This window comes from Agromyces sp. NPDC052230 (assembly GCF_040679595.1).
In the GTDB taxonomy this organism is placed as follows: domain Bacteria; phylum Actinomycetota; class Actinomycetes; order Actinomycetales; family Microbacteriaceae; genus Agromyces.
Genome location: NZ_JBFAVC010000006.1, coordinates 57,672 through 282,259 on the forward strand (window position 1 = coordinate 57,672; position 224,588 = coordinate 282,259).

The 224,588-nt window shown below is 69.3% G+C and carries 225 protein-coding genes and 2 tRNA genes (2 of these 227 cut by a window edge); 85 read left to right on the plus strand and 142 right to left on the minus strand.

The annotated features are described in order from the left end of the window. The 11 genes from AB0K73_RS13855 to AB0K73_RS13905 form a co-directional block, all read left to right on the plus strand. A protein-coding gene (locus AB0K73_RS13855) for an ArdC-like ssDNA-binding domain-containing protein (RefSeq protein WP_360513857.1) crosses the window boundary here: on the plus strand, positions 1–783 show its 3' portion. 279 nt of this gene lie to the left of the window's left edge; 783 of the gene's 1,062 nt are visible here — the last part of the coding sequence; its start codon lies off the left edge, out of view; its stop codon occupies positions 781–783. Further along, entirely contained in the window at positions 780–1,679 is a 900-nt protein-coding gene (locus AB0K73_RS13860; protein WP_360513861.1) for a bifunctional DNA primase/polymerase, read from the plus strand. Before AB0K73_RS13855 ends, AB0K73_RS13860 begins: the two co-directional genes overlap by 4 nt. After that, a complete protein-coding gene (locus tag AB0K73_RS13865; RefSeq protein ID WP_360513864.1) occupies positions 1,676–2,338 on the plus strand; it encodes a DUF2637 domain-containing protein in 663 nt (220 codons plus the stop codon). The genes AB0K73_RS13860 and AB0K73_RS13865 overlap by 4 nt, the downstream gene beginning before the upstream one ends. Continuing rightward, positions 2,331–2,711 carry a hypothetical protein gene (locus tag AB0K73_RS13870; protein ID WP_360513867.1) on the plus strand — a complete coding sequence of 127 codons (381 nt, stop codon included), beginning with the start codon at positions 2,331–2,333 and terminating at the stop codon, positions 2,709–2,711. The genes AB0K73_RS13865 and AB0K73_RS13870 overlap by 8 nt, the downstream gene beginning before the upstream one ends. 56 nt (positions 2,712–2,767) lie before the next feature. Further along, entirely contained in the window at positions 2,768–3,595 is an 828-nt protein-coding gene (locus AB0K73_RS13875; RefSeq protein WP_360513870.1) for a hypothetical protein, read from the plus strand. Next, positions 3,592–4,680, plus strand: a complete 1,089-nt coding sequence (locus AB0K73_RS13880; protein ID WP_360513873.1) for a ParB N-terminal domain-containing protein — start codon at positions 3,592–3,594, stop codon at positions 4,678–4,680. Before AB0K73_RS13875 ends, AB0K73_RS13880 begins: the two co-directional genes overlap by 4 nt. Next, on the plus strand, positions 4,680–5,336 hold the full coding sequence (locus AB0K73_RS13885; RefSeq protein WP_360513876.1) for a hypothetical protein: 657 nt from the start codon (positions 4,680–4,682) through the stop codon (positions 5,334–5,336). The genes AB0K73_RS13880 and AB0K73_RS13885 overlap by 1 nt, the downstream gene beginning before the upstream one ends. Positions 5,337–5,344: 8 nt before the next feature. Then, complete coding sequence (locus AB0K73_RS13890) at positions 5,345–6,511, plus strand: M23 family metallopeptidase (RefSeq protein WP_360513879.1); 1,167 nt, start codon at positions 5,345–5,347, stop codon at positions 6,509–6,511. 1 nt (position 6,512) lies between these two features. Continuing rightward, positions 6,513–6,779 (plus strand): DUF6112 family protein, encoded by a 267-nt coding sequence (locus tag AB0K73_RS13895; RefSeq protein ID WP_360513882.1) that lies wholly within the window; start codon positions 6,513–6,515, stop codon positions 6,777–6,779. 265 nt (positions 6,780–7,044) lie between these two features. Continuing rightward, on the plus strand, positions 7,045–8,145 hold the full coding sequence (locus tag AB0K73_RS13900) for a DUF3644 domain-containing protein (RefSeq protein ID WP_360513885.1): 1,101 nt from the start codon (positions 7,045–7,047) through the stop codon (positions 8,143–8,145). 184 nt (positions 8,146–8,329) lie between these two features. Beyond that, positions 8,330–8,818 (plus strand): adenosine-specific kinase, encoded by a 489-nt coding sequence (locus tag AB0K73_RS13905; RefSeq protein WP_360513888.1) that lies wholly within the window; start codon positions 8,330–8,332, stop codon positions 8,816–8,818. A gap of 88 nt (positions 8,819–8,906) precedes the next feature. Here AB0K73_RS13905 and AB0K73_RS13910 read toward each other — a convergent pair whose 3' ends face one another. The 3 genes from AB0K73_RS13910 to AB0K73_RS13920 all read right to left on the minus strand — a co-directional run bounded on the left by AB0K73_RS13910 (position 8,907) and on the right by AB0K73_RS13920 (position 11,390). Next, positions 8,907–9,305 (minus strand): GntR family transcriptional regulator, encoded by a 399-nt coding sequence (locus AB0K73_RS13910; protein WP_360513891.1) that lies wholly within the window; start codon positions 9,303–9,305, stop codon positions 8,907–8,909. Between the two features lie 3 nt (positions 9,306–9,308). Then, positions 9,309–10,241 carry a hypothetical protein gene (locus AB0K73_RS13915; RefSeq protein ID WP_360513894.1) on the minus strand — a complete coding sequence of 311 codons (933 nt, stop codon included), beginning with the start codon at positions 10,239–10,241 and terminating at the stop codon, positions 9,309–9,311. A 186-nt stretch (positions 10,242–10,427) separates the two neighbouring features. Next, a complete protein-coding gene (locus AB0K73_RS13920; RefSeq protein WP_360513897.1) occupies positions 10,428–11,390 on the minus strand; it encodes a hypothetical protein in 963 nt (320 codons plus the stop codon). Between the two features lie 112 nt (positions 11,391–11,502). On the opposite strand from AB0K73_RS13920, the gene AB0K73_RS13925 reads away from it, so the two are divergent. Beyond that, on the plus strand, positions 11,503–11,727 hold the full coding sequence (locus AB0K73_RS13925; protein ID WP_360513900.1) for a hypothetical protein: 225 nt from the start codon (positions 11,503–11,505) through the stop codon (positions 11,725–11,727). 100 nt (positions 11,728–11,827) lie between these two features. Next, positions 11,828–12,058, plus strand: a complete 231-nt coding sequence (locus AB0K73_RS13930; RefSeq protein WP_360513903.1) for a hypothetical protein — start codon at positions 11,828–11,830, stop codon at positions 12,056–12,058. Positions 12,059–12,145: 87 nt separating this feature from the next. On the opposite strand, the gene AB0K73_RS13935 is transcribed toward AB0K73_RS13930, so the two are convergent. Then, on the minus strand, positions 12,146–12,373 hold the full coding sequence (locus tag AB0K73_RS13935; protein WP_360513906.1) for an RNA-binding S4 domain-containing protein: 228 nt from the start codon (positions 12,371–12,373) through the stop codon (positions 12,146–12,148). Between the two features lie 130 nt (positions 12,374–12,503). Between AB0K73_RS13935 and AB0K73_RS13940 the strand changes: the two genes are divergently transcribed. The 12 genes from AB0K73_RS13940 (at position 12,504) to AB0K73_RS13995 (ending at position 23,408) form a co-directional block, all read left to right on the plus strand. Continuing rightward, the gene (locus AB0K73_RS13940; RefSeq protein ID WP_360513909.1) at positions 12,504–12,719 is read left to right on the plus strand and encodes a hypothetical protein; all 216 of its coding nucleotides are present in this window, start codon (positions 12,504–12,506) and stop codon (positions 12,717–12,719) included. A gap of 121 nt (positions 12,720–12,840) precedes the next feature. After that, positions 12,841–13,575, plus strand: a complete 735-nt coding sequence (locus AB0K73_RS13945) for an NYN domain-containing protein (protein ID WP_360513912.1) — start codon at positions 12,841–12,843, stop codon at positions 13,573–13,575. 89 nt (positions 13,576–13,664) lie between these two features. After that, entirely contained in the window at positions 13,665–13,991 is a 327-nt protein-coding gene (locus tag AB0K73_RS13950; RefSeq protein ID WP_360513915.1) for a DUF6112 family protein, read from the plus strand. A gap of 33 nt (positions 13,992–14,024) precedes the next feature. Next, on the plus strand, positions 14,025–15,440 hold the full coding sequence (locus AB0K73_RS13955; protein WP_360513918.1) for a conjugal transfer protein TrbL: 1,416 nt from the start codon (positions 14,025–14,027) through the stop codon (positions 15,438–15,440). Between the two features lie 2 nt (positions 15,441–15,442). Next, positions 15,443–16,903 (plus strand): SCO6880 family protein, encoded by a 1,461-nt coding sequence (locus AB0K73_RS13960; RefSeq protein WP_360513921.1) that lies wholly within the window; start codon positions 15,443–15,445, stop codon positions 16,901–16,903. A gap of 59 nt (positions 16,904–16,962) precedes the next feature. Next, positions 16,963–17,400, plus strand: a complete 438-nt coding sequence (locus AB0K73_RS13965; protein WP_360513924.1) for a hypothetical protein — start codon at positions 16,963–16,965, stop codon at positions 17,398–17,400. Then, positions 17,397–18,884, plus strand: a complete 1,488-nt coding sequence (locus tag AB0K73_RS13970) for an ATP-binding protein (protein ID WP_360513927.1) — start codon at positions 17,397–17,399, stop codon at positions 18,882–18,884. Before AB0K73_RS13965 ends, AB0K73_RS13970 begins: the two co-directional genes overlap by 4 nt. Positions 18,885–18,946: 62 nt before the next feature. Continuing rightward, complete coding sequence (gene dprA / locus AB0K73_RS13975) at positions 18,947–19,906, plus strand: DNA-processing protein DprA (protein WP_360513930.1); 960 nt, start codon at positions 18,947–18,949, stop codon at positions 19,904–19,906. 24 nt (positions 19,907–19,930) lie between these two features. Next, positions 19,931–21,739: a TraM recognition domain-containing protein gene (locus tag AB0K73_RS13980; protein WP_360513933.1), complete on the plus strand. Its 1,809-nt coding sequence runs from the start codon at positions 19,931–19,933 to the stop codon at positions 21,737–21,739. A 35-nt stretch (positions 21,740–21,774) separates the two neighbouring features. Then, positions 21,775–22,317, plus strand: coding sequence for a hypothetical protein (locus AB0K73_RS13985; protein WP_360513936.1), 543 nt, complete (start codon positions 21,775–21,777; stop codon positions 22,315–22,317). A gap of 67 nt (positions 22,318–22,384) precedes the next feature. Then, positions 22,385–22,837 carry a single-stranded DNA-binding protein gene (locus AB0K73_RS13990; RefSeq protein ID WP_360513939.1) on the plus strand — a complete coding sequence of 151 codons (453 nt, stop codon included), beginning with the start codon at positions 22,385–22,387 and terminating at the stop codon, positions 22,835–22,837. A gap of 7 nt (positions 22,838–22,844) precedes the next feature. Beyond that, complete coding sequence (locus tag AB0K73_RS13995; RefSeq protein ID WP_360513942.1) at positions 22,845–23,408, plus strand: hypothetical protein; 564 nt, start codon at positions 22,845–22,847, stop codon at positions 23,406–23,408. Positions 23,409–23,500: 92 nt separating this feature from the next. Here AB0K73_RS13995 and AB0K73_RS14000 read toward each other — a convergent pair whose 3' ends face one another. The 13 genes from AB0K73_RS14000 to AB0K73_RS14060 all read right to left on the minus strand — a co-directional run bounded on the left by AB0K73_RS14000 (position 23,501) and on the right by AB0K73_RS14060 (position 43,840). Beyond that, complete coding sequence (locus AB0K73_RS14000) at positions 23,501–25,477, minus strand: ATP-binding protein (RefSeq protein WP_360513945.1); 1,977 nt, start codon at positions 25,475–25,477, stop codon at positions 23,501–23,503. Next, the gene (locus AB0K73_RS14005; protein WP_360513948.1) at positions 25,470–26,768 is read right to left on the minus strand and encodes a hypothetical protein; all 1,299 of its coding nucleotides are present in this window, start codon (positions 26,766–26,768) and stop codon (positions 25,470–25,472) included. The genes AB0K73_RS14000 and AB0K73_RS14005 overlap by 8 nt, the downstream gene beginning before the upstream one ends. Beyond that, entirely contained in the window at positions 26,765–28,891 is a 2,127-nt protein-coding gene (gene brxL / locus AB0K73_RS14010; RefSeq protein WP_360513951.1) for a BREX system Lon protease-like protein BrxL, read from the minus strand. The genes AB0K73_RS14005 and brxL overlap by 4 nt, the downstream gene beginning before the upstream one ends. Positions 28,892–28,903: 12 nt before the next feature. Continuing rightward, on the minus strand, positions 28,904–31,402 hold the full coding sequence (gene pglZ, locus AB0K73_RS14015) for a BREX-1 system phosphatase PglZ type A (RefSeq protein ID WP_360513954.1): 2,499 nt from the start codon (positions 31,400–31,402) through the stop codon (positions 28,904–28,906). Then, positions 31,395–34,886 (minus strand): BREX-1 system adenine-specific DNA-methyltransferase PglX, encoded by a 3,492-nt coding sequence (pglX, locus tag AB0K73_RS14020; protein ID WP_360513957.1) that lies wholly within the window; start codon positions 34,884–34,886, stop codon positions 31,395–31,397. Before pglX ends, pglZ begins: the two co-directional genes overlap by 8 nt. After that, positions 34,886–38,365, minus strand: coding sequence for a BREX system P-loop protein BrxC (gene brxC, locus AB0K73_RS14025; protein ID WP_360513960.1), 3,480 nt, complete (start codon positions 38,363–38,365; stop codon positions 34,886–34,888). Before brxC ends, pglX begins: the two co-directional genes overlap by 1 nt. A 5-nt stretch (positions 38,366–38,370) precedes the next feature. Further along, on the minus strand, positions 38,371–38,898 hold the full coding sequence (locus AB0K73_RS14030) for a DUF1788 domain-containing protein (RefSeq protein WP_360514675.1): 528 nt from the start codon (positions 38,896–38,898) through the stop codon (positions 38,371–38,373). 68 nt (positions 38,899–38,966) lie between these two features. Beyond that, positions 38,967–39,596: a DUF1819 family protein gene (locus tag AB0K73_RS14035; RefSeq protein WP_360513963.1), complete on the minus strand. Its 630-nt coding sequence runs from the start codon at positions 39,594–39,596 to the stop codon at positions 38,967–38,969. Between the two features lie 242 nt (positions 39,597–39,838). Next, a complete protein-coding gene (locus AB0K73_RS14040; RefSeq protein WP_360513966.1) occupies positions 39,839–40,963 on the minus strand; it encodes a tyrosine-type recombinase/integrase in 1,125 nt (374 codons plus the stop codon). A 62-nt stretch (positions 40,964–41,025) separates the two neighbouring features. Beyond that, on the minus strand, positions 41,026–41,262 hold the full coding sequence (locus AB0K73_RS14045; RefSeq protein WP_360513969.1) for a helix-turn-helix domain-containing protein: 237 nt from the start codon (positions 41,260–41,262) through the stop codon (positions 41,026–41,028). Between the two features lie 172 nt (positions 41,263–41,434). Beyond that, positions 41,435–41,508: transfer RNA gene (locus AB0K73_RS14050), tRNA-Ile, on the minus strand. A 10-nt stretch (positions 41,509–41,518) separates the two neighbouring features. Next, entirely contained in the window at positions 41,519–42,775 is a 1,257-nt protein-coding gene (locus AB0K73_RS14055; protein ID WP_360513972.1) for a glycosyltransferase, read from the minus strand. A 147-nt stretch (positions 42,776–42,922) separates the two neighbouring features. Next, entirely contained in the window at positions 42,923–43,840 is a 918-nt protein-coding gene (locus AB0K73_RS14060; protein ID WP_360513975.1) for a DMT family transporter, read from the minus strand. 40 nt (positions 43,841–43,880) lie between these two features. On the opposite strand from AB0K73_RS14060, the gene def (AB0K73_RS14065) reads away from it, so the two are divergent. Then, positions 43,881–44,447 carry a peptide deformylase gene (gene def, locus AB0K73_RS14065; protein ID WP_360513978.1) on the plus strand — a complete coding sequence of 189 codons (567 nt, stop codon included), beginning with the start codon at positions 43,881–43,883 and terminating at the stop codon, positions 44,445–44,447. A gap of 22 nt (positions 44,448–44,469) precedes the next feature. On the opposite strand, the gene AB0K73_RS14070 is transcribed toward def (AB0K73_RS14065), so the two are convergent. From AB0K73_RS14070 to dusB, 12 genes are all read right to left on the minus strand, one after another. Then, on the minus strand, positions 44,470–44,775 hold the full coding sequence (locus AB0K73_RS14070) for an AzlD domain-containing protein (protein WP_360513981.1): 306 nt from the start codon (positions 44,773–44,775) through the stop codon (positions 44,470–44,472). Then, positions 44,772–45,503, minus strand: coding sequence for an AzlC family ABC transporter permease (locus AB0K73_RS14075; protein WP_360513984.1), 732 nt, complete (start codon positions 45,501–45,503; stop codon positions 44,772–44,774). Before AB0K73_RS14075 ends, AB0K73_RS14070 begins: the two co-directional genes overlap by 4 nt. A gap of 134 nt (positions 45,504–45,637) precedes the next feature. Beyond that, positions 45,638–45,713 (minus strand) — tRNA-Asn (locus tag AB0K73_RS14080). Positions 45,714–45,792: 79 nt separating this feature from the next. Then, a complete protein-coding gene (locus tag AB0K73_RS14085; protein WP_360513987.1) occupies positions 45,793–46,803 on the minus strand; it encodes an NAD(P)-dependent oxidoreductase in 1,011 nt (336 codons plus the stop codon). Next, a complete protein-coding gene (locus tag AB0K73_RS14090; RefSeq protein ID WP_360513990.1) occupies positions 46,800–47,657 on the minus strand; it encodes a dipeptide/oligopeptide/nickel ABC transporter ATP-binding protein in 858 nt (285 codons plus the stop codon). The genes AB0K73_RS14085 and AB0K73_RS14090 overlap by 4 nt, the downstream gene beginning before the upstream one ends. Continuing rightward, a complete protein-coding gene (locus AB0K73_RS14095) occupies positions 47,657–49,345 on the minus strand; it encodes an ABC transporter ATP-binding protein (protein ID WP_360513993.1) in 1,689 nt (562 codons plus the stop codon). Before AB0K73_RS14095 ends, AB0K73_RS14090 begins: the two co-directional genes overlap by 1 nt. Beyond that, positions 49,342–50,415 (minus strand): ABC transporter permease, encoded by a 1,074-nt coding sequence (locus AB0K73_RS14100; protein ID WP_360513996.1) that lies wholly within the window; start codon positions 50,413–50,415, stop codon positions 49,342–49,344. Before AB0K73_RS14100 ends, AB0K73_RS14095 begins: the two co-directional genes overlap by 4 nt. Position 50,416: 1 nt before the next feature. Beyond that, positions 50,417–51,505, minus strand: coding sequence for an ABC transporter permease (locus AB0K73_RS14105; RefSeq protein WP_360513999.1), 1,089 nt, complete (start codon positions 51,503–51,505; stop codon positions 50,417–50,419). Between the two features lie 95 nt (positions 51,506–51,600). After that, entirely contained in the window at positions 51,601–53,235 is a 1,635-nt protein-coding gene (locus AB0K73_RS14110) for an ABC transporter substrate-binding protein (RefSeq protein ID WP_360514002.1), read from the minus strand. 192 nt (positions 53,236–53,427) lie between these two features. Continuing rightward, positions 53,428–55,320, minus strand: a complete 1,893-nt coding sequence (dnaG, locus tag AB0K73_RS14115; protein WP_360514005.1) for a DNA primase — start codon at positions 55,318–55,320, stop codon at positions 53,428–53,430. A gap of 42 nt (positions 55,321–55,362) precedes the next feature. Beyond that, entirely contained in the window at positions 55,363–56,619 is a 1,257-nt protein-coding gene (locus AB0K73_RS14120; RefSeq protein WP_360514008.1) for a deoxyguanosinetriphosphate triphosphohydrolase, read from the minus strand. A gap of 1 nt (position 56,620) precedes the next feature. Next, complete coding sequence (gene dusB / locus AB0K73_RS14125) at positions 56,621–57,778, minus strand: tRNA dihydrouridine synthase DusB (RefSeq protein ID WP_360514011.1); 1,158 nt, start codon at positions 57,776–57,778, stop codon at positions 56,621–56,623. A 92-nt stretch (positions 57,779–57,870) separates the two neighbouring features. Between dusB and AB0K73_RS14130 the strand changes: the two genes are divergently transcribed. Next, a complete protein-coding gene (locus tag AB0K73_RS14130) occupies positions 57,871–58,353 on the plus strand; it encodes a YbaK/EbsC family protein (RefSeq protein WP_360514014.1) in 483 nt (160 codons plus the stop codon). Positions 58,354–58,397: 44 nt separating this feature from the next. Here the strand turns inward: AB0K73_RS14130 and AB0K73_RS14135 are convergent, their stop codons facing one another. From AB0K73_RS14135 to recO, 4 genes are all read right to left on the minus strand, one after another. Further along, a complete protein-coding gene (locus AB0K73_RS14135) occupies positions 58,398–58,541 on the minus strand; it encodes a hypothetical protein (protein ID WP_360514017.1) in 144 nt (47 codons plus the stop codon). Next, a complete protein-coding gene (locus AB0K73_RS14140) occupies positions 58,538–59,203 on the minus strand; it encodes a DsbA family oxidoreductase (protein WP_360514677.1) in 666 nt (221 codons plus the stop codon). The genes AB0K73_RS14135 and AB0K73_RS14140 overlap by 4 nt, the downstream gene beginning before the upstream one ends. Before the next feature lie 161 nt (positions 59,204–59,364). Continuing rightward, positions 59,365–60,171, minus strand: coding sequence for an isoprenyl transferase (locus tag AB0K73_RS14145; protein ID WP_360514020.1), 807 nt, complete (start codon positions 60,169–60,171; stop codon positions 59,365–59,367). After that, a complete protein-coding gene (recO, locus tag AB0K73_RS14150) occupies positions 60,168–60,902 on the minus strand; it encodes a DNA repair protein RecO (RefSeq protein WP_360514023.1) in 735 nt (244 codons plus the stop codon). Before recO ends, AB0K73_RS14145 begins: the two co-directional genes overlap by 4 nt. 124 nt (positions 60,903–61,026) lie before the next feature. Here recO and AB0K73_RS14155 point away from each other — a divergent pair, with 124 nt between their 5' ends. Further along, positions 61,027–61,815, plus strand: coding sequence for an NAD(P)H-binding protein (locus AB0K73_RS14155; protein WP_360514026.1), 789 nt, complete (start codon positions 61,027–61,029; stop codon positions 61,813–61,815). After that, complete coding sequence (locus AB0K73_RS14160) at positions 61,812–62,471, plus strand: TRIC cation channel family protein (RefSeq protein WP_360514029.1); 660 nt, start codon at positions 61,812–61,814, stop codon at positions 62,469–62,471. Before AB0K73_RS14155 ends, AB0K73_RS14160 begins: the two co-directional genes overlap by 4 nt. Positions 62,472–62,548: 77 nt before the next feature. On the opposite strand, the gene leuA is transcribed toward AB0K73_RS14160, so the two are convergent. The 5 genes from leuA to AB0K73_RS14185 form a co-directional block, all read right to left on the minus strand. Further along, entirely contained in the window at positions 62,549–64,324 is a 1,776-nt protein-coding gene (leuA, locus tag AB0K73_RS14165) for a 2-isopropylmalate synthase (RefSeq protein WP_360514032.1), read from the minus strand. Between the two features lie 243 nt (positions 64,325–64,567). Then, positions 64,568–65,965, minus strand: coding sequence for an FtsX-like permease family protein (locus AB0K73_RS14170; protein ID WP_360514679.1), 1,398 nt, complete (start codon positions 65,963–65,965; stop codon positions 64,568–64,570). Continuing rightward, a complete protein-coding gene (locus tag AB0K73_RS14175; RefSeq protein ID WP_360514035.1) occupies positions 65,965–66,726 on the minus strand; it encodes an ABC transporter ATP-binding protein in 762 nt (253 codons plus the stop codon). Before AB0K73_RS14175 ends, AB0K73_RS14170 begins: the two co-directional genes overlap by 1 nt. Before the next feature lie 83 nt (positions 66,727–66,809). Further along, complete coding sequence (locus AB0K73_RS14180) at positions 66,810–67,475, minus strand: response regulator transcription factor (protein ID WP_360514038.1); 666 nt, start codon at positions 67,473–67,475, stop codon at positions 66,810–66,812. Then, positions 67,472–68,671: a histidine kinase gene (locus tag AB0K73_RS14185; protein ID WP_360514041.1), complete on the minus strand. Its 1,200-nt coding sequence runs from the start codon at positions 68,669–68,671 to the stop codon at positions 67,472–67,474. Before AB0K73_RS14185 ends, AB0K73_RS14180 begins: the two co-directional genes overlap by 4 nt. 186 nt (positions 68,672–68,857) lie before the next feature. On the opposite strand from AB0K73_RS14185, the gene AB0K73_RS14190 reads away from it, so the two are divergent. After that, entirely contained in the window at positions 68,858–69,478 is a 621-nt protein-coding gene (locus AB0K73_RS14190; protein WP_360514044.1) for a hypothetical protein, read from the plus strand. A gap of 101 nt (positions 69,479–69,579) precedes the next feature. Here the strand turns inward: AB0K73_RS14190 and era are convergent, their stop codons facing one another. The 8 genes from era to hrcA form a co-directional block, all read right to left on the minus strand. Then, entirely contained in the window at positions 69,580–70,473 is an 894-nt protein-coding gene (era, locus tag AB0K73_RS14195) for a GTPase Era (protein WP_360514047.1), read from the minus strand. Further along, a complete protein-coding gene (locus AB0K73_RS14200; protein ID WP_360514050.1) occupies positions 70,466–71,785 on the minus strand; it encodes a hemolysin family protein in 1,320 nt (439 codons plus the stop codon). The genes era and AB0K73_RS14200 overlap by 8 nt, the downstream gene beginning before the upstream one ends. 2 nt (positions 71,786–71,787) lie before the next feature. After that, complete coding sequence (ybeY, locus tag AB0K73_RS14205; protein ID WP_360514053.1) at positions 71,788–72,249, minus strand: rRNA maturation RNase YbeY; 462 nt, start codon at positions 72,247–72,249, stop codon at positions 71,788–71,790. After that, positions 72,246–73,265: a PhoH family protein gene (locus AB0K73_RS14210; protein ID WP_360514682.1), complete on the minus strand. Its 1,020-nt coding sequence runs from the start codon at positions 73,263–73,265 to the stop codon at positions 72,246–72,248. The genes ybeY and AB0K73_RS14210 overlap by 4 nt, the downstream gene beginning before the upstream one ends. An 88-nt stretch (positions 73,266–73,353) precedes the next feature. After that, positions 73,354–73,713, minus strand: a complete 360-nt coding sequence (locus AB0K73_RS14215) for an HIT domain-containing protein (RefSeq protein WP_360514056.1) — start codon at positions 73,711–73,713, stop codon at positions 73,354–73,356. Between the two features lie 24 nt (positions 73,714–73,737). After that, positions 73,738–74,472: a 16S rRNA (uracil(1498)-N(3))-methyltransferase gene (locus tag AB0K73_RS14220; protein WP_360514059.1), complete on the minus strand. Its 735-nt coding sequence runs from the start codon at positions 74,470–74,472 to the stop codon at positions 73,738–73,740. Between the two features lie 12 nt (positions 74,473–74,484). Continuing rightward, complete coding sequence (gene dnaJ, locus AB0K73_RS14225) at positions 74,485–75,582, minus strand: molecular chaperone DnaJ (RefSeq protein ID WP_360514062.1); 1,098 nt, start codon at positions 75,580–75,582, stop codon at positions 74,485–74,487. 53 nt (positions 75,583–75,635) lie between these two features. Further along, a complete protein-coding gene (gene hrcA / locus AB0K73_RS14230; protein WP_360514065.1) occupies positions 75,636–76,658 on the minus strand; it encodes a heat-inducible transcriptional repressor HrcA in 1,023 nt (340 codons plus the stop codon). 190 nt (positions 76,659–76,848) lie between these two features. Between hrcA and AB0K73_RS14235 the strand changes: the two genes are divergently transcribed. Both AB0K73_RS14235 and AB0K73_RS14240 read left to right on the plus strand, forming a co-directional pair. Continuing rightward, entirely contained in the window at positions 76,849–77,241 is a 393-nt protein-coding gene (locus AB0K73_RS14235; RefSeq protein WP_360514068.1) for a DUF4870 domain-containing protein, read from the plus strand. 116 nt (positions 77,242–77,357) lie between these two features. After that, complete coding sequence (locus tag AB0K73_RS14240) at positions 77,358–77,741, plus strand: DUF4870 domain-containing protein (protein ID WP_360514071.1); 384 nt, start codon at positions 77,358–77,360, stop codon at positions 77,739–77,741. A 6-nt stretch (positions 77,742–77,747) separates the two neighbouring features. Here the strand turns inward: AB0K73_RS14240 and hemW are convergent, their stop codons facing one another. The 4 genes from hemW to AB0K73_RS14260 all read right to left on the minus strand — a co-directional run bounded on the left by hemW (position 77,748) and on the right by AB0K73_RS14260 (position 82,466). Then, positions 77,748–78,974 carry a radical SAM family heme chaperone HemW gene (hemW, locus tag AB0K73_RS14245; protein WP_360514074.1) on the minus strand — a complete coding sequence of 409 codons (1,227 nt, stop codon included), beginning with the start codon at positions 78,972–78,974 and terminating at the stop codon, positions 77,748–77,750. Further along, positions 78,974–79,606 carry a DUF1990 family protein gene (locus AB0K73_RS14250; RefSeq protein ID WP_360514077.1) on the minus strand — a complete coding sequence of 211 codons (633 nt, stop codon included), beginning with the start codon at positions 79,604–79,606 and terminating at the stop codon, positions 78,974–78,976. Before AB0K73_RS14250 ends, hemW begins: the two co-directional genes overlap by 1 nt. An 89-nt stretch (positions 79,607–79,695) precedes the next feature. Continuing rightward, a complete protein-coding gene (gene lepA / locus AB0K73_RS14255) occupies positions 79,696–81,552 on the minus strand; it encodes a translation elongation factor 4 (RefSeq protein WP_360514080.1) in 1,857 nt (618 codons plus the stop codon). 83 nt (positions 81,553–81,635) lie between these two features. Next, positions 81,636–82,466 (minus strand): CPBP family intramembrane glutamic endopeptidase, encoded by an 831-nt coding sequence (locus AB0K73_RS14260; protein WP_360514083.1) that lies wholly within the window; start codon positions 82,464–82,466, stop codon positions 81,636–81,638. A 58-nt stretch (positions 82,467–82,524) separates the two neighbouring features. On the opposite strand from AB0K73_RS14260, the gene AB0K73_RS14265 reads away from it, so the two are divergent. The 5 genes from AB0K73_RS14265 to rpsT all read left to right on the plus strand — a co-directional run bounded on the left by AB0K73_RS14265 (position 82,525) and on the right by rpsT (position 86,510). Continuing rightward, on the plus strand, positions 82,525–83,748 hold the full coding sequence (locus AB0K73_RS14265) for a sensor histidine kinase (RefSeq protein ID WP_360514086.1): 1,224 nt from the start codon (positions 82,525–82,527) through the stop codon (positions 83,746–83,748). Continuing rightward, positions 83,745–84,368, plus strand: coding sequence for a response regulator transcription factor (locus AB0K73_RS14270; RefSeq protein ID WP_360514093.1), 624 nt, complete (start codon positions 83,745–83,747; stop codon positions 84,366–84,368). The genes AB0K73_RS14265 and AB0K73_RS14270 overlap by 4 nt, the downstream gene beginning before the upstream one ends. Positions 84,369–84,371: 3 nt before the next feature. Further along, a complete protein-coding gene (locus AB0K73_RS14275; protein WP_360514096.1) occupies positions 84,372–85,142 on the plus strand; it encodes an alpha/beta hydrolase in 771 nt (256 codons plus the stop codon). A gap of 90 nt (positions 85,143–85,232) precedes the next feature. Beyond that, positions 85,233–86,078: a VOC family protein gene (locus AB0K73_RS14280; protein WP_360514098.1), complete on the plus strand. Its 846-nt coding sequence runs from the start codon at positions 85,233–85,235 to the stop codon at positions 86,076–86,078. A 171-nt stretch (positions 86,079–86,249) separates the two neighbouring features. Continuing rightward, positions 86,250–86,510, plus strand: coding sequence for a 30S ribosomal protein S20 (gene rpsT / locus AB0K73_RS14285; RefSeq protein ID WP_360514101.1), 261 nt, complete (start codon positions 86,250–86,252; stop codon positions 86,508–86,510). Between the two features lie 268 nt (positions 86,511–86,778). Here the strand turns inward: rpsT and holA are convergent, their stop codons facing one another. From holA to AB0K73_RS14330, 9 genes are all read right to left on the minus strand, one after another. Continuing rightward, a complete protein-coding gene (gene holA / locus AB0K73_RS14290) occupies positions 86,779–87,822 on the minus strand; it encodes a DNA polymerase III subunit delta (protein WP_360514104.1) in 1,044 nt (347 codons plus the stop codon). Positions 87,823–87,846: 24 nt separating this feature from the next. Continuing rightward, positions 87,847–90,201: a ComEC/Rec2 family competence protein gene (locus AB0K73_RS14295; RefSeq protein WP_360514107.1), complete on the minus strand. Its 2,355-nt coding sequence runs from the start codon at positions 90,199–90,201 to the stop codon at positions 87,847–87,849. Beyond that, positions 90,202–90,885 (minus strand): ComEA family DNA-binding protein, encoded by a 684-nt coding sequence (locus AB0K73_RS14300; RefSeq protein ID WP_360514110.1) that lies wholly within the window; start codon positions 90,883–90,885, stop codon positions 90,202–90,204. Positions 90,886–90,981: 96 nt separating this feature from the next. After that, complete coding sequence (leuS, locus tag AB0K73_RS14305; protein WP_360514113.1) at positions 90,982–93,555, minus strand: leucine--tRNA ligase; 2,574 nt, start codon at positions 93,553–93,555, stop codon at positions 90,982–90,984. A gap of 87 nt (positions 93,556–93,642) precedes the next feature. Further along, complete coding sequence (gene pabB / locus AB0K73_RS14310; protein WP_360514115.1) at positions 93,643–95,079, minus strand: aminodeoxychorismate synthase component I; 1,437 nt, start codon at positions 95,077–95,079, stop codon at positions 93,643–93,645. 134 nt (positions 95,080–95,213) lie between these two features. Next, entirely contained in the window at positions 95,214–96,938 is a 1,725-nt protein-coding gene (gene cydC, locus AB0K73_RS14315; RefSeq protein ID WP_360514118.1) for a thiol reductant ABC exporter subunit CydC, read from the minus strand. After that, positions 96,931–98,592 (minus strand): thiol reductant ABC exporter subunit CydD, encoded by a 1,662-nt coding sequence (gene cydD / locus AB0K73_RS14320; protein ID WP_360514121.1) that lies wholly within the window; start codon positions 98,590–98,592, stop codon positions 96,931–96,933. Before cydD ends, cydC begins: the two co-directional genes overlap by 8 nt. Before the next feature lie 2 nt (positions 98,593–98,594). Continuing rightward, the gene (gene cydB, locus AB0K73_RS14325) at positions 98,595–99,605 is read right to left on the minus strand and encodes a cytochrome d ubiquinol oxidase subunit II (RefSeq protein ID WP_360514124.1); all 1,011 of its coding nucleotides are present in this window, start codon (positions 99,603–99,605) and stop codon (positions 98,595–98,597) included. Positions 99,606–99,616: 11 nt separating this feature from the next. Beyond that, positions 99,617–101,029, minus strand: a complete 1,413-nt coding sequence (locus AB0K73_RS14330; RefSeq protein WP_360514127.1) for a cytochrome ubiquinol oxidase subunit I — start codon at positions 101,027–101,029, stop codon at positions 99,617–99,619. Between the two features lie 111 nt (positions 101,030–101,140). Here AB0K73_RS14330 and AB0K73_RS14335 point away from each other — a divergent pair, with 111 nt between their 5' ends. From AB0K73_RS14335 to AB0K73_RS14345, 3 genes are read left to right on the plus strand one after another with little or no spacing between them, the layout of a single operon-like run. Then, on the plus strand, positions 101,141–101,512 hold the full coding sequence (locus AB0K73_RS14335; protein WP_360514130.1) for a BlaI/MecI/CopY family transcriptional regulator: 372 nt from the start codon (positions 101,141–101,143) through the stop codon (positions 101,510–101,512). A 1-nt stretch (position 101,513) separates the two neighbouring features. Continuing rightward, entirely contained in the window at positions 101,514–102,479 is a 966-nt protein-coding gene (locus AB0K73_RS14340) for a M56 family metallopeptidase (protein ID WP_360514133.1), read from the plus strand. Positions 102,480–102,518: 39 nt separating this feature from the next. Continuing rightward, positions 102,519–103,283 carry a DedA family protein gene (locus AB0K73_RS14345; RefSeq protein ID WP_360514136.1) on the plus strand — a complete coding sequence of 255 codons (765 nt, stop codon included), beginning with the start codon at positions 102,519–102,521 and terminating at the stop codon, positions 103,281–103,283. Here AB0K73_RS14345 and AB0K73_RS14350 read toward each other — a convergent pair. From AB0K73_RS14350 to AB0K73_RS14370, 5 genes are all read right to left on the minus strand, one after another. Further along, positions 103,280–104,206, minus strand: coding sequence for an ABC transporter substrate-binding protein (locus AB0K73_RS14350; protein WP_360514139.1), 927 nt, complete (start codon positions 104,204–104,206; stop codon positions 103,280–103,282). The two genes, AB0K73_RS14345 and AB0K73_RS14350, sit on opposite strands and share 4 nt — an antisense overlap. Positions 104,207–104,230: 24 nt before the next feature. Then, a complete protein-coding gene (locus tag AB0K73_RS14355) occupies positions 104,231–104,947 on the minus strand; it encodes an ABC transporter permease (RefSeq protein ID WP_360514142.1) in 717 nt (238 codons plus the stop codon). Further along, positions 104,944–105,630, minus strand: a complete 687-nt coding sequence (locus AB0K73_RS14360) for an ABC transporter permease (RefSeq protein WP_360514144.1) — start codon at positions 105,628–105,630, stop codon at positions 104,944–104,946. The genes AB0K73_RS14355 and AB0K73_RS14360 overlap by 4 nt, the downstream gene beginning before the upstream one ends. Next, positions 105,627–106,439 carry an ATP-binding cassette domain-containing protein gene (locus tag AB0K73_RS14365; protein WP_360514147.1) on the minus strand — a complete coding sequence of 271 codons (813 nt, stop codon included), beginning with the start codon at positions 106,437–106,439 and terminating at the stop codon, positions 105,627–105,629. The genes AB0K73_RS14360 and AB0K73_RS14365 overlap by 4 nt, the downstream gene beginning before the upstream one ends. Before the next feature lie 98 nt (positions 106,440–106,537). Continuing rightward, the gene (locus tag AB0K73_RS14370) at positions 106,538–107,200 is read right to left on the minus strand and encodes a TetR/AcrR family transcriptional regulator (RefSeq protein WP_360514149.1); all 663 of its coding nucleotides are present in this window, start codon (positions 107,198–107,200) and stop codon (positions 106,538–106,540) included. 117 nt (positions 107,201–107,317) lie between these two features. Between AB0K73_RS14370 and AB0K73_RS14375 the strand changes: the two genes are divergently transcribed. After that, the gene (locus AB0K73_RS14375; protein WP_360514152.1) at positions 107,318–108,367 is read left to right on the plus strand and encodes a phosphatase domain-containing protein; all 1,050 of its coding nucleotides are present in this window, start codon (positions 107,318–107,320) and stop codon (positions 108,365–108,367) included. Here the strand turns inward: AB0K73_RS14375 and AB0K73_RS14380 are convergent. The 24 genes from AB0K73_RS14380 to AB0K73_RS14495 all read right to left on the minus strand — a co-directional run bounded on the left by AB0K73_RS14380 (position 108,340) and on the right by AB0K73_RS14495 (position 135,290). Then, positions 108,340–109,404 (minus strand): quinone-dependent dihydroorotate dehydrogenase, encoded by a 1,065-nt coding sequence (locus tag AB0K73_RS14380; protein ID WP_360514155.1) that lies wholly within the window; start codon positions 109,402–109,404, stop codon positions 108,340–108,342. The genes AB0K73_RS14375 and AB0K73_RS14380 overlap by 28 nt on opposite strands. Before the next feature lie 44 nt (positions 109,405–109,448). Then, positions 109,449–109,922: a transcriptional regulator NrdR gene (nrdR, locus tag AB0K73_RS14385; RefSeq protein ID WP_360514158.1), complete on the minus strand. Its 474-nt coding sequence runs from the start codon at positions 109,920–109,922 to the stop codon at positions 109,449–109,451. A gap of 19 nt (positions 109,923–109,941) precedes the next feature. Then, complete coding sequence (hisD, locus tag AB0K73_RS14390; RefSeq protein ID WP_360514161.1) at positions 109,942–111,249, minus strand: histidinol dehydrogenase; 1,308 nt, start codon at positions 111,247–111,249, stop codon at positions 109,942–109,944. 47 nt (positions 111,250–111,296) lie between these two features. Continuing rightward, complete coding sequence (gene dnaE, locus AB0K73_RS14395) at positions 111,297–114,815, minus strand: DNA polymerase III subunit alpha (RefSeq protein WP_360514164.1); 3,519 nt, start codon at positions 114,813–114,815, stop codon at positions 111,297–111,299. 66 nt (positions 114,816–114,881) lie between these two features. Then, complete coding sequence (locus AB0K73_RS14400; RefSeq protein WP_360514167.1) at positions 114,882–115,802, minus strand: RluA family pseudouridine synthase; 921 nt, start codon at positions 115,800–115,802, stop codon at positions 114,882–114,884. A 2-nt stretch (positions 115,803–115,804) separates the two neighbouring features. Then, positions 115,805–116,470: a signal peptidase II gene (lspA, locus tag AB0K73_RS14405; protein ID WP_360514170.1), complete on the minus strand. Its 666-nt coding sequence runs from the start codon at positions 116,468–116,470 to the stop codon at positions 115,805–115,807. Continuing rightward, entirely contained in the window at positions 116,460–117,134 is a 675-nt protein-coding gene (locus AB0K73_RS14410) for a DivIVA domain-containing protein (protein WP_360514173.1), read from the minus strand. Before AB0K73_RS14410 ends, lspA begins: the two co-directional genes overlap by 11 nt. Before the next feature lie 113 nt (positions 117,135–117,247). After that, on the minus strand, positions 117,248–117,565 hold the full coding sequence (locus tag AB0K73_RS14415) for a YggT family protein (protein ID WP_360514176.1): 318 nt from the start codon (positions 117,563–117,565) through the stop codon (positions 117,248–117,250). Positions 117,566–117,570: 5 nt separating this feature from the next. After that, on the minus strand, positions 117,571–118,044 hold the full coding sequence (sepF, locus tag AB0K73_RS14420) for a cell division protein SepF (protein ID WP_360514179.1): 474 nt from the start codon (positions 118,042–118,044) through the stop codon (positions 117,571–117,573). A gap of 33 nt (positions 118,045–118,077) precedes the next feature. Then, positions 118,078–118,776 carry a YggS family pyridoxal phosphate-dependent enzyme gene (locus tag AB0K73_RS14425; protein ID WP_360514182.1) on the minus strand — a complete coding sequence of 233 codons (699 nt, stop codon included), beginning with the start codon at positions 118,774–118,776 and terminating at the stop codon, positions 118,078–118,080. Positions 118,777–118,780: 4 nt separating this feature from the next. Continuing rightward, positions 118,781–119,998, minus strand: a complete 1,218-nt coding sequence (gene ftsZ, locus AB0K73_RS14430) for a cell division protein FtsZ (protein ID WP_360514185.1) — start codon at positions 119,996–119,998, stop codon at positions 118,781–118,783. Between the two features lie 159 nt (positions 119,999–120,157). Next, the gene (locus AB0K73_RS14435) at positions 120,158–121,009 is read right to left on the minus strand and encodes a cell division protein FtsQ/DivIB (RefSeq protein ID WP_360514188.1); all 852 of its coding nucleotides are present in this window, start codon (positions 121,007–121,009) and stop codon (positions 120,158–120,160) included. Positions 121,010–121,178: 169 nt separating this feature from the next. After that, on the minus strand, positions 121,179–122,582 hold the full coding sequence (murC, locus tag AB0K73_RS14440) for a UDP-N-acetylmuramate--L-alanine ligase (protein ID WP_360514191.1): 1,404 nt from the start codon (positions 122,580–122,582) through the stop codon (positions 121,179–121,181). 116 nt (positions 122,583–122,698) lie between these two features. Beyond that, a complete protein-coding gene (gene murG / locus AB0K73_RS14445; protein ID WP_360514194.1) occupies positions 122,699–123,799 on the minus strand; it encodes an undecaprenyldiphospho-muramoylpentapeptide beta-N-acetylglucosaminyltransferase in 1,101 nt (366 codons plus the stop codon). Then, on the minus strand, positions 123,796–125,061 hold the full coding sequence (ftsW, locus tag AB0K73_RS14450) for a putative lipid II flippase FtsW (RefSeq protein ID WP_360514197.1): 1,266 nt from the start codon (positions 125,059–125,061) through the stop codon (positions 123,796–123,798). The genes murG and ftsW overlap by 4 nt, the downstream gene beginning before the upstream one ends. Beyond that, a complete protein-coding gene (gene murD / locus AB0K73_RS14455) occupies positions 125,021–126,577 on the minus strand; it encodes a UDP-N-acetylmuramoyl-L-alanine--D-glutamate ligase (RefSeq protein ID WP_360514200.1) in 1,557 nt (518 codons plus the stop codon). Before murD ends, ftsW begins: the two co-directional genes overlap by 41 nt. Next, a complete protein-coding gene (mraY, locus tag AB0K73_RS14460) occupies positions 126,562–127,659 on the minus strand; it encodes a phospho-N-acetylmuramoyl-pentapeptide-transferase (RefSeq protein ID WP_360514203.1) in 1,098 nt (365 codons plus the stop codon). Before mraY ends, murD begins: the two co-directional genes overlap by 16 nt. Before the next feature lie 58 nt (positions 127,660–127,717). Continuing rightward, the gene (gene murF, locus AB0K73_RS14465; protein WP_360514206.1) at positions 127,718–129,130 is read right to left on the minus strand and encodes a UDP-N-acetylmuramoyl-tripeptide--D-alanyl-D-alanine ligase; all 1,413 of its coding nucleotides are present in this window, start codon (positions 129,128–129,130) and stop codon (positions 127,718–127,720) included. Further along, complete coding sequence (locus AB0K73_RS14470; RefSeq protein ID WP_360514210.1) at positions 129,127–130,674, minus strand: UDP-N-acetylmuramoyl-L-alanyl-D-glutamate--2,6-diaminopimelate ligase; 1,548 nt, start codon at positions 130,672–130,674, stop codon at positions 129,127–129,129. The genes murF and AB0K73_RS14470 overlap by 4 nt, the downstream gene beginning before the upstream one ends. Before the next feature lie 13 nt (positions 130,675–130,687). Next, a complete protein-coding gene (locus AB0K73_RS14475) occupies positions 130,688–132,490 on the minus strand; it encodes a penicillin-binding protein 2 (protein ID WP_360514213.1) in 1,803 nt (600 codons plus the stop codon). Positions 132,491–132,508: 18 nt separating this feature from the next. After that, a complete protein-coding gene (locus AB0K73_RS14480) occupies positions 132,509–133,105 on the minus strand; it encodes a hypothetical protein (RefSeq protein WP_360514216.1) in 597 nt (198 codons plus the stop codon). Then, on the minus strand, positions 133,102–134,055 hold the full coding sequence (gene rsmH, locus AB0K73_RS14485; RefSeq protein WP_360514219.1) for a 16S rRNA (cytosine(1402)-N(4))-methyltransferase RsmH: 954 nt from the start codon (positions 134,053–134,055) through the stop codon (positions 133,102–133,104). Before rsmH ends, AB0K73_RS14480 begins: the two co-directional genes overlap by 4 nt. 99 nt (positions 134,056–134,154) lie before the next feature. Continuing rightward, positions 134,155–134,586 carry a division/cell wall cluster transcriptional repressor MraZ gene (gene mraZ, locus AB0K73_RS14490; RefSeq protein WP_360514222.1) on the minus strand — a complete coding sequence of 144 codons (432 nt, stop codon included), beginning with the start codon at positions 134,584–134,586 and terminating at the stop codon, positions 134,155–134,157. 320 nt (positions 134,587–134,906) lie between these two features. Continuing rightward, on the minus strand, positions 134,907–135,290 hold the full coding sequence (locus tag AB0K73_RS14495; protein ID WP_360514225.1) for a DUF3040 domain-containing protein: 384 nt from the start codon (positions 135,288–135,290) through the stop codon (positions 134,907–134,909). 74 nt (positions 135,291–135,364) lie between these two features. On the opposite strand from AB0K73_RS14495, the gene AB0K73_RS14500 reads away from it, so the two are divergent. Beyond that, positions 135,365–136,474 (plus strand): polyprenyl synthetase family protein, encoded by a 1,110-nt coding sequence (locus AB0K73_RS14500; protein ID WP_360514228.1) that lies wholly within the window; start codon positions 135,365–135,367, stop codon positions 136,472–136,474. Positions 136,475–136,484: 10 nt separating this feature from the next. Here the strand turns inward: AB0K73_RS14500 and AB0K73_RS14505 are convergent, their stop codons facing one another. After that, a complete protein-coding gene (locus tag AB0K73_RS14505) occupies positions 136,485–136,823 on the minus strand; it encodes an Rv2175c family DNA-binding protein (protein WP_360514231.1) in 339 nt (112 codons plus the stop codon). A 167-nt stretch (positions 136,824–136,990) separates the two neighbouring features. Here AB0K73_RS14505 and AB0K73_RS14510 point away from each other — a divergent pair, with 167 nt between their 5' ends. Together AB0K73_RS14510 and pknB are read left to right on the plus strand one after the other, a co-directional pair. Beyond that, complete coding sequence (locus AB0K73_RS14510) at positions 136,991–138,241, plus strand: LysM peptidoglycan-binding domain-containing protein (RefSeq protein WP_360514234.1); 1,251 nt, start codon at positions 136,991–136,993, stop codon at positions 138,239–138,241. A gap of 133 nt (positions 138,242–138,374) precedes the next feature. Further along, positions 138,375–140,264 carry a Stk1 family PASTA domain-containing Ser/Thr kinase gene (gene pknB, locus AB0K73_RS14515; protein WP_360514685.1) on the plus strand — a complete coding sequence of 630 codons (1,890 nt, stop codon included), beginning with the start codon at positions 138,375–138,377 and terminating at the stop codon, positions 140,262–140,264. A 51-nt stretch (positions 140,265–140,315) separates the two neighbouring features. On the opposite strand, the gene AB0K73_RS14520 is transcribed toward pknB, so the two are convergent. The 3 genes from AB0K73_RS14520 to AB0K73_RS14530 form a co-directional block, all read right to left on the minus strand. Beyond that, complete coding sequence (locus AB0K73_RS14520; protein ID WP_360514688.1) at positions 140,316–141,647, minus strand: class II 3-deoxy-7-phosphoheptulonate synthase; 1,332 nt, start codon at positions 141,645–141,647, stop codon at positions 140,316–140,318. Between the two features lie 121 nt (positions 141,648–141,768). Continuing rightward, positions 141,769–142,458 (minus strand): lysophospholipid acyltransferase family protein, encoded by a 690-nt coding sequence (locus AB0K73_RS14525; RefSeq protein WP_360514237.1) that lies wholly within the window; start codon positions 142,456–142,458, stop codon positions 141,769–141,771. Between the two features lie 51 nt (positions 142,459–142,509). Continuing rightward, the gene (locus tag AB0K73_RS14530) at positions 142,510–143,460 is read right to left on the minus strand and encodes an ROK family glucokinase (protein WP_360514240.1); all 951 of its coding nucleotides are present in this window, start codon (positions 143,458–143,460) and stop codon (positions 142,510–142,512) included. Positions 143,461–143,610: 150 nt separating this feature from the next. Here AB0K73_RS14530 and AB0K73_RS14535 point away from each other — a divergent pair, with 150 nt between their 5' ends. After that, the gene (locus AB0K73_RS14535) at positions 143,611–145,446 is read left to right on the plus strand and encodes a long-chain fatty acid--CoA ligase (protein ID WP_360514243.1); all 1,836 of its coding nucleotides are present in this window, start codon (positions 143,611–143,613) and stop codon (positions 145,444–145,446) included. Positions 145,447–145,508: 62 nt separating this feature from the next. Here the strand turns inward: AB0K73_RS14535 and def (AB0K73_RS14540) are convergent, their stop codons facing one another. The 3 genes from def (AB0K73_RS14540) to AB0K73_RS14550 all read right to left on the minus strand — a co-directional run bounded on the left by def (AB0K73_RS14540) (position 145,509) and on the right by AB0K73_RS14550 (position 150,851). After that, positions 145,509–146,000, minus strand: coding sequence for a peptide deformylase (gene def, locus AB0K73_RS14540; protein WP_360514246.1), 492 nt, complete (start codon positions 145,998–146,000; stop codon positions 145,509–145,511). A 12-nt stretch (positions 146,001–146,012) separates the two neighbouring features. Beyond that, a complete protein-coding gene (locus AB0K73_RS14545) occupies positions 146,013–147,239 on the minus strand; it encodes a MinD/ParA family protein (RefSeq protein WP_360514249.1) in 1,227 nt (408 codons plus the stop codon). 207 nt (positions 147,240–147,446) lie between these two features. Beyond that, positions 147,447–150,851: a pyruvate carboxylase gene (locus AB0K73_RS14550; RefSeq protein WP_360514252.1), complete on the minus strand. Its 3,405-nt coding sequence runs from the start codon at positions 150,849–150,851 to the stop codon at positions 147,447–147,449. Between the two features lie 75 nt (positions 150,852–150,926). Here AB0K73_RS14550 and AB0K73_RS14555 point away from each other — a divergent pair, with 75 nt between their 5' ends. Next, positions 150,927–151,760: a ParA family protein gene (locus AB0K73_RS14555; protein WP_360514255.1), complete on the plus strand. Its 834-nt coding sequence runs from the start codon at positions 150,927–150,929 to the stop codon at positions 151,758–151,760. Between the two features lie 74 nt (positions 151,761–151,834). Here the strand turns inward: AB0K73_RS14555 and AB0K73_RS14560 are convergent, their stop codons facing one another. From AB0K73_RS14560 to AB0K73_RS14575, 4 genes are all read right to left on the minus strand, one after another. Continuing rightward, positions 151,835–152,389: a MerR family transcriptional regulator gene (locus AB0K73_RS14560; RefSeq protein ID WP_360514258.1), complete on the minus strand. Its 555-nt coding sequence runs from the start codon at positions 152,387–152,389 to the stop codon at positions 151,835–151,837. A 110-nt stretch (positions 152,390–152,499) separates the two neighbouring features. Then, positions 152,500–153,192, minus strand: a complete 693-nt coding sequence (locus tag AB0K73_RS14565; RefSeq protein ID WP_360514261.1) for a MerR family transcriptional regulator — start codon at positions 153,190–153,192, stop codon at positions 152,500–152,502. Then, entirely contained in the window at positions 153,192–153,695 is a 504-nt protein-coding gene (locus AB0K73_RS14570) for an FHA domain-containing protein (protein ID WP_360514691.1), read from the minus strand. Before AB0K73_RS14570 ends, AB0K73_RS14565 begins: the two co-directional genes overlap by 1 nt. 11 nt (positions 153,696–153,706) lie before the next feature. Then, positions 153,707–154,330: a CDP-alcohol phosphatidyltransferase family protein gene (locus tag AB0K73_RS14575; protein WP_360514264.1), complete on the minus strand. Its 624-nt coding sequence runs from the start codon at positions 154,328–154,330 to the stop codon at positions 153,707–153,709. Between the two features lie 32 nt (positions 154,331–154,362). Here AB0K73_RS14575 and AB0K73_RS14580 point away from each other — a divergent pair, with 32 nt between their 5' ends. Further along, on the plus strand, positions 154,363–155,184 hold the full coding sequence (locus tag AB0K73_RS14580; protein ID WP_360514266.1) for a DUF1295 domain-containing protein: 822 nt from the start codon (positions 154,363–154,365) through the stop codon (positions 155,182–155,184). Here AB0K73_RS14580 and AB0K73_RS14585 read toward each other — a convergent pair. Further along, the gene (locus AB0K73_RS14585; protein ID WP_360514269.1) at positions 155,168–155,617 is read right to left on the minus strand and encodes an NUDIX domain-containing protein; all 450 of its coding nucleotides are present in this window, start codon (positions 155,615–155,617) and stop codon (positions 155,168–155,170) included. The two genes, AB0K73_RS14580 and AB0K73_RS14585, sit on opposite strands and share 17 nt — an antisense overlap. A gap of 25 nt (positions 155,618–155,642) precedes the next feature. Beyond that, a complete protein-coding gene (locus AB0K73_RS14590) occupies positions 155,643–156,164 on the minus strand; it encodes a MarR family transcriptional regulator (protein ID WP_360514272.1) in 522 nt (173 codons plus the stop codon). Positions 156,165–156,236: 72 nt separating this feature from the next. Between AB0K73_RS14590 and idi the strand changes: the two genes are divergently transcribed. From idi to AB0K73_RS14640, 10 genes are all read left to right on the plus strand, one after another. After that, entirely contained in the window at positions 156,237–156,767 is a 531-nt protein-coding gene (idi, locus tag AB0K73_RS14595) for an isopentenyl-diphosphate Delta-isomerase (RefSeq protein ID WP_360514694.1), read from the plus strand. After that, positions 156,760–157,806: a polyprenyl synthetase family protein gene (locus AB0K73_RS14600; RefSeq protein WP_360514275.1), complete on the plus strand. Its 1,047-nt coding sequence runs from the start codon at positions 156,760–156,762 to the stop codon at positions 157,804–157,806. Before idi ends, AB0K73_RS14600 begins: the two co-directional genes overlap by 8 nt. Next, positions 157,803–158,708: a squalene/phytoene synthase family protein gene (locus tag AB0K73_RS14605; protein WP_360514278.1), complete on the plus strand. Its 906-nt coding sequence runs from the start codon at positions 157,803–157,805 to the stop codon at positions 158,706–158,708. The genes AB0K73_RS14600 and AB0K73_RS14605 overlap by 4 nt, the downstream gene beginning before the upstream one ends. Positions 158,709–158,713: 5 nt before the next feature. Beyond that, on the plus strand, positions 158,714–160,315 hold the full coding sequence (crtI, locus tag AB0K73_RS14610; protein WP_360514697.1) for a phytoene desaturase family protein: 1,602 nt from the start codon (positions 158,714–158,716) through the stop codon (positions 160,313–160,315). Next, positions 160,312–160,638, plus strand: a complete 327-nt coding sequence (locus tag AB0K73_RS14615) for a lycopene cyclase domain-containing protein (RefSeq protein ID WP_360514281.1) — start codon at positions 160,312–160,314, stop codon at positions 160,636–160,638. The genes crtI and AB0K73_RS14615 overlap by 4 nt, the downstream gene beginning before the upstream one ends. Beyond that, a complete protein-coding gene (locus AB0K73_RS14620) occupies positions 160,635–160,967 on the plus strand; it encodes a lycopene cyclase domain-containing protein (protein WP_360514284.1) in 333 nt (110 codons plus the stop codon). The genes AB0K73_RS14615 and AB0K73_RS14620 overlap by 4 nt, the downstream gene beginning before the upstream one ends. A 4-nt stretch (positions 160,968–160,971) precedes the next feature. Further along, positions 160,972–161,862, plus strand: a complete 891-nt coding sequence (locus AB0K73_RS14625; protein ID WP_360514286.1) for a prenyltransferase — start codon at positions 160,972–160,974, stop codon at positions 161,860–161,862. A 9-nt stretch (positions 161,863–161,871) separates the two neighbouring features. Further along, positions 161,872–162,243 (plus strand): S4 domain-containing protein, encoded by a 372-nt coding sequence (locus AB0K73_RS14630; RefSeq protein WP_360514289.1) that lies wholly within the window; start codon positions 161,872–161,874, stop codon positions 162,241–162,243. Positions 162,244–162,305: 62 nt separating this feature from the next. Then, on the plus strand, positions 162,306–162,599 hold the full coding sequence (locus AB0K73_RS14635; protein WP_360514292.1) for a GNAT family N-acetyltransferase: 294 nt from the start codon (positions 162,306–162,308) through the stop codon (positions 162,597–162,599). After that, positions 162,596–163,288, plus strand: a complete 693-nt coding sequence (locus AB0K73_RS14640) for an NAD(P)H-hydrate epimerase (RefSeq protein WP_360514295.1) — start codon at positions 162,596–162,598, stop codon at positions 163,286–163,288. The genes AB0K73_RS14635 and AB0K73_RS14640 overlap by 4 nt, the downstream gene beginning before the upstream one ends. A gap of 75 nt (positions 163,289–163,363) precedes the next feature. Here AB0K73_RS14640 and AB0K73_RS14645 read toward each other — a convergent pair whose 3' ends face one another. Beyond that, complete coding sequence (locus AB0K73_RS14645) at positions 163,364–164,242, minus strand: hypothetical protein (protein WP_360514298.1); 879 nt, start codon at positions 164,240–164,242, stop codon at positions 163,364–163,366. Positions 164,243–164,394: 152 nt separating this feature from the next. On the opposite strand from AB0K73_RS14645, the gene AB0K73_RS14650 reads away from it, so the two are divergent. Further along, positions 164,395–164,805: a YchJ family metal-binding protein gene (locus AB0K73_RS14650; protein ID WP_360514301.1), complete on the plus strand. Its 411-nt coding sequence runs from the start codon at positions 164,395–164,397 to the stop codon at positions 164,803–164,805. A gap of 24 nt (positions 164,806–164,829) precedes the next feature. Here AB0K73_RS14650 and AB0K73_RS14655 read toward each other — a convergent pair whose 3' ends face one another. The 3 genes from AB0K73_RS14655 to AB0K73_RS14665 all read right to left on the minus strand — a co-directional run bounded on the left by AB0K73_RS14655 (position 164,830) and on the right by AB0K73_RS14665 (position 166,564). Next, the gene (locus tag AB0K73_RS14655) at positions 164,830–165,312 is read right to left on the minus strand and encodes a VOC family protein (protein ID WP_360514304.1); all 483 of its coding nucleotides are present in this window, start codon (positions 165,310–165,312) and stop codon (positions 164,830–164,832) included. A gap of 46 nt (positions 165,313–165,358) precedes the next feature. Beyond that, on the minus strand, positions 165,359–165,994 hold the full coding sequence (locus AB0K73_RS14660; protein WP_360514307.1) for an NAD(P)H-dependent oxidoreductase: 636 nt from the start codon (positions 165,992–165,994) through the stop codon (positions 165,359–165,361). Between the two features lie 78 nt (positions 165,995–166,072). Further along, the gene (locus AB0K73_RS14665) at positions 166,073–166,564 is read right to left on the minus strand and encodes a carboxymuconolactone decarboxylase family protein (protein WP_360514310.1); all 492 of its coding nucleotides are present in this window, start codon (positions 166,562–166,564) and stop codon (positions 166,073–166,075) included. 46 nt (positions 166,565–166,610) lie between these two features. On the opposite strand from AB0K73_RS14665, the gene AB0K73_RS14670 reads away from it, so the two are divergent. Continuing rightward, positions 166,611–168,026: a PLP-dependent aminotransferase family protein gene (locus AB0K73_RS14670; protein WP_360514313.1), complete on the plus strand. Its 1,416-nt coding sequence runs from the start codon at positions 166,611–166,613 to the stop codon at positions 168,024–168,026. 4 nt (positions 168,027–168,030) lie between these two features. Here the strand turns inward: AB0K73_RS14670 and AB0K73_RS14675 are convergent, their stop codons facing one another. Next, positions 168,031–169,182, minus strand: a complete 1,152-nt coding sequence (locus AB0K73_RS14675) for an epoxide hydrolase family protein (RefSeq protein ID WP_360514316.1) — start codon at positions 169,180–169,182, stop codon at positions 168,031–168,033. Further along, positions 169,172–170,041, minus strand: a complete 870-nt coding sequence (locus AB0K73_RS14680; RefSeq protein WP_360514319.1) for an MBL fold metallo-hydrolase — start codon at positions 170,039–170,041, stop codon at positions 169,172–169,174. The genes AB0K73_RS14675 and AB0K73_RS14680 overlap by 11 nt, the downstream gene beginning before the upstream one ends. 136 nt (positions 170,042–170,177) lie before the next feature. Between AB0K73_RS14680 and AB0K73_RS14685 the strand changes: the two genes are divergently transcribed. Then, complete coding sequence (locus AB0K73_RS14685) at positions 170,178–170,876, plus strand: GTP pyrophosphokinase family protein (RefSeq protein ID WP_360514700.1); 699 nt, start codon at positions 170,178–170,180, stop codon at positions 170,874–170,876. Between the two features lie 31 nt (positions 170,877–170,907). On the opposite strand, the gene AB0K73_RS14690 is transcribed toward AB0K73_RS14685, so the two are convergent. Further along, positions 170,908–171,588, minus strand: a complete 681-nt coding sequence (locus AB0K73_RS14690) for a helix-turn-helix domain-containing protein (RefSeq protein ID WP_360514322.1) — start codon at positions 171,586–171,588, stop codon at positions 170,908–170,910. A gap of 65 nt (positions 171,589–171,653) precedes the next feature. On the opposite strand from AB0K73_RS14690, the gene AB0K73_RS14695 reads away from it, so the two are divergent. Together AB0K73_RS14695 and AB0K73_RS14700 are read left to right on the plus strand one after the other, a co-directional pair. Next, positions 171,654–172,433: a hypothetical protein gene (locus AB0K73_RS14695; protein ID WP_360514325.1), complete on the plus strand. Its 780-nt coding sequence runs from the start codon at positions 171,654–171,656 to the stop codon at positions 172,431–172,433. Further along, positions 172,427–173,215 carry an isocitrate lyase/phosphoenolpyruvate mutase family protein gene (locus tag AB0K73_RS14700; protein WP_360514328.1) on the plus strand — a complete coding sequence of 263 codons (789 nt, stop codon included), beginning with the start codon at positions 172,427–172,429 and terminating at the stop codon, positions 173,213–173,215. The genes AB0K73_RS14695 and AB0K73_RS14700 overlap by 7 nt, the downstream gene beginning before the upstream one ends. A gap of 38 nt (positions 173,216–173,253) precedes the next feature. Here the strand turns inward: AB0K73_RS14700 and ligD are convergent, their stop codons facing one another. From ligD to AB0K73_RS14720, 4 genes are all read right to left on the minus strand, one after another. Continuing rightward, positions 173,254–174,276 (minus strand): non-homologous end-joining DNA ligase, encoded by a 1,023-nt coding sequence (gene ligD / locus AB0K73_RS14705; RefSeq protein WP_360514331.1) that lies wholly within the window; start codon positions 174,274–174,276, stop codon positions 173,254–173,256. Between the two features lie 83 nt (positions 174,277–174,359). Then, positions 174,360–174,632 (minus strand): DUF2277 domain-containing protein, encoded by a 273-nt coding sequence (locus AB0K73_RS14710; protein WP_360514334.1) that lies wholly within the window; start codon positions 174,630–174,632, stop codon positions 174,360–174,362. A gap of 9 nt (positions 174,633–174,641) precedes the next feature. Then, on the minus strand, positions 174,642–175,484 hold the full coding sequence (locus tag AB0K73_RS14715; protein WP_360514337.1) for a lysophospholipid acyltransferase family protein: 843 nt from the start codon (positions 175,482–175,484) through the stop codon (positions 174,642–174,644). Further along, positions 175,481–176,416, minus strand: a complete 936-nt coding sequence (locus tag AB0K73_RS14720) for an EamA family transporter (RefSeq protein ID WP_360514340.1) — start codon at positions 176,414–176,416, stop codon at positions 175,481–175,483. The genes AB0K73_RS14715 and AB0K73_RS14720 overlap by 4 nt, the downstream gene beginning before the upstream one ends. A gap of 73 nt (positions 176,417–176,489) precedes the next feature. Here AB0K73_RS14720 and AB0K73_RS14725 point away from each other — a divergent pair, with 73 nt between their 5' ends. Continuing rightward, positions 176,490–177,404 (plus strand): LysR family transcriptional regulator, encoded by a 915-nt coding sequence (locus AB0K73_RS14725; RefSeq protein WP_360514343.1) that lies wholly within the window; start codon positions 176,490–176,492, stop codon positions 177,402–177,404. Positions 177,405–177,434: 30 nt separating this feature from the next. On the opposite strand, the gene AB0K73_RS14730 is transcribed toward AB0K73_RS14725, so the two are convergent. Further along, positions 177,435–177,941, minus strand: coding sequence for a nitroreductase family deazaflavin-dependent oxidoreductase (locus AB0K73_RS14730; protein ID WP_360514346.1), 507 nt, complete (start codon positions 177,939–177,941; stop codon positions 177,435–177,437). Between the two features lie 363 nt (positions 177,942–178,304). Between AB0K73_RS14730 and erm the strand changes: the two genes are divergently transcribed. Together erm and AB0K73_RS14740 are read left to right on the plus strand one after the other, a co-directional pair. Continuing rightward, complete coding sequence (erm, locus tag AB0K73_RS14735) at positions 178,305–179,102, plus strand: 23S ribosomal RNA methyltransferase Erm (RefSeq protein ID WP_360514349.1); 798 nt, start codon at positions 178,305–178,307, stop codon at positions 179,100–179,102. 114 nt (positions 179,103–179,216) lie between these two features. Then, a complete protein-coding gene (locus AB0K73_RS14740) occupies positions 179,217–179,414 on the plus strand; it encodes a hypothetical protein (protein WP_360514352.1) in 198 nt (65 codons plus the stop codon). A gap of 45 nt (positions 179,415–179,459) precedes the next feature. Here AB0K73_RS14740 and AB0K73_RS14745 read toward each other — a convergent pair whose 3' ends face one another. The 3 genes from AB0K73_RS14745 to AB0K73_RS14755 all read right to left on the minus strand — a co-directional run bounded on the left by AB0K73_RS14745 (position 179,460) and on the right by AB0K73_RS14755 (position 182,066). Continuing rightward, complete coding sequence (locus AB0K73_RS14745) at positions 179,460–180,542, minus strand: YihY/virulence factor BrkB family protein (protein ID WP_360514355.1); 1,083 nt, start codon at positions 180,540–180,542, stop codon at positions 179,460–179,462. A gap of 115 nt (positions 180,543–180,657) precedes the next feature. Then, positions 180,658–181,542 carry a lytic transglycosylase domain-containing protein gene (locus AB0K73_RS14750; protein WP_360514358.1) on the minus strand — a complete coding sequence of 295 codons (885 nt, stop codon included), beginning with the start codon at positions 181,540–181,542 and terminating at the stop codon, positions 180,658–180,660. 206 nt (positions 181,543–181,748) lie between these two features. Further along, positions 181,749–182,066 carry a hypothetical protein gene (locus AB0K73_RS14755; protein WP_360514361.1) on the minus strand — a complete coding sequence of 106 codons (318 nt, stop codon included), beginning with the start codon at positions 182,064–182,066 and terminating at the stop codon, positions 181,749–181,751. Between the two features lie 172 nt (positions 182,067–182,238). On the opposite strand from AB0K73_RS14755, the gene msrB reads away from it, so the two are divergent. Continuing rightward, entirely contained in the window at positions 182,239–182,721 is a 483-nt protein-coding gene (gene msrB / locus AB0K73_RS14760; RefSeq protein ID WP_360514364.1) for a peptide-methionine (R)-S-oxide reductase MsrB, read from the plus strand. After that, a complete protein-coding gene (gene msrA, locus AB0K73_RS14765; RefSeq protein WP_360514367.1) occupies positions 182,718–183,263 on the plus strand; it encodes a peptide-methionine (S)-S-oxide reductase MsrA in 546 nt (181 codons plus the stop codon). The genes msrB and msrA overlap by 4 nt, the downstream gene beginning before the upstream one ends. Before the next feature lie 150 nt (positions 183,264–183,413). Here the strand turns inward: msrA and AB0K73_RS14770 are convergent, their stop codons facing one another. Next, on the minus strand, positions 183,414–184,217 hold the full coding sequence (locus tag AB0K73_RS14770; protein ID WP_360514370.1) for a class I SAM-dependent methyltransferase: 804 nt from the start codon (positions 184,215–184,217) through the stop codon (positions 183,414–183,416). Positions 184,218–184,293: 76 nt separating this feature from the next. On the opposite strand from AB0K73_RS14770, the gene AB0K73_RS14775 reads away from it, so the two are divergent. From AB0K73_RS14775 to AB0K73_RS14785, 3 genes are all read left to right on the plus strand, one after another. Beyond that, positions 184,294–184,662, plus strand: coding sequence for a cupin domain-containing protein (locus tag AB0K73_RS14775; protein ID WP_360514373.1), 369 nt, complete (start codon positions 184,294–184,296; stop codon positions 184,660–184,662). A gap of 92 nt (positions 184,663–184,754) precedes the next feature. Beyond that, entirely contained in the window at positions 184,755–185,063 is a 309-nt protein-coding gene (locus tag AB0K73_RS14780) for a hypothetical protein (protein WP_360514376.1), read from the plus strand. 28 nt (positions 185,064–185,091) lie between these two features. Beyond that, a complete protein-coding gene (locus AB0K73_RS14785) occupies positions 185,092–185,739 on the plus strand; it encodes a hypothetical protein (RefSeq protein ID WP_360514379.1) in 648 nt (215 codons plus the stop codon). A gap of 18 nt (positions 185,740–185,757) precedes the next feature. Here the strand turns inward: AB0K73_RS14785 and AB0K73_RS14790 are convergent, their stop codons facing one another. Together AB0K73_RS14790 and AB0K73_RS14795 are read right to left on the minus strand one after the other, a co-directional pair. Beyond that, positions 185,758–187,179, minus strand: a complete 1,422-nt coding sequence (locus tag AB0K73_RS14790) for a dihydrolipoamide acetyltransferase family protein (RefSeq protein WP_360514382.1) — start codon at positions 187,177–187,179, stop codon at positions 185,758–185,760. Continuing rightward, positions 187,179–189,365 carry a thiamine pyrophosphate-dependent enzyme gene (locus AB0K73_RS14795; RefSeq protein WP_360514385.1) on the minus strand — a complete coding sequence of 729 codons (2,187 nt, stop codon included), beginning with the start codon at positions 189,363–189,365 and terminating at the stop codon, positions 187,179–187,181. The genes AB0K73_RS14790 and AB0K73_RS14795 overlap by 1 nt, the downstream gene beginning before the upstream one ends. A gap of 171 nt (positions 189,366–189,536) precedes the next feature. Here AB0K73_RS14795 and AB0K73_RS14800 point away from each other — a divergent pair, with 171 nt between their 5' ends. The 3 genes from AB0K73_RS14800 to AB0K73_RS14810 all read left to right on the plus strand — a co-directional run bounded on the left by AB0K73_RS14800 (position 189,537) and on the right by AB0K73_RS14810 (position 191,695). Further along, positions 189,537–190,061: a VOC family protein gene (locus AB0K73_RS14800; RefSeq protein ID WP_360514388.1), complete on the plus strand. Its 525-nt coding sequence runs from the start codon at positions 189,537–189,539 to the stop codon at positions 190,059–190,061. After that, entirely contained in the window at positions 190,058–190,741 is a 684-nt protein-coding gene (locus AB0K73_RS14805) for a GntR family transcriptional regulator (RefSeq protein ID WP_360514391.1), read from the plus strand. Before AB0K73_RS14800 ends, AB0K73_RS14805 begins: the two co-directional genes overlap by 4 nt. Before the next feature lie 90 nt (positions 190,742–190,831). Continuing rightward, complete coding sequence (locus tag AB0K73_RS14810; protein ID WP_360514394.1) at positions 190,832–191,695, plus strand: NAD(P)-dependent oxidoreductase; 864 nt, start codon at positions 190,832–190,834, stop codon at positions 191,693–191,695. A gap of 64 nt (positions 191,696–191,759) precedes the next feature. Here the strand turns inward: AB0K73_RS14810 and AB0K73_RS14815 are convergent, their stop codons facing one another. Further along, positions 191,760–192,446, minus strand: a complete 687-nt coding sequence (locus AB0K73_RS14815) for an enoyl-CoA hydratase/isomerase family protein (RefSeq protein WP_360514397.1) — start codon at positions 192,444–192,446, stop codon at positions 191,760–191,762. 32 nt (positions 192,447–192,478) lie between these two features. Next, positions 192,479–193,861 carry a Xaa-Pro peptidase family protein gene (locus tag AB0K73_RS14820; protein WP_360514400.1) on the minus strand — a complete coding sequence of 461 codons (1,383 nt, stop codon included), beginning with the start codon at positions 193,859–193,861 and terminating at the stop codon, positions 192,479–192,481. 252 nt (positions 193,862–194,113) lie between these two features. On the opposite strand from AB0K73_RS14820, the gene AB0K73_RS14825 reads away from it, so the two are divergent. Continuing rightward, on the plus strand, positions 194,114–194,809 hold the full coding sequence (locus AB0K73_RS14825) for a helix-turn-helix domain-containing protein (protein ID WP_360514403.1): 696 nt from the start codon (positions 194,114–194,116) through the stop codon (positions 194,807–194,809). 5 nt (positions 194,810–194,814) lie between these two features. Here the strand turns inward: AB0K73_RS14825 and AB0K73_RS14830 are convergent, their stop codons facing one another. The 11 genes from AB0K73_RS14830 to AB0K73_RS14880 form a co-directional block, all read right to left on the minus strand. After that, positions 194,815–195,747 (minus strand): NAD(P)-dependent oxidoreductase, encoded by a 933-nt coding sequence (locus AB0K73_RS14830; protein WP_360514406.1) that lies wholly within the window; start codon positions 195,745–195,747, stop codon positions 194,815–194,817. A 104-nt stretch (positions 195,748–195,851) separates the two neighbouring features. Beyond that, positions 195,852–196,316: a RidA family protein gene (locus tag AB0K73_RS14835; protein ID WP_360514409.1), complete on the minus strand. Its 465-nt coding sequence runs from the start codon at positions 196,314–196,316 to the stop codon at positions 195,852–195,854. Positions 196,317–196,346: 30 nt separating this feature from the next. Next, entirely contained in the window at positions 196,347–197,996 is a 1,650-nt protein-coding gene (locus AB0K73_RS14840; protein WP_360514412.1) for an amidohydrolase, read from the minus strand. Between the two features lie 19 nt (positions 197,997–198,015). Beyond that, positions 198,016–198,732, minus strand: coding sequence for an ABC transporter ATP-binding protein (locus AB0K73_RS14845; protein ID WP_360514415.1), 717 nt, complete (start codon positions 198,730–198,732; stop codon positions 198,016–198,018). After that, positions 198,729–199,532, minus strand: coding sequence for an ABC transporter ATP-binding protein (locus AB0K73_RS14850; protein WP_360514418.1), 804 nt, complete (start codon positions 199,530–199,532; stop codon positions 198,729–198,731). The genes AB0K73_RS14845 and AB0K73_RS14850 overlap by 4 nt, the downstream gene beginning before the upstream one ends. Before the next feature lie 3 nt (positions 199,533–199,535). After that, positions 199,536–200,834, minus strand: a complete 1,299-nt coding sequence (locus AB0K73_RS14855) for an ABC transporter substrate-binding protein (protein WP_360514421.1) — start codon at positions 200,832–200,834, stop codon at positions 199,536–199,538. After that, positions 200,831–201,871: a branched-chain amino acid ABC transporter permease gene (locus AB0K73_RS14860; protein ID WP_360514424.1), complete on the minus strand. Its 1,041-nt coding sequence runs from the start codon at positions 201,869–201,871 to the stop codon at positions 200,831–200,833. The genes AB0K73_RS14855 and AB0K73_RS14860 overlap by 4 nt, the downstream gene beginning before the upstream one ends. Further along, positions 201,868–202,734: a branched-chain amino acid ABC transporter permease gene (locus AB0K73_RS14865; RefSeq protein ID WP_360514427.1), complete on the minus strand. Its 867-nt coding sequence runs from the start codon at positions 202,732–202,734 to the stop codon at positions 201,868–201,870. Before AB0K73_RS14865 ends, AB0K73_RS14860 begins: the two co-directional genes overlap by 4 nt. Before the next feature lie 119 nt (positions 202,735–202,853). Continuing rightward, positions 202,854–203,750, minus strand: a complete 897-nt coding sequence (locus tag AB0K73_RS14870; protein ID WP_360514430.1) for a cupin domain-containing protein — start codon at positions 203,748–203,750, stop codon at positions 202,854–202,856. A 107-nt stretch (positions 203,751–203,857) separates the two neighbouring features. Continuing rightward, on the minus strand, positions 203,858–205,171 hold the full coding sequence (locus AB0K73_RS14875; protein ID WP_360514433.1) for a Xaa-Pro peptidase family protein: 1,314 nt from the start codon (positions 205,169–205,171) through the stop codon (positions 203,858–203,860). A 119-nt stretch (positions 205,172–205,290) separates the two neighbouring features. Beyond that, entirely contained in the window at positions 205,291–206,313 is a 1,023-nt protein-coding gene (locus tag AB0K73_RS14880) for a LacI family DNA-binding transcriptional regulator (protein WP_360514436.1), read from the minus strand. A 160-nt stretch (positions 206,314–206,473) separates the two neighbouring features. Here AB0K73_RS14880 and AB0K73_RS14885 point away from each other — a divergent pair, with 160 nt between their 5' ends. Then, positions 206,474–207,850 carry an NADP-dependent succinic semialdehyde dehydrogenase gene (locus tag AB0K73_RS14885; RefSeq protein WP_360514439.1) on the plus strand — a complete coding sequence of 459 codons (1,377 nt, stop codon included), beginning with the start codon at positions 206,474–206,476 and terminating at the stop codon, positions 207,848–207,850. 2 nt (positions 207,851–207,852) lie between these two features. On the opposite strand, the gene AB0K73_RS14890 is transcribed toward AB0K73_RS14885, so the two are convergent. Then, entirely contained in the window at positions 207,853–208,464 is a 612-nt protein-coding gene (locus AB0K73_RS14890; protein ID WP_360514442.1) for a TetR/AcrR family transcriptional regulator, read from the minus strand. A gap of 154 nt (positions 208,465–208,618) precedes the next feature. Here AB0K73_RS14890 and AB0K73_RS14895 point away from each other — a divergent pair, with 154 nt between their 5' ends. Further along, complete coding sequence (locus tag AB0K73_RS14895) at positions 208,619–210,334, plus strand: MFS transporter (protein ID WP_360514445.1); 1,716 nt, start codon at positions 208,619–208,621, stop codon at positions 210,332–210,334. Positions 210,335–210,386: 52 nt separating this feature from the next. Here AB0K73_RS14895 and AB0K73_RS14900 read toward each other — a convergent pair whose 3' ends face one another. The 3 genes from AB0K73_RS14900 to AB0K73_RS14910 are packed head-to-tail and all read right to left on the minus strand — an operon-like array spanning position 210,387 to position 212,941. Beyond that, positions 210,387–211,538 carry an NAD(P)/FAD-dependent oxidoreductase gene (locus AB0K73_RS14900; RefSeq protein WP_360514448.1) on the minus strand — a complete coding sequence of 384 codons (1,152 nt, stop codon included), beginning with the start codon at positions 211,536–211,538 and terminating at the stop codon, positions 210,387–210,389. Positions 211,539–211,547: 9 nt separating this feature from the next. Next, entirely contained in the window at positions 211,548–211,736 is a 189-nt protein-coding gene (locus AB0K73_RS14905) for a ferredoxin (RefSeq protein ID WP_360514451.1), read from the minus strand. Between the two features lie 26 nt (positions 211,737–211,762). Further along, positions 211,763–212,941, minus strand: coding sequence for a cytochrome P450 (locus tag AB0K73_RS14910; protein ID WP_360514454.1), 1,179 nt, complete (start codon positions 212,939–212,941; stop codon positions 211,763–211,765). Positions 212,942–213,118: 177 nt separating this feature from the next. Between AB0K73_RS14910 and AB0K73_RS14915 the strand changes: the two genes are divergently transcribed. Genes AB0K73_RS14915 through AB0K73_RS14940 form a run of 6 tightly spaced genes read left to right on the plus strand, consistent with a single transcriptional unit; the run spans position 213,119 to position 219,770 of the window. Continuing rightward, positions 213,119–214,084, plus strand: a complete 966-nt coding sequence (locus AB0K73_RS14915; protein ID WP_360514457.1) for a phosphotriesterase — start codon at positions 213,119–213,121, stop codon at positions 214,082–214,084. Between the two features lie 7 nt (positions 214,085–214,091). After that, on the plus strand, positions 214,092–215,045 hold the full coding sequence (locus tag AB0K73_RS14920) for a phosphotriesterase (RefSeq protein ID WP_360514460.1): 954 nt from the start codon (positions 214,092–214,094) through the stop codon (positions 215,043–215,045). 12 nt (positions 215,046–215,057) lie between these two features. Then, complete coding sequence (locus AB0K73_RS14925) at positions 215,058–216,170, plus strand: FAD-dependent monooxygenase (RefSeq protein WP_360514463.1); 1,113 nt, start codon at positions 215,058–215,060, stop codon at positions 216,168–216,170. 6 nt (positions 216,171–216,176) lie between these two features. Beyond that, a complete protein-coding gene (locus AB0K73_RS14930) occupies positions 216,177–217,103 on the plus strand; it encodes an alpha/beta hydrolase (RefSeq protein ID WP_360514466.1) in 927 nt (308 codons plus the stop codon). Continuing rightward, positions 217,100–218,056: an MBL fold metallo-hydrolase gene (locus tag AB0K73_RS14935; RefSeq protein ID WP_360514470.1), complete on the plus strand. Its 957-nt coding sequence runs from the start codon at positions 217,100–217,102 to the stop codon at positions 218,054–218,056. Before AB0K73_RS14930 ends, AB0K73_RS14935 begins: the two co-directional genes overlap by 4 nt. Then, a complete protein-coding gene (locus AB0K73_RS14940) occupies positions 218,049–219,770 on the plus strand; it encodes a CocE/NonD family hydrolase (protein WP_360514473.1) in 1,722 nt (573 codons plus the stop codon). The genes AB0K73_RS14935 and AB0K73_RS14940 overlap by 8 nt, the downstream gene beginning before the upstream one ends. Here the strand turns inward: AB0K73_RS14940 and AB0K73_RS14945 are convergent. Genes AB0K73_RS14945 through AB0K73_RS14970 form a run of 6 tightly spaced genes read right to left on the minus strand, consistent with a single transcriptional unit; the run spans position 219,763 to position 223,070 of the window. Further along, positions 219,763–220,392, minus strand: a complete 630-nt coding sequence (locus AB0K73_RS14945; RefSeq protein ID WP_360514476.1) for a flavin reductase family protein — start codon at positions 220,390–220,392, stop codon at positions 219,763–219,765. The two genes, AB0K73_RS14940 and AB0K73_RS14945, sit on opposite strands and share 8 nt — an antisense overlap. A 9-nt stretch (positions 220,393–220,401) precedes the next feature. After that, positions 220,402–221,445, minus strand: coding sequence for a DUF561 domain-containing protein (locus AB0K73_RS14950; protein WP_360514479.1), 1,044 nt, complete (start codon positions 221,443–221,445; stop codon positions 220,402–220,404). Then, on the minus strand, positions 221,438–221,587 hold the full coding sequence (locus AB0K73_RS14955; RefSeq protein ID WP_360514482.1) for a hypothetical protein: 150 nt from the start codon (positions 221,585–221,587) through the stop codon (positions 221,438–221,440). The genes AB0K73_RS14950 and AB0K73_RS14955 overlap by 8 nt, the downstream gene beginning before the upstream one ends. Then, positions 221,577–222,233 carry a flavin reductase family protein gene (locus tag AB0K73_RS14960; protein WP_360514485.1) on the minus strand — a complete coding sequence of 219 codons (657 nt, stop codon included), beginning with the start codon at positions 222,231–222,233 and terminating at the stop codon, positions 221,577–221,579. The genes AB0K73_RS14955 and AB0K73_RS14960 overlap by 11 nt, the downstream gene beginning before the upstream one ends. 5 nt (positions 222,234–222,238) lie before the next feature. Then, the gene (locus tag AB0K73_RS14965) at positions 222,239–222,619 is read right to left on the minus strand and encodes a DUF952 domain-containing protein (RefSeq protein ID WP_360514488.1); all 381 of its coding nucleotides are present in this window, start codon (positions 222,617–222,619) and stop codon (positions 222,239–222,241) included. A 1-nt stretch (position 222,620) separates the two neighbouring features. Then, complete coding sequence (locus tag AB0K73_RS14970; protein ID WP_360514491.1) at positions 222,621–223,070, minus strand: hypothetical protein; 450 nt, start codon at positions 223,068–223,070, stop codon at positions 222,621–222,623. A 139-nt stretch (positions 223,071–223,209) separates the two neighbouring features. Between AB0K73_RS14970 and AB0K73_RS14975 the strand changes: the two genes are divergently transcribed. The 3 genes in view from AB0K73_RS14975 to AB0K73_RS14985 are tightly spaced (each overlapping or abutting the next) and all read left to right on the plus strand, a layout consistent with a single transcriptional unit that may run on beyond the window. Continuing rightward, positions 223,210–223,638 carry a group III truncated hemoglobin gene (locus AB0K73_RS14975; RefSeq protein WP_360514494.1) on the plus strand — a complete coding sequence of 143 codons (429 nt, stop codon included), beginning with the start codon at positions 223,210–223,212 and terminating at the stop codon, positions 223,636–223,638. Further along, entirely contained in the window at positions 223,628–224,296 is a 669-nt protein-coding gene (locus tag AB0K73_RS14980; RefSeq protein WP_360514497.1) for a helix-turn-helix domain-containing protein, read from the plus strand. Before AB0K73_RS14975 ends, AB0K73_RS14980 begins: the two co-directional genes overlap by 11 nt. After that, positions 224,293–224,588: the beginning of an endonuclease/exonuclease/phosphatase family protein gene (locus tag AB0K73_RS14985; protein WP_360514500.1), read on the plus strand. 568 nt of this gene lie beyond the right edge of the window; the window shows 296 of its 864 coding nt (coding positions 1–296); it begins with the start codon at positions 224,293–224,295; its stop codon lies off the right edge, out of view. The genes AB0K73_RS14980 and AB0K73_RS14985 overlap by 4 nt, the downstream gene beginning before the upstream one ends.

Here is a 224,588-nt window from a genome sequence, read left to right on the forward strand (position 1 = left end):
CAGTCCGGGTACATGATCCTGGCTCCTCGGACGGCGCGGTTCGCAACGTCCTCGCCGGCCGATCCGAGCTCGTGGCGACGACTCGAGCGCAATGAGCGTCCGCGCCCCGGTGAAGTCGTCCGCCCACGCATGATCGGCGTACGGCCCGCATATGTGTGGGATGTCTCGCAGACCGACGGCGTCCCGCTCCCTGCGCTCCCCGTGCCGCGCCTACTCAGTGGTGAAGCGCCCGTCGGCCTTTGGGACGGGCTCGCCGACATCGTGCAAGATGAGGAGTTCCGGCTCTCGACGGTTGACGCCCCCGCACTCGGCGGCGCGAACGGTGTGACCGACTTCGCCGCGCGCACGGTCGCGATTCGAGGCGACATGGATGCCGCTGCGCGAGTGAAGACGCTGGCACACGAGCTCGCCCACATACGGATGCACGATCCGGCGACCGAAGCGGTGACGCATCGCGGAATTGGAGAGGTGGAGGCCGAGTCCGTTGCGTTGATGATCGCTGCGGCGCACGGGATGGATACGAGCAGCTACACGATCCCGTACGTCTCGACGTGGGCGACGTCGGTGAAGGAGAAGAGCGCAGTCGAAGTCGTCCAGGACACCGGCGAACGCGTACGGCGAGTCGCCGTCGCGATCCTCGACCAGCTGCCAACCGTGCAGAGCGTCGCTGACGCATCTCCGGGGCTCGAACCGCGTGGCCCACTCCAGAACGTTGGACCGGCCGCCTCGCGACCGACACCGTTCAATCGCGAACTCCGAGTCGGAACGCGGAGCCTGTCATGAGCGTCGCCGAAGTGCTTCTGGCCACCGGACGGATGTCGCCGCGCGACGCCGCGCTCACCTTCGCCCGCGCCGGCACCCCGATCTTCCCGTGCGCCGTGGAAGGGAAGCGTCCGTTGACGCGCTCAGGCTTCCACGATGCGAGTTCCGACCTCGACCTCGTCCGCGCGTGGTGGTCGCGGTGGCCGAACGCGAACATCGGCATGCCGACGGGAAGCACCTCGGGCATCGATGTCGTGGATATCGATGTCGCCGGCGAGGAATCCGGGTTCAGCGCATTCGAGCGCGCTGCCACTGCCGGCCACCTCGAACGCGAGCTCGCCAGGGTCCGCACGCCGTCCGGAGGGCTCCATGTCTACTTCCCGGCGGTGCCGTCTCGTCCGCAGCGCTGCTGGCAGGCTGCAGCGGCGCATATCGATTTCCGCGGCGCCGGAGGCTACGTCCTCATTCCGCCGTCGATGCTGGCCACCGACCGCGGTCGGGTCGCCTATCGACTCTTCTCCCTGTCCGCCGCGAACGCCCGACCCGTCGATGCTGAGTCCCTTCGGAAGTTCATCGATCCGCGACCCGTGGCAACAGCGGCCGGCATCGCGGCGAGCGCCTCGCCGGATTCAGAACGCCTCGCCAAGTGGGTCAGTCGACTTCAGGAAGGCGAACGGAACCACGGCCTCTTTTGGGCTGCCTGCAGACTCGCGGAGGCCGGCTTCTCACCATCGGATGTCGAAGCTGCGCTCGGCGCAGCAGCAAGCAGCGTCGGGCTGCCCCAGTGGGAGATCGCGACGACGATCCGTTCCGCCTTCCGACAACCGACGATTGCGACACCAACGACGGCCGATGCAACCTGGCGTGAGTGCCGGGCTCCGCGCACGCAGAGAGGTGAGGCGCCGTGTCTTCCATGACCCGCCCGAGCGTCGACGGCGTCCGGCTGGCGATGGTCACCGCGATCATCGGCACCGTATTCATCGCGGCGGGGGCCTTCTGGCTCTCGTTCACGTCGCTCAGCGATCTGGCGCGCCGCTCCGGGCTCGACCCGGCTCAGGCCTGGGTATGGCCGCTCATCGTCGACGGCATCATCGTGGTCGCAACCGTGGCCGCCGTCGCGCTCGCACGCTCGCGCGTCGCCTGGTACCCGTGGGCGCTGCTCGTCGCCGGGGCGGCAATCTCGGTCACCGCCAATGCGACACACGCAATTGTCGCGGAGGCCACCGAGGTGCCGCTCGTGCTCGCGGCATCCGTCTCTGCCGTACCCCCTCTGGTGCTGCTCTCGATCACCCACCTGACCTCGGTGCTCATGCGTCACGATGTCGGCCGCACGTCGGCGCAGGCAACCGAGCCGGACACCGCGCCTTCGATCGTCGCGACGGCGACGACGGACTTCCCGGCGACCGCTTCGGGTCGCCCGGATGCCTCGTCACTCCGTGCTCTCGGATGGTCGAACGCCGCCATCGCGAAGCATCTGGGCGTGCATCCGTCCACGGTCGGGCGCTGGTTCCGGGAACGCGTCGTCACACCTGCTCTGCAGAACAACACCGTGAGGGAGGGCACGAGCGATGGATGAGGACGACTTCGAGGAGACACGCGCCGCGACCATCGAGCACGTGGATCACGGCGAACATCCACCCGATGGGCTGCAGGCGGCCCCAACGAGTGCGGCGCCGCGCAAACGCGTTCGGCGAGACCTCCTTGGCGGCGCCCCAGAGCAGCCCGGGATCATCTGGGTTCGCGCGTCAGACCTGCTCAACAGCGGCTCTGGCCGGGTCGCCGGGCGCGGCCTCGACTTCGAGGCAGAACTGGCACGGCGGATGCGGCGATCCGCCGCGACCACTCGGCGAGCGATCCGCGATCGGGCGGATCGACTTCCTCCCCTCTCCGCCTTCGGGCGGTCGCAGGCGCATCCCACGTTCATCCGGCGCGACCTGGGGCGACGTTGATCATGCGCATCGTGGTGTCGGCGGAGACGCACATCACCGTGTCGGGAGGTGCCACGATGGACCGGCAAGTTGACAACGATCCTCACTCGGAGTCCTTTCGCGATTCCGAGCGCCTTCGCATCGTGCTCGAACGGTTGCAGTCCGACGGCGGATCCTGCTGGCGTACCGATCTCGAGGCCGCAGAACTCATGCGCTATGCGGCCGACCGCTATGCCGCTCTCGCCCGCAAGCACGGGCTTGATCCATGGGAGGCTGCGGCCGCCGCATTCGACGCGATGCGGGCACCTTCCACTTTGCGAGCGGATGACCCGTGGGCAGTCGTCACTCGAGCCGTGCAGGTGACGTGTATCGCGGAGGAACGCGCGCAGGGGCTCCTCTGCTCGGTACACCAGGCCCGTCGACCTCGGTTCTCGGGCTACCACGATGCCGAACGCTTCAGTGACCGCGAGCACGCCCTGCCCGACTACCACCCCGCATTCCGGACGGAACCGGTCGACGTCGGCATGGATGCTGCTCCCCCGGGCGTCGAGTCGGCTGTCGAGGACGCGATCTCACTGTTCACCTTGCTCGGCTGGCCACCAGACCGTGCACGCGGTGGCGTCGAGTACATCTGCGGGCGATTGGCGGATGCGCCGTCGCGCGCGTCCGCCTACGAGTCGCTGCGTCGCGATTACACCGCGCGGGCGCTGCTCGACCTTCCGAAGGGCGCGTGGCTCTCGATGCTGCGGGCGGTATTGGGTTGCGCGGATCCAACGCAATCGCACACTGCAGCCGGCCGAGGCATCCTGCTTCGACTCCTGGTGGGCGAGCCGCTGCGTTCGTTGTTCGGAGACGACGACCTGATCTCGGAGATCGTGGTCAATCTCCCCGAGGCGCGAGTATGACCAGTTCCGCCGGGCACATCGAACTGGAGCGCTCGATCGACTCCATCCGAATCGGCACGCGGCATCGGGTTGACCTCGGCGACATCGACGCGCTCGCTACCTCGATTGAACGTCAAGGTCTGCTACAACCGATCACGGTCACTCCCGAAGGCGTCCTCGTCTGCGGGGCGCGTCGACTGGCGGCGCTTCGGCAGTTGGGCGTTCGGAAGCTCAACGTCTGGGTTCGGTCGGGTATCTCGGATCGCCTCATGGAGCTTCTCGCGGAGCAGGACGACAACCTCCTCCACAAACCGCTCAGTGCGACGGAAGCGGCAACCCTGTACCGCGAGTTGAAGGTTGTACTCGCCGAGGAGGCGGCACGCCGTCAGGCTGCGTCGAGGTTCCACGCGAACGACGAGAACACGAGACCGGACGGTGCCGCCGAATCGGCGGAACCGTCCCTCAGCGGCGTCGGGGACAGCCGATCACAGGCGGCCCGAATCGTGACCGGTCGGCGCGCGTACTCCCGACTCGAGGAGATCAACGACCTGCAGCGGATCGCCGGGGATGGCGACGTGGATGCCACGATTCGCGCTCAGGCGCTCGCAGAGCTCGATGGCATCGACAACGGCGCAGCGGTTCACCCCGCACATCAGCGCATCGGTGCGCGGATGTCACTCGCTGAACTCGAGGCGATCGCCTCTGACGTCTCGCAGCCGACGGGCGTTCGGCGGGCCTCGTTGCACGGCGCCGCGCGTCTGCACGCGGTCGAGTCGACGGCGAGCGCCGTCGAGCTCGAGCAACTTGCACGTGAGGCGCTCGCCCGCGTGAAGGGCGGTGCGCCCACGAGTGGCGCTGCGCGCATCAAGCGGATAACGCCTGCGGATGTCTCCGACGCGCTGCTGCCGGTTCGCGCATTCGTGTTCCAGTGGACCGACCTTCGCGACTGGTGGAAGCGATACGACGTCGACGAGCTCGCATCCACGCTTACGGACGAGCAGTGGGAGCAGTTCGAAGCTACGCTCGCCGGCACGATCGAGTTCGCCGAGACCCTCCGGTCGCTACGAAGCCGATTGCGTCACGCGGCGACCTCGAGGAGCCGGTGATGTTCGCCCTGCATCGACGTCGCCGGATCATCATCGCGGTCTCTGTTGTCGCGGGTGTGTTCCTCCTGCTCGTGACAATGGGAATCTTCGGGCTACTTCGCGGCCCAGGCGCCGCCGGCGGAACCGGGCACGCCGGCCACGAGGCATCCGCAACTCCCAGCAGCGCAGCACCAGTCGTTCAACCACGACCGATCGTGGCGACATCGGATCCGGAGCGGTTCGTCCGGGCTCTGGCGCGCGCGCTATTCACGTGGGACACCAGACATCCGGGCGGCGTCTCGGAGTGGGCGCAGACTCTGGTCGATGCAGCGGATGCCGACGAGGCATCCGCGGTCGCATCCGATGTTCGCAACTACCTGCCGGGACCGGAGTACTGGGGTCGGCTGGGCGACTACGGGACCCGGCAGTGGATCGAGATGGAGTCGGTCGTAGTGCCCAGCACGTGGTGGACCGCGATCGCGCAGGCGGCCCCGGGCCAGGCTCCCGCGGATGCCGCGGCCTTCACCATCGTGGGCGTGCGCCAGCGGGCCGGAACTTGGGGCGAGCAGGAGATGCGCACGAGTCGACGGATTTCATTCACGGTCTTCATCGCGTGCCCCGCAGACGATCCATGCGTGCTGCTGCGGCTCTCTCGACCGGATTCCCCGTTGGAGTGAGGCGAGGAATGAAGAAGCTCATCGGCCTGCTCCTGCTTGTCCTGATCGCCGCACCGCCGGCGGCGCTCGTGAGCGTGGCTGCGCTCATGAACCCCGCTGCGATCTCGTGCGGCTCTGGATCTCTTCTCCTTGGTGCGATCCCGGACTCGCTGACCGCGCAGACTCGCGACGGCCGATCGATCACGCTGAACAGGCAACAGCTCATGCACGCTGCGACCATCATCTCGATCGGCGGCCGGATCGCGGGCGTCGGCCGCAACGGCGTCATCATCGCGCTGATGGCGGCACTCACCGAATCATCCCTGCGCATGCTCGCCAACCCGAGCGCGTATCCCGAATCCATCAATTACCCCAACGACGGTGTCGGTGCCGATCACGATTCGCTCGGGCTGTTCCAGATGCGCCCCGCGTCGGGCTGGGGAACCGTCGCCGAACTGATGGATCCCGAGTATCAGGCGCGGGCGTTCTTCGGCGGCCCTTCAGGGCCGAACGGCGGATCCCCGCGCGGCTTGCTGGAAATCTCGGGCTGGCACTTGCTCGACTCGGGCGAGGCTGCTCAGGCTGTCGAGGTCAGCGCCTTCCCGGATCGATACCAGAACTACGAGCCGGTCGCCGAGGCCATCCTCACCGCGCTCACGCGACCGCAGCCGAATGGGTCGAGCGAGGCGAGCCCGGCGGTACCGGAGACCGCGCGCGTCGTCTTCCCGCTCCCCGCCGGCACCTACACGACGTCGGACAGCTTCGGCCCCAGAATCGACCCGTACACCGGCGTGGAGCGGTTCCATGCGGGCAGCGATCTGCCAGCACCGGCGGGCACGCCGATACTCGCGGTCGCCGACGGCGTCGTCACCTTCGCCGGAGAGCGCGGCACATACGGGGGGCTCATCATCCTCGAGCACACCGTCGGAGGCAAGCGCGTCGCGTCGTACTACGCCCACATGTACGACCACGGCATCCACGTCGCCGCAGGCGACAGCGTGGCCGCGGGGCAACACATCGGCGACGTTGGATCCGCAGGCAAGTCGACCGGGCCACACCTTCACCTCGAGATCCATCCCGGTGGGGCGAGCGAGCCGGCGGTCGACGCACTGGTGTGGCTCGCGGAACACGGTGCGGCCGGCCTTGACGGTGGCGAAGTTGCCACGGCCGGATGTCGGCCAGGAAGGGCGGCATGAGATGGACATCTTTCCCGACTTCGGAGCCGTCGGCGGCGCAGCCGAACTCGAGAGCATCGCAGGTGCCCTGCTGACCTTCGTGCTCATCGTCGCCGTGCTGATGATGATCATCAGCGGAGTGACGTGGGCGCTCGCGTCCGCGAACGGACATTTCCAGACTGCTACGCGTGCACGGATCGGGCTCTGGGTGGCGTGTGGGGCCGCGGCGCTCGCGGGCTCGGGCGTCGCTTGGGTCAACTTCCTGCTCGGCGTCGGGTCCCAGCTATAAGCGCGCGATCGCTCGGCATCCGTTCGGAGTGTGCTGAGCAGAGCGCTAAGCCCCCCTTCACCGGGCCATTTTGCGGGACAGGCCTACGGGAATCCGCACCCCAAACGGCTGCGGTGCTGAACCCACCAGCCTTGCGGCGATTGGCTGAATCTCTGGCCGACCGGCTTCCAGACGTCGATGCTGGACCGGCTCCCGGGAAAGCAAGACGCCGAACGGGCCGGAGCGTCCTTGGTAAGGGTGGGACGGTCCGCCATAGAGTCTGCTCATGGCGCGCCCTCCGAGATGGCAAGCGACGCTCGACGCGAGCGTTGAGGAAGCATGCCTCGCGGTCAGGCTCTATAACGATCCAGCGGAGAGTCGGTCTTTCGAAGGCTTCGTTGTGCACATGCACCTTGCCTGGCTATATCTCTTGCATGCCGAATTCATCCGCGACGGTATCGACTACAGGTATTGGGACACCCGCTTCAAGAAGCGACTGCTGAAAATCGATGGCGAGGCAAAGAGATGGGAGCTCGAACGCTCCGTTCGGGAGCGCTGGAACGACGAGGCAGCCGTTGTTCGTACAAATATCAACCTCTTCATTCGGCTTCGCAATCGCTTGGAGCACCGTCACGCTCACGCCGACGCGGCACTCATGATTACTCTCGCCGGCCACGCTCATGCGCTGCTACTCAACTACGAACAGGAATTGACGGGCCAGTTCGGTGATGACCAGTCGCTCGCGCTGCGGCTTCGCATTCCACTTTTCGTGGGCACGTTCAGCGAACAGGGGGAGCAGGCCCTCAGGAGGTTGCGTAAGACGCTTCCTTCCGACCTGCGCGGGTTCCTCACTGACTACGAGTCCGGGCTTGACGAAGACGTCACGAGAGACCCCCGCTACGAGTTCAGGCTCCGAGCTGCTGTAGAGCTTGCCCCGAAGGATCCTGACGCGGTGGCCGTTCAGTTCACGCACTATGCCGACATGACGGACGCCGAGAAACGGGCCGTCGAGGAAATGGGGCGCAAGGGCCAAGTTATTGTTCGGGACCGCAATCAACCCGTATCGGGGCTCGGCAGGCTGATGCCCAAACCAGCTTCCGCCGAAATCGAAGCCGGCATCCCATTCGTATTCAACCTCAACCACTTCGCGGCTGCGTGGAGAAACCTGAAAGTGCGACCGCCGGCGGGCGATCCAAACCCGCACCGCACGAATCCGGACTTCTGTGAGTATGACGAGCCAACGAAGTCTTACCGCTACACACGGGCCTATGTGAAGCATGTCATCAAGAAATGCTCGACAGCAGAGGGATTCGAGGCGCTGACGGGGATGGTTCCGCGACCCAAGCCAGCATCGGACGTCGACGCAGATTCCACCCTCACCGACTAACAGCGGAGCTTCCCTGTGCGTCCATGCATGAACATTGCCGCATGCGCACCCGCCTGCGGGTGCGTGGGCGATCGCTCGGCGCTGAGCTGTTGGGCGAGGGAGGCGCAGGGGTCTGATCGAAGCAGGACGTCGGCGCGGCGGCACTGTTGCGGGTCTATGCTGACGGCGTCGAAGGAGGATCACCGTGACTGTCGACATCGAGGTCGTCTCGCTCGAGAAGCCGGACGACGTGAACGTCATCGTCGGTCAATCTCATTTCATTAAGACGGTCGAAGACCTGCACGAGGCGCTCGCCGGGGTCGGCGGCACCCTGAAGTTCGGAGTCGCGTTCTGTGAAGCTTCCGGCGCGCGGCTGGTCAGACGCACCGGAAACGACGGCTCACTCGTGGACCTCGCGGTCGCGGCAGCGCTGGCCGTCGCCGCCGGGCACTCGTTCGTGATCATGTTGCGTGACGGGTTCCCGGTGAACGTGCTCAACCAGGTCAAAGCGGTGCCAGAGGTGTGCTCGATCTTCTGCGCCACGGCGAATCCGGTGCAGATCCTTGTCGCCGTCACCGACGCCGGCCGCGGCGTGGCAGGAGTGATCGATGGCGAACCCCCGGTCGGTGTCGAGACCGAGCGGGATGTCGCGGACCGCAAGCAGCTGCTGCGCGCGATCGGCTACAAGGTCTGACGCGGGTCGGACCGACGGGCGCAGAAGGACCCGGTTCGGGCGGCACTTTTCTCGTGCGAAGCGCTTCACGACCGGCTGGCCGTTTCACTCACGAGCCTTCTGGAGAGGCTTCGGTGGATGGCGTCTCGATTTCACCGGCGTGCCAAATCCCATTGAGTGCTGCGACGACGACGTCGAGGCTTTGGCCGCTCCGGGTGGCGGCTTCGCGGAGTTGTCGGGCGGCTTTCAATATTTCTGGCGGAAGGCTGCGCGGCGACGCGTTGACGGTCGTCCCGCCGCGGGAACGTGTACGGACGAATGACTCGGCTTCGAGTTGTTTGTATGCCCGGGCTACGGTTCCCGGTGCGACACCGATGTCGCGAGCTAATTGGCGCACAGTGGGGAGACGTTCGCCAGGAGCGAGGCGACCTGCCAGGATGAGCCCGCGAAGTTGCTGGTAGATCTGCTCTGACGGCGGTGCCGCACCGCGGACGTCGATCGCGACCATAAGTCAGCGGCCCGCTCTGGCCTCGGCGGACTCGTGGGCTGGCTGTTTGGTGGACAGTCGGCCGGCTCGTTGGCAGAGCGGGAACAGCACCAAGGCGACTCCGGCGCCTTCGAGCAGCAGCCCGAGGGCTGTCAGTGGCATTGCCAATGCCGCGAACGACGTTCCAAGCTCGATTCGGATGCCGTCGGGTCCGGGAAGGCTCGCGGCCAGTTGGGCTGAGCGGCCGATGAACAGCCACGACGCTCCGAGAGTGAAGGCCATTGCGCCAGACGTGATCGAGAGTACTGTTCGTGATTGGTTGCGCCGAGCCGCACGGTCGTTGTCCCGCAGCACCGGATCAGCCGGCACGGCAGGACGTGCGATGCGCCACAGAGCGATCATGACTACTCCATTCAGCGCGACCAGGGTCACAAGAACCGGCAGCCCGAAGGACCAGCCGAAAAAGATCGTGCCCGCTTGAGAACCACCGATCTGGATGAGGATCATGATGTGACGACCGGAGTCGTCCGTGCTCGAGGCGAGTCCGGCAAGCACCACGGTCATCGCGAGGAGGCCAGTCAGCACCGCCCAGAGGGTGAACCACGACGAAGAGCCGAACGACCATAGCGATCTGGGCGTGAGGTCGACCTCACGCAATTGCCGACCCGCCGGCCGACGGGCGCTGAACGCGATGTAGGCGACAACGGCGACGATGGCGGCGGCCATCGGGATTGCAAAGCGCTCAACGCGGGGGTCCGCGTAGTCGGACCACCAACGCGAGAGCCAGTACAGCACCACCCCCGCTGAGGCGATTGCCGCAGCCAAACGACCAGCCCACGACTGGCTCGGTGCGGTTGTCACCGACTTCCGCGCGGAGTGAAGAAGCAGGCCGACCGTCACGAGAGCTATTGCGGTGACGCCGATCTCTTCCATCCATACGAACAGTACGAACGCCACCTTGCCTCCAACGGTTCGAGTTATGTATCGACATGATGATACATAACTTCGATCTCCCCCGATGCTGTGGTCTGAAACGTTCCCACTGAGGGATCCACTTGCGGCGATGTCCGATCGCGGTGCCCGCATCTGGCAATCCGCGCGATTGCGATGCAAGAGGCGCTCCCCAAATCGGCGTGCCTGCCACTATCGCTCACGCGAGATCTTGACTTGAAAGTTCCTATTCATTGCCATCGAAAGCAGGCCCGTGTAATTGCTCCCGAAGGGTACGGCTCGAAGATGCTCAAGCAGAGCTCGCCGATGAATTGGAATCGATCCTTCCTCGGCAAGCAGGCGGCCCTTCGCAACGGTGTGGATCGCATCGATCTCGTCTGCGAAGGCGGAGGCGACTGCGAGGTTGATCGACGGGAAAGCAAATTGAATGGTCTCCCGCCATTGCTGGACGCCGTGGTCAGAGCCGGGCTGCTTGCTGAGAAACCTGATCGAGGATCCGTGGTGGTCGATGATCACGCCGCCGGAAGCTTCCTCGCTGCCTAGCCGCATGGCGGACTTTCGAGGCTGAACGGCAAGGCCGTGCTTTGTCGCGTTGTAGACGTTTGACTCGCGTGCCATCAGCTCCGCCGCGCGGTGGACAAGAAATTGGAGAACCTCTGCATCCTCGGCCCACGTCTCTTCAGGCACGTCGGGCGGAGCGTCAAGCATGCCTCGGAAGACGGGGCGCAGAGATTCGATGCTGGGAGGCTCGTTGAGCAACGCCTCCGCCTGCTGTTTGAACTTCGCATAGCTCGTCAACGACGACAACTGCAATGGGGGACATGAACCCCCGTCCGCGTGCGCGAAGTACAGGCGTAGGAGCGCTTCGGCCGCCAAGTACATGATCGATAGGGACTCGACGACGGCGAACCCGTCCGTTTCATCGTCGTCTGGCATGGCATCAGAGTGGGCGCTCATCTCCCAGGCACGGACGCCTTCCGACACCGCTTGGTGTATCGGCGTGCGCGCATCTCCGAACGCGATCAGCAAAGTGATGCGAGTGCGCAAGTACTGGGAGGGAGAATGTGCGTAGAAGTCGCGATTGAGCTCATCTCCCAGCCCTATCCCACTTGTCTCACGATCACTCGGCACTGCCGTCGATTCCTGATCACTCATCGACGGAGCGTATCGGAAGCTCCCGTCGCTGATCGGGCCACTAGCGCCAAACTGCGCCGACCCGGATACCGATCGGGTGCGCGTCGCCCGTGGCCTTGGCTATCTTCGGTTCATGGACCTGCGAGCGGAGCTGCACCGATTGTCCGTGCCAGACTCCGCGTACAGCATCGGCTACGACTCGAACGAGGCATACTGCCTGATCGAGGAAACCGATGGTTGGCATGTCTACTACAGCGAGCGGGGTCGCCGTAACGGCGAACACGTCTTCTCATCCGAGGCCCATGCCGGCGGGGAGTTGCTGCGACGGATACTCGCGGACGGCGCGATGTCGCGCTGAACGATCCCGTTCCGGGGTACCGGTGCGAGATCCGGGTACGGGCGTTGGCGACGGACCGACCACAAGACGCTCGAAGCGACCGTCCCCGTATGCTTTGGACGTGATCAAGCGAGGCGGGGAACGCATCGAGGTCGAGGGCGTCGAGACAAGCGCCGAAAGCGGCCTCGTCTATAAGGGCAAGAACGTCGTCCCGACGGTCAAGCTAACCTTCAGGACGCCCGACAGAGACGTCATTGCAGTTGAGATCTCAGCCTATGAGGCGAGCAAACTCGTCGACGCGATGATCATCAGCCTCAAGGCCGGGTTGCCCAAGATCCCACGTCGACGCTAACCCGTCACGGGGTCGCGCTTACGGATCCTCCACCGCGAATCACCGGTCTGCGCTTGGTGGTCCCTGTCTCCGTCCGCATCGGTACCCTCACGGGCAGACGCGGACCCTGCGTCCATCGAAGCTGACGATGTCGCCAAGCTGCAGCTGCCGTCCGCGTCGGCGATCAACATCGCCGTTCACCGCCACATGGCCGCCCATGATGGCCTCTTTCACGTTTCCACCGGAGTCGAGGAGCCCAGCGAACTTCAGGAACTGCCCGAGGCGGATGACCTCACGGCCGATCGGGACATCGTCGATCGGAGCCGGGTTCGTCATCCCCGAATGTTAGTCGACCAGGTGCGGCCCCCAGCCGGTCCGTTGGCGGACGTCCGAAGCGGACCCGCATCGAATCGCCTCGATCTAGGATCGCCTGCGACTCCGGTCCTTCCTGGATAGGCTCTGCGTCATGCGCGCGACCGAGCCTATTTATTCGGGGATGACCGTCAACGAGCGGCTAGTCGCGTCCGGATTGCTCAGTGCGTGGGATTCGGCGATCAGGAACGGCGAACGGCAGGTTGCGATCGATCTGCTGAGCCAAGTGGACCTAATTGGCCAAGCTGCAGAAATTGTCGACACGGTCATCGGCAACCCCGCAACGTATGGGTTCCCACCCTCCCATTGACCCGTTGGCCCAACGGACCCAGGACGCGGATAAGGTGCCCGATGCGGATCCGCTTGCGGCTTCCGATGCCTGATCCCTAGGTGGGCAGGATCGCTGGGCGCTGACTGCCATGCTTGTCGGTATGTCGCAGCCGAACGACCTCCTCGCCGTCCTTGTCGACGCTGACAACGTGCCGCCATCGAAGATCGGTGCGGTCCTCACCGAGGTCGCCCGGTTCGGCACCGCCTCGGTGAAGCGGGTCTATGGCGACTGGACGAAGCCGAACTTGAGCAGCTGGAAACCGGTAGCCAACGAGCACGTGATTCAGCCGATGCAGCAGTTCGCCAACACGGTCGGAAAGAACGCGACCGACAGCGCCCTGATCATCGACGCCATGGACCTGCTCTACACGCGCCGATTCCACGGGTTCTGCATCGTGTCATCCGACAGCGACTTCACCCGTCTCGCATCACGTATTCGGGAAGAAGGCGTCACGGTCTATGGGTTCGGAGAGAGGAAGACGCCCGAAGCTTTCCGTAATGCGTGCGATCGATTCACCTATCTCGACGTGCTCGACGAGCCGGCAGCGGAGACCAGCACTACGGCGCCGAAGCGCGTTCCGCCCCCGAAGCTGCGCAGCGACACCAAGCTCGTCTCAGGGTTGCGGACGAGTGTCACCACCGCCTCGGGCGAGGACGGATGGGCCAATCTCTCGGTGGTGGGCGTGCTGATGCGGAAGCAACATCCCGATTTCGACTCACGAAACTGGGGGTACGCGAAACTCTCCGACCTGGTTCGAGCGACAGAACTCTTCCTCATCGAGCCCCGCCCCACTGGCGGATTGCAGGTGCAACACCGAAAGATGAACGGCGACTGAGAAGTCGACAGCGGATGGGCATCTGAACCCACCTCATCGAGGCACGCGGTGCCGATCACCCACATCTCCACCCCGGGGTGAGCGTCGACATGGTGTGTCAGGCACACCTCCCTCTCGAACCCATCCGAGCGACGAGGGAGCTCCCAGTGATCGACATCGATCCGAACGGCACCGGCCTTCCCGGCATCGACCAGTTGCGCATCATCGTCGGCGCCGTGATGACAGTCGGGCTGATCCTGAGTGTCCTCGCGCTGCTCGTCTCGGCGATCGTCTGGGGGTTCGGCGCGAACTCGTCGAACCCGCACCTCGCATCGCGCGGCAAGCTCGGCGTGCTCGTGGCATGCGGCGCTGCAATCATCTGCGGCGGGGCCGTCACGCTCATCAACTTCTTCTGGAACGTCGGCCAAGCCGTCTGATCCGAGGCGCGCACAATCCGGATGGGAGCGCCGATGAGTGTCTGCGACATCCCGGTCATCGCCGAGGTCTGTGGAGCGGTCGGCGAGGGCACGGCGTCGCTGGTCGCGGCACCATTCGACTGGCTCGCGCACGCAATGGGTTCAGCGGCCGCGTGGCTATTCGAAGCGGTCTGGGACGCCTTCGACACGACCACCATGGTCGACCTCACCGACCCCGGATACATCGCTGTCTTCAACGTACTGTTCGGTGTCGCTGTGCTGCTCGCCCTGATCTTCTTCTGCCTGCAGCTGATCACGGGCCTCGTTCGCCGCGACCCCGGCGCTCTCTCTCGTGCAGCGCTTGGCCTGGCTAAGGCGGTGCTCGGTTCATTCGTCATCGTGACGATCACTGGTCTCCTGCTCGAGATCACGGATCAGTTGGCCATCGGTGTCGTGCAGGCCAGTGGGAACACGATGGAGGGGATGGGCGATCGCATCGCCCTGCTCGCATCTGGTCTTGCGGCGGTCAACATCGGTGCCCCAGGAGTCGGTGCGATCGTGACGATCTTTCTGTCCGCGCTCGCGATCAGCGGAGCCGCGATCGTCTGGTTCTCACTTCTGATCCGCAAGGCGCTGCTGCTCGTCGCGGTCGTCTTCGGTCCAGTTGCGCTTGCAGGGGCGACCTGGGATGCCGCGAAGGGGTGGTTCTCGAAGTGGGTGGCCTTCGTGATCGCGCTGATCCTGTCGAAGCTCGTGCTGGTCGTGATCTTCCTGGTCGCGGTCGCACAGGTATCGGCGCCGATCGATGCGGATCTGGCATCTATCAGCGATCCGATCGCCGGGATCGTACTCATGTTCATCGCCGCGTTCGCGCCCTACATCACGTACAAGTTCCTCAACTTCGTCGGCCTCGATGTGTATCACGCGATGTCGAGTGAGCAGGAGGCGAAGTCCGCGATGAACCGCCCGGTGCCTGTGCCGAACGGGCCTATGTCCGATAGTGCGAAGAAGATCCTCGGTCCCAGCGAGGGCGGCGGTGCCGCGCGGTCGGGCCGCGGCGGCCCCACGTCGACCGGTGCAAGCACCGCCGGAGCATCCGGGCCCGCGAGTGGCGGCGTGGGACCAGCCGGCGCCGCCGCTCCGGGTGGCGCCGCTGGCGGGCCGGCTTCCCAAGGTGGGGCCGCGGGCGCAGGGGCCGGCACTGCCGGGGCGGGAGCAGTCGCCGGTGGAGTCGGTGCGGGTGTCGCCGTCGGCGCAGCCGTCGCATTGTCGGCGGCAAAAGCTGGGCCGGCAGCCGGGCGCGCAGTCGGCGGCGTCGCGGATGCGCATCTGGCATCGGCCGGCGATTCGGCGGCTTCGGCCGCGCCGAGCGCGCCGCCCCCTGTGTTGGGTCCCACCAAGGCGAAGGCCCCGGAACCGTGGCCGGATGCTGCTTCCCCGGCGGCCGGCCGCGCACGAAAGGACGTGTAGCCGTGGACTCCGATACGAACGCCAGCTTCCAACTCGCGTCGGTCCAGTTCTCGCGGCTCACGCGACGAGGCATCCTGCTCGGACTGTCGCTCCCCCAGCTGGTCGCGCTCTCGATCGCGGTCCTCACTATCGTCGTCTCGCTGTACACCGCCGGCGCATCGAGTATCGCCTGGACGAGCCCGATCTGGGCAACGGCAGCCGCACTCGCGGCGATCCCGATCGGTGGGCGGAAGCTTGTCGAGTGGGTGCCGATCGTTAGTCGATGGTTCTGGCGAGCGGCGCATGGGCAGCTCACCTATCGGCGCCGCATCGTGAAGCCGCGGCCGGCCGGCACGCTCGCACTGCCGGGCGACGCGGCGCCGCTTCGGGAATGGCGCGACCCTGAGTCGGGTGCGGTCATGGTCCACGACCCGCACGCGCAGACCCTCACAGCGATCGTCACGGTGTCGCATCCGGCGTTCGCGCTCCTCGATCCCGGCGAGCAGCATCGTCGCGTCGCCGGCTGGGGCCGGGTGCTCGCCGGCGCCTGCCGATCCGGGCGCATCGCGCGACTCCAAGTCACCGAGCGCACCCTCCCGGACTCAGGCACCGGTCTCGCCGAGTGGTGGGAGCGGCATGGGATCGAAGACGATAGCTGGGCGTCATCCACCTATCGTGACCTCATCGAGCGGGCCGGGCCGGCCGGCGAACGGCACGCGACCACGATCAGCCTCGCCCTCGATCTGAAGGCCGCCTCGCGGCAGGTCCGCACGTCGGGCGGCGGTATGCGCGGTGCAGCGACCGTGCTTCGACAGGAGATGGCGGCGCTGACGGGCGCGCTCCGCGCAGCCGACCTGATTGTTGGCGGATGGCTCACCGCGGACGAACTCGCAAGCATTCTGCGCACCGCCTACGACCCGGCGGTCGGCGTCGAACTCGACCGGCATCCAGACGTGGGGCGCTCGTTGGACGCGGCGGGCCCGGTTGCTGTGGCCGAAAGCTGGGATCGGCTCCGATCTGACAGCGCATTCCATGCCGTGCTCTGGATCAGTGAGTGGCCGCGATCGCAGGTCTACCCCGGGTTCCTTTCGCCGCTCGTGTTCACGAACGGGGTGCTCCGAACGGTGTCGCTGCACTACCTGCCCGTCCGAGCGGATCAGGCAGCGAGGGACCTCCGCAAGAAGAAGACCGAACTCATCAGCGACGCCCACCAGCGCCGACGGATCGGCCAGATCGAGGACGCCGGCTCGAGCGCCGAGTACGAGGACGTGCTACAGCAGGAGGCCGATCTCACCGCCGGTCACGGTGTGCTGCGCACGACCGGCCTTGTCTGCGTCACAGCACCGACCGTCGACGACCTTGACGCCGCGGTATCGACGATCGAGCAGGCCGCGATCCAGGCCTCGTGCGAGATTCGCCGCCTCGTCGGCCAGCAGGCGCAGGCGTTCACCGCCGCGGCCCTGCCGCTCTGCCGCAGCGTGTGAGGCCGGGCACACCTTGTCTCCGTAGCACCCGTCATGCGAAGCATCCGATTGGAGCCATCATGATCGACGAACGAATGGACGCATCCACCTCCCGATGGATCAGCGTCGTCTTCCTCCAGGATGAGGATGCCAGCGAGCTGATGGCCATGATCGACCGCGACGGCGAAGATGCCGCGATCGAGTACCTGGAGCAGTGGGACTTCGGCGACGAGACGACGGATGCCGCGCTCGTGAACGGCTACGTCTACGACCGGATTCCCGTCGGATCGGCCGATCGCACGATCGAGGATCCCGATTCGCTCTACGCGCTCACCTACAGCGAGCAATACGGCTATGTCTCGCTCCTGCGCCGCTACGAGGCTTCGCTCGATGCGGAACCGGTGGTGCTTGAGGCATCCGTCGAGACATCCGCGCCCTTCCGGGAAACGATTCCACAGCACTGGGACATCGACCCCGCACTGTCGGCACACCGGACACGACACGCGAGAGCGCTGTGAACACGGCCGACGAACGGCTGCACACCGCGGCGCTCGCGGTCCCCCACGACGAGCACCGCCGCGACCGGCGTGCGCGGAAACGCTCGGCGTCGCAGATCGAAGCGGATGCTCGACGAGCGAAGACCCTCGAGGCGCGGGCCCGCTGGCAAGCCGAGCGGGCAGAAGCTCGATCGGCCGCCTATCTTCCGGCGGCCGGCGACACGGGTCCGGCGCAGCTCAGGATGCCCGCCCGTCTGAAGCTCCCCAAGCACCAAGACACGTCGGCGACGCTGGCCGGGCATTACCCGTTCCTCGCCGAAGCCGGGCTCGGTTCGGCCGGCGTCTTCGTCGGCCAGGACCTCTACTCGGGCGGATCGTTCGTCTACGACCCGTGGGTCCTGTACCAGCGCGGCATGATCACCGCGCCGAACATCGTGCTGGCCGGCATCGTCGGCTCGGGGAAGTCGTCGCTCGCGAAATCGCTCTACACCCGGTCGCTGCCATTCGGGCGGCGGGTCTACGTTCCCGGCGACCCCAAAGGCGAGCATACGGCCGTCGCCGAGGCCGTCGGCGGCAAGGCGATCATCCTCGGCTACGGCCTCCGCAACCGGCTCAACCCCCTCGACGAAGGACACCGGGCGGCGTCGGCGTCGGACGCCGAGTGGGCCGCCCAGCTCGCATCACGTCGTCGTGAGCTCATCGGCGCGCTCGCCGAGACCGTTCTCGATCGCGCGCTAAGTCCGCTCGAGCACACCGCCATCGACCTCGCTCTCGCGGACACGGTCCGATGCGCGGAGGTGCCGATCCTGCCGATGGTCGTGGACCGCATCCTCGAGCCCAGCGGCGACGACAACCACGACGGTCGGCTCGCGGAAGACGGACGCCTCGTCGGCCACGCACTGCGACGCCTCGTCGCCGGCGACCTCGCGGGACTGTTCGACGGGCCATCCACCGTCCGATTCGACCCGTCGCTGCCGATGGTCTCGCTCGACCTCTCCCGCGTCGCCGAGAACTCGACCCTCATCTCCGTGCTGATGACCTGCTCGTCGGCGTGGATGGAGTCCGCTCTCGCCGACCCGGCAGGCGGCCAACGTTGGGTCATCTACGACGAGGCCTGGCGATTGATGGCATACCCCGCACTACTGCGCCGCATGGACGCGCAATGGCGGCTCGCGCGGCACTTCGGTATCGCGAACATGCTCGTCTTCCACAAGCTCAGCGACCTCGACAACGTCGGCGACTTCGGATCCGCGATGCGCGCCCTTGCGTCATCGCTGCTCGCGAACGCGGAGACCAGGATCGTCTACCGCCAGGAGCCCGACCAACTCGGCTCCACCGCGATCGCCCTTGGACTCAGCGGCACCGAGCAGAAGCTCCTCCCGGCTCTGGGCGTGGGGCAAGGCCTCTGGCGGGTCAAGCACCGCAGCTTCGTCGTTCAGCACCAACTCCATCCCGACGAGCTCGCGGCATTCGACACAACCGCCCGCATGACCGCAGGTCAGTAGTCGATCTGAACGAGGAGGCACTCCACATGACAGAGACCCTGGACCTTGAACGAGAAGCGAGGATGACACTCGCGGCCCTGTCCGAGCCGAACGACATCATCACCGGGACCCTCGTCGGCCGGCTCGGCGCAGCCGCAACCGTCGACCTCGTCACGACCGGGGAACGGCTGCCGAACGGCGTCGACCCGGCCGAAGGCGAACTGTGGCGGCGTCGCCTTGCCCCGCGCATGAACCCGGACCAGGTCGAACGAATCCACGCCGACATGGAACGCCACGACCTGCACGTGCTGACCCCCGACGACCTGGACTGGCCCGGCGAGTTCCAGCAGCTCGGCGCGAGCGCACCTCTCGCGCTCTGGCTCAAGGGCGACCCGAGCTTGCTCGCAACGCCACTCCCGAGCAGGGTCACCGTCGTCGGCGCGCGCGCCTCGACCAGCTACGGCGAGCACGTCGCCACCGAACTCGTCTCGGGGCTCGCTGCACAGGGCCGGGTGGTGATCTCGGGCGGGACGTATGGGATCGACGGAGCAGCGCACCGTGCCGCAACCGCCACATCGCCCGGGTCGACGATCGCAGTGATCGCCAGCGGGCTCGACCGCGCTTACCCCGCCGGCCACGAGCAGCTCTTCGAACGCATCGCCGACGCGGGCGGCCTCATCGTGAGCGAACTTCCACCCGGCGCTGCGCCCACTCGGTGGCGCTTCCAGCAGCGCAACCGGCTCCTCGCCATCCTGTCAGGTGCAACCGTCGTGGTCGAAGCCGGGCACCGGTCGTCTTCACTGAACATCGCGGGCCAAGCGCACTCGCTCGGCCGACCGGTTGGCGCCGTGCCCGGTCCGGTGACGAGCGCCGCGAGCGCCGGATGCCACCGGCTGATCCAGGAAGGCGTCGCGAGTCTCGTTACCGATGCTCAGGATGTCACCGACCTGCTCGACTCCACGAGTGGGTTCTCGGGTGACCGGACCTTCGCCTACTCCCCCGCCCGACGCTTCGACCGTGCCGGACCAGGGCTCGTGCTGTAGGTGCCCCGCGCGAAGGGTGCATCGATGAACACGACGCGAACAGGCACGCTCGGCGACGAATTCGCCAACCTCGGAATCGCTCTCCTGATCGGCGCGGCTGGCTTCGCTCTGCTCCTCCGGTTGGCCGGCACGATGGCAGCGTGGGCGACGGGACTCCCGCAACCGGCTGGTGGGCCTGAGGCCGGGCTTGCCGTACTCCTGAACCCAGGCGACCCATCCGCCGCGCTCAGCGCACCCGGGCTGCACCCTGTCGCGTTCTGGCTCAGTGCCGCCGTGCTGATCGCGATCGCCCTTGCCGCAGCGATCTGGTTGTGGCGGATGCTGCGCGGTCCAGCTCGCTCGCGAAAGCTCGATCCTCACCGCATCGCCGGCATCGCAACGCGAGCCGAGGTGGCGCGCGCCGCATCCCGCGCCGCGCTCATGAAGCGGGCCATCCACTTGCGTCCCTCGCTCACGAACGCCGGCCCCGCTGACGTCGGCTACGTCATTGGTCGCGCTCGCGGCACTACGGTCTGGGCAAGCGTAGAGGACTCGATGCTCGTCATCGGCCCACCCCGCTCCGGCAAGGGCGCACACATCGTGATCAACGCGATTCTCGACGCGCCCGGCCCCGTCGTGACCACGTCCACCCGGCCGGACAACGTCACCGTCACACTTCGAGCCCGGCAACGGACGGGACCGGTCGCGGTGTTCGACCCACAGCACCTCGCCGCCGGCGTCCCTGCCGGCCTGCGCTGGTCGCCCATCCGCGGCTGCGAAGACCCACTCACCGCGATGATCCGTGCCACCGGCCTTGCCGCCGGAACCGGGCTGTCCGCCGGCGGCGTCGACGGCGGCGGGTTCTGGGAGGCGAAGACCCGCACCGCGCTCCAATCACTCCTTCACGCCGCCGCCCTCGACCGTCGCCCACCCGCCGAGCTCTTCCGCTGGACCCTCGACCCGTCCGCTTCCCACGACGCCGTCTCCATCCTGCTCAGCAACCCGAACGCCGCGACCGGATGGGGCGACTCACTCCAGGCCATGCTCGAGGCCGACCCCCGCACGCGCGACTCGATCTGGCAGGGCGTCTCCCTCTCCCTCGGCGCCCTCGCCGACCCGCGAGTGCTCGACGCCGTCTCACCGACCGACGGCGAGGCGTTCGACCCCGAGCGGTTCCTGCAAAGCAATGGCACCCTGTACCTCCTCGCCACCGGCGCCGGCGCGAACAACTCCGCAGCCCTCGTCTCGGCGTTCGTCGAAGACCTCGTCGAGACCGCTCGACGCATGGCCGCCCGCAACGCCGGCGCCCGCCTCGACCCGCCCCTTCTGCTCGCCCTCGACGAGATCGGCAACCTCGCACCCCTGCCATCGCTGCCCAGCCTGATGGCTGAGGGCGGCGGCACGGGGATCACGACGATGCCGGTCCTGCAGTCCCTCGCGCAGGCTCGCACGAAGTGGAGCGACAACGCGGCCAATGCGATCTGGGACTCCTCCATCATCAAGATCGTCCTCGGCGGAGCATCCAATTCTCGCGACCTCCAGGACCTGTCGACGCTCATCGGCGAGCGCGACGAAGCCACGGACGCGACCACCGTCGGCGATCGCGGGTCCCGCTCGTCCCAACGTTCCATCCGCCGGGTCCCGACAATGCCACCCGACACTATCCGAACCCTGCCGTTCGGCACGGGACTCATCCTCCTGCGCGCCGCTCCCCCTGTTATCGCCCAGCTGCGAATGTGGACGAGCCGGGCGGATGCCTCGAAGCTGCGCGCGCACCGCATGCAGATCGAGCGGTTGCTGCGGGAGCCGCCGCGCATAGATGCAATGAAGCCGCAGCGTCCCCCGGAAGAGTGATCGCACCCGGCAATATTCGAATGTATGTTCGAAGAGTGCGATATTGGCAGCCGAAGCTTCGGGCCACCGGCCCGGGCACCTGGCTGCTATTCGACGGAAGCCGGCGCATTGCCGTCATCCGCACAATCAACGCCGGCTATCCACCGCGACCGCTGCTACGCGCCGATTCCTGGGCGACAGACGAAGCTGCGCGCGACTTCATCGGCTACTTCCCAGTGGACGAGCTACGCCTCTGCGCCGAGATGGTGTGGAGCCTCTATCAGGAAGCGACATCCCCCAGTAAGGACACCACGATGAACGCCAAACCGCCCGGATCCCCCCAGTGGCACCCGCTCCTCAACGCCGACGAGAACCGCCCAGGTACCTGGACCCTGCGCGATTCGGATGGCCACGCCTACGGCGGCATCCGCATCACACGGCAAGGCGCCGACGTCTACTACATCGCGCAATACCGCGGCAACCCGATCGGACGCTTCGACCGACTCCGCGCCGCCGCGGAGAACGTGCACCTCGCCCACGTGCGCGCCACCCAGCATCCCCGCTCACCGTATGACCCCTACTCGACCCCGCGGCCGTGAATCGGTCTGCACACCTGTTCATCGAGCGGACAATCGGTTCCTCAGAACGCACAGGAGGTCTAGTCCCATGGCTCTTCACACACAGCAGTCGCTCTCCGGCTTCATCGCCTCGGAGCCGCAGCAGTCGGTCACCGAGAACGGCGACACCCGCTTTTACGTCCGCGTCGGCCAGCCGCACTTCCGTCGCGAAGACGACGGAAGCTTCAGCGAACTCGAGCCGAGCTTCCACGACCTCGTGACGTACCGCGCCACCGCCGATCGGGCGTTAGCCCGCTTCGCGAAGGGCGACAGTTTCGTCGCCGAGGGCTACGTCCGTACCTTCCAGGTTGAGCGCGACGGCGCAATCATCGAGCGCGAGGAGTTCGTCGCGAAGAAGATCGGCCACGACCTCGCCCGCACCAACTACGACGTCGACCGCTCACGGCGACCCGCACCGACTGTCGAGCAGGCGGTGCCCGACGCGCTGGCATCACGAAGGCCGGCGCTGGTCCGCGGCGAGCCTTCCGCCCTCGGGTTGTGAGACGACAATGACGGATGCCTCGAGCCGCTGGCAGACGGACAACGACGCGCTCGGGGCCGACGCGTTCGACGACCTCGACCGGCCTCTGACCCCGGAGCCCCCGCACCCGATTAACTGGAACCTGCTCACCGCCGAGGAAGCAGAGATCGAGTGGATGGAACTCAACCGTTGGGTCAACTGGCTTCGCCGCACGTACGGCCTGCCGGCGTCCGTCGTTCCCCCGTTCTGGCACCGCCACCCCGAACTCGTCTGGGAACTCTCCGCCCTCCACCTGCACTGGCTAAGCGCCTACGACCCCGACCAGCACGGCTCGGCACCCTTCGGCTGGCACCGCGACTTCGCCGACGCCCGCCAGCGCCTCCACGACTGGGTCGCAGTATCTGGCACTCGACTGGACCGAGATCGCCCGACTCGCCAGACGGTTTGGCCTGGTGAGCCGTCGGCGGATGCGGTCGAGGACGTCTCGATCGCTGATCGTGAGGAGGACTTTGTGCGGTTCGTCAGCGAGGATGTCGGTCTTCGTCGCGACGCGGAAGCCGCCTTCGGCTGCAACGTCGCGCGACGGGCATAGCTCAGGCGGAGTGGTCGCTCCAACCTCACGAGAGATAGCAGACATCGGAAATATATCCCCGGCGCACGGTGCCGAGCGGCCTCTGACCGCGGTCAGAACGGCGGGGACGCCGGCCAGTCTGCATCGCTTAAGTCGGCTTGGTCCGGTGGTGATTCTTCATCGACTTCCTGTGAAAGAGGCATTAGCCATTCGGTCGTCACCGACATCGTCCGGCTATTCGGCGCCGACTGGGGAGGAAGCTCGTCAATCCTGACTACCACTGGAATCTGGGCAGAGACGCCCGACAAGACGCAGGTGCCGGTTGGGAGAATCGGCAGCGACTCGAACGAGACACGGTCGAGGTATGCCACGGCCTTCTCGATCGCGTGAACGTCGAGGTTGTTGACGAGCCGGTGCAGGAAGTAGTTGTGCAGCTGCGAGATGATCGTCTCAGAGATGTCGTGTGGGCGCTGGCTAGCGATCGTCAGGAAGACTCCGAACTTGCGACCCTCCTTGATGATCTCCTCGAAGGTCTCCAGCCGGTAGTCGCGCCAAGCTTCACTCTCGCGCGCGGACTCGGTCGAGAGGATGTTGTGCGCCTCGTCGATTATAAGGTTCAGGTAGCGCTGACCACTGGGATCGATCCTCTTCTTCGAGTCGTAGAGATGCTTGCAGACGATCATCGGGATCACCTTGCGCATCGCAAGATTGACGTTGCGAAGCGAAACCACGGTTAGCGGACGCTCGGTGAATGCTTCATCCGAGACACGCACCAGGCGCTTGATGCTCGGGACACGTTCATCGAGTCGCTTCATCAGCGGTCCGAGGTGCTCCCGGTTTGCGTAGCCCCGGATCACCTCACGGTAATACTGCAGCACGAGCTTGAATCGGACGAGGTCAACATCGCCAATTCCTTCGAAGCTCTGCGCGATTTCGGTCACCTTCCTGCTGATGAAATCGCCCCAGTCGTCTGCGCTGGACCACCGCTGAACTCTGGAGTATGGACCCCAGTAGAAACTGTGGTTACCCGTGTGGAGGCCCAAGGTGTCGCGGAACTCCTCGACAAGGTCCGCAAACTCGCTGGATGCACTCGTGCCGAGGCAGAGTTGAATCTCCTCGAGAAAGCGCGTGGGCAGCAGGCGGTCGAGAGAAGGGTCCGTGCTCTTGGTGTAGTCAGCAATCAGGCCGCCAACGATCGCAAGTAGGGTAGGCCCGTCAGTGACCTTCGTATCCCAGTAGCCTCCCAAAGCCCTTGCAATGAATGGCGCCTGTGTCTTCTCGGTAGCGTCGAGGAGCACTGACCATAGCGTTTGGTCGTGTATTGCACTCGTCGGCAGGGGCAGCCGGTCACCTGCGTCATCGTGAGTCGAGAGGTCGTACACCTGCTTCACGTCGTCGCCTGCGATGACCGCCGTGGCGTAGTCGCTTTCCGCGCCGGAGCGGTTGACGTACTCGCCGTTGAAGTCGATCAACACGAACTGCGATCGCTGACGAAAGCTCTCGATCGATCCGTATCGCTTGAACAGCTCATGGTAGAGCTTCGCGAGCGTGTAGGACTTACCACTGCCTGTGTTGCCGAAGATTCCAATGTGACTTGCGAAGATCGCGTTGACGCCGACGGCCACAGGCTGCGTCGGTTCCATCGCGAGGCTCCCGATCGGCAGCGGCTCGTCATCGGTGGCGACGAATGTGTGGATGAGACCGAACTCCTCCTCGGTGAGGATGAAGCACTCGTTGTCGAGGAGCGGCATTTCGCGAACGCCACGCTCGAAACGGCCGCTCTCGATGTATCCGACGAGGCTGACGTCGAGCTGCCGTGACATGGGATCGACCCCGCGCCGGTAGGTTGCCGATGCGGCACGATCCTCATTGACGACCTCGCCATCAACCTTGGCGATGAGTTCGACAAAGCCCTTAGCGATCTTCAAGTAGCTCGCTACCGCGACGTTGCGAACGAGTCCGCCGCGGTACAGAAGGTGCGAGTTGTTCTTCAGCTTGTCGACGGCGATGCGTACTCGCCGGCCGTCGACCGAGACGACGCGTCCGACGCGAAACACCGCGTCCTGGTCGAGGAGAGCGTCCTCAAGCATCGGGTTCAGCCGCTTGCGTGCGGATGTCGAGTTCGATCCTCTGGTCGGGCTCCGGGATCTTGTCGCGGACGATCGGCGCGAAGTAGTGAGAGTCAAGCACGTCCAGCGTGGCGCGCCGTTCTTCGGTGCCGTCACGCGGTTCGTCCGGGGTCACCAGTTGGATGTTGCCGTTCTTCACGTCCGAATCGGGGATGAGTTCTTCGTAGGCGGAACGGTCGCTACGCGAGTAGCAGAACACAATGATCTGGAGTGTCGGGTTGGTCCGCGCCGCACGAAGCACTAAGTCACGTAGGTGCTCGTCTCGGAAGGAGAAACCGTGGACAAAGAGAACGCTATTCTCCTTCTCCAACTCGTTGGCGAACCGGCGGATCAGCTCGTAATACGTCTCGTTGAGGACAGTCGACGCGAACTTGCGCTTGTCTGGATTAACGATCCCGAGCTGGTCATAAGCATCTGCAAATGCGCCCACCGCGGCTGCTGAATCGGGCCCCAACGGAGCCTCCTGCGCTTCGCTCAGAAGCTCCGAGACCGAACGAATGGTCGGCCCTTCATCCTCTGGCTGCGGCGTCACGAGCACGCTGAGCAGATGCTGGCGCGCTTCCCCGAGCAGCCCCTCGACTTCTTCCACGAGAGTCAGCCCGTGGTCAAAGTAGATATCAGTACTCCCGTTCGGCTTTGTCTCCTGCTTCCATGCGGCGGACCCGTGAAGCTTGACGAGGTTGAAGACGGGCACCTCAGACCGATGCTCGTAGCGACTGCCTATCCGATACCGAAGCGTGTTGAAGTCGCCGAGGTCGAAGCGCGGCCTAATCTTGCCGCTGAAGCCGTCGCTGAAGTCGATTCCCAACCCCTCGAGGGCGACCTCGAACACCATGTCGACGTTCGTCGTGAAGATGTTCGCCTGTTTCGCGAGCAACGAACTGTGTCGCTTGAGAAGGATACGGTTCAGAGTACGCAAGAAGGTCGCATACGACCTCAGGACCGGCTCCGCCGTCGCGTCACGCTCGATGATCTGCCGATTGGGGACGAGCACGTTCTCGAAGAAGTAAGCCTGTATCGACGCGCGGACGAGATGCTTCGCAGCGTCTGTTGCATCAGCGTCAGAAAGGTCCGTGAGCGCCAACTCGATGTTCCCGAGCCGTGCGAAGAACGCACTCGACGTGCCTGCGCCGATTAGGAAGTTCAGGTGTGCGGCCTCGACGATCGTGCGTAGGCGTTCAGGTGTCATACGCTGCCCGTGTATGCCCACAACGGGCTGGTGGTCGACGCCATCGATTCGCACCTGAGTCACTGCTGCTCGTCTCCTTCGCGGATGTAGGTCACACCGAAAGCGACGACCTGTCGGAACTCTTGGCGCCGTGCAGCGAGGTCGAACTGGCTGCCAGAGCCCTTCTGAAAGATATCCAGCCCACGGCCGAGCAGAATCTTCCAGCCGTTGTTGGCCCGGATGGAGCGATCATGGATCGACTCGTCCCAGACGACGCTGAAGTTGATGCCGGCAGCCGCTGCAGCGTCCTTGATCTCCGTGAGCATGAGCAGGTGCTGCCGCTGGAACTCACCGGTATCGGCCTTGGTGACAAGCGTCACGCCAATCTCGTCTGCTGGGTCCTTCACCGAGGCGAGAAGGGCGAGCAGGTCGACTAGGTTGCGTCCCTGGTGTGGCAGTCGAATGTACGGGTCGACGATTGTCATCTCGGTCGCCTCGCTCAGATAGGGAAGAAGCAGCCTCTCATACGAGATACCGCGCTGATTCTCCTGGAACTCGCGATGCCCCTCGAACAATGCCGGCTGAGTCAGCTCGGCGTGTTTAGGTGCCACCAATACCGGATCCTCCGCCAAGACTGCATCCAGGAGAGTATCGCGGCCGTGCGCTGCGCGCTGGTGGTAGTAGGTCGGGTACTCCTCCTCCTCGAGCGTCGCCACCTGAAACCAAGTGCCGGTCCTGTCTGAGTATCCGAACTTGACGTCCGCCATCGTCGCGTCAATGCGCAGGATCTGGTCCTTCACGCGCTTCCGCCCCTCGATCGCAAACCGCAGGACCTCCTCGATCTCCTCCGACGTCACCTCCCCATGCGGGTAGAGGATCTTCATCAGCCCCGAGAACGTCTTGTGAATGCCGTCGCGGTCGCGGGTCGAGATGTCCGACCCAAGCGTGAAATGCTTCTGGTAGCGGTCGGAATAGTCCGCGTTCCGCATCGACTTGAGCACTTCGGCAATGTAGTCGACGACGAAGCCGTACCCGTCGGAGAACATCTCACCGCGGATCGTGTCGACCTCCCACCCCGGGATGTAGTGGTGCAGCCGGTCGAGGTAGGCGGAGTCGTGGTAGCTCTCGGGCAGCTCGTCGAAAAGGTCCGAGTGTTTGAGCATGTACGGCACGGTGTGCGAGGTGTTGCCGACGAATACCATCGACGCCTCCGCGCCGAGCGTCTCGACTCCACGGGAGAACGATTTGTTCGCCATGTAGTTCTTCATTATGTCGACGAGCGCCTTGTCCGCTCGCTTCTTCTTACCCGCAAACTCGTCGAAGGCTACGACATCCCAGTAGCCGACAAGGCCCAGGCGACCGTTGGCGTTGTTTACGAACAGCTTCGGCACCGTGACCTCGCCGCCGGATATGAGCATTCCGTGGGGCGAGAACTCCGAGAAAATGTGCGACTTGCCAGTGCCCTTCGGCCCAAGCTCGACCAGGTTGTAGTTGCGCTCGACGAACGGGATGAGGCGCACGAGCTGGATGAGCTTCGCGCGTCGGCCGAACAGATCCGGGTTGAACCCGATCGATTGGACGAGCAGGTCGATCCACTGGTCGGTCGTGAATTCGCGCCGCGCGGCGAGGTAGCCATCGAAGTCGAAGTTGGAGAGCTGGATCGGCTTGATCGACCCGAGAATCCAAGGCACGACACGGGCGTCATCGCTGTGGAAGTACTCGATGTCGCAGATGCACCACACGCCACCGACGAGCAGTTTGGGATGGGCCTTGATCGTCGCGGGCTCGACGAGCACGCCCTTGATTCCGAGGTTGGCGAATTCGGCCTGGTAGACGTCATCCTTCTCGTTGAGCGTCGCGGTCACCTTGTCGATGATGCGGTGCCGACCGCGCTCGCGAATCGTGGACTTCACAAGCTCCGACTGGTTCCGGTGCACGTAGTGTTCGGCGAGGATCTTCCGCACTGTGTCGATGCCCGCCTGAATGGTGGCCTCATCATCGGATGCCGCGTATTGGCCGAGCAGGTACTCGAGCACGTATGACGGCACGATCGCGTTGCCTCTGACCGCCTTCACAAGGTCCTTGCGCACGACGACCCCAGGAAAGAATCGGTTGATCTTCCGGTCGAGCTCGGACTGGGTCGAAGGCGCGTCCACAGCTGTGTCCACAAGTCCCTCGCGGGGCTCAACGGCGCTATCGAATTTCATGGCTGACCCTTCCTAGAATTCAAAGTCCGACGCGAACGAGCGCTTCAACGTGTAGGCCGCCTTAGCGAAGACTCTCCACTGATTGGTGTTGGGGATGCGCTCCTCCAGACGGAACTCGACGGCTCGGTTGTTGTAGTCGCTCGACTCCTGGCTGAGCAGCATCCGAGCGCTCTGGTAGCGGTCGCGCTGGTCGGCCGAGGTCTGGTCAAAGGCCAAGTCGACGTGGTTGGAGATCAGGGTCTCGCCGACGTACAACCCAGCCCTCAGGATGCGGGGCTGAACCTTGTCGCTAACGGGCTCGGTCTGGAACAACCGGACAACGACCTGGCCGGTTGTGATCTTGTCGGACTCCGGCCAGACCTCGACGTTGACCAAGCGGGTATCGCTCTTGCGCTTCTTGTTGACCGCCAGCACCGGCACGACGACCTCTTGCAGCGTCGCCCCGCCATGGACGAAGCGTGAACCGCCGCCGGCCAGCCGCAGGCGGTGGATTGACTTGGGGATCTGGACTTCGAGGTAGCTCTGCAGACCAAGCTGCGAAGCCTCGAAAGTGGTGAAGGCATTGTCGACCTTGAGTCCCATGCCCAGCACGAAGCGCCGGTTGACCACCTTGATGTCGTCGCCCTGCGGCTGGGTCGACAAGAAGAAGGTGTCGCCGAGCGCTTCATCCTGGAACAGGAAGCCGTGGTCAGCGGTGATGAAGATGTTGGTGGCGTTGGCACTGGCCAGCTTTTTCACCAGGTCGACGATGTCGCGCAGCGTGTCTTCGACAGCTTCGAAGACCTGACGCTCAGTCCCGGGCTTGTCCCCCGTGGCGTCGATCCGGTTGTGGTATACGTACAGGACCCGATTGACCTTGTAGAGCTCCCGTCGTTCCTCGGCGTTCAGGGCTTTGAAGTCCTCGGCCTGGATAGCCGAGCCACCGACAGCCTCCAGGATCTTGCCCCGATACGCCGTGTTGTTGGTCGGCTGGTCGTCAGCCAGCACAGTCTTGGCATCCGCTGAGTGCTTGAGAGTCGAGTGTGGCAGCAGCGCCGCCATGCCGAGCTGGGTGTAGCTCGGCAACACCCCGAGGACGGCATCCAGGTTTGCGTCGAAGCGGTCCTCCTGCCTGATGCGGGAGCCGAGTTCGTCGGCCACCTCGTAGCGCAGAGCGTCCGAGATGATGACGACCGCCTTCTTCTCGCCGTCACGCACCAGCGGCTCGATGTAGTGGGAGTAGAAGGCGGTCTGCGACCGCAGAATGGTTGAGTGCCACTTCTCGGTTTGGTCGACCTGCTGCTGCCAGGCGTTGCCCACTTCGTAAACGAACTTATTGGTGTAGCGCTTCTCCACCTGTTCGCGCAGAGCCTCTAGCGGTTTGGGGTACTCCGCTGTGCGGGCAGCGAAGATGAACTGGCGGTAGTGCTGGTCAATTCGGAACCACTCGCGGCGGTAGCGCTCCAACCCGTCGTCAAACGACTGCACCCCGACATCGAGTGAGGCGATCTCGCCGAGCAGCTCAGAGGCGTTGGCGATAGCCGTGTAGAGCTGCTTGTAGTTGTCGATCCAGACGCTGCTCTGGCGCGCCCGGACAACTTCTGCGACCTCACGCGGGGTGACGGCCTGATCGACAACAGCCCTTGCCAAGTCGCTGATGATCTTCTGGTCGGTCTCCTCGAAGAGGTCGATCACTACCAGGTCACGGAAGCTCGCATCTTCGATCTGCGACTTGTAGTCGAGGTCACGGGCCGCCCGCTTTGCCAGAGTGGCGAGGGCATCCTGGCTCCGGCGGTCGTTGCGCAGGCTGGCGAAATCGAGTTGGATGTTCTGCAGTCCGCCAGGGCGGTCGGACTTGAAGCCCTCGATCGCCCGCTGAAAGATCCACAGCACTAGGTCATCGATGGTCGGCGACGGCACCTCGTAGCCGTAGATTCGGGCAACTCCGAGCCAGTAGAAGCCGTCCAGACGGTAGTCGACGAGCGAGTCGTGCTTGGCGTGCTGTTCCTTGGCATTCTCCACCAGGAGAGCACGAGTGATCTCGAGCAGGCTGTGCGAGTCCTTGATACCTAGCAGTACTGCGGTCATCTTGGCGCGCAGGTCCGTGGCGTCGTCCTCAGGGTTCAAGAGGGCTTTGAGACTCTGGACACGCTTGGTCGCATTGAAGAACTTCTCGTGCGCCTGAACGACTTCCTCGACGCCCGCGGCGGTCAGGCCAAGATCCTGCGCGACGAGAGCGGTACGGTCGGCCGTGAAGACCCCGTAGGCCAGTTCCAGGTCAAACAGCCAGTTGCCGATGCCCGTTGGTGCTGGGGCGGACCGGTAGACGAGAAACTTGCCTTTCGGCTCGTCGTGTAGCAGCCGGTTCTTGATAGCGAACTCATCATTAGCGACCCGGATAGTCTCGACACCCGGCAGGTCGAGGCGATCCAGGTCAGCGGCATAATGGCCATCCGGGTCGTGCCAGAAGACAACCCGGCGACTGTCGAACCACCGCAGCAGGTGCGGGAGCACGGTAGTGGAGTCACTCATCACTGGCCTCAAGCCCCGGAATCCTCTTCAGGGCGGCGCCGAGCTTCGGGTAGTTCGCCTTCACGCCGTCGTCTAGGTCGATGGCGAGCTGACGAGAAGCCAGCGGGTAAAGCACGTCGTGCTCATACTCCTCAAGCTCCACCAGCACCTTGCGCAGACGATCTGTTGCCTTCTGGGCAACCGCCTGCTGACGTGGGGTGCCGCCACCGGTGGCCAGACGCTCCTGTTGCTGGAGACTCGACGAGAGTTTGGCTCGGAACTCACGCAGGTACTCGTTGAGCACCGTCGACACCGTGGACGGCGTGTAGCGGTGCATGTAGATCAGGGCATTGAACGACCCGTGGGGGCTGGAGAACAGCCAGTAGATCGGGCGCTTCCTGTACCGCTGCACGTGCTCTTTGTAGAACGACCTGACAAAGTAATCGCGGATGTCGCTGACACCGAGCGACTCGGTGACGAAGCGCAGGTTCTCCTCGAAGTGCTGCTCACCGAAAGCGGCGCGAAGGAACTGACGGAAGCGCGCGACAATGTCGTCCTCGAACCAATCGCCATTCACGATTGGGATGACGTTGTCCTTGTCCGGCGCGAACGTCGGACTTGGAATCTTGGCGAGGTATCCCTGCAGCGTGGCGCCCTGATCGGCGAGGATCAGCCCTGGCTCGTCCAGGCTGTAGCGGCCGAATATGCAGCCAACAGCGTAGGAAATGAAGTCTTCGACCAGGAGTCGAGCAGCGGCCGGCCGATCGCGGAGACGATCGTCAAGGAGACCAGTCGGACGCTGAACCTCCAGTTCGAACGCGTCCTCGCCAATTGCGCCAGAGGCTCGGAAGTGTTCCTCGATCTCTCGCTCGATCCCCAAGATGGTGTCCTCCAGCGCGAGCCGCTCTGCACAGTCGGCCACAAGAGCGTCCTGAGTCTTGAGCAAGGCTCTGCTCGACCCAAAGTGGGACCCGCTGAAGGATGGAGAAATCTCCAGCCGACTCCAGATTGCCGTTGCGTGGGCAAGAGCTTGCTCGACGAGTGCGGTCACGAAGGTCGGATCGTTCGGGGGGATAACAGGGATACGCCCGACGGGACCCTCGTGATAGTCCAAGGTCGGAGATAGGGAGTCGATCAGCTCCCGAGCGATCGGCGTGTTCAGATAGCCAAGCAACCAGCGGAGGTCGCTCTCCCGCGAGGGGAACAGCATTGAGCCCTTCGTCTCGAAGATGTATCCGCCGGGAGAGAGCCGCATTGCGAACTCGCCCGACAGGCTCGACCAGGTGGCTCCCTCCCGGAAGTAGTACGCGGTGTTCTGAGCCCGCGACTTGGGCCGACCGCCTGACTCCGTTCCAAAGACCCTGATCTCCTTGCCGTCGTCATACCAGTCGACGAGGTACTCATCATTGCCAGCCCATCGGCGTGGAGTTCCTCCCTTCTGCAGAGGAAACCACTTGGCCTTCGACATTGCAGCATCAGCGCTGTCGATTGCGTGTCGATTAGTCCGCGAAGCCGACACCTCCCACCAATAGCGAAGGAAGCGGTTGTTGTCGCCCGTCGCAAGTCCCTGACGTGTCACTCCAAGCGTCGATAGTGGGAGGTAGTCGCGGTAAATCGCAAGCTCGTCCGGTCGCAACCAATAGGCGAACGGACTCCCGTCAATGTCTAGAAACGAATGCTGTTTAGCGACAAAACTCTGATATCTGGGATCGAGAAAGAACTGCTCCAGTGCGTCCCGCTGTCTCACTTCGAGCGCGCGCTCATAGAGCTTGCGATAAGTGGCGGCACAGTTCAGGTCAGGCTTGGATCGCAGGACAACGAATGCTGCAGACGCCCAGTCAGATCCGAAGACGCCGCGACCAAAGTGCACAAGGCTTGTGAGGGTGTTCTCTGTAAGGAACACGCGTCGCCAGTCCGAGAATGACGACTGAAACATCCAGCCATGCGGAGAGATAACGCCCCAAGCCGCGCCACCGACACACAAGGAAGCCGCCCGCTCCATGAACATGGTGTAGAGGTCAGATCTCGTCATCGGGAAGTTGTTCTTGGCAAACTGCACTAATACGTCGCCCATGGTGTTGCTACCCATGTATGGCGGGTTCGCGACCACAGCGGAGTAGCGAGGCGAGAGGTACTCGGCCTGGACAATCATCCTCTCCGCCCGGCCGAGCACGTCAGCCAAGAGAATGTCCCCGCTGTCGTCGAGCTGGGCGATGTGCAGCTTCAGTCGAGCGGTCAGCTCGGGGTCGGGCCCGATTAGCGACCCCAATATGCCGGCGTGCTCGAACTGGTTCCAGAACGCCGACTCGGCATCCCGGTCACCGTCAGGTGTCAGCAGGAAGTCGATCTCGTCGGGCGTGAAGCTGATCGGGTCGAGTACGCAGACGCTCGGATCCACCTGCTTGTTGAAGAACGTGCGCTGCTTTGCTCGCGCCTTCATGGTTAGGGCAAAGGCTCCCAGTGCGCCAGCTCGGGGATCGATCTCGATGCCGTAGAGGTTGTTGGTCAGGATCAGGCTCGGGATCTCTGCCGGGGCGTACCCTTCCTCCTCGTAGATGGCGTACAGCAAGTCAAAGGCGTAGGTCAGCATGTGCCCCGACCCGCAGGCCGGGTCGATCACCTTGAGGTCTTCCGGGCGATCGATCTTGAGGAAGTCGGTCTCCTCGTCGACCGGAGCGATGTAGTACTCCATCTGGTTGACGAGGTGTGATGATGGGCGGTTCAGTATCCACAGCCGGCCAAGGGAATTCTCGACCAGGTAGCGCACGATCCAGTGGGGCGTGAACAGCTGCGTTGCTGCGGGGATCTCGTCAGCGCCAGCCTTCTGGTTCTTCTTGAAGCCTGCAAAGACCTCGTCTTTGCGCTCCGAGATATAGAACTGGTACAGCCAGCCGATGACCTCGACGTCCTCGCAGACGTCCTTGGTGAGCACTTTGACCGCACGGCTTGGCACCGAGTCGTCGGCCAGCAGGTTGGCCGGGATAAGCAACTCGGTGAAGTCGCCTTCCCGCTCGAACATGAACGGCATGGTGCGGTTCCAGTGGCGGCAGTAGTCCGCGAGCAGAAGCGCGTAGGCCTCGCTCTGTGCGTCGTCGCTGCGTCGGGTGCCGTTGAGGAGAGCCGTCACGGTCTCGCGGGTGTTGGTTCCGACCACCGCGGTGTCGACATTGCCGCGCTTGGCTCCGGCCAGGATCTCGGGCTGACCGGCCTCGACGCCAACCTGCGGGGAGACGACGCCGACGCCGGTGTAGCCGTTGGCGTCCATGAATCGCAGCGCGATGATCCGGTTGAACCAGGTATAGGCAACCTTGTCGGCGACGACAGTCTTGCCCTTGTCGCCCCCGCCGGCTGCGCTGACGGCCTTCTCCAGGGCCTCGACGGCCGTGGGCTGCTCCACCCGCTCGGCCGAGGCAGGAGCCAGTACAACAGCTATCCGGGCGGTCACCTCGCGGATGAGTGCCATGCGTGCCCAGGTGGCGAACGACTTCAGCGGCGCGGTTTCCATCAGAGTGAGATTCGCTTTCCGTCGTGCAGTGTCAGGACGAGCGCGCTGCGCAGCACGGCGAGGTAGCGGTCGACGTCCTCCTCCGTCTCTAGCACCCCGGAGACGCCGGTAGCCGAGATGGTCCTCACGGACACGGTCTGCTTCGGCGGCGGTGGCGTGCCGCCCGTGCCGTCGTCCCCGCCCTGCTGGGAGGGGACCAGTTGGTCGAGCAGGCCGGGGTAGACAGTCTCCTCGAAGCTCGAGCCGGCCTCACGGATGAGAGCGACCTGGTTTTGGGCCCGGAGGCGGGAGATCGTCTGGTTGACCTGGCGCAGAACGCTCTCCTGGGCGTCCGGGGTCGCCTTGGCGTAGAAGGCGCTCTGCTCGATCTCGGCCTTGCGTCCCTCGATGGCCTCGACGACCTCGGTGCGGTAGGTAGCGACGACTACGTCGATCTGGGCGCGCAGCTGGTCGGCGGCCTGCTTGAGCTGGGCCATCCGGTTGCCGCGGAACGCGTTCAAGTCATCCAGCGCCGTGCGCACCGCGGCGTCGCTGCCCGAGGGTAGGTAGCCGAGGTTGCTGCCGTGGGTGCTCAGCAGGTCTGCTGCTTGGTCGTAGATGGCCTTCTGGCCACCGCTGAGGAAGGCCTGGATTGGGTCGATCGTGCTCTCCTTAGCGTCTAGCAGGTCGTCGCCAAGGTTGAAGTCGGCCAGGTACCAGTCGTCGGGCTTACCGACCACCCGGTCGAGCAGGTCGATCGCGGCCGAGAGCTGGCTCACGAACGGGTACTTTGAGCCCGTTACGGTGGCCTTGAGCTCGTCGCGCTTGGCTTTCAGCTTGTCGGCGCCGTGTCGGGCCAGCTCTAGCGGATCTTTGGGGGTGTTGCCCTCGTCGAAGAAGTCGGTGCAGAACTTGCGGAAGGCGGCGACCTTGCGCTCGTCGAAGGTTTTCTGCGGAGACACCACCGCGTGGGCATGCTTCTGGGTGTTGCGCAGCGCCGTGGCGACCTCGGAACGCTTGAGGACGTTGCCGTCGACGGTGAGCGTGACCTTGGAGGTGCCGATCAGGTAGCCGATCAGGACTTCGATCGAGGCCAAGTCCCAGCCGTAGGGCTTGGCCGTGAAGGTGTCGACGATGGTCTTGACCGTGACTTGCTCGCCGAGGACTTCCTTGCGCAGGACGAACGACAGCACCTCCTCCGCCGGCGCGAAGAGCTTGCTTGCGTCTGCGGCGTTGAACAACCCGGTGTCGGGGTTCACGGCACCGGCGACCTGTTGCTCGCTGTAGGTCCTGCCGTCGAGCAGTTTGAGCTGTGTGTAGGTGCGGCTTACCAGATCCTGGAAGCCGTCGGTTACCCGCACCAGCGCGTCCTGCGAGTTGGAGGTGATGTCGGCGGCGTTAATGACCATGGAGGACTTGCTCACCGAGACTTTGACCCGCTCGATCAACTCCTTCTCGCGGTCGATGTTCTGTGCGCCCTTGGTCTGCAGGATCTGGCCCTCGATGGCCGAGATCGAGGTGCCCTGCTTACGCTTGATGTACTTCTCGGTCTTGATTAGAAGACGCAGGTCCGCGAGCACCCGGGCGTCCGGCTCGAGGATGACTCGCAGTTCGTCCTTGCCCGCGCTGTGCATGCGGATCTCTTCGGGCGAGTACGGGTATTCCGGCGAGATGAAGTGGATCGCCAGCTCGCGCTGCGGACCGTGGGCCTGATCGTCGAGCTTTATGCCGAACGGGAAGTCCTGGCTGTTCTTGGCGTAGCGGATCTTGCTGGTCTTGATGACATCGCCTGACAGGATCCTGAACAGTCGACTGCTGACCTCGGAGGCGTCGATGTCGACGTTCTTGATCTCCTCCTCGATGACCTGCTCTTCGTTGGTCAGGTACTCGTAGGTGCTGCCGCTTCGCTGGATGTAGGTCTGGGTCTCCAGCAGCGTGAGCGCTTCCTTGACCTGCTCCGATAGTGCCGGAAGGTCGAGGCCGAATCGGTCGTAAACCAGCACGGTCAGGTTGCGCGGGGTGGCTTGGAAGCTCTCGACGTACTTGACCAGGAACAGCGCCTTGAGCAATCGGACGGCCAGATCGTTGTCGAGGTTGCGCTCGGCGACGTCGATCGAGCGCTGGGCAGCGGACTTCAGCGAGGCGCGGATGCCGGCAAACATGCGGTCGAACGTGGCGAGCTGGCCGACCGCGACGTTACCGATGTCCTTGGCGACCTGTTGGACGACGCCAAGCATCGAGCGCTCACCGACCGAACTGTTGCGGCCCTCGAAGACGTTGTGATCGGAGATTCCCTCGATTGCGGCTTGGAAGAGCGGGAATTGGTAACTGACGAACGGGTAGGTGCCGACGAAGTGGGCCTCGTCGGTGTAGTTGCGGTAGGTCTTGGCCCCGTCGACAAAGTCGAACAGCGTCTTGAAGTTGGCGTGCTGCTCAGCGTAGATCACGCTCAGCGCACCGCCACCGGCATCGTTCTTGTCCAGCAGACGCTTGCGGATGACCTCCTCGACGTCGGCGCTGGTCAGCTTGAGGCGGGTCTTGAACCGGGCCTGGATCTTGGAGAAGTCGTTACCCTGCTGGCGGGTGCGGTCGCCGATGACCTTATCCATGTCCTCCTGCGAGGTCACGAACACCCACGCCCGGCCACCGCACTTCGTGTTGAGCGACTCGGCGATGGTCTGCAGATTCAGCATCAGCTTGGTGTCGCTGCCGATGAACTGGCCGACCTCGTCGACGAAAAAGTTCAGGCGGAAGGTCGGGTCGTCCTGCTTGTCGAGCCAGGCCTTGACCTCGTCGGCGAAGTCCTCGATCGAGACCGAGTACGAGCGACTGTACTGCCGGACGATGCCATCAGCGGTCCCGCCGTTGACCTCGGCGAAAGCCCGGTCGATGCTCGGCCCCTCCAGTGCGCTCTGCTCGCGTCCCAGCGTCCACGAGATGCCGGCAATGCGCTCGAAAGCCTGCTGGAAGGCCTGGTACTGACCACGGCTGTCGAGGTCGCGCTCGAAGCGGGCAACGTGGCCCTGGTTTCCGTAGTATCCCCGGGACTCGTCGAAGACCTTGACGAACACCTTGAGCAGGGCGTCGGTCTGATCTTTGGAGATCAGTGTGGCCTTCTGGTCGATGTTGAACAGCAAGCTCTTGGCCGGGATGCGGTCTGCCCTGTTCAGCAGGCCGGGCAGAAAGGCGTCCGGGGTCTTGTCCCGGAAGCTGTCGGAGACCTTTCGGCGCGGGTAGTCCTGGCCCTCGACGTCGCCCAGCAGGTGGGCGAGCATCTTGAGCATGTGCGACTTACCGGAGCCGAAGAAGCCGGATATCCACACGCCGTTGGCGTTCGTGTAGGAGGTGTACTCCTCCAGGAGGATCTCCAGACCCTTGGCGGCTTCGTTGGTGAGGACGTACTCTTCGACCTCGGTGCCCAGGTGAGCGGCGTCATCGGCCTTGATGACACCCTCGATCGGACGCTGGATGTCCTTGGCGAAAATCTGGTTGAGCAGCATCGAGCTCACGCCTCCTGTTCCAGAATGTTCTTGGCTCGGTAGTACTGGTCGTCCTTGAGCCGACCGAACAACACGAGCGATGAGCCCAATGTGTCGGACTGCTCATAGCGACCCGGGAAGAACATGAGCATCGGCTTGCCCTTGACCACCGACTGCAAGTTGTTCAGCACGTTGTGCGAGCGTATGTACGGGAAGACCTCACCGATGCCGGTGAGGAACAATATGTCGAACTGTTCCTGAGCGAGCCGGTCGCGGATCGCCGGGGCGATGTGCAACTGCGGGTCGAGCATCCCCTGGAGCATCTCGCGGAAGTCGTCCTTGTCCAGGTCCGGCTCAGCTGCCAAGACCCGATCCCACACGTTCCGCTCCTTGAGCAGCGCGACCGACAGGTCGTAGAGGTTGATCTCGACGACCGTAACCCCGGCTCCGGCCAGCCGGTTCTTGACCCGCTTCTTGGCCGCGGCGACGGCGAGCGAGTCCTCCGGCGGGTAAGGGTAGATGAAGAACGGGACCTCGTTGCTCAGGCCCTCCATTTGCAGGAAGCGTCGGCCGCTGAGCACAGCGAACAGATGCTGCTCTTGCCCGGACTGTGTCTTCGGAATCACTGGACAGCTCCCCGCCCTGCAGCCTGCTGGGTCGGGAAGAACCGCAGATCACTCGGCGTGCGGGCATTCAGTCTCGTCGCCACTCGCTCGGACACCACGGCGGACACGATGTAGCCCATCTCTGACAGGAGTTCAGCCTCCTGCAGCATCTTGAACACGTTTGACCTCAGCTTCTGCAGCGTCGACTCCTTGATGGTCGACAGCTCCTCGTGCCACAACGCCTTGGTCCGGACGAAGCTGTCGAAGTCCACGTAACCCAGCGTCAATGCGAGAGTGAGGTACCGCTCACGCAGTACCTCTTCGGCGAACTCCCCAATCAGGTCGTAACGGCGGCAGGCGGCCGCCCACATCAGTTGCGCACGTTCCGATGCGGTCGCATCAACAAGGAGTTCGACTTCGTCGTCGGTCAGCGCCGACAGACGCTTCACCGTCTCGCGCACCAGCCGGACACCCGTCCGGTAGGTCCGTGCCTGCAGGAGGTTGCTCTCCACTGCTCGGTCGCGCACCAGCTCCCAGTCTCGCAGCTCGACATAGACAGGTCCGAGCAGCGCGCCCTCACGAGCAAGGAGGGCTCCCGTCGTGAACGAGAGCGCATAGCGCTCGACTGCTGCGGTTTCGCTCGTCACGTGACACTCCTCCCTGGAAAATGGCAAGTCGATCAGGATACGACGAACCAGCGACATTCATGGCGATTTCGCTCGCCGGCGAGCCTTCCACGCAACTCGCAGCAGCACCTTCACCCTATCGGCGGCGCCGCACAGCACGGACTCCTGACAGACCCACCCCCCGGCCATCCCACCGAATGCAGAGCACGCAGCCAATGAGAGGTTCCGTCGGAGGCATCGCGCAATTCCCGCAGCTTGCGGGCTCAGCCTTCGGGCGCCAGCCGCTGCAACACCTCCGCGGCGACCGGATTGACTGACCGGTCAGGCTCCGCGTAGTGCTCCTTCGTGGTCGATGTCGATGTATGCCCGAGCACGTCGGCGGCGGCCTGGATGCTGATCTCGTTCGCGAGAAGCGTCGCACCAGTCCGGCGGAAGGCGTGCGGGGTAATCTCCATGTCCCCCAGGCCGGCGCTAGCGAGGATCGCGCGGAACGTCCGTCTGGCGTTGTTCGGGGTGAGCGGCGTCCCCCTCCGCGAGTGGAAGAGCAGCGACTCCTCGTCCTCCCCCGCGATTAGCGCGAGCCTCCGCCGGATCACCTCCGCGGCGAACGCCGGCACCGCGATCGCGCGATTCGACTCGTGCGTTTTCGGGTGCTCCTGCCGGAAGACACCCTTGCCTCTGCTCACAATGACTGTGCCCGTGACGTACACCCGGGGCGGGTCGGCGGTCATGTCCACGTCGCACTTGCGCAGAGCTAAGGCCTCACCAATCCGCGTGGCGGTGCCGAGCATGACCTCGATGAGGTCGCGAATCTGCCCGTCGGGTCGTGGGCCAAGTCGTCCCTCCTCCGTGCGCCAATCTCGCGCAGCCCTCCGGATCTGCGAGATCTGTTCGGCAGTGAGGGCCTTCGGCACGTGCTTCGGCTTCTTCAGCCTCGATGTCTCCTTCACCGGGTTGCGCGGGACGATCTCGCGCCGCACCGCGAACGACATGATCATCCCGAGGATCGTCCGCGAGTGCTTCGCCCGTGGGTAAGACTTCGCCCGCTGTGTCTTCAGGAAACTCTCGACGCGTCCGACGGTCACCTCGCGAACGGTGAAGTTCCCGAACGTCGGCATCACGAGCGTTCGGAGTTCGCGTTCGTAGGTTTCCTTCGTGTTGTCCGCCAGATCGTGATCCCGACGCATGTCCTCCAGCCAGGCGGCGGCGAGGTCGCTGAAGGGCGAGTCCGCAGAGAGCCCGTCGGCGCCGTCGCCGAGCCGCATCCGACCCGTGAGCTCCTTCTTCAGCGCCCATCCCGCCGCCGCTCGGCTCTCGGCGGTCCACGAGACCTGACGAGTCACGCCGTCCCAGTCGCGGTACCGCGTCGAGGCGCGGTACTTGCGCACTCCGACCTTCTGTACGGTGATCTCCCCGAACGTGCCGATCGGCAGCCGCTTTCGACCTGACATCAGCGTCCGCCCCCGCTGCGCGTCATCCCTGGTTCGGTCTCATGCAGGCGGTCGAGCCAGCGCCGGACGTCGGAGATGCGGTACCGGAGCTCCCGCCCCACTCGGATGCCGGAAGGGCCCCTCCCGTCGGCGCGCAGATCGTAGATCGCCTGCGCCTGCACGCCGAGGTACTCGGCGAGCTCGCTGGTCGTCAACATCGGCTCGAGGCCGAGTCCGGAGATGCGTTCGCTGTCCATGACACTTAGGTGTCCGAGGACATCCCAGACGAGCCGAACCCACCCGAGCACCTTCCGTTCAGGAAGGCCCGCGAGACCGGTTCTGGACCAAAAGTGTTGGATAAACGTGTTGCGCATCAAATCTCGTCCCTTCGCGTGGGACAAGAAACCCTGATGAGACGAGATTTCGAGGTAGGGCGGACGGGACTTGAACCCGTGACCGATGGATTATGAGTCCACTGCTCTGACCGGCTGAGCTACCGCCCCGCGCGGCGCATCACTCGGGGAGTGCCGCCGGCGCGATCTCGGTGACCGGGTCGGTCACCGGCTTTCCACGATACAGGCTCTCGAACGTCGAGATCGTGCGCTGGATGTCGTGCGCCGCGATGAGACGGAGCGACTCCTCTTTGAGAGCTCGGTACTCGTCGGGCGATGCCTCGAGTACCGTGCGCAGCTTCGCGGCGAGATCTTCAGGGCTGCCCGGTTCGAAGAGGTAGCCGTTCTCGCCGTCGTGCACGAGATGCGGCAGGGCCATGGCGTTCGCCGCGACCACGGGGAGCGCCGAGGCCATGGCCTCCATGGTCACGATGCTCTGCAGCTCGGCGATGGATGGCATCGCGAGCACCGACGCGCGGTGGTAGGCATCGCGCAGCTCGTCGTCGCTGACGTACCCGGTGAACGTGACCCGGTCGGCGATGCCGAGGTCGACGGCGAGGTGCTCGAGGTTGCGCTTCTGGTCGCCGCCGCCGACGATCTCGACCTTCACGTCGAGCTCGTCGGGCAGCCGGGTCACCGCGTGCAGGAGTACGTCGATGTGCTTCTCCCCCGTGACACGACCGACGAACAGGATGCGGTTCTCGGTGCGAGGCTCCCACGACGGCGAGTACTTGTGGGCGTCGATGCCGCACGAGATGGAGTGCACGCCCGAGAGTCCGGTGTGCCGCTCGAGGAACTGGGCGGCCTTGCGGGTCGGCGTGGTGACGGCCTCGGCGCGACCGAATGTGCGCCGTGCGGCCTTCCACGCCAGCCCGACCGCCCATTCCTGCCACGCCTTCGGCAGCAGGGTGAACTCGAGCATGTTCTCGGGCATGAAGTGATTGGTGCCGATGATCCGGATGCCGCGACGCTGCGCCTCGATCGAAAGCCCTCGGCCCACGTTGATGTGCGACTGGAAGTGCACGACGTCTGGCTTGACCTCGTCGATGACGCGCGCGCTGTTCTGCTTGATGCGCCACGGGAGGGCGAATCTCAGCCAGTCGTGCGGGTACCAGCGCCAGGAGTAGAGGCGGTGCGCGGTGAGCTCCTGGCCCTCGTGCACCTCCTTCCACGTGCCGTGACTGCGGCCCGCGGCGGGTGCCATGACGTGCACCTCGTGGCCGCGCTCGACCATTCCGGCCGCGAGACGCTCGGCGAAGCGGGCGGCGCCGTTCACGTCGGGGGCGAACGTGTCGGCTCCGATCAGGATCCTGAGCGGACGTTCCGTCTCTGCGCCGTCGGTGCCGGCTGGGGGTGTCGCACCAGGTGTGTCAGACACAGTGGTCGTGTTCCTCACATTCGTCGGAACGAGGCGATCGGCCTCGTGGGATGCACGGCCCGGGGTTCGGCGCGCGCAGGCTGCATCCGACCCTAGTGTACGCGGGCTTGCTGCCGCGCCCCTGTGTACGCATGTCGTCGAACGCGGTCAGAGCCGGGTCTGCGGGTGATTGCGTGCGAGCATGAACACGCCCCACACGGCGATCACGCCTGCGATGACGAAGACGAAGTTGGCCCACAGCGGCGCCTGCGAGGCCTCGCCGAGCACCAGGATGCCGATCGCCACGGCGACCATCGGGTCGACCACCGTGAGGCCCGCGATCACGAGGTCGGGCGGGCCGGTGGCATAGGCGTTCTGCACGAAGTAGGCGCCGAGCGCCGTCGCGAGGATCAGTCCGATGAGACAGAGCAGCGTGAGCCATTCGAACTCGCCCTGATCCAGTCGACCGAGCACGACCTTGGCGAGCGTCGCGACGAAGCCGTAGAGCACTCCGGCCATGATCACGTAGAAGATGGCCCGGATGCGGTGACGCAGCATCCCGAACGTGATCGCGGCGAGCGTGAGGACGACGGCCAAGACGATCAGGATCGTGACGAGGTGCGTGTCGGTGACCGGCCGGTCGACGGCCGTGAAGGCGGCGACGCCGACGAAGAGGAACACGCCGCCGACGCACATGAAGATCGAGGTGATCGACTTGCGATTCAGCTCCACGCGGCTGACCCGCGAGTTCAGGATCGACGTGATCACGAGGGCGATGGCACCGAGCGGCTGCACCACGATGATGGGCGCGAAGTACAGGGAGCCCAGCTGGAAGACGATCGCGAGGGCGAGCATGAGCGTGCCGAGCACCCACGACGGTCGCGCCAGCAGGAGCGAGAGCTGCTTGACGTTCAGTCCCTTGCCGAGCGTGTCGACCGTGCTGGACTCGACCTTCACGACGCCCCGGTGCTGGAACTGTGCCCCCAGCGAGAGGAAGACCGCGCCGATGAGCGCGAGCGGGATCCCGATGAACTGCGTGGGGTCGAGCGCGATCTGCTCGGTGAAGTCGGTCAGGTCGGGATCCACGCAACGACACTACCCGTTCGCCCGTCGATATCCTTGGCGAATGGCCGTGCTCCCCATCCGCATCTCCGGCGACCCCGTTCTCCACTCCCCCGCACTGCCGGTCGGCACCATCGACGACGACGTCCGCACCCTGATTCGCGACCTGTTCGAGACGATGGATGCCGCTCCGGGCGTAGGCCTCGCCGCACCGCAGGTGGGAGTGCCGCTGCGGGTGTTCACCTACGGCTGGGTCGACGAGGCTGGTACCCGCTGGCGGGGTGCGGCGATCAACCCCGAGCTGTGGATCTCACCGCCGCCGGCCGGCGAGCCCGACCTCGACGAGGAGTCCGAGGGCTGCCTGAGCTTCCCGGGCGAGCGCTTCGGTCTGCGCCGGGCCGAGCGTGCGATCCTGCGGGCCACCGACCTCGAAGGACAGACGTTCGAGATCACGGCCGAGGGCTGGCTGGCGCGCATCTTCCAACACGAATACGACCACCTCGACGGCACGCTCTACACCGACCGGTTGGGCGAACGCGACCAGCGCATCGTGGCGAAGATCTCGAAGAAGCTCGGCTGGGGCAAGCCGGGGGTCTCCTGGATGCCCGGCGTCGACCACCTCGAGGACTGAACGGCCGCGACATCCGGATGCCTCAGACGAACGCCCGGATCGCCGCCGCAACCAGTGCCGCCGCGACGACGACCACGATGAACGGCACCCGCAACGCGAAGAGCGCGGCGGCCACCACGACCGCGGGCACCCGAGCATCGAGCACGATGGCCTGCCCGGCGCCGAGCGTCTGAACGGCGATGAGTGCCGCGAGGAGCGACACCGTGAGCAGGTCGGCGATCCGAGCGGGCCGCTCGCGCTCGAGGAGTCCGGCAGGCACGAGGTAGCCGCCGAGCTTCAGCGCGAGGGTCGCCGCGGACGCGATGAGGATGATGTGCCACGTGGTCATGCGTCCCCCCTCCTGGAGAAGAGGTCGAACCAGCCGACGAGCACGGCCACGCCCGCAGCCACGAGCACCGGCAGGCCCGGCATGAGCACGGGTGTGGCGATCGTCGCGACGAGTGCCGCGCCCACGGCGACTGCCCCGGCCTGGACGCGCTTGAGCCTCGGCCAGAGCAGCCCGAGGAACGCGGCGGCCGCCGCCGCATCCAGTCCCCACGCGCGGGTGTCGCCGAGCGCGTCGCCGATGAGCGCCCCCGCGAGCGTGGTGAGGTTCCAGCCGACGAAGATCACGATCCCGGTCATCCAGAACCCGACGCGGGCGGCGCGATCCTCGCTCTGCGCGAGCGCCACCGCGGTGGACTCGTCGATGGTGATCCAGGCGGCTGCGACGCGCTGCAGCGGTCCGCCGTGGTCGACCACGGGCTTCATGCGCATGCCGTAGATCACGTTCCGGATGCCGAGCAGCGCCGCCGTGGCGATGGCCGAGCCGCCCGCCGCCACGCCGCCACCGGCCAGCACGCCGGCCAGCGCGAACTGGGATCCGCCGGTGAACATCACCAGGCTGAGGAAGCAGGTCTGCCACACGTCGAGGCCGGCCGCCACCGAGAGGGCTCCGAACGAGATGCCGTAGGCGGCCGTCGCGACGCCGACCGCGAGGCTGTCGCGGAGCGCTTCGCCGCTCGCGGTGCGAGGTGCGCGCGCCCGCCGCACACGCCCGGGCGGCTGTTGCTGCATGCGTCCTCCGGATCGGCGAGTGGATTCGCGACGCAGGAGGCCCGGGGCCCTGCGAACGGCCAACTCCACGATAACCCCGGGCGGGAGGTGGTTTCCCACGGCGAAACCCCCGGTCGAAATGGACCGGGGGCTCATGGCTCCCCCACTTGGACTCGAACCAAGAACCTATCGGTTAACAGCCGATTGCTCTGCCAATTGAGCTATGGAGGATCGCGTGTTTCAGCAGAGCCACTCTAGCAAAGGGTGGCGCGGTTCCCAATTCGAGGCGACCTCGGGAGCGGCGCCCCAGTCAGTAGCCCGCCGCGAGGTCGATGCGCCCCTCGAAGCCGCCGTCGCCGAGGAATGCGGCGACGTTCCGTCGCACGCGTTCGGCGAAGAGCGGCACGGTCATGGCGTCGGTGTCGGCAACGTGCGGCGTGATGATGCACTCGGGAATCGACCAGAGCGGATGCCCCTCGGGCAGCGGTTCGGGGTCGGTCACGTCCAACCCGGCTCCTCCGAGCCGACTCGACCGCAGGGCGTCGACGAGCGCATCGGTGTCGACGAGGCCACCGCGTGCCACGTTCACGAGCACGGCGCCCTGGAGCATCCGAGCGAACTCAGCGGCGCCCATCAGGCGACGTGAGGCGCCGGTCAGCGCGGCCGCGATGAACACCACCTCGGCTCGCTCGAGGGCCTCGCCGAGCTCCGACGTGGTCACCGTGCGGAACGCACCCGCGACCGGCTCGGCGCGCCGCCGCACGACCGTGACGCGCACGCCGAACGGTGCGAGCAGGCGCAGCAGCTCCACGGCGATGCCGCCCGCACCGACGATCACCACCTCCGCGCCGTACAGGCTGCGCCCGCGCTCGTCGGTCTGCCACGACGTTGCTCCCACCCGTCGGGGCAGTTCGCGCAGCAGTGCCAGGGCGAGCATGAGCGCGTGCTCGGCGACCGGCTGCGCATACGCGCCCTTCGCGCTCGTCCACACCCGCCCGTCGCCGCGGTGACGTTCGAGGAGCGGCGCGAATGCGTCGACACCGGCCCAGGGCAACTGCACCCAGGTGACCTCGGGGTGTGCGTCCAGGGCTGCGCCGAGCCGCTCGGCACCGGATACCGCCGTCCACACGATCCCCCGAGTCGACGCGTCGAGCGGCCCGACGACCCCTCCCGCATCATGCACCGCCGCCACGACGGCGCGGTCGCCGTCGGGAAGCACCGCGATCGGGCCCGACGAAACGGGCGTCGGGGCGCCGGCCGACGCGGCGATGGCGCCCGGCACGGCTCGATGCCGAACAGCCGCCGCCGAGGCATCCGTCACCGCTGTGGACCCTCGCCGAGCTCATCGATGATGGCGTGCCCGTCATCGAGCGCGCCCGCGAGCGCCATCACGTACGGGTGCTCGGGGTCTGCGAAGACGTCCTCGATCGTGCCGAGGGCGGCGAGCTCTCCGCGGTCGAGCACCGCGATGCGGTCGGCCGTGCGCCGCAGCACCGGGAGGTCGTGGGTGATGATGAGCGCCGTGAACGTGTGCTGCTCGCGAAGCTCGACGATCAACTGCGCCACGACGTCGCGCACGGTGAGGTCGATGCCCGCGGTCGGCTCATCGGCGATGAGCACCGACGGCCCGAGCACGAGCGACCGCGCGAGCGCGACACGCTGACGCTGACCGCCGCTCAGCTCGTACGGGAACTTGTCGAGGTAGCCCAGCGGCAACCGCACGGCATCGACCATCGTGGCCACGCGCGTCTGGAGGGCACGTCGGTTGTAGCGGCGATCGCGCTCGAGGATGGGCTCACCCACGATCTCGGCGACGGTCAGGTCGGGTGGCAGTGTGGCCGCCGCGTCCTGCGCGAGATAGCCGACGTGGAACCGGTACTCGGGCAGCTTCCGCCGCGGAAGGCTGCGGAGCCGATGGCCCAGCACCGTCGCTTCTCCCCCCGTGATCACCGGGTTGACCTCGGCCTCGCGCGGGTCGAACGCGACACCCGCGAGCACCTTCGCGAGCGTGCTCTTGCCGCTGCCGGCACTCCCCAGCAACCCGAGCACCTCACCCGGCGCGATCGTCAGGGTCACGCCGCGCAGGGCCACGTGTGCGGGACTCGCACCGTGCGGCGGGTACTCGAGCGACAGGTCGCTGAGCATGATCGGATAGCCGTGTGCGGCGCTCCGCATCAGCTCGCCTCCCGGAGCCGGCGCAGTTCCTCTCGGCGCTCGGCCTGGGCGACCGGGTCGGGCACCGGGAGCGAGGCGAGCAACCGCTGCGTGTACGGGTCCTTCGGTGCGCCGAGCACCTCGGCGCCGGTGCCCTCCTCGACGAGCTCGCCGCGATACAGCACCGCGATGCGATCGGCGAGGAGATCGACGACGGCGAGGTCGTGGCTGATGAACAGCGACGCGAATCCGAACTCACGCTGGATCTCGGCGAACAGCTCCAGCACTCGCGCCTGCACCGACACGTCGAGGGCCGAGGTCGGCTCATCGGCGATGAGCAGCTCGGGCTCGAGCGCTAGCGCGCGGGCGAGGCTCGCGCGCTGACGCTGGCCGCCGCTCAGCTCGTGCGGGAAGCGGTCGCCGTACGCGCGCGGCAGCTGCACGGCCTCGAGGAGCTCATCGACGCGGCTCCTCGCGTCGGCCGGATTGGCGGCACGACCGTGGATGACGAGCGGCTCGGCGACCGCGTCGGCGATCGTGAGCAGCGGATTGAAGCTCGAGGCGGGATCCTGGAAGACGAACCCGATGCGGCTCCGCGACGGACGGAACTCGCGCTCGCGAATCCCGTTCATCTCGTGGCCGAGCACCTTCAGCGATCCGCCGGTGACCTTGGTGAGGCCCGCGATGGCCCGACCGATGGTCGTCTTGCCCGAACCCGACTCGCCCACGAGCCCGAGCACCTCGCCGGGGCGGATCACGAGGTCGACGCCGTCGACGGCCCGGAAGCCCGGGCGCCCGAACCGGCCCGGATAGACGATCTCGAGACCGGACGCCTCGACCACGGGGACCTGGGTCTTCCAGTCCGCGGCACGCGCTTCAGCGCGCTCCACGGCGCTCGCCCGGCCGGTGCCGACGTAGGGCACCGCCGCGAGGAGCGCCTTCGTGTACTCGTGCTGCGGGGCGGCGAAGAGGGTCGTGGCATCCGCCTCCTCGACGACCTTGCCCTGGTACATCACCGCGACGCGGTCGGCGAGGTCGGCGACGACGCCCATGTTGTGGGTGATGAGCACGATGCCCATGCCGAACTCGTCGCGGCAGCGCCGGAGGAGGTCGAGGATCTCGGCCTGCACCGTGACATCGAGCGCGGTGGTCGGCTCGTCGGCGACGATGAGTCCGGGGTCGAGCACGAGCGCCATCGCGATCACGATGCGCTGCTTCTGCCCGCCCGAGAACTGGTGCGGGTAGTGGTCGACGCGATGCTCGGGGTCGGGGATGCCGACGCGGCCGAGGATCTCGATCGCCTTCGCACGCGCGTCTTTCGCCGAGAGGTCGGAATGCGCACGCAGGCCCTCGGCGATCTGCCAGCCCACCGTGTAAACGGGATTCAGGGCGGTCGACGGCTCCTGGAAGACCATCGCGACATCCTTGCCCCGGATGCTGCGAAGCTCACGCTTCGGAATGGAGATCACGTCGTGGGTCGCGGTCCCGGCCTTGTTCGAGAGCAGCACCGCACCGCTCGCGGTCGCCGTCTCGGGCAGGAGGCCGAGGATCGTCTTCGCGGTGACGGTCTTGCCGCTGCCCGACTCACCCACGATGGCGAGGACCTCGCCGCGCTCGACCGAGATCGAGACGCCGTCGACGGCCTTGACCGCACCGGCATCCGTCGAGAAGGAGACGCCGAGCCCTTCGATGCTGACCACCGTGCTCATCGCTTGACCTCGATCCCGTGCTCGTCGAATGTCTCGCCGTCTTCGAGGCCCGCGAGGCCGCCCGGACCGGCCGTGAGCGCGCCGCCCGGTACGACGGACGTCTCGGCGACGACGCCGGCCGATTGTGCCACGCGGCGTCGCCCGCGCAGACGCGGGTCGGCGAGGTCGTTGAGGCTCTCGCCGACGAGCGTGATGCCGAGCACCACCAGCACGATCGCGAGACCCGGGTAGAGCGCCGTCCACCAGATGCCGCTCGAGACATCCGACAGCGCCTTGTTGAGGTCGTAGCCCCACTCGGACGCGGCCGTCGGCTCGATGCCGAAGCCGAGGAAGCCGAGGCCAGCCAACGTGAGGATCGCCTCCGAGGAGTTCAGTGTGAAGATGAGCGGCAGGGTGCGCGTCGCGTTGCGGAGGACGTGGCGGAACATGATGCGGCCGTTCGATGCACCCAGCACCTTCGCGGATTCGACGAACGCCTCCGCCTTGATGCGCACCGTCTCGGCGCGGATGACCCGGAAGTACTGCGGGATGAACACCACGGTGATCGAGATGGCGGCCGCGAACACGCCGCCCCAGAGGTTGGACTGGCCGCCCGAGATGACGATCGACATGACGATGGCGAGCAGCAGCGAGGGGAAGGCGTAGATCGCATCGGCGATGACGACGATGATGCGGTCGAGCCATCCGCCGAAGTAACCCGAGACGAGGCCGAGGAACACGCCCGCGAAGATCGAGAGGAGCACCGCGATGATGATCACGAGGAGCGCGGTCTGGGCGCCCCAGATGACCCGCGAGAGCACGTCGTAGCCGCCGACCGTCGTGCCGAACGGATGCTCGGCAGACGGCGCCTGCTGGCTGCCGAACGCCACGCCGTCGGCGCGGAGTTGGCCGAACTCGTACGGAGCGATGAGCGGCGCGAAGATGGCGATGACGACGAAGAACCCCGTGAGCACCAGGCCGGCCACGAGCATGCCGCGCTGCAGGCCGACGCTCTGGCGGAGCTGGTGCACGACGGGGATTCGGTCGCGCAGGAGCCGCTTCGGTGGGCGGATGGCGGAGTCGGTCGTCATGTCAGTACCTCACCCTCGGATCGATGAGCGCCGCGATGATGTCGACGATGAAGTTGGTGAGCGCGACGATGACGGCGAGCAGGGCGACGATGCCCTGTACGGCGACGAAGTCGCGGGCCTGGAGGTACTCCGCGAGCTGGAAACCGAGTCCCTTCCATTCGAATGTCGTCTCGGTGAGCACTGCGCCGCCGAGGAGCAGGGCGATCTGCAGGCCGATGACGGTGATGATCGGAATGAGCGCCGGGCGGTAGGCGTGCTTGCGCACGAGACGGTACTCGCTCACGCCACGCGAGCGGGCCGCGTCGACGTAATCGGTCGAGAGCGTGCCGATGACATTGGTACGCACGAGACGCAGGAAGACCCCGGCCGTGAGGAGGCCGAGTGCGATGGCGGGGAGCACGGCATGCGAGAGCACGTCGCCGAGCACGGCGGGGTCGCCCGTCAAGATCGCATCGATCGTGTAGATGCCGGTGTTGTTCGGAAGCACCTCCATCTGGATCTCCGAACCCGTCGACGCGCGCCCCGCGACGGGCAGCACCTTCAGCCACACCGAGAAGACGAGCTTCAGGAGCAGGCCGGCGAAGAACACCGGGGTGGCGTAGCTGAGGATCGCGAAGACGCGAAGCGCTGCGTCCTGGCCCTTGTCGCGGTGGTACGCGGCGATCATGCCGAGTGGGATGCCGACGACGAACGCGACGATGAGCGAGTAGAACACGAGCTCGAGCGTCGCCAACCCGTAGGTCAGGAGGATCTCGGTGACCGGCCGGTTGTCGGTGATCGTCGTGCCGAAGTTGCCGGTGAAGATCTGTCCGAGGTATTCGAGGTACTGCACGATGATGGGCCGGTCGAAGCCGGCCGCACGAATGCGCTCGGCGAGCTGATCCGCGGGCACCTGGCCGCCGAGCGCCGCGGTGATCGGGTCGCCCGTCGTGCGCATGAGCACGAACACGAGGGTGACGAGGATGAACACCGTCGGGATGATGAGCAGTGCCCGCACCAGGATGTAACGCCCGAGACCGCCCCCCTGCGACTTCGTGGGTCTGCTGGAGGCGGGTGGCGCGCCGGTGGCGGGCGTCGTCGTTGAGGTCAATGTTCGCCAATCGGGTGGGCTCGAATGCGGGTGGCCCGCTCCGGAGAGCGGGCCACCCGTTCCTTGCGTAGAAGAACTCTAGCCGTTCTGTCGGCTCAGCCCTTCGAGAGCGCCGCGAAGCGGAACTTGAAGGATGCGTCGAGCGTGTCGTCGGCGCCTTCCACGTCGGAGCCGACCACGACGACCTGTGCACCCTGGAGGTACGGCAGGGTCGACAAGTCGGCGGCCACCTTCTCCTGGATGTCCTCGATCAGCCCGGTGCGGGCGTCGACATCGGCCTCCGACGCCTGCTGGATGATGAGGTCGTTGACTTCCTGGTTCTCGTAGTGGTTGCCGAGGAAGTTCTCGACCAGGAAGAACGGCGTCAGGTAGTTGTCGGCGTCCGAGTAGTCGGGGAACCAGCCGAGCTGGTACGCCGGGTACACGTCGGACGTGCGGTCCTCGGAGTACTGTACCCACTCGGTCGTCTGCAGGTTCACCGTGAACAGGCCGGATGCCTCGAGCTGGTCCTTGATGAGCGCGTACTCGTCGGCCGACGAAGGGCCGTAGTGGTCGTTCGAGTACTGCAGGTTCAGCTCGACCGGTGTGGTGACGCCCGCGGCGGTGAGGCGCTCCTCGGCCTTCGCGGGGTCGGGTGCGCCCGCGCCGTCGCCGTAGAGCTCCTTGAGCGGCTCGATCGCACCGGCGAGGCCCGCGGGGATGTAGGAGTACAGGGGCGTGTAGGTGCCCTTGTAGACCTGCTCCGAGAGCTCGTCACGGTCGAGGAGGTCGGCCATCGCCTGGCGCACGGCGAGGGACTTCGCCGGGTCGGCCTCGGCGGTCTTCGCGCCGAACGGCATGGTGTCGAAGTTGAACACGATGTAGCGGATCTCGCCACCCGGGCCCTCGACGACCTTCACGCTGTCGTTGCCCTTGAGGTCCTCGATGTCGGTCGAGGAGAGGCTCCGGTACGCGACGTCGATGTTGCCCTCCTGCACGTCGAGCTTCATGTTCGAGGACTCGGCGTAGTACTTGAGGTTGACCGTCTCGGTCTTCGGCTCCGCGAGGAGGCCCTGGTAATCGGGGTTCGCCTTGAACGACACGAGGTTGTTGAAGTCGTAGCTCGTGATGACGTAGGGCCCGGCGAAGGCGTTGGCCTCGACGATCTCCTCGTCGGGGGTCAGCTCGTCGGCGGCGAAGACCTCGTCGTCGACGATGGCACCCGGGAAGCTCGTCAGGATGAGCGGGAAGACCTGGTCGTTCTCGGCCTTCAGGTTGAACACGACCGTGGTGTCGTCGGGCGCGTCGACGCTGTCGAGGTTGTAGAGCAGGCTCGAGGCGCCGTTCGGGTCGGCGATCGCCAGGTTGCGGTCGAACGAGAACTTCACGTCGGCGGAGGTGAGGTCGTTGCCGTTGGCCCACTTGAGGCCCTCGGGAAGCGTCACCGTGAACTCGGTCGGCGAGGTGAACTCCGCCGACTCGGCGAGATCGGGAACCACGTCGGTGCTCTGGTAGTCGGTGTTGAGCAGGTAGGGGAAGACCTGCGTCTGCACGGCGAGCGAACCGTTGTCGTACGAACCGGCCGGGTCGAGCGTCGTCACCTTGTCGGTGGTGCCGACCGTCAGCGAGCCGCCGGCCGCCTCGGTGTCGCCGCCGCCGCCCGCCGAGCAACCGGCGAGTGCGAGGGCTGCCACCGAGACACCGGCTACCGCGATGAGCGCGCGACGCCGGTTCGTGGATGCGGATGTCATATCCGTCTACCTCTTCCTGTCAGGACTGAATCGCGCGCGGGATTGCCGCGGCGCGCTGTCGTATCTCTCAGGACTAGCACACGCGCCCGCGAATCTTGCAGGACCGCCCAACTCGTCGGAGGAATATTTACCGATCTGCAACCTTCGCCGCAGGACCTGTGCGCAGATGCGCACCGACGCGACGGATGCCGCTCAGTCGCCGCGGAGGCCCCGACGCTCGGTCTCGAGCTCCACGAGTGCTCGCTGCAGCGCGGTGAACGTCGCCGTGTCGGCACGGTCGGTGCGCTGGAGGCGCCCGAGGAGTTCGGACTTCTGGCGCAGGAGCTCCCGATCGATGAGCGAGGAGACGATGCCCCTGACATACGCGGCCACCTCGTCGTCGGTACGCTGCGGCACAGGCGCCACGGCGAGTTGCCGCACGATGCCCGCGAACGGCGCGGGCACCTCGTCGACGACCCGGTCGACGCGGAACGACCGATCGCCGGCGGCGAGCACCGAGGCGATGCCGTCGCGGATGACCGCGAGCGACGCGTTGCCGAACCGGCAGTCGACCGCTCGTCGCATGAGGTCGGTGCCGACCGCGTCGGGGGCTTGGATCATCACCTGCAGTGCGTCGCGCTCGAGCCGGGTCGACGGATCGTTCGGCAGCTCGGTGATCGAGAACGGCCGCTGGGGGGCATCCGTCGTCTGGGTCTCGTTCGCGGGCTGACTGCTGCCGGGGTCGCGCCCCGGGGTGCGACGCTCCCCCGGACCGCCCTGGGCGGTGCGTCCGTCGCTCGCCGAGCGCACGGCACGCGTCACCTCGCCGAGCTCCAGCCCGAGCATGCGGGCGAGCTCCCGGGTGTAGCCGGGCCGCAACGCGGGGTCCCGGATGTCGGCGACGATCGGCGCACCGGCGCGCAGCGCGGCGACCCGGCCCTCCACCGTCTCGAGGTCGTAGCGCGACAGGGTGTGCCTGAGGACGAACTCGAACATCGGCGTGCGCGTGTCGATGAGCGAACGCACGGCCGCGTCGCCCCTGGCGAGCCGCAGGTCGCACGGGTCGAGACCGTCGGGGGCGACCGCGACGAAGGTCTGCGCCGCGAAGCGCTGCTCCTCGGCGAACGCGCGCATGGCCGCCTGCTGTCCGGCGGCATCGCCGTCGAAGGTGAACACCACCTCACCGAGGCTGGAGTCGTCGCCGAGCACGCGACGGAGCACCTTGATGTGCTCCACGCCGAACGACGTGCCCGACGTCGCGATCGCCGTGGTCACGCCGGCGAGGTGGCAGGCCATCACATCGGTGTACCCCTCGACCAGCACGACCCGGTGGGTCTTCGCGATGTCGCGCTTGGCGAGGTCGAGCCCGTACAGCACCTGTGCCTTGTGATAGATCGCGGTCTCGGGGGTGTTCAGGTACTTCGGCCCCTGATCGTCGTCGAGGAGCCTGCGGGCGCCGAAGCCCACCGTCTGGCCGGTGACGTCGCGGATCGGCCAGATCAGGCGCCCGCGGAACCGGTCGTACACGCCCCGGTCGCCCTGCGAGACGAGACCGGCTGCGGCAAGCTCCTCCGTCGAGAAGCCCCGGGCCTTGAGGTGATTCGTCAGCGCATCCCAGCTCTTGGGGGCGAACCCGACGCCGAAGTGACGCGCGGCCTCGGCGTCGAATCCGCGCTCGCCGAGGAACCGGCGGCCGACCTCGGCCTCGGGCGAGCCGAGGCGCTCGACGAAGAACACCGCCGCCGCCTGGTTCGCGGCGAGGAGCCGCGCGCGGTTGCCGTGGTCGGACGCCTGCCCACCGTCTTCGTAGTGCAACTCGAAGCCGATGCGGCCGGCAAGGCGCTCGACCGCCTCCGCGAACGAGACGTGGTCCATGCGCTGCAGGAACGAATAGACGTCGCCCGACTCGCCGCATCCGAAGCAGTGGTAGTACCCGAGACCCGGGCGCACGTGGAAGCTCGGGCTCCGCTCGTCGTGGAAGGGGCAGAGACCCTTCAGCGAGCCCACGCCGGCCGACTTGAGGCTGACGTGTTCGCCGACGATGTCGGCGATGTTGGTGCGGGCCTTGACCTCGTCGACATCGCTCTGTCGAATCCGGCCCGCCATGGCTCTCATCCTAGTTCGCCGACACGCGGCGGCAGCCGGGCGTCACCGCTGCACCAGGCGCTCATACCAGGCGAGGGCGGATTGGTCGGTGAGGCTCGCGACCTGGTCGACGATCACGCGCTTGCGGGCGACGTCGTCAGCGGCCGCCCGCCAGTCCTCGGCGAAACCCGGGTCGAGGTGCCGGTCGCCGGCCTCGTGCAGCACGTCGGCGAGGGACGTCAGCACCTGCCGCTGCTGCGCGTAGATGGGCTGACGCGTGTTCCTCGACATCACGAACGCCGCCACGATGCCCTTCAGCACGGCGATCTCGGCCTGGATCTCGCGCGGCACCACGACGTCGGCACCGAACCGGATGAGGCTGGCGAGCGGGAACGCCGCGCGAGTGGCATCCGTCGCCGCGTGCGCGAACCGCCCGATGAGCTGGCTCGTGAGGTTCTTCAACTGCGCCTGTTCGCGCCGACTGCCGCTCCAGGAGTCCATCCACCCGTCGAGCGAGTCGAGCCGGTCGAACGCGGCGATGAGCTCGTCGTGCGTGATGGCGCCGCCGATCCACTCGTACATCGACGTGACCAGCGCATCGTGGTCGACCCGTGCACCGAGGGCGGCCACGTCGACGTAGCCGTTGACGATGGCGTCCTCGAAGTCGTGGACCGAGTAGGCGATATCGTCGGAGAGGTCCATGACCTGCGCCTCGATGCAGAGCCGGCGGTCGGGGGCACCACGGCGCATCCACTCGAACACCTCGACGTCGTCGCGGTAGAAGCCGAACTTCGCGCGCCCGCTCGGGTCGGGAACCGACGTCGCCTCGGGCCACGGGTACTTGCAGCTCGCGTCGAGGCTTGCACGCGTGAGGTTGAGGCCGTGGCTGCGCCCGTCGTCGCCGAACACCTTGGGCTCGAGGCGGGTGAGGAGTCGGAGCGTCTGCGCGTTGCCCTCGAAGCCGCCGATGTCGGTGGCCCACACGTTGAGGGCCTTCTCGCCGTTGTGCCCGAACGGCGGGTGGCCGAGGTCGTGCGCGAGGCAGGCCGTGTCGACGACGTCGGGGTCGAGCCCGAGGCTCGCGGCGAGCTCGCGCCCGACCTGGGCCACCTCGAGCGAGTGCGTGAGCCGGTTGCGGGCGAAATCGAGCCCGGCCGTGGGGCTCAGCACCTGCGTCTTCGCCGCGAGTCGGCGGAGGGCGCTCGAATGCACGAGCCTCGCCCGGTCGCGTGCGAAGTCGCTGCGACCCGACGTGTGCTTCTCGGGGTGCCGTCGCTCGGTGTCGGCGTCGCCGTAGCCGCCGAACAGTCGTTCGCGCACGTCAGCCGCCGCTCGTGTCGAGCTCGGCGTCGACGAGGGTGGTGCGGTCGTCGCCGGCGAGCTCCTGCGAATCGAGCCATCCCGCGGGAAGCGCGGGGCTCTTCGGCGTGCCCGCACGGCCGCGCGGCCCCTCGGCGCCCTCGCCCGGGTACGGCATCGACCAGTCGAGTGTGCCGAGCAGCTCGTCGAGCTGCGCGAGCGACTCGACGGTCGCGAGCTTCGCCCGAAGCTCCCCACCGACCGGGTACCCCTTGAAGTACCAGGCGACGTGCTTGCGGATGTCGCGGCAACCGCGTTCCTCGCTGTCGAAGAACTCCTTCAGCAGTTCCGCGTGGCGGCGGAACGTCTGCGCGACCTCGCCCAGCGTCGGCTCGGCCTTGCGCGCCTCGCCGCGGAACCCGGCCGCGAGGTCGCCGAAGAGCCACGGACGGCCGAGGCATCCACGGCCCACGACCACGCCGTCGCAGCCGGTCTCGGCGACCATGCGCAGCGCGTCGTCGGCCGACCAGATGTCGCCGTTGCCGAGCACCGGCACGCTCGTGACGGCCTGCTTCAGCTTGGCGATGGCCGACCAGTCGGCCTCGCCCGAGTAGAACTCGGCGGCCGTGCGCGCGTGCAGGGCGACCGCCGCGACGCCGGCCCCCTCGGCGATGCGTCCCGCCTCGAGGTAGGTGAGGTGGTCGGCATCGATGCCCTTGCGCATCTTCACCGTGAGCGGGATGTCGCCGGCCGCCTTCACCGCACCCTCGACGATGGCGCGGAACAGGCCGCTCTTCCACGGCAGCGCCGCCCCGCCGCCCTTGCGGGTGACCTTGGGCACGGGGCATCCGAAGTTCAGGTCGATGTGGTCGGCGCGATCTTCGGCGACGAGCATCGTGACCGCCTCGGCAACGGTCTTCGGGTCGACGCCGTAGAGCTGGATGGACCGTGGCGTCTCGGACTCGTGGTGCGTGATGAGCCGCATGGACTCGGGCGTGCGCTCGACGAGCGCGCGCGACGTGATCATCTCGGAGACGTAGAGGCCCGCGCCGAACTCGCGGCACAGCCGCCGGAATGCCGTGTTCGTGATGCCGGCCATCGGGGCCAGCACCACGGGGACGTCGAGGTCGAGCCCGCCGATGGACAGCGGGCCCGCGGGAAGCGTGGTGGTGGAGGGCATCGTCTTCGATTCTCCCAGAGAACCGGGGCACCCCGCCCTTCGGACCTCGCGCGCGCCTAGGATTCCGAGGAGGACGAGGTGTGGAGGACGAGATGACCGACGGCACGCTGACCGGTGCGGAGCGGGTGCGGGCGGATGCCGCGGCACGCGGGCTCGAGGTCGAGATCATCGAACGACCGGCCGCACGCAGCCTCGAGGAGGCCGCCGAGATCATGGGAATCACGCCCGTCGACATCGTGAAATCGCTCGTCGTGAAGAAGAGCGACGACACGTACGCGTTCGCGCTCGTGCCGGGCGGGCGCAAGATCTCGTGGCCGAAGCTCCGGGCGCTCCTCGGCGTGAACAAGCTGCAACTGCCGGATGCCTCGCTCGCCCTCGCCGCGACCGGCTACGAGCGCGGGACCATCACGCCGCTCGGCTCGACCACGGCGTGGCCGGTCGTCGTCGACGTCACGATCGCCGGGCGCCGCGTCTCGATGGGCGCGGGCGAGCACGGCCGGAGCCTCTTCGTCGACGCCGACGCGCTGATCCGCGCGTTCGACGCGACGGTCGCCGACATCACCGAGCCGGAGTAGTCAGGCCTCGGCGGTCGAGTCGGCGCGCAGCGCCGTACCGAGACCTACTCCCCTACGCCCGGGATATAGCAGACGTCGCCCTCGCACACCATCGCGGCGGGGTCGCCGGCCACCATGGTGAACGGCGACGGCACCGCGGCATCCGTCGACGGGGCATCCGTCACCTGAGGCGTCGTCGCGTCGCTCACGCCGCAGCCCCGTCACGCTCGCCGGCCACCTGGGTGAGCACCTGCGAGAACACCTCGGCGGGCTGCGCGCCCGAGACGCCGTACTTGCCCTCGAAGACGAAGAACGGCACGCCCTGGATGCCGTACGCGCCGGCCTGGGCGATGTCGGCCTGCACGGCGGAACCGTAGCTTCCCGACTCGAGGGCCTCGCGCGCGGCATCCGCGTCGAGGCCGACCTCGGCGGCGATCGCGACGAGCTCGTCGATGCGGCCGACGTGGCGGCCCTCGGAGAAGTACGCGCGGAACAGCCGCTCCGACAGTTCGAGCTGCAGGCCGTGCGCCTTCGCGAAGTGCAGCAGCTCGTGGGCCTTCAGCGTCTTGGTGTGCTGCAACGCGTCGTAGTCGTACTCGAGCCCGGCCTGGGCGGCGATGCCGGTGACCCGGTCGATCATCATCTGCGCCTGCTCGACGGGGATGCGCTTGTGCCCGGCGAGGAAGTCGATCTCCGAGCCCTCGAAGTCGACGGGCGTGTCGGGCGCGAGCTCGAACGAGTGGTACTCGATCTCCACCTCCGGCGCGTCGTCGCCGAGAGCGGCGATACCGCCCTCGAGGTGGCGCTTGCCGATGTAGCACCACGGGCAGGCGATGTCGGACCAGATGTCGATCTTGATGGGGGACGTCACACTCAGGTCGAACGGATGCCGCGACATCCGTATTCCGTCCGAAATGGCGGATATACGATCGGGCGCGCCGGATCTTCTCCCGTTGAAGCGGCGCGCCCGATCGTATATCCGCCAGTTCGTGCACCGGCTCCCGGATGGCGACGCCGCGCGAATCCGCCGGCTCAGGACGCGGTCGGCGCGTCGACCGCGCCGCCGAACCGGCGGTTGCGCCCCGCGTACAGCTCGATGGCCTGCCACAGGTCGGTACGCGAGAAGTCGGGCCACAGCGTGTCGAGGAACACCATCTCGGCATACGCCGATTGCCAGAGCAGGAAGTTCGAGGTGCGCTGCTCCCCCGAGCTGCGCACGAACAGGTCGACGTCGGGCAGCTCGGGCACGTAGAGCCGCCTCGCGATGAGCTTCTCGGTCACGGCCGACGGGCGGAGCCGACCGGATGCCACGTCGTCGGCGATGGAGCGCACGGCATCCGTGATCTCGTTGCGGCCGCCGTAGTTGACGCACATCGTGAGGGTCAGGGTGTCGTTGCCCGCGGTGAGCCGCTCGGCGTACTGCAGCTCGTTGATGACGGACGCCCACAGCCGGGGTCGCCGCCCCGCCCAGCGGATGCGCACTCCCCACTCGTTGAGCTGGTCGCGGCGCCGGTGCAGCACGTCGCGGTTGTAGCCCATGAGGAAGCGCACCTCGTCGGGCGAGCGCTTCCAGTTCTCGGTCGAGAACGCGTACACCGACAGGTGCTTGACGCCGATCTGCACGGCGCCGGCGACCACGTCGAGCAGGGCCGCCTCGCCGGCCTTGTGGCCCTCGATGCGGGTGAGGCCGCGGCGATTCGCCCACCGACCGTTGCCGTCCATGACGATCGCGACATGCTCGGGCACGGCGCCCTTGGGAAGTTCGGGCGGGTACACGCCCGTCCAGTCGAGCGGCTTGTAGGGTACAGCGTCGCGATGCGTGTAGGGCTTGGGGGTCACGTGGTCGTTTCTCTGGAGACGTGCGGCAGCGAGCGGAGTCCGCGCTCGAGGTGCCACTGGGTGTATGCGGCGACGATACCGCTCGCCTGGTTCCGGTCGACGGATGCCGCGGCCTCTGCCTGCGCCCAGTCGCCGGCGAGCAGCGAGCCGAGCAGCGCCACGGTGGAGCCGGCGATGCGTGGCGTGCCGGGGGGCGCGTCATCGTCGCAGACCACGCCGCCGAGTTGCACGACGACCGCGGTGTGCTCGCCGATCTTGCCGCACCGCGCACAGTCCTGGAAGCTCGGCGCCCAGCCCGCGAGGGCGAGCGCGCGCAGCAGGTACGAGTCGAGCGTGAGGCTCGCGCCGTGCTCCGCTCGTGCGAGCGAGCGCAGGGCGCCGACGAGCAGCAGGTACTGCTGCAGCGATCCCTCGGATTCGGTGAGCTTGTCGGCGGCCTCGACCATGGCGTTCGCGGCCGTGTACGCCGCGTAGTCCTGCGTGATCTCGGCGCCGTACGAGCCGAGCGACTCGGCCTGCGTGATCACGTCGAGCGTGCGGCCCTCGTAGAGCTGCAGGTCGGCGACCATGAACGGCTCGAGCCGCGCCCCGAACTTCGAGCCCGTGCGCCGCACGCCCTTGGCGACGGCCCGCACCTTGCCGTGACGACGGGTGAGCAGCGTGACGATGCGGTCGGCCTCACCCAGCTTGTGGGTGCGCAGCACGACGGCTTCATCTCGGTACACGGGCACCTCTCGATTCTCCCACCGTCCACCGGCACCCCGGGTGACGGCCACGGGGTGCACGCGCAGGCGTCAGCGGGGTGCACGCGTAACGGATGCGCGCGCATGGATGCACCCACGGCAGAATGGTCGAATGACCTCGACTGCGCCGATCCTCGTGACCGGCGGCACCGGCACGTTGGGCCGTGCCGTCGTGCGCGCCCTCACGAGTCGCGGCAGCGACACCCGTGTGCTGAGTCGCAGCGGCGCCGCCGGAACCGTGCACGGCGACCTCGCGACGGGCGACGGACTCGATGCGGCGCTCGACGGCGTCGGCGCCGTGCTCCATCTCGCGACCACCCTGCACGATGACACCGAGATCACCCGCACGCTCGTCGAGGCCGCCGAACGCTCGGGCAGCCCGCGCCTCCTGTTCCAGTCGATCGTGGGCATCGACCGCATCCCGCTCGGCTACTACCACGGCAAGCTCGCGTGCGAGCGCATCGTCGAGGAGTCGAGCCTGCCGTGGACGATCCTGCGTGCCACGCAGTTCCACGACCTCATCGCGACGTTCTTCCGCATGCAGCGCTTCTCCCCCGCCGTCTTCGCGCCCGCGTTCTCGTTCCAGCCGATCCACGTCGAGGACGTCGCTCGTCGCTGGGTCGAACTGCTCGACGCGGATGCCGCGGGCATGGCGCCCGACATCGGCGGCCCCGAGACCCGCACCGGGCGCGACCTCGCCCGTGCGTTCCTTGCGGCGCGCGGCTCCCGCCGCCCGGCGCTGCCGTTCCGGCTGCCCGGACGAACGTTCGCCGCGTTCTCCTCGGGCGGAAACCTCGTGCCCGGCGAACCGTTCGGGCGCGTCACCTTCGAGGAGTTCCTCGCGTCGCCCGGGCACGACGACCCGGCCGCAGCCGACACTCCCGGGCGCACCGACGCATGACGCTGGCGCCGTTCGAGATCCCGCTCTGGACCGACCTCGCGGCGGTGGCCGTCGGCGCCCTGCAGGGCGCGATGTTCGCCGGGCGGCTGAAGGAACGCCGGCTCGACCTCCTGGGCGTGGCCCTCATCGGCATCCTGGTCGGCTTGGGCGGAGGCCTCCTCCGCGACATCCTGCTGAACCAGTTGCCCGCCGCCATGAAGACCAACTGGTATCTCCTCGTCGCCACGCTCGCGGCGCTCGTCGGAATGGCGCTGCTGCGTCTCTTCGCCCGCCTGAACGCGCTCATCATCGCGCTCGACGCGGTGACGATCGGGCTCTTCGCCGCGATCGGCACCACGAAGGCCCTCGCATACGGCGTGCCCGAGGTACCGGCGATCTTCGTCGGGGTCGTGTCGGCCGTGGGCGGCTCGATCCTGCGTGACGTGTCGCTCAACCTGCCGATCGCGCTCATGCACGTCGGCTCGCTCTATGCCGTCGCAGCGGCGGCGGGCACGGTGCTCATCGTGGTGCTCGTCGCGCTCGGCGCGAACATCACCATCGCGGCGACGGCATGCGTCATCGTGACCACCGTGATCCGCCTCGGGTCGGTACGTTTCGGCTGGAGCCTGCCGGAGCAGCGTGCGATCGCGAGCTGGCGCGTCTGGCGTCGCCCCTGACGGTGCGCGACGGGCTCAGACCAGGAACGGCGGATGCCGCGTCCGTGAGTGCGTGGCGCGGCATCCGTTGGTCGAACCTAGACGCTGACCGCCTCGCGAACCTTCTCGGCGACGCGCGACCCGCGCAGCGCCCGGTTCACCGCGGAGACGACGGCCTTGAGCGACGCCGTGGAGATGTCGGCGTCCACGCCGACGCCCCAGAGGGTGCTCCCCTCGACCTGGCATTCGACGTAGGCGGCGGCGAGGGCGTCGCCCCCGGCCGACAGGGCGTGCTCGCTGTAGTCGAGCACGCGCACGTCGACGCCCTCGGCGGCGAGCACCGAGAGGAACGCTGCGACCGGTCCATTGCCCGAGCCGTCGGCCTCGACGCGCTCGTCGCCGTCGCGGAGTCCGACGCGCACGCGCACGTCGCCCGTGAGGTCGCTCTCGGTGCGCAGGGACAGCAGCTCGAACCTGCCCCACTTCTCATCGGGGCGGTCCTGGGGTGCTGGCAGGTACTCGTCGTTGAAGATGCGCCAGATCTCGTCGCTCGAGACCTCGCCGCCCTCGGCGTCGGTCTTGGCCTGCACGACACCCGAGAACTCGATCTGCAGGCGCCGCGGCAGGTCGAGCGCGTGGTCGGTCTTCAGCAGGTAGGCGACGCCGCCCTTGCCCGACTGGGAGTTCACGCGGATGACCGCCTCGTAGCTGCGGCCGAGGTCCTTCGGGTCGACCGGCAGGTAGGGCACGGCCCACTCGAGGTCGTCGACGTCGGCGCCGCGGCGTGCGGCCTCGGCCTCCATGGCCTCGAAGCCCTTCTTGATCGCGTCCTGGTGCGAGCCCGAGAACGCGGTGTACACGAGGTCGCCGGCCCAGGGGCTGCGCTCGGGCACGGGCAGCTGGTTGCAATACTCGGCCGTGCGCTTGACCTCGTCGATGTCGGAGAAGTCGATCTGCGGGTCGATGCCCTGCGTGAACAGGTTGATGCCGAGCGCGACGAGGTCGACGTTGCCGGTGCGCTCGCCGTTGCCGAACAGGCATCCCTCGATGCGGTCGGCCCCGGCCATGTAGCCGAGCTCGGCGGCGGCCACGGCCGTGCCCCGGTCGTTGTGGGGATGCAGCGAGAGGATCACGTTCTCGCGGCGGTTCAGGTGCCGGCTCATCCACTCGATCGAGTCGGCGTAGACGTTGGGCGTGGCCATCTCGACGGTCGCGGGCAGGTTGATGATGACCTTGCGCTCGGGAGTCGGCTCGAACACCTCCAGGACCTGGTTGCAGACGTCGACGGCGAACTCCAGCTCGGTGCCGGTGTAGCTCTCGGGCGAGTATTCGTAGTACACGGTCGTGCCCGGGACGCTCGCCTCCATCTCGCGACACTTGCGCGCGCCGTGCAGCGCGATGTCGATGACGCCCTGCCGGTCGGTGCGGAAGACGACCTCGCGCTGCAGGATGCTCGTCGAGTTGTAGAGGTGCACGATCGCCTGCTTGGCACCGCGGATGGACTCGTAGGTGCGCTCGATGAGGTGGTCGCGCGACTGCGTCAGCACCTGGATGGTGACGTCGTCGGGAATGGCGCCTTCCTCGATGAGGCTGCGCACGAAGTCGAAGTCGGTCTGGCTCGCGCTCGGGAACCCGACCTCGATCTCCTTGTAGCCCATGCGCACGAGCATGTCGAACATGATGCGCTTGCGCTCGGGGCTCATCGGGTCGATGAGGGCCTGGTTGCCGTCACGCAGGTCGACGGCGCACCAACGGGGCGCCTTCTCAATGCGTGCGGACGGCCACGTGCGGTCGGGCAGGTCGACGCGGAACTGCTCGTGATACGGACGGTAACGATGCACGGGCATCGGCGACGGCTGCTGGGTGTTCTTCATGGGGGTGCTCTTCTCGCTCTACGGATGGGTTGTCAGCCGACGACGAACTCCGCAGCGAGGGAGGCCTTGAACTAGGACTCGCTGCGGCAGCTAAGGAGAAGCAGGCCGTGAAGCACGGAACTAGGGTAACACCGCCCTTGCGCACGCACGCAATCGTGACGATGAGCGGATGCCGCAGCCACGCGGCATCCGCTCATCCGCCCATCGGCCGGCGACTCCTCGACCGCGACCCCTCGACCGCGGCTACTCCACCGCGAGCGCGACGACGGGGGCGACCCGCATGGCGCGACGCGCGGGCGCGATGGACGCCACGAGCGTGAGCACGCCGGCCGCGAGGAGCAGACCGCCGAACATCGCCCACGGGATGCCGGGCAGCACGAACGCCGGCTCGCCCTGCGCCCCGCCGAGCAGGGCCTGGGCGCCCGCCCAGCCGTACCCGAAGCCGAGCACGATGCCCGTGACCGTCGCCGCGAGCGTCAGTGCGGCGCTCTCGGCGACGATCATGCGGCGGAGCTGTCCGCGATCGAACCCGAGCGCTCGGAGGAGCCCGAGCTCACGGGTGCGCTGCATGACGCTCAGCGACAGGGTGTTCACCATGCCGATCGCGGCGATGACGGCGCTGAACCCGATGAGCACGGTGAAGACCGCGATCGTCACATTGAGCATCTCCTCGATGCCGGCGTACACCTCGGGCTGCACGCGTTGCGCCTCGAGCAGCATCGCGCGATACGACTCCATGGTCACGGCGAACGTGGTGACGAGCGTCACCCCGATGACGAGCCCGATCGTCATGCGCGAGCTCCGCTCGGGGTGGCGCACGGCGTTCTCGGCCGCGAGCCGGGCGGCCGGTGTGCTGCCCAGTGCGCGGCCGACGAGGCGGAGCACCGGCGGCATCACGACGTGCGCGCCGAGCACGATGCCGGTGAACGAGACGATGCCGCCCGCCATGCCGACGAGCACGCCGTACGGCTCGGTGAGTCCCCAGACGACACCCGCGACGAGCAGGCCGACGCCGACCACGAAGAGCACGAGCGCGCTCACGTTGCGGACCCGACGGCGTCCGAGCTCTTCGCGATCGGACTCGTTCGAGTTGCCGATCGCCTCGATCGGCCGTACCCGGAGTACCCGTCGCGAGCCGACCCACGACGCCAGCCACGTCGTGACGACCACGGCGACGGCCGGGAGGATGACCGCGGGGTTCAGATAGGCGTACTCGGTCGCGGGCATGACATCGGTCGCCACGGCGACCTCCTCGAGCAGGAACGCGAGCCCGGTGCCGGCGACGACGCCGATCACCGCGCCCGCGAGCCCGATGCCGAGCCCCTCCTTCGCGATGTGCGCCCGCTGCGCGCGGGCGGTCGAGCCGATGAGACGCAGCAGCGCGATGAGGCGCGTGCGACCGGCCACGACCGTGGCGACGGTGTTGGCGGTGACGATCGCACTCACGTAGACCGCGATCACGATGAACACGGCCGCGACGATCCCGAGCATGAGGGCGACGGTGTCGCTCTGCCCGGTCACCTCGTCGGCGGCGATCGCGGCGGCGAGGAGTCCGGTGACGTGCAGCAGTGCCACCCCGAAGGTGCCCGCCAGTGCGGCGACGAGCATGGTGGGCCACTGGTCGGCGAATCGCGATCGCATCACGCTGCGACCTCCATCGAGAGCATGAACGACGAGATCTCCTCGGGCGTCGATCGGGGCGCGTCACGCACGATGCGCCCGTCGGCGAGGAAGAGGATGCGATCGGCGTGGCTCGCCGCCACCGGGTCGTGCGTCACCATCGCGATCGACTGGCCGAAGCCGGCGCTCGCCCCTGCGAGGAGCCCGAGCACCTCGCGTCCCGTGCGCGAGTCGAGGTTTCCCGTCGGCTCGTCGGCGAACAGCAGGTCGGGCCGGGTCGCGAGCGCCCGCGTGATCGCCACGCGCTGCTGCTGACCGCCCGAGAGTTCATGCGGCCGGTGCCGCAGCCGCGCGGTGAGTCCGAGGGTCTCGATGAGCTCGTCGATCCACGCGCGCTCGTCGCGGCTCGGCCGGCGACCGTCGAGCTCGAACGGGAGCAGCACGTTGCCGGCGACGTCGAGCGTCGGCACGAGGTTGAATGCCTGGAACACGAAGCCGACGCGTCGACGGCGGAGCACGGTGAGCGCGGCATCCGAGAGTTCGGTGATGTCGGTGTCGCCGAGCCACACGCGACCGGTGGTCGGCGAGTCGAGGCCGGCCATGATGTGCATGAGCGTCGACTTGCCCGAGCCCGACGGGCCCATGATGGCGGTGAACTCGCCGCGGCGGAGGCCGAGGGAGACGCCGTCGAGGGCGGTGACGGCGCCGGGGCCCTGTCCGTAGCGCTTGCCGAGGTCGATGACGCGTGCGATGAGGCCGAGGTCGGAGGGTTGGATCTGCATGGTCTCGACGCTACGGACGGCGCCGGCTCGGGGCATCCGGCCACGGAGTGGTCTCATGTCATCCTCGGGGATGACCCCCGGGGTCAGGTGCCGAGGTCGTGCTCGTAGGCGAACACGACGAGCTGCACGCGGTCGCGCAGGGAGAGCTTCGCGAGGATGCGGCTCACGTGCGTCTTGACCGTCGCCTCCGACAGGTACTCGGATGCCGCGATCTCCGAGTTCGAGAGGCCGCGCGCCGCCAGCCCGAAGATCTCGCGTTCGCGCGGCGTGAGCTCCGACCAGGCGGCCGGGGCCGGACGGCGCCCGCTCCCACGCCCGACGTGCGCGAACAGCTCGCGGGTCGCCGAAGCGGCGATGACCTGGTTGCCCTGGTGCACCGTGCGGATGGCGGCGAGCAGGAACTCGGGGTCGGCGTCCTTCAGCACGAAGCCGCTCGCGCCGGCCCGGATCGCACGCGCCGCGTTCTCGTCGAGGTCGAATGTCGTGAGCACGAGGATGCGCGGCGGGGTGCGACCGTCGGCGTCGGCCTCGGCGAGGATGCGCTCGGTCGCCGCGATGCCGTCCTGCAGCGGCATCCGCACGTCCATCAGCATGACGTCGGGGCGGGAGCGAGCGGCGAGGGCGACGGCCGCGACCCCGTCGCCCGCCTCGCCGACCACCTCGAGGTCGGCCTGCGACTCGACCAGCATGCGGATGCCGGCACGGAACAGGGCCTGATCGTCGACGAGGGCGACGCGGATGCCGCTCATGCCGGCCGCTTCGCCTGCGCCGGGATCCGGGCCGAGAGCCGGAACCTGCCGTCGTCGCCCGCCTCGGCATGCAGCGTGCCGCCGGCGAGTTGCGCGCGCTCGTGCATGCCCGGGATGCCATGGCGGAAGGCCGGCGAGGAATCGCCGGCTGCGGCATCCGCTCGCATCGCGTTCACGATCTCGAGCTCGACGCCGGCCTCGTCCCATGCGAGACGCAGGTCGACCGGCGCCGCGACGTCGCCGTGGCGCAGGGCGTTCGTGAGGCCCTCCTGCACGATGCGGTACACGGCGATCTGGTGCCCGGTGCCGAGTTCGATCCGCTCGCCGGTCTCGGCGAATCGCACGTCGAGGCCGGTCGTTCGCACCTGGTCGATGAGCCGGCCGAGGTCGTCGAGCACGGGCTGGGGTGCGTCGCCCTCGTGGTGGCGGAGCTCCGCGAGCAGGAGACGGACGTCGCCCAGTGCTCCGCGGGCGACGCCCGCGATCGTGTCGAGTGCCTCCACGGCCGCCTCGGGTCTCGTGCGCGCGGCGAAGCGAGAGCCATCGGCCTGGGCGATCACGACCGCGAGCGAGTGGGCGACCACGTCGTGCATGTCGCGGGCGATGCGATTGCGCTCCTGCTCGACCACGAAACGGTACTGGGCCAGTTCGCGCTGGCGGTTCGCGAGCTCCTCGCGGCGCCGGATGTCCCGGGTGTCGCGCACCGACCTGACGAGCAGCCCGGCGGTCCAGGCGAGCACCAGCACGGCGATCGAGGCGACGAAGAGGAGCCCGACCGCGAGTGACGTGCCGATCGCGTTGCTCGGGCTCCCGACGAGCGACGCGCCGTCGAGCAGCGGCTTCACGACCCCCAGGTACACGGTGGCGACCACCGCGCCGAAGCCGGCCGACGCGAGGCCGAGCCATTTCACGACCTGCTCGCCACGAGCCGCCGTGGTGTAGAGCACCCCGAGCACGGCGAGGTCGTAGAGCTGCAGATCACTCAGGGCGGCCATCTGCACCACGGCGGCGGCCCATGCCACCCCGAGCGAGACGGCCGGCGAGCGACGACGCACCGCGAGCGCGCCCGTGAACCCCGCCAACGCCAGGAGATCGGCCAGGTTGCCGAGCAGCGCGAACGGCAGGCAGACGAGCCCGAAGAGCCCGGCGAGCACGACGTCCGTCGTGATCATGCCGCGGGTCGGGGTTGTCTGCACCGATCCACCGTATTCCGTGCGGCGCGGCCGGCCTGCCCCGAACCGGCGGAATCATCCTCGAGTCGTACGCGGCGCGGCACGACGAGACGACGCCGGCGACGCAGACGAACGATGCGGCCCAAACGTTGGGTCGCGCTCGCGGCGTACGCGCCGCAGAATGGTCGGCGGGAGGCACAGGTGCGAGGCATGAGGACCACGAGCGCGCTGCTCGCGACATCCGCTCTCCTGATGCTCGCCGGCTGCGCCGGTCAGGGCGGCGGTGCGGCGACGGATGACGCGTGGGCGCCCACGCCACCACCGCTTCCCGCCGAGGCCACGGCGGTCGGAACGGTGCTCGAGAAGGACGGCACCCCCGAGCTCTGCCTCGGCGCGATCGCCGAGTCGTATCCGCCCCAGTGCGGCGGGCCCGAGGTGATCGGCTGGGACTGGGACGCCGTCGAGGGCGAGGAGACCGCGGCGGGCGTCACGTGGGGCGCGTACGCCGTCTGGGGCGACTGGGACGGCGAGACGTTCACCATCACGCGGGAGCCCGTGCTCGCCGCGCTCTACGACCCGATGGTCGACCCCGACGCGCCGAATCCGTGGGACGACTCCCTACCGCCGGGCGCGCTCCCAGAGGCGGAGGCGACGGTCGTGCAGACCCAGCTCGAGGACGTGATGCCCGACGTGCTCGCCACGGCGTTCGTCAACGGTCGCGTCGTCGTCGAGGTCATGTACGACGACGGCAGCCTGCAGTCGCAGGTCGACGAGCGGTTCGGCGAGGATGCCGTGGTCGTGATCCCGAGCCTGAGGCCGGCCGACGCCTGACGCCCCGCGCGCGGCACGCGACGTGGTCACCGGGTGACGACCGTTTGCCGGGTGGAGGACGCCCGCGAACGGTCGTGTGCCGCCGAAAGGTCGTCGCGCCCTCAGAACCCGAGCCGTCCGAGCTGCTTCGGGTCGCGCTGCCAGTCCTTGGCCACCTTCACGTGCAGCGCGAGATACACCTTGCGCCCGAGAAGCCCCTCGATCTGCGCGCGCGCCGTGGCGCCCACCTCGCGCAGCCGCTGGCCGCCCTTGCCGATGATGATGCCCTTCTGGCTGTCGCGCTCGACGTAGAGGTTCGCGTAGATCTCGAGCAGGTCCTTGTCCTCCCGCTCGACCATGTCGTCGACGGTCACGGCGATCGAGTGCGGCAACTCGTCGGAGACGCCCTCGAGCGCCGCCTCGCGCACGAACTCGGCGATGCGCTCGGCGGTCGCCTCGTCGGTACGGGCCTCGGCCGGGTAGAGCGGATGCTCCGCGGTGGGCGTCAGCTTCAGCAGCTCGTCGACGAGCACGTCGAGCTGCTCGCCCCGCGGCGCCGACACGGGGATGACGGCATCCCACTCCCGAAGCTCCGACACCGCCAGCAGCTGCTCCGCCACCTTCGCCTTCGACGTGGCATCCGTCTTCGTGACGATGGCCACCTTCCTGGCGCGCGGATACTGGTCGAGCTGTTCGTTGATGAACCGGTCACCCGGGCCGATGGCCTCGTTCGCGGGCACGCAGAACGCAATCACGTCGACGTCGCCGAGGGTCGACTGCACCAGCGTGTTGAGGCGCTCGCCGAGGAGCGTTCGCGGGCGGTGCAGCCCTGGCGTGTCGACGAGGATGAGCTGCCCGTGGTCGCGATGCACGATGCCGCGGATGGCGCGACGCGTCGTCTGCGGCTTCGAGCTCGTGATCGCCACCTTCTCGCCCACGAGCGCGTTGGTGAGCGTCGACTTGCCGACGTTCGGGCGTCCGACGATCGAGACGAACCCTGCCCGGTACTCAGCCACGGTGGTTGTTCCTTCCTTCGAGCTCGCCCGTGTCGAACGCCGACTGCGCGTCGATGAGCGCCTGGTCGCGTTCGACGATGATCGTCGAGATGCGCTTGCGGCGCCCCTCGGTGCGCTCGGCCTCGAGGATCAGCCCCGACACCGTCACGCGTTCGCCGAGGAGCGGCAGGTGACCGAGCTCCTTGGCGAGCAGGCCGCCGGCGGAATCGACGTCCTCGTCCTCGAGGTCGAGGCCGAACAACTCGCCGAGCTCGTCGATGGGGAGGCGGGCGTTCACGCGGAAGCGGCCGTCGGCGAGCTCCTCGACCTGCGCCGCCTCGCGATCGTACTCGTCGGAGATGTCGCCCACGAGTTCCTCGATGAGGTCCTCGAGCGTGACGAGGCCCGCGATGCCGCCGTACTCGTCGACGACCATCGCGAGGTGGTTCGACTCGAGCTGCATCTGGCGAAGCAGTGCGTCGGCCTTCATGGAGTCGGGCACGAACAGGGCGGGGCGCGCGAGCTCTCCGACGGTGAGTCCCTCGGCGTCGAGCGGGCGCTCGAAGCTCAACCGGGCGAGATCACGGAGGTACAGGATGCCGATCACGTCGTCGGCGTCCTTCGAGATCACCGGGATGCGCGAGAACCCTGCTTTCAGGAAGAGCCCCATGGCCTGGGCGAGGTGCGCCGTGGCGTCGATCGTGATCATGTCGGTACGGGGCACCATCACCTCCCGCGCCACCGTGTCGTTGAACTCGAAGATCGAATGGATGAGCTCGCGGTCGCCCTCCTCCAGCACTTCGAGCTCGGTCGCCTCATCGACCATGCTGAGCAGTTGCTCCTCGCTCGAGACGCCCGCGAACCGGATCCGGCCGGGCGTCACGCGGTTGCCGAGCGACACCAGCGCGTTCGCGAGCGGACCGAGCAGCACGCGAACGAAGTGCACGAGCGAGGCCGTGAGTCGCAGCACGCCGGCCGCGTGCGCCCGGCCGACGCTGCGCGGGCTCGCGCCCACGAGCACGAACGAGACCGCCGTCATGATGAGCGCCGAGTAGAGCAGCACGAGCCACACGTTGTCGAGGAACGTCGCGAACGCGAGCGTCACGAGCACCGCCGCCGTGGTCTCGGCGAGGATGCGCATGAAGTTCACGGCGTTCACGTGCGCGCCCGTGTCCTCCGCGATGGCGAGGAGCGAACGACGCGCGCGGGCTTGGAGGGCGATGTCGGTGACGTCGGCACGCGACGTCGCGCCGATGGCCGAATCGACCGCCGCCATCAGGCCGCCGAATGCCACGAGCACGAATGCCGCTCCGATGAAGAGCCAGGGCTGCATGGTCAGCGGCGCCGCTCCTGCATCGTGAAGCCCACGAGAACGTCGCGCTGGATGCCGAACATCTCCTTCTCCTCCGCCGGCTCGGCGTGGTCGAACCCGAGGAGGTGCAGGATGCCGTGCGTCGTGAGCAGGAGCAGTTCGTCGGAGAGCGGATGCCCCGCCGACTTCGCCTGCGCCTCCGCCACCTGCGGGCACAGCACCACGTCGCCGAGCAGGCCGGGCGGGGTGGGCTGGTCCTCGGTGCCCGGACGGAGCTCGTCCATGGGGAAGCTCAGCACATCGGTGGGGCCTGGCTCGTCCATCCACTGCACGTGCAGCTGCTCCATGGCGCCCTCGTCGACGAGCACGATCGCGAGCTCGGCGTCGGGATGCACGTGCATGGCGTCGAGCGCGTAGACGGCGAGCCGCTGCAGTGCGCCCTCGTCGACCTGGACGCCTGACTCGTTGTTGATCTCGATGCTCACGCCTTGCCGCCCTTTCGCGGCAGGTGGTCGCGCGGTGCATTGCCGCGGCGCTCGGCGCGGTTCGCGAACTCGCGCGCCTGCTCCCGCTCGAAGCGCTGCGCCTGCGAGCGCTGGTCGAACTCGGTGTAGGCATCGACGATGCGGCCCACCAGGGTGTGCCGCACCACGTCGTCGCTCGTGAGCCGTGCGAAGTGGATGTCGTCGATGTTCTCGAGGATGCGCGTGACGATGCGGAGGCCGCTCGAGCCGCCGGGCAGGTCGACCTGCGTGATGTCGCCGGTCACGACCATCTTCGAGCCGAACCCGAGTCGGGTGAGGAACATCTTCATCTGCTCGGGCGTCGTGTTCTGGGCCTCGTCGAGCACGACGAAGGAGTCGTTCAGGGTGCGGCCGCGCATGTAGGCGAGCGGTGCGACCTCCACGGTGCCCGATGCGAGGAGCTTCGGCACGAGCTCGGGGTCCATCATCTCGTTGAGCGCGTCGTAGAGCGGCCGGAGGTACGGGTCGATCTTCTCGGTGAGGGTGCCGGGCAGGAAGCCCAGCCGCTCCCCCGCCTCGACGGCCGGCCGGGTGAGGATGATGCGGTTCACCTCCTTGCGCTGCAGCGCCTGCACGGCCTTCGCCATGGCGAGGTAGGTCTTGCCGGTGCCGGCTGGGCCGATGCCGAACACGATGGTGTTCTCGTCGATCGCGTCGACGTACTGCCGCTGGCCCTCGGTCTTCGGCCGGATCGTCTTGCCGCGGGCCGAGACGATGACCTGCCCGAGCATCTCGCTGGGCTTGGAGTTGGGGTCGGCATCGAGCATCCGGGCGGAGCTCCTCACTTCGGTCGGGGTCGGGTCCTGGCCACTGCGAACGAGCTCCAGGAGTTCTTCGATGAGGCGGCGCACACGCAGTCGCTCCTCGGTCTCGCCGCGGATGGCGATCTCATTGCCGCGCACGTGCACCTCGACGCCGGGATACTCGCGCTCGATGGACGAGAGCAGGCGGTCCTGCGGGCCGAGGAGCCGAACCATGGCGATGCCGTCGATGTGGAGCCGCTCCTCGTCGTCGCGAACGTGCCGCGCCCCTGCGGCCTCGGCCTCGATCTCGGAATCGTGCGGATCAGCCGGCAAGCGATGCCTCCTCGAGCCCGCCCGCGAGCAGGTGGGCGTGCACATGGAAGATGGTCTGGCCGCCGCCCGGGCCCGTGTTGAAGACGAGCCGGAAGTCCCCGTCGACCAGGTCGTCGGCGATCCGGTGCGCGACGTCGACGAGCTCGGCGAGGAGCCCGGGGTCGCCGGCCGCAAGCTCGACCACGTCGCGGTAGTCACCGCGCTTGGGCGTGACGACGACGTGCACGGGCGCCTTGGGCGCGATGTCGTGGAACGCGATCACCCGGTCGGTCTCGGCGACGACCCGCGCGGGGATCTCGCGCGCGGCGATGCGTTCGAAGAGGGTCGGCTCGGCACCGGAGGCGGTCATCCTCCCATCGTAGCGACGGATGCCTCACCACCGCCCGAGCGCGACGTTGAGCACGGTGATCGCGGCGGGTCCCGCCGTGGAGGTGCGCAGCACGGATGCTCCGAGCCGCACGGGTTCGGCGCCGGCCGCCACGAGGCGTTCGAGCTCGGCGGGCGCGATCCCGCCCTCGGGGCCGACGACGAGCGCCAGGTCGCGGCCGTCGAGTCGGAGGTCGGTGAGCGCGCTGCTCGCCGTGGGTTCGAGGAGGAGCATCCGGGTATCCCCGAGCAGGCCGGCCAGCTGGGCGGTCGTCGCGACCGGCCGCACGTCGGGCACGCGAGAGCGGATCGACTGCTTCGCGGCCTCGCGCACGATCGCCGCCCAGCGTTGCCGCCCCTTCTCGGCCTTCGGACCCTCCCACCGCGACACCGACCGCGACGCCGCCCACGGGACGACCGCGTCCACGCCGAGCTCGGTGGCGGCCTGCACCGCGAGCTCGTCACGATCGCCCTTCGCGAGGGCCTGCACGAGCGTGATGCGAGTCGCCGGCGCCTCCTCCACGAGGATCTCGTCGGCCTCGAGCACGAGCTCGCGCGAACCCGTCGACGTCACGACGCCGTGCACCACCGTGCCCCGGCCGTCGCCGATGGCGATGCGCTCCCCGGCCCGCACGCGCGACACGGTCACCGCGTGCCGAGCCTCGTCCCCCCGCAGCTTCACCGTGTCACCGGGAACGAGGCCCGCGAGCTCGAGCGACTCGTCGACGTAGAGGTGGCTCACCGCGACATCCGCTCAGCCGAGGAACCGGTCGCGCAGTCTCGCGAAGAGCCCCTGCTGGAAGTGACTGAGCTCCGGCGCCGCCGGCTTCTTCGATGAGGCGAACTGCTGGATGAGGTCGCGCTCCTTCGACGAGAGCTTGGTGGGGGTCACCACCTGCACGCCGATCTTCAGGTCGCCGCGCCCGGCACCGCGGAGCCTCGTGACCCCGCGGTCCTTGACGGTGAGGATCTCGCCGCTCTGCAGACCGGCCCGCAGCTCCACGTCGACGTCGCCGTCGAGCGCGTGCACGGTCGTGTTCGTGCCGAGGATCGCGTCGGTCATGGCGACCTCGAGGGTGCAGAGCAGGTCGTCGCCGTTGCGGCTGAACACCTCGTGGTTCCGCACCTTGATCTCGAGGTAGAGGTCGCCGTTCGGGCCGCCGGCGGGGCCCGCCTCACCCGAGCCGGGCATCTGCAGCCGGACTCCCGTGTCGACGCCCGCGGGGATGTCGACGGGCACGGTGCGGCGCGCGCGCACGCGGCCCTGGCCCTGACAGGTGACGCACGGCGTCGCGATGACCGTGCCGTAGCCGCGGCACGTGCCGCAGGGGCTCGATGTCATGACGTTGCCGAGGAGCGAACGCACCGAGCGCTGGATCGATCCGGTGCCGCCGCAGATGTCGCACGTCACGGGCGACGTGCCCGGTTGACAGCACGAACCATGACACGTCTCGCACGTGACGGCGGTGTCGACGTCGATGTCGCGATGCGTGCCGAAGATGACCTCGTCGAGGCCCACCTCGACGCGGATGAGCGCGTCCTGCCCGCGCTCTCGACGCGATCTCGGGCCTCGACTGGTCTGCCCGGCGCCGAAGAACGTCTCGAAGATGTCGCCGAAGCCGCCGAAGCCCTGTGCACCGAATCCGCCCTGGCCGCCGAGGTCGTACTGCTCGCGCTGCCTCGGGTCGCTCAGCACGTCGTACGCGTGCGTGACCTGCTTGAAGCGTTCGGATGCCTCGGCACCCGGGTTCACGTCGGGGTGCAGCTCGCGGGCGAGGCGTCGGTAGGCCTTCTTGATCTCGTCGGGGGTTGCGTCGCGCGCGACGCCGAGGACCTCGTAATGGTCGGCCACGGAGGGGCTTGTCCTTTCGATTGCCGGATGCCGGTCGGAGCGACGGCGGCGGATCAGCTCTCGCCGAGCGTGCGGGAGAGATAGCGGGCGACGGCGCGGACGGCCGCCATGCTGTTGGAGTAGTCCATGCGGGTGGGGCCCACGATGCCGAGACGGGAGATGTCACGCCCCGGGATCTCGAAGGCGCTCGACACGACCGAGGTCTCGCCGAGGCCGAACGAGGCGTTCTCGCGCCCGATGCGAACGACCACGGAGTGCTCGTCGGACGCCATCTCGCCGAAAAGGCGCAGCAGCACGACCTGCTCCTCGATCGCCTCGATGACGCCGAGGATGGAGCCGGGGAAGTCCTGTTCGGTGGCTACGAGGTTCGCCGCGCCCGCCACCATGAGACGGTCGGGCCGTTGCATCCGAGCCTGGTCGGCCAATGTCGCGGCGAGCGTGTGCAGCACCTCGGCGTGCCGGCGGTCGACGCTGTCGATCTCGCCCGACAGTGCTGTCGCGGCATCCGCCATCGTGCGACCGCCCGCCACCTCGTTGAGCCGTGCGCGCAATGCGGCGAGGGCCTCGTCGTCGACGGGGTGCTCGACCTCGGCGATGCGCTGCTCGACCTGCCCCGAGTCGGCGATGAGGATGCACAGCAACCGCGTCGGCGCGACCGAGACGAGCTCGACGTGACGCACCCGGGCGCTCGCGAAGCTCGGGTATTGCACGACGGCGAGCTGCTTGGTGAGCTGCGACACGAGTCGCACGGTGCGCGCGAGCAGTTCGTCGAGATCACTCGACTCGCCGAGGAAGGTCTCGATGGCCTGACGTTGCGCCGCGGTCAGCGGCCGGATCTCGGTGAGCTGGTCGACGAAGACCCGGTAGCCCTTGTCGGTTGGGATGCGACCGGAGGAGGTGTGCGGTGCCGCGATGAGCTCCTCCTCCTCGAGGAGGGCCATGTCGTTGCGGATGGTGGCGGCGGACACGCCGAAGGAGTGCCGCTCGACGATCGTCTTGGAGCCAACCGGCTCCCGCGACGCGACGTAGTCCTGCACGATCGCCCGGAGGACGGCGAGGCTGCGTTCGGAGACCATGGCCCTCGCTTCCACTCGCTTTAGCACTCCCTGTATCCGACTGCCAATACTACCGCGACATCCCGGGAAAGAGCCCGTTGCCACCGCTCGCCACGCGGCGATACCGTATGGGTACTCCGCGGGTCCCGGCAGCGATCATCCCCCGTCGCGCCCACGCGGCTCAACCGTGAACCCCCCTGAAAGGCATGGCATGACCGACCCCAACTACCCGGCCTCCGATCCGAACGCCGCGACCCCGCCGCCGCCCGCCGCCGCCGCGCCGCTGTCGCCCGAGCAGGACATCCAGTGGGGCTCGTTCGCCCACCTCGGCGGCATCCTCGGATTCATCCCGGCGCTGATCATCTGGCTCGTCTTCAAGGACCGCGGCACGTTCACGAACACCGAGGCGAAGGAAGCCCTGAACTTCCAGATCACGCTGCTCTTCGGTTACGTGATCTCGGCGATCCTCATCGTCGTCGTCATCGGCGCATTCCTCTCGTGGGTCGTCTGGATCCTCGGCGTGGTCTTCTCGATCATCGCCTTCCTCCAGGCGAAGGACGGGCGGCACTACCGCTACCCGTTCGCCATCCGCCTCATCAAGTGATCCGTACGTGAGTTTCGCCCGCCGCGGGGGCGTCCTACTCCCGCGGCGGGCGTTGCTGTGCCAGCATGAAACCGAATGAGTCTCGCCACGAGGACGAGCCCGAACGAGGAGATCTGATGTCCGACACCCCCACGCCTCCCCCGCCGCCCCAGAACCCGTACGATCAGGGCCCGGGGCTCAGCCCGAACGACGAGAAGCTGTGGTCGACGCTGATCCACATCGGTGGCATCTTCTTCGGCTTCATTCCGGCGCTGATCGGCTACCTCGTCCTGAAGGACAAGGGCCCGTTCGTACGGGCGCACACCGCCACCGCGCTGAACTTCCAGATCACGATGACGATCGCCTACGTGATCGGGTCGATCCTGACCTTCGTCATCATCGGCATCTTCATCCTCATCGCGGTGTGGGTGGTCGTGATCATCTTCAGCATCATCGCCGCGATGAAGGCCAACCAGGGACAGCCCTACACCTACCCGCTCTCGATCAAGTTCGTGAGCTGAGAGCGTTCAGTCCTCGAGCAGGCGCCTGACCACGGCGTCCGCGAGCAGCCGCCCTCGCCTGGTGAGCGTCAGCCCACCGGCGAGGGCGGTTTTCGCGTCCACGAGTTCGTCGGCGATGAGGCCGGCCACGGCGCGCCGGCTGCCGGCGGCGAGTGAGGCGATGTCGAGGCCGTCGCGGATGCGCGTGGCGAGCAGCACCCGCTCGGTCTCACGGGCAGGCGGGTCGAGCACCTCGCGCCCGACGGCCGGCGAGTGTCCGGCGGTCACCCGCTCGGCGTAGGCCGACGGATGCTTCGCGTTCCACCAGCGCACCCCGCCGACGTGGCTGTGGGCGCCCGGGCCGACGCCCCACCAGTCATCACCGCGCCAGTAGCCGAGATTGTGACGCGAACGGTGCTCGGACGCGGTGGCCCAGTTGCTCACCTCGTACCACTCGTACCCCGCTACGCCGAGCAGTTCGTCGGCCAACTCGTACATGTCGGCCTCGAGGTCGTCGCTCGGCTGCGCGAGCTCACCCCGACGGATCTGGCGCGCGAGCTTCGTGCCGTCCTCGACGATGAGCGCGTATGCGCTGAGGTGATCGGGCCGCTCGGCGATCGCCGCCTCGAGGCTCCGGCGCCAGTCGTCGAGCGACTCCCCCGGCGTGCCGTAGATGAGGTCGAGGCTCACGTCGAGGCCGGCATCTTTCGCCCACCCGACGACGAGCGGAACCCGCGCGGGGTCGTGCGTGCGGTCGAGCGCGGCCAGCACGTGCGGTACGGCCGACTGCATGCCGAACGACACGCGCGTGAACCCGCCCTCGGCGAGCCGCTCGAGGTACACGGGGTCGACCGAGTCGGGATTCGCCTCGGTCGTCACCTCGGCGCCGCCCGCGAGGCCGAACTCGGCACGCACGGCGGCGAGCATGCGGACGAGGTCGTCGGCGGGCAGCAGGGTCGGCGTCCCGCCACCGAAGAAGACCGTCTCAGCGGGGCGTTCGGCGATGCCGGATGCCGCGAGCACGCGCCGCGACATCCGGAGCTCCCCGATCGCATGGTCGGCGTAGTCGACCTGCCGTGCGCCGCGCAGTTCGCTCGCCGTGTAGGTGTTGAAGTCGCAGTACCCGCAGCGCACCCGGCAGAACGGGACGTGCACGTACACGCCGAACGCCCGTTCGCGCGAGCCGAGCGCGGCCGAGTGCGGCAGAAGCCCGTCGAGCGGCGCGGGTTCGCCGAGCGGAAGGGCCGATGCCATCAGGTGTAGGCGGGATGCAGCGCGCGGAGCTCGGTGCGGGTGAGCTCGCGGCGCTTGCGGCGCTGCGCCGGCGCGAGGGCGCGCGTGTCGAACATCGACCGGATGGTGAGCCACACCCCGTCGTCGTCGCGGTGCTCGAGGATGAAGGCCTCCTCGCCGCTCTCGGGGCCCTCGGCGGTCGTGCCGTACGCGAACCCGACGCGCTTCGGCTCGTCGATCACGTAGACGACGAGCACCGGCGTGCGATGCGTGAGGATCCGGCCCTTGCGCACGAGCGTCGCCGTCATACCCGCCGCGATGTAGGGCGTGCCGTCGGGCCCGAACCGGTCCTCGCGGCGGAGGCCGGGCTGCTCGGCGAGCGGGGTGCCGTCGACGTCGTAGACGATGCCCGGATACTGTGCGCCCGTGCCGGGCGAGATCTCCGTCACCTCGAAGCCGGAGCCCTTCTGGATGCCCCAGGTCATGAGCGCTTCGACGGAACGCGCGAAGCGCTCCTCACCCGAGCCGAGGCGAACGGAGTCCTCCGCGGGCCGGAATCCGGCGGGCGGGTACCGCAGCAGGTCGGGATCGAGGGTCGCGCCGATGGCGCCGTACGTGACCGACTGGTCGGTGAACGTGCTGCGTCGGGTCATCCGTTCATTCTACGGATGTCGCCTGACCGGTTCCTCGGGGTAGCGGGGAGGTCGTCGAGTAGAGTACGCAGCTCACGTGGACGACCGCGCTACTTCTTGGCATCCTTCTTCTCGGTGTCGCCCGACAGCGCCGCGATGAACGCCTCTTGCGGAACCTCGACGCGGCCCACCATCTTCATGCGCTTCTTGCCCTCCTTCTGCTTCTCGAGGAGCTTGCGCTTGCGGGTGATGTCACCGCCGTAGCACTTGGCGAGCACGTCCTTGCGCATGGCCCGGATCGACTCGCGCGCGATGATGCGGGCGCCGATCGCGGCCTGGATGGGCACCTCGAACTGCTGGCGCGGGATGAGTTCGCGCAGGCGCCCCGTCATCAGCACGCCGTACGCGTACGCCTTGTCGCGGTGCACGATGGCACTGAACGCGTCGACCTGCTCGCCCTGCAGCAGGATGTCGACCTTCACGAGGTCGGCGGCCTGGTCGCCCGCGGGCTCGTAGTCGAGCGACGCGTAGCCGGCGGTCTTCGACTTCAGCTGGTCGAAGAAGTCGAAGACGATCTCGCCGAGCGGCATGGCATAGCGGATCTCGACCCGGTCCTCGCCGAGGTACTCCATGCCGAGCAGCGTGCCACGACGCGACTGGCAGAGCTCCATGATGGTGCCGACGTAGTCCTTCGGCGCGAGAATCGCGGCTCGGACGGTGGGCTCGCGCACCTCGACGATCTTGGCTCCCGTCGGGAACTCGCTCGGGTTCGTGACCGTGACGGTCTTCTTGTCCTCGGTGGTGACCTCGTAGATCACCGAGGGCGCCGTCGCGATGATGTCGAGGTCGAACTCGCGGCGCAGCCGCTCGGTGACGATCTCGAGGTGGAGGAGGCCGAGGAAGCCGCAGCGGAACCCGAAGCCGAGGGCGACCGAGGTCTCGGGCTCGTAGACGAGGGCGGCATCCGACAGCTTGAGCTTGTCGAGCGCTTCGCGCAGCTCGGGGTAATCGCTCCCGTCGATCGGGTACAGGCCCGAGAACACCATCGGCAGTGGTTCGGTGTAGCCCGCGAGTGCCTCGGCGGCGGGCTTCGAGGCAGTGGTGACGGTGTCGCCGACCTTCGACTGGCGCACGTCCTTCACGCCGGTGATGAGGTAGCCCACCTCGCCGATGCCGAGGCCCTTGGAGGGCGTGGGCTCGGGGGCGCTCACGCCGATCTCGAGGATCTCGTGAGTGGCCCGGGTCGACATCATCTGGATGCGCTCGCGGGGACTCAGGTGCCCGTCGATCATGCGCACGTAGGTGACGACGCCCCGGTAGCTGTCGTACACGGAGTCGAAGATCATGGCCCGCGCCGGGGCATCCGCGTCACCCACCGGGGCGGGGATGCGCTCGACGACGCGGTTGAGCAGCTCCTCGACGCCCACGCCCGTCTTGCCCGAGACGCGCATGACGTCGTCGGGCGACCCGCCGATGAGGTCGGCGAGTTCCTTGGCGTACTTCTCGGGTTCGGCGGCGGGCAGGTCGATCTTGTTCAGCACCGGGATGATCTCGAGGTCGTTCTCGAGCGCGAGGTAGAGGTTCGCGAGGGTCTGCGCTTCGATGCCCTGCGCGGCATCGACCAGCAGGATCGCGCCCTCGCAGGCCGCGAGCGAGCGCGAGACCTCGTAGCTGAAGTCGACGTGGCCGGGCGTGTCGATCATGTTGAGCGCGTACGACGTGTCGCCGAGCTGCCAGGGCATGCGCACGGCCTGGCTCTTGATGGTGATGCCGCGCTCGCGCTCGATGTCCATGCGGTCGAGGTACTGCGCGCGCATGTCGCGGTCGCTCACGATGCCCGTGATGCCGAGCATGCGGTCGGCGAGGGTCGACTTGCCGTGGTCGATGTGGGCGATGATGCAGAAGTTGCGGATCAACGCGGGGTCGGTGGCAGCGGGCACCGGAGGGTCAGCAGCTCGAGGGGACATCCTGACGATTCTCCCACGAGTTCCGTTCGACGTTCGCGGCCGTGGCTCGACGGATGCCGCGACGGGATGCTTGTGGGAGCGGCTCAGTTCTGGGCCTGTGCCACGCGGCCGCGTCGCACGTCGACGAGACGCACGACTCCGAAGAAGGCCGCGGCGGCGATGACGAGGGCGAGCAGTTGCGTCCACGGATGGGATTCGGCGAAGCCCGACGGATACAGCGACAGGACGTTGGTGAGCGCATGGATGACGCAGGCGAGCAGCGTCGTCCCGCCTCCCCTGACGAAGACCCAGACCATGAGGATCCGGAATCCGATGGTGAGCAGCGTCTGCCCGACGATCCACTCGAGGCCACGGCCCTCGACGACGTACGGAATCCAGTGCCATGCCGACCAGACCAGCCCGATGATCGCACCGGCGGCGAGGATCCCCCGACGTCGGGCCAGCGGGCCGCTCGCGTAGCCCGACCATCCGATCTCCTCCGGGATGGCGCCGACCACGAAGGCGAGGAGGTAGACCGGCGCCATCGCCCACGGCGTGAGCGGTCCTTCCGGAGCACCGCCGACGCCCCACCACGTGCGCAGCAGCCAGTCGAGCACGCCGGCGATCGGGACGAGGAGGAACGCCGCCAGCCACGCACGCGGCTTGCGGGCGAGCCGCGGGTTCAGCGACGCCCATAACCGCTTGATGCCGGAGCTTCCCGCCTCGACCGCGACCATCATGGTGGCGACGATGGCCGGCAACACGATCGTGACCAGGGTCGGCGGCAGGTCGAACGGCATCGGGATGTCGAAGGCCAGCAACCCGTAGAAGGGCAGCGTCACGACCATGAGCAGGCCGAGGAAGAGCAGGGGCCGCCTGGGGCGAGCGCCGGTCGCGGCGGCGACCTCGCCACGCGGAGCATCGTGATGCGTCACGTTGGTCCCACTTTCGACGGATGTTTCGCCGCGACGCTGAGGCTACGCTGAAAATACCATGACCGTGATCGAGGCCACCGACGCACGCGTGGCGCCCTCGGCCCTGCGCCCCGTCTTCCTCACGCTCCGGTTCGGGCTGCACCTGCTCGTCGTCGGGCTCACGCTGTTCGTCGTCGTGCGCGCCCTGCTCGAAGACGCGCCCACCGAGGTGCCGGTCACGATCCTCGCGGTCGCGTTCCTCGCGTGGTACGGCGCGGGGGTCGCCGCCGCGCACCGGCACCTGCCGACGTGGGCGCGGGTGGCCTGGCTCGTCGCGTTGCTCGGGCTCTGGGTGGGAATGGCAACGCTGACCCCCGATGCCGCGTTCCTCGCGTTCCCCCTGTTCTTCCTCGAGCTGCATGTGCTGCCGGCTCCCGTCGCGGTGCCGCTCGTGGTCATCACGTTCGGGCTCTCGGTGTGGGGCACGGCCTCGCATCTGGGCTTCGAGGTCGGCTCCATCCTCGGACCGCTCATCAGCTCGGGCGTCGCCATCGTCATCGGGCTCGGCTACCGGGCCATGTCGCAGGAGACCCGCGACCGGCAGGCCCTCATCCTCGACCTGCTCGCCACCCGCGAGGAGCTCGCGGCGGCCAGCCGCGAGGCCGGCACCCTCGCCGAGCGTGAGCGCCTCGCCCGCGAGATCCACGACACCGTCGCCCAGGGTCTCTCGAGCATCCAGATGCTGCTGCACGCCGCCGAGCGCGACATCGACGACGAGCGCACCCGCGACAAGCTGCGCCTCGCCCGGGAGACGGCGGCCGACAACCTCGGCGAGACGCGCCGCTTCATCCGGGAACTCACCCCCCCGTCGCTCGACGAGCAGACGCTGCCCGCGGCGCTGCGTCGCCTCGTCGACGCAGTGAACGACCAGGCCGAGCAGTCGGGTGCGCGCACCCGTGTGACATTCCGCACGAGCGGCACGCCCGTGGTGCTGCCGATGGCAGCCGACGCGTCGCTCCTGCGCATCGCGCAGGGTGGATTGGCGAACGTGCTGCGGCACTCGGATGCCTCTCGCGCCGAGTTGACACTCAGCTACCTCGGTGACGAGGTCGCCCTCGACATCGTCGACGACGGCGTGGGATTCGACGCGGCCGCCGCCCTGCGCGCCGAGGCCGACGGCGTGAAGTTCGGCCTCAGGGCGATGCGCCAGCGCGCCGAACGCGAGGGGGGCACCATCGTCATCGAGTCCACCCCCGGCGAGGGCACCGCGATCTCGGTGCGGATCCCGGTGGTGACGGCATGATCCGGCTGTTGCTCAGCGACGACCATCCGGTGGTGCGGGCCGGCATCCGTGCCCTGCTCGAGTCGGAGACCGACCTCGAGGTGGTCGCCGAGGCCGCGACGGCCGAGGACGCGGTGCGACTGGCCGAGACATCCGGCGTCGACCTCGTGCTCATGGACCTGCAGTTCCCCGGCGCGCTGCAGGGTGCCGAGGCGACGCGTCGCATCCGCTCGCACGATGGTGCGCCTCGCGTGCTCGTGCTCACCAACTACGACACCGACGCCGACATCCTCGGCGCCATCGAGGCGGGTGCGAGCGGCTACCTCCTGAAGGACGCGCCGCCCGCCGAGCTCGTCGCCGCCGTGCGCGCCGCCGCCGTCGGCGAGTCGGCGCTCGCACCCGCGGTCTCCTCGCGCCTCGACGGCTCGCGCACGAGCGGGGAGCGACTCACCGCACGCGAGGGCGAAGTGCTCTCGCTCGTCGCCGAGGGCCGCTCGAACCGCGACATCGGGCGAGCGCTGTTCCTCAGCGAGGCGACGGTGAAGTCGCATCTCGTGCACATCTTCGCGAAGCTCGGGGTCGGATCACGTACCGCTGCGGTGGCCCGCGCACGCGAACTCGGTGCGATCAGGGCGGGCTGACGGATGCCTCGCGCCCGCGTCGTGCTCGTGCACGGCATCCGCACCTCCGCCTCGATGTGGCGGCGGCAGCTCAACGCGTTCGCCCGACACGACATCGAGACGGTCGCGGTCGACCTGCCCGGACACGGCGCGCTGCTGGGTCATCCGTTCTCGCTCGACGACGCGATGCGCGTCATCGACGAGGCGGTGGGCACGCGCAAGGAGGATGACCTCACCCCGGTGCTTCTCGTGGGCCTGAGTCTCGGCGGCTACCTCGCCATCGAATACGCGGCGACGCATCCCGGCCGCATCGACGGACTGGTCGCCGCCTCGTGCGGCACGCGGCCCCGGGGCCCGGGACTGGCGGGCTATCGCCGGATCGCCGAAGCCATCGGTCGCCTCCCCGACCGAGGCCGTGCCATGAACGACCTCATGGCGCACGTCTTCCTCTCCCCCGAGGCCGTGGCCGACGTGCTCGGCGGCGGCGTCGCGCTCGAGGTCATGTCACCCGCGCTCGGCGTGGTCGGCGAGCTCGACCCCGAGGCGGCTCTGCGGCGCATCGAGGTGCCGGTGTGGTTCGTCAACGGACAGTTCGACCACTTCCGCATCGAGGAGCGGCGGATGCTCCGTGCTGCACGCGATGCCCGTCTCGTCGTGGTGCCCGGGGCGACCCATCTCGTGAGCCTCGTTCGACCCGAGGAGTTCACCGCCGCGGTCCTCGGCGCCGTGGCCGAGCTCGAGGTCCGTGCCGCGCGGGAGCGGCGTCGACGCCGCGTTGGTGCCGCTCCGTCCTGACTGCTTCGAACGGCCGCACCGTGCCCTCGGTCTCGGCCCCCTTGCGGCGTCCGCGAATTCGGACGATCCTCGCCCTCGAAGGGAAGGACGATGAGCGTGAAGCGGACGTACCCAGAGGGCGTGCCCTCATGGATCGACATCGAGCAGCGCGACCTCCCCGCGACGCAGGCGTTCTACGGCGAGCTGTTCGGCTGGAGCTTCGAATCCGCGCCGAGCCTCCGCGCCGGTGCGCCGTACGTGGTGGCACGACTGGAGGGGCGGGAGACCGCAGGTCTCGGAGGCGTGGCGGGCGGCGGTGAGGCACGACCTCCCCGTTCGTCCTGGAACACCTACGTGGCGGTGACCGACGCCGACGCCGTCGTTCGACGCATCGTGGAGGCCGGTGGTCGCATCATCTCGGGGCCGCGTGAGGTCGGCGACGCCGGTCGTGCCGTCGAGGCCGCCGACCCGGCCGGCACGAGGTTCCGGCTCTGGCAGGCCGGCGGCCGGCCCGGGGTGCAGGCGGTGAACGAGCCGGGCGCCTGGAACTTCGCGGATCTGCATACCTCCGATCCGGCAGAGCCCGGCTTCTACGTGCAGGTGTTCGGTTGGGAGTTCGCGGACCTCGGCTTCGGGACGCTCATCCGCTGCCCCGGATACGGCGACCATCTGGCCGCGACGGTCGATCCCGACATCCGCGAACGGCAGGCGAGCGACTTCACACCGCCTCGCTTCGAGGACGCCATCGGTTGGCTGGCCCCCGCCCACGACGACGAGCCGCCGCATTGGCACGTGACCTTCACGGTCGCCGACCGCGACGAGAGCGCCTCGAACGCGGAGCGGCTCGGCGGCACCGTCGTCGCCTCCACCGATTCGGACTGGACACGCGATGCCCTCATCCGCGACCCGCAGGGCGGCATGTTCACCGCGAGCCAATTCGTTCCACCCGCGCGCTGACGTTCGGAGTCCCCGCTGTGCCTGGCTTGACGCGCTTTGGAGAGGTGGGCGACGTACTGGTATCGTTGTCTGTTGGCTTACGTGTGGGTCCCACCCCGCACGAGACGCCGCGTCGGCCCCTCTACCGCGCGCGGCATATCCGGTACCCACACACGAACGAAAGAACCCCACGTGGCAAACATCAAGTCGCAGATCAAGCGCATCCGCACCAACCTGAAGGCACAGGAGCGCAACAAGGCCGTCAAGAGCGAGGTCAAGAGCGCGGTCCGCGCCACGCGCGAGGCCATCGCCTCGGGCGACAAGGAGAAGGCGACGACCGCCCTCCGCGTCGCGACGCGCAAGCTCGACAAGGCCGCCTCGAAGGGCGTGATCCACAAGAACCAGGCCGCGAACAAGAAGTCGGCCATCGCGAAGCAGGTCGCCGCGCTCTGACGCGTACCTGTTCTGCCCGAAGGTCCCGCACGATCGTGCGGGACCTTCGTCGTTCCCGGCGTCGATGACGCGAGCTGCCCGACGCCTCGGCGCGTGCCCCGGCCCCGGCCCCGGCCGCCCCGTAATGCTCGTTCCTGCGGATATACGATCGGGCGCGCCGGTCGCCTCCGGCCATCCGCCGGGGTGGCGGATCGTATATCCGCAGGTTTGGACACGAAGGTGCGCCAGAGCACCCGTGACCCGGCGAGCGGATGCCGCGTGGCGTGCGTCAGGCGAGGTCGCGGCCGCGGGCCGCAATGATGCCGACGAGTCGTTCGAGTGCGAACACCGGGTCGCGCTCGGCGCCCTTGACCGCGGCGTCGGCGGCGGCGAGCGACTCGATGACCCGCCGGAGGCCCTCGTCACTCCAGCCGGCGAGGTCGCGTCGCGCCCGGTCGACCTGCCAGGGCGCGAGTCCGAGCGAGGCCGCCACCTGCGGGCCACCGCCTCGGACGCCCGAGACCTTCGCCATGGTGCGGATCTTCATGGCGAACGCGGCGACGATGGGCACCGGGTCGGCGCCGCTGTCGAGTGCGTGCCGCAGCGCGATGAGCGCCTCGCCGTGGCGCCCGGCGATCGCGGCGTCGGCGACGGTGAACGCGTTCGTCTCGACGCGACCGCCGTAGTACTGCGCGACCACCGCTTCGGTGATCTCGTCGGGCGCGTCCGCGAGGAGCTGGCGGCACGCCGCCGAGAGCTCGGCGAGGTCGTCGGCGAACGCGGCGACGAGCGACCGGAGGGCGCGCGGGTTGATCTTGCGCCCGGCCGCCCGGAACTCGGCCGCCGCGAAGTCCTGCTTCTCGACGTCCTTCTTGAGTTCGGCGCACACGATCTCGATGCCGCCTCCGGTGCCGGCTCGGATGGTGTCGAGGAGCTTCTTGCCTCGCTGGCCACCCGCGTGCCGAAGCACGAGGGTCGTCGACTCGGCGGTCTGCTCGAGGTAGTCGAGCGCGTCGGTGAGGAAGTCGTCGCTCGCTCGCTCGACCCCGTTGACCCGGATGAGTCGGGGCTCACCGAACAACGAGGGGCTGGCGAGGGTCAGCAGCTCGCCCCGGCGGTAGCCGTCGGCGTCGAGGTCGCTGACCTCGAGCGCAGGGTCCTCGGAGCGGAGGAAGTCGCGCAACAGGCCGCTCGCGCGCTCGGCCAGCACCGTCTCGGCGCCCGAGATGAGCACGACCGGGGCTGGGCGGATCTCATTCCATGCGAGCTGCGGGATGGCGACCTTCGCACGCGGCGCCGCCCCCGCCCGTGCCGTGCCTGATCGTGCCGCCACCGCACCTCCCGTTCCCGCTCAAGTCTAGGGGCCGCCTCCGACGGCGGTTCCGGATCGCTCGGTCCAGAGCTCGAAGCCTCCGGCGCCGTCGGCGGTGAGCACGACGGTGCCCGAGCGGTCGGTGCGCACGGCCGTCGTGCCGGTCGCGGTGAGGAGGTCGAGCAGTCGATCCGTGGGATGTCCGTAGCCGTTCTCGGCGCCGACGCCGATGACTCCGACGGTCGCACGAAGCTCGCGGTACAGCGCCTCACTCTGGTCGGCCGAGCCATGATGCGCGACCTTGACGAGGTCGACCCTCCCGAGATCGACCGACCGCTGCATCCGAAGCTGTGCCTCCTCGCCGAGGTCGCCGAGGAACACCCCGCGGAATCCCGGAGCATCGAGGTCGATGACCACGCTGGCGTCGTTCCCCGGAACCGCCCTCGGCTTGGGCCACACGACGCGCCAGCGTGCATCGCCGAGCTCGCCGCGATGACCCGCCACGACCTCCTCGACCGCTGCGCCGCCCCGCGCGAGAGGACCGAGCACCCGGTCGGAACGCTCCCCGTCGAGCGGTCCGTGGATCACGGTTCCGACCCGGCCCGCCACCGCGCCCGCTCCTCCAGCATGATCCGCGTCCCAGTGCGTGAGCACGAGGAGATCGACGCGTTCGATGCGAAGCAGCGCCAGGCACCGCTCGAGCGCCGCAGGATCGGGGCCCGTGTCGATCATCGCCGTGGCGCCCGCCGAGCGGATGAGCACGGCGTCGCCCTGCCCGATGTCGCACGCCGCGACATCCCAGTCGCCCGGCCGCGTCGCCGCACCGACCAACGGGCCGCCCACCGATGCCCCCAGCGGAATCGCCACGGCCACCACGAGCAGCGCGGCCGCCGGCGCGTGAAGCCACCCCGCTCGCGGCGGTGACAGGGCCAGCCAGAGCGCCAACGTCGTGCACGCGACGAGCAGCAGCGCGCCCGGGGCATCCGGGATCCACGGCAGCCGTCCTCCGGGGAGGCCGGCCGCGCCGTGCGCGACGAGGGCGATCCACGACGCGGGCAGCCACGCGACCTGGAGGAACGCCATACCCACCGACGGAAGCACCGGGAGCACGAGGCATCCGACGAGGCCCACGACCGTACCGACGGGAGCGGCCGGTGCGGCCAGAAGGTTCGCCGGAACGCCGTACAGCGCGATCGCAGGGTCGAGGAGCACGAGGATGGGCTGGCAGGCGAGCTGCGCGGCCAGCGGCACGCCGAGCACGACGGCGATCGGGGTCGGCATGAACCGCGACAAGAGCGCGGTGAGGGGTGCCGTGAGCAGCAGCAGACCGGCCGTCGCTGCGGCCGAGAGCGCGAACCCGTAATCCCGCGCGAGCCACGGGTCGAACGCGAGCAGGGCGACCACGGCGATCCCAAGGGCGGTGACTCCGCCGCCCGGCCGACCGGCGGCCAGCGCGACGAGCACGACCACCGCCATCGCGCCCGCGCGGATGACGCTCGGCTGGGGGGTGACGAGCACGACGAAGCCCACGAGGGCGAGGACCGCCGCGACGATCCGCCCGGTCCTGCCCACCCGGCAGAGGGCCGCGAGCAGGAACGCGGCGGCCGTGACGATGGCGCAGTTGGCGCCCGAGACCGCCGTGAGATGGCTCAGCGAGCTCACCTTCATGGCGGCGTCGAGCGACTCGCTGACGGCGCTCGTGTCGCCGATCGCGAGCCCGGGGACGAGGGCGGCCCCGTCGCCGCCGAGCCCGCGGGCCGCGTCCGCGAAGCCGAGCCGCAGCCCGGCGGCCCACGACAGCCACGGCGGTGGTTCGTCGGCCGCTCGGACGTCGCCTGCCGCCCGCAGGCGGAATCCGTGCTCGTCGGCGGCGGGCAACCTGCTCACGCGTGCCTCGAAGGTGAGCCGGGTGCCGAGCTGCACGCGCGCGGCGGGCACCTGCAGGTTCGCCGTCACCGCCACGGGAGCGGCCGGTCGGCCGTCGACGGCGACGAGCCGTGCGTCCACGCGGAGGGTCGGCTGATCGGATGCCTCGAGCCACGCGGGACCCCTCATGGCCTGCGGTGCGGCCACGACCTCGACGACCACCTCGACCGTGCGATACTGCCCGGCCGCCTCCACGAGCGTCGAGGCGTCGCGCTGGCCGTGCCCGGCCGCTGCCGAACCGGCCACGAGACCCGACACCGCGAGGGCCACGAGTGCCGGAGGCCCGATGCGCAGCAGCACGCCGTCGGACGCCCATCGTCGGGCGACGAGGAGCACGACGAGCATCGACCCGCCCGCTGCCCAGATGCCCCCGGCGATGGCCCCGGAGTCGAGGCCTGCGTCGGGCGCCCCGATCACGAGCCACCCTGTCACCCACGCCGCGAGGGCGGGTGCGAGGAGTCGCAGGTCGCCCACTCAGGGCGCCACGAGTTCGGCGAGCCCCGAGAAGACGGCGTCGCCGATGCCCGCCACCTCGAGCAGCTGGTCGACGCTCGCGAACGGGCCGTTCGCCTCGCGCCAGTCGATGATGCGTTGGGCCAGCGCCGGACCGATGCGGGGCAGGGTGTCGAGCTCTGCGACGTCAGCGGTGTTCAGGTGCACGAGCCCGTCGCCGGCCGGAGCGCCACCGCCAACCGCGCCCGCCGGTGCCGGCACCTCTCCGATCGCGAGCACGACCAGCTGCTCGCCGTCGACGACGGGTCGCGCGAGATTCACGCCCGCCGGATCGGCCTGAGCAGTGAACCCGCCGGCCGCCGCGACGGCGTCGACCACGCGCGCACCTGCGCGCAGCTCGACGAGCCCTGGCTTGGCCACGGCGCCCAGCACATGCACGAGGAGCGGTGCCGTGCCCACCTCGACCTCGCCTGCCTCGCCGTCGGTGGCGGATGCCCCGTCGGAGTCCGACGCCTCCCAAGCGGACGCCGAGATCACCCCCTGCTCGCCTCCCCCGGTCGACGCGAACGAGAGCATCGCGGCGATGGCGACCGCGGCGATGAACAGCACGACGGCCGCGCCCACCGCGATCCGCACCCGTGGAGCGGCACGGCGTGCCGACGCGTCGAGCGCGGCGAGCGGGTCGGGTTCGGGGCGCGCGGGCATGACCGGCACGCTACGGCCGGCGGTCGACCCCTCAGCCGCCCGCGCCCACCCGCAGTGCCCGGCGGCCCAATCCGCAGCGCTGTCGAGGACGAGTGATCAGCGGCGCGTGGCGATGTTCACGAGCCGCGGCGCGCGTACGATCACGTTGGCGATCTCACGATCCGCGAGGGAACGCGCCACCGCAGCCGAACCGCGAGCGAGCGACTCGAGATCGTCGGGCGAGATCTTCGGCGACACCTCGAGCCGGTCGCGCACCTTGCCGTCGACCTGCACGATGGCCGTCACCGACTCCTCGACGAGAAGGGCGGGGTCGGCCTTGCGCCACGGCACGAGCGCGACGCTCGGCTCGTAACCGAGGCGCTCCCACATGTCCTCGGCGGTGTACGGCGCGAACAGGTCGAGGATCATCGCGGTGACCTCGACCGCCTCGCGCACCGCGGCATCGGCCGGGCCGGCGCCCGTGTCGATGGCCTTGCGCGTGGCGTTCACGAGCTCCATCAGGCGCGCGACGACGACGTTGAACTTGAACGCCTCGACGAGGGTCGGCGCGTCGGCGAGCAGGCGATGCGTCATGCGGCGCAGGGTCGCGTCGCCGGTCTTCCACTCGACGTCGGGGCTCGAGGTGACCTCGCCGGCGATGCGCCACGCGCGAGCGAGGAACTTCGCCGCACCGACGGGCGAGACATCCGCCCAGTCGATGTCGTCCTCGGGAGGTCCGGCGAAGGCGAGGGTCACCCGAAGCGCGTCGGCGCCGTGCGCGCCGAGCTCGGCCGCGAACTCGACGAGGTTGCCCTTCGACTTCGACATCTTCGCGCCGTCCATGATGACCATGCCCTGGTTGAGCAGCGAGGTGAACGGCTCGGTGAAGCTCAGGTAGCCCAGGTCGAAGAGCACCTTCGTGATGAAGCGCGAGTAGAGCAGGTGCAGGATCGCGTGCTCGACGCCGCCGACGTACTGGTCGACGGGCAGCCACTTCTCGGCTTCGGCGGTGTCGAAGGCCTGCGTGTCGTCGTTCGGGTTGAGGTAGCGCAGGTAGTACCAGGAGCTGTCGACGAACGTGTCCATGGTGTCGGAGTCGCGGCGGGCCGCTCCCCCGCAGTTCGGGCAGGCGACGTTCACCCAGTCCTCGGCGGCGCCGAGCGGGCTCGAGCCTTTCGGCTTCAGGTCGAGTCCCGCAGCATCGGGAAGCCGCACCGGCAGCTCGCTCTCGGGTACCGGCACCTCACCGCAGTCGGGGCAGTGGATGATCGGGATGGGCGTGCCCCAGTACCGCTGACGCGAGATGAGCCAGTCGCGCAGGCGGAAGTTCTTCGCAGCCCGGCCGAGACCGCGCTGCTCGAGCAGCTCGATCACCCGGCGGATGGCGTTCGACTTCGACAGGCCGTCGAGCGGCCCCGAGTTCACGAGCCGTCCGTCGCCCGCGAGGGCGACGCCGGTGGCGGCCGGGTCCTCGAGCTCGGCGCCCTCGGGCATGATCGGGCCGCCGTGCTCGTCGAGCTGGATCACCGGGATGACTCCGGTGACGGGCGCCGTCGTGTCGACGACCACGCGCACGGGCAGCTCGAACGCTCGGGCGAAGTCGAGGTCGCGCTGGTCATGGGCGGGCACGGCCATGATCGCCCCGTGGCCGTAGTCGGCGAGTACGTAGTCGGCCGCCCAGATCGGCAGGCGCTCGCCGTTGACCGGGTTGATCGCGTACCGCTCGAGGAATACGCCGGTCTTGGGCCGGTCCGTCGCGAGCCGGTCGATGTCGCTCTCGGCACGCACCGAGTCGAGATAGCCCTCGAACCGGGCCTTCACCTCGGCGGATGCCCCCGCCGCAAGCTCGGCCGCGAGCTCGGAGTCGGGTGCGACCACCATGAAGGTCGCGCCGAAGAGCGTGTCGGGCCGCGTCGTGAAGACCGAGACGCGCTCATCGCGGCCCTCGATCTCGAACTCGACGTCGGCGCCGGCCGAACGGCCGATCCAGTTGCGCTGCATCGTGACGACCTTCGACGGCCACGATCCCTCGAGCTGGTTCAGGTCGTCGAGCAGGCGGTCGGCGTAGTCGGTGACGCGGAAGTACCACTGGGTCAGCGCCTTCTTCGTCACCACGAAGCCGCAGCGCTCGCAGTGCCCGTCGATGACCTGCTCGTTGGCGAGCACGGTCTGATCGTTCGGACACCAGTTCACGAGCCCCGCCTTGCGGTAGGCGATGCCCTTCTCGTAGAGCTTCAGGAAGAGCCACTGGTTCCACCGGTAGTACTCGGGATCGCTCGTGTGGATCTCGCGCGACCAGTCGAACGACGGCGCATACTGGCGGAACGAGCGCTTCTGCTGCTCGATGTTGTCGTAGGTCCAGCCGCGCGGGTCGATGCCGCGCTTGATGGCGGCGTTCTCGGCGGGCAGGCCGAACGAGTCCCAGCCGACCGGGTGCAGCACGTCGAAGCCCTGGTGGCGCCAGTAGCGCGCGACGGTGTCGCCGTAGCCGAACGCCTCGGCGTGGCCCATGTGCAGGTCGCCCGATGGGTACGGGAACATGTCGAGGATGTACTTGCGCGGCTTGGTCGCGCCGGGGCGACCGGCACGGAAGGGCTGGAGCTCGTCCCACACGGGAAGCCACTTCGCCTGGAGGGCGGCGAAGTCGTACGCGCCGTTGTCGGCGTGGGCCTGGTCCTGATCCTGTGCCACGTGACTCTCAATCGTGTGTCGCTGCGGAGTCGCTCCGCGTGCTTCGGGCACGCCGAATCGCGGCGCGCGCTCGGACATCCAGCCTACTCACTCCGCGGGGTCGGAGGCCGCGCCGAGTGCGCGGAGCAGGGCCCTGGCCTTGACGCGGGTCTCCTCGATCTCCTCGGCCGCGACCGACAGCGCGGTGATGCCGCCGCCGGTGCCGATGCTGGCGCCGGCCGGCGTGAGCACGATCGACCGGATGACCATGGCGAGGTCGGCGCTGCCGTCGACGGCGAGGTACCCGAACGCGCCCGAGTAGACGCCCCTCGGCCCCTCCTCGAGCTCGTGCAGGATCGACATGGCGCTGTGCTTCGGCGCGCCGGTCATCGACCCGGCCGGGAACGCGGCCCGCACCGCGTCGAGGGCGGTGAGCGGATGCCGCAGCCGAGCCTGCACCGTGGAGACGAGCTGGTGCACATGCGCGTACTCCTCGACCGCGAGGAGGCTCGGCACGCTCACGGTGCCGAGTTCCGCGATCCGGCCGAGGTCGTTGCGCATGAGGTCGACGATCATGAGGTTCTCGGCGCGCTCCTTCTCGCTCTCGATGAGTTCGCGCTTGAGCGCCTCGTCGCTCGCCGGGTCGGCGCCGCGCGGGCGCGTCCCCTTCATGGGTTTCGTGGACACGACGCGGTCGACGCCGACGTGCAGGAACAGCTCGGGCGACGCGCTGAGGAGCGCGACGTCGCCGAACCGTACGTAGCCGCCGTGGTGGCTGGGACTCGAGGCGCGCAGCGCGAGGTAGGCCGACGCCGGATCGGGTCGTACGTCGACGTCCACCCGGTTGGTGAGGCACAGCTGGTACGCGTCGCCGCGCACGATCGCGGCCTTGCACCGGGCGATGAGGTCGGCGTAGTGCTCGGAATCGTGCCGCCAGCGCACCGCGGGGGCCTTCGTCGACGCAGATGCCGCCCGGCGCTCGGGCGACCGATGCCCGTCGGCCATCGCCATCAGGGCTGAGGCGACGTCCTCCGCCCATGCGGTTCCCGGCTGCGACCCGGGCTGCCCCGCGTCCGACTCGAGCCAGACCAGTCGCACCTCGCGCGCGTCGTGGTCGAACATGATCGCCCGGTCGACGAAGAGGAACGCGGCATCCGGCGTCTCGGCCGTTGCCGCGGGTACCTCGTTCAGCGCCGCGCCGAGCTCGTAGCCGAACCAGCCGAACCAGCCGAGCGGGCCGGCCGCCCCGCCGTCGGTCACGAGTCCGCCGAGGCCCTCGGCCAGTGCGTCGAAGACGGATGCCTCATGCGTCGCGGAGGTCGCATCGGGATCGCCCGGCGTGGACCGGGTGACCATGCCGCGCACGACGTCGGCGGTGACGAACACGCTGCCGGCGTGCGCCGCTGCCAGGACGCTGACGCCGGTCGTGGCATCCGCTCCACCGTCGAGCCAGACCGCGTGCGTCGCCTTGGCGTACCGCGCCCGGAAGACCGCTTCGGGCTCGTGCCACGCGTCGAGCGTGCGGGAGCGGATGCGACGCGGCATCCTCCCAGCCTAGAAGGGCGACGAGATCGCTCGCGCCGCCCTTCTGCTCAGTGGATCAGCGGAGTGCTTGGTGGCCCTTGTAGGCCCAGTCGATCTGGCCGGAGCTTCGGTGATCGCAGCCGTTGGCGCCGACGCTAACGCACGCGATGCTCGGTCGGAAGGGCTGCCGGCCTCGCGACCCGACCGTGCTCCAGCGCGACCACCCGGTCGACGAATTCCGGGTCGACCGTGGTGTGCGAGATGAGCAGGACGGTGCGGCCTGATCTCGCCGCGGCATCCGTGAGGTCGCGCAGCAGCGCGTCGGCGCGATCGGGGTCGACGTTCGCGGTCGGCTCGTCGAGCACGAGCACTGGGAAGTCGGCGAGCATGGCCCGGGCGAGCGCGATGCGCTGCGCCTGCCCGCCCGACACGAGCGCGCCCCGCTCGCCCACCCGGGCATCGAGGCCACCGCGTTCCCGCACCCATCCGCCCAGGCCCACCCGCTCCAGCACGTCGAGGAGCTCGTCGTCGCTCGCCGTGTCGCGCGCGAAGATGAGGTTCTGCCGCAGGTCCTCGTCGAACAGCCACGGACGCTGCTCGACGAGTCCCACCAGCCGCCGTACGGCGCGGGGGTCGAGGGTCGACGCCTCGACGCCGCCGAGCCGATACGAGCCCGCGTGATCGAGGAACCGCACGAGCACGTGCGCGAGGGCGGTCTTGCCGGCTCCCGATCCACCGCGCACCAGCACCCGCTCCCCAGGCGCGAGGTCGAGGTCGAGTCCGTCGAGCACCGGCTGCAGCGGGTCGTCGGGGCCGTCGAGGCGCGGCCAATGGGCCCGGATGCCGCGGAGGCTGATCGTGGGCGGAGGCGAGGCCGCGGGCGGCGGCGCCGGATCGGCGGGCGCGCGCGGGATTCCGTCGGGCACCTCGCCGGGGACGGCGTGCGCGACCCGCTCGGCGCTCGACCGCGCGAGGCGGAGGGCGCTCGCCGCGAGCGGCAGCGCGGCGGCGACCTCGGCGATCGCGAGCGGCACGAGGCAGAGCACCGCGAACGTCGGTCCGTCGATGCGTCCGGCCTCGAGGAGCGGGGCGGATGCCGCGAGGCTGGCCGCCACGGCGACGCCGCCGACGGCGGTCATGGCCGCTGACGCCGCACCGGTTGCCGCCGCCCGTGCGCGCGTGGCACGCCCGAGCCGCGCGCCGATCGCCTCGATGGCGCGGCGCCCCGCGGCCGCCGAATCGAACGCCACCAGCACGTCGAGCGCCTGCACGTGGTCGACGATCGCGGCCTGCAGCTGTCCACGCAGGGGCGCGAGCGTGCGCTCGGCGCGCACCGCCGCCCAGCGCTGCACGAGCAGTGTGCCGCCGACGCCCAGCACGAGGCACCCGAGCACCGCCACGGCGGATCCGGGTGCGATGAGCGCAACGCCCACGACCGAGAGCACGAGCACCACGAGCGCGCTGATCACGGGCTGCACCACGCGAAGGGGCACGTTCTGCAACTCGTCGACGTCGCCGACGAAGCGCGCCAGCAGGTCGCCGCGCCGGGTCGCAGCGAGGCCGTCGGGTGCGACCGGCAGCATCCGCTCGAACACGCCGGCCCGGATCTCGGCGAGTTGCCGGAAGGAGGCGTCGTGGCCCGTCAGGCGTTCGAGGTAGCGGAACACGGCGCGGCCGAGCGCGAAGGCCCGCACCCCGACGATGCCCAGCGAGAGGTAGAGCACCGGCGGCTGTTCGGCGGCGCGGGCGATGAGCCAGGCCGAGCAGGCGAGGAGCGCGACGGCCGATCCGCCCGAGGCGATTCCCGCGAGCACGGCGGGGAGAAGCCGGCGAGCCGACGGCACGGCGCGTCGCAGCATGGTGCGGGTGGGATCAGGCATGCACCACCGCCAGGTCATGCGCGGTGTCGGCGAACGCGACGAGTCCCGATCGGTGGGTCGCCACGACGATGACGCGGCCCTCGGCGGCGAGTTCGCGCAGTGCGCCGCCGAGCTCGGCCTCGCGACGCGGGTCGAGCGCCGAGCTCGGCTCGTCGAGCAGCAGCACGCGGCCCTCGCGCGCAAGCAGACGGTGGACGGCCCGTGCCGTGGCGACGCGCTGGGCCTGTCCGCCCGAGAGTCCGGCGCCGCCGGGGCCGAGCCGGCGCTCGGGGTCGAGTTCGACGCCGCCGAGGCGCAGGGCCCGGTCGAGGAGTTCGGGCGCCGCCGACTCGTCGCCGAGGCGCACGTTGTCGACGATCGACCCGGCGAAGAGCGTGGCCGTCTGGCCGGCCCAGGCGATCGCCGACCGATCACCGGGGCGGAGCGGCCGACCGTCGAGCAGGATCCCGCCCTCGGACGTCTCGAACCCCAGGATCGCCGCGAACAGCGACGACTTGCCCGAGCCGCTCTCCCCCGTGATCGCCGTCACCGCACCGGCCCGCGCATCGAGGCGGACGCCGTCGAGCACGACCCGGTCTCCCCGCCGCACGCGGACGTCGACCAGGCGGAGGCCCGACCCGTCACTGGAGCCGAGCTCGGCGGCAGGAGCAGGAGTCGGCGCGAAAACGGGAGCGGCGGCACTCCCAGCGGCCTCGCCGCCCGGTGCCGCGGCATCCAGCAGGTCGAACGCATCCGTCGACGCCGTCACGCCCTCGGCCGAGGAATGGAACGCGGCGCCCACGTTCCGCAGCGGCAGGAACACCTCGGGCGCCAGCACGAGCACGAACAGCCCGGGTGCGAGCGTCATGTCGCCCGAGACGAGTCGCAGGCCGATCGACACGGCGACGAGCGCGACCGAGAGGCTCGCCGCGAACTCCAGCGTGAAGCCCGAGAGGAACGTGATGCGCAGCACCTTCATGGTGCGCGACCGATACTCGTCGGTGACCGCGCGGATGCGGCCGACCTGGCGTTCGGCGCGCCCGAACACCACGAGCGTCGAGAGCCCGCCGATGACCTCCAGGAATCCCCGGGAGAGCGTGGCGAGGGTGGCCCACTGCCGGCGCTGCACCGCGCCCGTCGCGAGGCCGATGAGCGCCATGAACACGGGGATGAGCGGCAGCACGATCACGAGCACCAGCCCCGACAGCGGGTCGGCGATCCACGCGGCCGCGATGAGGATCGGCGTGAGGATGACGCTCAGCACCAGCTGCGGCAGGTAGGCGCCGAAGTAGCCGTCGAGCGCGTCGAGCCCCGGGCCGAGGAGCGTGGCGATGCGCGCCGTGGGAAAGCCCGGAACGCCGGTCGGTCGCGCCTCCAGCGCCTCGAGGAGCTCGGCTCGCAGCTCCGCCTTCACGCGCAATGCGCCGGCAGAGCCCGCCAGGTCCCAGAGCCAGGCCGCGATGGCCCGAACGGATGCCGCGACGACGAGTGCGACGAGGAGCGGCCAGGCCTGCGGCATCCGCTCGCCCTCGATGAGCCCGACCACCAGCGACGCGAGCGCCCAGGCGAACACGAGCACGGCACCCGCCTGTACGAGCGCGAGCGCGCCGCCCGCGAGGAGGAACCAGCGGGCAGCACGTGAGCGCCGGATGAGTCGGGGATCGAGAGGCTTCACGGTCAGTGCACGGCGGCGGCGGCCTCGACCGAGGCACGCGTGACGCGCTTGCGGAAGATCCAGTACGTCCAGCCCTGGTAGACCAGCACGAGCGGCATGAACACGAGCGCGACCCAGCTCATGACGGTGAGCGTGTACTGCGAGCTCGACGCGTTCGCGATCGTGAGGCTGTTCGCCGGGTCGTTCGACGCGGGCATGACGTCGGGGAAGAGCGCCGCGAACAGCGCCGCCACGGCCGTGGCGACCGTGATCGCGAGGAACGTGAACGCGATGCCCTCGGCACCGCGGGCGTTCGCCAGCCAGCCCGCGATGAGGGCGAGGGCGGCCACCGCCGCGAGAACCCAGAACCAGAACGTGCCGAACGCGAGACCCGTCCAGACGAGGAAGCCCGCCGCCACCAGGATCGTGGCCATGCCCGAGCGACCGGCGAGCCGCCGGGCGCGGAGGCGCAGGTCGCCGTCGGTCTTCAGCGACACGAACACCACGCCGTGGGTGAAGAACAGCAGCAGCGTCGTGAGACCGCCGAGCAGGGCGTACGGGTTCAGCAGGTCGAACAGCGTGCCGGTGTAGTTGTGGTCGGCGTCGAGCGGAACGCCCTGCACGATGTTCGCGAACGCGACGCCCCAGAGGAGCGCGGGCACCGCCGAGCCGACGATGATCATCAGGTCGAACCGGCGCTTCCACTGCGCCTCGGGTCGCTGGTGCCGATACTCGAATGACACGCCGCGTGCGATGAGCGCGAGCAGGATGAGGAGCAGCGGCAGGTAGAACCCCGAGAACAGTGTCGCGTACCACTCGGGGAACGCGGCGAACAGCGAGGCGCCGGCGACGATCACCCACGTCTCGTTGAGGTCCCACACGGGGCCGATCGTGTTGATGACGACCCGCCGATCGGTGTCGTCGCGACCGAGGAACGGCAGCGACATCCCGACGCCGAAGTCGAAGCCGTCGAGTACGAAGTAGCCGACGAACAGGAACGCGACGATCCAGAACCAGAGCACCGTGAGATCCATTGCGTTTCCTCCTAGTACACCGTGGTGGCGGGTTCGACCCGGCCGGTCTCGGGATCGGGCTCGCCGACCTCGGGAGGCCCGTTCTGGATCGCCCGGATCACGAGCCGCACCTCGACCACCGCGAGCGCGCCGTAGACGATCGTGAATGCGACGAGCGAGATGAGCACGTCGAGGCCGGTGACGTTCGGAGAGACCGCCGAGGCCGTCGGCAGCAGGCTGAAGACGATCCAGGGCTGGCGGCCCATCTCGGTGAAGATCCAGCCGACGCTCATGGCGGCCATCGACAGCGGGAAACTCCAGACGGCGATCTTCCACACCCACGGCTGTCGCGGCGTGCGGCCCTTGCGGGTCAGCCACAGGCCGACGACCGCGATGAACACGTGCAGGAGGCCGAGCCCGATCATCCAGCGGAACGACCAGTAGGTCACCCAGATGATGGGCGTGTAGTCGCCGGGACCCCAGAGTTCGGTGTACTGCGCCTGCAGGTCGTTGATGCCCTCCACGCAGCCGTCCAAGGTGTGCGTCGACAGGAACGACAGCAGGTACGGCACCCGGATCGAGAAGAGCTCGGTGCTCCCGTCGGGCGTGCCGAGCGTGAAGAGCGAGAACGAGGCGGCTGCGCCGCACACGGTGTCGTAGGTGGCCTCGGCGGCCGCCATCTTCATCGGTTGCGTGGCCACCATCGCGAGGCTCAACTGGTCGCCGAAGAGGGTGGTCAGGAGGCCGGCGCCGACCATCGTCCACAGCCCGAACTTCAGGGCGGGCCGCATGGTGTCGAGGTGCTGGTTGCGCGCGAGGTGCCAAGCCGCGGCACTGATGATCAGGCCGGCCGTGACCATGAAGCTCGCGGCGATGGTGTGCGGGAAGGCGGCGAGCACGACCGGGTTGGTGAGCACCTCCCAGATGTCGACGAGCTCGGCGCGGCCCTTCTCGGCGTTCAGCTCGTAGCCCACCGGGTTCTGCATGAACGCGTTCGCCGCGAGGATGAAGTACGCCGACACGATGGTGCCGACCGCCGTCGCCCAGATGGTTGCGAGGTGCAGTCCGCGTGGCAGCTTGTCCCAGCCGAAGATCCAGAGCCCGATGAAGGTCGCCTCGAAGAAGAAGGCGAGCAGGCCCTCCATGGCGAGCGGCGCCCCGAACACGTCGCCGACGAAGCGCGAGTACTCCGACCAGTTCATGCCGAACTGGAACTCCTGCACGATGCCGGTCACCACGCCCATGGCGAAGTTGATGAGGAAGATCGTGCCGAAGAACCGGGTGATGCGCAGGTATTCGGCCTTGCCGGTGCGGTACCACGCGGTCTGGAAGACGGCCGTGACGGTCGCGAGGCCGATGGTGAGTGGCACGAACAGGAAGTGGTAGACGGTCGTGATGCCGAACTGCCATCGGGCGAGGAGCAGCGGGTCCAGCAGTTCGTTCACGGAGGTCCCTTTCACGACGTGGCGACGGTTCCGATGAGATTCTACAACTCGTAGAAGACCGTTCTTCTACCGAGCGTAGAACATTCGGGGCTGCGGCGGTACGCTGGGGTCATGGCGAGTCTCGGCGAACTCGAGCGGTCCGTGATGGAGCTGCTCTGGACGAACGATGCTGCCCTCACGGCGAACGAACTGCGCGACACGCTCGCCGTGCGCGCCGGCTCGAGCCGCACGGTTGCGATCACGACGATGCTCACCGTGCTCTCGCGGCTCGAGCGCAAGGGATTCGTGTCGCGATCGCGCGACGTGCGCCCCCACCGCTATCGGGCCCTCCTCAGTCGCGAGGAGCACACCGCCGAACTCATGCACGAGGTGCTCGACCAGTCCACCGATCGCGCCGCGGCCCTCGCGCGCTTCGTCGGCACGGTGAGCGAAGGCGAGGCGAACACGCTGCGGCGACTCCTCGACGAGCTCGCACACCACTGACGTGTTCCTCGTCGCCGGCGTGCTCGGCGCGCTCGCCCTCGCGCTCGCCTGGCCGGTGCCGGTGCTGCTCTCGCGAGCGGCGTGGCCGGCCCGGGCGCCCGCGGTCGCACTCGCCCTGTGGGAGGCCATCGCGCTCGCGGGCGGGTTGTCGATGATCGGATGCCTCCTCGCCTTCGGTGCGGCGCCGGGCGGTTCGTTGCCCGCCGCCATCGCCGACCTCGCCCCGGTGCTCCTCGAAGGGCCCATCCCTCCGGCCTACGGCGCCCTCGAGATCGCGGCGCTCGCGCTCGCCGGCGCGGTGGCCCTGCTGCTCATGCTCAACCTCGCCTTCACGGCAGTACGCGCCGAACGGGAGCGACGCCGCCAGCACCAGCTCGTCGACGTCCTGAGCCATCCCATGCCGGGCGACCCGCGTACGCGCGTGCTCGCCCACCCCGTGCCGCTCGCCTACTGCGTGCCCGGCATCCGCACCACCACTGTGCTCACCGACGGCCTCATCGAAGCGCTCGACCAGGATGAACTCGCGGCCGTCATCGCCCATGAGCGCACGCACCTCGACCAACTGCACCACCTCGTTCGCCTCGCGTTCCGCGCGTGGCACAGCGCCATCCCGTGGTTCCCCATCGCGAATCGCGCCGAGCGCTCGGTCGTCACCCTCACCGAGATGCTCGCCGACGACGGCGCCCGTCGCCAGGTCGGCACCGCCCCACTGCGGGGTGCGCTGCTTCGGGTGGGGAACGCGGGTGAATCGGGTGCCATCGCCGATGCCGGGCCGGGGGCGAGCCCCGATGCGGCGATGCTCGCGGCGCGCCTGGAGCGCCTGGATCGCGTCGATACCCCGACCGACGTGCGAGAGGGTGGCGAGCCGCTGCCGCATACCGTTGGCGGCGTGGTGCTCGCGGCATCCGTGATCCTCGTCGCCATCCCCCTGGGGGGCTACGCGGCGCTCCTCGGAATCGTCCCCTAGTGTGAGGCGGCGGCCGGTCCCCGCGGATACGCTCGAACGGTGAACGAGCTCCTCGACTGGATCCTCGACACGGTGCAGTCCGTCGACCCGGTCGCGCGCACACTGCTCGCCGGTCTCGGCATCATGCTCGAGACCTCGGTGCTCATCGGACTGGTCGTGCCGGGCGACACCATCGTGCTGGTCGCGTCGACAGCCGTCGGGGGGCCCGTCGAGTACATCGCCCTCGCCCTCACCGTCATCGCGGGCGCCATCGTCGGCGAGAGCATCGGATTCGGCATCGGGCGGTGGTTCGGGCCGCACATCCAACGCTCACGGCTCGGCCGACGCATCGGCGAGGAGAACTGGGCGCGTGCGCAGCGGTACCTCGACCGGCGCGGCGGCCCGGCGGTCTTCATCTCGCGGTTCCTGCCGGTGCTGCACTCGCTGATCCCGCTCACCGTCGGCATGAGCACCATGCGGTATCGCAAGTTCATCGCCTGGACGCTGCCCGCGTGCGTGATCTGGGCCTTCTCGTACGTCACCGTCGGCTGGCTCGCGGCCGACGGATACCGGGAGCTCAGCCGCGAGCTGCACTGGGCCGGCTACGCCTTCGTCGCGGTCATCGTGCTGTTCCTCGTCGTGGTGTGGGCGATCAAGAAGGCGCTCGTGCGCGCCGAGGCCAAGCACATGGAGGAGGCCGAGAGCGCGATCGTGCCTCCCGTGGGGCCCGACGGGGTGGTGCGGATGGTCGAGGTCCTTCCCGGTGACGACGAAGGGCCGGACGCCGAAGCGTCCGACCCTCCTGGCCATCGCGGGAACCGCTAGAAGAGCGATTTCTCGGCGAGCCAGTCGGCGGCGATCTGGTCGGCCGACTGCTGCTCGTTGACGCTCAACGCGTTGAGGGCCACGAGGTCCTCGGCCGTCAGTGCCTCGCTCACCGTGTTGATGACCTCGGCGATCTCGTCGGTGACCTTCTCGCTCACGACCGGAACGACGTTCGACGCGAGGAAGAGACCCTCGGGGTCTTCGAGCGTCACGAGGTCGTTCGCGGCGATGTTGGGGTCGGCACTGTAGATGTTGACCATCTGCACCTGGTTGTCGACGAGGGCCTTGAGGGTCAGCGGGCCGCCGCTGTCCTCGATCGGCGTGAAGGCCACATCGACGCCGTACACCGACTTCAGACCTTCGGGCCCATACGGACGCGTGGCCAGCTCGGAGTTGCCACCGAGCGTGATGGGCGTCGTGACGTCCTTCAGGTCGGCCAGGCTCGTCACGCCGTTCTCGTCGGAGAACGCCTTCGTCACGTTGTACGAGTCCTGGTCGGTCGCGGGCGACTGGTCGAGCACGCGCAGGCCCTCGGGCAGCGACGTCTCGAGCTCGGCGTACACGTCGTCGCTCGTGGTGGCCTCGGTGTCGGGCACGTAGTACTGGAGGAGGTTTCCGGTGTATTCGGGGAAGACGTCGATCGCGCCATCCTCGATCTCGGGGATGTAGACCTCGCGCTGGCCGATGCGGAACTCGCGCTCGACCGTGTAGCCGTTCTCCTCGAGCGCCTGGGCGTAGATCTCGGCGATGATCTCGTTCGAGTAGTAGTCCTGCGAACCGACGACGAGGGTCTCGGACGAACCCTCGCCCTCACCCGATCCGCTGTCCAGCGGATCACCCGATGCACACCCTGCCAGGGCCACTGTCGCCCCGACCGCGACCGCTGCCAGGGCAACGAGCCGGCCTTTTCCTGCTGTGATCATTCTCAGATTCCCTTCGGTGTTGGGTTACCCCACGGCCGCCCGCGGCCGGGTCGGCCGGGAGCGGAGTTCGGTGGTGCGAGTGGCCCGCACGCCGGCGGGCACGACGAGGCGCTGCACGATCGCGAAGAGCCCGTCGACGAGGAGCGCCAAGACGATCACGAGGATCGAGCCGCCGAGCATCTCGCCGTAATCGCGGGTCTTGAGTCCGGCGAAGATGAAGCGGCCGAGTCCCTCGTCGGCGATGTACGCGGCGAGGGTCGCGGTCGCGATGATCTGCAGCGTCGCCGAGCGGATGCCGCCGACGACGATCGGCATGCCGAGCGGCAGTTCGACCTTGCCGACGATCTGCCCCTCGCGCATGCCCATCGCCCGGGCCGCGTCGATGGTGCGCCGGTCGACGGACTCGAAGCCCGCGTACGCGCCGGCGAGGAGCGGCGGGATGGCGAGGATGACGAGTGCGAGGATCGGCGCCCCGAGGCCGATGCCGATCCATGAGCCGAAGAGGGTGAGAACGCCAAGGGTCGGCAGCGCGCGGAGGCCGCCGGACATCCGGACGGCGAGCTCACGTCCGCGGCCGGTATGCCCCACCGCCCCGCCCACGGGCAGGGCGATGGCCGCCGCGATGACGAGCACCACGAGCGAGACCCACAGGTGCTCGGCGAGGCGCTGCGGGATGCTGCCGGAGCCGGTCCAGTTGACGGGGTCGGCGAGCCAGGCGAGGGCGTCGAGGAAGAGGTTCACACATCCTCCTGCTTCACGAGCGTCGTGGAGGCGACACGTGCGGTCGCGGAATCGGCCCGGGACCACGGCATGAGCAGGCGCCCGAGCGCAACTGTGAGCCAGTCGAGCACGAGCGCGAGCACGATGGTGGCGACGATGCCCGTGATGATCTCGACCTGGATGCCCCGCTGGAACCCGTCGGTGAAGAGGCTGCCGAGGCTCTGCACGCCGATCACCGCGCCGACGGTGGCGAGGCTCACCGTGCTCACGATGACCACGCGGAGGCCCGAGAGGAGCACGGGGCCCGCGAGCGGCAGCTGCACGGCCCAGAATCGCCCGGCGGACGAGTACCCGATCGCGGTGGCCGACTGCAGCACGTCGCCCTCCACGGCGTCGAACGCGTCGGCGGCCGTGCGCACGATCACCGCGACACCGTAGAGCGTCAGCGCGATGACGAGGTTGAGCGGCGATCGCAGGCTCAGGCCCGTGACCGCGGGGAGGGCGATGAACAACGCGAGCGACGGGATGGCGTAGAGGAGCGCGCACAGCGACAGCAGCACGCCACGCGACCACCGGTACCGGTGGGCGAGCCATCCGATCGGGACCGACACCACGAAGCTCAGTATGATCGCGGGCACCGACAATGCCAGGTGCACGAGCATGAGCTCGCCGACCCGGTCGAGATTCGACCAGAGCCAGTTCACGATGCCAGGACGCCGGCCGGGCGACCGTCGGCGTCGACGACGAGCCGCCGCCCATCGATCTCGGTGATGTGCAGCGCCCGCTTGCCGCGCCTCGCACCGACGAAATCCGCGACGAAGTCGTCGGCCGGGTTCGCGAGGATCTCGGCCGGCGACGCCGCTTGCGAGATCCGGCCGCCCTGCTGCAGGATGACCACCTGGTCGCCGAGGAGGAACGCCTCGTCGATGTCGTGCGTCACGAACACGACCGTCTTGCCCAATTCGCCCTGGAGGCGCAGCAGCTCCTGCTGCAACTCGGCCCGGACGATCGGGTCGACCGCCCCGAACGGCTCGTCCATCAGCAGGATGTTCGGATCGACCGCGAGCCCGCGGGCTACGCCCACGCGCTGCTGCTGCCCACCCGAGAGCTGCGCCGGGTACTTGTCGGCGAGCGAGCGGTCGAGCCCCACGGTGTCGAGGAGCTCGAGCGCATGCGCCCGGGCCTCCCGCTTGCTCGTGCCACGCAGGACCGGCACGGTCGCGACGTTGTCGACGACCTTGCGATGCGGCAGCAGTCCCGAGTTCTGCATGACGTAGCCGATGCCGCGTCGGAGGGCCACCGGATCGACGGTCGCGACATCCGTGCCGTCGATGAGCACCTGCCCGGCCGTCGGGTCGATCATGCGGTTGACCATGCGCAGGAGCGTCGTCTTGCCGGAGCCCGATGAACCGACGAGCACGGTCGTCTTGTGCGCGGGCATCACGATGTCGACGCCCTCGACGGCGACGGTGCCGTCAGGGAACTGCTTGGTGACGCCGCGGAACTCGATCATCTGGCCGCCTCAATCCGGTCGGGTGGTCACCTGAACCAACTGGTTCCAGCCAAACACCATTCCCGCCGCGCGGCAACGCGACGCACGCCGCGCCGACGTCAGGCGGCGCTGCGGGCGGCGCGCACGCCGCTCAGATGGTCCGAGAGGTACTCGTGCACGAGCCGCTTCGCCTCGGCGAGGTATCGCTCGTCGCCGGCGGCGTCGCGCTGGAACGCGCGACTGATGAGCGCGTCGCCCAGCTCGATCGCCACACCCAGACGGAACCGCAGTTCGGCAGCGTCGGTGTCGGTCTCGAACTCGGCCTCGATCAACTGCGCCATACGATGGGCGAACTCGGGCTCGACGTCGCCCTCAGCGGTCTCTCGCCGGCCGGCGCGCACCACGCTGAACCCCGGCTCATCGCGGTAGAGCGCCGCGCACGAGTCGAGGGCGACATCGACGACGTCGCGCCACGTCTCGATCTCGGTACGCGCCATGTCGTCGGCGACTCGTTCGCGGTAACGGCGGATCGAACGCTCGCGGAGCGCCTGCACCACGGCCACGCGATCGGGGAAGTACCGGTACACCGTGCCGATCGACGCGCCGGCCCGCTCGGCGACCATCTGCGTGGTCAGGCGCTCGAAACCCGTCTCGTCGACGATCTCCGCCGCGGCGTCGAGCAGCGCGTCGAGTCGCTGGGTGCTGCGTCGCTGGGTCGGCTCCGTGCGCACCGCTCGCTTGCGGCTCGGATCGGCCCCAAGGATCAGGTCGACTTTCGGCACGGAACCTCCCTCATTTGCGGGGTCCACTCTACCCGGCGCATCCGCCGCGGGCCGACCACGGTCGCGTGCCGCGTTTCGCGACCGCCTCGCGGCCCATGACAGACTGAGGGGATGCCGGTGAGCTCCCCCACCCCGGCCGGATCCCGCGAGCGGCAGGTCCGGCATCGAGCCGCGCGATTCGAGGATTGGCTCCACGACATCCGCGAGCGCTGGGCCCGGCGTCGTGGGCACGTGCCGACGGTGGTGCCGTACACCGGCTACGGGTCCACCGAGTGGGTGCGCGTCTTCTGCCGCGTGCTGCTCACCCGCCCCCTGCCGGCCGACGCGTCGAAGCGCCGCCGTCGTCGGCGTGAGCAGGGCATCCGCGGCTGGCGGAGCTTCACGAGCGTCCCGGTCGGCAATGTGCCCGTGATCATCGAGATCGGCGACGAGCGCATCGAGGTCCTGGCCGACCGTGGCGGCGTCGTGGACACGAAGGTCCCGGTCACCCTCGAACCCGGTTGGCACCAGGTGTCGCTGCGAACGGAGGGCGCGGAGACCGTCGAGGCGCCGGTGTGGATCGTCGGGCCCGAGGTGCGCTTCGGCCTCATCTCCGACGTCGACGACACCGTCATGGTCACGGCGCTCCCCCGCCCGTTCGTCGCGTTCTGGAACACGTTCGTGCTCGACGAGCACGCCCGGATCCCCACGCCGGGCATGGCCGTGCTGTACGAACGTCTCGTGCGCGCCCACCCGGGGGCGCCCGTGATCTACCTCTCGACGGGCGCATGGAACGTCGCACCGACCCTCACGAGGTTCCTCTCGCGCAACCTCTACCCGGCGGGTCCCCTCCTCCTCACCGACTGGGGGCCCACGCACGATCGCTGGTTCCGCAGCGGCCGTGCGCACAAGGAGGAGAACCTCCGCCGCATCGCGAGCGAGTTCCCCGAGATCCGCTGGCTGCTGGTCGGCGACGACGGGCAGCACGACGAGGAGCTCTACGCCCGGTTCGCCGCCGAGCATCCCGAGCGCATCGCCGCGGTCGCCATCCGCCGCCTCTCCACGGGTGAGGCGGTGCTCGCCGGCGGACGCAACAAGGCCGAACAGCACGGCGCGAACGTGCCGTGGGTGTCAGCGAGCGACGGGTCGAACCTCGCCGATCAGCTGGCCGACGTCGGCGTGCTCTGACTCGCGTGTGAGCGCCGGATGCGCTCCAGCCCGCGGTTCACGTCGCGCGCCCAGAGCGGACCGCGGTAGATGAAGGCCGTGTAGCCCTGCACGAGCGTCGCGCCGGCGTCGAGGCGCTCCTGCACGTCGGCGGCGGTGTCGACGCCGCCCACCGAGATCACGCACAGCTCGGCCGGTACGCAGCCCCGGATGAGCCGGAGCACCTCGAGCGACCGGGCGGCGAGCGGCGCGCCGGAGAGGCCACCTGCGCCGATGCCGTCGACGACGGATGCCGCGGTGCGAAGCCCCTCGCGCGAGATCGTCGTGTTCGTGGCGATGATGCCGTCGAGCCCGAGCCGAACCACGAGCTCGCAGATGCGCAGCACCTCGTCGTCGGCGAGGTCGGGCGCGATCTTCACGAGGAGCGGCGTCGTGCCGGCCGCGGCGCGCACTGTCTCGAGCAGCGGCGCGAGCGCGTCGAGCTCCTGCAGGCCGCGCAGGCCCGGCGTGTTGGGCGAGCTCACGTTGACGACGAGGTAGTCGGCGTACGGCGCGAGGAGGCGCGCGCTGCGCTCGTAGTCCCCCACGGCGTCCTCGACGGGCGTCACGCGGCTCTTGCCGATGTTCACGCCGAGCACCGGACGGTGGGTCAGACGTGCGAGCCGCGAGAGGCGGCCGGCCGCGGCATCCGCCCCGCCGTTGTTGAAGCCCATGCGGTTGATGAGCGCGCGGTCGGCGACGAGGCGGAACAGGCGGGGTCGCTCGTTCCCCGGCTGGGCGATCGCCGTGATGGTGCCCACCTCGACGTGGCCGAAACCGAGTTGCCCGAGGCCCCGCACGGCGAGGCCGTCCTTGTCGAAGCCGGCCGCGACGCCGAACGGCGACGGGAAGCGGAGGCCGAGCGCCTGCACCGCGAGCGACGTGTCGGGGGCGGTGAAGCGCTCGACGAGCCGGCCGAGACCGAGGGTCGGCAGCATTCGGATGAACCGGAATGCGACGTGATGCGCGTCTTCGGGGTCGAGGCGGCTGAGGACGAGGGAGAAGAGGAGTCGATACATGCCGCCACTCAGGCTATCGGAGGGCTGCATGGCGGCCGTTCGCCTCACTCGACGGGACGCGCGGGGAGCCGGCCGTGCTCGGCGCGCAATTGCCCGATCGCCGACTCGAAGTCGTCGAGCGACTCGAAGGCCTGGTAGACGCTCGCGAAGCGGAGGTACGCGACCTCGTCGAGCTCGCGCAGCGGCGGCAGGATGGCGAGGCCGATGTCATTGGCCTCGATCTGCGACGCCCCCGTCGACCGGATGGTCTCCTCGACCTTCTGCGCGAGCACGGCGAGGTCGGAGTCGGTGACCGGCCGTCCCTGGCAGGCCTTCTTCACGCCCGCGACGACCTTCTCGCGGCTGAACGGCTCGATCACACCCGAGCGCTTGATCACCGCGAGGCTCGCCGTCTCGGTCGTGGAGAACCGCCGGCCGCACTCTGGGCACTGCCGGCGCCGCCGGATCGAGAGTCCGTCGTCGCTCGTGCGCGAGTCGATGACGCGGGAATCCGGGTGACGGCAGAAGGGGCAGTACATGGTGCTCCCAGCCTAGGGGTCAGTTCGCGAAGCGCGCCGCCACGGCCTCGCCGTGCGCAGGCAGGTCCTCAGCCGTCGAGAGCGCCGCGATCGCGGGGGCGACCTCGCGCAGCGCGTCCGCCTCGTAGCGCACCACCTGCTGCGGGCGCAGGAACGTCGCCGCAGACAGTCCGGCCGCGTAGCGAGCCTGCCCGCCCGTGGGCAGCACGTGGTTCGACCCGGCGGCATAGTCGCCGAGGCTGACTGGCGAGTAGTCGCCGATGAAGATCGCTCCGGCGTTCTCGATGCGCGCGAGCGCCGCGTCGTTGTCGCGCACCTGGATCTCGAGGTGCTCGGGGCCGAACGCGTTGGCGAAATCGGTCGCCTGCTCGAGGTCGTCGACCAGCACGAGGGCCGACTGCGCACCCTCGACGGCCGTGCGCACCCTCGCCGAGTGCTTGGTCGCGGCGACGCGCACCTCGAGTCGCTCGAGCACCCGGGCGGCGAAGTCGGGCGACTCGGTGACGAGCACGGATGCCGCGAGCTCGTCGTGCTCGGCCTGGCTCACGAGGTCGGCGGCGACGAAGTCGGGGTCGGCGGAGTCGTCGGCGATCACGAGGATGTCGGTGGGCCCCGCCTCGGCGTCGATGCCCGTGACGCCCTGCACGAGCCGCTTGGCGGCGGCGACGAACACGTTGCCGGGGCCGGTGACCCGCTGCACCGGTTCGAGCCCGATGCCGGGCACGCCGTATGCGAAGGCACCGATGGCACCGGCGCCGCCCATGGCGTACACCTCGGTGATGCCGAGCAACGCCGCGGCTCCCGCGACGATGGGGTGCACGCGCCCGCCGAACGCCTCCTGCGCCGGCGATGCGAGGGCGATCGAGCGCACGCCCGCAACCTGTGCGGGAACCACGTTCATGACGACGCTCGAGGGGTACACGGCCTTGCCGCCGGGCACGTAGAGGCCGACCCGGGCGACCGGCTGCCAGCGCTGCTCGACGACGGCGCCGTTCGCGAGCACGGTGCGCTGCGGGGCGGGCACCTGGGCGCGGCTCGCGGATCGCACGCGCTCGATGGTCGCCTCGATGGCCGAACGGATGTCGGGCTCGAGCGCCTCGAGCGCCGCGGCGAGCTCTTCGGCCGGCACCCGCACGGCGGTGGGTCGCACGCGGTCGAATCGCTCCGCCTGGTCGAGCAGCGCCGCCTCGCCGCGCTCCCGCACGTCATCGATGAGGGCCCGAGCACCGTCGAGGGCGGCCGGGACATCGGTCGCGGCACGCGGGACGAGGGCGAGCAGTTCGGTGGCAGACGGACGGGTTCCGCGGAGATCGATGGTTCGCAGCATGGCCGTTCCAGCGTACCGGGGCACGCTGGGCGCAGCCTCGGCGCCCGTCACACGAGGCAGTTCGGCCCGAGCAGGCTTTTCAGCTCGCCGTAGAGGTCGGCCGTCACGCGCACCGGGTACGGGAGCTCGAAGACGCGCGCCGTGCGACCCTTCACGAGTTTCAGCCGCACCTCGGTGTCGCCCCGATGCCGGATGAGCACGTCGCCGAGGGCCGAGATCGTGTCGGTCGTGGCGCGCACGTCTGGCAGCGAGATGACGACCGGCCCCGACTCGTCGCCCTGGCCGAGCTCGGGCGAGAACACGCTGTAGGCGTGCAGGTTCATGCCGTCGTCGCGCAGGCTCACCCGCCCGCGCACGACGACGATCGAGTCGCTCTTCAGCCCCGGCGCGAACTCCTGGTACGCCTTGCCCATGAACATGACCGTGATCTCGCCCGAGAAGTCCTCGACCTGGATCATGCCGTACTGGTTGCCGCTCTGGCGGGCGACGCGGTGCTGGACGCTGGTGACGAGCCCGGCGATGGTGACCGTGTCGCCGTCTTGTGTGGAATCCGAGCTGACGAGCTCGGTGATCGTCGTCGAGGCGTGCTTCGCGAGCGGTGCCTCGAGGCCCGCAAGCGGGTGATCGGAGACGTAGAGCCCGAGCATCTCGCGCTCGAAGGCGAGCTTGTCGCGCTTGGCCCACTCGGGCCGGTCGGGCACGAGCGATGGGGCGGCGTCGCGCTCATGGTCTTCGAAGAGGCTGTCGAAGTCGAACCCGATGTCGCCGACCTCCTCGGCGCGCTTCTCCTTCACGGCCGACTCGACTGCGCCCTCGTGGATCTCGACGAGGGCACGGCGGGTGTGGCCGAGCGAGTCGAACGCGCCCGCCTTCACGAGCGATTCCACGGTGCGCTTGTTCGCCACCTGCACCGGCACCTTCTTCAGGAAGTCGTGGAACGACTCGAACCGGCCCTTCTCCTCGCGGGCGCCCCGGATCGCGTCGACCACGTTGAAGCCCACGTTCCGCACCGCGCCGAGCCCGAACCGGATGTCGTCGCCGACGGCGGCGAAGAAACCGATGGACTCGTTCACGTCGGGCGGCAGCACCTTGATGCCCATGCGGCGGCACTCGTTGAGGTAGAGCGCGAGCTTGTCGCGCGCGTCACCGACGCTCGTGAGGAGCGCCGCCATGTACTCGGCCGGGAAGTGCGCCTTGAGGTACGCCGTCCAGTAGCTGAGCACGCCGTAGGCGGCGGAGTGCGCCTTGTTGAAGGCGTAGTCGGAGAACGGCAGCAGGATGTCCCAGAGGGTCTTGACAGCGGCATCCGAGAAGCCGTTGGCCTTCATGCCGCCGGAGAAGCCCTCGTACTGCTTGTCGAGTTCGGACTTCTTCTTCTTGCCCATCGCGCGGCGCAGGATGTCGGCCTGGCCGAGTGAGAACCCGGCGACGCGCTGGGCGATCGCCATCACCTGCTCCTGGTAGATGATGAGGCCGTAGCTCGTGTCGAGGATCTCCTTCAACGGCTCCTCGAGCTCGGGGTGGATGGGCGTGATCGGCTGGAGCCCGTTCTTGCGAAGCGCGTAGTTGATGTGCGAGTTCGCGCCCATGGGCCCCGGGCGGTAGAGGGCGATGACGGCCGAGATGTCCTCGAAGTTGTCGGGCTTCATCTGGCGCAGGAGCGAACGCATCGGTCCGCCGTCGAGCTGGAACACCCCAAGGGTGTCGCCGCGGGAGAGGAGCGCATACGCCTCGGGGTCGTCGAGCGCGAGGTCTTCGAGCACCGGCCGGAAGCCGCGGTTGGCCTCGATGTTGTCGAGCGCGTCGTCGATGATGGTGAGGTTGCGCAGCCCCAGGAAGTCCATCTTGATGAGGCCGAGCGCCTCGCACGCGGGATAGTCGAACTGCGTGACGATCTGGCCGTCCTGCTCGCGCTTCATGATCGGGATGATGTCGACCAGCGGGTCGCTCGACATGATGACACCCGCGGCGTGCACGCCCCACTGGCGCTTCAGGTTCTCGAGGCCGAGCGCCGTCTCGAACACCGTCTTCGCCTCGGCGTCGGTCTCGATGAGGGCCCGGATGTCGCCGGCCTCCTTGTACCGCGGATGCTGCGGGTCGACGATCCCCGCGAGCGGGATGTCCTTGCCCATGATGGTCGGGGGCATCGCCTTGGTGAGCTTCTCCCCCATGCCGAACGGGAAGCCGAGCACCCTGGAGCTGTCCTTCAGTGCCTGCTTGGCCTTGATGGTGCCGTACGTCACGATCTGGGCGACGCGCTCGTCGCCGTACTTCTCGGTGACGTAACGGATCACCTCGCCGCGGCGGCGCTCGTCGAAGTCCACGTCGAAGTCGGGCATCGAGACGCGAGCGGGATTCAGGAACCGCTCGAAGATGAGCCCGTGCTGCAACGGATCGAGGTCGGTGATGCGCATCGCGTAGGCCGCCATCGAGCCGGCGCCCGAACCGCGGCCCGGGCCGACGCGGATGCCGTTGTTCTTCGACCAGTTGATGAAGTCGGCGACCACGAGGAAGTAGCCCGGGAACCCCATCTGGGTGATCACGCCCACCTCGTAGTCGGCCTGTCGGCGCACCTCGTCGGGGATGCCGTTCGGGTAGCGCACGTGCAGTCCCCGCTCGACCTCCTTGACGAACCAGCTCTCCTCGCTCTCGCCCTCGGGCACGGGGAAGCGGGGCATGTAGTTCGCGCTGGTGTTGAACTGCACGTTCGCGCGTTCGGCGATGAGCAGCGTGTTGTCGCAGGCCTCGGGGTGGTCGCGGAAGACGTGCCGCATCTCGGCCGCGCTCTTCAGGTAGAAGTCGTCGGCATCGAACTTGAATCGGTTGGGGTCGTCGAGCGTCGAGCCGGACTGCACGCAGAGCAGTGCCGCGTGGCTCTTCGCGTCGTGCGCGTGCGTGTAATGCAGGTCGTTGGTGGCCAGCAGCGGGAGGTCGAGCTGCTTCGCCAGCCGCAGCAGGTCGTCCATGATGCGCCGCTCGATGCCGAGCCCGTGATCCATGATCTCGGCGAAGTAGTTCTCGCGCCCGAAGATGTCGCGGTAGTCGGATGCCGCCTTCAGCGCCTCGTCGTACTGCCCGAGCCTGAGGCGCGTCTGCACCTCGCCCGACGGGCAGCCCGTGGTGGCGATGAGGCCCGACGAGTAGGTCTGGAGCAGCTCCCGGTCCATACGGGGTTTGAAGTAGTAGCCCTCGATGGACGCGCGGCTCGACAAGCGGAAGAGGTTGTGCATGCCCTCCGTGGTCTCGGAGAGGAGCGTCATGTGGGTGTAGGCACCCGAGCCCGACACATCGTCGCCACCACCGCCGCCCCAGCGCACGCGGGTCTTGTCGCTGCGGTGCGTGCCCGGCGTGATGTAGGCCTCGGTGCCGATGATCGGCTTGATGCCGGCGTCCGTCGCCTGCTTCCAGAAGTCGTAGGCACCGAACACGTTGCCGTGGTCGGTGACCGCGACGGCGGGCATGCCCTCGTCTTTGGCCTTCTGGATGAGCTCCCCGACCCTGGCCGCGCCGTCGAGCATCGAGTACTCGCTGTGCACATGCAGGTGGACGAAGGAATCGGCGGCCACTGGGCTCCTCTTCGGTGTTGCAGCGAGCTGGGCGGGGTCTCCCAGTCTAGGGTCGACCACCCACGTTCAATCCTGCCGCAGCACCTCGAGCGCGTGAGCGAGGTCGGCCGGATAGTCCGATTCGAAGGTCGTCCATTCGCCGCCGCCCGGGTGCGCGAACGACAGCCGGTGCGCGTGCAGCCACTGCCGCTCGAGGCCGAGCCGGGCCGACAGCGTCGGGTCCGCGCCGTACATGGCGTCGCCGGCGCACGGATGCCGCTGCGCCGCCATGTGCACGCGGATCTGGTGCGTGCGGCCGGTCTCGAGCTGCACCTCGAGGAGCGACGCGTACGGGAAGGCCTCGATCGTCTCGTAGTGGGTGACGGCGTGCTTGCCACCCGCCACCACGGCGAACTTCCACTCGGAACGCGGATGCCGGCCCACCGGGGCGTCGATCGTGCCCGACAGCGGGTCGGGATGCCCCTGCACGACCGTGTGGTACACCTTCTCGACCTCGCGGTCGTGGAACTGGCGCTTGAGGTCGGTGTAGGCCCGCTCGGACTTCGCGACGACCATGAGCCCGCTCGTGCCCTGGTCGAGCCGGTGCACCACGCCCTGGCGCTCGGACGCGCCCGACGTCGAGATGCGGTAGCCGGCGGCCGCGAGTGCGCCGACCACGGTCGGCCCCTCCCAGCCGAGCGACGGATGCGCCGCCACGCCCGCGGGCTTGTCGACCACCACGAGGTCGTCGTCGTCGTGCACGATGCCGAGGTCGGGAACCGGGATCGCCTCGACCTCGAGGGTGCGCGGCGGTTGCCAGCTCACCTCGAGCCAGGCACCCCCGCGGAGCCGATCGGACTTGTCGACGACCGCACCGTCCAGCACGGCGCCGCCGGCCGCGGCGATGTCGGCGGCCTGCGTGCGCGAGAAGCCCAGGAGCTTCGCGAGCCCCTGGTCGACGCGCACCCCGTCGAGCCCGTCGGGAACGGGGAACGAGCGGTGCTCCATGCTCAGGACTCTGCGGCGAGCGGCGTGCCCGAAAGCGGCGTCCGCCCGTCGCCGGCGGCATCCGCGTCGGGACGTTCGCTCGTCGTCGCCCCCGGCGTCTCCGCCCCGCGGTCCGTCTGCGGTTCGGCGTCGGCCGCGGCATCCGCTCGCTTCGGCTCGCGGGTGCCGTCGAGCCCGATTCCGCGGATCGTGAGCAGCATGAAGAGCGCCATGCTCGAGAGGATCGAGATGTCGGCGACGTTGTAGATCGCCGGGATGAGCCACGGTGTCGAGATGAAGTCGATGACGTGCCCCAGGCCGAAGCTCGGCTCGCGCAGGAGCCGGTCGGTGAGGTTGCCGAGCACGCCGCCGAGCAGCAGGCCGAACACGAGCGCCCATGCGACCGAGCGGATGCGACGGGCGAACCACGCGATGAACGTGATCACGCCGGCCGCGAGGATCGTGAAGATCCACGTCATGCCGCTCGCGAGCGAGAACGCGGCACCCGGATTGCGCACGAACTGCCACTGCAGCACGTTGCCGAGCACCGGCACGATCTCACCCTCGGTGAGGTTCGTGACGACGAGGTACTTGCTCAGCTGGTCGATGCCGTACACCACGAGGGCGGCGGCCACCAGGATGAGGAGTGCAGTTGCGGTGCCGACCTTCGCGGCCCGCTCAGCCGCCAAAGCCCTGGAAGGTCGGAGCCGGGGTCTGCTCGTTCACCGAGGAGAAGCCCTGGCTGCCCGACACCTGAACGGGTGCGGCCGTGTCGAGCTCGCGCAGCTGGCCCTCGATGTAGCTCTTGAGCTTCTGGCGGTACTCGCGCTCGAAGACGCGCAACTCGTCGACGCGCTTCTCGAGGGCGAGTCGCTCCTGGTCGAGGATGTTCATCTGCGCACGCTGCTTGGCCTCGGCCTCGGCCACCACTCGCGCGGCGGTCGCGTGACCCTCGGCGATGAGCGCGTCGCGCTTCTCGATGCCCTCGCGCACGTGCTCCTCGTGGAGGCGGCGAGCCAGCTGCAGCAGGTTGGTGGTCGAGGTCTGCTCGTCGAGCTCCGACTGCGGCTGCACGGGCGCCTGGGTGGGCACGGCCACCGTGGGGGGCGGTGCGGCCGGTTCGGCGTAGACCGCGGCAGGGGCCGGCGCGGCGGGCGCGGCCTTGCCGGCGTCCGCAGCACGGGCTTCGGCCGCGGCGAGCCGCTGGCGCAGTTCTTCGTTCTCCTGGTTCAGCCGGCGCAGTTCGACGACCACCTCATCGAGGAAGTCATCGACCTCGTCCTGGTCGTAGCCCTCCCGGAACTTCGTCGCCTGGAAGCGCTTGTTGACCACATCTTCCGGAGTTAGCGCCATGGCTTCCCACCCTCAAATCTGTCGAACTGTTCGGTCACGTTCAGCTAACGGTAGCAAAGCCTTGCGAAGGCCGCAGTGCAGAGGGCGCAGTCGTCCACCCTCGCAGGAGATGGTCAGCCGCTCGCCTGCGCGAGGTCGGCCAACCACGACACGACGGTCATCGCGATGATGACCGTCAGCATGGCCAGGCTCCACCCGAGATCGAGTGCGACTTGGCCGATGCGTATCGGCGGCACCAGCCGCCGGAAGAAGCGCACGAGCGGATCCGTCACCGTGTAGACGGCTTCGACGATCACCAGCCACGGGCCGCGCGGGCGCCACGACCGGTTGAACGTGCGCACGAGATCGAGCACGAATCGCGCCCACATCACGAAGAAATAGATCAGGAGCAGCGCGTAGAGGATGTTCCAGACGACGACGAGTGCGCCCACGGCGACTACGCGTGCGTGAAGAACGACGCTTCCACGTCGCCTTCGGCTTCGCCGGCTTCGCCCGAGACGACCACGTGGGCCGGGGAGAGCAGGAACACCTTGCTGGTCACGCGTTCGATCTTGCCATAGAGGCCCTGGGAAAGCCCGCTCGCGAAGTCGATGAGGCGACGTGCGTCGCCGTCGGACATCTGCGAGAGGTTGATGATCACGGGAACGCCCTCGCGGAAGGACTCGGCGATCACCTGGGCGTCACGGTACTGACGCGGGTGCACGGTGAGGATCTCGTTCATCTCCGCCTGCGGTGTGGTCGGTTGGACATGGTGGCGTCGCAGCGGCGTGACGGCCGCGCCGGTCTTCGGGGCGGGGGTCGCGGCGTGCACGATGGGTGCAGCGGGCGCCGGTGCGGCCTGTTGCTCTTGCTCGAGCTCCTCGTCGGCGAGGCCGAGGTAGACCATGGTCTTCTTGAGCGGGTTCGACATCGCTGCCTCCGTCTGGTTTCCGTCTGTTCGAGGCTAACCGGCGTCCGGCCGATTCCCCGTGATTGCCGTGCCGATGCGCAGGTGTGTCGCGCCCTCCAGAATCGCCTCACGAAAATCGTGGGACATCCCCATGGACAAGTCGGTCGCATCGGATGCGAGTCGCCGGATGCGCTCCGAGAGGAGGCGCACCCGTGCGAACGCGGGTCGTGGGGGCTCGCCGAGCGGCGCGACCGCCATGAGGCCGCGAAGACGCAGCCCCGGGGTGGCGAGCACGTGCTCGACGAGCTCGTCGAGTCCCTCTGGGGCGACACCGCCGCGTCCGGGGTCTTCGGTGAGGTCGACCTGCACGAAGCAGTCGACGGATGCCTCGTCGGAACGAAGTGCGTCGACGAGCGACATCCGGTCGACCGAGTGGATCACCGAGGCGTAGGCGCGCACCTGGCGCGCCTTCTTGTTCTGCAACTGCCCGACGAAGTGCCAGCGCAGGTCGAGCTCGGCGAGGGCCTCGGCCTTCGCCTTCGCCTCCTGGTGACGGTTCTCGCCGACGTCGCGCACGCCGAGCGACGCGAGCTCCGCGATGAGCGACACCGGCTGGAACTTCGTCACGACGATGGTCGTGATCTCCGAGGGGGTGCGGCCGGCGTCGCGCGCGGCATCCGCGACACTCCCCTGCACGGCCGCGAGGCGGTCGGCGAGGGCGCTCACGGATGCTCCGGGGCGGCCGTCTCGCATCCGCTCATTTCAGGAAGTCGGGGATGTCGAGGTCGTCGTCGGCTTCGTCGAAGGCGGGGTCGGAGACGATCTGGTCGGCGGCCGCGGTGGGCGCCTCGCCCCAGTTCGCGGTCTCGACCAGCTCGTCGATGTTGATCTCGCCGATGACGTCGGCCGTCTCACCGCCGCCGCCGAGACCGGAGGCGCCCACGCTCGGCGCGCCCACGCTCGCGCCGACCGCCGCGGGCACGAAGCTCGTGCGCCTGGCCTCGACCGGTTGCGGCTTCGAACCCGGCTCGCCGCCGTCGAATCCGGCGGCGATGACCGTGACCCTCACCTCGTCGCCCAGGGTGTCGTCGATGACGGCACCGAAGATGATGTTGGCCTCGGGATGCACGGCCTCCTGCACGAGCCGAGCGGCGTCGTTGATCTCGAAGATGCCGAGGTTCGAGCCGCCCTGGATCGACAGCAGCACGCCGTGCGCACCGTCGATGGACGCCTCGAGCAGCGGGCTCGCCACCGCGAGCTCGGCGGCCTTGATCGCACGGTCGGCACCGCGGGACGATCCGATGCCCATGAGCGCGGAGCCTGCTCCCTGCATGACCGACTTGACGTCGGCGAAGTCGAGGTTGATGAGGCCGGGCGTCGTGATCAGGTCGGTGATGCCCTGCACACCGGCGAGGAGCACCTGGTCGGCCGTGGCGAACGCCTCGAGCATCGAGATCCCGCGATCGCTGATCTCGAGCAGGCGGTCGTTGGGCACGACGATGAGGGTGTCGACCTCCTCCTTCAGGCGGGCGACGCCCTGCTCGGCCTGGGTCTGGCGGCGCTTGCCCTCGAAGCCGAAGGGCTTCGTCACGACACCGATCGTGAGCGCGCCGATGGACTTCGCGATCCGAGCCACCACAGGGGCGCCGCCGGTGCCGGTGCCACCGCCCTCGCCGGCCGTGACGAAGACCATGTCGGCACCCGCGAGCGCCTCCTCGATCTCCTCGGCGTGGTCCTCGGCGGCGCGTCGGCCGACCTCGGGGTCGGCGCCCGCACCCAGACCCCTGGTGAGATCCCGCCCGACATCGAGCTTGACGTCGGCATCGCTCATGAGCAGCGCCTGCGCGTCGGTGTTGATGGCGATGAACTCGACCCCGCGGAGGCCGAGTTCGATCATGCGGTTGACGGCGTTGACACCGCCCCCGCCGATGCCGACGACCTTGATGACGGCGAGGTAGTTCTGGTTAGTCGACATGACCGGCCTTCCGTGCGAACTCTGAACCTTGAACCTCTAGTCGAAGGTTAAAGTTTTGCTGAGTATGCAATTCCTCTTCCGAAGGTAGGTGCCCACCCCGCCCCCACGCGTCAAGGTCGTCCCGCGTGTCGCGATCCGCCCACGGTTTCGGGCCGCTGGTCATCGCGTGACGGGGCTCGAGGGCGCCGAGACGTCGTACACCGCCACCTCGTCGGGCGGTGCGCCCCGCATCAGCGCCGCGAGCACGGTGGCCTTGAACGCCGACTCCTCGGCACTCCCCCACACCACGGTCGCGCCGCCCGCGAGCTCGAGGCGCACGTCGTCGACGGTCTCGGCGGTCGCCCGGGTGAGCTGCGCCCGAACCTCTGGCGGCAGGGTGCGCACGACTCCCGCCACCGCACGGAAGCCCTCGTCGGCCACGCCGCCCTCGACCTCGATCAGGGGTTGCCCCTCGGGGCGCTCGTCGGGACGCTCGATGACCACCCCGGCCGCGTCCACGAGCTCGAGGCCGGACTCCGTGTCGATGACCCCGACAGGCGTGCGCTCGACGATGCGGACCACGAGGGTTCCGGGCGGGATCGTCTCGGTCGCGTAGGTCTCGATGAGCGGGAACTCGGAGAGCGCCGCATGCACCTCGCTCGATTCGATGAGCGGCAGCGGGGTGCCGAGCACGCCGTCGAACGCCGCCTGCACCTCACCGGACGGGATCCGCTGCGCACCCTCGACACGCACCTCGCGGAGCGCCATGAGCGGCGAGTAGGCGGCCGCGGCCACCACCGCGACGAGCGCGAGGATCGAACCCACTGCCACGGCCCAGGTGATGCGCCGGCGGCGTGAGCGCTTCGTGAAGCGTCGCACCTCCTGCCGCTCGTAGCGCCGCCGCTCCCGCGCCGCCGCCTTGAGCGCCCGCTTGGCGGCACGCGCGTCGCGCGGCACCCCGGTGCGTTCTGGTGCGACGGATGCCGCGACCACGGGGATCGGCTCGGTGGCCACGCGGTCCGCGGTCGCCACCGCCGACGGCGACGGCCTCGACGGAGCCGACCTCGGTGACGCGGCCGCCTTCGCCGTCGGCTTCGGGCGCACGGAACGAGCGCCGGACGTCGGCACCTCGGACTCCGCCCGGGACGCCCGCGGCGTCGGACGATCGAAGCCCTGGGGCCGCTTCACGCCCGGCGCGCCCTCATCCGCGCTCCTTCTCGAGCGATCCGAGCAGTTGCGGCACGATCCGGTAGACGTCGCCGCAGCCCAGGGTGACGACGAAGTCGCCGTCGCGTGCGATCCGGGCGGTGTGGTCTGCGGCCTCCTGCCAGTCGGAGATGAACGCCACGTGCGATGGGTCGTTGAAGCGCTCGCTGACCAGCGCACCCGTGACCCCGGGCTCGGGATCCTCGCGTGCGCCGTACACGTCGAGCACGACGGTCTCGTCGGCGTACCGCTCGAGCACGTCGGCGAACTCCTTGGCGAACAGGCGGGTGCGGCTGTAGAGGTGGGGCTGGTGCACGGCGATGATGCGGCCGTCGCCGACCACCGTGCGTGCGGCCGAGAGTGCCGCGGCGACCTCGGTCGGGTGGTGCGCGTAGTCGTCGAAGACGCTCACGCCCCCGACCGTGCCGTGCAGTTCGAAGCGGCGGCCCGTGCCCGCGAACCGGGCGATGCCGGCGAGGGATGCCGCGGGGTCGAACCCGAGTCCGACGAGCACGGCGAACGCACCGGCCGCGTTGATCGCGTTGTGCCGGCCCGGGACCCGGAGCGTCGCGCGGTACTCCGCGCCCTCGTACGCGATCGCGAACGAGACGGGACCGTCGGTCTCGATCGAGTGCACCCGCACCGAGGCATCCGGAGCCTCGCCGAAGGTCATCACCCGCTCGTGCGACAGGCGCGCGGTGACGTGCTTCGCGCCCGCGTCGTCGGAGGAGATCACGACGAGCTCGCGCGCCCGGTCGGCGAAGTCGACGAACGCCTGCTCGAACGCCTCGAGCGAACCGTAGTGGTCGAGGTGATCGGGATCGACGTTCGTGACGAGCGCGACCGACGTGTCGTAGAAGAGAAACGAGCCGTCGGACTCGTCGGCCTCGACGACGAAGAGCTCGCCCTGCCCCGCCGCGGCACTGGTGCCGAGCTCCTCGATGACGCCGCCATTGACGAAGCTCGGGTCCTCGCCGAGCGCGAGCAGGCCCGTGATGATCATGCCCGTCGAGGTGGTCTTGCCGTGCGCGCCGGCGACCGACACGAGCCGGCGCCCACCGATGAGCGCCGCGAGGGCCTGCGACCGGTGCAGCACCGGGAGGCCGCGCTCGAGCGCGAGCCGGTACTCGGGGTTGTCCTGCCAGAGGGCGCCCGTCACCACCACCGTGTCGACGTCATCGCGGAGGTTCGCGGCGTCGTGACCGATCGCGATCTCGGCACCGAGCGCCCGCAGCGCCGCGGTGTTGTCGGAGTCGCGCACGTCGGAGCCGGTGACCCGGTGGCCGTCGCCGAGGAACAGCCGTGCGATGCCGCTCATGCCCGATCCGCCGATGCCGACGAAGTGCACGTTGCCGAGCTCGGCGGGGATCTTGGCGTTCGGATCGGGCTTGATGGTCACGGTTCGGCGGCTTCTTCCTCGGGTGCGGTCATCGCGGGTTCGGTTCGGGCGGTTCGGCGGGACGGCGGTGTTCAGGACTCGGGATTGCGGATGTCGCGGCATCCGCAACTTCCACGTTACGCGGTGCGCGCGCGCTCGCCGGCACCCCCGCCGAGTGCCGCGTCGATGAGCGCGATCATGCGGTCGGTGCCGTCGCGACGGCCGACGGATGCCGCGGCCGCGGCCATGCGGTCGACGCGCGCCGGGTCGCCGAGGAGCGGCAGGAGCTGCGCCTCCACCCAGGTGGGGACGAAGTCGGCGTCGTCGACGAGGATGCCGCCGCCCGCGTCCACGACGTCGGCCGCGTTGAAGCGCTGCTCGCCGTTGCCGACGGGGTACGGCACGTACACGGCGGGGATGCCGAGCGCTGCCAGCTCGCTCACGGTGGCGGCGCCGGCGCGTGACACGGCCACGTCGGCGATCGCGAGGGCGAGGTCCATGCGGTCGGCGTACGGGATCATGCGGTACCCCTCGACCACCGGGTCGGCGACGTCGGCATTGCCGCCCGCGACGTGCAGCACCTGCCAGCCGGCGGCGGTGATGGCCGCCGCGCTCGCCACCATCGTGTGGTTGATGCGCCGGGCGCCGAGGGACCCGCCCGTGGCGAGCAGCACGCGCCTGTGGGCGTCGAGTCCGAAGAAGCTCGCGGCCTCGTCGCGAAGTGCCATGCGGTCGAGCGTCTCGATCTCACGGCGGAGCGGCATGCCGACGACCTCGGCGTGCCGAAGCGGGGTGCCGCTGAACGCCACGCCGACACGCGCCGCCCAGCGGGCGCCGAGTCGGTTGGCGAGCCCGGGCTTCGCGTTCGCCTCGTGGATGGCGACCGGCACTCGCGCCGACCGGGCTGCGAGGTACGCAGGTGTGGACACGTAGCCGCCGAAGCCGACGACCACGTCGACGCCGCGATCGCGGATGATGCGCGCGACGTCGTCGATCGAGCGGCGGAACCGCACGGGGAACGCGAGTGCGGCGCGGTTCGGGCGCCGCGGGAAGGGCACCTTCGGAATCGTCAGGAGCTCGTAGCCGCGGTCCGGCACGAGTCGTGCCTCGAGGCCCTCGGCCGTGCCGAGCACGAGCACCTCGCACGACGGGTCGCGCTCGCGGAGCCGGTCGGCCACGGCGAGCAGCGGGTTCACGTGGCCGGCGGTGCCTCCGCCGGCGAGGAGGTACGTCGTCATCGAGCCGGCCGTCCTGCCGTCCGGGATGCGGCGCGTGCGTCGGCGCGGGCCTCCGCACGTGCGGCCGCGCGCGTGGCGGCCTCGGGGTCGCGAGCGACCGACAGCACGACGCCGATCGCGAGCAGGGTGGTGAGCAGCGCCGTGCCACCCGCCGAGACGAGGGGCAGCGGCACGCCGAGGACGGGGAAGACTCCGAGCACGACACCGATATTGACACACGCCTGGCCCACGACCCACACCAGGACGGCCGCGGTGACGGTCTTCGCGAACGGCGTGCGCGCAGCACGCAGGACACGCGCGAAGGCCACGGCGAGCACCACGAAGAGGCCGATGACGACCACTGCCCCGATGAGGCCGAGTTCCTCGCCGATGATCGCGAAGATGAAGTCGTTGTCGGCGGCGGGCAGCCACGACCACTTCGCCGTGGAGTTGCCGAGCCCGACCCCGAAGATGCCGCCGTTCGCGAGTGCGAAGCGGCCGTGCTGGATCTGCCAGCAGTCGGCCTCGTCGATGGTCGTGCAGTTCTCCTGGAGGAACGCCGTGATCCGGCGCATCCGGCTGTCGCTCGAGACGGCGACGATCACGAAGACCGCGATGCCGAGGAGCACGGGCGGCAGCAGCAGGCGGATGCGCACGCCGATGAGGAACAGCGCGCCCATGAGCATCGCGCCCATGATCATCACGGTGCCGAGGTCGCCGCCGAGCAGTACGAGGGCGATCGCGCCGCCGCCCACGAGCAGGATCGGCAGGATGCCGTGCGTGAAGTCGCCGAGGTGCGCCTGCTTCTTCGTGACGATGAGACCGAGCCAGATCACCAGCGCGACCTTGATGAGTTCCGACGGCTGGAACTGCACCCCGGCGATGGCGAGCCAGTTCGTGTTGCCCCCGACCGTGACGCCGAGGGGGGTGGCCACGACGAGCACCTGCAGGGCGCAGGAGATCATGAGCATCAGCCAGGCGATCGACATCCATGCTCGCTCCGGCACGCGGCTCGCGATGAGCATGATCGGGATGCCGAACAACGCGTAGAGACCCTGGCGGGTCGCCTGCACGAAGAAGCCGCCATCCTCGAGGTTCGACGCGACCGACGACGACGAGAGCACCATGACGAGGCCGAACACGACGAGGAAGAGCGTCGTGCCGAGCAGCAGGAAGTAGTCCTTCGACTCGACGCGGAAGACGCGTCCGAGCCGGATGCGGGCGGCGGAGACGCCCGCCGCCTCAGCCTTCGGGGCTCGGGTCGTGCGGGGCGGAGTCGCCATCCGCCTCACCTCCCAGCCTCGCTCTGACCGCCTCGTGGAACCGCCGGCCGCGGTCGGCGTAATCGGCGAACTGGTCCATCGACGCCGCCGCCGGCGCGAGGAGCACGGTGTCCCCCGACGCCGCCGTCGAGGCCGCCAACGCGACCGCCTCGGACATCACGGTCTCAGTGTCATCCGTCACGACCTCGAACAGGGGCAGCTCCGGCGCGTGTCGCCGGAACGCCGCGACCAGGGCCGTTCGGTCGACGCCGATGACGATCGCGGCACGCAGTCGGTCGACGTGCGCGGCCACGAGCGCGTCGGCGTCGACGCCCTTGAGCAGTCCCCCGACGATCCACACGACGCGCCCGAACGCGCGCAGCGAGGCTTCGGCCGCGTGCGGATTGGTGGCCTTGGAGTCGTCGATCCAGCGGATGCCGCCGGCATCGGCGACCAGCTCGATACGGTGCGCGTCGAGGCGGAACGTGCCGAGCGCGTCGTGGATGACGTTGACGGGCACGCCGGAGGAGCGCGCGAGCGCGGATGCCGCGAGGATGTTCGCCACGACATGCGGCGCCCCGAGTCCCCGGGGCTCGAGCTCGGCGACCGTGGTGATCTCCAGCGCGGCCGTGCGACGCTCATCGAGGAACGCCCGGTCGCAGAGGATGCCCTCGACGACGCCGAAGTCGCTCGGGCCCGGCACGTCGAGGCCGAAGCCGATCGCGCGCGCCCCCTCCTCGACCTCGGCCTCCTCGACCATGTGCATGGTCGCCTCGTCGGCGCGGTTGTACACGCACGCGACCTTGGTGTTCTCGTAGACCGTCGCCTTCGCCGCGCGGTAGGCCTCGGCGGAGCCGTGCCAGTCGAGGTGGTCGTCGGCGATGTTGAGGCACACGCTGGCCCACGGGTGCAGGGCGCCCGGTCCGCGCTTCGGCAGGTGGTGCAGCTGGTAGCTGGACAGCTCCACCACGAGCACGTCGAAGCCGCCCGGGTCGCGCACCGCGTCGAGCACGGGAACGCCGATGTTGCCGCACGGCGCCGCCCGCAGCCCGTTCGCGGCGAGGAACGTCGCGGCCAGCTGCACGGTCGTCGTCTTGCCGTTGGTGCCGGTGACGACCATCCACTCGGCGGCGTTCACCTTGTCGCGTACACGCCACGCGAGTTCGATGTCGCCCCACACGGCTACGCCCGCCGCACGTGCCCACTCGAGCACGGGGTGATCGGGGTGGAACCCGGGCGACACCACGATGAGCTCGGGTGCGAACGACACGAGGTCGTCGGGCACGGCATCGAGCGGATGCCGCAGCAGCTTCGCCCCGATGACCTCGAGGATCCGGGCGCGGTCATCGTCGACCGAGGGGGCGATGACCAACACGTCGGAGCCGAGCTCCGTGAGGGTGTCGGCGACCGCGAACCCCGTGACGCCGACACCGAGGACCGCGACGCGCAGGCCGGCCCAGTCGGCGTTCCAGCTGGTGAGGGTGTCGAGCCGGGCGCGTGCGGCCGCGGCATCCGTCTCGGTCACTGCTGAAGCCACTCGAAGTAGAAGCTGCCCACGCCCGCCGCCACGAGGAGGCCCCCGATGATCCAGAAGCGCACGACGATCGTGACCTCGGCCCACCCCTTCAGCTCGAAGTGATGGTGGATCGGGCTCATCAGGAAGATGCGTTTGCCGCGGGTGAGCTTGAAGTACGCCCGCTGCACGATGACCGATCCCGTCTCGATGACGAAGAGGCCGCCGACGAGGATGAGGAGGAGCTGCGTGTGACTGATGATCGCGAGGGCCGCCAGGGCGCCGCCCAGGGCGAGCGAACCCGTGTCGCCCATGTAGATGTGCGCGGGGTTCGTGTTCCACCAGAGGAAGCCGATGAGACCGCCGACGATGGCCGTCGCGACGATCGCCAGGTCGAGCGGGTCGCGGACCTCGTAGCAGCGGGGCACGTCGTCGGGGTTGAGGTTCTCACTGGCGCACGACTGGTTGAACTGCCAGAACCCGATGATGACGAAGGACCCGATCGCGAGGATCGAGGCGCCGCCCGCGAGTCCGTCGAGCCCGTCGGTGACGTTCACGCCGTTCGACGCGGCGACGGTGATGAGGCAGATCCAGATGACGTAGAGCGCGATGCCCACCACCGTGCCGAACACGATGAAGTCGAGCGGCAGGTCGCGGATGAACGAGATGCTCGTGCTCGCCGGCGTCACGCTCTCCTCGTTGGGGAACTGCAGCGCGAGCAGCGCGAACGCCGCGGCGACGATGACCTGGCCGACGACCTTCGCCCAGCCACCCAGGCCGAGGCTCTGCCGCTTGCGCGTCTTCAGGAAGTCGTCGATGAAGCCCACGGCGCCGAGGCCGACCATCATGAGGAGCACGAGCAGGCCCGACGCCGTGGGCGGTTCGTTGCTCACCACGAGGGTGGCGACGAAATACCCGAACAGGGTGCCGAGGATGAAGATGATGCCGCCCATCGTGGGCGTGCCGCGCTTGACGTGGTGGCTCTTCGGGCCGTCGTCGCGGATGAACTGGCCCCAGCCGATCCGTCGGAACAGGCGGATGAACAGCGGGGTCAGGAAGAGCGTGAAGGCGAGCGACAACGCCCCGGCGGTCAGCAGTGCTCTCACGCGAACCATTCTCCCAGTCGGTCGCCGAGCAGGCCGATCATCAGTGCTGCCCCGCCGCTCATGCGAACCATTCTCCCAGTCGGTCGCCGAGGTGACGCAGACCCGCCGAGTTCGACGATTTCACGAGCACCGTATCACCGGGGCGCGCGATGGCGGTGACGAGGTCGAAGGCCTCGTCGGCGGTCTCGACGTACGTGGATTCGCCGTCCCACGACCCCTCGTTGATGGCCGAGATGTGCAGGCGGCGGGCGTTCCGGCCCACGACGATGAGCTGCGAGATGCCGAGGCGCACCGCAAGCAGGCCGATGCGGTCGTGCTCCTCCCCCGAGAACTCGCCCAGCTCGCTCATCTCGCCGAGCACGGCGATCGTGCGCGTTCCGGGCGCCTGCACCTGCGCGAGGGTCTTCAGCGCGGCCGACATCGAATCGGGACTCGCGTTGTACGCGTCGTTGATGACCGTGACGCCGTCGCGGCCGCCCATGACCTGCATGCGCCAGCGCTCGGCGAGCGTCATCGACTCGAGGGCCTCGACGATCACGGGAAGCGGCACGCCGAGTTCGACGGATGCCGCGATGGCCGCGAGGGCGTTCATGACGTGGTGCTCGCCCAGCACGCCGAAGTGCACGCGGGCGGTCTCGCCGCCCGGGATCGTCACCGTGAAGTCGGTGCCACGCGCGTGCACCGAGAGCTGGGTCGCACGCACGTCGGCGTGTCCGCCGAGTCCGAACCACACCACGCGGGCCTTCGTGAGGCCGGCCATCGAGGCGACGCGCGGGTCGTCGAAGTTGAGCACCGCGACATCCGTCTCGAGGAGGTCGGTGACCATCTCGCTCTTGGCCCGCACCGTCTGCTCGATGCCGCCGAACTCGCCGGCGTGGGCGAGCCCCACCTTGAGCACGATGCCGACGTCGGGTCGGGCCATGCGCACGAGCCGGGCGATCTCCCCGACGGCCGACGCGCCCATCTCGGCGACGAGGTACTGCGTCTCGGGCGTGAGCTCGAGCATCGTGATCGGCGCGCCGACCTCGTTGTTGAACGACTTCCGGGCGGCGACCGTCGGACCGACGCGTTCGAGCACGGCGCGCAGCAGGTTCTTCGTGGTCGTCTTGCCGTTCGAGCCCGTGACCCCCACGATGCGGAGCTTCCCGAGCGCGCGCACCCGGTCGACCACCTCGGTCGCGAGGGCGCCGAGCGCGTCGACCGAGTCGTCGACGACGATCTGCGGCACCGCCAGGTCGAGCGGATGCTCCACCACGACGAGCGCGGCGCCCTGGTCGGCTGCGGCCGGGGCGAAGTTGTGACCGTCGTCGAACTCGCCGCGCTTGGCGAAGAACACGTCGCCGCGACCGACCTCGCGGGAGTCGGTCGTGACGGCGCCGTCGACGACCGTCTCGGGCGTGGCATCCGTGCTGTCGAGGCGCAGCGCGCCGCCGACCGCCGAGGCGATCTCGGCGAGGGTGAGGGCGATCATGCGGGCCAGCCCGCCTCGCGCAGGGCCTGCCTGGCATCGTCTCTGGCCGAGTAGGGGATCTTGACGCCCTTCACCTCGTGGTACTCCTCGTGTCCGGGGCCGGCGTACAGGATGGCGTCACCCTCGCGCGCCAGTGCGAGCGCGGTGCGGAAGGCTTCGCGCGGGTCGGGAACCTCGTGGATCTCCCGGTCGGGAACGGCAGCCCTGGCGCCCGCGATGAGCGCCGCGCGGATCGCCGCAGGATCCTCGAAGCGCGGGTGGAAGTCGGTGATCACCACGACGTCGGCGCCGCGTGCCGCGATGGCGCCCATGTCGGCGCGCTTGGTCGTGTCGCGGTCGCCGTCGGCACCGAAGAGCATGATGAGCCGGCCGATGGTGACCCTGCGCAGGGCGCCGAGGGTCTGCAGGAAGGCGTCGGGACTGTGTCCGTAGTCGATGTAGACGAGCGGGCCGGCGTCGCCCGAGATGCGCTCGGCACGCCCGGGGATGTAGGCGTCGATGCCGCCGTCGCGCCCCAGCACCTCGGCGATGCGCTCGAAGTCGTGACCGGCCTCGACGAGCATCACGATGGCCAGTGCGGCGTTGGCGGCCATGTACCAGCCGAGGAGCGGCACGCGCGTTTCGAGCCGGCGCCCCTCTGGGCCCTCGAGCAGGAAGCTCGTGTGCGTGGCGGATTCCTCGCCGACGGTCAGTCGCCAGTCGGCCTCGACGTCGGTGCGGGTGGTCAGGGTGGTCACCGGGATGCGTGACTCGGCCACCACCCGGCGGCCCCATTCGGAGTCGACGGTCACGACGCCGCGCCGGGAGCGGTCGGGCTGGAACAGGTCGCGCTTGGCTGCGAAGTAGTCGTCCATCGACGTGTAGTCGTCGAGGTGGTCGTGGCTGAGGTTCGTGAAGCCGACCACGTCGAACACGATGCCGTCGACCCGGTGCCGCGAGAGCGCCTGCGCCGACACCTCGATGCCGACGGCGCGCACGTCGACCTCGCGCATGCGGGCGAGGAGCGCATGCAGCTCGCTGGCCTCGGGCGTCGTGAGCGAGCTCGTGACGGCCTCGTCGCCGATGCGGCGCTCGGCGGTCGAGGTCAGCCCGGCCGTCACGCCGAGCTGTCGCAGGATGCCGTACAGCAGGTACACGACGCTCGTCTTGCCGTTGGTACCCGTGACCCCGAAGAGGGTGGCGGGATTGTCGTCGGTGCGGTGGATCCACGCTGCCACGGCGCCGAGCGCGGCGCGCGCATCGGGCGTCACGAGGATCGGCAGCTCCGCGTCGGCGGCGAGCTCGGCACCGGCCGGGTCGGTGAGGATCGCCACAGCCCCCGCGTCGCGAGCCGCGGCGGCGTACTGGGCACCGTGCGCGTTGCGGCCGGGCACGCCGACATACAGGTCGCCGGGGCGCACGGTCTTCGACGAGAGCACGACGCCCGTGACCTCGACGGCATCCACGTCGCCGCGCACCTCGAACGCGAACGTCTCGGCGAGGCCGTGCAACGAGCGGGGGTTCGGATGCTGCGGGCGGAGGGCCGTGGGAGGCGATCCGGTCACGACCCCAACTTTCTCACCAGGTGGCTGGCAACTCGGGCGCCGGGGCGCCGGATGGAACGGTCCGATACTTCTTCAGCACCTGGCTCATCACCTGTTGGAAGACGGGAGCGGATGCGGCGGACGAATTCATCTTAACGGGATTCATGATGCTCACCGAAACGACGAACTGCGGATCGTCCGCCGGGGCGAACCCCGACACCGAAACCAGGTACCCGGTGAGGTAGCCGCCGTTGCCGTCGGGGACCTGCGCCGTTCCGGTCTTCGCAGCCACCCGGTAGCCGGGGATCTCCCACTCGTCGGAGAGCCAGCCCTCGAGGTAGACGCGTTCGAGCATCTGACTCGTCTGGTTCGCCGCGGTCTCCGAGATCACGCGGGTTCCGGTCGCCTCGGTCGCGATGAGTTCGCCGTCCTCGCCGATGCAGCCGTCGACGAGCCGCACGGGCATTCGCACGCCGTCGTTTGCGATCGTCTGGTACGCGCTCGCGATCTGCACGGCCGTCGTGGTGAGGCCCTGGCCGAACATGGTCGCGTACTTCGTCTGGTTGTCCCACGCCCCGGGGCCGCCGTGCAGGTCGCCGGGCTCCTCTCCCGCGAAGCCCACCTCGGTCTCCTCGCCGAGCCCGAAGGCGAGCATGTACTCGTATCGCTCCTCGTCGGTGAGGCGTTCGCCGAACATCGACATGCCCGTGTTCGACGAGTCGATGAGCACGCCCGTGAGGGTGTACCGGGTGTCGTCGTGGAAGAAGCTGTCGTTGATGTTCGCTCCGTTCGGCGGCAGGTACTGGTATCCCGCGACGACCTGGCCGAGCGCGTCGGCCTTGCCGGCGTCGACGACGGATGCCGCGGTCAGTGCCTTGAACGTCGAGCCCGGCTCGAACGGCGCCGTGAACGACCGCGACCCGCGGTTGCCGTCTGCGGTCGCCGTCGGGTCGTTCGGGTCGACCGTGGGCACGTCGGCGACCGCGATCAGCCGGCCGGTCTTCGCCTCCATGACCGTGACGGTCGCCCAGTCGGCGCCCACGGCCTGCACCTGCGCCTCGGCGATGCGCTGCACCATCCACTGCAGGTCGGCGTCGATCGTGAGTTGCAGGGTGCCGCCCGTGCGGGCTTCCGAGTGCACGACCTTGGTGCCCGGAATCTCCACCCAGTCCGAGAGGCTGTGCTGGTAGGAGTACTCGCCGTCTTCCCCGGCGACGCACTCGTTCTCGGAGAGCTCGACGCCCGCGAGGGGGGTGCCGTCGTCAGCCTGGACGAAGCCGATGAGGTTGCCCGCGACCGCGCCGTTCGGGTAGCTGCGGCTCGGGTGCTCCCACGGCACCACCCACGGGATGTCGAGTTCCTTGATCCGCTCGTAGGTGGCCGTGTCGACGAGCTTCGCGACGTACTCGTGGTCGTCGTCGGCGTTCTCCGCAAGCGCAGTATCGATGATCCCCTGCACCTGCTCGCCGGTGAGACCGACGACGGCACCGAGTTCGGCCGTGAGCTGTGCGAGGGGTACCTCGGTCGTCACGGTCTTCGACGGGTCGGCCGGATCGGGCACCTCACGGTCGACGGGCCCGGCATTCTTCGGCGACAACGCGATGTCGTAGCGCATCACACTGTCGGCGAGCACGGTGCCCGTCGCGTCCACGATGTCGCCCCGCGCGCCGTACTCGGTCACCGTGGTGGAGCGGCGTCCCTGCGCCTCCTCGCTGAGTTCGGCGGCCCGCACGACCTGGATGTCGACGAGGCGCACCACGAATACGCCGACGAAGACGACGAGGACGATGGCCGCGAGAAGGACGCGCCGCGCCGGGTGTCGGCTGATGCGGTTCATCTCGTCCTCTCGATCGGGTCAGTGCGTGGCGGGCGTCGGCAGTCCGTCGGTCACGGGCGGCGGCAGCGGCGTTGCGACCTGCCCGCCATCGCCCCCAGTGGGCGCTTGCGTGCCCGATCCCCCGTTCGGAGTCTCCCCCGCCTGCAGCGCGGTCACGGGCGGCACGCCGTCGATCAGGGCATTCGGCACGAGCGGGGCGGATGCCGCGGCTCCCGCGTTCGCGGCCGTGGGTTCGCCGAGCACCGCCCCATCACTCAGTCGCAGGTACACCGGGTCGGCGTTCGGCACCATGCCGAGCGCCTCCGCGTTCATGGCGAGGTACTGCGGCGACTCGAGGCGGTCGAGGTCCTCGGCGAGCTGCTGCTCCTCGCGCGCCAACTCCGCCCGCTGCAACTGGAAGGCGTCGATCTCGTAGGCGCCCTGGGCGAGGGCGATCGAGAGGAGCAGCTGGGCGACCACGATGACGGCCACCGCGCCCACCGCGATGATCGCGTAGGCGAGCCGAGGCTTGCCACGGACGACGTCCGACTCCGGCGCGGGACGAAGGGTGCGCTGACGGGAGGGGTTCGAGACGCGACGTGGGGCGGGAACGGACTGGGCCGGCAATGCGGTCACGACGGCCTCCTCACTCGTTCGACGGCGCGCAGGCGCACCGGCTTCGCACGCGGGTTCTCCGCCTGCTCGGATTCGCTCGCGAGCTCGGCGCCTCGCACGAGGAGCCGGAACTGCGGTCGGTGTTCGGGCAGCTCCATGGGGAGCCCGGCCGGCGCGGTCGAACGCGCGGCGGCCTGGAGGGCGCGCTTCACGATGCGGTCCTCGAGCGACTGGTACGCGAGCACGACCATGCGTCCCTCGACAGCGATGAGGTCGAGCGCCGCCGGGATGGCGCGCTCGAGCACCGAGAGCTCCTCGTTCACCTCGATACGCAGTGCCTGGAAGACCCGCTTGGCCGGGTGCCCCTGCCGCTGCACGGCCACGGGCGTCGCCTTGGTGATGATGGCGACGAGTTCGCCCGATCGGGTGATCGGTGCATCCGATCTCGCCTGTACGATCGCCCGGGCGTATCGCGGCGCGAGCTTCTCCTCGCCGTACTCGTAGAACAGGCGTCGAAGCTCCTCCTCGCTCGACTCGGCGACGACGTCGGCGGCGGTTCGCCCGCGCGTCGGGTCCATGCGCATGTCGAGCGGGGCATCCTTCGAGTAGGCGAACCCGCGCTCGGCGCGGTCGAGCTGCAGCGAAGAGACGCCGAGGTCGAAGAGCACCCCCTGCACCTCGTCGTACCCCTCGGAGCGCGCGGCATCGGCGATGCCGTCGTAGACCGTGTGCACGAAGCGGGCGCGATCGCCGAACGGCGCAAGACGTTCACGAGCGATGGCGAGCGCCTCGGTGTCGCGGTCGAGGCCGATGACGGTGAGCCGCGGGAAGCGCTCGAGGAAGGCGCGACTGTGGCCGCCCATGCCGAGCGTGGCATCGACGAGCACGGCACGTTCGCCCTCGATCGCCGGCGCGAGCAGCTCGATGGTGCGCTCGAGCATGACCGGGGTGTGGATGCGTTCGATGTCCATGATTCCTTCGACTCCTGTACCCGGGTTCCGATCCCCATCCGTTCGTCCTGGTGCGGGGAAGTGCATCAGGCGCGCACGGCTGGGAGTCGCAACCCGGGGCTAGAAGAGCCCGGGGATCACCTCCTCCGCCGTCTCCGCGAAGGCCGCCTCCTGCTCGGCGAGGTATGTCTGCCACGCCGTTGCATCCCAGATCTCCACCCGACTGCCGGCACCGATGACCGCGAGGTCCCGGTCGAGCCCCGCATAGCTGCGGAGCGTGGCTGGGATGGTGACCCGATGCTGCTTGTCGGGGGTCTCCGCGGATGCCCCCGAGAGGAAGACGCGCATGTAGTCGCGTGCCTGCTTGCTCGTTACCGGGGCTTGGCGGATCTTGTCGCTCATGCTCTCGAACTCACGGACGCTGAACACGTAGATGCAGCGCTCCTGCCCGCGCGTGAGCACGAGCCCGTTCGACAGCTCCTCCCGGAACTTGGCAGGAAGAATGACGCGGCCCTTCTCATCGAGCTTCGGCTCGTACGTCCCGAGGAACACCGCACCACCCCCTTTCCTCCGGCCAGGATCCAGGTGACCCCACTTTACTCCACTCCCCTCCCCTGACCAACGACATCCGGCCGTTTTCCCCGTTTGGGGGGTGTGAGTTCCCTGTGAATACGGGGCCGGACCATGGTGGAGGGAGGTGGAGCGATCACGAGCGACACGGGCGCGGCAGCGCGGGTTCGGGGGCGCGAATGCGTCCGTCGGGCCAGTGCGGAGACCGGTGGAGCCGGGCTCTCAGCCCGGTGATGGCCGCCAAGCACACGAAAACGGGCCGATCCGTAGATCGACCCGTGGAGGTGGTGGGAAGTGGAGGGCTAGTCGCGGCCCTCCTGGCGACGATCCCATCGTTCGTTGAGACGGTCCATGAAGCCTCCGCTCGAGCGGCGGGAGGCCGACTGCGCCGTCGGTTCGGAGGGGGCAGCCGACAGGCCGCTGCGCTTGGAGGGGGTGATGGCCACGAGCACACCCGCGAACATGAGGGCGAAGCCGATCACGCCGACGACCAGCAACTGGAGGGCGACACCTGCGATCAGGGCGCCGACGCCGGCGACCGCGAGCAGCACGCCGAGCACGATGGCCCGGTAATTGGGGCGACGACCGCGCACTCCTCCGACCGCATGGACGAAGTCGGCGTCATTGCGGTAGAGGTTCCGCTCCATCTCCTCGAGAAGACGTTGCTCCTGCTCTGAAAGCGGCATCTCATTCCCCTCAGGCTCGGGATCGACGCATCCGTTGCCATTCTAGCCCGGCCCCGCGTCGCTAGGCTAGGCGGGTGGCTCACGGTTCCCGGCTCGTCGATCTGGTGCATGCGCGCATCGAGGAATTCCTCGCCGAACGCACTACCATTCTCCGCTCCATCAGCTCCGATCTGGACCCATTGACAACGTTCTCTGAGCGGTTTCTCAGCGGGGGCAAACGGTTCCGCGCGCTGTTCTGCTACTGGGGATGGGAGGCCGTCGGCGCTCGCGGCTTCGATCCGTTCGAGACTGGCGGCCGCGACCTCTTCCCGGTGGTCTCGGCCGCCTCCGCCCTCGAGGTCTTCCACGCCGCGGCGCTCGTGCACGACGACATCATCGACAACTCCGACACCCGCCGCGGAGCCCCCGCGGCGCATCGGCTGTTCCAGACCATGCACGCCGACTCGGGCTGGGCCGGCAACGGCGCGGATTTCGGCCGCGCCTCGGCGATCCTCCTCGGCGACCTCCTCCTCGGCTGGAGCGACGAGCTGCTCGACGACGGGCTCGACTCGCTCTCCGACCGACAGGCCGCACGGGCCGCGCGCGCCGAGTTCATCCGCATGCGCACCGAGGTGACGGCCGGTCAGTACCTCGACATCCTCGAGGAGCGCGCCTGGCTCACGCAGCCCGAGTCGGAGCAGCGCACCCGCGCCGAGCGCGTCATCGTCTACAAGGCGGCGAAGTACTCGGTCGAGGCGCCGCTCACCATCGGCGGCGCGATCGCCGGGGCCTCCGCACCGCAGATGCAGGCGCTCCGGGACTTCGGGCTGCCCCTCGGCATCGCCTACCAGCTCCGCGACGACCTGCTCGGGGTCTACGGCGACCCCGACGTCACCGGTAAGCCGAGCGGCGACGATCTCCGCGAGGGCAAGCGCACCATGCTCGTGGCGATCGCCCGGGAGCGCCTCGCGCCCGGGCAGCGACGACTCCTCGACGAGCTCCTCGGCGATCCCGAGCTCGGAGCCGAGCAGGTGCGGATGCTGCAGCGCACCATCAAGGAGTGCGGGGCCGTCGACGAGATCGAACGGATCATCGCCGACAACGTCGCCCGCGCCACCGCGGCGCTCGTCGATGCACCCCTTGCCCGGGAGGCCCGCGCCGAACTGGGATCGCTCGCGAAGGCCGTCAGCCGGCGCACGAGCTGAGCCCCTGGGACTACGCGAGCGCCTGCGCGATCCGTCGCACTTCGGCCTTGCGGCCGGCGCGCAACGCGGCGATGGGCGTCGTGCCGAGGCTGTCCTCCTCGGCGAGGAGCCACTCCAGCGACTCCTCGTCGGTGAAGCCGGCATCGGCGAGCACCATATTGGTGCCGTGCAATTCGGGCAGTGGCGCGTCGTCGCGAAGGAACACGGCAGGCACCTTCAGCACGCCGTCGATGCGCTTGCCCAGCAGGTGGCGATCATCGATGAGGCGGCGGATACGGCTCGGAGTCTGGCCGAGCATGTCGACGAGGTCGGGCACGGTCAGCCAATCGGTCTGGTCGGCGTCGGTCACATCACCAGCCTGCCAGACCTGCGGGGCGCTCGGGAAGGGCGCGCCGGGCCGCCGTTCCGGTTCGCGGGCGGAGTCCGCGGACTCGCGGCGAGGGTCGTTGACTCGGCATTCCCGCTGTGCGACGGTGGCCGCGACGTCGAAGTACCAGGTCGGCGTGAGGGGGAACCATGGCGAGCCAGTCAGAGTCGACCGGCGCCGGCGAGGGGCGGCGCACCGAGCACGGGAAGGCACGGGTCCCGCGGAGCCGTGGCCTCCGTGCGGTCTTCGGCGTCCCGCTCGCGGTCGTGAGCACGGTCGCCGTCACGCTCGGCATCGTGCAGCCCGCCGAAGCGGCACCGCAGACCGTGAAGCGCCAGCCCAAGGCCAAGGGCGTGCACGCCGACGGTACGCGCACGGCGCGGGTCGCGGCGACGGCCACTCCGCCCGCGGAGTACCTCGTGGTGGACGGCGACACCATCATCGGCATCGCCGAACGGTTCGGCCTCGCGACCGCCGAGGTCCTCGCCCTCAACGGCCTGGGCTGGTCGAGCCTCATCTTTCCCGGTCAGCGGCTCGCGCTGCCGGGCGGGGCCGCCGCTCCGGCCCAGCCTCCCCCTGCCGAGACCGAGATCCGCAAGCACGTCGTGGTGGCGGGTGACACCGTGAGCGGTATCGCCGCCGCCTACGGCGTGGGCGTCGGCAGCATCCTCAGCGCCAACGGACTCGGGGCGTCGAGCCTCATCTTCCCGGGCGAGTCGATCGTGCTGCCGCCGTCGGTCTCGGGCACGCCAGCTCACGCCGACGCGGCCCCGCCGGCGCCCGACCCGGCTCCCGCCGCCGCTCCCGCGGCCCCCGAGACGCACACGGTCGCCGAGGGCGAGTCGCTGTACGGCATCGCCGCCGCCCATGGCCTCACCGTCGCCGATCTCGATCAGGTCAACGGGCTCGGCGGCTCGACCGTCATCGTGCCCGGGCAGGTGCTCGCCATCCGACGGCCCGAGACCGTCCTGGTCGAGGCATCCGTCAACGTGCCGCTCGACGACGAGATGCGCGGCCACGCGAGCATCATCATCGAGATGGGGCGCGCCCTCGGCGTGCCCGATCAGGGCATCGTCGTCGCACTGGCAGCGGCGGCGCAGGAGTCGGGACTCAGGAACGTGCGCCACGGCGATCGGGATTCGCTCGGCCTCTTCCAGCAGCGCCCGAGCCAGGGCTGGGGCACGGTCGACGAGGTGCTCGACCCGGTGCGCGCGACCGCCGCGTTCTACGGCGGCGCGGCCAACCCGAATCCCGGCCGTACGAACGGGCTGCTCGACATCCCCGGCTGGGAGGCGATGACCGTCACGCAGGCCGCTCAGTCCGTGCAGCTCTCGGAGTTCCCCGACCACTACGCGAAGTGGGAGGCCGCGGCCCGAGCCTGGCTGTCGGAGCTCGGCTGAGCCGGGCCCGCGACGGGGACGTCCGTCGATCACGAAGCCATTGCAATCTGGCGACTGACCGGCGTTGAGTCCTCGTGCGGCATGCACATCTTCGTACACTCGTACGGTGACCACCGCTCCGCCCGCAGACCCGATGATCGGCCGTCTCGTCGACGGCCGGTATCAGGTGCGCTCGCGGATCGCCCGCGGCGGCATGGCGACGGTCTACCTCGCGACCGATCTGCGGCTCGAACGCCGGGTCGCGATCAAGATCATGCACGGGCACCTCGCCGACGACAACACCTTCAAGACGCGCTTCGTGCAGGAGGCCCGCTCGGCCGCGCGGCTGGCGCACCCGAACGTGGTCAACGTGTTCGACCAGGGCCAGGACTCCGACATGGCGTACCTCGTGATGGAGTACCTGCCGGGCATCACGTTGCGCGACCTGCTGAAGGACTACAAGAAGCTCACGCCCGAGCAGACCGTCGACATCATGGATGCCGTGCTCGCCGGCCTCGCCGCCGCGCACCAGGCCGGCATCGTGCACCGAGACCTCAAGCCCGAGAACGTCCTGCTCGCCGACGACGGCCGCATCAAGCTCGGCGACTTCGGGCTCGCACGAGCCGCGAGCGCCAACACGGCCACCGGGCAGGCACTGCTCGGCACCATCGCCTACCTCTCCCCCGAGCTCGTCACACGGGGCGTGGCCGACGCCCGCAGCGACATCTACGCGGTCGGCATCATGATGTACGAGATGCTCACCGGCGAGCAGCCGTACATTGGCGAGGCGCCGATGACGATCGCCTACCAGCACGCGAACGACTCCGTTCCCGCTCCGAGCACCAAGAGCACGGGCATTCCGCCCGAGTTCGACGAGCTCGTGCTCTGGGCGACCGCCCGCGATCCCGAAGAGCGGCCGCACGACGCTCGCGAGATGCTCGAACGCCTCCGCGAGGCCGAGGGGTCGATCCGGATGCCTCGCTCGCAGGCGTATGCGACGCAGGCGACGGTGATCATCCCCGACGGCATGCCCGCCGACACCGCCACGGCCGAGACCATGGTGCTGGGCGGTCGCGCATCCGCGGCGGTCGCGCTCGCCGAGGCATCCGACGACGGCGACGACACGGGTGCCCTCGCCACGACGGCCGAACGGCGAACGCGTCGCGGCTACTGGATCTTCGCACTCGTGCTCCTGCTCACCGGGCTCGCCGCCGGCTCGGGCTGGTACTTCGGCGCCGGGCCCGGGGCACTGGCGACCGTGCCCGACGTGTCGACGCTGTCCCCCGACGAGGCCAGGGCGGTGCTGGAGGACGAGGGCTTCCGCGTGGTCGACGGCGAACGCAACGACCCGCTCGTGCCGGCCGGCCAGGTGTCAGGCACCGACCCCGCAGGCGGGAAACAGGCCCAACGCGGCTCGGCCGTGACCATGCTCGTCTCGCTCGGGCCGCGGATGCTCCCCATGCCCGACGTGATCGGCCGCCCCGACGCCGAGGCTCGCGACGCCCTCACCGACTTCACCGTGGCCGAGCAGAACGCCGCGCAGTTCTCGGGCGACTTCGCGCCCGGAACGGTGATCGCCGTGCTCGGGGCAGACGGCAACCCGGTCGGCGCCGAGGTCGCCGAGCTCGCGGCCCTCACGCTCGTCATCAGCGTCGGCCCGATCCCAGCCGTCGAGGGGGCGCCGGTCGGCGAGGCGCAGGCCGCCCTCGAAGGCGTCGACCTCGTGGTCGAATTCACCGAGCCCGAGTTCCACGACGAGGTTCCCGTCGACCACGTCATCGTGGCGACCTACGCCAACGACCCGATGCGGCCCGGCGACACCGTGGTGCTCACACTGTCGAAGGGTCCCGATCTCGTCGAGGTGCCGAACGTCATCAACGGCCAGACCATCGCGCAGGCGCGCGCGCAGCTCGAGGCGCTCGGATTCGCGGTGACGTCGAACGTGCCGGGCTTCCTCGAGGGTGCCGTCGTGGCATCCGTGCAGAGCCCGGCCGCCGGCGAGCTGTTGAAGCGTGGTTCAGAGGTCACCGTCAACTTCGGCTGATCCTGCCGAGCGCCGGCGCGGGGCATCCGTCGCCGGACGCCCCGCCATCGGTCAGCGTGCGGCGGCGAGCTCCTCGGCCACGAGGAACGCGAGCTCGAGGGACTGCATGTGGTTCAGGCGGGGGTCGCACAGCGACTCGTAGCGCGTCTCGAGCGTGATCTCGTCGATGTGCTCGGAGCCGCCGAGGCACTCGGTGACGTCGTCGCCCGTGAGTTCGACGTGGATGCCGCCGGGGTTCGTGCCGGCTGCGCGGTGGGCCTCGAAGAAGCCCTTCACCTCGTCGACGACGTCGTCGAAGCGACGTGTCTTGTAGCCGCTCGGCGTCGTGATGCCGTTGCCGTGCATGGGATCGGTGACCCACAGCGGGTTGGCGTCGGTGCGCTTGATGGCCTCGAGCAGCGGCGGCAGGGCGTCTCGGATCTTGCCGGAACCCATGCGTGTGATGAACGTGAGACGGCCGGGCTCCCGGTGGGGATCGAGTTTCTCGACGAGCTCGAGCATGGTCTCGGGCGTGGTGGCCGGCCCCAGCTTCACCCCGATGGGGTTGCGGACACGCGACAGGAAGTCGACGTGCGCGCCGTCGAGGTCTCGCGTGCGCTCGCCGATCCAGATGAAGTGGGCCGAGGTGTCGTAGGGCGTGCCCGTACGGGAGTCGATGCGGGTCATCGGCCGCTCGTAGTCCATGAGCAGGCCCTCATGACCCGTGTAGAACTCGGTGTGCCGCAGCGCCTCGAAGTCGGCGCCGCACGCGTCCATGAACTTGATGGCGCGGTCGATCTCGCGGGCGAGCGACTCGTACCGCGCGTTCGCGGGGTTGGCCGCGAAGCCCTGGTTCCACGAATGCACCTGGCGCAGGTCGGCGAACCCACCCTGGGTGAACGCGCGGATGAGGTTCAGCGTCGAGGCGGCCATGTGGTACCCGCGCACGAGTCGCGCCGGGTCGGCCGCACGCGACTCGGGCGTGAAGTCGTAGCCGTTCACGATGTCGCCGCGGTACGCGGGCAGCGTGACGCCGCCACGCGTCTCGGTGTCGCTCGACCGCGGCTTCGCGAACTGACCGGCCATCCGGCCCATCTTCACCACGGGCATGGAGGCGCCGTAGGTGAGCACCACGGCCATCTGCAGCACGGTCTTCACCCGGTTGCGGATCTGGTCGGCGGTGGCGCCGGCGAAGGTCTCGGCACAGTCGCCGCCCTGCAGCAGGAACGCCTTGCCTCGGGAGGCGGCGGCGAGCCGGTCGCGCAGCATGTCCACCTCGCCCGCGAAGACGAGCGGGGGCAGGGTCGCGAGTTCGGCGGATGCCGCGTGCGCCGCTTCGGCGTCGGGCCACGTGGGCTGCTGCTTGATCGGCAGCGTGCGCCAATAGTCGAGGCCGTCGATCACTGAGGGATCTGCGAAGACGACGGGCTCGACGAGCTGTACCACGGGACTGTCCTGAAGGTTCGGGCGCGACGCGCCATGAATGAGGAACGGCACCGCACGTCGCGACGCCGCCGAATCGAGCCTACCCCGATTGCGCTGCGCGCTGTTCCCGCACCGAGCTGGCGTACATGTCGACGTACTCCTGGCCGCTCAGGGCGCGGAGCTCGTAGACGAGCTCGTCGGTCACGGAACGCAACACGAACCGATCCCCCTCGAGCCCGTGGAAGCGCGAGAAGTCGAGCGGCTCGCCGATGATGATGCCGATCCGACGCACCTTGGGGAGGCGAGTGCCGATGGGCATGACCCGCTCGGTGCCGATCATCGCGACCGGGATGACCGGAACGCCGCCCTCCAGCACCATGCGTGCCACGCCCGTGCGCCCCCGATAGAGGCGGGCGTCGGGGCTGCGCGTGCCCTCGGGGTAGATGCCGAGCACGCCCCCTTCGCTGAGCACGCGGAGGCCCGTGTTCAACGAGGCCTCCGACGCCTTGCCGCCGGAGCGGTCGATGGGCAGCTGGCCCGTCGCCTGGAAGAAGACGCGTGTGGCCCAGCCCTTGAGGCCCTTGCCCGTGAAGTACTCGCTCTTCGCGAGGAACACGACCCGCCGGTCGACGACGAGCGGCAGGAAGACGGAGTCGATGAAGGAGAGGTGGTTGGAGGCCAGCACGACCGCGCCCTCCTTGGGCACGTTCTCGAGGCCAACGACCCACGGCCGGAAGATCGCCAGCAGGATCGGGCCGACGACGATGTGCTTCATGATCCAGTAGAACATCGTGTGCCTCCCTTCCGTAGCGAGCGACGATTCAGCCTATCCCCGGGCGGGTCAGGCGTGCTCAGCGACCCAGACGCGGGCGAGATCCGCGGCGCCGACGACACCGGCGTCGTTCACGAGCTCGGCGATGACGAAGTCGGGCTCGGGGTGGTACCCGCGAGCCGGGAGGTGCTCGAGGAACGCCTCGCGAACGGGGTCGAGGAGGAGGTCGCCCGCGATGGCCACGCCGCCGCCGAACACGAACCGCTGCGGGTCGAGCACCGCCGACAGCGACGCCGCGGCCTGGCCGAGCCAGTGCCCGAGCTGGCGGAGGGCGGCCGTGGCGCCCGGATCCTCCGCGGCGATGAGGTCGCCGACCAGACGTCCGTCGAGGGCGCCGTGCTCCTCACGGGCGCGCGCGAGTGCCAGTCCGATGCCGCCGGCGTCGGCGATCTCGTTCGCCATGCGCATGAGTGCACGACCCGACCCGTACTGCTCGAGGCATCCGTGCTGCCCGCAGCCGCAGGCGATGCCGTTCGGAACCAGCCGCATGTGGCCGAGTTCGGCGCCGGCGCCGAAGCCGCCCCGGAACAGCCGGTCGCTCGCGACGATGGCGCCGCCGACGCCGGTGCCGATCGTGAGCATGACCATGTCGCTCACCATTCGGCCCGCGCCGAAGCGGAACTCGGCCCAGCCTGCGGCGTTGGCGTCGTTCTCGACCACCACGGCCGCGCCCACGCGGGCCTCGAGCTTCTCGCGGAACGGCTCGTTGCGCCAGTTGATGTTCGGTGCATAGAAGACGACCGACTGCGCCGCGTCGATGAAGCCCGCGGCGGCCACGCCCACGGCGGCGAGGGGCTCCTCGGCCGAGAGCGATCGGATCATCTCGACGACGGCGTCCTCGAGCATCGCGGGGTCCCCGGCGGGGGTGGGCACGCGCTCGCTTCGCACGATGGAGCCGAACTCGTCGACGACCGCGCCGGCGATCTTCGTTCCGCCGATGTCGATACCGATCGCGTGCACCAGCAGGCTGCCTTTCGAAGAGGGGACGAGGCCGAGTGGTCTCGGGGCCTGCTGGCCGCGCGAGCAACGGACTAGAGTGTAATCGACCCCAACGCCGAGGTTCGCACGCGCTCAGCCGAGCGACCCTCCCCGGTTGCCAAAGGAGCTACCGTGATCGAGTTCGAGACTCCCGCCCTCGTCCCTGCCGACCCAGAGGCCAACACGACCGATCTTCTCGTGCAGCGCGTTGCAGCGACGCCCGACTCGGTGCTGTTCTCCCTGCCGACCGGCGATGGCGGGTGGAAGCCCGTCACCACACGCGAGTTCCACCAGCAGGTCGTCGCGCTCGCCAAGGGACTCGTCGCTTCCGGCATCGAGCCGGGCGACAAGATCGGCCTGATGGCCAAGACGAGCTACGAGTGGACGCTGATCGACTTCGCCACCTGGTTCGCCGGTGCCGTGCTCGTGCCCATCTACGAGACCAGCTCACCCGCCCAGGTCAAGTGGAACCTCGGCGACTCCGGCTCGATCGCCCTGATCGTCGAGACGCCCGACCACTTCGCGCGGTTCGACGAGGTGCACCCCGAGCTGCCGGCCATCCGCAACGTCTGGCAGATCGACCTCGGCGACCTCGACAAGCTCGTGGCCGCCGGCGCCGAGGTCACCGACGAGGAGATCGAACGCCGCCGCAACCTCGCCGTCGGCGCCGACATCGCGACGCTCATCTACACGTCGGGATCGACCGGCAAGCCCAAGGGCTGCGTGCTCACCCACTCGAACTTCGTCGAGCTCTCGCGCAACTCCGCCGTCGCGCTGAAGGAGGTCGTGCTCGACCCCAACGGCGCGTCCACGCTCCTGTTCATCACGACCGCACACGTGTTCGCGCGATTCATCTCGGTGCTCTGCGTGCACGCCGGCGTGCGCGTCGGCCACCAGCCCGACACGAAGCAGTTGCTCCCGTCGCTTGGGAGCTTCAAGCCGACGTTCCTCCTCGCGGTGCCACGCGTGTTCGAGAAGGTCTACAACGTCTCCGAGCAGAAGGCGGAGGCCGGCGGCAAGGGCAAGATCTTCCGCGCCGCCGCTGACACCGCCGTCGCCCACTCGACGGCCAAGGAGACGGGCGCGAAGATACCGCTCGGCCTCAAGCTCAAGTTCGCGCTGTTCGACCGGCTCGTCTACGGCAAGCTCCGCGCCGCGATGGGCGGCAACGTGAAGTACGCCGTGTCGGGCTCGGCTCCCCTGGGCCCGCGCCTCGGTCACTTCTACCACTCGCTCGGCATCGTGATCCTCGAGGGCTACGGCCTCACCGAGACCACGGCGCCCGCCACGGTGAACCTCGCCACGAAGTCCAAGATCGGCACCGTCGGCCCGGCGCTGCCCGGCGTGGGCGTGCGCATCGCCGACGACGGCGAGATCGAGGTGAAGGGCATCAACGTCTTCAAGGAGTATTGGAAGAACCCCGAGGCCACGGCCGAGTCGTTCGACGGCGAATGGTTCAAGACGGGTGACATCGGATCGTTCGACAGCGACGGCTTCCTCTCGATCACGGGTCGTAAGAAGGAGATCATCGTCACCGCAGGCGGCAAGAACGTGGCGCCCGCGGCCCTCGAGGACCCCATCCGCGCGAATCCGCTCGTGGGACAGGTCGTGGTCGTCGGCGACAAGAAGCCGTTCATCTCCGCGCTCATCACGCTGGATCCCGAGATGCTGCCGGTCTGGCTCAACAACAACGACGAGGACGCGGGCATGAGCGTCGACGACGCGGCGAAGAACCCGGCAGTGCTCGCCGAGGTCCAGCGGGCGATCGACGCCGCGAACGAGAACGTCTCGCGCGCCGAGTCGATCCGCAAGTTCACGATCCTGCCGACCGAGCTCACCGAGGCGAGCGGTCACCTCACGCCGAAGCTCAGCATCAAGCGCAACGTGATCCTCGAGGACTTCGCGGGTGAGATCGAGGCCATGTACTCGGGGGCGCCGGCCACCGAGGGCCACTCGATCGTGCACTGAGTCGCTGACACGACGATGGGCCTCGCGGATGCCGCGGGGCCCATCGTCGTCGACGTCACGCGTCAGAACCAGTCGGACTCCCGGACCGCCCGCATCGCGGCCCGACGCTCCTCCTTCTCGAGGCGATCGAGGTAGAGGAGCCCGTCGAGGTGATCGGTCTCGTGTTGCAGCGCCTGAGCCATGAGGCCCGTGCCCGACAGCTCGACCTCCTTTCCGTCGAGGTCGATGCCGCGGACCCGGGCGAAGGGATACCGCTTCGTCTTGTGCCAGAGTCCCGGGACCGAGAGGCAGCCCTCGTCGAGGAGCTCGGGCTCCCCCGAGACCTCCACCAGCTCGGGGTTCAGGATGTACCCGACCTCGCCGTCCACGTTGTAGCTGAACGCACGAAGGTTCACCCCGATCTGCGACGCGGCGACGCCGGCACGCCCCGGCAGCCGCACGCTGTCGAGCAGGTCGGCGACGAGCGCGCGAATGCCGTCATCGATCTGTTCGACGGGGGCGGAGACGGTCTTCAGGACAGGGTCGCCGAACAGGCGAATCGGACGTTCCGGCAATTGCGCTCCAAATCAGTGCCCGCGCTCTGCGGGCAGGCCTTCCACGACGAGGGCGGCGAGTTCTCGCGCCGCGTGCTGGGTCACGGGACGCAGCTCATGCCAGTTCACCACGGAACCGGCGGCAAGCTGCGGGTCGTACGGGATGCGCACGATCTCGCGCACGCGCGACTGGAAGTGCGCCTCGATCTCGTCGACCTTGACGAGATGGGTGCCCTGGGTCGCCAGGTTGATCGCGACGACGGCGTTGCGCACGAGCTCGCCGTACCCGTTGGCCTCGAGCCAGGTGAGCGTCTCGGAGGCGAGCCGGGCCTCGTCGACGCTGCCGCCCGACACGATGACGATCGAGTCGGCGCGCTGGAGCGTCGCGCGCATGACGGAGTGCACGATGCCGGTTCCGCAGTCCGTGAGCACGAGTGAGTAGTAGCGCGCTGCGAGTCCGGCGACGACGTTGTAGTCGTTGTCGTCGAATGCCTCGGAGAGCGTCGGGTCGGTGTCGGAGGCGAGGATGTCGAGCCGGGTCTCGTCGCGGGAGACGAACCGCGAGAAGTCGGTGTAGCCGCCGATCGACGACGCCTTCGTGACCACGTCGCGCACCGTCTCGCGGGTCTGCCGGTCGACGCGCTCGGCGAGCGTGCCGCGGTCGGGGTTGGCGTCGATCGCGATGATGCGGTCGTCGCGGGCGTCGGCCAGCGCCATGCCGAGGAGCGCCGTGATGGTCGTCTTGCCAACCCCGCCCTTGCGGGTGAGCACCGGCACGAACCGGGCCCCGCCCTCGAACCGCTTCTGGATGCGAGCGCTCATCGCCTTGTGCGCGCGCACCTTCGCGGAGTCGCCGAGGTTGACGAGATGAAGGGACGCCTCGTAGAGGAACCGGTTGAACCCGCCCTGCGGTGCGGGACGTGTCGTACGGTTCAGGTCGATGAGCCGGTCGGCGGTGAGGGAGTCAGGAGTCTCAGGAACTTCGAGCTCCGTGCCGGTCGTCGCCTCGCCTGGGACGTCGACGATGGCAACATGGCTGCCGGTGTCGGTGGTGACCCGCTCGCGTCGGAGCTTCGCCGCGTCGGCAGCCAGCAGCGCACTGTAGGGCGACGGGTCGCGTCGAGACCCGCCACGGTAGGCGGAGCCGGCGAGTGCTGGGGTGACGACCTCGACGGAGGTCGTGCTCTGGCCCCCGCCCACCACGGTTCCGGGATTCACCGCGATGTCGTCGATGGCGACGGCCACTTCGTCTTCGGGCATCTCGGGTGGAGGAGCGGGAGGCAGGTCGACCCGGACGCTCGGGGACTCGGGGAGCGGGTCCGCAGTATGCGCCCCGTTCGCCCGCGCCACCGCGTCCTGATCGAGCGGCGCGGTATGAACGCCGGTCGCCCGGCGCCTCCTGGTCTCTTCTCCACCCCTGTCGTCAGACACCGATTTCCCCTCCCATCAGTGCAGCACAAGGACAGCCTATCGTGGGCGCACCACCACGAGCAGGTCGCCGGCCTCGACCTGCTGGGTCTTGGGGATCGCGACGCGATCCACGACGCCGGCGATCGGGGAGGTGATCGCGGCCTCCATCTTCATCGCCTCGATCGAGGCAACGCTCTGCCCGGCGGCAACTTCGGCGCCCGGCTCGACGCCCAGGGTGACCACGCCGGAGAACGGCGCGGCGACCTGGCCGGGCTGGGAGGCATCCGCTTTCTCGGCCGCCCTGGTCTCGACCGCGATGCTGCGGTCGCGCACGAAAACCGGCCGCAGCTGGCCGTTCAGGATGGTCATCACGGTGCGCATGCCCTTGTCGTCGCCCTCGCCGATCGCCTCGAGGCCAGCGTAGAGGCGAACGCCCTTGTCGATCTCGACGACGTGCTCGGAGCCCTGCCGGAGCCCGTAGAGGTAGTCGGCCGTGTCGATGGCGGACAGGTCGCCGAACAGTTCGCGGATCTGCTCGAACTGGCGCGTCGGCGCCGGGAACAGCAGCGCGTTGAGCGTGGAGCGCCGGGTGACGCTGTCGGCTTCGAGCGCTTCGCGCTGGTCGGTCGTGAGCTCGGTGACCCCGATCCGGATGTCCTTGCCGGCGAGCACCTTCGAGCGGAACGGCTCGGGCCACCCGCCCGGCAGGTCGCCGAGTTCGCCGGCCATGAAGCCGATGACCGAGTCGGGCACGTCGTACTTCTCGGGATTGGCGGCGAAGTCGGCGGGGTCGGCCTTCACCGCGGCGAGGTGCAGGGCGAGGTCGCCGACCACCTTCGACGACGGCGTCACCTTGGGCACGCGGCCCAGGATGTCGTTCGCGGCGGCGTACATGTCCTCGATCAGCTCGAAGTCGTCGGCGAGGCCGAGCGCGATCGCCTGCTGACGCAGGTTCGAGAGCTGGCCGCCGGGGATCTCGTGGTGGTACACACGGCCCGTGGGGCCGGGCAGCCCCGACTCGAAGGGCTTGTAGATGCGGCGCACGGCCTCCCAGTACGGCTCGAGGTCGGCGACGGCCTGCAGGGCGATGCCGGTGTCGCGTTCGGTGTGCGCGAGCGCCGCCACGAGGGCGGACGCCGACGGCTGGCTCGTCGTGCCGGCCATCGGCGCACTGGCGACGTCGACCGCGTCGACTCCCGCGCGGCTGGCCGCGAGGAGCGTCGCGAGCTGGCCGCCCGCGGTGTCGTGCGTGTGCAGGTGCACGGGCAGGTCGAAGCGCTCCCGCAGAGCGCCGACGAGCTTCTCGGCCGCCGTCGGACGGAGGAGCCCCGCCATGTCCTTGATGGCGATGATGTGCGCACCGGCCTCGACGATCTGGTCGGCGAGCCGCAGGTAGTAGTCGAGGGTGTACAGATCCTCGGCCGGGTCGAGGAGGTCGCCCGTGTAGCAGAGCGCGACCTCGGCGACCGTGTGACCAGTGGCGAGCACGGAATCGATCGCCGGGCGCATCTGCGACACGTCGTTCAGCGCGTCGAAGATGCGGAAGATGTCCACACCGGTCGCCGCGGCCTCGCGCACGAACGCATCCGTCACCTCGGTCGGGTACGGCGTGTACCCCACCGTGTTCCGCCCGCGCAGCAGCATCTGGATGTTGATGTTCGGCAGCACCTCCCGGAGCGCCGCGAGCCGCTCCCACGGGTCCTCGCCGAGGAACCGCAGCGCAACGTCGTAGGTCGCGCCGCCCCACGCCTCCACCGAGAGCAGCTGGGGCGTCATTCGGGCGACGTAGGGCGCGACGGCCACGAGGTCGCGGGTGCGCACGCGGGTGGCGAGCAGCGACTGGTGCGCGTCGCGGAACGTCGTCTCGGTGACGGCGAGAGGGGTCTGCGCACGGAGTGCCGCGGCGAACCCGGCCGGCCCGAGTTCGAGCAGCCGCTGCCGCGCCCCGTCGGGAGCCGGGGCGCCGAGGTCGATCGCGGGCAGCTTCTCGACCGGGTTCACGGTCGTGGGCGCCGGCCCGTTCGGCTGGTTGACCGTGACATCCGCGAGCCAATTCAGGATCTTGGTGCCCCGGTCCTTCGACACGCGACCCCGCACGAGGCTCGGGCGCTCGTCGATGAAGGAGGTGCTGAGATCGCCGGCGATGAACGCCGCGTCGTCGAGCACCGCCTGCAGGAAGGAGATGTTCGTCGAGACGCCGCGGATCCGGAACTCGGCAAGGGCGCGCCGTGCCCGCGCGACGGCCGCGGGATAATCGCGGCCGCGGCAGGTGAGCTTGGCGAGCATGGAGTCGAAGTGCGGGCTGATCTGCGCACCGGGGTTCACGGTGCCGCCATCGAGGCGGATGCCGGCGCCGCCCGGCGACCGGTAGGTCGTGATCCGGCCCGTGTCGGGCCGGAAACCGGCCGTGGGGTCTTCCGTCGTGATGCGGCACTGGAGCGCCGCCCCGCGAAGCTTGATCGAATCCTGCAGGAGCCCGAGATCGGCGAGGGACTCCCCCGCGGCGATCCGGATCTGCGATTGCACCAGGTCGACATCGGTGACCTCCTCGGTCACGGTGTGCTCGACCTGGATGCGCGGGTTCATCTCGATGAACACGTGCTGGCCGGCCCGCTCCCCCGCCGTGTCCACCAGGAACTCCACGGTGCCGGCGTTGATGTACCCGATCGAACGCGCGAACGCGACCGCATCGCGGTAGAGCCGCTCACGGACCTCGTCGGGCAGGTTCGGCGCCGGCGCGATCTCGATGACCTTCTGGTGGCGGCGCTGCACCGAGCAGTCGCGTTCGAACAGGTGCACCGTCTCGCCCGAGGCATCCGCGAGCACCTGGACCTCGATGTGACGCGGGCGGATGACCGCCTGCTCGAGGAACATGGTCGGGTCGCCGAACGCACTGTCGGCCTCGCGCATCGCCTCCTCGAGCGCGGAACGCAACTCGTCGCGGGAGTTCACCCGACGCATCCCGCGGCCGCCACCCCCGGCCACAGCCTTCGCGAAGAGCGGGAAGCCGATCTCATCGGCCTGCGCCGAGAGGGTCTCGACGTCGCGCGAGGGCGGCGTCGACTTCAGCACTGGAACGCCGGCGGCGATCGCGTGCTCCTTGGCGGTCACCTTGTTGCCCGCCATCTCCAGCACGTCCTTCGACGGCCCGATGAACGTGATGCCCGCCTCGGCCGAGGCCTGGGCGAGCTCGGGGTTCTCGGAGAGGAACCCGTAACCCGGGTAGATGGCGTCCGCACCGGACTCCTTCGCGACCCGGATGATCTCGGAGACATCGAGGTACGCGCGCACCGGATGCCCCGGCTCACCGATCTGGTAGGCCTCGTCCGCCTTCAGGCGATGCAACGAATTGCGATCCTCCACCGGGTACACGGCCACGGTCTTCGCACCGAGCTCGACGGCCGCACGGAACGCCCGAATGGCGATCTCCCCGCGATTGGCTACCAGGATCTTCGTGAACATGCAGGCCTTTCAGACGGGTTTCCGCACAGCGAACATTTAGGTATCGCCCGAGTAGTAAAGGTAACGTATCTGTTCGTGCACGTACTCAGCGTCAGCTCCCTCAAGGGCGGTGTCGGCAAGACGACCGTGACGCTCGGGCTGGCGTCTGCGGCCTTCGCCCGCGGCGTCCGAACCCTCGTCGTCGACCTCGACCCGCAGTCCGATGTCTCGACCGGCATGGACATCCAGATGGCCGGTCATCTCAACGTGGCCGACGTCCTCGCGTCTCCCAAGGAGAAGATCGTCCGTTCGGCGATCGCGCCGAGCGGCTGGGCCAGGTCCAACCCCCAGTCGACCATCGACGTCATGATCGGCAGCCCCTCGGCCATCAACTTCGACGGGCCGCATCCGTCGATCCGCGACATCTGGAAGCTCGAGGAGGCGCTCGCCAACGTCGAGGCCGACTACGAGCTCGTGCTCATCGACTGCGCGCCCTCCCTCAACGCCCTCACGCGCACCGCATGGGCGGCGAGCGACCGCGTCGCCGTGGTGACCGAGCCCGGACTCTTCTCCGTCGCTGCCGCCGACCGCGCGCTCCGCGCCATCGAGGAGATCCGCCGCGGCCTCTCCCCGCGCCTGCAGCCGCTCGGCATCATCGTGAACCGGGCCCGCGTGCAGTCGCTCGAGCACCAGTTCCGCATCAAGGAGCTGCGCGACATGTTCGGCCCGCTCGTGCTCTCGCCGCAACTGCCCGAGCGCACCTCGCTGCAGCAGGCACAGGGCGCCGCGAAGCCGTTGCACATGTGGCCGGGCGAGAGCGCCGAGGAGATGTCACGGCACTTCGACCAGCTCCTCGACCGCGTGCTGCGCACCGCCCGCATCGGCGAGTACGCCGGCACGCCCTTCGAGCTCGAGTCCCCCGTCATCTGACGTCATGAACGGGCGCGAGCGCGCCACGCGACGGCCAGCCGGACGTCAGTGCGGTCGAGTCGACCGCGTTCGCGTCAGGAGATCTTCCGCGGCCGCGTTCCGCGGCGAACAGCGAGCTCGTCCATCGGGTGGGCCGGTTCGGTGTCGAGCTCGACCAGGGTCGACTCCACCTCGCGGAGCACCTTGCCCACCGCGATGCCGAACACCCCCTGGCCCCGGTTCACGAGATCGATGACCTCGTCGTCGGAGGTGCACAGGTAGACACTCGCCCCATCGCTCATGAGGGTGGTCTGCGCGAGATCCTCGATGCCGGCCTCGCGCAACTGGAGCACCGCCGTGCGAATCTGCTGCAGCGAGATGCCCGTGTCGAGCAGGCGCTTGACGAGCTTCAGCACGAGGATGTCGCGGAACCCGTAGAGGCGCTGCGAACCCGAACCCGCTGCGCCGCGAACCGTGGGCTCCACGAGTTGCGTCCGAGCCCAGTAGTCGAGCTGGCGGTAGCTGATCCCGGCCGCCCGCGCGGCCACCGCCCCCCGGTAGCCGGTGCCGTCGTCGTGCTCGGGCATGCCATCGGTGAAGAGCAGCCCGAGGTCGTACCGAGCCCGTTCACTGCGCTCGATCTCACTCATGCGATCGCCCCTCACTCTCACGCCAGCACCCCGACGGCGCGAGTCCCACGCTACCCACGCCGAGGGGTTGCGCCAAACACATCGGGCCGAACGTCACGGCGTGTCGCGGATCATCGCGCGAGCCGTGCCAGCGCCGAGCGCAGGAGGCTCGCGTGCACGGTCTCGAGGTGCCCGGCGAGCTCGAGTGCGTGCTCGGTCGCGCGGGCCTTGTCGGCGGCATCCGACCGCCTCGACGGGGCGATGGCGCGTTCGACGAGGGCCGCCTCTCGCTCCACGGCCGCCCGGACGCCGCGGAGGTGGCGGGCCTCGATGCCGACGTCCCGAAGCGCGACGAGCGATCGGAGGACACCGACCGCCTCCTCGCCGTAGTACTCGGCGGCTGGCAGGAGGGACGCCGAGATCGCGTCGTCGAGGAACGCACGGGTCGCACCCGCCGCGGAGATGAGTTCGTCGCGCCGGAAGCGGCGCGCGCCGGCGAGGAAGGTCGCCGCGTCGGTTGCTCCGGGCAGCGCGGGCGTCTCGCCCGCGTCGATCGCCTCGAGGTGCGCGCGGATGACCTTGAGTGGCAGGTACTGATCGCGCTGCATCGAGAGCACCACGGTGATGCGGTCGACATCGGCTCGGGAGAACTTGCGGTAGCCCGCCGCCGTGCGCGCGGGAGCGACGAGGCGCTGCTCTTCGAGGAAGCGCAGCTTCGAGGGCGTGAGCTCGGGGAACTCGGGCTGGAGGAGCGCGAGCACCTGGCCGATCCCGAGGAGTTGGGCCTGGCCGCTCGCGTGGGAGGAGGCGGCGGTGCCGGGCACTATCCGGTCGCCAGCGGCGCCAGGTCGCGTCGGGAGGCGTAGAAGGTGAGACGGTACTTGCCGATCTGCACCTCCGCGCCATCGCTGAGGAGGGCGGTGTCGATGCGCACGCCGTCGAAGTAGGTGCCGTTCAGTGACGACAGGTCCTTCACCTCGAATGCCGTGCGGTGCCGGAGGAACTCGGCGTGTCGACGCGAGACCGTGACGTCGTCGAGGAAGATGTCGGCGTCGGGATGACGGCCGACGGTCGTGACGTCGGCGTCGAGGAGGAATCGCGCACCGGCGTTCGGACCGCGCCGGACGATGAGCAGCGCCGATCCGGAAGGCAGGGCGTTGATCGCCTCCTGCTCCTCGGCGGAGATGTCGCTGTCAAGCGCCGCCAAGTGCGCAGCGGCCTCGCGACTGAACCCGATGGTCGTGTCGCCCGTGCCGTCGCCGCCGGCGCGCGCCGACGACGTCTGGGACTCGCCCTCGGCCTCACCGTTGGGCTGAGTGATGTCCATATCCGCCACGACTAACCTCCTTGCTCCAGCGTATCGGATCGAGGGTCGTCTGCTGCACGGGGGATCCGGATGACACGGGCGGTCTCGATCGCGTAGATCACGCCGGCCCACCAGTACAGGAACGCCCCCCACAGGGTGATCGCCCAGCCGATCGGTTCGCTCAGGGGCTGCGCGGCCGGGAAGGCGAGGCCGAGCATGATGACGGGCACGCCGAAGAAGAGGGCGAAGGTCGCCGCCTTGCCCAGCTGGTGCACCGGGAGCGGCCCGTAGCCGTGGTTCGCGAGGACGACCGCCAGGACGAGGAGGAACACGTCGCGCGCCACGATCAGCACCACGATCCACCACGGGACCAACCCGTTCGCCGCGAGCCCGACGAGTGCCGCGAAGATGTAGAGCCGGTCGGCGGCCGGGTCGAGCAACTGCCCCAGGCGCGTGACCTGTCGAAGCCGGCGTGCGAGGTAGCCGTCGAGGAGGTCGGTGAGGCTCGCCACCACGAGCACGACGAGCGCTGCGACGTAGGCACCCACCACGATGAGCACCAGGAACACCGGCACGAGGGCGAGCCGGAGCATGCTGAGCACGTTCGGGATCGTCCAGACCCGCGTCCCCACTGCCCCCGTGCTCTCCCCAGCCACGATGCGATCCTATCGACCCCTAGAATTCCGCCATGGCTCCCCTCGTCGTGTGTCTGGTGATCTGCGGTGCGCTCATGGCTGCCACGTGGCTCGCCTCGGTCCTGACCGACGAGTACTCCTGGGTCGACCGCATCTGGTCGATCGCGCCCGTGGCGTACGTCTGGGTCGTCGCGGTGGCAGGTTCGTTCGACGCCCGACTCGTGCTGATGGCGGTGCTCGTGACGGCATGGGGCATCCGGCTCACCTTCAACTACGCACGCAAGGGCGGGTACCGGCCCGGCGGCGAGGACTACCGCTGGGCGGTCGTGCGCGGGCGGATGTCGCCGCCGGCGTTCCAGGTGTTCAACCTGCTCTTCATCTCGGTCTACCAGAACGCGCTCATCCTGCTGTTCTCGCTGCCCGCGCTCACGGCGTTCGAGGCCCTCGGCGCCCCGCTCGGCGTGTGGGACGTCGTACTCGCGGTGCTCTTCGTCGCCTTCCTCGTGGGCGAGACGGTCGCCGACCAGCAGCAGTGGGCCTTCCATCGCTGGAAGGCCGCAGAGGCTGCGGCCGGCCGTACCGCCGAGCCGGGCTTCCTGCAGACCGGGCTGTTCCGGCTGTCGCGGCATCCGAACTTCTTCTTCGAGCAGGCGCAGTGGTGGGTGTTCTACGGGTTCGCCGTCGCCGCGACCGGGGTGTGGCTGCACTGGACCATCGCGGGCGCAGTGCTGCTCTCGCTCCTGTTCGTCGGGTCGACGATGCTCACCGAGTCGATCTCACGCGCCAAGTACCCCGACTACGACGAGTACCGGTCGCGGACGTCGCCGCTCGTGCCGTGGTTCCCGCGCCGGGAACGGGTCAGATCCTCGACCTGAGGTCGGGCCACGACGCCGCGAACCCCGGATGCAGCGGCAGTTCGAGCACGTGGTCGAACGCCACCCAGCGCAGCTCGATGCTCTCGGGGTCGCTCACCACGGGCAGGAAGCGTTCGGTGGCGTCGGCGACGACGGTCGTGTAGGACCAGTAGCCGAGGTCGAGCACCGAGGTGAACCGCACGGCCAGGAGGTCTGCCGGAACGCCCGCCTCCTCGGCGGCCTCGCGCACGGCCGCCTGCACGGCATCCTCGTGCTCGTGGCGGGCGCCTCCGGGCATCCCCCACGTTCCGCCGAAGTGGCTCCAGGCGGCGCGGTGCTGCAGCAGCACCTCTGAGGCGGGGCTGATCACGAGCAGCCCGGCAGCGCCGAACCTCCCCCAGTATCGCGCGCCGTCGGGCCCTTCGACCCAGGCGTCGCCGCTCGTTCCGCTCATCACTCCAGCATGACGCACGCTCGGGTCACGTCGCGCCGGTGCCCGCGCGGTCGCCGCTGTCGACGACGATCTCGGCCAGCCGGTCGAGGAAGTCCACGACGGCCGCCCGCTCGGCGGCCGTGAGCGAGACGGCCAGTTGCAGCATTCGATCGTGCATCGGGCCGAGCGCGCGCCGCAACCGCTCGTGCGCGCCGGGCAGCGGGGTGAGCAGCACGAGGCGGCGATCGGTCGGATGCCGTGACCGCGCAAGATATCCGGACGCCACGAGCCGCCCCACGAGCTTGGTGACCGCAGCGGTGGTGATGCCGAGCTCGCGCGCGAGTGCTGCGCTCGTGGCGTGCCGCCCCGCGCGTTGCTCGCGGATGATCCAGCGCAGCGCGGCGACGTCGGTGTCGCCCATGTCCATGTCGTCGCGCATGCGACGGCGCATCAGCGCCTCTGCATCCCGGTGACGCCGAACCGCCTCGAGCACGTCGAGCGAGGACGGGTCGGAGCGGTCGTACCAGTACCCGTCGCTCATCGAACTTTCGGTTGTTCCCTCGGGCATGGCTCGATGCTATCGTCAAATCACTAACTCGGTTAGCGACTTGAGACATCTGGAGGGGCGATGCCACAGATCATGGAGGCCGTCGAGGACGAGGTCGTACTCCTCGACGAGGCCGGCACGCCCATCGGGCGCGCCCCGAAGAGCGCCGCGCACGGCCCAGACACCGCACTGCACCTGGCGTTCTCGTGCCACGTCGTCAACGCCCTCGGTGAGATCCTCGTGACGCGACGGGCACTCACCAAGCAGGCGTGGCCCGGCGTCTGGACGAACTCGTTCTGCGGACATCCGAAGCCCGCCGAATCCCTCGTGGCGGCCGTTCGACGGCGCGCGGAGTTCGAGCTGGGGTTGGAGTTGCACGATGTGGAACTCGCGCTGCCGCTGTTCCGCTACCGCGCCGTCGATGCCGACGGCACCGTCGAGAACGAGATCTGCCCCGTCTATCTCGCGCGAACGTCCGACGAACCCGACCCCAACCCGCGGGAGGTCGCCGAGTACCGGTGGGTCGACCCCTGCGAACTCGGTCGCGCCGTCGACTCCGCACCGTGGGCGTTCAGCCCGTGGCTCGTGCTGCAGGCCCAGCAGTTGGAGCTGTTCCGTGACTGACGTGCTCGACACCGCCATCGACGACGCGCTCCGCGCCATGTTCGCCGATGCCCGCGTGCGCGCCGGCGAATTCGGCCCGCACTACGCCGCGCTCTGGGACTCGCTCGAGCAGCAGAGCGCCGGCGGCAAGCGCATCCGCCCGCAGCTCGTGAACGCCGCGTACTTCGGCCTCGGCGGGACCGACCGGGAGTCGGCAACGCGGGTCGCCGTCTCGTTCGAGCTGCTGCACACCGCGTTCCTGATCCACGACGACGTCATCGACCGCGACACCATGCGGCGCGGCGCGCCGAACGTCGCGGCCCGGTTCGCCGGACGCGCCCGGGCGCACGGCGCCGACGACCGCGTCAGCGCGACGTGGGGCGAGACCGCGGCGGTCCTGGCGGGCGACCTCGCGCTCAGCCGTGCGCACCGCGAGATCGCGACCCTGGCGGTCGACGCCGAGCGGCGTTCGGCCCTCCTCGACATCCTCGACCGTGCGGTCTTCGTCTCCGCCGCAGGTGAGCTGGCCGACGTCGTGCACGCCGGCGCTTCCGAGCCACCCCGGGTCGACCGGGTGCTCGCGACGCTCGAGCAGAAGACCGCGGTCTACTCCTTCGAGTGTCCGCTCGCCGCCGGTGCCGTGCTCGCGGGGGCCGACGAGGCGGCCGTGGGCGCCCTCGCGCGCTTCGGACGTCTCGTGGGGGTCGCCTTCCAGATCGCCGACGACATCCTCGGGGTCTTCGGCGATCCCGCCGTCACCGGCAAGTCCGCGGCATCCGACCTCCGCGAGGGCAAGCAGACCGCGCTCACGGCACACGCCGCGACGACCGACGCCTGGCCCGCGATCGCCGCACGGCTCGGCGACCCCGACCTCGACGACGGCGCCGCCCACCTCATGCGCGTCGCACTGCTCGAGTGCGGTGCCCTCGAGGCCGCCCGGCGTCTCGCCGACGAGCACGTCACGCTCGCGCGGCTCGAGCTCGACACGGCCGACCTCCCCCAGACCCTCAAGGCCGAGCTCGGCGAGCTCGCCCAGCGCGCCGCGGAGCGTGCCCGATGAGCCCGGTGGTCCCCACGAGCCCCGACGCCGGTGACGGCGCGCTCGACCGCTACGACGCGGCCGCGGAGGCGAGCGCCGCCGTCGTGATCGCGCGGTACTCCACCTCGTTCGGCGCAGCGGCGCGGCTCCTCGATCCGGCGTCGCGACGACGCATCCGCTCGATCTACGCCCTCGTGCGGGTCGCCGACGAGATCGTCGACGGCACGGCCCGGGCCGCCGGCCTCGACGACGCCGAACTGCGCACGGTGCTCGACGAACTCGAGACCGAGACCGAGACGGCGCTGCGGCGCGGGTACTCGGCCAACCTCGTCGTGCACGCCTTCGCGAAGACCGCGCGCGACGCCGGGATCGACGAGCGAATGACGCGTCCGTTCTTCGCCTCGATGCGCCGCGACCTCGACGTGTCGCCGCTCAGGGACGACGAGGTGGGCCCGTACATCCATGGATCCGCGGAAGTCGTCGGGCTGATGTGCCTCGCGGTGTTCCTCATGGACGAGCCGACGGATGCCGCGCGCCGCGCGCGGCTCGAGGAGGGTGCCGTGCACCTCGGCGCCGCGTTCCAGAAGATCAACTTCCTCCGCGACCTGGCCGTGGACTGGCACGAGCTCGGCCGCAACTACTTCCCGTGGCTCGATCCCGACGCGTTCACCGAGGCCGACAAAGCGCGCATCCTCGATGACATCGACCGCGACCTCGAGATCGCCGGGCGGAGCATCCGGGAACTTCCGCGCCGCGCCCGCATCGCCGTCGCCGCGGCGCACGGCCTGTTCGCCAAGCTCGCCGCGCGTTGCCGTGCCACACCGGCGGAGCGGCTCATCGCGACGCGGATCCGCGTGCCCGACGGGGAGAAGCTCGTGATCGCGGTCCGGTCCGCGATCACGGCCGGCGGGGGGACCCGATGACGACGATGTCGGGGGAACGCATCGTCGTCATCGGCGGGGGGATCGCCGGGCTGGCGTCGGCAGCGCTGCTCGCGCGGGATGGCCATCGGGTCACCCTGCTCGAGGCGCTGCCGACGCTCGGCGGACGCGCCGGCACGTGGGAACGCCGCGGCTTCCGGTTCGACACCGGGCCGTCGTGGTACCTCATGCCCGAGGTGTTCGACCACTTCTTCCGACTCTTCGGCACGAGTGCCGAGGCGGAGCTCGACCTCGTCACCCTCGACCCCGGCTACCGGGTGTACGCCGACGGCTACGACGAGCCGATCGACCTCCGAGCATCGCGGGCCGAGAACGTCGCCCTCTTCGAGTCGATCGAGCCCGGTGGGGGCGCGGCGCTCGAACGGTACCTCGACTCCGCGGCATCCACCTACGACGTCGCGCGGCGCCGATTCCTGTACACGAACTTCGACGACCCGTGGTCGTTCGCGGCACCCGAGGTGCTCGGCAGCGCCGGCCGCCTCGCCCGGCTCCTCACCACGCCGCTCGACCGGTTCGCCGCCCGGGCGGTGCAGGACCGCCGGCTTCGCCAGGTGCTCGGCTATCCGGCCGTCTTCCTCGGCTCCTCGCCGTCGGCGACGCCCGCGATGTACCACCTGATGAGCCACATGGACCTCGAGCAGGGCGTGCTCTACCCGCAGGGCGGATTCGGCGTGCTCATCTCCCGCATCGCCGAGATCGCCGAAGCGGCAGGGGTCGACGTGATCGTGAACGCGCGCGTCGAGGCGATCGAGCTGACCGACGAACCGTCGCCCTCGGTGACGGGCGTACGCTACCGCGACGCGTCCGGAGCCGAACGCCGGGTGACCGCCCACCGCGTGGTGTCCGCGGCCGACCTCCACCACACCGAGACCGAGCTGCTGCCGCCGACCGCACGCACGTATCCCGAGAAGTGGTGGGACCGGCGGATGTCGGGGCCGGGCGCCGTGCTCGCGATGCTCGGCGTGCGGGGCGAGATCCCCGAGCTCGCGCATCACACGCTGTTCTTCACCGAGGACTGGACCGAGAACTTCGAGCACATCTTCGGTGCCGACCCGCGCATCCCCGATCCGGCGTCGTTCTACGTGTGCAAGCCGAGCGCGAGCGACCCGACCGTCGCGCCGCCGGGCGACACGAACCTGTTCGTCCTCGTGCCCGTGCCCGCCGACACCTCGATCGGGCGGGGCGGCGAGGACGGCGCGGGCGACCGCCTCGTCGAGGAGGCCGCCGACCGGGCGATCGCCCGCATCGCCGAGGCCACCGGCACGCCGGACCTCGCCGAGCGCGTCGTGGTGCGCCGCACGGTGGGACCGGCCGACTTCGCCGAGGACCTGAACTCCTGGCAGGGCGGAGCGCTCGGGCCCGCGCACACGCTGCGACAGAGCGCCTTCCTGCGCGGGTCGAACCGCTCCCGCCGCGTGCAGGGCCTCCTCTATGCGGGCGGAACGAGCGTGCCCGGCATCGGGCTGCCGATGTGCCTCATCAGCGCCGAGAACGTGCTGAAGCGCGTCCGTGGCGACCGGTCGAGCGGTCCGCTGCCCGAGCCCGCCACGGCGGCGCGACCCCTCCACCTCGACCGGAACGCGGGATGATCGGGTTCACCTACCTCGCCGCGCTCCTCGTCTCCCTCGGTGCCATGGCGCTCATCGACGCCCGGTGGCGGATCGCCTTCTGGCGCGCGCCCGGGGCCGCGACGCTCGCGGTCGGCGCCGGCGCCGGGCTGCTGCTCGTCTGGGACGTCGTCGGGATCGGCTTCGGGGTGTTCTTCCGCGGTGAGTCCCGATGGGCGACCGGCGTGGTCATCGCGCCCGACCTGCCCATCGAGGAGCCCGTGTTCCTCGTGTTCCTCTGCTACCTGGCGCTCGTGGCCGTGCTCGGTGCCGAGCGCGTCCTGCGAGCGAGGGCACGCGCGTGACGTACGCCCTGATCTGCCTTCCATTCCTCGTCGTCGGCGTGATCGTCGCCATTGTCGCGACCCGTTCGCTGCCGCAGCCCGCTCGACGGCGCCGCTGGTGGGCGACCGCGATCGCCGGGGCCGTGCTGCTCCTGCTCACGGCGGTGTTCGACACGGTCATGATCAGCGCGGGCCTCTTCGGCTATGCCGACGGCACACGTCTCGGACCGACGATCGGGCTCGCGCCGATCGAGGACTTCGCCTACCCGATCGTCGCCGTGCTGCTGGTACCGGCGGTGTGGACCCTCGCGCGACGACGTGCGCTCCGAGACGGCGATGATGAAGACTGAGACCGTGAGCAACCGGCCCGTGCACATCGTCACGCAGGTACTGCTCTCGTCGCGGCCGATCAGCTGGATCAACACGGCGTTCCCGTTCGCTTCGGTGTACGTGCTCACGACCGGCGCGGTCGACGCGCTGTTCGTGGTGGGCACGCTGTTCTTCCTCATCCCATACAACCTCCTCATGTACGGGGTGAACGACGTCTTCGATTACGAGTCGGACCTGCGGAATCCCCGCAAGGGCGGCTCCGAGGGGGCGCTGCTCGAACCGGGGCTGCATCGCACGGTCGTGTGGTCGGGCATCGTCACGGCGGTCCCGCTCATCGTCGCCATGCTCTGGCTCGGCGGCACGGGGCATCCGTGGTCCTGGCTGGTGCTCGCCATCAGCCTGTTCGCGGTGTTCGCCTACTCGGTGCCCGGGCTGCGCTTCAAGGAGCGGCCGGTGCTCGACTCGGTGACCTCGAGCACGCATTTCGTGAGCCCCGCGGTGTACGGGCTCGCGGTCGCCGGCGCGGAGTGGACGCCACAGCTCGTCGCGTTGCTCGCGGCGTTCTTCTGCTGGGGCATGGCGAGCCACGCGTTCGGCGCCGTGCAGGACGTGGCGCCCGACCGCGAGGCGGGGATCGCCTCGATCGCCACGGCGCTGGGCGCCCGTGCGACCGTGCGCATCGCACTCGCGCTCTGGACGGCAGCCGGCCTCCTCATGCTCGTGACCGAGTGGCCCGGGCCGCTCGCCGCGGTGCTGGTCGCGCCGTACGTCCTCGCGGCGTGGCCGTACCGCTCGATCTCCGATGCCGAATCGGGCTCCGCGAACCGGGGCTGGCGCCGGTTCATCGCGTTGAACTACGGGGTCGGATTCCTCGTCACCATGCTGCTCATCTGGTGGGCGCTCGCGCGGTCGTAGGCTGGCTGCATGTCCTCCGACTCGCCCGTGCGCATCGACGCGTGGCTGTGGGCCGTGCGCCAGTACAAGACGCGCTCGGCCGCCACGGCGGCCTGCCGCGCCGGGCACGTGCGGGTGAACGGCGAGCGGGCGAAGGCGGCGCAGGCGGTGCGTCCGGGCGACGAGGTGCGCGTGCGCGTCGACGGCTTCGACCGGATGCTGGTGGTGCGCCAGACCCTCGTGAAACGCGTGTCGGCGACCCTCGCCGCAGCGGCGCTCGAGGATCGCACGCCCCCGCCGCCACCGCGCGAGTCGGTGCCGGTCGTACCGGTGCGCGACCGCGGTGCGGGGCGGCCGACGAAGCGGGAGCGACGCGACCTGGAGCGGCTTCGGGGTCACTAATGCGTCGAAGTGCGCAGCGCAAGCCCGCCGAGCGCGTGCGGCGATCCGCGTAGCCTGAAGTGGTGCAGAAGGAACTCACCCACGAACCCGATGCCCGTCGATACGTGCTCCGCGTGAACGGCGATATCGCGAGCGTGCTCGACTATCGCGAGCTCGGCGACTCCGTGGCATTCACGCGCGCGTTCACGAATCCGCCCTACCGCGGCAGCGGACTCGCGGGCGAGCTCGTCGAGTTCGCCGTCGACGACGTCGAGGCCGCCGGCGGCCGGCGCATCGTGCCGAGCTGCTGGTACGTCGGCGAATGGTTCGGCCGCCATCCCGACCGCGCCGACCTGCTCGACCCCAGGACGGTGTGATCCCCGTGGTCGCGGGGTACTCGGCGGCGCAGGTGCGGGCGGCCGAGGCGCCGCACCTTGCGGCGGGCGAACCGCTCATGCGGCACGCGGCGGGCGCGCTGGCCGCCGCGCTCCGGCGGGTGCTGGCCGACGCCGACTCGCCGCAGGGCGCGGTCGTGCTCATCGTGGGCTCGGGCGACAACGGCGGCGACTCCCTGTTCGCGGGCGCCGAGCTCGCACGCGAGGGCGTCGAGGTGATCGCGATCGCCACGGCGGAGCGGATGCACACCGAGGGGCGTCGCGCCGCCTTCGACGCCGGCGTCCACTTCGTCGGTGCGGATGATGCGGATGCCGCGCGCGCGGCGTTCGAGTCGGCGGCCGTGCTCGTCGACGGCATCCTCGGCACGGGCACGAGCAGTTCGCCGGCGCTCCGTGGCGCGGCACGCGACCTCGTGACGGACGCGATCCCGATCGTGGACCGGCGCGGCACCCCCGTGGTCGCGGTCGACCTGCCGAGCGGCGTCCATCCCGACGACGGCACCGTGCCCGACCCCACGGTGCTGCGCGCCACGCTGACGGTGACGTTCGGCGCCGTGAAGGCCGGATTGCTGCGGCATCCGGCGGCCGACTACGCCGGCAGCGTCGAGGTCGTCGACCTCGGGCTCGGCGACGAGCTCGCGGCCATGACCCCGCTCGTGGTCACCGATTGAGCCGTCGCACGCGGCGGCCCGGAGACACGAATGCGGGCCGGGGTCGACGACCCCGGCCCGCATTCCAACGGTCGATCAGTACCAGTTGACCGCCTGCGAGTGCGACCATGCGCTGCACGGCGTGCCGTACGCGCTCTTGATGTAGCCGAGGCCCCAGGTGATCTGGGTACGGGCGTTGGTCTGCCAGTCGGCGCCGGCGGTGGCCATCTTGCTTCCGGGCAGCGACTGCGGGATGCCGGTGGCGCCGCTCGAGGCGTTGTAGGCCGTGTACGACCAGCCGGATTCCTTCTGCCAGAGGTTGTTCAGGCACTGGAACTGGTCGGCGCCCCAGCCGTATTGGGACGCGGCGAGGTCGCGCGCGAAGGCTCGCGCACCGTCGGGCGTGTTGACCGCCGCCTGCTCGGCGGCAGCCGCGGCTGCGGCTGCAGCTGCGGCCTCGGCCTGCGCCTGCTCCCAGGCCGCCGCGGCGGCGGCGGTCTTCTCCGCCTCCGTCTTGGTGACCTTCGTAAGATCGGCGACCTCGTCGACCGGGATGCTGCGGTACTCGCTGAGCGAGGCGACGGAGGCGGCGAGGCCGGACGCGTCCACCTTGCCCTGAGCCGCGGCGAGCGTCGCGTTCGCGACCGTGATGGTGTCCTCGGCAATGTCGAGGATGCGAGCCGCGGCGATGGTGTCGTAGACGCCCACCTGATCGCCGTGCAGCGCACCGGCGTAGTTGAGTGCCTGCGTGGCCTCGATGCGGGCCTGGGTCGCGGCGCCGTTCTGCACCGTGAAGCCGGTGCCGGCGACGAGCCCGACCGCCGCGATGGCGCCGACGACGATGAGGCGACGGCGACCGAGACGCCGACGGCGGATCGCGCGCCGGGAGCCGGTGGAGGCGTCGTGCGGGCTGCTGGGGATCGGGTTCGGGTTGTCGGATGGGGGGGCGTAGGAGATTCGGGTCTGGTTTCGCATAGAGAAGTCGCGCTCGGCCGGGGGTCGGGGGTTTGCGCGCCTGCCGAGCCGAAGCGCACCCGAGCAACCCTGCCCCGGGAACCTGCAAGGTTCCTCAGTTTCTTCTGTGCAGACCATGACCGTGCGACGCCCATCGCGCAGATACTGGGAGGATGCCGCGCTCGCCAGCCGTCTTCACCACGCCCTCCCCCGGCGATCGCTGCCCGTGTCTGAGTGGCGAGACGTTCGGCGAGTGCTGCGGTCGCTTCCTCACGGGTGCTGCGGATGCCCCCACCGCCGAACAGCTCATGCGCTCGCGATTCACCGCATTCGCGGTGGGCGACGCCGACTACCTGCTCGCCACGTGGCATCCCTCGACCAGGCCGCTCGGGCTGGACCTGGATCCTGCCCTGCGGTGGTACCGACTCGACGTCGTCCGCCGGGAGCGCGGCGGACCGCTCGACCGCGACGGCATCGTCGAGTTCGCGGCGTTCTACCGCCACGACGGCGAGCGCGGAGAACTGCACGAGGTGAGCCGATTCGTGCGCGAAGGCGGCCGCTGGCGGTACGTCGCCGCCACCTGACCCGGGCTGCCGCGCCGAGCCCGGTCAGTCGGCCGGGCCGGCCGCCCCGCGCTGCTCGTCGGTGGCGAAGCCGTCGAGCACGGCGCGCTCGCCGCCCTCGAGAAGCTCTTGGAAGAGCGTGATCTGCACGCCCGCCGGAGCGTCGAGCCGCGAGTTGAGCGACTGCCACGGTGTCACGACGGGCTCGGCCACGACCCGCCCGCCGGCAGCCTCGAGCCGGCGGGTGACCCCTTCGGTGTCGGTGACCTCGAATGCAAGGCGGATGTGCGGGCTCGGGGCGCCGCCGGCCTCGATGCGGTCGATGGCGCGCTTGTGGGCCGGGTTGGCGATCTCGAGGGTCGCCCGCCCGGCGTCGAGGATGACGACCCGCTCGTCGTGTCCCTCGGCGAACGCGAGGTATTCGGGCAGCCCGAGCGTGTCGCGGAAGAACGCCACCGCCTCGTCGTAATCGGTCGCCTCGACGACGACACGCAGTTGCAGGACCGGGGGTGTTGCGGCATCCGTCATGACGGCATCCTCGCAGTCGGCGCCGACATCGTCGAGCGCGATGGGGTCAGTCGCCGTCGGACGGCGGGTACGGCTGTTCGCGCAGCACCCGGGCGAGATGCGCGGCGTTCGCGACCAGGGTGGCGTTGGCCTTGCGCACCGACTCTGGCGTCTCCGGGAGGTCCTTGTCGTCGATGGTCTCCATCGCCCGGCCGTTCCAGTAGGTGCCGCCCTGTGCCGGCATCGTGAAGCCGACGTCGTTGAGCGCCTGGTGGAGGTCGGCGGTGATCTTGTGGGCGCCGTCCTCGTTGCCGAGCACGGCGGTGGCCGCGACGTGGCCGAACAGGATCGGCCGGCCCTCGTCGTCGGTGACCGACAGCTCGGCGTCGAGCCGCTCGAGCACGCGCTGCGCGACGCTCGACGGGTGGCCCATCCACGTCGGCGTGCAGACGACGAGGATGTCGGCGTCGAGGACCCGGGCGCGGAGCTTCGGCCATTCGTCGCCGTCGCCCATGTCGGTTTCCACCCCGGGCGCGACGTCGTAGTCGACAACGCGCACGATCTCGCCGTCGAAGCCGTACTCGGCGAACCCCTCGCGGAGCTGCTCGGCGAGGAGCTGGCAGCTGGACTCCTCGGGCGAACGCTTCAGCGTGCAGTTGAGCAGCAGTACGGTCTCGTCGGTGGTCTGGTCGGTGGTCTGCATGTCGGTCCCTCCGGGGGCGACGAACGCGCCCCACTCGTTCCTACCGAGTGGGGCGCGCCCTCCGCGCGGGCTTGACAGTCAGGCGGCGTCGCGGTGCACGCTCCAGCAGCGCGCGGTGACGCCGATGGCGTTCCACACGTTGATGGCGATCACGAGCGTGAGGAGCGCGGCCAGCCGTTCCTCGCCGAGTTCGGCGCGGGCGCGGTCGACGACCGCCTCGGGCACGTGCGTCTCCGACAGGCGCGTCACCTGTTCGGTGAATTCGAGCGCAGCGCGCTCCGCGGCGGTGAACAACGCGGAGTCCTCCCAGATGGCGACGGCGTGCAGCTTCTGATCGGTGAGGCCGGCCGCACGCCCGTCCCTGGAGTGCATGTCCACGCAGTACGCGCAGCCGTTGACCTGCGAGGCGCGCAGGCGAACGAGCTCGCGGAGGGCCGGGTCGACACCGGCCCGGTCGAGTTCGTTCGTCGCCGCCTGGTCGAGCGAGGCGACCGCGCGGGAGAACCGCGGCACGAGCTGGTCGAAGTCGAAGCGGACGGGGATGTCGACGAGGGAGTCGGTGATGGTCATGGGTCCACCGTAGAAGACGATCGGCCCAGTGCTACAGTCCATTCCCATGAGCGGACCATGGGCCATTCCGGGCCTCGACCTGCACCTCGAGCTCGACCCGAGGCGCAAGGCGGCCTCGCTCGAGCACGCCCTGCGAGGCGCCGTGCGAGAAGGCAGGCTCATCGCCGGCGCGCGGCTGCCCTCGACTCGCACGCTTGCGGCCGACCTTGGAATCGCACGCAACAGCGTCGCCGACGTGTACGCGCAGCTCACGGCCGAGGGCTGGTTCGAGGCGCGCGTGGGTGCCGGCACCTGGGTCAGCGAGCACGCCGGCACCGCCGCGCCGGCGCACGAGACGGCCAGGCCACAGCGCCTCGGCCGGCTCGACCTCCGTGGTGGCATCCCCGACACCTCCGGCTTCCCGCGACGCGAGTGGGCGGCGGCCGCGAAGCGTGCTGCCCTCCATGCAACCGCGGCGGAGCTCGGCTACGCGCCCGCCATCGGCGCCGAGTCGCTGCGGACCACCCTCGTCGAGTACCTCGGCCGCACCCGTGGCGTCGTCGCGACCGCGGACCGCCTCATCGTCGGGCATGGCTTCGGTGAGCTGCTCGGCCTCGCCTGCCGAGCGCTCGCGGCGGGCGGCGCGCGCCGCATCGCGGTGGAGGAGGTCGGGCACGAGGCGCACCGCGAGATCATCCGGGCCGCCCGGCTCGCACCGGTGCCCGTGCTCGTCGACGGCGACGGCGCCGACCTCGCGCGCCTCGGCGACGACGTCGACGCGATCCTCCTCACGGCCGCCCACCAGTTCCCGACCGGGGTGCCGCTCGCCTCGACGCGACGCGTCGCGGCCGTGCGGTGGGCCGAACGGACCGGCGGACTCGTCATCGAGGACGACTACGACGGCGAGTTCCGCTACGATCGCCGCGCGATCGGCGCCCTGCAGTCGCTCGCACCCGAACACGTGCTCTACGCGGGCACCGCCTCCAAGAGCCTTGCACCCGCGGTCGGGCTCGCCTGGGCGGTGGTGCCCGACCGGCTCCTGCCCGCGGTCGTCGCCGAGCGTCGCCGTAGCGGCGCCTCGATCGACGTGCTCAACCAACTCGCGCTGCACGAGTTCATCGCATCGCACGAGCTCGACCGCAATGTGCGCAGACTGCGCGCCGAGTACCGGGCCCGACGCCTCGCGCTCGAGGCACGCGTCGCCGATGAGCTTCGCGGATGCCGTGTCACGGGTCTGAGCGCCGGCCTGCACTGCCTCCTCGAACTCCCGCCCGGCACGAGCGAGAAGCAGGTGTCCGAGGAGGCGGAGCGCCTCGGGCTGCGACTGGCCGGGCTTCGATCGTTCCGTCTGGATGGCACGGAGTGGCGGCATCCGCCCGCCATGGTCGTCGGCTACGGCGCTCCCCCGGCGCACCGGTTCGAGGAGGCGCTGGAGCTCGCGATCCTAGCTGTGCGAACAGTCGTAGAGGGTGTCGACGACTGAGCGCTCACCTCGCCTCTCCGACGAGTTCCTCGACGAACGCGGCGAGGTGGCTCGCGAGCATGGCCGGCTCCTCGTGAGCCATGAAGTGACCGCCCCTGGTCGCCGGATGCCACGCCCGCACGTCGGCACACGAGCGCTCGGCGACGCTTCGCGGGAGGTCGCGGATGACCGGCTCGGCGCTCAGCGTGAATCCGGCCGGTACGGTGATGCGCGGACGGGGTCGGTTCGCCGGGTAGTCGAGGTACTGGCGGAAGGACGTGCCGATCGAGCCGGTCACCCAGTACAGGGACGCCAGCGTGAGCAGCGTCTCGGGGTCGAATCGGCGCGACAGCTCACCGTCGCAGTCGCTCCAGTCGCGCAGCTTGTCGATGATCCACGCCAGCAGCCCCGCGGGCGAGTCGACGAGTGCGGCCGCGATGGTGTCGGGCCTCGTGGCCATGATGGCGCTGTACCCCTGGTCGTGTTCGTCGAACGCTGCCTCCTCGTCGAGCACCCGCCGTTCGGCGTCGCTCAGCGGCGCGTCGAAGGCCGCCGGGAACGGCGGGTGGATCATGTAGAGGCCCAGCACCTCGGCCGGGTACTTCGCCGCGAGCCACGCCGCGACGGTGCCACCGATGTCACCGCCGAACGCCGCATATCGGTCGAAACCCAGGTTTACGGTCATGAGCGCATGCATGAGGTCGGCCATCGCCTCGCGCGTGAGCGGGCCGCGCGGCAAGCCCGAGAACGCGAACCCCGGTAGCGACGGAATGACGAGCTCGAAACGGATGCCGCGCGCCTGTCCCTCGGCCGCGAGCGCGTCGGTGAGCGGAAGCATCTCGAGGAAGCTCGAGGGCCAGCCGTGCATGAGCAGGAGCGGAAGGGCGCGCCCGCCGGCGGGGCCCGCGGTCTGCCGCACGAAGTGGAGGCGGGTGCCGTGGACCTCGGCGATGCGATGGTCGAGGCGGTTCAGCCGGGCCTCGACCGTGCGCCAGTCGAACGCATCGCGCCACTCGCCGACGAGGCTCGCGAGGGCACCCGGGTCGACACCGGCTCCCCAGGACTCGGCGGTGCTCGGCGTCGCGAAGCGGGTGCGCTCGAGCCGGGCATGGAGGTCGGCGAGCGCATCGTCGGTGACGGCGATGGCGAACCTGGATGTCGCCGCATCACGCATCATCGGTGCTCCCCTCATCGAGGAGCAGCCCGTCGAGCGCCGCGTAGGCGCGCTCGACCGCGCCGACGAGCCCCTCGACGGGCACGGGCCAGTCGTCGTGGGCGGCGAGCGCTTCGTCGGCGCGGAGGCCGGCGTCGTGCGCGACGATGAAGCGTGCGGCGATCATGCGGAGGTCGGCGGCCTGGCGTGCGACGAACTCGCGATCGACCACGCGGCCGTGGCCGGGGATCACCCGGTCGCCCGGCCGCAGCTGGCCGGCGAGTGCCTCGAGCACGCTCGGCCAGTCGAGCGGGAAGCACCCCGAGCCGTACATCGGCGGCCCCGACTCCTCCACGAGGTCGCCGACGATCCAGACGCGCTGCGCCGGCGCGACGACGACGAGATCGGTGTCGGTGTGCGCACGTGGCTGCGGCCGCAGCTCGACCGCGATACCGCCGAGGTCGAGCCGCGTCATCCTCTCGATCGGATGCGTCGGCGGGATGAGGCGCACGTCGTCCCATCGGCGGTCGGGTTCGCGCGAAGGGTCGGCGTTCCACGCGGCCAGGCGCGGACCCTCGAAGTGCTCGAAACGGCGGGCGATGCCCGCATGGCCGTAGATGGCGGCATCCGTCGTCGATCCGGGGCCGAAGACCTGGTTGCCGAAGGTGTGGTCGAAGTGGGCGTGCGTGTTCACGACCCAGCGCACGTCGCCGTCGAACCGCCACCCGATGTCGGCGTCGAGCTCTTCGGCCTCCGCGGGTTCGGCGCCCGTGTCGACGAGCAGGAGGCCGTCGTCGCCCTCGACGACCACGGTCGAGAGGTCGAACGATCCGCCCCGCCACTGGTGGATCCGGGGCGCGACCGTGGTCCAGGTGCCGGCCATTCCCCGAGCCTAGCGATCCGCCGGAAGCGGAATCCCGGCCCGTCAAAGCGAATCCAGAGGTTCCGCCCGTAGCCTTGCGCCCGTGACCCCGCTCGACGGCAACTCGGCGACCAAGCGCGGCGACGCGCCCCACAACATGCTCACCGCTCGCGCCCAGCGCACGCTGGAGTCGATCGACGGGCGCACGCTCGACGAGATGCGCGCCCTCCGCGACGAGACCGAACGCTTCATGCTGCGATACAAGTTCGGCATGGACGAGGTCATCACCAAGCTGTCGATCCTCCGCGAGGAATTCAGCCTGAACCACGACTACAACCCGATCGAGCACATCTCGAGTCGGCTGAAGAGCCTCGACAGCGTCATCGCGAAGCTGCAGCGCAAGGGCATCGAACCGACCTTCGACGCGATCCGCGAGACGATCACCGACATCGCCGGCGTGCGGGTGACCGTGAGCTTCGTCACCGACGCCTACCGCCTGGCCGAGCTCCTCACGGCGCAGCCCGACATCCGGATCCTGAAGACCAAGGACTACATCGCGGAACCGAAGGAGAACGGCTACCAGAGCCTGCACCTCATCGTCGAGGTGCCGGTCTTCCTGTCGACGGGCGCGCATCCGGTAGCCGTCGAGGTGCAGATCCGCACGATCGCGATGGACTTCTGGGCGAGCCTCGAGCACAAGATCTACTACAAGTACGACCGGCGGGTGCCCGCCGGGCTCCTCGAGGAGTTGACGGATGCCGCGCACACGGCGGCCGAGCTCGACGCGCGCATGGAGCGGCTGCATCGGCAGCTGCACGGCGCTCCGTCGCACGAACGTGGGCCGATCGCGATCTGACACCGCTCCGGCAGGAGGCGGTCGGCGGTCCTCAGCCGAGGGCCGCGAATCCCGCGCGACCGATCTCGGTGACACGCAGGGAGCGATCGCCCGGTACCCGCGACACCCAGCCCTCGGCGACGAGGGTGTCGAGCAGGTGGGCGCCCAGGCGACCGGCGATGTGCGGGCGGCGCTCGGTCCAGTCGAGGCATCCGCGAACCACCGGCCGCCGGCTGTCGGCTTCCGCCACTTCACTCACCCGGAGGCGCCCGGCAAGATCGCCGTCGAGTCGGCCGAGGCGGCCCGGCTCCCCCGGCCGGAGCGGGGTGATCGCCCCCTCGGCCACGAGGGCGTCGGCGAGTCGCAGCGCGACGCGGCCCGCGAGATGGTCGTAGCACGAGCGGGCCTCGGCGAGCCGTTGCGCGGTGGCGGACTGCCGGTACGAGGTCACGATCTGTCGCGGCGCGATCCGCTGAAGCGCCTCCACGGCGTCGGCGACCTCGGCTCGGGCGAGCGCGAAGTAGCGGTGACGGCCGATGCGACGATCGACGACGAGGCCGCCCTCGACCAGTTGGGCCAGATGCGCGCTCGCCGTCGGCGCCTTCACGCCGGCGATGGCCGCGAGTTCGCTCGCGGGTAATGACCGCCCGTCGAGGAGGGCGACGAGCATGGCCGCCCGGGCCGGTTCGCCCATCAACCGGGCGGGCGTCGCGAGGTCGGCATCACCGTGCATGCCCCCACGATACGGCGGGCACGATTCGTCGCGCAGCGAAGCGTGCCCCACGTACCGTCGAGTGCATGACCGATGTGATCGACCGCCACGACGTCGAACGGATCCTCGCCGATCCCGCGTTCCGGGTGCCCGAAGCGGATGCCGACGCCGACCTCCCCGCCGACCGGTTCCGCGCCCGCACTTCGCGGTTCGTGAACGGGGCCGTGCACGATGCCCGCCGGCGACGTCTCGACGAGTTCCTCGCGAGCCTCGACGTCGACGCCCTCGCCCGCGCCGCGGCCACCCGCGCGTGCACCCTCGCACCTGCTGGATCCGACGCGGTGGCCACCCAGGTCCCGGTGGCCTGCCTCGCCGAGCAGCTCGGCTTCGCCGAACCCGATTCGATGCCGGGCCACGTGGCCCTGCTCGCGGCGCACTACCCCACCGGCGGGCCGTCCGACACCGCCGATGCCGCCCTCGTGCGGTTGCTCGCGGCGGCCCCGCCGCCGGGCCGCGACGAACACCGCGACGACGGCGTGCTGCGCGTGCAGCTCCTCGTGCAGGCCTATGCCGCGACCGCCGCACTCATCACGACGGCCCTGCGGCATCCGGATGCCGCGGACGCCGGCGTGGCGACCGCCGAGCTCCTCGAGCGCATCCTTCGCGAGACGCCGCCCGTTCGCAGCACGCGTCGCGTCGGCCCCGACGGCAACGAACTCGTGCTGCATCTCGGCGGGCCGGATCACGACTCGCCGCCGGGCGAAGCGCGCATGCTCGCGTTCGGCGTCGGCGAGCGCGGATGCCCGGCGCCGGCGCACGCAGTCGCCATCGCGGCCGCCATCGTGGACGGGCTGCGCGCATGCTGACGCCTGCCGAGTTCCGCGAGCTGCACCGGCCCGGCGCACCACTCGTCTTGCCGAACGCGTGGGACCTCGCCTCCGCGAGGTGGCTGCGCGCCGCGGGCCACCCGGTCGTGGGCACCACGAGCCTGGGCGTCGCCTACGCCTCGGGCAAGCCCGACGGCGCGGGTGCGACCGCCCACGAGACCCTCGACCTCGCGAGCCGGCTCACCGAGGCGGGCATCACCGTGACGGTCGACCTCGAGGCAGGTTTCTCCGACGACCCCGAGGAGGTCGGTCGGTATGCCGCGCGCCTGGCTCGCCTCGGCGTGGTCGGCGTCAACATCGAGGACTCCGACGCTGCCGGCCGGCTCATCGAGCCGTCCGCCGCGGCGGCGAAGGTGCGCGCGATCGCGACGGCCGCGCCCGAGCTCTACCTCAACGCACGCACCGACCCGTTCTGGATCGGCGGGGACGCGGATGTCCCCCACCGCACGCGCGATGCGGTCGAGCGCGCCCACCGATACCTCGACGCCGGCGCGTCGGGCGTATTCGTGCCGGGCGCGATTCCCCTCGACGTCGTCGCGCGGCTCGCGCGCGACATTCCGGCGCCGCTCAACGTGCTCGTGCAGCCGGCCGCGGCCGTTCGCGACCTCGCCGCAGCCGGTGTCGCGCGAATCAGCACGGGCTCACTGCTGTTCCGCGTCGCGCTCGGCGCGATGGCGGCGGCGTTCGCCGACATCCGCGACGGAACCTTCGCACCGGATGCCGCGACGCCGAGCTATTCGGAGGTCGTGCGGGCGACCTGACGCCACGCGAGCCGGCGCGCCGCAGCCGCGGCATCCGCTCAATCGGGGTTTCGCGCCCGGCTTGGTTGCACGCGCATGGGCTCACCGGGCATCTTCGGGAAGTCGGGCGGGAAGGGCAACTCGCCGAGGCCGGCGTCGAGGTCGCGCTGCCACCATTCGAGCAGCGTGTCGAGTCGGCCGGGCCGGTCGTGCATGTCGCTCCACGGATCGCCCGACTCATGCAGTCGGTCGGGCACGGTGCGGATCGTGTACCGCGCCGGATCGGCGTCGTCGAGCTCGTCCCACGCGAGCGGACACGAAACCGGCGCGTGCGGCAGCGGCCGCGGGCTGTAGGCGCCGGCCATGGTGCGGTCTCGGTTGGCCTGGTTGTAGTCGATGAAGATGCGGTCGCCGCGCTCCTCCTTCCACCACGCCGTGGTGAGCTCGCGAGGCATGCGCCGCTCGAGCTCCCGGGCGAGCGCGATCACGGCGTGCCGCACGTCGAGGAACTCGTGTTCGGGCTCGATCGGCGCGAACACGTGGATGCCCCGGTTGCCGGAGGTCTTCACGTAGCCGGTGAGCCCGACCTCGCCGAGCAGCTCGCGCAGCGCGTGCGCGGCCGGAACCGCATGGCCGAAGCCCGTGCCGGGCTGCGGGTCGAGGTCGATGCGGAGCTGGTCGGGGTTGTCGGTGTTCCCGGCACGGGACGCCCACGGGTGGAACACCACGGTGTTCATCTGCGCGGCCCACACGGCACCGGCCGGCTCGTCGAGCACGAGCTGCGGATGCCGCCGCCCGCTCGGGTAGGTCACGGTGACCGATCGCACCCACTCGGGCGCACCCTTGGGCGGATTCTTCGAGAAGAACTGCTCGCCGTCGACGCCCTCTGGGAACCGCTGGAGCGAGACGGGACGATCGCCGTTCGCCCGGATGAACGCGTCGCCCACCGCGACGAGGTACTCGGCGAGCTCGAGCTTGGTGATGCCCTCCTCGGGCCAGAGCACCCGGCTCGGCGAGGAGATCCGCACGTCGCGAACGCCGTGCGGACCAGGGACAGAGAGCGTTGCTGCAGCACCAGCCATGGTGCGACGCTACCGCCTCCCGCCGACGACGGCCGGGCGGACGCGGCCGCGAACGGCCCGCGCTGGAGCGTGGGCCGGCCGGCTCAGACCGTGGCGTACCGTTTCGCGGCCCGCTCGCGGGCCTTCGCCGCCTCGATCTCGCGGTTCTTCGGCGGCGCGATCGTGACGAGATCGTCGAGGAGGTGCTGCGTGACGTGCGCGACCTCGGCGACGGCGCGGTCGAAGGCCGCCTGGTTCGCCTTCGACGGCTTCGTGGAGCCGCTCACCTTGCGGACGTACTGCAGGGCCGCCGCGTACACCTCGTCGTTCGTGGCCGCCGGCTCGAAGTTGTGGAGGGGATGGATGTTCCTGCACATGACCCGAGCCTAACCCCGGGGAGTCGAGCGCGTCGCGGTTTCCGAGGGCGATGGGGTCGAGCCCTTGGCACGGATGTCCCGCGAGCCCGACTCGGCCGCCCGCTCCCGATCGCGTGCGGCATCCGCCTGCGCCGCAGCCTCGGGCGTCGGTGCGGTGCCGCCGAGCGCCTGCGGTTGCCACCAGGCGCCGGCGCCGTCGACGGGGTACTCGCGCTGGAGACGGGCGACGAGCCCTTGGAGGGCTTCGCGCAGCCGCTCGGTCCCGAGCCGTGCATCGTCGTCGGCACCGACCTGAACGGGTGCGCCGAACGCGAAGGACACGGGCACGCCGAAGCGTTCGAAGAAGCCGATGCGATGGCGCTTGGTGAGAAGGCGCTGGCCGCCCCAGACGCCGACGGGGATGATCGGCACCCCTGCCTCGGCGGCGAGCCGCACGGCGCCCGTCTTCAACTCGCGGACCGTGAAGGACGCGCTCACGCCCGCCTCGGGGAACACGCCGACGAGCTCGCCGCGGCGAAGGGCGGCGACGGCCTTCGCGTAAGCCGCGGCTCCGGCCTTCATGTCGACCGGGATGTGCCGCATGCCACGCAGGAGCCAGCCGACGACGGGCGTGTCGAAGGCACCCTGCTTCGCCATGAACCGGATGCGGCGTCGGTTCGCGAGCCATGTGACCCATTCGACGAGCGCGAAGTCGAGATAGCCGAAGTGCGTCATAGCGAGGACCGCGCCGCCGGTCACCGGGACATGCTCGACCCCGTCGACCCTGCGCTTGAGCCGCCAGAGGCCGAAGAGGCCACGGCCGACGGCGATCGCACTGCTGTAGACGGGTTCCCTCGGGCCTCGACGCTTCATCTCCCGAACGGTACGCGCACGGGCTGGACAGCACCTGAGCCGTCGTCGACACCTGTCCCACCCCGGGTACGACGCCGCAGCTGCCCCACCGCGACGCCGCCCACGAGGAGCCCCGCACCCGCCAGTTCGAGCACGTTCGGCACCTCACCGAGCAGCAGGGCGGCCGCAGCCAGTCCGACGACGGGAACGAGCAACGCGAACGGCGAGACCATCGCCGCGGGGTACCGGCCGAGCAGCATGTTCCAGATCGTGTAGCCGACGAGCGAGGCGAGTCCGGCGGTGTACACCACGCTCACGATGGTCTCCCAGCCGATGGTGGTGAATGCGTCGCCGACGGCGGCCGGCCCGTCGATGACGACGCTGAGGGCGAGCATCGGCACGGGAACGACGAGCGCCGACCACACGACGATGCCGAAGCCGTTCGCGCCGCGCGCGGTTCGGGAGATGACGTTGCCGATGCCCCAACTGAGCCCGGCTGCGACGCACACGAGCATCGGCACGATCGCGCCGATGCCGGCGTCGGCCTCGACCCGGCCGAGTGCGACCACCCCCAGGCCCGCGACGCCGAGGAGCGCGCCGACCAGCTGCATGCGCGTCGGCCGCTCCCGCAGCACGAGCGCGGCGATGAGCAGCGTGAAGACCATCTGGCACTGCAGCACCACGGCCGCGAGGCCGGCCGGCAGGCCGAGGTGCATCGCCGTGAAGAGCAGCCCGAACTGGCCGGCGCTCATGAACAGCCCGATGCCGATGATCACGCGCCACGGGGCATCCGGCTTCGGAACGATGAAGACGAGGGGAAGCGCGACGAGGAGGAACCGGAGGGCCACGAGCACGAGCGGCGGAGTGTCACGGAGGCCGACCTCGATCGCGACGAAGTTGGTACCCCAGATGAATGCGACGAGGAGGCCGAGGAGGAGATGTCTGGGGGTCACGCTGTTCAGCCTCTCAGGCACGACGATTCAGCACCAGTTCCGAATGGTTCGCATGAACACGTACGATTGCTTCATGATCGACCTCCAGGGCCTCCGCGCGCTCGTCGCCGTCGATCGCGCGGGCTCGGTGGTCTCGGCCGCCGAGCAACTCGGTTATACGCCGTCGGCCATCTCGCAGCAGGTCAAGAAGCTCGAGCGCGACCTCGACGCCGCACTCCTGGAGCGGCGCGGTCGGGGCGTGCTGCTCACGCAACGCGGCCGGGCGCTCGCCAGCGAGGGCCGCGAGCTGCTCGACCGCCTCGAGCGACTCGAGGCACTCGGCGCGGGCACGTCGAGGGCGAGCGCGCCGCTGCGCATCGCGTCCTTCTCCACGGCCACGCGCGGCCTCCTCGGGCCGGTGCTCCGCCGACTCCGGGAGTCGGACCCGCCGGTGTCGGCGACCGTGACGGGAATGGACCCCATCGACGCCATGGACATGGTCGCCACCGGCATCGCCGACCTCGCGATCGTGCACAACTGGAACTCGGTGCCGCTCGTCACGCCCGCGCACGTCGTCACCGAGCACGTCTGCCGCGACGAGGCCGATGTCGTGCTGTCGACGCGGCATCCGCTCGCCGAACGCGCCGAGATCGACCGCGCCGAGCTCGTCGATGAGCTCTGGGCGAGCACGCCGCGCGGGCAGATCTGCCACGAGGCGTTGATGCGGATCTTCGCCGATCTCGGCACCGTGCCCCGCATCGTCGCCGAGGATCCCGACTTCGGCTCGCTCGTCGAGCTCGCCCGCGAGGGCGTCTCGATCGCCCTCGTGCCACGGCTCGGTCGCTCGGAACTGCCTGACGGCGTCGTCGCCCGGCCCCTCGCCGACCACAGTCAGGTGCGCGACATCAGCGTCGCCTACCGGCGGTCGATGGCCGAGAGCGCCGGCATCCGCGCCGCCGTGCAGATGCTCATCGAGGCGGGCGCCCGGGTCGACGCCGCCGCCACCTGACGCCCCTCACGCAACGGCGCCAGGTGTCGCTCACCTCGACGTCGGACGCTGATCGGCCAGCGGCTGCAGCCGGAACAGGCGCACCTCGCGACCCGAGTCCCGCTCGTACGCGCGATAGCCCGGCCATTGGGCCTCGATGCGCGCCCACGCCTGCTCACGCTCCTCGCCGCGGATGCGGGTCGCCCGCACCGGCATCCGCCCGCCTCGCACCGTGATCGCAGCATCGGGGTGGGCGATGAGGTTGTAGGTCCATCCCGGATGCCGCTCCTGCGCGAACGAGGTGCCCGCCACGATCGCGCGGCCACGCCCGTCGGGCGTGTACATGAGGTAGGTATCGCGCTCCTGCCCGGTGCGCGCGCCGGTGGAATGGAGCACGAGCGAGGGCACGAGCAGTCCACTGAGCTGCACGCGCCCCCCGGTCGCCCACGCGAGCACGCGCTCGACCGGCGGCAGCAGCACCGGCCCAAGCGCCCGGAACAGGCGGGTTCGGGTGAGCGGCGCGATGGCGGTTCGGACGACCTGCAGGACGGTGGCCATCCGCCCATTCTGGCGGGCCGGATGCCGCGACGGATAGTGCGTCCTCGCGAACCTCGCCCGCTCCTGCTAGGGTCGATGCTCGCATCACTGGAGCAGGCCGCCCGCCCGGCGGCATCCGCGAATCGAGGAGCCATGCACGCATCGATCCGGCTGCGGACCGCCTGACGGCAGGTCCCGCAGCATGCGACTCCGCTCGTCCGCCTGAGCGCCGCCCCGCCACACGTCTGCGGTCGCCGCGCCACGGAACCTGTCGTCGCACTCCCCCTCACCGGGCAGTGCCGGCATCCGCTCCCCCGCGCCTCCGTGCGCCCACCGCGATTCGCCCTGCACGCCCGGTGTCGACCACGACACCTGGAGCTGCGCATGCACACCCCATCCCATCCGCGACCGCCGCGACCGCGGTTCGCCACGAGCGGCCGTCACGAACACGGCCAGAACTTCCTCCGCGACCGACGCGTCGTGCACCGGATCGCCGACCTGGCGGCCGCATGGCCGCGGCATCCGCTCATCGAATTCGGCCCGGGCGACGGCGCCATCACCGACGCGCTCGCCGAGCGGATGCCGCTCACGTCCGTCGAGATCGACCGCCGTTATGTCGAGCGGCTGCGCCGACGGCACGGACGACGCGTCACCGTGGTGCACGGCGACATGCTGTCGTACCGGATGCCGCGGCCGTCGAACCTCGTCTCGAACGTGCCGTTCCACCTCACCACGCCGCTGCTGCGGCGGCTCCTCGCCGACCACGCCTGGCAGCACGCCCTCCTGGTGTTGCAGTGGGAGGTGGCGAGGAAGCGCGCGGGTGTCGGCGGCGCGACGCTCATGACGGCCGAATCGTGGCCGTGGTATGACTTCACCCTCGTCGAGCGCGTGCCGGCGCGTGCCTTCGCCCCGGTGCCCACGGTCGATGCCGGGATCCTCCTGATCACACGGCGTGCGATCCCGCTGGTGCCCGTTCGCGAGGAACGCGCGTACCGCGCGCTCGTGCGCCGCGTGTACGCGGCGCCCGGACGCGGCGCCGTGGAGATGGTGGCACGCGTGGTCGGCCGTGCCCGGGCGCGCACCTGGTCGGCCGCGACCGATGTGGCCCCGAACGCGCTCACTCGCGCCGTGACCGCCGAGCAGTGGGCCGCCCTGCATCGGCTGGCCTCCGACGCATCGTGATGCCGCTACCCCCGCCGGTTCGGCACGTCAATCCCTCGCGCGCACCCACCCGACAGCCGTACGGTGGCCGCAGGCCGCCGCGATCGCGGATCGGCCCTGACGATCGGAGGAGCCATGCACCGTTCCGGAGGTTCGAGCGAAGGCGAGTACACCGACTCCCAGCTTCCGCTGGACGCGGAGTTGCCCAAGGAGGAGTACGACGACGTCAAGGAGGTCCTCGACGAGAACGACATCGACGAGGACGATGTCGAGGTCGTCGAGGTCGTCGAAGAGGACCGGAACTACCCACCCCGCGGCGACACCGCCCTCTGACCTGCCATCGGACGCGCGGCCGCGCGGCCGCGCGTCTTCGGCACGTCAACGCACGGCTCGGTCGTCGTCGCCCGGCGCGGCCGTGTCGCCCCGCTCGGCTGCGACGACCTCGCGCGCCGCCGCGAGTTCGGCCGTCGCATCCGTGGCCCGACGCTCGGCGCGCCGCATGCGCCGAATCGCCGGCGTCGGGGCACCGAATCGCGCGCCGACGCGGTCGCGCTCCTCGTCGATGCCGGTGATGATGTAGGCGCCCGCGATGAGGATCACCTGGCTCGAGAGGTTGAACCAGAGCAGCAGGGCGATGAGCGACCCGAACGAGGCGAGCAGCGGATTGCGCGATGCACCTCCGACGAAGAGGCTCGAGAGCACCTGCAGCACCGCAAGCCCGACGCCGCCGAGAAGTGCGCCCGTCCAGAGCGAACGAACACTCGGCCGCAGCCCCGAGAGCACGAGGAACATACCCGCGATCACGAGCGTGTCGATGGCGAAGATCACGAGGATCGACACCGCTCGCGTCGTCACGTCGTAGGCCGGATCATCGGTGGCGATGCCGAGCGCATCGAAAAGCGCGCCGAGCGCGGTCGTGCTGAAGAACGTCACGGCCGCGGCGAGGGCGAGCGACGCGCCGAAGCCCACCGCGAGTGCGAGGTCCCGCAGCATGACCCACAGGAAGAACGTGTGCTCGTCGGACTGGTCGCCGAGTTCGCGGAAGGCCTTTCGGAGCGACCCGATGGCGCCGATGGCGGCCGCGACGAGGCCGATGAGGCCGGCGATGCCGGCCAGGCTGAGCGTGATCGGCTGGATGAGGTCGTCGGTGTCGATGATGCCGCCATCGCCGACGAGACCGGGGATCGCGGTGCCGATCGTGCCGACGAGCGCGTCCATGGCGTCGGGATTGCCCGAGAGCCAGATCCCGCCGACGGCGAAGCCGAGGAACATGCCGGCGAAGACCGAGAACAGGGTGCGGTAGGTCACGCTGTCGGCGAGCATGGGGCCGCGCTGTTCCATGAACAGCATGACGGCACGCACGAGCTTGCGTTCGAGGGCCCAGGCGGTCGCGCGTCTGCCGAACGCCACGATGCCCGCGAACGGGCCGCCACCCTGTTGCGACCCGGTCTCCTCCGCCATGTCGACAGGCTATCGAGCGGCGGAGGTCACGCGCAGGCGCTTGACAGTCGAATGCGACGCCTGAGGCGGGGCGGCCGGAGCCGCCCCGCCTCATGGAGTCGTGCTGGGGTGCCGGTCAGTACCAGCCCTGCGAGTTGAAGGTGTCCCACGCACCGCACGGGGTCCCATACCGGTCGGCGATGTAGCCGAGGCCCCAGGTGATCTGGGTGGCCGCGCTGGTCTGCCAGTCGGCACCGGCCGTGGACATCTTGCTGCCCGGCAGGGCCTGCGGGATGCCGTACGCCCCGCTCGACGGGTTGGACGCGTAGACGTTCCACCCCGACTCGTGGTTCCAGAGCTCGACGAGGCATCCGAACTGGTCGCCGCCCCACCCGCGCTGCGCGAGCATGTCGCGGGCGATGGCCTGCGCCTCGGTGGGGTTGGCGGGCGCACCCGGGCGGGATGACGACGACGATGACGAGGAGGAGGTCGACTGCTCGGCAGCGGCGGCGGCCTTCGCGGCGGCTTCGGCGGCGGCGGCGGCTTCAGCGGCGGCCTTGGCGGCCGCCTCGGCGGCGAGGCGGTCGGCCTCGGCCACGGCGGCACTCACGGTGTGCACGTGGTAGGTGGTCGTGTCGACGAGCTCGAACACCCGCTCGGGGGCGAGCAGGCGGTAGTCGGAGAGCACGGCGACCGATGCGGCGAGCTGAGCGGCATCCGTCTTGCCCTGCGCCGCGGCAATGGTGTCGTTCGCGCCGCTCAGCACGGCCTCGGCCTGCTGCGCCGCACGGGCGGCGAGGATGCCGCCGTGCGCCGGGAGCTGGTCGACATTGAGGTCGGTGGCTTCGGTGAGCACCCGTGTCTCGGCGACGCGGTCGTTCTGCGCGGCGACCGCGCCCTGCACGGCGAAGCCGGTGCCGACCATGGCGCCGATGGCGGTGACGGCGCCGGCCGCGAGGAGCGGGCCCTTGCGCCAGCCCTTGGGGCCGCGCTTCGCCGGGTCTGTGGCCCGGCGCTTCATTGCATCGTTGGAGTTGTTCGGGTTCGAGAATTGAGACTGGTTCGGCATGACTTTCACGGGGGCGAACGGCAGAGCTCACGCTCGACTGTTCTGGACTCGACGTTCCTCAGACGCGGGGGCGCCCGGGCGAAGTGGCCAGTCTGCCGAGAGGCCCTGTATGAGTCCTCACATAGTCCTGTGAATACCATCCAAAACGGAATGAATTCTCACCTTCGCACGGCGCCATTCGCCCCGAAATCGGGGTACCCCGGCCACTCGCGAGGCCCGTGGGAACGCACGAACGCCTGGTGCACTCGCTCGCATGCGCCACGCAGCGTGGTGCCCCATCCGAGCAGCCGCCCGGCGAACTCGGCGCGGTAGCGCACCTCGCCGTCGACGCGCACGATCGTGACCGCGCCGTACTCGCGACCCATGCTGTCGACGAGGCGCCAGCACCCCGGTTCGGGCTCCGTCGCAGCGAGGATGGGATGCCAGGTGGTGGCCAGTGCTGCTCCTTCCAGAGCGCCCCGGCCGACGCCCTTCAATGGTACGTCGACCGCCCCGGGACCGCCCTCACAGGGAAGTCACAGCCCCCACGGCCGCCGTTCGGAACAGTCGGGCGGGCTCCCCTGTTCTCTCTGGTGGCGCCATGATCCGCATCGTGCGGTCCGGGCGTCGAGGCGCCGCAGCCAGCGTCGCCCGCAGAGGAGGAACGAAGTGTCACAGGACTACCGCAAGACTCCAGAGGCGGTCGCCCGTCTCACCCCGAACCAGTACCGGGTCACCCAGGAGGACGCCACCGAGCCGGCGTTCCGCAACGAGTACTGGAATCACCACGAGCCAGGCATCTACGTGGACGTCGTCTCAGGGCAGCCGCTGTTCGCCTCGACCGACAAGTACGACAGCCGTTCGGGTTGGCCGAGCTTCACCAGGCCCATCGAGCCTGACGCGGTCACCGAGAAGGTCGACCGGTCGCTGTTCATGAAGCGCGTCGAGGTGCGCTCGGCGGCCGCCGACAGCCACCTCGGGCACGTCTTCGACGACGGCCCGGCCGAGGCCGGCGGCCTGCGCTACTGCATGAACTCCGCCGCCCTGCGGTTCGTGCCCCTCGCCGACCTCGAGGCGCACGGGTACGGCGAGTACCGCGCACTGTTCACGACGACGGATGCCGCGGCATCCGAGAAGGAGAACGCATCATGACGAACCCCGGCGAGATCACCATGACCCCCGGCACCGAGACGGCCGTGCTCGCGGGCGGCTGTTTCTGGGGCATGGAGGACCTGATCCGCAAGCGCCCCGGCGTGCTCGACACCCGCGTCGGCTACACGGGCGGCGACGTGCCGAACGCGACCTACCGCAACCACGGCACGCATGCCGAGGCCATCGAGATCGTGTTCGACCCCGCGAAGGAATCGTTCCGCAACCTGCTCGAGTTCTTCTTCCAGATCCACGATCCGTCGACGAAGAACCGGCAGGGCAACGACATCGGGCTGAGCTACCGGTCGGCCATCTTCCCGACGACCCCCGAGCAGGAGATCACCGCGTACGAGACCATCGCCGATGTGGATGCGTCGGGGCTGTGGCCCGGACCGGCCACCACCGAGGTCTCCCCCGCCGGCGCCTTCTGGGAGGCGGAGCCCGAGCACCAGGACTACCTGGAGCGCTACCCGAACGGCTACACGTGCCACTACGTGCGTCCGGGGTGGAAGCTGCCGAAGCGCGACGCGGAGCCCGCCGCGTAGCGCCTGACGGCGGAAGGACGGCCCCGGCGGACGCAGGTCCGCCGGGGCCGTCGGCATGCCGGGTACGGGGTCAGTGGCGTCCGTATGGCGTCGGCGGGTTGTCGGGCGCGAGCTCCGCGCCGAGTTCGCGCACGGGCTCCCTCGACGGGCTCAGCGCACGACCTCGCCACGCACCGCCCAGGCCCTCGCGGTGAGCGGGATGGAGCCGGCGGCCGACACCGGCAGGACCTCGCGGAGATGTTCGCGCAGGCGCTCCCTCGCAGGCGCCTCGAGCGACATCACGTACGACGGCGCCGGACCCTGCCCGCCGAGGAAGGGCGTCCAGTAGTCGTCGAAGTCACGGAACACGGTGGCGATCTCGATGCCCGTCGTCTCCACGTCGAGGAGACCCGCGCTCGCGAAGCGCCACGTCAGGGCCTCGGGCGTGCTGTCGGGGAACCGGGCTCCCTCGTCGAACGCCGCTGCGGCCGGATCGAGGTCGGTCGCGGCGTCCCAGAACCGCCGCATGAGCTCCATCCGATCCGCGTAGTCCCAGACGTAGCCGGCGACCACGCCGCCGTCGGCCGTCACCCGCGTCATCTCCGCCAGGGCGGCATCGAGGTCGGGCACGAAGTTCAGCACGAGGCCCGACACGACGACGTCGACCGACGCGTCGTCGATCGGGAGAGCGGATGCCACCGCGCGGTGGAACGTGACCCGGCTGCCCAGCTCGGCCACCGCGGTCTCGAGGAAGCCCTCGGAGGGCTCCACGCCGTCGACGCTTGCGGGCGCGCACTGCTCGAGGATCGCCGCCGACAGCACACCCGTGCCGCAGCCGACGTCGAGCCACCGGCGACCCGGCGGCATCCGCAACCAGTCGAGGAACAGTGGGGCGACCACGCGGCTCCAGCGACCGACGTACCGCTCGTACGCGCGGCCCTGCTCCCACGTGTCGGGCACACCCCCATGAGCCATCCTCACACCGTACCCCTCTTCCGACGGCGAGAATGAGGGAGACGGACGAACGACCGAGATCCACCGGAGGCCAGCCATGCCCGACGCCACCCACATCCTCATCGCCGCCGATGCGGCTTCCCTCATCGACGCACTGCCGATCGAACCCGGGGGCGTGCGCTCCACGCGCATCCACAAGGGCCCCGGCGCGACGATCGTGCGGCTCTCGATGGACGCGGGCACCGTCATGAAGGAGCACATCGCGCAGGCGCCCCTGCTCGTCTCGGTGCTCGACGGGCGCGTGGCGCTCGAGGTCGGCGGCGAGCGCATCGAGCTGGGTGCCGGAGGGCTCCTCCACATCGGCGAGCGAGTGCCGCACGCCGTCGAGGCGCTCACCCCCTCGCATCTGGTGCTCACCCTCGGTACGCGTTCGGCGGCGACACCGGGAGCGGATGCCGCCGGCTGACGCCGACCGCGTTTGCTGGCCTCAGGGGCTGGTCCGCGGCTAATGTTGGCGTCATCGATCGCATCGACGCGAGTGAGACGTAGGAGGGCACCATGGCCGAACGACCACGTGACGTGACCGACCTCTACTTGGCCCCGGTCGTCCTCGAGGTGGACGGGCGTCTCGAGGAGCTCGGGGCCTTGTCGCCCGACGACCTCGGCTTCCAGGTCGTCCTCGAGACGAACATCGAGCCGCAGAATGCCGCGGAGCGGGAGAAGGCGCTCCTCGAGACGATCAGGCGCCGGGTCGAGCTTCACGGCTGGAGGCTCTCGCTGCATGAGCGCGGACTGGCCATCGGACATGACCGGCACGCACTCGTGCTCGGCCTGCCGGCGAACCTCCGGGAGTACCTCGCCGACTGACCGAGCGGCGCCGGGCTAGTCTGCTGTCATGATCCGGACGTTGCTTCGCGCCCCCGTGGGTCCGGGCGAGGTGGTCGCCGACCTGCTCCGCCTCGTCGCCGTGGTCAGCATCTTCATCGCCGGCGCAGGGTGGGGCCTCCTCTCGGGGCTGAGCTTCGTGTCGGCGTTCGTCGTGATGCTCGTGCCGCGGCTGCTGCGCCTGCGTCCGGCCTTCGATATCGCGTTCGGCGCCCTCATCCTCGCTTCCACGTGGTCGAGCGTGCTGAACATCTACATCACGACCCGCTGGTGGGACATCCCCATGCACTTCGCCACGAACGGGTTGAGCGCCGCGCTCGTCTACATTGTGCTCGTGCGGATTCGCGTGCTCGGCGACCCCTGGACGCTCCCGCGCCCGACGCTCTCCGCGGCGCTCGTGACCACCGCCATCGGCTTCACCATCGGCGTGTTCTGGGAATTCTTCGAATGGATGGGGCACAACTTCATCGACCACGGGATCCTCGTCGGCTACGACGATTCCCTCGGCGACCTGTTCTGGGGCGGCCTGGGTTCCCTGCTCGCGGGGCTCGGCATGTCCTACTTCATGGCCGATTCGAGCACCCGAGACGGCGACCCCGTGGCCGCGGGTGCCGCAGAAACAGCGGGTACGGCCGGCGCCGCGGGCGCCGCGGACTGACCGGCGCCCGACGGCGCCTCACGCGAGGATCGTCAGCGGGTTCTCGATGCGTGCCACGAAGGCCGCGAGCCAGCGGGCCGCGAGCGCGCCGTCGAGCACCCGATGGTCGGCCGACATCGTGACCGTCATGATCGTGCCCACCTCGAGGGCTCCGTCGACGACGACCGGTGCCTGACGGGCGGCGCCCACGGCGAGGATGCCGGCCTGCGGCGGGTTGATGATCGCACTGAACTCCTGCGTGCCGAACATGCCGAGGTTCGAGACGGAGAAGCTGCCGCCCTCGATCTCATGCTGTCGGAGCCCGCCCGACCGGGCGCGCTCGGCGAGGTCGGCGATCTGCCGGCCGAGCGCCGATACGCTGAGCATCTCCACGCCGCGCACGACGGGCGTGACCAGCCCGTCGTCGATCGAGACCGCGATCGCGATGTCGACGGTGCGGTGCTGCAGCATGCCCTCGTCGGACCAGGTGCGGTTCGCCTCGGGAACGTCGAGGAACGCCCCGGCCGCGGCCTTCACCACGAGGTCGTTGACCGACACCTTGACGGTGCCCGCCTCGTTGAGCTCGCGGCGCAGGTCGAGGAGTCGGTCGACCCGGCAGTCGGCGGTGAGGTAGAAGTGCGGAACCTGCGTCTTCGACTCGATGAGGCGGCGCGCGATGGTGCGGCGCATCCTGGAGTGCGGGATGAGTTCGGGCTCCGCGCCGGCGGGGGCGGCGGGCGCCGCGGCGGGCGCGGCAGCGGCTGCGGGCGCCGCAGGCTCGGGCGGGGCCGTGGGCGCTGCCGATTCGGCGGTCGCCGGTTCGGCCGGGCCTGCGGCGATGAGCGCCTCGAGGTCGCGTCGCACGATCCGGCCGTTGGGCCCCGAGCCCTCGACGCCGTCGAGGCTGACGCCCTGTTCCCGGGCCATCCGACGCACGAGCGGGCTGATGAAGCGGCGCTCCTGGGAGCCGGATGCCGCGGCCGGGGTCGTCTCGGGCTGCGCTTGTGGTGCGGGCGCGGCATCCGGTCCCGTCGGAGCAGGAGCCGCCGCGGCATCCGGTCCCGTCGGAGCAGGAGCCGCCGCGGCATCCGACTCCTCATCGAAGACCGGCGCCGCATCGGCGACGGGCGTGCCCGACTCGGGATCGGACGGGGTCTCCTCCTCCTCGGGCTCACCCGAGGCCACCGCTGCCGGCGCCGCCGGGGTCTCGGGAGCGGCTTCACCGGGTTCTCCGAGCACCGCGATCGGCGTGCCCACGTCGACGGAGTCACCCTCGGCGACGAGCAGCTGCAGCACCGTCCCTGCGGTCTCGGCCGCGTACTCGACGACGGCCTTGTCGGTCTCGATCTCGGCGAACGGCTGCCCCACCGTCACGGCGTCGCCCACGGCGACCGACCAGGACTGGATTGCGGCCTCCTCGGCGCCCGCGAGCACTTCGGGCATTCGGATGGTCGTGGCCATCAGGCACCTCCCGCGTTCCTGCGCACGGCTTCGAGTCCCGCGACGACCTCTTCGGTGCGCGCGATCGCCGCCCGTTCGAGCACCCGCGAGATCGACGGCGACGACCCCGAGCCGGTCACCCGCTGCACCGGCTGGTCGAGCCAGTCGAACAGCCGCCGCTGGATCTCGTCGGCGAGCCAGCCGCCGTATGAGGTGCCGCGTGCGCCCTGTTCGACGATGAGCACGGCGTTGGTCTTCTTGACGGATGCCTCGATGGTGTCCCAGTCGATCGATGCGCGGTCGAGCCAGCGCAGGTCGATGAGCTCCGCGTCGATGCCGGTCTCCTCGATCGCCTCCATGCTGTGCCGCACCATCGACAGGTAGCTGATGACCGTCACGTCGTTGCCCTCACGGCGGATCGCGGCGGTGCCCGGAGGAATGATGTAGTCGAGGTCGCCCGCGATCACGGAGTCCTTCTCGTTGTAGAGGTCGACGTGCTCGATCACGAGCACGGGGTCCTCGAGGGCGAGCGCCGCGTTCATGAGGCCGACGTAGTCCTCGGCCGACGACGGGGCGACGATGCGCCATCCGGCGCTCGTGGCGAAGATGCCGGCCGGGTCCATGAGGTGCTGCGAGCCGTAGCCCGAGCCCATCGCGACCTTGGTGCGCAGCACGAGCGGCACGGGGTTCTCGCCGCCGAACATGTGCCGGGCCTTGCCGATCTGGTTGAACACCTGGTCGGCGGCGACCCAGAGGAAGTCGGGATACATGAACTCGACCACGGGGCGGAACCGGCCGTCGAGGGCCATGCCGCCGCCGAGCCCGGCGAACGCGTTCTCACTGATCGGCGTGCCGAGCACGCGCTCGGGGTAGGCGGTGGAGAGGCCCTTCGTGGCGCCGTTGGTGCCGCCCTTCAGGCGGTGCACGTCCTCGCCGAGCACGATGATGCGGGGGTCCTCCGCCATGCGCCGCTCCATGACGCCCGCGACGGCGTCGACGTACTTGACCTCGTCGCGAGCGCGGGTGTCGGTGAGCGGCTCGAGCGTGCGGAGCTCGGCGAGCTCGCTCAGGTCGCCGCGGACGCCGACGTCGACGAACTCGGGGTCGGGCCAGAGCTCGGGCCGGATGCGACGACGACCCTCCTTCTCGGGATCGGCCACGAGCAGCTCGGAGGTGGCCGCGTCCATCGCGGCGATGGCCTGGGCGCGCACCGCCTCGACCTGCTCGTCGGTGACGAGCCCGAGCTTCGTCAGCTCGGCGGCCATTCGGATGAGGGGGTCGCGCTCCCGCCACTCGGCCTCCTCCTCCTTCGAGCGGTAGCCGAATGCGCTGCCGGGGTACGGGCCGTTCTGGTGGAAGTACCGGTACACCTGGGCCTCGATCACGACCGGGCCGTCGCCCGCACGCATCCGCTGCTCCGCCTCCACCATCGCGAGGTGCACGGCGAGCGGGTTCATGCCGTCGACGCGGTATGACGGGATGCCGAAGCCGAGGCCTCGGGCCGACAGGCGCGGCTCGCCCGTGACCTCCTCGACGTGCGTGGAGACGGCGTAGAGGTTGTTCTCGATGAAGAAGGCCACCGGGAGCTTCCACGCGGAGGCGAGGTTCATGCTCTCGAGCACGGAGCCGATGTTCGTGGCGCCGTCGCCGAAGTAGGTGACCGTGACATCCGTCGTGTCCGAATGCTTCTGCGCCCACGCGTTGCCGGCCGCGAGCGGAACCCCGCCGCCGACGATGGCGTTGGTGCCGAGCGCGCCGGCCTCGAACCACTGCAGGTGCATGGAGCCGCCACGGCCGCGGCAGTAGCCCTGCGCGAGCCCGAGGATCTCGGCGAGCGTGCGCTGCAGCACCGCCTGCAGGTCGGGCGTGACCAGGTGCTCGAGGTCGAGCCGCCCGCCCGCCACGTGCGTGATGGCCTTCGCGAGGAACTGGTGGTGGCCCCGGTGAGAGCCGTTGATGCCGTCGGTCGAGCGCAGGCCCACGATCGAACCGACCGCGCCGCCCTCCTGCCCGATGGACGAGTGGGCCGGGCCGTGCACCAGGCCCTCTCCGGCCAGGTCGAGCACGCGCTCCTCGAAGGCGCGGATCAGGTGCAGCTCGCCGAGCATCGTCGCGAGCAGCGCCGGGTCGGCCGACTTCCAGTCGGCGGCGGTGGTCGTGATCTCGACCCACGGGGCCGCGGGCTCCAAACGTCGTTGTCTCGCCATGTCGGATCCTTCGTCGGTGGCTGCACCGCGCTCCAGCACGGCGGTGTGATGAGGGTCAGCTTACGCCACGATTGCATCCAATTCCAGTATCCATGACGATGATCAGGCGCGAATTCGTCACCGATGGCATAGAATTGCATCCAGTTGATCGCGATGAAAGGGATACACGTCATGGCACTGCCCGGCCTCCGCGGCACCGAGCACATCGGTTTCACCGTGCCCGATCTCGAGGAGGCGCATCGCTTCTTCGTCGACGTCATCGGGTGCGAGTACGTGTACACGCTCGGCCCCTTCGAACGCGATGACGATTGGATGGCCGAGCACCTCAACGTGCACCCCCGCTCGGTGATGCGCGAGCTGCGATTCTTCCGATGCGGGCACGGCCCGAACTTCGAGATCTTCGAGTGGGAACCGGCCGACGGGCAACGCGACCAGCCTCGCAACAGCGATCTCGGCGGGCACCACCTCGCGTTCTACGTCGACGACCTCGACGCCGCGGTGGCGTACCTCCGCTCGCAGGGGGTCCGCGTGCTCGGCGAACCGACGGCGAGCCGCAACGCCAGCGAGGGGCAGCGCTGGGTGTACTTCCTCACCCCGTGGGGCATGCAGCTCGAGCTCGTGAGCTTCCCGAACGGCAAGGCGTACGAGGCAGCCTCCTCCGTGCGTCTCTGGGATCCCCGGGACCCCGCGGCATGAGCGCCGAACCGCAGGTCGCCCCTGTCCCCCGCGACGGCGCCGCGAGCCGCAGGATCGCCGAGGGCATCCGCGACGAGATCCTCCATGGCGTGTACCCGCCGGGCTCACGCCTGCGGCAGGAGGAGATCGCCGAGCGGTTCGGCGCGAGTCGCGTGCCCGTGCGCGAGGCACTCAAGGCGCTCGAAGCCGAGGGCCTCGTCACGCTCGTCGCCAACGCGGGCGCCTGGGTGTCGCGCCTCACCCTCGCGGAGTGCGAAGAGGTGTACCAGGCTCGCGAGCGACTCGAGCCGCTGCTGCTGCGCTACTCGGCCCCGAACCTCACCCCGCAGGACCTCGAGCAGCTCGAAGCCCTCGCCCGGCGCATGGCCGAGACCGACGACGTCGCCGAGTTCCTGCGCCTCGATCGCGAGTTCCACATGCTGAGCTACAGCCGGGCCGACACGCTCATGCTCGGCGACCTCGTGCTGCGGTTCTGGAACACGACGCAGCCGTATCGACGCGCCTACTCGCTGCTCATGGATGCGCACAGCACCCGCATCGTGCACGACGAGCACCACCTGCTCGTCACGGCGCTTCACGAAGGCGACACCGAGAGCGCGGAGCAGACCATCGTGAGCCACATCCGGCGCACCCGGCGGATGCTGGCGAAGCATCCGGAGATCTTCTCGACGGAGTCCTGAGGCCGTCCGGCCGACCCGGTCGGAGGCGCGACCACCACCCACCACGACCACTCCAACCACGACCGGCTGACGACAGCCATGGGAGGCATCATGACGCGAATCGGATTCCTGGGACTCGGCAACATGGGAAGCGCGATGGCCGGGCGGCTCGTCGCCGCCGGCCACGAGGTGGTCGTCTGGAACCGCTCGCCCGAGGCGGCCGCCGCGCTCGTCGCCTCGGGCGCCACGCTCGCCGCCGACCCCGCCGACGCGCTCGCGGCGCCGATCTCATTCTCGATGCTCGCGAACGACGAGGCCGCGGAATCGGTGCTCACCGCCGAGCACCTGCGCGGAGACGAAGGCCGCGTCCACGTGAACATGGCCTCGATCAGCGCAGCGGCGGCCGACCGCCTGCAGGCCGTGCACGAGGAGGTCGGCGTGGACTACGTCGCCGCGCCAGTGCTCGGTCGGCCCACGGTGGCCGAGGCCGGAAAGCTCAACATCATGGCGGCGGGCCCGGCCGAGCTCGTCGACCGCGTCGAACCGCTCCTCGCCGAACTGGGCGTGCGCGTCTGGACGTTCGGCGACGTTCCGCGTCGCGCGAACGTGACCAAGGCCGCCGTCAACTTCATGATCCTGCACGCGCTGCAGGCGCTCGGCGAGTCGATCACGCTCGTCGAAGCGCATGACATCGACGCCTCCGACTTCGTCGAACTGCTCACCAACTCCCTCTTCGGCGGCGTCGTGTACAGCGGCTACGGGCCGATGATCGCCGAGCGACGCTACAGCCCTGCGGGGTTCTCGATGGCCCTCGGCCTCAAGGACCTGGGCCTCGCCGAAGGGCTCGCCGACGAGAAGGGCATCACGCTTCCCACCGCGCCGGTGATCCGCGACCGCTTCGAGCGCGCATTGGCCGACGACGAGCTCAAGGACTACGACTGGTCGGGCGTGGCCGAGGTCACCCGCCGCCAGTGAGGCGCATCACGCCACGGGGGCCCGCAGCGAGACATCCGCTGCCGGCTCCATCGTTCGAGGCGTGTCAGTCCTTCTCGAACATCGACGCGAACCGGTCGAGGGCACTGTCGAGCGCGTCGGCATAGGGCAGCTCGGCCAGCTCGTAGAACGCCGGGCGGCCGGCGGCGACGGCGGCCCCGCCGCGCGCGGCGTTCCCCAGCCAGGTGCGCACGACGTCGTCGATGTCGGATGCCTCGGCGACCACGTTCACGAGTCCGACCTCGCGTGCTCGCTCCGCGGTGAACGGTTCGCCCGACCCGATGTTCTCCATGGCGGCGCGCGCTCCGATGCGCTGGATGAGCGGCACCTGCGCGACCATCGGCCAGACGCCGACGCTCACCTCGAAGGTGCCGACGCGCGCCGTGGGCACGGCGACCGCGAAGTCGCACGCCGCCACGATCGAGGCGCCCGATGCCAGCGCGTCACCGTTGATGGCCGCGACCACGGGCTTCGAGAGCCTCGGGAAGACCTTCAGGAGTTCCACGAGCGAGCCCGCGAACTCCACCGGGTCGCCGCCGGCACGGATCGCCTCGATGTCGAGTCCCCCGCAGAACGTGTCGCCGGCGCCCGTGATGGCGATGCCGGTCACATCAGCGTCGGCATCGGCGCGGCGCAACGCCTCCACGGTGGCCGCCATGCTCTGCGGATTCAGGAGGTTGCGGCCCGCACCCTCGAGCGTGATGTAGGCGATGTCGTCGTGTGTCTCAGCCATCCGCTGTCCTCCCGGGTCGCCCTCGCTCGGCCTCAGCCCTCGCCGCGGCCCCACGTGGTGTTCAGGTGCGACTGGGAGTCGCGCTCGAGCGAGAGCGGGCCGCCGACGGCGTAGTACCGCTGCCCGGCCACGATCAGGTCCTCGGCGGGGAACTTCGTGATCACCTCGCATCCATCGGCGGTGACGACGACCTCCTCCTCGATGCGCGCCGCGCCCCAGCCGTCGGCCGACGGCCAGTACGTCTCGAGGGCGAAGACCATGCCCTCCTGAAGCACCTCGGGATGCTCGAACGACACCAGCCGCGAGAAGATCGGCTTCTCCCAGATCGACAGGCCCACGCCGTGCCCGTACTGCAGGGCGAACGCGGCCTCCTCGTCGGCGAAGCCGAACTCCTCCGCCTTCGGCCACACGGCGCAGATGTCGGCCGTGGTCGCGCCGGGCCGCACCAGCGCGATGGCCCGGTCCATGTACTCGCGTGCCCGGGCGTACGCGTCGCGCTGCGCGGAGCTCGCCGACCCCACGGCGAAGGTGCGGTAGTAGCACGTTCGGTATCCGTTGAACGAGTGCAGGATGTCGAAGAACGCGGGGTCGCCCGGCCGGATCAGCCGGTCGGAGAACACGTGCGGGTGCGGCGAGCACCGCTCCCCTGAGATCGCGTTCACGCCCTCCACGTACTCGGAGCCGAGGTCGTACAGCGTCTTCGCGACGAGGCCCACGGCCTCGTTCTCGCGCACGCCGGGGCGGAGGAACCGGTACAACTCCTCGTACGCGGCGTCTACCATCGATGCCGCCTGCGTGAGCAGCCGGATCTCGTCGCCGGTCTTGATGCGCCGGGCCTCCATGAAGACCTGCTGCCCGTCGACGACCTGGATGCCCTCCTTCTGGAGCGCGAAGAGGATCGGAAGCTCGATGACGTCGACGCCGAGCGGCTGGTCGGCGACCCCGAACTTCTCGAGCTCGCGCTTGACCTTCTTCGCGACCCCTTCGGCGATCTCGGCGTCGGGCGGGAACGCGCCGCGCAGCGTCGAGATGCCCGCCCGTGCTCCGGACTCGAGTCGCGGCCGCTTCGCGCCCTCGTGCGGTGCGTTCGGGTCCGCGTCCATCTCGGCCGACGTGACATCGAGCCACGGGTTGTACAGCTTGTGGTGCTTCGCCGCCGAACCGAAGTCCCACGAGATCGGATCGGTGTTGCGCGTGAGCAGGCTGAAGCGGATCAGCTTGTCCATCGCCCAGGTGCCGATGTGCGTGGCAGTCATGTAGCGGATGTTCGAGAAGTCGAACGCCAGCACCGCGCCCAGGTCGCTTCGCTCCAGCTCCGCCTTCAGTCGGCCGAGTCGATCGTCGCGGAGACGGTCGAAGTCGACGCGCGCCTCCCAATCGACCGCGTTCGTCCCAGTCGTACCCGTGTTCTTCATCGAATCCCCTTGGTCAGGGCCTGGTGGCCGTCGCGTGTGCGATCGATTGTACAGCGGTGATGAACATTCTGTTCGGCCGGTTGGCGCGAATTTCACCACGAAGTGCGGGCGTCTCGCGTGATTCGGAGAAATTCATCCCTGAATGTCCAAGTGACACTGAACACTGGATGTATCCTCGTTCCACGACGATGAACTCTCGGCGACGCCTGCCACTCGAGCACCAACGTCGACCCCACGGCACGAGGAGTGCGCATGACCACAGACATCGGCCTCAGACTCCGCGAGGCCCGGAAGAGCCGCGGCATGAGCCTGCGCAGCGTGGCCCAGTCGCTCGGCGTGTCGGCGAGCCTCGTCTCGCAGGTCGAGACCGGCAAGACGCAGCCGTCGGTCTCGACGCTGTACGCGCTCGTCAACCACCTCGGCATCTCGCTCGACGACGTGATGGGCGTCGCGGTGAAGGAAGCCGCCCCGACGCCTCGAGGCGCGGCGCGTTACCTCAGCGCCGCGTCACGCTCGGCGATCCAACGCGCCGAGGACAACCCCGTGCTCGAGATGGAGAACGGCGTGCGCTGGGAGCGGCTCGCCGTCGGCGAAGAAGGTCCGGTCGACGTGCTCCTCGTCACCTACGAGCCCGGCGGCTCGAGCTCGATCGAGGGCAAGCTCATGCGCCACGCCGGCGTCGAGTACGGGTACCTCATCGAGGGCGAGCTCACCATGCAGCTCGAGTTCGACACACACGTGCTGCGCGCCGGCGACTCGCTCCACTTCGACTCCGTGCGACCGCACCTCTACTCCAACCGGGGCACCGTACCGGCGCGGGGGGTGTGGTTCGTGGTCGGCCGTCGGGAGCACGCCGACACGATGCCCGACCAAGCCGGCACGCGTGCGGTGCACGACGGCTCGCTCGGCTCCGCGGTCGACGTGCTGCGCGCGATGGATCGCCTCTGACGTCGTCAGTTCTCGAGTCCGTCGCTCACCGGCACGTTCTCGGGCACGATGTCGAGTCCTGATCCGTTCGCCACGGTGACGATGAGCGAGGCGAAGTCCTGGTCGACGTTGCCGTTGCCGACCTCCTGCGCCACGAGGTTGCGGGTGACGCTCGCGACGGGCATGACCACCCCGAGTTCGTACGCCGCCTGCAACGCCAGGTCGAAGTCCTTCTGCAGGAGGACGTTCGTGAACGTCGGCGTGAAGTCGAGATTGACGAGTGCCGGCGACTTGTAACGGGAGAACACCGAGCCCATGACCGAGTCGTTGAGGAAGGCGAGGAAATCCGCCCGCGTGACGCCGGCCTTCTCGGCGAGCACCGTGATCTCGGCCATGGACTGGATGACCACGCCGAGGAACACGTTGTGGGCGATCTTGACGATGCGCGCGGCCTCGCCCTCTCCCACGTACGTGACGCCGCGCCCCCAGGTCTGCAACAGCGGCTCGGCGACCTCGAAGACCTCGCGCGGGCCGGATGCCGCGACCGTGAGCATCCCGACGGCGATCACCTTGGGGTTCCCCGAGACCGGGGTGGCGAGGAAGCCCACTCCGCGCGCCTCGGCCTCGGCGCGCACCTTCTCGCTCATCTCGACCGAGACGGTCGACGCATCCGCAATGATGCCGGGCGCAGTGTCGGGGTTGGTCAGCAGCCCGCCGTCGCCGAGCATGACCTCCTCGAGGTCCTTCGGTGCCGACACCATGCTGAACACGATGCCGCGGTCGGCGAGGTCGATGGGGCGATCGACGATCGTCCCGCCGAATTCGCTGAGCGGTTCGGCCTTTGCGCGGGTCCGGTTGTAGACGGCGACGTCATAGCCGGCGTCGAGCAGCCGCTTGGCCAGTTGGAAGCCCATTCGGCCGGCGCCGATCCATCCGACGGTCGGTTTGGTGTCAGTCACGGAAATGCTCCTTCGAGTGTCGAGCGCCCGCCGCTACGCGGTTCGCAATCGTTTGCAGTTGAACGTGCACGAGGCCGAGGCCGGTTGTCCTCCCCGGATCGGACTCAGGATGCCGCGGCGGCTGCCACGACGTGGAATTCGAAGCGCAGGCGCGGGTCGGTCGCGAGCCGGGTCACCTGCACGGTCGTGCTCGTGGGGATGTGACCGCCGAACCACTCGGCCTGGTGCCGGTTGACGACGTCCTGGTCGGCGTCGACGTCGGTGAAGAACCGGATCATGTTCACGACGTCGTGGCGTTCGCAGCCGGCGGCCCTGAGCGCGAGGTCGAGATGGTCGAACGCGTTCCGCACCTGGCCGGCCGCATCCGTGGGCATCGAGTCGAACACCTCGGGCACGTGCGGGTGATCGTGGTAGACCGGCGCGCCCGTCACGCCGCTGATGAAGACGAGGCGCGCGTTGGAGACGGTGCGGATTGCCGGCACGAACGGGCTGACGATCGTGCCGTCGTAGCCCTCGTGGTGGATGATCTCGGCGTTCCCGACTCGCCGGGGCGCGGGGATCTCGGTCATGCTGCCTCCTTCTTCGTGGTGCGGAACGGCTCAGGCGACGGCGCCGGAGTCGTGGGTGATGCGACCGCCCAGCACGGTGAGGTCGCTGAGGATGTCGCGGAGCTCGTCGTCCGAGCAGCTGAATGGATCGAGCGTCGGGACGCACAGGTCGCCGTCATAGCCGGGCAGAAGTCGCCCGCGGGAGTCGGATTCCCCGGTGAACCACGCCGCGTCGCGCGTGAACGCGGCGATCGCGTCCTCACGCGGTATCCGATGACGCTCCGCACGCACGCCCGCGCCGTCGAGCGTCCCGCCGGTGACCAGCCACCAGATGGCCGCCCACGGGGAGAACCAGTTCGCCCTCGTGGCATCCGTACCGCCGGCGATGGGGATCTTCAACTCGCGCAGGTCGCCGATGGGCGGGGCGTTGCGAGTGGCCTCCTCGCCCCATGACTCGACGTAGTCGCCGCCCTTCAGGACCATCCGGCTCTGCACGAGCACACCCGCCCCCAGCCTCGCGATCCGCTCGAGGTTCGCGCGCGACGCCTCGTCGGCGTGCACGATGGAGAAGCCCCGGCCGGCGACGAGACCGGTCTCCTCCTCGACCGCCTCCCACGCGTCGAGGATCCGGGTGAGGGTCTGGTCGAGCACGGCGTGGATGCTCATTCGCCAGCCGCGCGTCGCGCAGAGCCGGACGATGTCGACGAGCTCGGCGTACGACGCATCCGACATCGCGAACGGGTCGAACCCCTCCATGTCGTGACAACCCAGGTGCGGGATCTCGCCGACGCCGACGATGCGCAGCATCCCGTCGCCCATGCCGGGCTGCACGAGCGTCGTGAGCTGATCGATGTCCGCGACCTCGCCACCGCGCGTCCACGCCGAGATGAAGAGCCGCGTGCGAACGTCGAGCTCGCCGCTCCGCCACACGTTCGCGACGGCGTCGTAGTCGCGAGGGGTCATCAGGAGCCCGCCACCGTCGACGACGCCGGTCAGGCCGTGCCGGGCGAAGATCGAGAACATCGAACGCACCCCATCCTCGCCGTCGGCGAGGTCGGGAGTGACCGCGCGTGCGACCGGCAGCGAGAACGCGCCGACCCCGAAGATCCGACCGGTGAGCCGACCCTCGGCGTCGCGTTCCAGCCGTCCGCGGGGCGGGTCGACGGAGGTCTCGTCCCAGCCGCACGCGGCGAGGCCCGCGGAGTTCAGCACGCCGAGGTCGTACGCCTCCTGCACGTAGACCGGATGGTCGGAGGTCACGGCATCGAGCTCCGCGCGCGTTGGGGCCCGCCGCTCTGCGAGCTGCGACGAGTGCCATCCGCCGACGACACTGATCCACTCCCCCGGGCTGCGGCGTGAGGCATCCGCTCGAAGGCGATCGAGCCCCTCGCTGATCGTGAGCACGTCCTCCCAATGCACGGTGCGCGTCCAGGAGACACCGCCGCGCACGGCGTGGATGTGGGAGTCGTTGAGCCCCGGGATCACACGTCGCCCGCCGAGGTCGATCACCCGTTCCGCGAGCTCTGCGTGCCGCGAGAGCTCGGCGTCGGTTCCCACCGCGACGACTCGACCGCCGGCGATCGCGATCGCCTCGACCTCGGCCCGTCCTTCGCCCGGCTGGGCGAACGTCGAGATGCGGCCCCCGCGCAGCACCAGGTCGACCAGCGGGAGCGCCCCCGCCGGAGTCACGTCCGCCGGCATGTCCAGGATTCCCCGTTCATCAGATGCTCAGGTGCCGTTCGAGCGCGACGGGGTCGGCGCGCAAGTCCTCGGAGCTGCCGCTCCAGGCGATGGTGCCCGTGTCGTCGATGACGACGACACGCGTCGCGACGTCGAGGGCGAGATCGACGTTCTGCTCGGCGATGAGAATCGACAGGCCCGACGCACTGAGTTCGGCGAGGCGGTCCTGGATCACGTCGAGGACGCTCGGCGCGAGGCCCTCGCTCGGCTCGTCCATGATGAGGAGCTTCGGATTCGTCATCAGCGCGCGACCGATCGCGAGCATCTGCTGCTCGCCGCCCGAGAGCAGCCGCGCCATCGACTTCGACCGCTCGGCGAGCCGTGGGAAGAAGTCGAAGACCCGCTCCACCGTCCAGGGCTCGCCCGCGGTGGGCGACTTGCGGCGCGGCACCACCGTGAGGTTCTCGGTGGTCGTGAGCGAACCGAACACGCGACGGCCCTGCGGCACCAACGCGATGCCCGCGTGCGAGATCTGGAAGCTGGTGCGGTGCATGAGGTCGACACCGTCGAAGACGATCGACCCCGCCGCCACCGTCGGCGGGCGGAGGCCGCAGATGGCGCGCACGAGCGTCGTCTTGCCCATGCCGTTGCGACCCATGAGGCCGACGCTCTCGCCATCGGCGATGGTGAGGTCGACACCGTGCAGCACTTTCGCCGTGGCGTAGTTGACGTGCAGGTCGGTCACTTCGAGGGTCACTTCTTGCCGCGCCTTCCGAGGTAGATCTCCTTGACCGTCTCGTTCTCACGGACCTCGTCAGGGGTTCCGGTCACCACGTGGCGGCCGTTCTCCAGGCACATGACCCGGTCGGTCAGGCCGAGGGCGAGCGTCATGTCGTGCTCGATCAGGAGGATGGGCAGTGTTCGCGGGATCCCCTCGATCAGGTGCCGGAGGGTCGACCGCTCGACCGCCGAGAGTCCGGCGGCGGGCTCGTCGAGCAGCAGCAGCTTCGGCTCGCCGACCAGTGCCATGGCGATCTCGAGCTGACGCTGCTCGCCGTGCGACAGGTTGGACACCCGGTCGTCGCGGCGGCCGGTGAGGCCGACCGATTCGAGGGCGGCCCGCGCGCGTTCCGACACCTCGTCGGTGGCACGCTGCGGCCACCAGAAGATGCGCGCCTTCGGGCTTCCGCCGCGCGCGGCGATGCGCACGTTGTCGAGCACCGACATGTCGCGGAACAGGTTGGACACCTGGAAGGTACGACCCACGCCCATCCGCGCACGTCGTGCCGTTCCCATGCGCGTCACGTCGCGCCCGAACATCTCGACCGAGCCGGTGGTCGGCGGGAGGTCGCCGGCGATGACCTTGAAGAGCGTGGTCTTGCCCGCGCCGTTCGGGCCGATGACCCCGATCCGCTCTGAGGCGCCGAGTTCGAGGGAGATGTTGTCGACCGCCTGCACACCGCCGAATCGCTTCCCGAGATCGGAGATGACGAGCGCGGGGGCCTCGGCCCCGGACCCCTGCGGGCCCGGAGCCGAAGCCGTCGTCGCGGTGCTCACTCGTTACTCGCCTTGGAAGCTCTGCGAGTACGTGGGCTGGGAGAGGGCCTCCTCGGGGTCCTTGCCGAGCCACTGGTCGACGTTCTCGTAGGTCTCGATCGGCACGTTCAGGTACTTGCCGTCGACTTCCTGCACCTCCCGGATGTACACCGGACCGACGAAGTTGTTGTAGTCGTCGAACGACACCTCGCCGAAGATGCTGTCGTCGAACGTCGTGTCCGCGATCGCGGAGACGAGGTCGGCACCCGTGACGAGGCCATTCTCCTCGAGCACCTTGGCCACCAGGCTCGCCGTCATGTAGCCACCGGCCACGTTGGCCGACGGGATCTTGCCCTCGAAGTTCTCGCCGTACGCCTCCGAGAACTCGCGAACGGTGTCGCTGTCACGGCCTTCGGCCCACCAGCTGACCGAGTTGAATCCCACGATCTCGCTGCCGAGTGCTCGGAGCGTGGCCTGGTCCATGCCGCAGCAGTTCATGAGGAGCGGCTGCGACTGGCCGAGGCCGAGCCCGAGGTAGCTCTTCAGGAAGTCGGGTCCGGGCGCGCCACCCGCGGTGCCCACGAACGCGATATCCGCATTCGCCGACTGGATCTGCGACACGTAGGTCGAGAAGTCAGAGGTGCCGTTGGGGAACCAGTACTGCGCGACGACCTCGCCGCCCTCCTCCTCGAAGCCCTGCTTGAAGCCCGCGCAGGACTCCCAGCCGAAGGCGTAGTCGGGGCAGAGGGTGACCGCGGTCTTGTGGCCCTGCTCGGCAGCCCACTTGCCACCTGGGTAGTTCATCTGCGAGCCCGACATCGAGCCGGTGCGCACCGTGAGGTCGTTGGCCGACCGTTGGGTGAGGTCGTCGGCGGCGGCGACCGGGTGCAGGTTCGGGATGCCGACGCTCGAGGTGTAGGCGGCGGTCGCGAGGGCGGTGTTCGCGAGCAGCGGACCCACCACGATGTCGACCTCGTCGAGCTCCACGAGCTTCTTCGCCTTGGTGAGGGACGTCTCGGGGTTGCCCGCGTCGTCCTCGACGATCGTCTCGACGGTGACGCCGTTGACCTCGTCGCCGTTGAGCTCCCAGTAGAGGTTCCAGCCGTCCACCATCTCCTGGCCGGCGATGGCGAAGTTGCCGGTGATGGGCGAGATGTAGCCGACCTTCAGGGTGCCGCCCTGCTCACCACCACCGCCACCACCGCCCTCGTCGTCAGGCGCGGCCCCGGGAGGCGCGCAGGCTGTGAGGACGAGTGCAGCGGCGGCGCCGAGTCCGGCGAGGGCAGACCATCGCCCCCGGGCCCGAGTCTTGGTTGATCTCATGGGAGTTCCTTCCTCGATGCGTGCGATTGCGTTGTTTCTCTTGGTGGAATCGGTTCTTCCGCCCCGCCGAGCGGTGGTGCGGTGTCATCCGGTGGACTCGGATCTCGTCGCTGCATGCGGCGGACCAGCTTGGCCGCACTGCCCATGATCCCGTCGCGTGCGAAGAGGATCACGAGGATGAAGATGAGGCCGAGGATGGTGGGCCAGCGCTCGATGGAGTTCGAGAGCACGTTCTCGACGAGCACCACGATCGCGGCCCCGATGAGAGGCCCGAACACGGTGCCGACGCCGCCGAGGATGACCATCACGATGAGCAGCACCGACCGGTGCACGCCGGCCGCCGACGGGCTGACGAAGTGGGTGTGCCAGACGGCGAGGAGCCCGGCGAACCCGGCGAGGGTGCCCGACATCATGAAGGCAGCGAGCTTGTAGGAGGCAACCGAGTAGCCGAGGCTCCGCATACGGCTCTCACTGTCACGGATGCCGCGGAGGCTCGCGCCGAACGGCGAGCGGCTCACCACCCACAGCAGCAGTGTGGTCAGGATGAATGCGCCCAGGATGAAGTAGTAGAACGTCCAGTACTCGAAGATCCACTCCGGCCGCCGGATGCCGGTGATCCCGTTCTCACCACCCGTGACGGTCGACAGCCGGTAGGCCAGTCCGTAGACGACCATGCCGAGCGCGAGGGTGACCATGAGGAAGTAGATCCCGCTGGTTCGCATGGAGAGCAAACCGTAGACGAAGGAGACGACGAGCGTGACGCCGATGGCGACCACCACCTGCATGCCGGGGTCGAAGCCCTGTTTCGATGCCCAGCCGGCACCGTATGCGGAGGCGGCGGCGATGCCGCCGTGACCGAGCGAGGCCATGCCGCCGTCGCCCACGAGGAAGTTCACCGTGGCGGCCAGCATCCCGGCGATGATGATCGTGGACACGAGCGAGATGACGTACGCGGTCGTTCCGAGGTAGGGAAGGGCGACCCCGACGCCGATCAGGGCGACGATGGCGATCACGCCGACGATGCGGGAGCGGTTCATGCGGTCCTCCCGAAGAGTCCGGTGGGCCGGAGGACCAGCACGAGGGCCATGGGCGCGAAGATCGTGAAGTACGCGAGGTCTGGGATCCAGGCCTTCGCGAACGCGTCGATCAATCCGATGAGCACGCTGCCGACCGCCGCCCCGGGCACGCTGCCGAGTCCGCCGATGATCACGACGACGAGCGCGTAGAGCAGCACGTCGTCCTGGATGCCGGGACGAACGCTGATGATGCCGGCGCCGATGGTTCCCCCGATCGCCGCGAGGGCGGCGCCGACCACGAACATGCCCGTGAACACCCACCTGATGTTCACGCCCATCGCGGAGATGATCTCGCGATCATCGACGCCGGCCCGGACGATCGCGCCGACGCGCGTGCGGGTCTGCACGAGTGCGAGGGCGACGCCGATGACGATGGCGACGCCGATGACGAAGATGCGGTACGTGGGGTAGGTGAGACCGCCGATCGTCATCGAGCCCTGGATCATCGCCGACGACGGCAGCGTGTACGGGTCGCCGCCGAACAGCGCGAGGCAGAGGTCGGCCACCACGAACGAGACGCCCACGGTGAGCAGGACCTCGGGGAGCTCCTGACCGCGCACGAATCGGAGCAGGACGAACTCGACGAGGAATGCGGTGACCGCGACCACGGCCACGCCTGCGAGGATGCCGAGGAGCAGGTTACCGGTGAGCCCTGCCACCACGACGCCGAGGTAGCCGCCCACCATGTAGAAGGCGCCGTGCGCGAGGTTGATGATGCGCATGAGCCCGAACACGAGGGTGAGGCCGCTCGCGAGCAGGAACAGCAGCGCACCGAAGCTGAGTCCGTTGAGCGCTTGCTGCAGCAGGAACAGGGGTTCGAACACCGGGTGCAAACCTTCCACGTCGTCGGGGCGGTTCTGCGATCACTGTCTCGTGATGAGAGTCAAGCAATCGATTGCAGGACCTGTCAAGTCGAACTGTACAGATTTTCAGGGCGGCGTCGTCACGGCTCCTCCTCCAGACGTCCTTCGAGGTACTCCCAGTCGCGCCTGAACCGATATGCGTGACGCGGGGGCATCTGCGGCGCCTGGGTCTCGAGCCAGCGCACCTCCGCTCCCGTCGCCGAGAAGGAGTGCACGCACCCGACGCCGGCCCAGGCGATGTCACCCGGACGCAGGAGGAACTCCTGGCCGTCGAACGTCGCATGCACCTCGCCGTCGAGGATCAGGTACGCCTCCTCGAGCGGGTGGTCATGCGGTCCGGCGGCGCCGTCGGGCGCGTACTGCACCATGAACATCGTGCCGAGCGTCGCGCCGAGGTCGGAGTCGACCATCATCTTCAGTGAGATGCCGGTGTAGACGAGCAGCGCCGTGCGCATGCTGCCCGAGACGGCGAGGAGCTCCTGCGACTGCTTGCGAGGGTCCATGTGTTCGGGCGTGATGTTGCCGAAGGACCGGGTGCGCGGGTCGCGGGCATCGACCGGCACGGGCGGCACACGCGGGAGCTCGGAGACGCGATAGGTGTCGGAGCCGTAGCGCTCGCGTGCCGGCGGCGTGAACAGGTCCGACCATGCCGCCGCCGTCGCGTCGTCGACCGCCCGCCAGGCGTGGGGAACGCCGATGGGGATGACGCCGTAGTCGCCGGCGACGAGTCGCACCGTCGCCTCGGCGGTGGCGAGCACCACCTCGCCCTCGATCACGTTGAAGCTCTCCTCGAATGAGTGCACGTGCGTGGCGGTCGAACCACCGGGCTCGAGGCGCGTGATGCCGAAGTCGGTATGGGCGGCGCCGTCGTCCTCGCCGACCGCGCGCCACCGGGTCATCCCGACCGCGCCGGGTGCAACCGCGCCGGGCAAGCGGTAGTCGGCCTCGCCGCCGCGGCGGACCACGAACCTCGTCATCGATGCCCCTCCCGGGCGCTGCGGTGACGGGTCGCCCCAGCGCGAGAAAACGTTCAGTGCTGCTTCACGAAAGTAAAGTGTCTCTCGATCGCGATGTCAAGGGTGCGTCAGTACTCGTTCGCGATGAAGAGGTCCTGCGCCGGGAACTTCGTGAGGATCTCCGTTCCGTACTCGGTGACGACGACCTCCTCCTCGATCCTCGCCGCCGAGAAGCCGTCGGAGGCCGGGCAGTACGTCTCCATCGCGAAGACCATGCCCGCCTGCAGTTCGACCGGATCCTTCATGGAGTTCAGGCGCGAGATGATCGGGCGCTCGTGCAGGCCCAGTCCGAGCCCGTGCGCGAACTGCAGCCCGAACGCAGCCAGCTCGTTCTCGAAGCCGAAGTCCGTGGCCTTGGGCAGCACCGCCGCGACCTGATCACTGCCGACGCCGGGGCGGATGGCGTCGATCGCCGCATCCATCCACTCCCGCGCCTGCTTGTAGGCGTCCTTCTGGCTTTCGGTCGCCCACCCCACGGAGAAGGTGCGGTAGTAGCAGGTCCGGTACCCGTTGAAGGAGTGGATGATGTCGAAGAAGGCCTGATCCCCCGGCCGGATGATGCGGTCGGTGAAGTTGTGCGGATGCGGGTTGCACCGCTCCCCCGAGATCGCGTTGATCGCCTCCACCTGGTCGCTGCCGTACTCGTAGAGACGCTTGTTCGCGAGTGCGACGATCTCGTTCTCGCGGACACCGGGCTTCAGGGCGTCGACGATGTCCTGGTAGACCCCGTCCACCATGGCGGCCGCCTGGTTCAGGAGGATGATCTCGTCCTGCGACTTGATCACCCGGGCATCCATCATGCGCTGCTGGGCGTCCGCGACGCGCAGCCCCTGGCGTTGCAGCTCGAACAGCAACGGAGGTTCGACGATGTCGAGGCCGAGGGGCGCGTCGGCGAGACCCGCATCGGTGAGCAGCGATTTGATCTCGGTCACCGCGTCGCGCATGAGTCCTGCCCCGTCGGGGTCGACGGCCCCGCGGAAGCCCAGGAAGCCGGCTCGGTAGTTCTCGTCGGGCACCCAGTCGGAGTAGAGCTTGTGATGGCGAACCGCCGAGCCGAAGTCCCAGAGGATCGGGTCGTGGCCGCGCATGAGGAGCGCGTACCGGATCATCTTGTCGCCGAGCGCCCCGCCGATCCACGTCTGGGTCGTGTAGCGGATGTTGTAGAAGTCGAACAGCAGGAAGGCGCCGCAGTCGCTGGCCTCGAGTGCCGCCTTCGCCCGGTCGAGCCGGTAGTTGCGGAGCCGGTCGAAGTCGACGCGGTGCTCGTAGTCGACGGCGTGCTGGCCGGGAGCCGACAACGGACGCACGCCGGCCGGGCGAAGTGAGGGCCGCTCGAAACGGCGGCCGGCCTGATCGTGGGCGTGCTCGTGCTTCGCTGCCATCGGACTTCCTCGTCTCGTCGGGCGTTCGCGGCGCTGGACCGCGGTCGGAACGGGTGCAATCGATTGCACTCGCCGATGCGCCAAGGCTAGGTCGGCCTCGGGCGGCTTGTCAACCGTCGTCAGGAGGGCGCGATCGTCGTCGAGCCGCGCACGACGAGCGTGACCGGAAGGGTCAAGGTCGCCGGCTCCTGATGGCCGGCCTCGATGGCGTCGAGCAGCATCCGCGCCCCCTGCACCCCGATCTCGCGAAGCGGGATCTGCACGGTCGTGAGCGCCGGCCAGAAGTCTGCGGCGAAGGGCATGTCGTTGTAGCCGACGACCGAGACGTCCTCGGGACATCGCAGGCCGTGCGATCGGAGGGACCGGATCGCGCCGAGCGCGACCAGGTCGTTGGCAGCGATGACCGCGGTCGGCCGGGGCGACGCGCGCGTGAGGAGCTCGTCCATCGCCGCGGCGCCCGCATCGGCGGAGAGCGCGCCGGCCTCCAGGACCGAGGCGGCGACATCCGTCATGGATGCCATCACCGCCTCGAACGCCTCCGCTCGTTGCCGGGTGGTGGAGAAGTTGGCCGGCCCGGCAAGATGCGCGATCCGACGATGGCCGAGCTCGTGGAGGTGCTCGACGGCCGCTCGGATCCCCCGCTCGTTGTCGGCCGTGACGACCGGATACGGCGCGGAGCCCGCCCACCGGTTGACCATCACCACGGGGACGCCGTCGCCGAATGCACCGGCGATGACCGGCTGGTCGTCGAGTCGTCCGGTGGCGACGATGAATCCGTCGACCCGGCGCTGCAGCAGCGAATGGAAGGCCGCCTCCTCGACCGCGGCCTGACCGTCGGTATTCGCGAGGAGCGCGGTGTACCCGCGGGGCTGGAGGCACTCCTCGATGCCGCGCATGATCGGGGGGAAGATCGGGTTCGCGACATCCGGGATGATCACTCCGACCGTCATCGAGTGGTTCAGCCGCAGTCCGCGCGCCACGAAGTTCGGCACGTACCCGAGCTCGCGGGCCGCCTCCCGCACCCGCTTCGCGGTCTCGGCGTTCACCTGCGCCTGCGTGTGGGCGTTCAGCGCGCGCGACACGGTGGCCTTGTGCACCCCCGCGTGGCGTGCAACGTCATCGATCGTCACTCGCTTGGGCACGCTTCCCCCGTCCAACCGTCACTCACCGGCCGTGATCGCTTGACAGACTACAATCGATTGCACTTCGCGCAACCCGGATGGTGTCGACTCGACGCAGGACGGCACGTCCGCATTGACATCCGGCGACGCCGCGCGATCCATCGAGCCGAAGGAGACGACCATGGCCATCGCGACCGTCAACCCCGCCACCGGAGAGACGCTTCGAACCTTCGACCCGCACGATGCCGCCGAGGTCGAGCGTCGACTCGCCGAAGCGGATGCCGCCGCACGCACCCTGCGCGGCGTCGGCTACGCCCAGCGCGCCGAATGGATGCGCGCGGCCGCCGCTGTGCTCGAGGCCGAGGTCGAGGAGGTTGCGCGTCTCGTCACCCTCGAGATGGGCAAGCCGATCGCGCAGTCGCGCGCCGAGGTGCTGAAGTGCGCGAAGAACATGCGGTTCTACGCCGACCGCGCCGAGGCGTTCCTCGCCGACGAGCCGCTGGCCGACGCCTCGGCCGTGAGCGCATCGAAGGCGTACACGACGTACCAACCGCTCGGTGTGGTGCTCGCGGTGATGCCGTGGAACTACCCGCTGTGGCAGGTCATCCGGTTCGCGGCCCCGGCCCTCATGGCGGGCAACGCGGGCGTGCTCAAGCACGCGTCGAACGTGCCCCAGGCGGCACTCTACCTCGACACCCTCTTCGAGAAGGGCGGCTTCCCGGCGGGTTCGTTCCGTACGCTGCTCATCGGGTCCGAGGCCGTCGATGCGGTGATCGCCGACCGCCGGGTCAAGGCCGTCACGCTCACGGGCTCCGAGCCGGCCGGACGCGCCGTGGCCGGACGCGCCGGCAGCGAGATCAAGAAGGCCGTGCTCGAGCTGGGCGGCTCAGACCCGTTCATCGTGATGCCGAGCGCCGATCTCGAGGCGGCCGTCGAGACGGCGGTCAAGGCCCGCGTCTCCAACAACGGCCAGTCCTGCATCGCGGGCAAGCGCTTCATCGTGCACGCCGACGTCTACGACGAGTTCGCACAACGCTTCGCCGACCGCATGGCTGGGCTCGTCATGGGCGACCCGTTCGACGAGGCGACCGAGGTGGGCCCGCTCGCCACGCGAAACGGGCGCGACGAGCTCGCGGCGCTCGTCGACGACGCGGCCGCGAAGGGCGCCCGGATCCTGACGGGTGGAACGACGCCCGAGCGCGACGGATGGTTCTACGCGCCGACGGTGGTCGACTCGCTGACCGACGACATGCGCCTCGTCCTGGAAGAGGCATTCGGGCCGGTCGCCTCGCTCTACCGGGTGGCCGACCGCGAGGAGGCCCTGCGCATCGCCAACCAGACCACATTCGGGCTCAGTTCGGCCGTCTGGACGAACGACCCCGACGAGGAGGCGTGGTTCCTGGCGAGGATCGACGCCGGCGCCGTCTTCGTCAACGGGATGACCGTCTCCTACCCCGAGCTGCCCTTCGGCGGCATCAAGGACTCGGGATACGGGCGCGAACTGGCGGCCGCCGGCATCCGGGAGTTCTGCAACCTCAAGACCGTCTGGAAGGCGTAGCCTCAGCCGTCGCCGAGGAGTTTCGCCCATCCCTCGATGAGCACGACGAGCGCTGGATCGGTGTCGATGTCCCACTGGTGGCGGATCCAGTGCTGGTTCGTGCGGTCGAGCATCTCGAACGCGAGCACGCCGCGGAAATGCCGCGTGGCGGGATCGAAGCGGTCGGCGAGGTCGAGTCCGTCCTGGATGTCGCCGGCCACCTCCTCCGACCACTCGTCGACCAGCTCGCGAATCTCTGGCTCCACGGCGCTCGCGACGCTCGCCGAGAGGATGTACGGGCGGATGACCGGCCACCGGGCCGCCTGCTCCCTGATCCAGCCGCCGATCGCCTCGGCCGTACCGGCCCGCACCACGTCGACGAGCGCCGTGGCGGTGGAGCCGTGGGCGGGCGACTCGTGCCGCTCGAGGATGAGGTTCAGGCGATCGATGAGCGCGGCCATGATCGCCCGACGTGACGGGAAGTGCGCGTAGAACGTCACGCGCGTCGTACCCGCGGCGGCGGCGATGTCATCGATCGTCGTCGCCGCATAGCCCTTCGACTCGAACAGGTCGAGCGCGGTGTCGAGCAGGCGCTGGCGCGTCTGCTCCTTCTGTGCGACTCGGAGATTCGCCATGCGCTCAGCATAGCGAAGCGATCGTTGACCGTTCGCTCTGTAAGATCACTTGACATTGTGTAAATCTAGGTTCACGCTAGAGCAGTACCGGTCTGCCCCCAGACCGGGTGCACCAGGGCTCGAACCCACTCACGGAACAAAGGAGTTCTCTGCAATGTCCAGTGCCACCGCCACAGCCGGATCGGCCAAGGCGACCTTCGCCGCCGCGTACATCGCGGTCACCCTCGCCCAGATCACGAACGCGTTCCCCGGCGCGCTCAACGGCGCATTCGCCGCAGAATTCCAAGCCTCGGGAGCCGGCCTGACCTGGATCTCGTCGGTGTTCGTGATCGCGATCGTCGTGTTCGAGCTCACCTTCGGCGTGCTCGGCGACCTGTTCGGACGCAAGAAGCTCCTCTACGCCGGCGCGGCGTTCACGTTCGTGGGCACGCTCATCGCCGCCTTCGCCACGACCACCGGGATCATGATCCTCGGCCAGGCGATCGGCGGCATCGGCGCGGGCATCCTCTTCCCGATCTCGCTCTCGATGATCGCGGCGATCACCCCCGACCTTCGCGCGCGGGCCAGAGTCATCGCCACCTGGGCGGGCTTCCTCTCGCTCGGCGCGGTGATCTCCCCGGTGCTCGCGGGGATCACCGTGGAACTGTTCACGGTGCCCGGCGCCGAGCCCGGCGCACCGAACGTCTTCAGCGGCTGGCGCGTCGCCTACTACGTCGCTGCGGCGGTGGCGATCGTCGTCTTCGTCATCGCGCTCAGGTCGAAGGACTCGGCCGCCCCCGAGGGTCGCAAGCTCGACATCCCCGGACAGGTGACCCTCTCCCTCGGCCTCATCGCGGCGCTGAGTGCGACCGTGGTGGCCGTCGACGCGGGCTTCGGCGACCCGGTCGTCATCGGCGGATACATCGTCGGCGCGATCCTGCTCGTCGCCTTCGTCATCGTCGAGCTGAAGGCGAAGGTTCCGCTCATCCACCTGTCGCTGTTCAAGAACTCCTCGTACGCCATCACCAGCATCGTCGCGGTCACCGGCATGTTCGCGTTCCTCGCGATCGCGTTCTCGACGAGCGTGGCGGTCGGCGCCCTCGGCGGTGTCGAGACCTGGAAGATGGGCGTGCTCTTCGTCTTCATCCAGGGACCGGCGTTCCTCCTCATCCCGGTCGTGGGCTGGCTCATCCACCATGTCTCGCCGCGCTGGGTGCTCACCGCGGGGTTCGCGCTGATGGCCGCGAGCGGGTTCTGGATCTCGGGCCTCCCCCTCGGCACGCCCGAGGCCTTCGGCGGCACGCCGTGGACCGCCTTCATCGTGCCGCTGTTCCTGCTCGGCATCGGCTTCGCGCTCACCGTGGGGTCGATCACGGCCGTAGCCATCAACACCGTGGAGCCGAGCTACATCGGCATGGCCTCGGCCACGACCAACCTGCTCCGCGACCTCGGTTTCGCGCTGGGTCCGGTGGTCGGCTCCGTGATCGCGTTCAGCATCGGCGCGTCGATGTTCGCACCCCAGCTCGGCGGCATCCTCGCCGGGGCGGGCCTGCCGCCCGAGGCCGTCGCCGGACTCTCGCAGGTTCCGCCGCTCGGATTCCTCTCCGGCTGGGACGGCATCATCGCGCAGTTCTCCGCGGAGACGCTGGCGAGTGGGGCGCCGCAGCAGGCCGTCGACCAGGCGGTCGCCGGACTCACGAGCTCGCAGGGCGCCATCCAGGGTTCGGCCGGCGCCTCGCTCGGCACCGGGTTCCAGGCGGTCTACCTGATCGCGGGGATCGCCGCCACCATCTCGGCCGCGCTCACCCTGTTCATCAGCGGCAAGCGCACCGACGCTCCCGTCACGGACGAGGAGCTCGGCGAGGCGGTCGTCGAAGACGCCGTGGCCTGACCCGGCACAGCGAATGGGGCTCGGCGGGATGCCGAGCCCCATTCTGTTGTCCTCAGACGACGGCGGATGCCTCGCACAGGCGTCGAAGGCGCGGGATCGGGATCCGGTAGTTCAACGCGACCGCCGTCGCCGTGCCGTCGTCGTGGCGCCAGCGCAGGAGGGCCGGGCCTTCGGGCGCGCCGACGTCGCCGTCGATGACCTCAGGCTCGCCGACGAGGGGCGTGCGGCCCGCGACCCGCAGGTCGAGGTCGAACTGCTCGGTCCAGAAGTACGGCCTGGCATGGAGTTCGGATGACGCGTCACCGCGCAGCAGGGCGGCGGCAGCGACGCGGGCCTGCTCGATCGCGCTGTGCCAGATCGGGCTGCGTGCATGGCCCGCCGCCGTCGGCACCGCGGCGACATCCCCCGCGGCGACGATGTCGGGGCGGAGCCGGCCGCGGGAATCGACCGGGAGCGCGCCTCCGCTCGGCAGGCCGCTGCCGGCGAGCCACTCGGTGTTCGGGATGTCGCCGACCGCCGTGAGCAGCAGGTCGGCCTCGATGAGTCGACCGTCGGCGAGCTCTGCGACGGACCTCCCGCCGCGGTCGACGACCCGCGCGGCGGGCGTGACGATCAGCGTGAGTCCGCGGGCGAGGGCCGTCTCGGTGATCGTCTCGCCGAGGTGGGTGCCGAGCTGGCGCTCCATCGGCGGTTCGTTGGTGACGAGGGTCACGCGGCATCCGGCCTGGAGGGCACCGGAAGCGACCTCCATGCCGAGCGGACCACCCCCCACGACGACGAGGTCGGGGCGAGAGGTGATCCGCTCACGAAGCCGCATTGCGTCGTCGAGGGTGCGAAGCACGAGTTCGTCGGGGAGCGTTCCCAAGCGCCTCGCGCGTGAACCGCTGGCGATCACGAGTCCGTCGTACCCGAGCTCCGAACCGTCGTCGAGCATGAGCACGCGGCGTCCGGGGTCGAGTGCTGCCGCTGCGCGGCCCAACAGCTCGGTCGCGCCATGGTCGGGCGGCGGGAGCTCGTGCGAGGCGAGGTCGGCATCGCTTCGCAGCAACGCCTTCGAGAGGGCCGGCCGGCTGTACGCCGGTCGGCCCTCCGCACCGACGATTGTCAGGTCGCCGTCGAATCCGCCGGCTCGCAGCGTGTCCGCGGCGGTGAGCCCGGCGATGCCGTTGCCCACCACGACGATGTTCCTGGGCGGGGTCGCCATCGGCGACGCTCAGACGAGCCGGAGCGCGGCGACCGGGCAGGCACGCACCGCGGCACGGGCGCGCTCGAGCGCTTCGCCCTCGACCTCTGGGACGTCGATGACGAGGTCGGAGTAGTCGTCGAGGTGCATCAGGTCGGGCGCGGCCTCTTCGCAGAGGCCGTGGCCCTCGCAGCGCGGTCGGTCGAGTTCGATTCTCATGGTGGTGCTCTCCAGGTGGTGGGATCTCACGCGGGGACGACGTCGAGGACGTCGAGCTTCTCGATGCTTCGCGTGATGTTGCTGGGCACGCGCACCTCGTCGCCGAGGCGGAACGACCGGACGTGATTGGCGAGGGCGCGGATGACCGCGTGTCCTTCCATGCGGGCGAGGCCTTGCCCGGCGCATCCATGCGGGCCGTAGCCGAAGGTCAGGTGGTCGGTCGGGTTGCGCTTCACGTCGAAGGTGTCGGCGTCGTCGTAGTGGCGCTCGTCGTGGTTGCCGGCCCCGAACAGGATCGCCATGTGGGCGCCTTCCGGCACCAGCGCACCGTCGATCTCGACGTCGCGCGTCGCGCGCCGTCCCCAGGCGTGCACGGGCGGCCAGAAACGGAGGACCTCGGCGAACGCGGCCGGCACGAGCGACGGATCCTGCCGCACGAGCTCGAACTGCTCGGGGTGGCGTCCGAACAGAGCGACGATGTTGCCGATCGCGGCGATGGTCGTGTCGACCCCCGCGCCGAGGTACTGGTGGATGATGTTGCCGGCGGTGCCCTCGGGGATCTCGCCGCGATCCTGCGCGTCGAAGATGCCCCGACCGATGGAGCCCTCGGCGAGGTCGTCGCGGGTCACCTGGCTGCACCATCCGTAGAGCTCGCCGGCGATCGCGAAGTTCTCCATGGTGCGCTGGTTCATCGGGCCGATGACCTCCATGGCGGCCTGGCCCCAGCGCAGCATGTTCTCCTTCACCTGGCCCGTGAAGCCGATGAGATCGGCGACGATCTCGAGTGGGAACTCCCGAGCGAGTGCATCGATCGCCTCGAAGCTGCCCTCTCGAGCGAGCCTGGCAACCAGGGCGTCGGCCTTCTCGTTGATGGTGCCCTCCAGGCCGCGCAGGGCACGCGGGGTGAGGTTCGCCGACAGGGTCGCCCGCAGCTGCGTGTGCATGGGCGGGTCGGAGGCCAGCGAAGTTCCCTGGAGCGCCTCGTTGACGCCGTCGTTGAACCCGATCGCCTTGACCGACGAGAAGGTCTCGGGGTCGCCGAGTGCGTCGCGGATCACGTCGTAGCGGGTGAGCGCGTACACGTCATTCGCCGGCAGGTGCACGACGGCGCCGAGTTCGCGGAGGGCCTCGTAGGTCGGGTACGGATCAATCAGGACGTCGTCTGCGAAGAGATCGATGTCCGAGGTCGCGGGTGATGATGCCATGGTTCCTCCTCATTGAGTGGCCGGCGGTCGTCGTCGACAATTGGCTTACATACAGTAAAGCGAGTCGCATGTCATTACGCAAGTCCACTTGACATTCTGTAAAGCGAGTGTCAGGATGGTTCGCACACCGCCGCTCGACGAGCGGGTATGTCGCGCTCAATGGAGAGGAACCGTCGGTTGAACGGCATCGTCAATACCGTCCTCGGCCCTGTACCCGCCGATCGGCTCGGGGTCATCTCGGTACACGAGGCGCTCCTCTCGGTCGTACCCGGCGCTGAGCACGCCTTCGACATCACGATCGACCGTGCCGACATCTTCGATCGGCTGGCGGCGAAGCTCCGCGACTTCCGCAACCACGGCGGCGGCACGATCGTCGACAGCACGGGGATGTTCCACGGTCGCGACGTGCGGCTCTACGAAGCCCTCTCGCGCTCGACCGGCGTGCACCTCGTCGCCTCCACCGGCATGGGGCCTGAGGAGATGCTCGGCGGCTACTTCCTCACCCCGCAGACGAATCCGCCGACGCCGTGGCCGGCCGAGAGGTTCGCCGACCTGTTCACGAGGGAGATCGACGAGGGCATGGTGATTCCTCGGGTCGAGCGGCGGGGCGCTGCCGGCCTCGTCACCACCACGGCGACCCGCGAGGGAACGACGGCCACCGATGAGAGCCTGCTCCGCGGCGCTGCGCGCGCCGGCCTGGCCACTGGTGCGCCGGTCTCCATCCGCTTCGGACACGACGCCGTCCACGATCTCGAGATCGTGCTCGACGAGCACCTGCCGGCCGACCGCGTCGCCGTCGGCGGACTCGACCGCAGGGACGCGGTCGCCGCAGGCGCCCACCTCGAGATCGCCGGTCGCGGCGCGTTCGTCGGCGTCGACAACGTCGGACGCAACGACGACGATCACGTGACCGACCGCGAACGGGCGGCCCTCGTCAGCGAGCTCGTCACGGTGGGTCACGGCGACCGGATCCTGCTCTCGAGCAGCGCGATCGGCGTCGCGAAGGGCCGGCCCGACGACGACCTGCCGTTCAGCCTGGTCCTGTCGGGGTTCGTCCCCGTGCTGCGGGCCACCGGTCTCGACGAGGCCGTCATCCAGCGGATCCTCGTGGACAATCCGCGCGAATTTCTCACGGTGAGGTAGGAACCACGTGTCGAGAGTCAACACCGTCCTGGGGCCGATCCCCACCGAAGAGCTGGGTTTCGTGGCCATCCACGAGCACATCGGATACGGCATGCCGGGTTCCGAGCTGGACACGACGTGGTGGAAGACACCCGAGCAGCGCTACGAGGAGACGGTGCCGAAGCTGCGCCGGTTCCACGAGCTCGGCGGCGGCACATTCGTCGATGCGACCGGCATCTGCAACGGCCGCGACGTCGACTACTACCAGTCGCTCTCCGCGAAGACCGGCGTGCACATCGTCGCGTGCACGGGCTTCGTCGGCGGCGATACCGCCCTGCCGTTCTTCGCGCGAGCGAGCGTCGAGTACCTCGCTGCGCAGTTCATCCACGAGATCACGGTGGGCATCGGCACGACCGGCGGCCGTGCCGGCATCATCAAGGTCGGCGTGAGCCGAGGCGGGCGGATGACCGACCTCGACAAGCGCATCTACCGCGCCGCCGCCCGGGCCTCCCTGGCTACGGGTGTGCCGGTCCTGACCCACCTCGCGATCGACGCCGAGAACGCGATCGACATCTTCAACGAGGAGGGCCTCCCCCTCGACCGCGTGCTGTTCGGGCACGTCGACGACGGCGTGAACGCCGACAAGACGCGCGACACGTGGATCGCCGAGCAGGGCGGCCGGATCGGCTTCGACACCTTCGGCTACGAGACGGAACTGCCCGACCCGCCCTTCTGGGCCCGGCCCCGCAAGGAACGGCTCGACCACTTCCTGCGCTTCATCGGCCAGGGCCACCTCGGCAGGGTGCTGGCCTCCGCCGACGCCAACTGCAGCCCGCTGGGCTGGCCGGGCGTGAAGGGCCACACCGTCAACTACATCTTCGAGGACCTCATCCCCGACCTCCGCGCCGCCGGCCTCGACGAGGCCACGATCACGACGATCTTCGTCGACAACCCCGCCGACTTCCTGGCCATCCAGAACTGAGAGAGAAGAACCATGGACATCACGAACCTCCGCGTCGCCACCGTCGGCGGCGGATACGGCGGCGCTGCCGCCGCCAAGGCCCTCAGCCTGCTCGGCGCCGACGTCGCCGTCTACGAGCAGGCGAGCCAGATCCGGGAGGTCGGCGCCGGCATCGGCCTGCGCCCCTCCACGATGGACCTGTTCCGCCAGTGGGGCGTCTTCGACGCCATCGCGAAGGTGAGCTCGCCGAGCGACTACTTCGAGATCCTCACCGCCACGGGCGACCCCATCATGAAGGACTCGTGGCCCGGTATGGAGGACTACGAGGTGAAGACGAACACGCACCTCATCCACCGCGGTGACTTCATCGAGGCACTCGTGGGCGTGCTGCCCGAGGGCATCGTGCACCTCGGCCACAAGCTGGAGCAGATCGAGGACCTCGGCGATCGCGCGGTGCTCACCTTCGCCAACGGAACCACCGCCGAGGCCGACCTCGTCATCGGCGCCGACGGCATCCGGTCGACGGTACGCCAGCAGCTGTTCAGCGACCAGCAGCCCGTCTTCGCGGGCGAGCACGCGTACCGCGCGGTGGTGAACGCCGACGAGGCCCACGGTCTCGTGGTCGACGACAACCTCCGCATGTTCGTGGGCCGCGGCACGAAGGTCTACGTGCTCCCCCTTCGCCATCGCGGCCAGATGTCCTTCGACGTCACCGCACTGAATGCCGACGGCACGTGGACGCCGGCGGTCACGAAGGACGACATGCTCGCGACCGTCGAGGGCTTCGACGAGCGGATCGTGAAGCTCGTGCGGGACCTCGACATGGACCGCGTCAACGTGCGCGCCGTCTACGACATCGACCCCGTCGACACCTGGCACTCCGACCGCGTCGCCCTGCTCGGCGACGCGGCCCACTCGATGTGCCACCACCAGGGACAGGGTGCCAACTCGGCGATCATGGACGCCGGCGGACTCGCCGAGGCGCTGCAGCAGGCCGACTCCGTCGCCCAGGCGCTGGCCGCCTACCAGGCCGCGCGCAAGCCCGTGACCGACGAGCTGCAGCGCATCTCGCGTCAGGGCTGGACCGAGGACGAGATCAACGACGTCTTCCCCGGCCAGAAGCCGTTGGCCCGGCAGCAGGCCTGAGACGCCATGCCGTTGCATCCCGAGATCGCCGAGGTCGTCGCCAGCCTGCCCGCGCCGCCGCCCGGCCCCATCGACCCGAGCATGCTTCGGGCCGCCGAGGAGGCGATGGTTCCCCGCCTGGAGCAACGGCTGCCGCTGCACGCCGTCGAGGACGTGACCGCCCAGACGGCGGTCGGCGAGGTGCCGGTGCGGATCTACACCCCGGCCGAGGCCGCGTCGTACGGCGTGCTCGTGTACTTCCACGGCGGGGCGTTCTTCCTCGGGAGCCTCGACACGCACGACCACGTCGCACGGTCGCTGGCCGCGGCGACCAGCCTCAGGGTGGTGTCGGTCGGCTATCGTCGCGCACCCGAGGCGGCCTTCCCGGCCGGCCTCGAGGACTGCTACGGCGTGGTGCGCTGGGTTGCCGAGCACGGCGAGCGCCTGCGGTGGAACGGCGAGACCCTGGCCGTCGTCGGCGACAGCTCGGGCGGCACGTTCGCCGCGGCCGTCGCCGCGATGGCGCACGACGACGGGTTCGACCGCATCACCCACCAGGTGCTGTACTACCCGTCGCTCGATCTCGACTTCGACGTCGACCGGTACCCCTCGCTCCGCGACAACGCCGAGGGCTACGGACTCGAGACCGCGGGTCTCCGGCCGTTCAACGCGTTCTACCTCGACAGCGGAGCCGACCCGGCCGATTCTCGCGTCTCCCCCATCAAGCGCCAAGCCCTCTCCGGCCTGCCGCCGGCCCTCATCGTCACGGCCGAGTTCGACCCGCTGCGCGACGAGGGCGAGCGCTACGGCGAGCGGCTGCGCGACGCCGGGGTCGACGTGATCGTCAGCCGGTACGCCGGGGCGAACCACGGGTTCGTGCAGAACTTCGCGTGGATCCCCGAGTACCAGCGCGTCTACGACGAGACCGCGGCCTTCCTCGGGGCGACGCGATGACGACGAAGATCCACCCGATCGCGGCGCCCTGGGGCCGCTTCCACCTGTACAGCTTCCTCATCGACGCACCGGAGCTCGCCATCGTCGACACGGGGGTGACCGACTCGGCCGCCGGTATGCCGCGTGCGCTCGAATCGTTCGGCCGGCGCATCGAGGACGTCCGCTGGATCCTGCTCACCCACGGTCACATCGACCACGTCGGCGGCGCGTTCGCGCTCTGGGAAGCGACGGGCCGCAGAGCGCACGTCGTCATCGGCGAACGGGACGCACCGTTCATCCGCTCGCGCCGGGCCCATGTCGACGAGTTCCTCGAGCTGCGTGGCGAATACCTCTCCGACCCCCAGGCCGCGGAGCGGAAGATCGCGGATGCCGAGCAGTCGATCTCCGGCGAGCTGGAGCCGACGCTGCTCGTGCGGGGCGGCGAGACGCTCGACCTCGGCGGCGTCGCGGTGTTGGTGCACGCCGTGCCGGGGCACACGCCCGGCGCGGTCGCGTACGTCGTCGAGGGCCAGGGCGACGTCTTCGTCGGAGACAGCGTGCAGTGCTACGGCGCGGCGAGCGGCTTCCCCGGGTACGAGGACGCCGTGGGTTACCGGAAGAGCCTCGAGTACCTGCGCGATGTGGTGGAGCCGCGGCACCTGTACCTCGGCCACCCCTACCGGCGCGCCGACGGCACCCCCTTTCCCGTCGAGCTCGATGAAGCCGAGGCATCCGAGGCGATCCAGGGCAGCCTCGACAACGAGGCGCGGATCCGTGCCGCCGTCGAGCGGTACCTCGCCGCCGGGCTCGCCGCGACGGATTCGCCGTACTCGCCGTTCCAGGCCGTCGCGGAGGAGCTCGGGTACACCGGCGATCCGACCCTCGAGCCGGCGCCGTTCTTCACGACGATGCACGCGTACCGCACGACATTCCCACCGCGATCCGGAAGGACGAAGGGCGAACGACATGGCTGAGATCCGCACGATCGACGCGGGCGGACGGACGATCACCGTTCACAAGGACCTCGAGATACCGATGCGGGACGGGGTGGCTCTCGTCGGCGACGCCTACGGCGAGTTCGACGGGACGCCGCGGCCGGCGCTCGTCGCGCTCAGCCCGTACGGCAAGGAGTTGCAGGCACTCGCCCTGACGACGCCGCCGCAGCGGCGTCCGAGCCCGATGTGGGACGGCTGCATCGAGGCCGGCGACATCGCCCGGGTCGTCGAGGAGGGCTACGTGCACGTCATCGGCGACCTCCGCGGATCGGGGGCATCCGAGGGCGAGCACATCGGCAACTACAACGCCGGAGGCGTGTCACTCGGCGAGGACGCGTACGACTTCATCGAGTGGGTGGCGGCGCAGCCCTGGTGCGACGGCAACGTTGGCATGATCGGCATCTCGTACTTCGGCTCGATGCAGGTGCTCGCCGCCGCCGAACGGCCGCCGCACCTCAAGGCGATCTTCGTCTCGGGGGGCCACTACGACTTCTACGAGACCACCTACCACGGCGGCATCATGTGGTTCATGCCGCGCGCGGCCCGCGAGGGGCGGGGTGGTGACTCGGGCTGGGCGTTCACCGACCGGGTGAAGTCCCGCATGCTCGAGCAGTACTCCCCCGATGCGCTGAAGGAGCTCGTCGCGAAGCGGCTGGCAGATCCGGATGTCGCCGCATGGCCGAACCTCGTGCACGTGCTGCACTATCCCAAGAACCACGAGGCCTGGTTCGACATCGTGATGAACGAGTTCGACGGCGAGTGGTACGAGGAACGCAATCCCATCACGCTGGCTCCGAACATCGACATCCCGGTCTGGCTGCAACTCGATCAGGGCCGCGGATGGACCCTCGACGGCACCATCGAGCTGTTCCACGCGTTGAAAGGGCCGAAGAAGCTCGACATCGGCCCGTACCCGCCGATGCAGTCGCGTCCCCTCATCGAGGAGCACGACAAGATGTTCCGCTGGTACGACTACTGGATCAAGGGCATCGACAACGGCGTCATGGACGAACCCGCCGTGAGCGTGTTCGTCGAGGGCTCGCGAGAGGTGGTGACCGCCGACCAGTGGCCGCCCAAGCCGATCGAGTACCGGCCCCTCTACCTGCGACCTCGCCGCCGCCTCGCCTCCGAGCCCGAGCGCATGGGCGCCGAGCATGCCGCCCCCGACGGCTTCTACCAGGCCCCGCTCACCGTTACCGACAAGGTCGAGATCCTCGACTGGGCCACGGCTCCGTTCGAGGAACCCACCGAGCTGATCGGCACGGGTGCCGCACATCTGTTCGTCGAGATCGACCAGCCCGACACGAACCTCATCCTGCGCCTGTGGGATGCCGCGCCGAACGGGTCACGGCAGCTCATCACGACCGGCTACCTCAAGGCCTCGCATCGCGAGCTCGACGACCGCACCACCGAGGGCAACCCCTACCACCCGCACACCCGCGTGGTGCCCGTCGAGCCGGGCAAGATCGAGGAGTACGTGCTCCGCCTCTACCCCTTCGCGGCCACGTTCCAGCCCGGCCACCGCATGGTCGTCGAGCTCTCGAACGCCGAGCCGCTCGCCGACGAGCACAACGCCCTGCTGCCGCCCGACGCGTTCCACCTCCCCGTCGGCCGGCCTGTCACGCACAAGGTCTACCGCGACGCCGCCCACCCATCACGCCTCGTGCTGCCGTTCACCACGAACGTCAGTTGACGGATGCCCCGGGCCGCCGCATCCGGAACCGCGCGTCCTCGCTGATCGTGAAGTAGTCGGCCGGTCCCCCGCCGCGGAGGATCGGCTCACCGGCCACCGTGTCGTAGATGCCGCTCGCCACGAGGTCGCGTCGGATGTGGATCATGACCGCCTCGCCGAGCACGAGCCAGGAGTCGAGGTCGGCGCCCGAGGCATCCGTCAACCGATGGATCGCGCTCACCCGGCACTCGAACGCGACCGGGGACGCAGCGACCCTCGGCGGCGCGACGAGCGATGACGGCGCCGACTCGAGCCCGGCCAACTCGAACTCGTCGACGTCGCCGGGCACCTCGGCGGAGCTGGCGTTGACCGCCTCGGCGAGCGAGCGGGTCGCGAGGTTCCACACGAACTCGCCCGTCTCGGCGATGTTGGCGACGGAGTCCTTCCAGCGCAGGCTCGAGAAGCCCACGATCGGCGGTCGGTAGTTGAAGAGGTTGAAGAAGCTGTACGGCGCGAGGTTGCGGGTGCCGTCGGCGGCGAGCGACGAGATCCAGCCGATCGGGCGCGGCGCGACGATGAGGTTGAGCGGGTCGTGCGCGAGGCCGTGGCCGAGTCGCGGCTCGTAGCTGTGCAGGTCGCTCACCGGTCCAGACTATGCGGGCAGGCCGGCCGCGAGCTCGTCGAACACCGCATCCGCGTCGCGCTCCCGGGCGAGCGGCGCGGCCTGCCCCGCCCAGAGCGACTGCAGTTCACCGACGCCGCGTCGCCCGGCCTCGGCGCGGAACCGCCCGGTGAGCCAGTTCTGCACGGGGAACGGCGCGATCGCTCCCGCGGCCTCGATGGTGCGGATGGCACGGTTCGGGATGCCCCGTGCGAGGCGTCCGCTCATCGCGCGCGTGAGCACGGTGCCATGAGCCGTGGCCTGCGTGATCGCCCGCCGGTGCGCGTCGTTCGCCGCCGACTGCTCGGTACGCAGGAATGCCGTGCCGACCTGCACCCCCGAGGCGCCGAGCGCGAAGGCGGCGGCGACACTCCGCCGGTCGGCGATGCCACCGGCCGCGATCACGGGCACGTCGACCGCGTCGGCCACCTGCGGCACGAGGGCGAAGATGCCGACGAGGGATTCCTCGGCCGGCCGCAGGAACGACACGCGGTGCCCGCCGGCCTCCGGCCCGGTCGCCACGACCGCGTCGACCCCGCCGCGCTCGAGGGCGAGCGCCTCGTCGACGGTGGTGGCGGTGCCGAGCACGGCGATGCCCTGTTCGTGCGCTGCCGCGATCACCGCTGCCGATGGAACGCCGAACACGAAGCTCACGACCGCCGGCCGCGCCTCGAGCACGGCCTCGAACTGCGCCTCGAAGAGCGGAAGGAACCGATCGGGCCGCTCGGGCAGCTCGAGCCCGAGTTCGTCGAAGAACGGCCGCAGGGCCTGTGCGTAGCGGGAGAAGTCGTCGGCGGACACCTGCTCCACCTCGTCGTTCGGCAGCCAGAGGTTGAGCGCGAAGGGCCGGCCGGTCGCCGCCCGCAGCGCTGCCGCCGCCTCGAGGATGCGATCGGCGTCGTACCCGTACAGCCCGTACGAACCGAGTCCACCGCGTTCGCTCACGGCGGCGGTGAGCTCGATCGACGAGAGCCCGCCGAAGGGCCCGAGCACGATCGGCCGCTCGACGCCGAGCAGTTCCACGAGGTCACGCATCGTCGGTCTCCTGTTCGGTGGGCACCGCGCCGCAGTGCCAGCACGGTCGGCTCGCGGCATCCGGTGCGCCCTCGTTCATCGCGCCGCACTCGGGGCACACGCGCCCGAGCCAGCAGACCGCGTCGCCGGACTCAGCGGGCATCGGCCGCCGCCGTCTGCGGTGCGGTGGGGCTCGAGCGCGTCCAGCCGAGCTCGTCGCCGAGGTCGAAGTAGTGCTTGAAGCTATAGATGAGGGGCTGCCAGGCGCGCGGGTCGATGTGGTCGCCCTCGGCGACGATGCCCGCCGCGGCGTGCACGCGCACGACCTCCGCCTCGACGAGCACGTAGTCGTCGCTCCAGCCGGGCGTCATCCGGCGCACCTCGGCCTCGAACTGCAATGCGCACTCCCGCACGCGCGGCGGCGTCACGAGATCGGATGCCTCGGCGTGCAGGCCCGCAGCCGCGAACTTCTCGGGGTCGTGGCGATACCGGTCGGCCTTCGCCGACGGCACGGGGTGGCGTGCGGTCAGGGCGGCGAGGCGCTCGACCGCCTCCCAGTGCGACCCCGAGGGGAAGTTCACCGTGAGCTCGGGCCGCCGCCGCAGGTTCTCGACGGTCTGCCCGTCGGTCTCGATGCCGAGCACGAGCATCTGCCCCAGCGCCCAGTACGACGACGCGGGTGCCAGGTTCGGCGAGCCGTCGGGGTTCTCACTGGCGACGAGGAACACGGGCGTGCCCACGTACAGGATCTTCGGTCGGATGACGCGGCGGCCCTCGGTGGGCTCGCCGATGTCGTTCGCCTGGTTCACGCGGTTCAAGCCTCCAGTCCGCTGAGTTCGGTCGGCGCCAGCCAGCGGTCCCCCTCGCGCACCGCGGGCAGCACGTCGACCACGATCGTGGGATCGTTCGATTCGATCGCACCGCGCACACGGGGGCCCGAGCGGTCGTCTGACGGGTCCACCGCCACGCCGCTCGCCACGAGCGCCTCGGCGTCGAGCACCACCACGACCACCGGGAGCCGCAGGTCGGCGTACCGCTCGTCGAGCACCTGCTGCACGCGCGCGGCGTCGCAGGTGCGGATGTACCCGTCGTCGTCGAGCGAACGTCCGCGGGTCGAGACCTCGTACTGGCCGAGGAGCTGGCTCATGCCCCAGTCGTCCTCGATGGCGATGTGGTGGAGGCGTCGGTCGGCCACGTCAGCCCGCCGCTCGGAGGTGGGCGAGGGTGAGCCCGATCGGGATGCTGATGATCAGCGCGGCGAGCACGACCCGGTAGGCGACGGCGCGTGCGAGCGCCCGGTGCGCCCAGGTCGCGGCCATCGCGGCGACCAGCGCCGCCAGCAGCAGGATGCCGCCGAGGTCGACGACGATGGGCGCCGCCGTGAACGTGCCGACGATGACGAGCAGGTTGCCGAGGTTCCAGCCGGCCAGCGTCGCCCGAAGGCGAGCCGCCGAGGCATCCGTCGTTCCGAGCACCCGATGTTGGGCGGCGAGGCAGCACTGCGCGACGCCGGCGACGAGCACGAGGTAGGCGGCGAGCCAGCTGCCCTTCGGAAGCTCGAGCGGACCGGTGATGGCGGCGACGAGGCCGCCGACGATGACGAGGGCGACACCGAGTGCGAACCCGGTGCGGCCGACCCGGTCCACGGGTGCCGTTATCTCAGCCCCGTCGGGCGCGAGGGAATCTCGCACGCTGAGGGACTCATGTCGGAGTGTCACGTCCCGCTCACCGTCCTCGGTTGATTTAACCGAAACACTATCCGGTTAAATCGGTTAGCGTGGAAGTATGACGACGGGGGACCTGCAGGACCGAGCCGACATCGGCACCCTCGTCGACGAGTTCTACACGCGGGCATTCGCCGACCCGCTCATCGGCCCCATCTTCACCGACGTCGCGAAGATGGACCTCGACCACCACCGGCCCATCATCTGCGACTTCTGGGAGACCGTGCTCTTCAACGCGGGCCTCTACCGGCGCAACGCCCTCCAGGTCCACGTCGCGCTGAACGGTCGATTTCCGCTGCTGCCCGAGCACTTCGAGCGCTGGATGCAGCTCTGGGTGCACACCGTCGACGAACTGTTCAGCGGCGAGAGGGCCGACCTCGCGAAGGTGCAGGCCGAGCGCATCGCGGGCTCCATCGGCCGTCGCCTGCAGGGGCGGTCGGGGAGCGAATTCGAGAGCATCGGCCTCCGGGAGCCAGCGGATGCCCCGTGAATCCGTCACGGGCGACGTGCACGCGGTGCTCGCCTCCCGCAGCCGACGCCAGGTGCTGCACACGATCGAACGCTCCCAGGAACCGGTCGACGCCCTCACCATCGCCACGGAACTCGGACGGCACGTGACCACCGTGCGCTTCCACCTCGACCAGCTCGAAGCCGCGCACCTCGTGCGACGCCAAGTCGGCGCCGAACCGCGGCGCGGGAGGCCGCGCATCCGCTACGTCGCCGCATCGAGCACCGAGGGAGACAGCCGCGAGCAGCTCATCGAGGTGCTCGCGCAGGCACTCGCCGAGCGAGCCGACGGGCGGTCGCGGTCGGTGGAGGCCGGACGCCGATGGGCCGATGCGCTCATGCCGGCCGAGCCCGAACCGGGTGACGTCGACGACGTCGACACCCTCGTGCGCGTGCTCGACATGCTCGGCTTCGACCCGGAGGTCGCCGGTGGCGAGGTCATCCGGCTGCGCGCGTGCCCGTTCCGCGATGCCGCGCGCGACCACCCCCAGGTGGTGTGCTCGGTGCACCGGGGACTCATCGAGCAGCTGATGGAGCACCGCGGCTCCGATCGCCGCGCCGAGCTCCTCCCCTTCGTCGAACCCGAGCTGTGCCTCGTCACGCTCGCCGCCTCTCCGGGCAGACGTACGCTGGACGAATGACTGACCCCGTGCTCATCGGTCCGGTGGACCCGCCCGACGTGCACGTGATGACCTACAACGTGCGCCGCCGGTTCCGCAACCTCCGCCCCGGCAGCCCCGATCGCTGGGACCGCCGCAAATGGCTCCTTCGCCGCATCCTCGCGGCCGAGCAGCCCACGGTGCTCGGCGTGCAGGAGGCCTTTGCCGATCAGGTGCACTTCGTCGCCGACTCGCTGGGCCAGCACTACGAGTGGGTCGGACACGGGCGCAACGCCTCGGGCGAGGGTGAGCGCTGCACGATCTTCTACGACAC

What these genes read in the sequence shown, in the direction of transcription:
- AB0K73_RS14790 (WP_360514382.1), bottom strand. Translation starts at nt 187,179, where the DNA reads ATGGCCACGACCATCCGAATGCCCGAAGTGCTCGCGGGCGCCGAGGAG.
- AB0K73_RS14710 (WP_360514334.1), bottom strand. Translation starts at nt 174,632, where the DNA reads ATGTGCAGGAACATCCATCCCCTCCACAACTTCGAGCCGGCGGCCACG.
- dnaG (WP_360514005.1), bottom strand. Translation starts at nt 55,320, where the DNA reads ATGGCGGGCCGGATTCGACAGAGCGATGTCGACGAGGTCAAGGCCCGC.
- AB0K73_RS14365 (WP_360514147.1), bottom strand. Translation starts at nt 106,439, where the DNA reads ATGATCGAGTTCCGCGGCGTCACCAAGCAGTTCCCTGACGGCACCGTC.
- hemW (WP_360514074.1), bottom strand. Translation starts at nt 78,974, where the DNA reads ATGGCATCGGCCCTTCCGCTCGGCGAACCCGCGCCGCTCGACGGGCTT.
- AB0K73_RS14300 (WP_360514110.1), bottom strand. Translation starts at nt 90,885, where the DNA reads ATGCCCGCGCGCCCCGAACCCGACCCGCTCGCCGCGCTCGACGCGTCG.
- AB0K73_RS13920 (WP_360513897.1), bottom strand. Translation starts at nt 11,390, where the DNA reads ATGAGTGATCAGGAATCGACGGCAGTGCCGAGTGATCGTGAGACAAGT.
- AB0K73_RS14090 (WP_360513990.1), bottom strand. Translation starts at nt 47,657, where the DNA reads ATGCGGAGCGCCGCACACGGCTATCCGATCATGCTCAGCGACCTGTCG.
- AB0K73_RS14615 (WP_360514281.1), top strand. Translation starts at nt 160,312, where the DNA reads ATGATCGGGTTCACCTACCTCGCCGCGCTCCTCGTCTCCCTCGGTGCC.
- AB0K73_RS14275 (WP_360514096.1), top strand. Translation starts at nt 84,372, where the DNA reads ATGCCTCGCGCCCGCGTCGTGCTCGTGCACGGCATCCGCACCTCCGCC.
- AB0K73_RS14100 (WP_360513996.1), bottom strand. Translation starts at nt 50,415, where the DNA reads ATGACGACCGACTCCGCCATCCGCCCACCGAAGCGGCTCCTGCGCGAC.
- AB0K73_RS14795 (WP_360514385.1), bottom strand. Translation starts at nt 189,365, where the DNA reads ATGGCGAGACAACGACGTTTGGAGCCCGCGGCCCCGTGGGTCGAGATC.
- AB0K73_RS14980 (WP_360514497.1), top strand. Translation starts at nt 223,628, where the DNA reads ATGCCCCGTGAATCCGTCACGGGCGACGTGCACGCGGTGCTCGCCTCC.
- AB0K73_RS14095 (WP_360513993.1), bottom strand. Translation starts at nt 49,345, where the DNA reads ATGAGCACGGTGGTCAGCATCGAAGGGCTCGGCGTCTCCTTCTCGACG.
- AB0K73_RS13890 (WP_360513879.1), top strand. Translation starts at nt 5,345, where the DNA reads ATGAAGAAGCTCATCGGCCTGCTCCTGCTTGTCCTGATCGCCGCACCG.
- AB0K73_RS14570 (WP_360514691.1), bottom strand. Translation starts at nt 153,695, where the DNA reads ATGGACATCACTCAGCCCAACGGTGAGGCCGAGGGCGAGTCCCAGACG.
- AB0K73_RS14590 (WP_360514272.1), bottom strand. Translation starts at nt 156,164, where the DNA reads ATGCCCGAGGGAACAACCGAAAGTTCGATGAGCGACGGGTACTGGTAC.
- AB0K73_RS14750 (WP_360514358.1), bottom strand. Translation starts at nt 181,542, where the DNA reads ATGAAGCGCCGGGCCACAGACCCGGCGAAGCGCGGCCCCAAGGGCTGG.
- AB0K73_RS14675 (WP_360514316.1), bottom strand. Translation starts at nt 169,182, where the DNA reads ATGATGCGTGATGCGGCGACATCCAGGTTCGCCATCGCCGTCACCGAC.
- ligD (WP_360514331.1), bottom strand. Translation starts at nt 174,276, where the DNA reads ATGGCTGGTGCTGCAGCAACGCTCTCTGTCCCTGGTCCGCACGGCGTT.
- AB0K73_RS14585 (WP_360514269.1), bottom strand. Translation starts at nt 155,617, where the DNA reads ATGAGCGGAACGAGCGGCGACGCCTGGGTCGAAGGGCCCGACGGCGCG.
- ftsW (WP_360514197.1), bottom strand. Translation starts at nt 125,061, where the DNA reads ATGGCGACTCCGCCCCGCACGACCCGAGCCCCGAAGGCTGAGGCGGCG.
- AB0K73_RS14000 (WP_360513945.1), bottom strand. Translation starts at nt 25,477, where the DNA reads ATGCTTGAGGACGCTCTCCTCGACCAGGACGCGGTGTTTCGCGTCGGA.
- AB0K73_RS14545 (WP_360514249.1), bottom strand. Translation starts at nt 147,239, where the DNA reads ATGCCCGAAGACGAAGTGGCCGTCGCCATCGACGACATCGCGGTGAAT.
- AB0K73_RS14745 (WP_360514355.1), bottom strand. Translation starts at nt 180,542, where the DNA reads ATGGCGGAGGAGACCGGGTCGCAACAGGGTGGCGGCCCGTTCGCGGGC.
- AB0K73_RS14925 (WP_360514463.1), top strand. Translation starts at nt 215,058, where the DNA reads ATGGACATCACGAACCTCCGCGTCGCCACCGTCGGCGGCGGATACGGC.
- murF (WP_360514206.1), bottom strand. Translation starts at nt 129,130, where the DNA reads ATGATCGCCCTCACCCTCGCCGAGATCGCCTCGGCGGTCGGCGGCGCG.
- AB0K73_RS14190 (WP_360514044.1), top strand. Translation starts at nt 68,858, where the DNA reads ATGAGGACCACGAGCGCGCTGCTCGCGACATCCGCTCTCCTGATGCTC.
- AB0K73_RS14200 (WP_360514050.1), bottom strand. Translation starts at nt 71,785, where the DNA reads ATGCAGCCCTGGCTCTTCATCGGAGCGGCATTCGTGCTCGTGGCATTC.
- AB0K73_RS13950 (WP_360513915.1), top strand. Translation starts at nt 13,665, where the DNA reads ATGGTGTGTCAGGCACACCTCCCTCTCGAACCCATCCGAGCGACGAGG.
- AB0K73_RS14270 (WP_360514093.1), top strand. Translation starts at nt 83,745, where the DNA reads ATGATCCGGCTGTTGCTCAGCGACGACCATCCGGTGGTGCGGGCCGGC.
- AB0K73_RS13940 (WP_360513909.1), top strand. Translation starts at nt 12,504, where the DNA reads ATGCGCGCGACCGAGCCTATTTATTCGGGGATGACCGTCAACGAGCGG.
- AB0K73_RS14690 (WP_360514322.1), bottom strand. Translation starts at nt 171,588, where the DNA reads ATGCACGGTGATGCCGACCTCGCGACGCCCGCCCGGTTGATGGGCGAA.
- AB0K73_RS14400 (WP_360514167.1), bottom strand. Translation starts at nt 115,802, where the DNA reads ATGGAGCACCGCTCGTTCCCCGTTCCCGACGGGCTCGACGGGGTGCGC.
- AB0K73_RS14895 (WP_360514445.1), top strand. Translation starts at nt 208,619, where the DNA reads ATGTCCAGTGCCACCGCCACAGCCGGATCGGCCAAGGCGACCTTCGCC.
- AB0K73_RS14800 (WP_360514388.1), top strand. Translation starts at nt 189,537, where the DNA reads ATGGCACTGCCCGGCCTCCGCGGCACCGAGCACATCGGTTTCACCGTG.
- AB0K73_RS13945 (WP_360513912.1), top strand. Translation starts at nt 12,841, where the DNA reads ATGTCGCAGCCGAACGACCTCCTCGCCGTCCTTGTCGACGCTGACAAC.
- leuA (WP_360514032.1), bottom strand. Translation starts at nt 64,324, where the DNA reads ATGAAGAACACCCAGCAGCCGTCGCCGATGCCCGTGCATCGTTACCGT.
- AB0K73_RS14670 (WP_360514313.1), top strand. Translation starts at nt 166,611, where the DNA reads ATGAGCGGACCATGGGCCATTCCGGGCCTCGACCTGCACCTCGAGCTC.
- pabB (WP_360514115.1), bottom strand. Translation starts at nt 95,079, where the DNA reads ATGCCGCGTCGCATCCGCTCCCGCACGCTCGACGCGTGGCACGAGCCC.
- AB0K73_RS14730 (WP_360514346.1), bottom strand. Translation starts at nt 177,941, where the DNA reads ATGGCCACCGTCCTGCAGGTCGTCCGAACCGCCATCGCGCCGCTCACC.
- AB0K73_RS14645 (WP_360514298.1), bottom strand. Translation starts at nt 164,242, where the DNA reads ATGCGAAACCAGACCCGAATCTCCTACGCCCCCCCATCCGACAACCCG.
- AB0K73_RS14070 (WP_360513981.1), bottom strand. Translation starts at nt 44,775, where the DNA reads ATGACCACGTGGCACATCATCCTCATCGCGTCCGCGGCGACCCTCGCG.
- AB0K73_RS14045 (WP_360513969.1), bottom strand. Translation starts at nt 41,262, where the DNA reads ATGGACAGCGAACGCATCTCCGGACTCGGCCTCGAGCCGATGTTGACG.
- def (WP_360513978.1), top strand. Translation starts at nt 43,881, where the DNA reads ATGGCCGTGCTCCCCATCCGCATCTCCGGCGACCCCGTTCTCCACTCC.
- AB0K73_RS14815 (WP_360514397.1), bottom strand. Translation starts at nt 192,446, where the DNA reads ATGGCTGAGACACACGACGACATCGCCTACATCACGCTCGAGGGTGCG.
- dusB (WP_360514011.1), bottom strand. Translation starts at nt 57,778, where the DNA reads ATGCCCTCCACCACCACGCTTCCCGCGGGCCCGCTGTCCATCGGCGGG.
- AB0K73_RS13965 (WP_360513924.1), top strand. Translation starts at nt 16,963, where the DNA reads ATGATCGACGAACGAATGGACGCATCCACCTCCCGATGGATCAGCGTC.
- AB0K73_RS14210 (WP_360514682.1), bottom strand. Translation starts at nt 73,265, where the DNA reads ATGGTTCGGCTCCTCGGCCCGCAGGACCGCCTGCTCTCGTCCATCGAG.
- AB0K73_RS14870 (WP_360514430.1), bottom strand. Translation starts at nt 203,750, where the DNA reads ATGACGAGGTTCGTGGTCCGCCGCGGCGGCGAGGCCGACTACCGCTTG.
- AB0K73_RS14030 (WP_360514675.1), bottom strand. Translation starts at nt 38,898, where the DNA reads ATGGAGGGCCTGAGCAACGAGGTCCCGTTCTTCATCTACCCTTACCCG.
- AB0K73_RS14810 (WP_360514394.1), top strand. Translation starts at nt 190,832, where the DNA reads ATGACGCGAATCGGATTCCTGGGACTCGGCAACATGGGAAGCGCGATG.
- brxC (WP_360513960.1), bottom strand. Translation starts at nt 38,365, where the DNA reads ATGCTGCTCAACCAGATTTTCGCCAAGGACATCCAGCGTCCGATCGAG.
- AB0K73_RS14825 (WP_360514403.1), top strand. Translation starts at nt 194,114, where the DNA reads ATGACCACAGACATCGGCCTCAGACTCCGCGAGGCCCGGAAGAGCCGC.
- AB0K73_RS13990 (WP_360513939.1), top strand. Translation starts at nt 22,385, where the DNA reads ATGGCTCTTCACACACAGCAGTCGCTCTCCGGCTTCATCGCCTCGGAG.
- AB0K73_RS14890 (WP_360514442.1), bottom strand. Translation starts at nt 208,464, where the DNA reads ATGGCGAATCTCCGAGTCGCACAGAAGGAGCAGACGCGCCAGCGCCTG.
- nrdR (WP_360514158.1), bottom strand. Translation starts at nt 109,922, where the DNA reads ATGTACTGCCCCTTCTGCCGTCACCCGGATTCCCGCGTCATCGACTCG.
- msrA (WP_360514367.1), top strand. Translation starts at nt 182,718, where the DNA reads ATGACGAACCCCGGCGAGATCACCATGACCCCCGGCACCGAGACGGCC.
- AB0K73_RS14805 (WP_360514391.1), top strand. Translation starts at nt 190,058, where the DNA reads ATGAGCGCCGAACCGCAGGTCGCCCCTGTCCCCCGCGACGGCGCCGCG.
- AB0K73_RS14155 (WP_360514026.1), top strand. Translation starts at nt 61,027, where the DNA reads ATGACCTCGACTGCGCCGATCCTCGTGACCGGCGGCACCGGCACGTTG.
- AB0K73_RS14075 (WP_360513984.1), bottom strand. Translation starts at nt 45,503, where the DNA reads ATGCAGCAACAGCCGCCCGGGCGTGTGCGGCGGGCGCGCGCACCTCGC.
- AB0K73_RS13875 (WP_360513870.1), top strand. Translation starts at nt 2,768, where the DNA reads ATGGACCGGCAAGTTGACAACGATCCTCACTCGGAGTCCTTTCGCGAT.
- AB0K73_RS13935 (WP_360513906.1), bottom strand. Translation starts at nt 12,373, where the DNA reads ATGACGAACCCGGCTCCGATCGACGATGTCCCGATCGGCCGTGAGGTC.
- AB0K73_RS14665 (WP_360514310.1), bottom strand. Translation starts at nt 166,564, where the DNA reads ATGACCATCACCGACTCCCTCGTCGACATCCCCGTCCGCTTCGACTTC.
- murG (WP_360514194.1), bottom strand. Translation starts at nt 123,799, where the DNA reads ATGACGACGTACCTCCTCGCCGGCGGAGGCACCGCCGGCCACGTGAAC.
- AB0K73_RS14170 (WP_360514679.1), bottom strand. Translation starts at nt 65,965, where the DNA reads ATGCGATCGCGATTCGCCGACCAGTGGCCCACCATGCTCGTCGCCGCA.
- AB0K73_RS13955 (WP_360513918.1), top strand. Translation starts at nt 14,025, where the DNA reads ATGAGTGTCTGCGACATCCCGGTCATCGCCGAGGTCTGTGGAGCGGTC.
- AB0K73_RS14700 (WP_360514328.1), top strand. Translation starts at nt 172,427, where the DNA reads ATGCTGACGCCTGCCGAGTTCCGCGAGCTGCACCGGCCCGGCGCACCA.
- AB0K73_RS14240 (WP_360514071.1), top strand. Translation starts at nt 77,358, where the DNA reads ATGTCCGACACCCCCACGCCTCCCCCGCCGCCCCAGAACCCGTACGAT.
- AB0K73_RS14950 (WP_360514479.1), bottom strand. Translation starts at nt 221,445, where the DNA reads ATGCGTGACCTCGTGGAACTGCTCGGCGTCGAGCGGCCGATCGTGCTC.
- AB0K73_RS13995 (WP_360513942.1), top strand. Translation starts at nt 22,845, where the DNA reads ATGACGGATGCCTCGAGCCGCTGGCAGACGGACAACGACGCGCTCGGG.
- AB0K73_RS13880 (WP_360513873.1), top strand. Translation starts at nt 3,592, where the DNA reads ATGACCAGTTCCGCCGGGCACATCGAACTGGAGCGCTCGATCGACTCC.
- AB0K73_RS14680 (WP_360514319.1), bottom strand. Translation starts at nt 170,041, where the DNA reads ATGGCCGGCACCTGGACCACGGTCGCGCCCCGGATCCACCAGTGGCGG.
- AB0K73_RS14725 (WP_360514343.1), top strand. Translation starts at nt 176,490, where the DNA reads ATGATCGACCTCCAGGGCCTCCGCGCGCTCGTCGCCGTCGATCGCGCG.
- AB0K73_RS13910 (WP_360513891.1), bottom strand. Translation starts at nt 9,305, where the DNA reads ATGGTCGCGATCGACGTCCGCGGTGCGGCACCGCCGTCAGAGCAGATC.
- AB0K73_RS14885 (WP_360514439.1), top strand. Translation starts at nt 206,474, where the DNA reads ATGGCCATCGCGACCGTCAACCCCGCCACCGGAGAGACGCTTCGAACC.
- AB0K73_RS14905 (WP_360514451.1), bottom strand. Translation starts at nt 211,736, where the DNA reads ATGAGAATCGAACTCGACCGACCGCGCTGCGAGGGCCACGGCCTCTGC.
- lepA (WP_360514080.1), bottom strand. Translation starts at nt 81,552, where the DNA reads ATGTCCCCTCGAGCTGCTGACCCTCCGGTGCCCGCTGCCACCGACCCC.
- AB0K73_RS14875 (WP_360514433.1), bottom strand. Translation starts at nt 205,171, where the DNA reads ATGGCAGCGAAGCACGAGCACGCCCACGATCAGGCCGGCCGCCGTTTC.
- AB0K73_RS13900 (WP_360513885.1), top strand. Translation starts at nt 7,045, where the DNA reads ATGGCGCGCCCTCCGAGATGGCAAGCGACGCTCGACGCGAGCGTTGAG.
- AB0K73_RS14265 (WP_360514086.1), top strand. Translation starts at nt 82,525, where the DNA reads ATGACCGTGATCGAGGCCACCGACGCACGCGTGGCGCCCTCGGCCCTG.
- AB0K73_RS13885 (WP_360513876.1), top strand. Translation starts at nt 4,680, where the DNA reads ATGTTCGCCCTGCATCGACGTCGCCGGATCATCATCGCGGTCTCTGTT.
- AB0K73_RS14820 (WP_360514400.1), bottom strand. Translation starts at nt 193,861, where the DNA reads ATGAAGAACACGGGTACGACTGGGACGAACGCGGTCGATTGGGAGGCG.
- AB0K73_RS13870 (WP_360513867.1), top strand. Translation starts at nt 2,331, where the DNA reads ATGGATGAGGACGACTTCGAGGAGACACGCGCCGCGACCATCGAGCAC.
- AB0K73_RS14630 (WP_360514289.1), top strand. Translation starts at nt 161,872, where the DNA reads ATGTCCTCCGACTCGCCCGTGCGCATCGACGCGTGGCTGTGGGCCGTG.
- AB0K73_RS14560 (WP_360514258.1), bottom strand. Translation starts at nt 152,389, where the DNA reads ATGAGTGAGATCGAGCGCAGTGAACGGGCTCGGTACGACCTCGGGCTG.
- AB0K73_RS13860 (WP_360513861.1), top strand. Translation starts at nt 780, where the DNA reads ATGAGCGTCGCCGAAGTGCTTCTGGCCACCGGACGGATGTCGCCGCGC.
- AB0K73_RS14860 (WP_360514424.1), bottom strand. Translation starts at nt 201,871, where the DNA reads ATGAACCGCTCCCGCATCGTCGGCGTGATCGCCATCGTCGCCCTGATC.
- AB0K73_RS14475 (WP_360514213.1), bottom strand. Translation starts at nt 132,490, where the DNA reads ATGAACCGCATCAGCCGACACCCGGCGCGGCGCGTCCTTCTCGCGGCC.
- AB0K73_RS14935 (WP_360514470.1), top strand. Translation starts at nt 217,100, where the DNA reads ATGACGACGAAGATCCACCCGATCGCGGCGCCCTGGGGCCGCTTCCAC.
- AB0K73_RS14715 (WP_360514337.1), bottom strand. Translation starts at nt 175,484, where the DNA reads ATGAAGCGTCGAGGCCCGAGGGAACCCGTCTACAGCAGTGCGATCGCC.
- AB0K73_RS14770 (WP_360514370.1), bottom strand. Translation starts at nt 184,217, where the DNA reads ATGGCTCATGGGGGTGTGCCCGACACGTGGGAGCAGGGCCGCGCGTAC.
- hrcA (WP_360514065.1), bottom strand. Translation starts at nt 76,658, where the DNA reads ATGGTCTCCGAACGCAGCCTCGCCGTCCTCCGGGCGATCGTGCAGGAC.
- AB0K73_RS14910 (WP_360514454.1), bottom strand. Translation starts at nt 212,941, where the DNA reads ATGGCATCATCACCCGCGACCTCGGACATCGATCTCTTCGCAGACGAC.
- AB0K73_RS14940 (WP_360514473.1), top strand. Translation starts at nt 218,049, where the DNA reads ATGGCTGAGATCCGCACGATCGACGCGGGCGGACGGACGATCACCGTT.
- brxL (WP_360513951.1), bottom strand. Translation starts at nt 28,891, where the DNA reads ATGAAATTCGATAGCGCCGTTGAGCCCCGCGAGGGACTTGTGGACACA.
- AB0K73_RS14335 (WP_360514130.1), top strand. Translation starts at nt 101,141, where the DNA reads ATGGCGAGTCTCGGCGAACTCGAGCGGTCCGTGATGGAGCTGCTCTGG.
- AB0K73_RS14550 (WP_360514252.1), bottom strand. Translation starts at nt 150,851, where the DNA reads ATGTTCACGAAGATCCTGGTAGCCAATCGCGGGGAGATCGCCATTCGG.
- AB0K73_RS14510 (WP_360514234.1), top strand. Translation starts at nt 136,991, where the DNA reads ATGGCGAGCCAGTCAGAGTCGACCGGCGCCGGCGAGGGGCGGCGCACC.
- sepF (WP_360514179.1), bottom strand. Translation starts at nt 118,044, where the DNA reads ATGTCGAACCCGCTCAAGAAGACCATGGTCTACCTCGGCCTCGCCGAC.
- AB0K73_RS14785 (WP_360514379.1), top strand. Translation starts at nt 185,092, where the DNA reads ATGATCCGGACGTTGCTTCGCGCCCCCGTGGGTCCGGGCGAGGTGGTC.
- cydC (WP_360514118.1), bottom strand. Translation starts at nt 96,938, where the DNA reads ATGCCTGATCCCACCCGCACCATGCTGCGACGCGCCGTGCCGTCGGCT.
- AB0K73_RS14410 (WP_360514173.1), bottom strand. Translation starts at nt 117,134, where the DNA reads ATGGCGCTAACTCCGGAAGATGTGGTCAACAAGCGCTTCCAGGCGACG.
- AB0K73_RS13980 (WP_360513933.1), top strand. Translation starts at nt 19,931, where the DNA reads ATGAACACGACGCGAACAGGCACGCTCGGCGACGAATTCGCCAACCTC.
- crtI (WP_360514697.1), top strand. Translation starts at nt 158,714, where the DNA reads ATGTCGGGGGAACGCATCGTCGTCATCGGCGGGGGGATCGCCGGGCTG.
- rsmH (WP_360514219.1), bottom strand. Translation starts at nt 134,055, where the DNA reads ATGGACATCGAACGCATCCACACCCCGGTCATGCTCGAGCGCACCATC.
- AB0K73_RS14180 (WP_360514038.1), bottom strand. Translation starts at nt 67,475, where the DNA reads ATGAGCGGCATCCGCGTCGCCCTCGTCGACGATCAGGCCCTGTTCCGT.
- AB0K73_RS14655 (WP_360514304.1), bottom strand. Translation starts at nt 165,312, where the DNA reads ATGACGGATGCCGCAACACCCCCGGTCCTGCAACTGCGTGTCGTCGTC.
- AB0K73_RS14835 (WP_360514409.1), bottom strand. Translation starts at nt 196,316, where the DNA reads ATGACCGAGATCCCCGCGCCCCGGCGAGTCGGGAACGCCGAGATCATC.
- AB0K73_RS14175 (WP_360514035.1), bottom strand. Translation starts at nt 66,726, where the DNA reads ATGCAGATCCAACCCTCCGACCTCGGCCTCATCGCACGCGTCATCGAC.
- AB0K73_RS14130 (WP_360514014.1), top strand. Translation starts at nt 57,871, where the DNA reads ATGACCGACGGCACGCTGACCGGTGCGGAGCGGGTGCGGGCGGATGCC.
- AB0K73_RS14580 (WP_360514266.1), top strand. Translation starts at nt 154,363, where the DNA reads ATGGCTCCCCTCGTCGTGTGTCTGGTGATCTGCGGTGCGCTCATGGCT.
- AB0K73_RS14685 (WP_360514700.1), top strand. Translation starts at nt 170,178, where the DNA reads ATGCTCACCGCTCGCGCCCAGCGCACGCTGGAGTCGATCGACGGGCGC.
- AB0K73_RS14525 (WP_360514237.1), bottom strand. Translation starts at nt 142,458, where the DNA reads ATGTTCTACTGGATCATGAAGCACATCGTCGTCGGCCCGATCCTGCTG.
- cydB (WP_360514124.1), bottom strand. Translation starts at nt 99,605, where the DNA reads ATGGATCTCACGGTGCTCTGGTTCTGGATCGTCGCGTTCCTGTTCGTC.
- AB0K73_RS14975 (WP_360514494.1), top strand. Translation starts at nt 223,210, where the DNA reads ATGACGACGGGGGACCTGCAGGACCGAGCCGACATCGGCACCCTCGTC.
- idi (WP_360514694.1), top strand. Translation starts at nt 156,237, where the DNA reads ATGGAGGCCGTCGAGGACGAGGTCGTACTCCTCGACGAGGCCGGCACG.
- AB0K73_RS14780 (WP_360514376.1), top strand. Translation starts at nt 184,755, where the DNA reads ATGGCCGAACGACCACGTGACGTGACCGACCTCTACTTGGCCCCGGTC.
- AB0K73_RS14650 (WP_360514301.1), top strand. Translation starts at nt 164,395, where the DNA reads ATGCCGCGCTCGCCAGCCGTCTTCACCACGCCCTCCCCCGGCGATCGC.
- hisD (WP_360514161.1), bottom strand. Translation starts at nt 111,249, where the DNA reads ATGCTGCGAACCATCGATCTCCGCGGAACCCGTCCGTCTGCCACCGAA.
- AB0K73_RS14250 (WP_360514077.1), bottom strand. Translation starts at nt 79,606, where the DNA reads ATGACCCGACGCAGCACGTTCACCGACCAGTCGGTCACGTACGGCGCC.
- AB0K73_RS13865 (WP_360513864.1), top strand. Translation starts at nt 1,676, where the DNA reads ATGACCCGCCCGAGCGTCGACGGCGTCCGGCTGGCGATGGTCACCGCG.
- AB0K73_RS14280 (WP_360514098.1), top strand. Translation starts at nt 85,233, where the DNA reads ATGAGCGTGAAGCGGACGTACCCAGAGGGCGTGCCCTCATGGATCGAC.
- AB0K73_RS14235 (WP_360514068.1), top strand. Translation starts at nt 76,849, where the DNA reads ATGACCGACCCCAACTACCCGGCCTCCGATCCGAACGCCGCGACCCCG.
- AB0K73_RS14215 (WP_360514056.1), bottom strand. Translation starts at nt 73,713, where the DNA reads ATGACCGCCTCCGGTGCCGAGCCGACCCTCTTCGAACGCATCGCCGCG.
- AB0K73_RS14740 (WP_360514352.1), top strand. Translation starts at nt 179,217, where the DNA reads ATGCACCGTTCCGGAGGTTCGAGCGAAGGCGAGTACACCGACTCCCAG.
- AB0K73_RS14350 (WP_360514139.1), bottom strand. Translation starts at nt 104,206, where the DNA reads ATGATCACAGCAGGAAAAGGCCGGCTCGTTGCCCTGGCAGCGGTCGCG.
- AB0K73_RS14660 (WP_360514307.1), bottom strand. Translation starts at nt 165,994, where the DNA reads ATGCAGACCACCGACCAGACCACCGACGAGACCGTACTGCTGCTCAAC.
- AB0K73_RS14855 (WP_360514421.1), bottom strand. Translation starts at nt 200,834, where the DNA reads ATGAGATCAACCAAGACTCGGGCCCGGGGGCGATGGTCTGCCCTCGCC.
- erm (WP_360514349.1), top strand. Translation starts at nt 178,305, where the DNA reads ATGCACACCCCATCCCATCCGCGACCGCCGCGACCGCGGTTCGCCACG.
- AB0K73_RS14110 (WP_360514002.1), bottom strand. Translation starts at nt 53,235, where the DNA reads ATGACATCCGCATCCACGAACCGGCGTCGCGCGCTCATCGCGGTAGCC.
- AB0K73_RS14775 (WP_360514373.1), top strand. Translation starts at nt 184,294, where the DNA reads ATGCCCGACGCCACCCACATCCTCATCGCCGCCGATGCGGCTTCCCTC.
- AB0K73_RS14930 (WP_360514466.1), top strand. Translation starts at nt 216,177, where the DNA reads ATGCCGTTGCATCCCGAGATCGCCGAGGTCGTCGCCAGCCTGCCCGCG.
- AB0K73_RS14160 (WP_360514029.1), top strand. Translation starts at nt 61,812, where the DNA reads ATGACGCTGGCGCCGTTCGAGATCCCGCTCTGGACCGACCTCGCGGCG.
- AB0K73_RS14605 (WP_360514278.1), top strand. Translation starts at nt 157,803, where the DNA reads ATGAGCCCGGTGGTCCCCACGAGCCCCGACGCCGGTGACGGCGCGCTC.
- pglZ (WP_360513954.1), bottom strand. Translation starts at nt 31,402, where the DNA reads ATGAGTGACTCCACTACCGTGCTCCCGCACCTGCTGCGGTGGTTCGAC.
- AB0K73_RS13895 (WP_360513882.1), top strand. Translation starts at nt 6,513, where the DNA reads ATGGACATCTTTCCCGACTTCGGAGCCGTCGGCGGCGCAGCCGAACTC.
- dprA (WP_360513930.1), top strand. Translation starts at nt 18,947, where the DNA reads ATGACACTCGCGGCCCTGTCCGAGCCGAACGACATCATCACCGGGACC.
- AB0K73_RS14380 (WP_360514155.1), bottom strand. Translation starts at nt 109,404, where the DNA reads ATGTATCGACTCCTCTTCTCCCTCGTCCTCAGCCGCCTCGACCCCGAA.
- pknB (WP_360514685.1), top strand. Translation starts at nt 138,375, where the DNA reads ATGATCGGCCGTCTCGTCGACGGCCGGTATCAGGTGCGCTCGCGGATC.
- AB0K73_RS13925 (WP_360513900.1), top strand. Translation starts at nt 11,503, where the DNA reads ATGGACCTGCGAGCGGAGCTGCACCGATTGTCCGTGCCAGACTCCGCG.
- ftsZ (WP_360514185.1), bottom strand. Translation starts at nt 119,998, where the DNA reads ATGTCGACTAACCAGAACTACCTCGCCGTCATCAAGGTCGTCGGCATC.
- AB0K73_RS14495 (WP_360514225.1), bottom strand. Translation starts at nt 135,290, where the DNA reads ATGCCGCTTTCAGAGCAGGAGCAACGTCTTCTCGAGGAGATGGAGCGG.
- pglX (WP_360513957.1), bottom strand. Translation starts at nt 34,886, where the DNA reads ATGGAAACCGCGCCGCTGAAGTCGTTCGCCACCTGGGCACGCATGGCA.
- AB0K73_RS14955 (WP_360514482.1), bottom strand. Translation starts at nt 221,587, where the DNA reads ATGCCCGCTGAGTCCGGCGACGCGGTCTGCTGGCTCGGGCGCGTGTGC.
- AB0K73_RS14840 (WP_360514412.1), bottom strand. Translation starts at nt 197,996, where the DNA reads ATGCCGGCGGACGTGACTCCGGCGGGGGCGCTCCCGCTGGTCGACCTG.
- AB0K73_RS14425 (WP_360514182.1), bottom strand. Translation starts at nt 118,776, where the DNA reads ATGCGAGACGGCCGCCCCGGAGCATCCGTGAGCGCCCTCGCCGACCGC.
- AB0K73_RS14900 (WP_360514448.1), bottom strand. Translation starts at nt 211,538, where the DNA reads ATGGCGACCCCGCCCAGGAACATCGTCGTGGTGGGCAACGGCATCGCC.
- AB0K73_RS14695 (WP_360514325.1), top strand. Translation starts at nt 171,654, where the DNA reads ATGACCGATGTGATCGACCGCCACGACGTCGAACGGATCCTCGCCGAT.